Source organism: Micromonospora sp. NPDC049523 (genome assembly GCF_040676775.1).
Taxonomy (GTDB): domain Bacteria; phylum Actinomycetota; class Actinomycetes; order Mycobacteriales; family Micromonosporaceae; genus Micromonospora_G.
On record NZ_JBFAPP010000011.1, the window covers coordinates 115,343 to 284,053 of the forward strand.

Annotated in this window: 145 protein-coding genes, 1 tRNA gene and 1 pseudogene (1 of these 147 running past the window's edge); 96 read left to right on the forward strand and 51 right to left on the reverse strand. The window is 71.6% G+C overall.

From position 1 onward, the window contains the following. The 22 genes from AB0J90_RS19065 to AB0J90_RS19170 form a co-directional block, all read left to right on the forward strand. A protein-coding gene (locus tag AB0J90_RS19065; protein ID WP_363597495.1) for a hypothetical protein crosses the window boundary here: on the forward strand, positions 1-408 show its 3' portion. 321 nt of this gene lie to the left of the window's left edge; the window shows 408 of its 729 coding nt (coding positions 322-729); the start codon falls outside the window, past its left edge; its stop codon occupies positions 406-408. A gap of 1 nt (position 409) precedes the next feature. Further along, the gene (locus AB0J90_RS19070) at positions 410-2,692 is read left to right on the forward strand and encodes a penicillin-binding transpeptidase domain-containing protein (RefSeq protein WP_363597497.1); all 2,283 of its coding nucleotides are present in this window, start codon (positions 410-412) and stop codon (positions 2,690-2,692) included. Positions 2,693-2,783: 91 nt separating this feature from the next. Next, on the forward strand, positions 2,784-4,310 hold the full coding sequence (locus AB0J90_RS19075; RefSeq protein ID WP_363597499.1) for a UDP-N-acetylmuramoyl-L-alanyl-D-glutamate--2,6-diaminopimelate ligase: 1,527 nt from the start codon (positions 2,784-2,786) through the stop codon (positions 4,308-4,310). Then, the gene (gene murF, locus AB0J90_RS19080; RefSeq protein ID WP_363597501.1) at positions 4,307-5,734 is read left to right on the forward strand and encodes a UDP-N-acetylmuramoyl-tripeptide--D-alanyl-D-alanine ligase; all 1,428 of its coding nucleotides are present in this window, start codon (positions 4,307-4,309) and stop codon (positions 5,732-5,734) included. Before AB0J90_RS19075 ends, murF begins: the two co-directional genes overlap by 4 nt. Next, positions 5,731-6,864, forward strand: a complete 1,134-nt coding sequence (gene mraY / locus AB0J90_RS19085; RefSeq protein ID WP_363597503.1) for a phospho-N-acetylmuramoyl-pentapeptide-transferase — start codon at positions 5,731-5,733, stop codon at positions 6,862-6,864. The genes murF and mraY overlap by 4 nt, the downstream gene beginning before the upstream one ends. A 325-nt stretch (positions 6,865-7,189) precedes the next feature. Next, positions 7,190-8,617 (forward strand): putative peptidoglycan glycosyltransferase FtsW, encoded by a 1,428-nt coding sequence (locus tag AB0J90_RS19090; protein WP_363597777.1) that lies wholly within the window; start codon positions 7,190-7,192, stop codon positions 8,615-8,617. Next, the gene (gene murG, locus AB0J90_RS19095) at positions 8,617-9,723 is read left to right on the forward strand and encodes an undecaprenyldiphospho-muramoylpentapeptide beta-N-acetylglucosaminyltransferase (protein ID WP_363597505.1); all 1,107 of its coding nucleotides are present in this window, start codon (positions 8,617-8,619) and stop codon (positions 9,721-9,723) included. Before AB0J90_RS19090 ends, murG begins: the two co-directional genes overlap by 1 nt. A gap of 32 nt (positions 9,724-9,755) precedes the next feature. Beyond that, a complete protein-coding gene (gene murC / locus AB0J90_RS19100) occupies positions 9,756-11,246 on the forward strand; it encodes a UDP-N-acetylmuramate--L-alanine ligase (RefSeq protein WP_363597507.1) in 1,491 nt (496 codons plus the stop codon). Between the two features lie 101 nt (positions 11,247-11,347). After that, entirely contained in the window at positions 11,348-12,085 is a 738-nt protein-coding gene (locus AB0J90_RS19105) for an FtsQ-type POTRA domain-containing protein (RefSeq protein WP_363597779.1), read from the forward strand. A 295-nt stretch (positions 12,086-12,380) separates the two neighbouring features. After that, a complete protein-coding gene (gene ftsZ, locus AB0J90_RS19110; protein WP_326556771.1) occupies positions 12,381-13,511 on the forward strand; it encodes a cell division protein FtsZ in 1,131 nt (376 codons plus the stop codon). Positions 13,512-13,520: 9 nt separating this feature from the next. Beyond that, the gene (locus AB0J90_RS19115) at positions 13,521-14,267 is read left to right on the forward strand and encodes a YggS family pyridoxal phosphate-dependent enzyme (RefSeq protein WP_363597509.1); all 747 of its coding nucleotides are present in this window, start codon (positions 13,521-13,523) and stop codon (positions 14,265-14,267) included. Between the two features lie 190 nt (positions 14,268-14,457). After that, positions 14,458-15,174, forward strand: a complete 717-nt coding sequence (gene sepF / locus AB0J90_RS19120) for a cell division protein SepF (RefSeq protein WP_363597511.1) — start codon at positions 14,458-14,460, stop codon at positions 15,172-15,174. Positions 15,175-15,198: 24 nt separating this feature from the next. Further along, the gene (locus AB0J90_RS19125; protein ID WP_363597513.1) at positions 15,199-15,498 is read left to right on the forward strand and encodes a YggT family protein; all 300 of its coding nucleotides are present in this window, start codon (positions 15,199-15,201) and stop codon (positions 15,496-15,498) included. 52 nt (positions 15,499-15,550) lie between these two features. Continuing rightward, positions 15,551-16,354 carry a DivIVA domain-containing protein gene (locus AB0J90_RS19130; RefSeq protein WP_121155746.1) on the forward strand — a complete coding sequence of 268 codons (804 nt, stop codon included), beginning with the start codon at positions 15,551-15,553 and terminating at the stop codon, positions 16,352-16,354. A 65-nt stretch (positions 16,355-16,419) separates the two neighbouring features. After that, on the forward strand, positions 16,420-17,145 hold the full coding sequence (locus tag AB0J90_RS19135; protein ID WP_363597515.1) for a hypothetical protein: 726 nt from the start codon (positions 16,420-16,422) through the stop codon (positions 17,143-17,145). A gap of 41 nt (positions 17,146-17,186) precedes the next feature. Then, a complete protein-coding gene (locus tag AB0J90_RS19140) occupies positions 17,187-17,483 on the forward strand; it encodes a DUF167 domain-containing protein (RefSeq protein ID WP_363597517.1) in 297 nt (98 codons plus the stop codon). A 22-nt stretch (positions 17,484-17,505) separates the two neighbouring features. Further along, a complete protein-coding gene (locus tag AB0J90_RS19145; protein WP_363597519.1) occupies positions 17,506-19,008 on the forward strand; it encodes a potassium/proton antiporter in 1,503 nt (500 codons plus the stop codon). 480 nt (positions 19,009-19,488) lie between these two features. Then, positions 19,489-19,911: a TraR/DksA C4-type zinc finger protein gene (locus AB0J90_RS19150; protein ID WP_326556779.1), complete on the forward strand. Its 423-nt coding sequence runs from the start codon at positions 19,489-19,491 to the stop codon at positions 19,909-19,911. Positions 19,912-20,014: 103 nt separating this feature from the next. Beyond that, entirely contained in the window at positions 20,015-20,680 is a 666-nt protein-coding gene (lspA, locus tag AB0J90_RS19155) for a signal peptidase II (protein ID WP_363597521.1), read from the forward strand. Further along, positions 20,677-21,639 (forward strand): RluA family pseudouridine synthase, encoded by a 963-nt coding sequence (locus AB0J90_RS19160; RefSeq protein ID WP_363597523.1) that lies wholly within the window; start codon positions 20,677-20,679, stop codon positions 21,637-21,639. The genes lspA and AB0J90_RS19160 overlap by 4 nt, the downstream gene beginning before the upstream one ends. Positions 21,640-21,687: 48 nt before the next feature. Beyond that, the gene (locus tag AB0J90_RS19165; RefSeq protein ID WP_363597525.1) at positions 21,688-22,779 is read left to right on the forward strand and encodes a hypothetical protein; all 1,092 of its coding nucleotides are present in this window, start codon (positions 21,688-21,690) and stop codon (positions 22,777-22,779) included. A 266-nt stretch (positions 22,780-23,045) separates the two neighbouring features. Beyond that, on the forward strand, positions 23,046-24,815 hold the full coding sequence (locus AB0J90_RS19170) for an ATPase (protein WP_363597527.1): 1,770 nt from the start codon (positions 23,046-23,048) through the stop codon (positions 24,813-24,815). A gap of 19 nt (positions 24,816-24,834) precedes the next feature. Here the strand turns inward: AB0J90_RS19170 and AB0J90_RS19175 are convergent, their stop codons facing one another. Continuing rightward, the gene (locus AB0J90_RS19175) at positions 24,835-26,637 is read right to left on the reverse strand and encodes a hypothetical protein (protein ID WP_363597529.1); all 1,803 of its coding nucleotides are present in this window, start codon (positions 26,635-26,637) and stop codon (positions 24,835-24,837) included. Between the two features lie 268 nt (positions 26,638-26,905). Between AB0J90_RS19175 and dnaE the strand changes: the two genes are divergently transcribed. Together dnaE and AB0J90_RS19185 are read left to right on the forward strand one after the other, a co-directional pair. Continuing rightward, complete coding sequence (gene dnaE / locus AB0J90_RS19180) at positions 26,906-30,436, forward strand: DNA polymerase III subunit alpha (RefSeq protein ID WP_363597531.1); 3,531 nt, start codon at positions 26,906-26,908, stop codon at positions 30,434-30,436. Positions 30,437-30,685: 249 nt separating this feature from the next. Continuing rightward, positions 30,686-31,582, forward strand: a complete 897-nt coding sequence (locus AB0J90_RS19185) for a DUF2567 domain-containing protein (RefSeq protein ID WP_363597533.1) — start codon at positions 30,686-30,688, stop codon at positions 31,580-31,582. Here AB0J90_RS19185 and AB0J90_RS19190 read toward each other — a convergent pair. Further along, positions 31,497-32,201 carry an LON peptidase substrate-binding domain-containing protein gene (locus AB0J90_RS19190; RefSeq protein WP_363597535.1) on the reverse strand — a complete coding sequence of 235 codons (705 nt, stop codon included), beginning with the start codon at positions 32,199-32,201 and terminating at the stop codon, positions 31,497-31,499. The two genes, AB0J90_RS19185 and AB0J90_RS19190, sit on opposite strands and share 86 nt — an antisense overlap. Before the next feature lie 145 nt (positions 32,202-32,346). Between AB0J90_RS19190 and hisD the strand changes: the two genes are divergently transcribed. The 11 genes from hisD to hisF all read left to right on the forward strand — a co-directional run bounded on the left by hisD (position 32,347) and on the right by hisF (position 40,086). After that, positions 32,347-33,681, forward strand: coding sequence for a histidinol dehydrogenase (hisD, locus tag AB0J90_RS19195; protein ID WP_363597537.1), 1,335 nt, complete (start codon positions 32,347-32,349; stop codon positions 33,679-33,681). Beyond that, complete coding sequence (locus AB0J90_RS19200) at positions 33,678-34,760, forward strand: histidinol-phosphate transaminase (protein ID WP_363597540.1); 1,083 nt, start codon at positions 33,678-33,680, stop codon at positions 34,758-34,760. Before hisD ends, AB0J90_RS19200 begins: the two co-directional genes overlap by 4 nt. Further along, positions 34,757-35,368 (forward strand): imidazoleglycerol-phosphate dehydratase HisB, encoded by a 612-nt coding sequence (gene hisB, locus AB0J90_RS19205; RefSeq protein ID WP_363597542.1) that lies wholly within the window; start codon positions 34,757-34,759, stop codon positions 35,366-35,368. The genes AB0J90_RS19200 and hisB overlap by 4 nt, the downstream gene beginning before the upstream one ends. Continuing rightward, positions 35,368-35,526 (forward strand): hypothetical protein, encoded by a 159-nt coding sequence (locus tag AB0J90_RS19210; protein WP_363597544.1) that lies wholly within the window; start codon positions 35,368-35,370, stop codon positions 35,524-35,526. The genes hisB and AB0J90_RS19210 overlap by 1 nt, the downstream gene beginning before the upstream one ends. Beyond that, complete coding sequence (gene hisH / locus AB0J90_RS19215) at positions 35,526-36,146, forward strand: imidazole glycerol phosphate synthase subunit HisH (protein WP_363597546.1); 621 nt, start codon at positions 35,526-35,528, stop codon at positions 36,144-36,146. Before AB0J90_RS19210 ends, hisH begins: the two co-directional genes overlap by 1 nt. Positions 36,147-36,159: 13 nt before the next feature. After that, entirely contained in the window at positions 36,160-36,486 is a 327-nt protein-coding gene (locus tag AB0J90_RS19220; RefSeq protein ID WP_363597548.1) for a hypothetical protein, read from the forward strand. A 69-nt stretch (positions 36,487-36,555) separates the two neighbouring features. Next, positions 36,556-37,278, forward strand: coding sequence for a bifunctional 1-(5-phosphoribosyl)-5-((5-phosphoribosylamino)methylideneamino)imidazole-4-carboxamide isomerase/phosphoribosylanthranilate isomerase PriA (gene priA / locus AB0J90_RS19225; protein WP_363597550.1), 723 nt, complete (start codon positions 36,556-36,558; stop codon positions 37,276-37,278). A gap of 81 nt (positions 37,279-37,359) precedes the next feature. Next, positions 37,360-37,809, forward strand: a complete 450-nt coding sequence (locus tag AB0J90_RS19230) for a MarR family transcriptional regulator (RefSeq protein WP_363597552.1) — start codon at positions 37,360-37,362, stop codon at positions 37,807-37,809. 5 nt (positions 37,810-37,814) lie between these two features. Further along, positions 37,815-38,240, forward strand: a complete 426-nt coding sequence (locus AB0J90_RS19235) for an organic hydroperoxide resistance protein (protein WP_326563225.1) — start codon at positions 37,815-37,817, stop codon at positions 38,238-38,240. Then, positions 38,237-39,238, forward strand: coding sequence for an NADP-dependent oxidoreductase (locus AB0J90_RS19240; protein WP_363597554.1), 1,002 nt, complete (start codon positions 38,237-38,239; stop codon positions 39,236-39,238). Before AB0J90_RS19235 ends, AB0J90_RS19240 begins: the two co-directional genes overlap by 4 nt. A gap of 74 nt (positions 39,239-39,312) precedes the next feature. Beyond that, the gene (hisF, locus tag AB0J90_RS19245) at positions 39,313-40,086 is read left to right on the forward strand and encodes an imidazole glycerol phosphate synthase subunit HisF (RefSeq protein ID WP_363597556.1); all 774 of its coding nucleotides are present in this window, start codon (positions 39,313-39,315) and stop codon (positions 40,084-40,086) included. Positions 40,087-40,188: 102 nt separating this feature from the next. Here the strand turns inward: hisF and AB0J90_RS19250 are convergent, their stop codons facing one another. Both AB0J90_RS19250 and AB0J90_RS19255 read right to left on the reverse strand, forming a co-directional pair. Beyond that, a complete protein-coding gene (locus AB0J90_RS19250) occupies positions 40,189-40,647 on the reverse strand; it encodes a hypothetical protein (RefSeq protein ID WP_363597558.1) in 459 nt (152 codons plus the stop codon). 103 nt (positions 40,648-40,750) lie between these two features. Continuing rightward, complete coding sequence (locus AB0J90_RS19255; protein WP_363597560.1) at positions 40,751-41,413, reverse strand: hypothetical protein; 663 nt, start codon at positions 41,411-41,413, stop codon at positions 40,751-40,753. A 60-nt stretch (positions 41,414-41,473) separates the two neighbouring features. On the opposite strand from AB0J90_RS19255, the gene AB0J90_RS19260 reads away from it, so the two are divergent. Next, a complete protein-coding gene (locus AB0J90_RS19260; protein ID WP_363597562.1) occupies positions 41,474-42,934 on the forward strand; it encodes a PLP-dependent aminotransferase family protein in 1,461 nt (486 codons plus the stop codon). A gap of 91 nt (positions 42,935-43,025) precedes the next feature. Here the strand turns inward: AB0J90_RS19260 and AB0J90_RS19265 are convergent, their stop codons facing one another. Beyond that, complete coding sequence (locus tag AB0J90_RS19265) at positions 43,026-44,852, reverse strand: long-chain fatty acid--CoA ligase (RefSeq protein WP_363597564.1); 1,827 nt, start codon at positions 44,850-44,852, stop codon at positions 43,026-43,028. A 250-nt stretch (positions 44,853-45,102) separates the two neighbouring features. Between AB0J90_RS19265 and AB0J90_RS19270 the strand changes: the two genes are divergently transcribed. After that, the gene (locus AB0J90_RS19270) at positions 45,103-46,332 is read left to right on the forward strand and encodes a S8 family peptidase (protein ID WP_363597566.1); all 1,230 of its coding nucleotides are present in this window, start codon (positions 45,103-45,105) and stop codon (positions 46,330-46,332) included. Positions 46,333-46,452: 120 nt separating this feature from the next. Here AB0J90_RS19270 and AB0J90_RS19275 read toward each other — a convergent pair whose 3' ends face one another. The 3 genes and pseudogenes from AB0J90_RS19275 to AB0J90_RS19285 form a co-directional block, all read right to left on the reverse strand. Continuing rightward, a complete protein-coding gene (locus AB0J90_RS19275) occupies positions 46,453-46,977 on the reverse strand; it encodes a PepSY domain-containing protein (protein WP_363597568.1) in 525 nt (174 codons plus the stop codon). A gap of 199 nt (positions 46,978-47,176) precedes the next feature. Next, the gene (locus tag AB0J90_RS19280; protein ID WP_363597570.1) at positions 47,177-48,535 is read right to left on the reverse strand and encodes a HAMP domain-containing sensor histidine kinase; all 1,359 of its coding nucleotides are present in this window, start codon (positions 48,533-48,535) and stop codon (positions 47,177-47,179) included. 113 nt (positions 48,536-48,648) lie between these two features. Further along, positions 48,649-49,326: pseudogene (locus AB0J90_RS19285) on the reverse strand (response regulator transcription factor); the annotation flags it as partial. Between the two features lie 103 nt (positions 49,327-49,429). On the opposite strand from AB0J90_RS19285, the gene AB0J90_RS19290 reads away from it, so the two are divergent. After that, positions 49,430-49,930, forward strand: coding sequence for a septum formation initiator (locus AB0J90_RS19290; protein WP_363597572.1), 501 nt, complete (start codon positions 49,430-49,432; stop codon positions 49,928-49,930). Positions 49,931-49,942: 12 nt separating this feature from the next. Here AB0J90_RS19290 and AB0J90_RS19295 read toward each other — a convergent pair whose 3' ends face one another. Next, positions 49,943-50,896, reverse strand: a complete 954-nt coding sequence (locus AB0J90_RS19295) for a terpene synthase (RefSeq protein ID WP_363597574.1) — start codon at positions 50,894-50,896, stop codon at positions 49,943-49,945. A 405-nt stretch (positions 50,897-51,301) separates the two neighbouring features. After that, entirely contained in the window at positions 51,302-51,931 is a 630-nt protein-coding gene (locus AB0J90_RS19300) for a TIGR03085 family metal-binding protein (protein ID WP_363597576.1), read from the reverse strand. A 162-nt stretch (positions 51,932-52,093) separates the two neighbouring features. Between AB0J90_RS19300 and AB0J90_RS19305 the strand changes: the two genes are divergently transcribed. Both AB0J90_RS19305 and AB0J90_RS19310 read left to right on the forward strand, forming a co-directional pair. After that, entirely contained in the window at positions 52,094-54,151 is a 2,058-nt protein-coding gene (locus AB0J90_RS19305) for an ABC transporter ATP-binding protein (RefSeq protein WP_363597578.1), read from the forward strand. A gap of 32 nt (positions 54,152-54,183) precedes the next feature. Further along, entirely contained in the window at positions 54,184-55,956 is a 1,773-nt protein-coding gene (locus AB0J90_RS19310) for an ABC transporter ATP-binding protein (protein WP_363597781.1), read from the forward strand. 70 nt (positions 55,957-56,026) lie between these two features. On the opposite strand, the gene rpsD is transcribed toward AB0J90_RS19310, so the two are convergent. Next, complete coding sequence (rpsD, locus tag AB0J90_RS19315; RefSeq protein ID WP_363597580.1) at positions 56,027-56,635, reverse strand: 30S ribosomal protein S4; 609 nt, start codon at positions 56,633-56,635, stop codon at positions 56,027-56,029. A 75-nt stretch (positions 56,636-56,710) separates the two neighbouring features. Here rpsD and AB0J90_RS19320 point away from each other — a divergent pair, with 75 nt between their 5' ends. Further along, on the forward strand, positions 56,711-57,520 hold the full coding sequence (locus tag AB0J90_RS19320) for a DUF2470 domain-containing protein (RefSeq protein ID WP_363597582.1): 810 nt from the start codon (positions 56,711-56,713) through the stop codon (positions 57,518-57,520). On the opposite strand, the gene AB0J90_RS19325 is transcribed toward AB0J90_RS19320, so the two are convergent. Genes AB0J90_RS19325 through AB0J90_RS19335 form a run of 3 tightly spaced genes read right to left on the reverse strand, consistent with a single transcriptional unit; the run spans position 57,517 to position 59,727 of the window. Then, positions 57,517-58,176, reverse strand: coding sequence for a TetR family transcriptional regulator (locus AB0J90_RS19325; RefSeq protein WP_363597584.1), 660 nt, complete (start codon positions 58,174-58,176; stop codon positions 57,517-57,519). The two genes, AB0J90_RS19320 and AB0J90_RS19325, sit on opposite strands and share 4 nt — an antisense overlap. Positions 58,177-58,207: 31 nt before the next feature. Further along, positions 58,208-58,963 (reverse strand): ABC transporter permease, encoded by a 756-nt coding sequence (locus AB0J90_RS19330; protein WP_363597586.1) that lies wholly within the window; start codon positions 58,961-58,963, stop codon positions 58,208-58,210. Continuing rightward, positions 58,960-59,727 carry an ABC transporter ATP-binding protein gene (locus tag AB0J90_RS19335; RefSeq protein ID WP_363597588.1) on the reverse strand — a complete coding sequence of 256 codons (768 nt, stop codon included), beginning with the start codon at positions 59,725-59,727 and terminating at the stop codon, positions 58,960-58,962. The genes AB0J90_RS19330 and AB0J90_RS19335 overlap by 4 nt, the downstream gene beginning before the upstream one ends. Positions 59,728-59,877: 150 nt before the next feature. On the opposite strand from AB0J90_RS19335, the gene AB0J90_RS19340 reads away from it, so the two are divergent. The 4 genes from AB0J90_RS19340 to AB0J90_RS19355 all read left to right on the forward strand — a co-directional run bounded on the left by AB0J90_RS19340 (position 59,878) and on the right by AB0J90_RS19355 (position 62,940). Further along, positions 59,878-60,264: a MerR family transcriptional regulator gene (locus AB0J90_RS19340; protein WP_363597590.1), complete on the forward strand. Its 387-nt coding sequence runs from the start codon at positions 59,878-59,880 to the stop codon at positions 60,262-60,264. Between the two features lie 65 nt (positions 60,265-60,329). Then, positions 60,330-60,788, forward strand: coding sequence for a phosphoribosyl-AMP cyclohydrolase (gene hisI, locus AB0J90_RS19345; RefSeq protein ID WP_363597592.1), 459 nt, complete (start codon positions 60,330-60,332; stop codon positions 60,786-60,788). Further along, positions 60,785-62,344 (forward strand): anthranilate synthase component I, encoded by a 1,560-nt coding sequence (locus AB0J90_RS19350; protein ID WP_363597594.1) that lies wholly within the window; start codon positions 60,785-60,787, stop codon positions 62,342-62,344. Before hisI ends, AB0J90_RS19350 begins: the two co-directional genes overlap by 4 nt. Beyond that, on the forward strand, positions 62,341-62,940 hold the full coding sequence (locus tag AB0J90_RS19355; protein WP_363597596.1) for a Trp biosynthesis-associated membrane protein: 600 nt from the start codon (positions 62,341-62,343) through the stop codon (positions 62,938-62,940). Before AB0J90_RS19350 ends, AB0J90_RS19355 begins: the two co-directional genes overlap by 4 nt. Here the strand turns inward: AB0J90_RS19355 and AB0J90_RS19360 are convergent. After that, on the reverse strand, positions 62,933-63,199 hold the full coding sequence (locus AB0J90_RS19360; RefSeq protein WP_363597598.1) for a hypothetical protein: 267 nt from the start codon (positions 63,197-63,199) through the stop codon (positions 62,933-62,935). The genes AB0J90_RS19355 and AB0J90_RS19360 overlap by 8 nt on opposite strands. Positions 63,200-63,608: 409 nt before the next feature. Between AB0J90_RS19360 and trpC the strand changes: the two genes are divergently transcribed. From trpC to AB0J90_RS19380, 4 genes are all read left to right on the forward strand, one after another. Continuing rightward, positions 63,609-64,412 carry an indole-3-glycerol phosphate synthase TrpC gene (gene trpC / locus AB0J90_RS19365; RefSeq protein WP_326563227.1) on the forward strand — a complete coding sequence of 268 codons (804 nt, stop codon included), beginning with the start codon at positions 63,609-63,611 and terminating at the stop codon, positions 64,410-64,412. A 291-nt stretch (positions 64,413-64,703) separates the two neighbouring features. Next, positions 64,704-65,972: a prolipoprotein diacylglyceryl transferase gene (gene lgt / locus AB0J90_RS19370; RefSeq protein ID WP_363597600.1), complete on the forward strand. Its 1,269-nt coding sequence runs from the start codon at positions 64,704-64,706 to the stop codon at positions 65,970-65,972. A gap of 18 nt (positions 65,973-65,990) precedes the next feature. Further along, the gene (locus tag AB0J90_RS19375) at positions 65,991-67,190 is read left to right on the forward strand and encodes an NAD(P)/FAD-dependent oxidoreductase (protein ID WP_363597602.1); all 1,200 of its coding nucleotides are present in this window, start codon (positions 65,991-65,993) and stop codon (positions 67,188-67,190) included. A 270-nt stretch (positions 67,191-67,460) separates the two neighbouring features. After that, complete coding sequence (locus AB0J90_RS19380; RefSeq protein WP_363597604.1) at positions 67,461-70,787, forward strand: BTAD domain-containing putative transcriptional regulator; 3,327 nt, start codon at positions 67,461-67,463, stop codon at positions 70,785-70,787. Between the two features lie 311 nt (positions 70,788-71,098). Here the strand turns inward: AB0J90_RS19380 and AB0J90_RS19385 are convergent, their stop codons facing one another. Beyond that, positions 71,099-71,935, reverse strand: coding sequence for a GNAT family N-acetyltransferase (locus tag AB0J90_RS19385; RefSeq protein ID WP_363597783.1), 837 nt, complete (start codon positions 71,933-71,935; stop codon positions 71,099-71,101). Between the two features lie 203 nt (positions 71,936-72,138). On the opposite strand from AB0J90_RS19385, the gene gltB reads away from it, so the two are divergent. Next, positions 72,139-76,851 (forward strand): glutamate synthase large subunit, encoded by a 4,713-nt coding sequence (gene gltB / locus AB0J90_RS19390; protein ID WP_363597606.1) that lies wholly within the window; start codon positions 72,139-72,141, stop codon positions 76,849-76,851. Then, positions 76,844-78,325, forward strand: coding sequence for a glutamate synthase subunit beta (locus tag AB0J90_RS19395; RefSeq protein WP_363597608.1), 1,482 nt, complete (start codon positions 76,844-76,846; stop codon positions 78,323-78,325). Before gltB ends, AB0J90_RS19395 begins: the two co-directional genes overlap by 8 nt. Positions 78,326-78,409: 84 nt before the next feature. Here the strand turns inward: AB0J90_RS19395 and AB0J90_RS19400 are convergent, their stop codons facing one another. Next, on the reverse strand, positions 78,410-78,874 hold the full coding sequence (locus AB0J90_RS19400; protein WP_363597610.1) for a hypothetical protein: 465 nt from the start codon (positions 78,872-78,874) through the stop codon (positions 78,410-78,412). Positions 78,875-79,104: 230 nt separating this feature from the next. On the opposite strand from AB0J90_RS19400, the gene AB0J90_RS19405 reads away from it, so the two are divergent. Both AB0J90_RS19405 and AB0J90_RS19410 read left to right on the forward strand, forming a co-directional pair. Continuing rightward, positions 79,105-81,645 (forward strand): FtsK/SpoIIIE domain-containing protein, encoded by a 2,541-nt coding sequence (locus AB0J90_RS19405; protein ID WP_363597612.1) that lies wholly within the window; start codon positions 79,105-79,107, stop codon positions 81,643-81,645. Then, positions 81,642-82,502 carry a hypothetical protein gene (locus AB0J90_RS19410; RefSeq protein ID WP_363597614.1) on the forward strand — a complete coding sequence of 287 codons (861 nt, stop codon included), beginning with the start codon at positions 81,642-81,644 and terminating at the stop codon, positions 82,500-82,502. The genes AB0J90_RS19405 and AB0J90_RS19410 overlap by 4 nt, the downstream gene beginning before the upstream one ends. A 461-nt stretch (positions 82,503-82,963) precedes the next feature. On the opposite strand, the gene AB0J90_RS19415 is transcribed toward AB0J90_RS19410, so the two are convergent. After that, positions 82,964-83,953, reverse strand: coding sequence for a hypothetical protein (locus AB0J90_RS19415; RefSeq protein ID WP_363597616.1), 990 nt, complete (start codon positions 83,951-83,953; stop codon positions 82,964-82,966). Beyond that, a complete protein-coding gene (locus tag AB0J90_RS19420; RefSeq protein WP_363597618.1) occupies positions 83,950-84,159 on the reverse strand; it encodes a hypothetical protein in 210 nt (69 codons plus the stop codon). Before AB0J90_RS19420 ends, AB0J90_RS19415 begins: the two co-directional genes overlap by 4 nt. Before the next feature lie 230 nt (positions 84,160-84,389). Between AB0J90_RS19420 and AB0J90_RS19425 the strand changes: the two genes are divergently transcribed. Beyond that, on the forward strand, positions 84,390-84,608 hold the full coding sequence (locus tag AB0J90_RS19425) for a winged helix-turn-helix domain-containing protein (RefSeq protein ID WP_363597620.1): 219 nt from the start codon (positions 84,390-84,392) through the stop codon (positions 84,606-84,608). Between the two features lie 261 nt (positions 84,609-84,869). Here AB0J90_RS19425 and AB0J90_RS19430 read toward each other — a convergent pair whose 3' ends face one another. The 5 genes from AB0J90_RS19430 to AB0J90_RS19450 form a co-directional block, all read right to left on the reverse strand. Further along, the gene (locus AB0J90_RS19430; RefSeq protein WP_363597622.1) at positions 84,870-85,412 is read right to left on the reverse strand and encodes a hypothetical protein; all 543 of its coding nucleotides are present in this window, start codon (positions 85,410-85,412) and stop codon (positions 84,870-84,872) included. A 209-nt stretch (positions 85,413-85,621) separates the two neighbouring features. Continuing rightward, complete coding sequence (locus tag AB0J90_RS19435; RefSeq protein ID WP_363597624.1) at positions 85,622-86,311, reverse strand: hypothetical protein; 690 nt, start codon at positions 86,309-86,311, stop codon at positions 85,622-85,624. Beyond that, complete coding sequence (locus AB0J90_RS19440) at positions 86,308-86,946, reverse strand: hypothetical protein (protein WP_363597626.1); 639 nt, start codon at positions 86,944-86,946, stop codon at positions 86,308-86,310. The genes AB0J90_RS19435 and AB0J90_RS19440 overlap by 4 nt, the downstream gene beginning before the upstream one ends. A gap of 14 nt (positions 86,947-86,960) precedes the next feature. Continuing rightward, positions 86,961-87,221: a hypothetical protein gene (locus AB0J90_RS19445; protein WP_363597628.1), complete on the reverse strand. Its 261-nt coding sequence runs from the start codon at positions 87,219-87,221 to the stop codon at positions 86,961-86,963. A 204-nt stretch (positions 87,222-87,425) separates the two neighbouring features. Then, positions 87,426-89,000 carry a prolyl oligopeptidase family serine peptidase gene (locus AB0J90_RS19450; RefSeq protein WP_363597630.1) on the reverse strand — a complete coding sequence of 525 codons (1,575 nt, stop codon included), beginning with the start codon at positions 88,998-89,000 and terminating at the stop codon, positions 87,426-87,428. 637 nt (positions 89,001-89,637) lie between these two features. Between AB0J90_RS19450 and AB0J90_RS19455 the strand changes: the two genes are divergently transcribed. Then, positions 89,638-90,570: a winged helix-turn-helix domain-containing protein gene (locus tag AB0J90_RS19455; RefSeq protein WP_363597632.1), complete on the forward strand. Its 933-nt coding sequence runs from the start codon at positions 89,638-89,640 to the stop codon at positions 90,568-90,570. A 51-nt stretch (positions 90,571-90,621) separates the two neighbouring features. Here the strand turns inward: AB0J90_RS19455 and AB0J90_RS19460 are convergent, their stop codons facing one another. Both AB0J90_RS19460 and AB0J90_RS19465 read right to left on the reverse strand, forming a co-directional pair. Next, positions 90,622-92,268, reverse strand: a complete 1,647-nt coding sequence (locus AB0J90_RS19460; protein WP_363597634.1) for an amidase — start codon at positions 92,266-92,268, stop codon at positions 90,622-90,624. Further along, positions 92,268-92,567, reverse strand: coding sequence for a hypothetical protein (locus tag AB0J90_RS19465; protein ID WP_363597636.1), 300 nt, complete (start codon positions 92,565-92,567; stop codon positions 92,268-92,270). The genes AB0J90_RS19460 and AB0J90_RS19465 overlap by 1 nt, the downstream gene beginning before the upstream one ends. Positions 92,568-92,767: 200 nt before the next feature. Between AB0J90_RS19465 and AB0J90_RS19470 the strand changes: the two genes are divergently transcribed. Then, positions 92,768-93,280, forward strand: coding sequence for an O-acetyl-ADP-ribose deacetylase (locus AB0J90_RS19470; protein WP_363597638.1), 513 nt, complete (start codon positions 92,768-92,770; stop codon positions 93,278-93,280). Positions 93,281-93,559: 279 nt separating this feature from the next. Beyond that, positions 93,560-94,690 (forward strand): lytic polysaccharide monooxygenase, encoded by a 1,131-nt coding sequence (locus tag AB0J90_RS19475; RefSeq protein ID WP_363597640.1) that lies wholly within the window; start codon positions 93,560-93,562, stop codon positions 94,688-94,690. Positions 94,691-94,788: 98 nt separating this feature from the next. Here the strand turns inward: AB0J90_RS19475 and AB0J90_RS19480 are convergent, their stop codons facing one another. Continuing rightward, positions 94,789-97,050 (reverse strand): discoidin domain-containing protein, encoded by a 2,262-nt coding sequence (locus tag AB0J90_RS19480; RefSeq protein WP_363597642.1) that lies wholly within the window; start codon positions 97,048-97,050, stop codon positions 94,789-94,791. A gap of 498 nt (positions 97,051-97,548) precedes the next feature. Between AB0J90_RS19480 and pyk the strand changes: the two genes are divergently transcribed. The 3 genes from pyk to AB0J90_RS19495 all read left to right on the forward strand — a co-directional run bounded on the left by pyk (position 97,549) and on the right by AB0J90_RS19495 (position 100,512). Then, positions 97,549-99,000, forward strand: coding sequence for a pyruvate kinase (gene pyk, locus AB0J90_RS19485; RefSeq protein WP_363597644.1), 1,452 nt, complete (start codon positions 97,549-97,551; stop codon positions 98,998-99,000). Next, positions 98,997-99,881, forward strand: a complete 885-nt coding sequence (locus AB0J90_RS19490; protein WP_363597646.1) for an acyl-CoA thioesterase II — start codon at positions 98,997-98,999, stop codon at positions 99,879-99,881. The genes pyk and AB0J90_RS19490 overlap by 4 nt, the downstream gene beginning before the upstream one ends. Before the next feature lie 145 nt (positions 99,882-100,026). Then, the gene (locus AB0J90_RS19495; protein ID WP_326556848.1) at positions 100,027-100,512 is read left to right on the forward strand and encodes an Rrf2 family transcriptional regulator; all 486 of its coding nucleotides are present in this window, start codon (positions 100,027-100,029) and stop codon (positions 100,510-100,512) included. 19 nt (positions 100,513-100,531) lie between these two features. Here the strand turns inward: AB0J90_RS19495 and AB0J90_RS19500 are convergent, their stop codons facing one another. The 5 genes from AB0J90_RS19500 to AB0J90_RS19520 form a co-directional block, all read right to left on the reverse strand. Beyond that, on the reverse strand, positions 100,532-100,744 hold the full coding sequence (locus AB0J90_RS19500; protein ID WP_363597648.1) for a hypothetical protein: 213 nt from the start codon (positions 100,742-100,744) through the stop codon (positions 100,532-100,534). A gap of 159 nt (positions 100,745-100,903) precedes the next feature. Next, positions 100,904-102,421 (reverse strand): pyridoxal-dependent decarboxylase, encoded by a 1,518-nt coding sequence (locus AB0J90_RS19505; protein ID WP_363597650.1) that lies wholly within the window; start codon positions 102,419-102,421, stop codon positions 100,904-100,906. Positions 102,422-102,524: 103 nt separating this feature from the next. Then, the gene (locus tag AB0J90_RS19510; protein WP_363597652.1) at positions 102,525-103,583 is read right to left on the reverse strand and encodes a LacI family DNA-binding transcriptional regulator; all 1,059 of its coding nucleotides are present in this window, start codon (positions 103,581-103,583) and stop codon (positions 102,525-102,527) included. Next, entirely contained in the window at positions 103,583-106,687 is a 3,105-nt protein-coding gene (locus tag AB0J90_RS19515) for a glycoside hydrolase family 3 C-terminal domain-containing protein (RefSeq protein WP_363597654.1), read from the reverse strand. The genes AB0J90_RS19510 and AB0J90_RS19515 overlap by 1 nt, the downstream gene beginning before the upstream one ends. Positions 106,688-106,992: 305 nt before the next feature. Continuing rightward, the gene (locus AB0J90_RS19520) at positions 106,993-108,213 is read right to left on the reverse strand and encodes an ROK family transcriptional regulator (RefSeq protein ID WP_363597786.1); all 1,221 of its coding nucleotides are present in this window, start codon (positions 108,211-108,213) and stop codon (positions 106,993-106,995) included. 222 nt (positions 108,214-108,435) lie between these two features. Here AB0J90_RS19520 and AB0J90_RS19525 point away from each other — a divergent pair, with 222 nt between their 5' ends. From AB0J90_RS19525 to AB0J90_RS19545, 5 genes are all read left to right on the forward strand, one after another. After that, the gene (locus AB0J90_RS19525; protein ID WP_363597656.1) at positions 108,436-110,112 is read left to right on the forward strand and encodes an extracellular solute-binding protein; all 1,677 of its coding nucleotides are present in this window, start codon (positions 108,436-108,438) and stop codon (positions 110,110-110,112) included. Next, complete coding sequence (locus AB0J90_RS19530; RefSeq protein WP_363597658.1) at positions 110,109-111,083, forward strand: ABC transporter permease subunit; 975 nt, start codon at positions 110,109-110,111, stop codon at positions 111,081-111,083. The genes AB0J90_RS19525 and AB0J90_RS19530 overlap by 4 nt, the downstream gene beginning before the upstream one ends. Further along, the gene (locus tag AB0J90_RS19535) at positions 111,080-112,090 is read left to right on the forward strand and encodes a carbohydrate ABC transporter permease (RefSeq protein WP_363597660.1); all 1,011 of its coding nucleotides are present in this window, start codon (positions 111,080-111,082) and stop codon (positions 112,088-112,090) included. Before AB0J90_RS19530 ends, AB0J90_RS19535 begins: the two co-directional genes overlap by 4 nt. A 304-nt stretch (positions 112,091-112,394) precedes the next feature. Beyond that, positions 112,395-114,611, forward strand: a complete 2,217-nt coding sequence (locus tag AB0J90_RS19540; RefSeq protein WP_363597662.1) for a beta-galactosidase — start codon at positions 112,395-112,397, stop codon at positions 114,609-114,611. A 225-nt stretch (positions 114,612-114,836) separates the two neighbouring features. Next, positions 114,837-117,182, forward strand: coding sequence for a cellulose binding domain-containing protein (locus tag AB0J90_RS19545; protein ID WP_363597664.1), 2,346 nt, complete (start codon positions 114,837-114,839; stop codon positions 117,180-117,182). Positions 117,183-117,378: 196 nt separating this feature from the next. Here the strand turns inward: AB0J90_RS19545 and AB0J90_RS19550 are convergent, their stop codons facing one another. Continuing rightward, complete coding sequence (locus AB0J90_RS19550; protein ID WP_363597666.1) at positions 117,379-118,374, reverse strand: LLM class flavin-dependent oxidoreductase; 996 nt, start codon at positions 118,372-118,374, stop codon at positions 117,379-117,381. A gap of 121 nt (positions 118,375-118,495) precedes the next feature. Further along, positions 118,496-118,663, reverse strand: coding sequence for a hypothetical protein (locus AB0J90_RS19555; protein ID WP_363597668.1), 168 nt, complete (start codon positions 118,661-118,663; stop codon positions 118,496-118,498). A 348-nt stretch (positions 118,664-119,011) separates the two neighbouring features. On the opposite strand from AB0J90_RS19555, the gene AB0J90_RS19560 reads away from it, so the two are divergent. Genes AB0J90_RS19560 through AB0J90_RS19580 form a run of 5 tightly spaced genes read left to right on the forward strand, consistent with a single transcriptional unit; the run spans position 119,012 to position 124,877 of the window. Continuing rightward, entirely contained in the window at positions 119,012-119,842 is an 831-nt protein-coding gene (locus AB0J90_RS19560) for an IclR family transcriptional regulator (RefSeq protein WP_363597670.1), read from the forward strand. A gap of 21 nt (positions 119,843-119,863) precedes the next feature. Next, complete coding sequence (locus tag AB0J90_RS19565) at positions 119,864-121,315, forward strand: aldehyde dehydrogenase family protein (RefSeq protein WP_363597672.1); 1,452 nt, start codon at positions 119,864-119,866, stop codon at positions 121,313-121,315. Beyond that, the gene (locus tag AB0J90_RS19570) at positions 121,312-122,844 is read left to right on the forward strand and encodes a sugar ABC transporter ATP-binding protein (RefSeq protein ID WP_363597674.1); all 1,533 of its coding nucleotides are present in this window, start codon (positions 121,312-121,314) and stop codon (positions 122,842-122,844) included. The genes AB0J90_RS19565 and AB0J90_RS19570 overlap by 4 nt, the downstream gene beginning before the upstream one ends. After that, positions 122,841-123,842: an ABC transporter permease gene (locus AB0J90_RS19575; RefSeq protein ID WP_363597676.1), complete on the forward strand. Its 1,002-nt coding sequence runs from the start codon at positions 122,841-122,843 to the stop codon at positions 123,840-123,842. The genes AB0J90_RS19570 and AB0J90_RS19575 overlap by 4 nt, the downstream gene beginning before the upstream one ends. Positions 123,843-123,896: 54 nt before the next feature. Continuing rightward, positions 123,897-124,877: a substrate-binding domain-containing protein gene (locus AB0J90_RS19580; protein WP_363597678.1), complete on the forward strand. Its 981-nt coding sequence runs from the start codon at positions 123,897-123,899 to the stop codon at positions 124,875-124,877. Positions 124,878-124,960: 83 nt separating this feature from the next. On the opposite strand, the gene AB0J90_RS19585 is transcribed toward AB0J90_RS19580, so the two are convergent. From AB0J90_RS19585 to AB0J90_RS19610, 6 genes are all read right to left on the reverse strand, one after another. Then, entirely contained in the window at positions 124,961-125,311 is a 351-nt protein-coding gene (locus tag AB0J90_RS19585; RefSeq protein ID WP_363597680.1) for a DoxX family protein, read from the reverse strand. Positions 125,312-125,477: 166 nt separating this feature from the next. Further along, on the reverse strand, positions 125,478-126,974 hold the full coding sequence (locus AB0J90_RS19590; protein ID WP_363597682.1) for a glycoside hydrolase family 130 protein: 1,497 nt from the start codon (positions 126,972-126,974) through the stop codon (positions 125,478-125,480). Continuing rightward, the gene (locus tag AB0J90_RS19595; RefSeq protein ID WP_363597684.1) at positions 126,971-128,098 is read right to left on the reverse strand and encodes a glycosyltransferase; all 1,128 of its coding nucleotides are present in this window, start codon (positions 128,096-128,098) and stop codon (positions 126,971-126,973) included. Before AB0J90_RS19595 ends, AB0J90_RS19590 begins: the two co-directional genes overlap by 4 nt. Further along, entirely contained in the window at positions 128,095-129,240 is a 1,146-nt protein-coding gene (locus AB0J90_RS19600) for a glycosyltransferase (RefSeq protein WP_363597686.1), read from the reverse strand. Before AB0J90_RS19600 ends, AB0J90_RS19595 begins: the two co-directional genes overlap by 4 nt. Positions 129,241-129,435: 195 nt before the next feature. Next, complete coding sequence (locus AB0J90_RS19605; protein WP_363597688.1) at positions 129,436-130,437, reverse strand: glycosyltransferase family 4 protein; 1,002 nt, start codon at positions 130,435-130,437, stop codon at positions 129,436-129,438. Further along, positions 130,434-130,607 (reverse strand): hypothetical protein, encoded by a 174-nt coding sequence (locus tag AB0J90_RS19610; protein ID WP_363597690.1) that lies wholly within the window; start codon positions 130,605-130,607, stop codon positions 130,434-130,436. The genes AB0J90_RS19605 and AB0J90_RS19610 overlap by 4 nt, the downstream gene beginning before the upstream one ends. A 440-nt stretch (positions 130,608-131,047) precedes the next feature. Here AB0J90_RS19610 and AB0J90_RS19615 point away from each other — a divergent pair, with 440 nt between their 5' ends. From AB0J90_RS19615 to AB0J90_RS19630, 4 genes are all read left to right on the forward strand, one after another. After that, on the forward strand, positions 131,048-131,407 hold the full coding sequence (locus tag AB0J90_RS19615; protein WP_363597692.1) for a LapA family protein: 360 nt from the start codon (positions 131,048-131,050) through the stop codon (positions 131,405-131,407). Continuing rightward, positions 131,404-131,928, forward strand: a complete 525-nt coding sequence (locus AB0J90_RS19620; RefSeq protein WP_363597694.1) for a DUF5994 family protein — start codon at positions 131,404-131,406, stop codon at positions 131,926-131,928. The genes AB0J90_RS19615 and AB0J90_RS19620 overlap by 4 nt, the downstream gene beginning before the upstream one ends. Before the next feature lie 69 nt (positions 131,929-131,997). Next, the gene (locus AB0J90_RS19625; protein ID WP_363597696.1) at positions 131,998-132,828 is read left to right on the forward strand and encodes a transglutaminase family protein; all 831 of its coding nucleotides are present in this window, start codon (positions 131,998-132,000) and stop codon (positions 132,826-132,828) included. A gap of 153 nt (positions 132,829-132,981) precedes the next feature. Next, a complete protein-coding gene (locus AB0J90_RS19630; protein WP_363597788.1) occupies positions 132,982-133,788 on the forward strand; it encodes an SAM-dependent methyltransferase in 807 nt (268 codons plus the stop codon). Positions 133,789-133,813: 25 nt separating this feature from the next. Here the strand turns inward: AB0J90_RS19630 and AB0J90_RS19635 are convergent, their stop codons facing one another. Beyond that, on the reverse strand, positions 133,814-134,524 hold the full coding sequence (locus AB0J90_RS19635; protein WP_363597790.1) for a DedA family protein: 711 nt from the start codon (positions 134,522-134,524) through the stop codon (positions 133,814-133,816). Between the two features lie 176 nt (positions 134,525-134,700). Here AB0J90_RS19635 and AB0J90_RS19640 point away from each other — a divergent pair, with 176 nt between their 5' ends. Beyond that, positions 134,701-135,909: a histidine kinase gene (locus AB0J90_RS19640; protein WP_363597698.1), complete on the forward strand. Its 1,209-nt coding sequence runs from the start codon at positions 134,701-134,703 to the stop codon at positions 135,907-135,909. Beyond that, the gene (locus AB0J90_RS19645; protein WP_363597700.1) at positions 135,906-136,550 is read left to right on the forward strand and encodes a response regulator transcription factor; all 645 of its coding nucleotides are present in this window, start codon (positions 135,906-135,908) and stop codon (positions 136,548-136,550) included. Before AB0J90_RS19640 ends, AB0J90_RS19645 begins: the two co-directional genes overlap by 4 nt. Positions 136,551-136,785: 235 nt before the next feature. Here AB0J90_RS19645 and AB0J90_RS19650 read toward each other — a convergent pair whose 3' ends face one another. Beyond that, the gene (locus AB0J90_RS19650; RefSeq protein WP_363597702.1) at positions 136,786-137,388 is read right to left on the reverse strand and encodes a hypothetical protein; all 603 of its coding nucleotides are present in this window, start codon (positions 137,386-137,388) and stop codon (positions 136,786-136,788) included. A 285-nt stretch (positions 137,389-137,673) separates the two neighbouring features. On the opposite strand from AB0J90_RS19650, the gene AB0J90_RS19655 reads away from it, so the two are divergent. Both AB0J90_RS19655 and AB0J90_RS19660 read left to right on the forward strand, forming a co-directional pair. Further along, positions 137,674-138,603 carry a GAF and ANTAR domain-containing protein gene (locus AB0J90_RS19655; protein ID WP_363597704.1) on the forward strand — a complete coding sequence of 310 codons (930 nt, stop codon included), beginning with the start codon at positions 137,674-137,676 and terminating at the stop codon, positions 138,601-138,603. Positions 138,604-138,645: 42 nt separating this feature from the next. Next, entirely contained in the window at positions 138,646-139,383 is a 738-nt protein-coding gene (locus tag AB0J90_RS19660) for a GAF and ANTAR domain-containing protein (RefSeq protein ID WP_363597706.1), read from the forward strand. A gap of 224 nt (positions 139,384-139,607) precedes the next feature. Here AB0J90_RS19660 and AB0J90_RS19665 read toward each other — a convergent pair. Beyond that, positions 139,608-139,681 (reverse strand) — tRNA-Leu (locus AB0J90_RS19665). 108 nt (positions 139,682-139,789) lie between these two features. Between AB0J90_RS19665 and AB0J90_RS19670 the strand changes: the two genes are divergently transcribed. From AB0J90_RS19670 to polA, 8 genes are all read left to right on the forward strand, one after another. Next, on the forward strand, positions 139,790-140,407 hold the full coding sequence (locus AB0J90_RS19670) for a response regulator (protein ID WP_363597708.1): 618 nt from the start codon (positions 139,790-139,792) through the stop codon (positions 140,405-140,407). Between the two features lie 60 nt (positions 140,408-140,467). Then, entirely contained in the window at positions 140,468-141,643 is a 1,176-nt protein-coding gene (locus AB0J90_RS19675) for a hypothetical protein (RefSeq protein WP_363597710.1), read from the forward strand. A 211-nt stretch (positions 141,644-141,854) separates the two neighbouring features. Continuing rightward, complete coding sequence (locus tag AB0J90_RS19680) at positions 141,855-143,021, forward strand: branched-chain amino acid ABC transporter substrate-binding protein (RefSeq protein WP_363597712.1); 1,167 nt, start codon at positions 141,855-141,857, stop codon at positions 143,019-143,021. Positions 143,022-143,136: 115 nt separating this feature from the next. Next, entirely contained in the window at positions 143,137-144,087 is a 951-nt protein-coding gene (locus AB0J90_RS19685) for a branched-chain amino acid ABC transporter permease (protein WP_363597714.1), read from the forward strand. Continuing rightward, positions 144,084-145,274 carry a branched-chain amino acid ABC transporter permease gene (locus AB0J90_RS19690; RefSeq protein WP_363597716.1) on the forward strand — a complete coding sequence of 397 codons (1,191 nt, stop codon included), beginning with the start codon at positions 144,084-144,086 and terminating at the stop codon, positions 145,272-145,274. The genes AB0J90_RS19685 and AB0J90_RS19690 overlap by 4 nt, the downstream gene beginning before the upstream one ends. Continuing rightward, positions 145,267-146,217, forward strand: coding sequence for an ABC transporter ATP-binding protein (locus tag AB0J90_RS19695; RefSeq protein ID WP_363597718.1), 951 nt, complete (start codon positions 145,267-145,269; stop codon positions 146,215-146,217). The genes AB0J90_RS19690 and AB0J90_RS19695 overlap by 8 nt, the downstream gene beginning before the upstream one ends. Further along, positions 146,207-146,917 (forward strand): ABC transporter ATP-binding protein, encoded by a 711-nt coding sequence (locus AB0J90_RS19700; RefSeq protein ID WP_363597720.1) that lies wholly within the window; start codon positions 146,207-146,209, stop codon positions 146,915-146,917. Before AB0J90_RS19695 ends, AB0J90_RS19700 begins: the two co-directional genes overlap by 11 nt. 129 nt (positions 146,918-147,046) lie before the next feature. Then, a complete protein-coding gene (gene polA, locus AB0J90_RS19705; protein WP_363597722.1) occupies positions 147,047-149,731 on the forward strand; it encodes a DNA polymerase I in 2,685 nt (894 codons plus the stop codon). A 30-nt stretch (positions 149,732-149,761) separates the two neighbouring features. Here polA and AB0J90_RS19710 read toward each other — a convergent pair whose 3' ends face one another. The 3 genes from AB0J90_RS19710 to AB0J90_RS19720 are packed head-to-tail and all read right to left on the reverse strand — an operon-like array spanning position 149,762 to position 151,175. Continuing rightward, positions 149,762-150,097, reverse strand: coding sequence for a DUF3140 domain-containing protein (locus AB0J90_RS19710; protein WP_363597724.1), 336 nt, complete (start codon positions 150,095-150,097; stop codon positions 149,762-149,764). Beyond that, positions 150,084-150,302: a DUF2945 domain-containing protein gene (locus AB0J90_RS19715; RefSeq protein ID WP_329102251.1), complete on the reverse strand. Its 219-nt coding sequence runs from the start codon at positions 150,300-150,302 to the stop codon at positions 150,084-150,086. The genes AB0J90_RS19710 and AB0J90_RS19715 overlap by 14 nt, the downstream gene beginning before the upstream one ends. 54 nt (positions 150,303-150,356) lie before the next feature. After that, on the reverse strand, positions 150,357-151,175 hold the full coding sequence (locus AB0J90_RS19720) for a class I SAM-dependent methyltransferase (RefSeq protein ID WP_363597726.1): 819 nt from the start codon (positions 151,173-151,175) through the stop codon (positions 150,357-150,359). A gap of 333 nt (positions 151,176-151,508) precedes the next feature. On the opposite strand from AB0J90_RS19720, the gene rpsA reads away from it, so the two are divergent. Together rpsA and coaE are read left to right on the forward strand one after the other, a co-directional pair. Next, on the forward strand, positions 151,509-153,005 hold the full coding sequence (rpsA, locus tag AB0J90_RS19725) for a 30S ribosomal protein S1 (protein ID WP_329102247.1): 1,497 nt from the start codon (positions 151,509-151,511) through the stop codon (positions 153,003-153,005). Positions 153,006-153,269: 264 nt separating this feature from the next. Beyond that, complete coding sequence (gene coaE / locus AB0J90_RS19730) at positions 153,270-154,451, forward strand: dephospho-CoA kinase (RefSeq protein WP_363597728.1); 1,182 nt, start codon at positions 153,270-153,272, stop codon at positions 154,449-154,451. 34 nt (positions 154,452-154,485) lie between these two features. Here the strand turns inward: coaE and AB0J90_RS19735 are convergent, their stop codons facing one another. Beyond that, positions 154,486-156,135, reverse strand: a complete 1,650-nt coding sequence (locus AB0J90_RS19735; RefSeq protein WP_363597730.1) for a hypothetical protein — start codon at positions 156,133-156,135, stop codon at positions 154,486-154,488. A 358-nt stretch (positions 156,136-156,493) separates the two neighbouring features. Here AB0J90_RS19735 and uvrB point away from each other — a divergent pair, with 358 nt between their 5' ends. Then, positions 156,494-158,602 (forward strand): excinuclease ABC subunit UvrB, encoded by a 2,109-nt coding sequence (gene uvrB / locus AB0J90_RS19740; protein ID WP_363597732.1) that lies wholly within the window; start codon positions 156,494-156,496, stop codon positions 158,600-158,602. A gap of 21 nt (positions 158,603-158,623) precedes the next feature. Here uvrB and AB0J90_RS19745 read toward each other — a convergent pair whose 3' ends face one another. Then, entirely contained in the window at positions 158,624-159,262 is a 639-nt protein-coding gene (locus AB0J90_RS19745) for an MBL fold metallo-hydrolase (RefSeq protein WP_363597734.1), read from the reverse strand. A gap of 177 nt (positions 159,263-159,439) precedes the next feature. Between AB0J90_RS19745 and AB0J90_RS19750 the strand changes: the two genes are divergently transcribed. The 7 genes from AB0J90_RS19750 to AB0J90_RS19780 all read left to right on the forward strand — a co-directional run bounded on the left by AB0J90_RS19750 (position 159,440) and on the right by AB0J90_RS19780 (position 166,552). After that, positions 159,440-160,333: a GNAT family N-acetyltransferase gene (locus tag AB0J90_RS19750; RefSeq protein WP_363597736.1), complete on the forward strand. Its 894-nt coding sequence runs from the start codon at positions 159,440-159,442 to the stop codon at positions 160,331-160,333. A 110-nt stretch (positions 160,334-160,443) separates the two neighbouring features. After that, positions 160,444-161,367, forward strand: a complete 924-nt coding sequence (locus tag AB0J90_RS19755) for an STM4015 family protein (protein ID WP_363597737.1) — start codon at positions 160,444-160,446, stop codon at positions 161,365-161,367. After that, entirely contained in the window at positions 161,364-162,314 is a 951-nt protein-coding gene (locus AB0J90_RS19760; protein ID WP_363597739.1) for an STM4015 family protein, read from the forward strand. Before AB0J90_RS19755 ends, AB0J90_RS19760 begins: the two co-directional genes overlap by 4 nt. Next, on the forward strand, positions 162,311-163,462 hold the full coding sequence (locus tag AB0J90_RS19765) for an STM4014 family protein (RefSeq protein WP_363597741.1): 1,152 nt from the start codon (positions 162,311-162,313) through the stop codon (positions 163,460-163,462). Before AB0J90_RS19760 ends, AB0J90_RS19765 begins: the two co-directional genes overlap by 4 nt. Next, on the forward strand, positions 163,459-164,280 hold the full coding sequence (locus tag AB0J90_RS19770) for an STM4013/SEN3800 family hydrolase (RefSeq protein WP_363597743.1): 822 nt from the start codon (positions 163,459-163,461) through the stop codon (positions 164,278-164,280). Before AB0J90_RS19765 ends, AB0J90_RS19770 begins: the two co-directional genes overlap by 4 nt. Continuing rightward, entirely contained in the window at positions 164,277-165,665 is a 1,389-nt protein-coding gene (locus AB0J90_RS19775; protein ID WP_363597745.1) for an STM4012 family radical SAM protein, read from the forward strand. The genes AB0J90_RS19770 and AB0J90_RS19775 overlap by 4 nt, the downstream gene beginning before the upstream one ends. After that, positions 165,662-166,552, forward strand: a complete 891-nt coding sequence (locus AB0J90_RS19780; RefSeq protein ID WP_363597747.1) for an STM4011 family radical SAM protein — start codon at positions 165,662-165,664, stop codon at positions 166,550-166,552. The genes AB0J90_RS19775 and AB0J90_RS19780 overlap by 4 nt, the downstream gene beginning before the upstream one ends. A gap of 22 nt (positions 166,553-166,574) precedes the next feature. Here AB0J90_RS19780 and AB0J90_RS19785 read toward each other — a convergent pair whose 3' ends face one another. The 3 genes from AB0J90_RS19785 to AB0J90_RS19795 form a co-directional block, all read right to left on the reverse strand. Beyond that, on the reverse strand, positions 166,575-167,804 hold the full coding sequence (locus AB0J90_RS19785; RefSeq protein ID WP_363597749.1) for a DUF6745 domain-containing protein: 1,230 nt from the start codon (positions 167,802-167,804) through the stop codon (positions 166,575-166,577). Then, positions 167,804-168,124: a hypothetical protein gene (locus tag AB0J90_RS19790; RefSeq protein WP_363597751.1), complete on the reverse strand. Its 321-nt coding sequence runs from the start codon at positions 168,122-168,124 to the stop codon at positions 167,804-167,806. Before AB0J90_RS19790 ends, AB0J90_RS19785 begins: the two co-directional genes overlap by 1 nt. A 183-nt stretch (positions 168,125-168,307) precedes the next feature. After that, the gene (locus tag AB0J90_RS19795) at positions 168,308-168,601 is read right to left on the reverse strand and encodes an antibiotic biosynthesis monooxygenase (protein ID WP_363597753.1); all 294 of its coding nucleotides are present in this window, start codon (positions 168,599-168,601) and stop codon (positions 168,308-168,310) included. Positions 168,602-168,711: the final 110 nt, after the last annotated feature.

The window sequence follows — 168,711 nt, forward strand, 5'->3', positions numbered from 1 at the left end:
GAGGCACACCCGGCCGGTAGCGGCCGGGTCGAGGCGCCGCGGCTGCGGGTCGCTCCGCCGATGCCGGTGAGCGTGCCGCGGGCGCCTTTCGTCGGGCTGATCCTGGCGGTCGTCGTCGGTGGGGTGCTCGGGGTGCTGGTGGTCAACACCAAGATCAACGAGAACGCCATCCGGTTGGACAAGCTGGAGAAACAGCAGGCCACGCTCGACCTCCAGGAGCAGCAGCTGGACAAGGAGATCGCCGACGCGCAGGCACCGGGCAACCTGGTCGCCCAGGCCCGCAAGCTGGGCCTGGTGGAGTCCGGTCCGCCGGCCTTCATCCGGCTGCCCGACGGCCGGGTGATCGGCGTACCGCAGCCGGCCGGGGGTCAGCCGGCCATCACCAGTCAGCAGAACGCGGGGGGTTAGCGTGTCGCCACGCTCCGATGAACCGCGCCGGGACGGGTCAGCGTCCCGGCGCGGTTCGTCCCAGGCCGGCTCGGAGCGGGACACCGGAGCACGTGGTGCCAACCGGGACGCCGCCGGACGCGGCACCAACCGGGATGCCTCGGCGAGGGGCACCGGCCGGGGCAGCGCCGCCGACGGCGAGCAGGGCCTCGGCGGGATCTCCGGCGCGCGGGCGTACACCCCTCGGGGTCGTACCCTGCGGGACGCGCCCGAGCTGCGCCGTACGCCCAGGTCCACCCGCTCGGCGGACCCGTTCCGGCCCGCGTTGCAGGTGCTCGACGGCGGCCGGACCGGCGGTGGACGGACCCGGCGCGAGGCTCCCGAGCCCACCACCGTGCGCGGAGCCGGCACCGGGCGTCCGGTGCAACCACGCGCCGCCCGCGCCTCCGACGTCGCCAAGCCGGTCCCCGCGCCCCGGCGCCGCACCGCCACCGCCGGCAGTTCCGCCCGGCCCGGCACCGCACCGCGTCGGCTGCCGCGCAAGCCGAAGCAACCGCCCCGGCTGGCCGACTCGCGCCGCCGGCTCCGGCTGGGCACCCTGCTCGCGCTCGCCCTCTTCGCCACCATCGGCATCCGGCTCATCGTGCTGCAGGTCGTGCAGACCCCGGCGTACGCCGAGGGCGGCGTCACCGACCGGCTCCGGCCGGTGATCCTCGCCGCCCCGCGGGGTGCGATCTACGACCGCTCCGGCGCGGTGCTGGCGCACAGCGTCGAGGCCCGCTACGTCTACGCCGACCCGAGCCTGGTGACGGACCCCGCCGGTACCGCCGACAAGCTGTCGCCGCTGCTGGGCATCCCGCGCTCCACCCTGATGGCGGACCTGGCCAAGAAGAAGACCCCGGACGGCTTCGTCTCCCAGTTCCAGTACCTGGCCCGAGGGGTCGAGATCGACACCGCCAAGAAGATCATGGACCTCAACCTGGAGGGCATCAACACCGGCCAGGACGAGCGGCGGGAGGTGCCCGGCGGCGATCTGGCAGCCAACCTGATCGGCTTCATCGGGGAGGACATGACCGGGCTGGAAGGCATCGAGGCCCGGTACGACGAACTGCTGCGCGGGGTCAACGGCAAGCGGGTCTACGAGGCCGGTCGGGGCGATCTGAACAGCCCCATCCCCGGCGGCTACGACAAGATCACTCCGGCCAAGCCGGGCAGCTCGCTGGGGCTGACCATCGACCGCGACCTCCAGTACGAGTGCCAGCGGATGCTCAGCGCGTCCGCCCGGGAGGAGAAGGCCACCGTCGCCGCCGCCCTGGTGATCGAGGTCAAGACCGGTGCGGTCCTCTGTCAGGCCAGCCACCCCACCTACAGCGCGGCCGACTGGAAGAAGAGCGAGCCGACCGACCGGGAGGACGCGGCGACCAGCTTCGTCGTCGACCCCGGCTCGGTGCACAAGGCGATCACCTTCGCGGCGGCGTTGCAGGAGGGCGTGATCAAGCCCGGTGACACCATCACGGTCAACAACACCATCAACAAGGGCGGCAAACGCTTCGAGGACACCCACCTGCTGCCGCCCGGCGTCAAGCAGGCCCAGATGAGCCTGCCCGGCATCCTGGCCTACTCGTCCAACGTCGGCACGATCAAGATCGCGGACCGGTTGGGCCCGCAGAAGCTCTACGACTACCAGCGCAAGTTCGGGCTGGGCGAGGCGACCGGTGAGGGGGTGCCGGGCGAGGCCACCGGCCGGGTGCTCCCGCCGGACCAGTGGAGCGCCAGCTCGTACGGGTCGATCCCGATCGGGCACAGTGTCGACGCCACGCCGCTGCAGATGGCCGCCGCGTACGCCGCGATCGCCAACAACGGCACCTGGATCCAGCCGCACCTGGTCAAGGAAACCATCGCGCCCGACGGCACCCGCAAGCCTGCCCCCGCACCGCAGACCCGGCAGGTGATCAGCCCGGAGAACGCGGCCGCGTTACGGGAGATGCTGGAGGCGGTGGTGACCGTGCCGGACGCCACCGGAGTCAAGGGCGCGGTCCCCGGTTACCGGGTGGCCGGCAAGACCGGCACCGGCTTGCGAGTGCTCAACGGCTCGTACGCCCCCGGCGAGGTCGCCTCGTTCATCGGCATGGCCCCGGCGGAGCAACCCCGGTACGTCGTCGCGGTGTTCGCGTACACCCCGGGTGGTGGCGGTGGCGACGTCTCCGCCCCGGTGTTCAAGAAGATCATGAACTTCGCCCTGACCCACTACCGCGTGCCCCAAACGGGGACCAAACCGCCGAAGTTTGTTGTCTATCCCCGCTGACCGGCCAATACGGGACATCATCGGTGGGTGCGGGCAAACCACCGGGGCGGCTGTGTGGTGCGGGTCCCTCGACCCGGTAGGGTCTGACGCCGTGCCCGGCAATCCACGTCCACGCACGGTGATTCCGATCCGGCTCCGCGAACTCGCCGACCGGCTCGGGATCCAACCGCCTGACGACTCCGCCCTGGCGGTGACCGGGGTGACCCACGCCAGTGGCGAGGTCCGACCCGGTGACCTCTACGCGGCGCTGCCCGGATCACGCCGACACGGCGCGGAGTTCGTGTCGGCGGCGGTCGCGGCGGGTGCGGTGGCCGTACTGACCGATCCGGAGGGGACCCCGGCCGCGATCGCCGCCGGACTCCCGGTGCTGGTCGTACCGGACCCCCGCGCGGTGCTCGGCACCGTGGCCGCCGCGGTCTACGGCGAGCCCACCGCCGGGCTGATCATGATCGGCATCACCGGTACCGCCGGCAAGACCTCCACCGCGTACCTGGTCGAGTCGGGGCTGCGGGCCGCGGGCCACGTCACCGGCCTGATCGGCACGGTGGAGACCCGGCTCGGTGACCTGCGGGTGGACAGCGTACGGACCACGCCGGAGGCCACCGACCTGCACGCCATGCTCGCCGCCGCGCGGGAGCAGGGGGTGACCGCGGTGGTGATGGAGGTTTCCAGCCACGCGCTGGCCATGGGGCGGGTCGGCGGGGTCCGGTTCACCGCCGGTGGCTACACCAACTTCGGCCAGGACCACCTGGACTTCCACACCGACGCGGACGACTACTTCGCGGCCAAGGCCCGGCTGTTCGACGGCCGGTGCGACGTCGAGGTGCTCAACCTCGACGACAAGGCGCTGCGCCCGCTGTTCAAGCCGGCCACGGTCAGCTACTCGGCCGCCGGTGACCCGGACGCCACCTGGCGGGCCGCCGGGATCAGCGGCTCGGGTTACGCCCAGCGGTTCACCGTCCTCGGCCCGGACGGACTGGCGCTGGACACGACGGTGGCGCTGCCCGGTCGGCACAACGTGGCCAACGCGCTGCTCGCGATCGCCCTGCTGGCCGCCGCCGACGTGGACCCGGCGACCGCGACGGCCGGCGTGGCCGCGTGCGCGGGGGTGCCGGGCCGGCTGGAGCTGGTCGAGGCGCCCGGTCCGGTACGCGGGGTGGTCGACTACGCCCACAAACCGGACGCGGTGGTCGCCGTACTGGCCGCGTTGCGTGAACTGACCGCGGGAGGTGGCCGGGTGATCTGCCTGATCGGCGCCGGTGGTGATCGGGACCGGCAGAAACGGCCGGTGATGGGTGCCGCCGCCGCGCGCGGCGCAGACCTGGTCATCGTCACCGACGACAACCCGCGTACCGAGGATCCGGCCGCGATCCGGGCCGAGGTGGTCCTCGGTGCGCAGGCCGTCGGCGACGGCGCCCGGATCCTGGAACTGGCCGGCCGGCGGGCCGCCATCGACGAGGCGGTACGGCTGGCCGAGCCCGGCGACGTGATCGCGGTGCTGGGCAAGGGACACGAGCGCGGGCAGGAGGTCGCCGGGCAGGTGCACCCGTTCGACGACAAGGTGGAGCTGGCGGCGGCGCTGACCGCCCGGTTCGGGCACCTGGTGGAGCAGCGATGATCGCCCTCACGCTGGCCGAGGTGGCCGCCGCGGTCGACGGGCGGCTGGTCGGTGCCGACCCGACGACCCGGGTCACCGGACCGGTCGAGTTCGACTCCCGCAAGGTCCGGCCCGGATCGTTGTTCGTCGCGTTTCCCGGCGAGCACGTCGACGGCCACGACTACGCCGCCGCCGCCGTGCAGGCAGGTGCGGTCGCCGTACTCGGCACCCGCGAGGTCGACGGGGTGCCGATGGTGCTGGTCGCCGACGCGCTCACCGCGATGGGGCCGCTGGCCCGCGCGGTGGTGGACCGGCTGCCCGAGCTGACCGTGATCGGGCTGACCGGTTCCTCCGGCAAGACCAGCACCAAGGACCTGGTCGCGCAGCTCGTCTCCCGGCTCGGTCCGACGGTGGCCCCGCCCGGCTCGTTCAACAACGAGCTGGGGCATCCGTACACCGCGTTGCAGGCCGACGAGCAGACCCGTTTCCTGGTGCTGGAGAAGGGCGCCCGGGGCCCCGGGCACGTGCGTTACCTGACCCGGGTGGTGCCGCCCCGGATCGCCGTGGTGCTCAACGTCGGGGTGGCCCACGTCGGCGAGTTCGGCTCGGTCGAGGCGATCGCGCAGGCCAAGGGCGAGCTGGTCGAGGCGTTGCCGGCCGCGGCCGACGGCGGGGTCGCGGTGCTCAACGCCGACGACCCACGCGTACGGGCGATGGCGTCGCGGACCACCGCGCGGGTGGTGCTGGTCGGCGAGGCCGCCGACGCCGAGGTACGCGCCACCGGGGTGACCCTGGACGACCGGGGCCGGGCCTCGTTCCTCCTGGTCACGCCGAACGGGAGCGTGCCGGTACGACTCGGGCTGTCCGGTCGCCACCAGGTGGGCAACGCGCTCGCGGCGGCTGCCGTGGCACTGGAGGTCGGGCTGCCGCTGGCCGACCTGGCGACCGCGCTCGGTGAGCTGCGGCTGGTTTCGACCCGCCGGATGGACGTCTTCGACCGCCCCGACGGCGTGACGGTCATCGACGACTCGTACAACGCGAATCCCGCCTCGATGTCGGCGGCGCTGCGTGCGCTGGCCGAGTTCGGGCGGGACCGCCGGACCGTCGCGGTGCTCGGCTACATGGCCGAGCTTGGCGAGTTCGAGCAGCAGGGACATGATGAGGTCGGCCGGCTCGCGGCCGATCTGGGTGTCGACCGGCTCTTCGTGGTTGGTGACTCGGCGGCGCCGATCCACCACGGGGCGTCGGCGGTAGGTACTTGGGGAGGAGTGTCGGTGCTGGTGACCGATCAGGCGGAGGCGGTGGCCGCGGTACGGGCCCAACTGCGCCCGGGCGACGTGGTCCTCGTGAAGGGCTCGCGCTACCGCACCTGGGAGGTGGTCGACGCGCTGCGCGCCGATGCCACGACGGGGACCGGGAACGGGACCGAAGGGGTTGACGCGTGAGGGCGGTCATCGTCGCGATCGGCGTGGCTTTCCTGGTGTCGCTCCTCGGTACGCCGCTGGCGATCAAGGTGTTCACCAGGCTGAAGGCGGGACAGCCGATCCGGTCTGACGGCCCGGTGATGCACCAGGGCAAGAAGGGCACCCCCACCATGGGCGGGGTGGTCTTCATCATCGCCACGGTGATCGCGTACGTCGCCGGTCACCTGGCCCTGACCACGCTGCCGGGTCAGCAGATCGCCCAGGTGCAGCCGACCATCACCGCGCTGGTCCTGCTGGGCCTGATGGTCTTCGCCGGTGCGGTCGGTTTCATCGACGACTTCCTGAAGGTCCGCAAGCGCAACAGCGCCGGGCTGAACAAGCGCGGCAAGCTGCTCGGGCAGATCCTGGTCGGCGCGGTGTTCGGGGTGATCGCCCTGATGTTCCCGAGCACCATGGAGGACAAGAACGGGGTGCCGACCAACCTCGAGACGGTCGGCAGCACCACGCTCTCCTTCATCCGGGACATCAACGCGCTCGAGGTCGGCAAGGTCGCCTCGGTGATCATCTTCATCTTCGTGGTGATGGCCTCGACCAACGGGGTGAACCTGACCGACGGGCTCGACGGTCTGGCCACCGGCGCCTCGGTGATGGTGCTCGCCGCGTACGCGCTGATCGCGTTCTGGCAGTACCGGCACTGGTGCGCCGACCCCGCCTACAACATCAGGCCCTCGACCTACTGCTACGAGGTACGCGATCCGCTGGAGATAGCCCTGATAGCCGGGGCCGCGGCCGGGGCCTGTGTCGGCTTCCTGTGGTGGAACACCTCCCCGGCGCGGATCTTCATGGGTGACACCGGCGCGCTCGGCCTGGGCGGCTTGATCGGCGGCATGGCGATGTCCACCCGTACGGTGCTGCTCCTGCCGATCATCGGCGGCCTCTTCGTGATCATCACGATGTCGGTGGTGATCCAGATCATCTCGTTCCGGACCACGGGCAAACGTGTGTTCCGGATGTCCCCGCTGCAACACCACTTCGAACTCGCCGGGTGGAGCGAGGTCAATATCGTGGTCCGGTTCTGGATCATCGCCGGGATCGGGGTCGCGATCGCCCTGGGCCTGTTCTACAGCGACTTCCTCGCCGCGGTCGGCTGATCGTCGCCGGGTCGACACCCGGCCCGGCAACGTGTGGGACCGCCCGGTCGACCGGGCGGTCCCACACGTACTCCGGCCCGTCGGTGCCGTCGGGTAGCCGACTCGGATCCGACACGCCGACCGTCCGCCTGCGGTGAGCCGGTGCGGGATGCGTCGATGATGGGCCGATGACTGCGCTGGGTGGGACCCGGGGACCGGCGAGATGACGGGCGAGCAGCCGCGGCAGCCGGCCGCCACCGGACGTACGACGGGATCGGCCGCACCGGGTCCGGCGCGGCCGGGGTCGGTCGGTGCCAACCGATCGGACCTCGACCTGGCCGGCGGCCTGGCCGCGCTGCGGGGCCTGCTGGACCGCCCACTGGCCTCCTACTACCTGCTGCTGTCCAGCGCCGGCCTGCTGCTGGTGATCGGGCTGACCATGGTCTTCTCCGCCACCAGCGTCACCGAGTACGCCGAGGGCGGCAACGCCTTCGGCGCGCTGACCAAGCAGGCCGTCTTCGCGGTGATCGGGCTGGTCGCCTTCTGGGCCTGCCAACGCCTGCCGGCCCGGACCTTCCGTGCCCTGGGCCGGCCGGTGCTCGCCCTGGCGGTGGGCCTGCTGCTGGTGCTCAACGGACTGCTGCTGCTGTTCCCGTACGGGAATCCCGAGGACAAGGAGGGCAAGCTCGGCCCGTTGATGGCCAGCCTGAACTGGCTGCACCTGGGCCCGGTCCAGGTGCAGCCCTCGGAACTGGCGAAGTTCGCCCTGGTGCTGTGGGGCGCCGACCTGATCGCCCGCAAGGGCGCCGCACTGGGTTATTGGCGCGAACTCGCGCTGCCGCTGTTCCCGGTGGTCGGCCTGCTCTTCCTGCTGGTCGGCTACAACGACCTCGGCACCATGCTCTGCCTGCTCGCCGTGGTGGTCGGCCTGCTCTGGGCGGCCGGGGTCCGGATGCGGGTCTTCGCCGCCCTGTCGATGCTCGGGCTGGCCGGGGTCGGCCTGCTGGTCGCCGCCGCCTCCGGTGGCGGCGGGTCGGGCACCGCCGGTGCCGACAACTACCGCCTGCTGCGGCTCACCTCGTTCCTGAACCCGCCGGAGAACTGCGCCGAGGATGCCTGTTACCAGGCCCGGGAGGCGCTGCTCGCGATCGACCACGGCGGCTGGTTCGGCGTCGGGCTGGGCCGCGGCACCGGCAAGTGGAACTGGCTGCCGATGGCGCACAACGACTTCATCTTTGCGGTCGTCGCCGAGGAACTGGGCGTGGTCGGGTGCGCGGTGGTGCTCGCCCTGTTCGCCGTGCTGACGTACAGCGGGTTGCGGATCGCCCGGCGGGTCGACGACCCGTTCCGGCGCCTCGCGGCCGCCGCCGCGACCACCTGGCTGGTCACCCAGGCGATCATCAACGTCGGCGGGGTCACCGGGATGCTGCCGATCACCGGTCTTCCGCTGCCGTTCATCTCCGACGGCGGAAGTGCCCTGGTGGTGACCCTCGCCGCGATCGGCATGCTCGCCTCGTTCGCCCGCGCCGAACCGGATGCCGCCCGAGCGCTGAACGCCCGCCCGCCGGCCCGATGGGTACGACTAGTCTGGGCCCCGTTGCCGCCGCTTTCCACGGGCCGGCGCACGGGATCGAGTCCCGGTGCTGCCGCCCGTGATGCCGAGTCCCGATCGGGTAAGCGGCGCGACGGGCAGGCCCGGCCGGACGGTGGTCGGGCGCCGGGTGGTCGGGCGGCACGGGAGCGTGCCGGCTCGGCGAACGAGAGGAGACGCTGATGGGTCCGCTGCGGTCGGTTGTGCTTGCCGGAGGTGGCACCGGGGGGCATATCTACCCGCTGCTGGCCTTTGCCGACTGCCTGCGCCGTCACGACCCCGGTGTACGGATCACCTGCGTCGGTACGCCGCGTGGCCTGGAGAACGAGCTGATCCCCCCGCACGGGTACGACCTGCGCCAGATCCCGGCGTACCAGCTGCCCCGGTCGATGAACCTGAACCTGCTGCGTACCCCCGACCGGATGTTGAAGGCCTCCCGGGCCGCCGGGAAGGTGCTCGACGAGGTCCGCGCGGACGTGGTGGTCGGCTTCGGCGGGTACGTCTCCGTGCCGGCGTACCTGGCCGCCTGGCGGCGGGAACTGCCGATCGTGATCCACGAGGTGAACGTGCCACCGGGCGTGGCCAACCGGCTCGGCATGAAGTTCACCAAGCACGTCGCGGTGGGCTTCCCGCACCAGCCGCAGCAGGCCGAGTCGCTGCGCGACGCGCGGGTGGTCGGCGTACCGCTGCGCCGGGGCATCACCGGGCTGGACCGGGTGGCCCAGCGGGCCGCCGCCCGGGCGCACTTCGGGCTCCGGCCCGACCTGCCCACCCTCTTCGTCTCCGGCGGTTCGCAGGGCGCCCGCTCGATCAACCTGGCGGTGTCCGGCGCGGCCAAGGAACTGGCCCGCGCCGGGGTGCAGGTGCTGCACGTGATCGGTGCCCGCAACGAGGGCATTTCGGTCCCCAGTGACCTGCCGGTCCCGTACGTGACGCTGCCGTACCTGTCCGAGATGGAACTCGGCTACGCAGCCGCCGACCTGATGCTCTGCCGGGGCGGTGCGATGACGGTCGCCGAGGTCGCCGCGATCGGGCTGCCGGCGATCTACGTGCCGTACCCGCACAGCAACCAGGAGCAGAAGCGCAACGCGCTGCCGGTGGTCGAGGCCGGCGGCGGACTGCTCGTCGACGACTCCGAACTCACCCCGGGCTGGGTCGAGCAGAACGTGCTGCCGCTGGCCCGTGACCCGCGCCGGCTGGCCGCGATGAGCGCCGCGGTCGCGAGCTACGGCCGGCGTGACGGCGACGAGGCGTTGCTGGACTTCGTCTACGAGGCGGTGACCCGGTGACCGGGCAGACCGCGAAGGAGAAGGTTGGTCCTATGAACACCGCGCAGTCCAGTCTGGCCGGTACGGTCGCCGCCGAGGACCTGGGGACCGTACACCTGATCGGGATCGGTGGGATCGGGATGAGCGGGGTGGCCCGACTGCTGCTCACCCGGGGCATTCCCGTCTCCGGCAGCGAGTTGCGGGAGTGGCCGGCGCTGGCCTCCCTGCGGGCTCTCGGCGGCACGATCCACATGAGTCACGACGCGGCCAACCTCGACGGGGTGGACACGGTGGTCTACTCCACCGCCATCCCGCAGGACCACCTGGAACTGGTCGAGGCGCATCGGCGCGGGCTGCGGGTGCTGCACCGGTCGGAGGCGCTGGCCGCGGCGATGACCGGGCGGCGGACGATCGCGGTCGCCGGCACCCACGGCAAGACCACCACCACCTCGATGCTGACGCTGATCCTCCAGCAGGCCGGCGAGGACCCGTCGTTCGTGATCGGTGGCGAGATCTCCGAGGCCGGTTCGAACGGCCACCACGGCAGCGGGCAGTACTTCGTCGCCGAGGCCGACGAGAGCGACCGCTCGTTCCTGCGTTACCGGCCCTACGTGTCGATCATCACGAACATCGACGAGGACCACCTCAACACGTACGGCGACTACGCCGGGCTGGAGGCCGGCTTCGGCGAGTTCGCCCGGCTGACCGACCCGGACGGGTTCGTGGTCACCTGCGCCGACGACCCGGGCACCCACCGGCTGGCCGAGGCGCTGCGCGCGGAGGGCCGCACGGTCTACACGTACGGGCTGGCGGCCGACGCCGACCTGCGACTGTCCGAGGTGGCTTCCTCAGCCGCCGGGGCGCGTTACCTGGCCACCCTGGACGGTGTGTCGCTGGGCGAGATCCAGCTGCCGATGCCCGGCCGGCACCTCGCCCTGAACAGCGCCGCGACGGTGCTGACCGCGATGAAGCTGGGCCTGCCGCTGTCGGCGGCGGTGACCGCCCTCGGCACGTTCCCCGGCGTACGCCGACGGTTCGAGCGCAAGGGTGTGGTCGGCGGGGTGCTGGTCTACGACGAGTACGCCTACCACCCGACCTCGATGACCGCCGCGCTGCAGACGCTGCGGGAGGTGGCCGCCGACGGGCGCCTGATCGTCGTCTTCCAGCCGTACCGGGTCTACCGCACCCGCGATCTGCAGGACCAGCTCGCCACCGCGCTCGGCATCGCCGACGAGGTGGTGATGCTGGAGGTCTTCGGCCCCGGTGAGGTACGCCAGCCGGGGGAGGGCGCGGCAGCGCTGATCGCGGCCGTTCCGCTGCCGGCGGAGCGGAAGATCTTCCTCGAGTCCTGGGCGGACGTACCGGCCGAGGTGGTCCGCCGGGCGGGCCGGGGCGACGTGGTGGTGACCATGGGTGCGCCGCCGATCTCGCTGATGGGCGACGAGCTGCTCGCCGCGCTCGCCGGCCAGCCGGCCCCGGCCGACGCCGGTCGGGACGCGGTTGTGGCGCCGGGCCCGGCCGGATCGACTCCAACCGGCGCGTGACGCCGGGTACGCCGCCCCGGGGCCGTCCCGCCGCACCGGGTTCCGGCGCGTCCGCCGGGCCCGCTTCGACCGGCCGGGGCGGCGCCGAGCGGCGGTGGCGGCTGGTCCGGGCGGGCACCGACGCCGTACCCCCGTCGGCCCGGCGCTTCATGCGCCGGGCCCGGCAGCGCCGGCTGCGTGCCGCGTTGCCCTGGGCCAGCGTCGGCGTGGTGCTGGTGCTCGCGGCCCTGGTCACCTGGGTCGTCTACGGCACCTCGCTGCTCGGGGTCGGCGAGCTGCGGGTGACCGGCACCGCGCTGACCACCCCCGATCAGGTACGCGCCGCGGCCGGGGTGCCGGCCGGGCTGCCACTGGCCCGGGTGGACCTGGCCGAGGTCCGCGACCGGGTGGCTGAGCTGCCGCCGGTCGAACGGGCCACGGTGTCCCGGCGGTGGCCGGGCACGCTGCTGGTCGAGGTGGTCGAGCGGACCCCGGTGGCGGTGGTGCCGCAGGGCCGGCAGTTCGCGGTGGTCGACGGTGCGGGCGTGGTGTTCCGGACGCTGCCCCAGCGGCCGGCCGAGCTGCCGTTGGCCCGGGTCGTCTCGCCGGGGCGCGACGACGCCGCGACCCGGGCGGCGCTGCAGGTGCTGGCCGCGCTGACCCCGCAGCTGCGCGAGCAGCTCGTCGAGGTGGCGGTGGAGGGGCCGGCGCGGATCCTGGTCAAGCTCCGTGGCGGCCGCACGGTGGTCTGGGGCGACTCGACCCGCAGCGACGCCAAGGCGACGGTGGCCACCGCACTGCTGGGCCGCGACAGCGACACGATCGACGTCAGCTCGCCGGACGTGGTGACCATCCGCTGAGCCCGATGGGGCACCCCCGGTCCGGGGCGCGTGCCGCCGGTTCCGGTGGGCCGCATCGTTCGTGGGCGCGGTTGACCGATTGTGGACGGGCGTGGCGACACGCCGCGTAGGTCCTTGGTTGACGACGCACGGGCGCTTACGTTGCCCGGAGAAGATCAGTGGTTGACATAACTATAACTCTCTAGTAGAGGGTTAGGGTTTCCTTCGCCCGCTTGTACCGGGGTGGATGTCGACCATGGTCCAGCCGGGCCGCGTGACGGGCCGGCGCCGCCAATCTCGAAGGGAAAGGACCCCGATGACACCTCCGCACAACTACCTGGCGGTCATCAAGGTCGTCGGCATCGGTGGCGGCGGCGTCAACGCCGTCAACCGGATGATCGAGGTTGGGCTCAAGGGCGTCGAGTTCATCGCGATCAACACCGACGCCCAGGCCCTGCTGATGAGTGACGCCGACGTCAAGCTCGACGTCGGCCGGGAGCTGACCCGGGGGCTCGGCGCGGGCGCCAACCCGGACGTCGGCAAGAACGCCGCCGAGGACCACCGCGACGAGATCGAAGAGGTGCTCAAGGGCGCCGACATGGTCTTCGTGACCTGTGGTGAGGGCGGCGGTACGGGCACCGGCGGCGCGCCGGTGGTGGCGAACATCGCCCGCAAGCTCGGCGCCCTGACCATCGGCGTGGTGACCCGTCCGTTCTCGTTCGAGGGCAAGCGCCGGCAGGTGCAGGCCGAGGCGGGAATAGAAGAACTTCGCAACCAGTGCGACACCCTGATCGTGATCCCGAACGACCGGCTGCTCGCCCTGGGTGACCGCGGGATCAGCATGATGGACGCCTTCCGCCAGGCCGACCAGGTGCTGCTCTCCGGTGTGCAGGGAATCACCGACCTGATCACCACACCCGGTCTGATCAACCTGGACTTCGCCGACGTCAAGAGCGTGATGAGCGGCGCCGGCAGCGCGCTGATGGGCATCGGCAGCGCGCGCGGTGACAACCGGGCCGTGGAAGCGGCCGAGGCGGCCATCTCCAGCCCGCTGCTCGAGCAGAGCATGGACGGCGCGCGCGGCGTACTGCTCTCCATCGCCGGCGGGTCGGACCTCGGTCTGTTCGAGATCAACGATGCGGCCCAGTTGGTCACGGACGCGGCCCACCCGGACGCCAACATCATCTTCGGTGCGGTCATCGACGACGCGCTCGGCGACGAGGTCCGGGTCACCGTGATCGCGGCCGGGTTCGACGGCGGTACGCCCTCGTACAAGGCGGCCGAGCCGCCGCGCAAGGTGAGCCAGTCGCAGCCGCAGGCGCAGCCCGCCGTCGCGCACGGTTCGGCGTCGACCACCCAGAGCACGCCGCCCGCGCCGACCCAGTCGACCCGCCGGGTGCTCTTCGACGACGTGGACGTGCCGGACTTCCTCAAGAACGGTTCCTGAGCCGGCCCGATGAACGCACCAGCCAGCGCGGCGCAGCTCGACCGCCGTGCGCAACTCGCGGCAAGCCTGGCCCGGACCAGGACCAGGATCGCGGACGCGGCCGAGGCTGCCGGCCGTACGCGGGACGCGGTCACCATGATCGCCGTGACCAAGACGTACCCGGCCAGTGACGTCCTGTTGCTGGCCGGGCTCGGTGTCCGGGAGATGGGCGAGAACCGGGACCAGGAGGCCGCGCCGAAGGCGGCCGAGGTGGCGGCCGTCGGAGTGGACGTTCGCTGGCACTTCGTGGGGCAGCTACAGCGCAACAAGGCCCGTTCGGTGGTCACGTACGCCGACCTGGTCCACTCGGTGGACAGCGTGCGTCTGGCGGGCGCCCTGGCCGCCGCCGCGGACCGGCACCGGGACACCCCGCTGGGCGCGTTGGTCCAGGTCAGCCTCGATGGCGACGCCGACCGGGGCGGGGCGCTGCCGGACAGCGCCGATGTGGACCGGGGCCTGGCACCGGTGGCCGCCGAGATCGCCCGGCAGGACGGACTGCGGCTGGCCGGGCTGATGGCGGTGGCGCCGCTGGGCTGGGAGCCGGAGCGGGCGTTCGCGCGACTTGCCGAGGTGGCGGCCGGTTTCCGGGTCGACCACCCGACGGCGGGGCTGCTGTCGGCCGGCATGAGCGGTGACCTGGAGGCGGCGATCGCGTACGGCGCGACACATGTGCGCGTCGGTAGCGCGTTGCTCGGAATGCGTTCCACGCTGCGGTAGCCTGGCAACGGACACCAAACTACAACAGTGTTGTTTGAGGCGTACTCACCGCCATCGGGGGGTTGGGGGGACGACCGGGACACCGGTCGTCGGCGAGCGGTCTCGGACCGGTGGGCACTGCAGTGTTCACGCGCGTGACAGTGGCATGGACACGGGGGGCGTGTCGCACGGCGGACGGAGGGGCGCGGCGATGGGTGCACTGCGCAAGGCGGGAGTCTGGCTCGGGCTGGTCGAAGAGGATGACGAGCGGGCCTACGACGACGGCTACGACAACAAGGCCGGTTACCGCGGCGACTCGCGCTACCGGCAGAGCCGGTACGCCGAGGAGTTCTCCGACGAGGACGACGAGCCGGACGAGCCGCCGGCCGTGCCGCGCTCCCGGGCCACGGACCGTGGCGGTCGGATGTCGGAGCGTGCGGGCACCCGGTCCGGTGACCTGGACCGGTCCGACGCTGACCGTCAGGAGCGGGCCGACCGTCCGGAGCGGACCGAGCGAGCCAGTGTCCGCTCCATCACCCGACCCAACTCCGCCGAGCCGTCCTCCGCGCTGACGTACCACACCCGTGACAACCTGGCGCTCGCACCGCAGGTGCAGATGCGCGAGCGGGTGGCGCCGGAGGAGGACCAGCGGTACCAGATCACGACGCTGCACCCCACCACATACCGTGAGGCCCGCACCATCGGCGAACACTTCCGAGATGGTGTCCCTGTGATCATCAACCTCACCGAGATGGATGAGGCCGATGCCCGCCGATTGGTCGATTTCGCCGCCGGGTTGGCCTTCGGGCTGCGCGGTACGATCGAGCGCGTGACCAACCGGGTGTTCCTACTCTCACCGGCTAATGTCCAGGTCACCGCGGAGGACAAGGCCAAGATCGCTGAGGGTGGGTTTTTCAGCCTGAGTTAGCCCGACCGAGGGATCTCGCCTGCCGTGTCTTCGATCCTGTTCCAAGTCCTGTACCTGATCCTCTACATCTTTTTGCTGGTTCTTTTGGCCCGATTTGTCCTGGGAGCCGTGCTGCAGTACGGGCGCCGCTGGCAGCCGGGTCGCGGAGCATCGGCAGGACTCGAAACGGTGTGGAGCGTCACTGATCCGCCCCTCAAGGCGTTGAGGCGTGTGATCCCACCGTTGCGAATTGGTACCGTGAGCATCGACCTGGCCTCCCTTGTGCTCCTGGTTATCCTGTTCGTGCTGATGGAGTTCGTGTTAAGGCCGTTGATCAACGGGTGAACAACCTGGTGACCAGCGCGCTACGCGGCCGCAACTGACCCGAGGAGTTTCGATGCCGCTGACCCCGGCTGACGTACACAACGTCGCCTTCAAGAAGCCGCCGATCGGCAAGCGGGGGTACGACGAGGAGGAGGTCGACGCCTTCTTGGACGAGGTCGAGCGAGAGCTCGCCCGTCTGATCGAGGAGAACAATGAGCTTCGCGCCCAGGTGGAGCGCGGCGGTCGTGGCGGCGCTCCAGCCGGCCCGGGTGCCGATCCCCGACTGGCCGCAGAGCTGAACGATGTCAAGGCCCAGCTCGACCGGGTGCAGCGCGACAAGGCGGCGGCCGAGCAGGCCGCCCGGGCGATGCAGGCCGAGCTGGAGCAGGTGCGTTCGCAGGGTGGCCCGGTCGCGGGCGGCGATGGCGAGCAGCAGGCACTGCGGGTGCTGATGATGGCGCAGCGTACGGCCGACGACCACGTGTCGGACGCCCGTCGCGAGGCCGACAAGCTGCTCTCCGACGCGCGCTCCAAGGCCGAGGAGGTCACCCGCGAGGCGCGGGCCAAGGCCGACGCCCTTGAGCGGGACGCGCGCCAGCGCCACCAGGAGGCCATGGGCGGCCTGGACGCCAAGCGCACCGCGTTGCAGAAGCACATCGAGGAGCTCAAGCAGTTCGAGCGTGAGTACCGCACCCGGCTCAAGGCGTACCTGGAGAGCCAGCTGCGGGACCTCGACGGACGTGGACAGGGTCTCGAAGCGGAGATGACCCGGACCGACGGCAATCGGTCCGGTGGCGGATCCGCGAGCCTGGCCGCGGCCGGACTGGCCAACTCCTACGGCGGCAGCCGCTCCGGCGCGCTCGAAGCCGGGCGCTGACCAACTCGTACGGTTCGGCCCGCACCACACACAACAGTTGGAAACGATGCGGCGAGGGGTGAGCCGTGATAGTCGGAAGTCTCCTGCTCATCCTCGTCGCGGTCACGCTGCTCGTGCTCGGGCTGGCCAATGGCTCGAGCGTGCTGCTGATCGCCTCCATCGCGGCGAGCCTGTTGGCTGCCGTCGCGCTGGTGGTGGGCGCCCGCCAGGCGGCCGCCATCCGCGCCGGGTCCGCTGACTCGGACGAGGAGTCGCTCCCGCTGGCCGGTGGCGAGGGTGTCGGTGAACCGCACCCTCGCCGGGCCGCGGCCGCCGCTCGCGGCACCGAGCGGCGGCGGTCCGACCGGCCCGACCGGTTCGACTTCGACGACACCGCGGGCGGGCTCGACGCGCCGGTCGAGGTGCTGGTCCCCCATCAGGGCGGCCAGCGTCACCACGGTGGGCCCGACCCGATGAGCACCGACGACCCCGGCCGGCGGCAACCGGCCGAGGAAGCCGGGCCACGGGTCACGGGCCGCACCGAAGCCGCCGACGTGTTCGACGAGGATCCGTTCCCGGACGAGCCGGCAGAGCAGTACGTCGCCCCCGCCGACGCGGCCCGGCTCGCCCGGATGGCCGACGACGTGCTGGTGGTCGACGGCCGGCCGCGTTACCACCTCGCCGACTGCCCATTCCTGCGGGATCGGGAGACCGAACCACTACCCGTCGGCGAGGCGGTCGAACTCGGCTTCACGCCGTGTGCCGCCTGTGAGCCGAACACCAGGCTGCTCGCCGACACCCGCCGCGGCTGAGTGCCGGCACAGTGCCCACCGGTGAGGCCGTCCCGGCCAGCATGGACCCCGTGACCGTCGCGGTACGGGTCAAGCCCGGTTCCTCGCGGGTACGGGTGGGCGGCGCCTTCGCAGGCCCGTACGGCTCGGCCCTGGTCATCGCGGTGAACCCACCGGCGGTCGACGGCCGGGCCACCGAGGCCGCCCGGCTGGCGCTGGCGCGAGCCCTCCAGGTCCGTCCGGCCGCGGTGGTGCTGCGGTCCGGCGCGGCCAGCCGGGACAAGCTCTTCCTGGTCGACGGCCCGGCCCCGGTGCTCGACGCCCGGCTGCGCCGGCTGCGGGACGGGATACCGGAGTGAGGACCGTCCACGCGGGGCGCGCATGACGCACGGCCTCGATGTCGCCCTCCTGGTCGGAGCGGCGGTGCTGCTGGTCGCCGTCGGCGCGGTCCGGCTCTCGACCCGGCTCGGCGTCCCCAGCCTCCTGGTCTACCTGGCCATCGGCGTCGCGATCGGCGAGTCCGGACTGGGCATCCGGTTCGACGACGCCGAACTCACCCGTGTCCTCGGCTTCTGCGCGCTGATCGTGATCATCGCCGAGGGTGGGCTGACCGCCCGGTGGAGCATGCTGCGGCCGGTACTCGGCGTGTCCGTACTGCTCTCCACCGTCGGCGTGGTGGTCAGCATCGCCGTGGTCGGGGTGGCGGTGCACCTCCTGCTCGGCCTCGACTGGCGGCTCGCCCTGCTCTACGGCGCGGTGCTCTCCTCCACCGACGCGGCGGCGATCTTCGCCACCCTGCGCCGGCTGCGGTTGCCGCCCCGGATGGTCGCCACCCTCGAGGCCGAGTCGGGCATGAACGACGCCCCGGTGGTGCTGCTGGTCATCCTGCTCGCCACCCCGGCCCTCGGCGCGCACCCGTGGTGGCAGGAGGTGCTCCTGGTCGTCTACGAACTGGTCGTCGGCTCGGCGATCGGCTTCCTGGTCGGCGTCGGCGGGCGGTGGACGCTGCGCCGGGCCGCGCTGCCGTCCTCCGGCCTCTACCCGATCGCCGCGGTCGGCCTGACCGTGCTCGCGTACGGCGCCGGCACCGTGGTGCACGCCTCCGGCTTCATCGCCGTGTACGTCGCGGGCGTGGTGCTGGGCAACGCCCGCCTGCCGCACCGCCAGTCGATCCTCGGGTTCGCCGACGGGCTCGCCTGGCTGGCCCAGATCGGGCTGTTCGTCCTGCTCGGGCTGCTGGTCTCGCCCGGACGCCTGGGCAACGCACTACTGCCGGCCGTGGTCGCCGGGGTGGCCCTGGTCTTCGTGGCCCGGCCGCTGTCGGTCGCGGTCGCCGCGTGGCCGTTCGGTACGAAGCTGCGTGACCAGGTATTCCTGTCCTGGGCCGGGTTGCGCGGGGCGGTGCCGATCGTGCTGGCGACGATTCCGCTCTCGGAACGGATGCCCGGCGCCGACCGCCTCTTCGACGCGGTGTTCGTACTGGTGGTGATCTTCACCGTGGTGCAGACCTCGACACTCGCCCCGGCGGCCCGCTGGCTCGGCGTGGTCGCCCCGGCGGAGGTGGCGGAACTGCGGGTGGAGACGGCCCCGCTGGAGCGGATGGGCGCGGACCTGTTGCAGCTGGAGATACCGTCGGGTTCCCGACTCGCCGGGGTGCACATCGACGAACTCCGGCTCCCGGTCGGCGCCGCGGTGACCCTGGTACTGCGCGACGGCAGCGGCTTCGTACCCGCTCCGGACACCCGGTTGAAGGTCGGCGACAGCCTGCTCGTGGTCGCCACCGAGCAGGTCCGCGACGCCGCCGAGAGCCGGCTGCGGGCGGTCAGCCGACGCGGTCGATTGGCCCGCTGGTTCGGCGAAAGCGGGGACGATCGTGACGGATGATCTGCTAGGTTCTTTTTGCCCGGATTAGGGATTACTCCGGGCTGAAATGCGTGACATCGGTGCGGCGTGTTGTCGGACGTCTGTACGTTCCGTATTCTTGCCAACCTCCGGAGTGCGCGGCGGCCCGCCGCGCGCCCGTTTTGCAACTGGGGGACGCTATGGCCGAGCGGGCGCAAACCGCGGGCGGGGCGGCCCCGGATTCCGGCTCGTCGCCGGTGGATTCCGGCGCCGAACAGTCGGCGAACACACCGGCACCGCAGGCGGCTCCGGCCGCCGACGGACCTCCGCCGGCGGTAACACCGGTCACACCGCCCAGTCCGGCGACGCTGGCGAAATGGGCGCTGGCCAGACGGGCACCGAGGTCGTCGGAGAACGGCACGGTGGCCCCGAACGGCGCGGCCGGATCCAACCTCCGGGTCGCGGAACAGACGAGTCCAGGCACCGCCGATCGCCGCGGGGAACGCGGCCGAGGGAGCGACGATGGCGAAGCCAGCTGACACCAAGACCGCAGCGGGACGCAAGTCGGCGGAGAAGGCCACCCGCAGCCCCGCGGAGACGGAGAAGATCCGGGCCGCCCTGGCAGCCCGGCGTGACGACTTGCGCGCCGAGTACGATCAGACCCTGAGCGAGATTACCGAGCTGCAGCGCGACCGGCTGACCGACTCGGCCGGGGACGACCAGGCCGACACCGGCACCAAGACGTTCGAGCGGGAGCAGGAGATCTCTCTCGCCAACAGCATCCTGGAGCGGATCACGCAGGTGGAACGGGCGCTGGAGCGGCTCGACGAGGGCGGCTACGGCTGGTGCGAGAAGTGCGGCAACCCGATCCCGGTGGAGCGGCTCGCCGCGTTCCCGTCCGCCACCCTGTGTGTCTCGTGCAAGCAGTTGGAAGAGCGACGCTGAGCGACCGGCTCGGCGCGGCGGGCCGGACCCCGCCTGCGCCGGGCCGACGGGACTGCGTCGCCACAGGTGAGAGGCAGTCCCGCTGAACGTCGATGGGGAGCAGATGACCGCAGTACGCCCCGCCGGGCCCGACACCGCCGAGCCGAAGGTGGGTGTGGGCCGACGGCGGGCGATCACGATCCTCGTGGCGACCGCGGTGCTGGTCCTCCTCGCCGACCTCGGCACCAAGCAGTGGGCCCTGTCGGCCCTGACCCCCAGCGAACCGGTACGGCTGTTCGGCGGCGCGGTCTACCTCACCCTGATTCGCAACAGTGGTGCGGCCTTCGGGCTCGGCTCCGAGTACACCTGGGTCTTTCCGCTGGTCACCGTCGCGGTGGTGGGCTGGATCAGCTGGATGGCGACCCGGCTGCGTTCGCTGCCCTGGGCCATCTCGCTGGGCCTGGTGCTTGCCGGCGCGCTCGGCAACTTCACCGATCGGATCTTCCGGGCACCCGGCCCGTTCCTCGGGCACGTGGTCGACATGGTCAGCCTCTTCGACCCGTACGGGCAGACCTGGCCGATCTTCAACCTCGCTGACAGCGCCCTGGTCAGCGGCGTGATCCTGGCGATCCTGCTCGAACTCACCGGTCGGCAGCGGGACGGCACCCGGGTTCGCAACCGCCCGGCCGGCGCCGAGGACGGGACCGACCGGGACGCCTCCACCGAGCCCCGGACGGCGCCGGACAACCCGGACGCCGAACCGGGCAGTCGAGATCGGGATGTGCGATGACCTCCTCCACGTACGGATCGGGACCGGCCCGCGCGGTCGGTGACCAGCGGTCGCTGCCGGTGCCCGACGGACTCGACGGGATGCGCCTGGACCAGGCCGTCGCCCGCCTGTTCGGGCTCTCCCGGACCGCCGCCGCCACCCTGGTCGAGGCCGGCGACGCGCTGGTCGACGGCACCCCCCGCCCCAAGTCCGACAAGGTCAGCGCGGGTTCCTGGCTGGAGGTGACGCTGCCGGCACCGGCGGTCGCCCCGCAGGTCATCCCGCAGTCGGTGGACGGCCTACGGGTGATCTACGCCGACGACGACATCGTCGTGGTGGACAAACCGGTCGGCGTCGCCGCCCACCCCAGCCCCGGCTGGACCGGCCCGACGGTGATCGGTGGTCTGGCCGGCATCGGCCACACCATCGCCACCAGCGGTGCCGCCGAACGCCAGGGCGTGGTGCACCGGCTCGACGTGGGCACCACCGGCGTGATGGTGGTGGCCAAGAGCGAGCAGGCGTACAGCGCGCTCAAGCGGGCCTTCAAGGTGCGCGAGGTGGAGAAGCGTTACCACGCGGTGGTACAGGGACACCTCGACCCGCTGCGCGGCACCGTGGACGCGCCGATCGACCGGCACCCCACCCACGACTGGCGCTGGGCGGTGATGGCCGACGGCAAGCCGAGCATCACCCACTACGACACCCTGGAGGCGTTCCCGGCGGCGAGCCTGCTCGACGTACGGCTGGAGACCGGGCGTACGCACCAGATCCGGGTGCACCTCTCCGCGCTGCGCCACCCCTGCGTGGGTGACCTGACGTACGGGGCGGACCCGACGCTTTCCGCCAGACTCGGACTGGATCGGCAGTGGTTGCATGCCCGAGAGCTCAGTTTCCTCCACCCCCGTACGGCCGAAGAGGTTCGCTTCGTCAGCGACTACCCTGACGATCTGAAGCGGGCGCTCGCCGTGCTGCGCGACTGAGCGTCGAAGCGACCACCATCGACCGTCCGACAAGGGGGAGTGCCGACCGTGCGTGCCGGCGACCTGCTGCGTCAGTTGGATCGACGCCTGCTCCCACCGCTCGCCCGGAGTCTGGCCCGGCTGGGTCAGGGACAGCTGCGGATGCGGGTGCTCACCACCGCCGCGCTGCTCTCCTCGGTCGCCGTACTGGTCACCGCGGTCTGGGCGGCGGACCGGGGGCAGGTCGGCGGTGACCCAACCGTCGGCGAGGTGACCCGGGTCGGGGTGATCGAGGGAGAGTCCATCCCCGGTTACGTCGAGTCCAGCCGGACCGAGTTGAAGGCGCTGGTCGACACGCCGCCGACGGATCCGGGCGGGCAGACGTACGCGCTGGTTACGCTCTCGGCGTACCTGGCGCCGGACCGGCTGACCCCGATCATCGCCGACGTGTCGGTGTCGGAGGTCTTCGCCCGGGTGCCGCTGCCGCAGACCCAGACGGAACTCGTCCGCATCCCGGCCATGCGGATCCCCGACGACGTGCTCGCCGGGATGCGCAAGGTGGCCGAGCGCAAGGACCGGGAGGCCGCCGACTACCGGGAGCGCGCCGCCGGGCTGCCCGCGGACGGTGACCCGGAACTGCGCCGGCTGTACGACACCGGGGCGCAGGTGGCGCTCGACGAGGCGACCGCGTACGGCGAGCTCTGTTCGTGTGTCTACGCGGCCGTCGTCCGGGCCACGCCGTCGGCGCTGGACCGGATCGCGGCCCGACCGGGGGTACGGGCGGTGGACCCGGCACCGGAGGTGACCCGCCTCGACCGGGCGGTGTTCACCCCGCCGCTGCCCGAGCAGCTCGACGTGGCCCACCCACCGGCCGACGCCGGCCTGCCCGTCCCCTCGGCCGGTGCGACCGGTGGACCGAGCACCGAGCCGGCCCCGAACCCCACCACCGGGTCGCCGCTGCCGCCGACGCAGGCCTCGCCGACCGTGGCGCCGAGTGTGAGTCCGACGACGTTCGAACCCACGACCGGTACGCCGTCGATTCCGTCACCGACTCCGGTCGTCTCGTCGCAGCCGCCGTCACCGGTCCCGTCGGCACCCCCGAGTCTGGTCGACGATTACCTGGTGGAGCCCACGGAAGGTGCGCTGGTGGCGGCTCGCTGAGCGGCGGCGGTCGCACCCTCGGGGTCAACGCATGTCTGGCGAACCGGACACTGGTGTCGGCCCTCCGGTGTGGCCTTAATAGGGTTTGCCTCATAGCCTTGTCAGGCGGGGCACCGAGGGCGCTGGGAGGGCAAGCCGTGGACGGCACCGAGACCGGCTGGAGCCGGCCGGCGGAACCAGCACCGCGTTGGCGCGCGTTGCTGGACCGAGCGCGGCTTGGCGGCGGTAGCCGTTCCGCTGAACAGCCCGAGCCGGAAGACCGCTGGGTGGAGGACCTTCGGGCCGCCGGCGCTTCCGCGGAACTCGCCGGACCCCGGTCCGGCGGTGGACAGCAGGACTGGTCGGACGTCGGCCATCCCGCCGATGTCGGTTACCGCCCGGAGCCGGTGAACCCGGCCGGCCCGGGTTACGGACCGGACCCCGGTGAGTCCCGCTACTCCGTCCTCGACAACGGCTACCGACAGGAGCCGGCGCAGCCTGGCGAGTCCCGTTACGCGGCCCTGGAGTCCGAATACCGCCGCAATGCGATGGAGACCGACTACGGCCGGGCGGAGCCGGGCTACGGCCGGGCCGAGCCGGCCGCCTACGGTCGCCCCGAGCCCGACTACGGTCGGCCCGACGCGCCCGGTTACGGCCGGGCCGAGCCGGGCTACGGCCGACCGGACGCGGCCGGTTACGTGCGGCCCGAGCCGGACTACGGCCGCCCGGAGGCAGCCGGCTACGGCCGACCGGACGCCCCCGCCTACGGTCGCCCCGAGCCCGAGTACGGTCGGCCCGACGCGGCCGGTTACGGCCGGGCCGAGCCGGGCTACGGCCGAGCGGACCCGGCCGCCTACGGTCGCCCGGAGCCGGACCACGGCCGGGCCGACGCTCCCGCCTACGGTCGGCCGGAACCGGACCACGGTCGGGCCGACCCGACCGCGTACGGCAGGGTCGATCCCGGTTATGCCCCGCCCCGGTCGGGCTCGGTCGGCGCGGCCTCGGTACCGACCGCGGTTCCGCTGCCGAACGCCGGCCCCACGGCGGGCCCACCCCCGATCATCGCGCCGCCCATCATCACCCCGGTGGTGCCGCCGGTCCCGGACCCGGTGGCGTCCGCCCCGGTCTCGGCGGCGGCCCGGGTCGCGCCGGTACGCGGCGGCGCCGCCCGAGGCGCCGCGGCACCCGCCAACGGCAACTCCTACGGCGCCCCCGGTCGGGTCGAGTGGCGGGAGGGCGCACCGGACGCCGAGGTCGACCGCGCGGTCAGCGTGTTGCGTCGTGACCTCGGCACCCCCCGGGTGCTCGCCTTCGCCAACCCGAAGGGCGGGGTGCACAAGACCACCGCGACCGTGCTCGCCGCCGCCACCGTGGGCAGTGTGCGCGGCCGGGGCGTGCTCGCCTGGGACGACAACGAGCTGCGCGGCACGCTCGGGCTGCGCGCGGGCAGTGCCCGGCACGCCCGTACCATCCGGCACCTCATCACCGACCTGGCCGAGGTCGAACTGCGCACCGGTACGGACCTGACCGGGCGGCTCGACGACTACCTGCGGCACGCCTCGGACGGGTCGTACAACGTGCTGGCGGGCGAGGAGAGCCCCCGGTTCGCGTCCCGACTGGACCAGCAGACCGTACGGCGGGTGCTCGACCTGCTGCGGCGTACCCAGGACGTGATCTGCGTCGACACCGGCAACAACGTGGAGAGCGTCAACTGGCAGACGGTGATCCAGGCCGCCGACCAGCTGGTGGTCACCACCGTGCCGCGCGAGGACGCGGCGTTCGCGGCCGACTGGATGCTCGACCTGCTGCACGAGGTGGGCATGGGTGAACTGGCCGACAACGCGGTCACCCTGGTCTCCTGTCCCACGCCGGGCCGGTCGCCGTTGCAGGCCGACCTGGAACGGCACTTCGCCACGCGTACCCGCGCGGTGGTCGTGGTGCCGTACGACCCGGCGCTGGAGAGCGGTTCGTCGATCGAGTACGGCAACCTCCAGCACGACACCCGGCAGGCCTGGTTGAAGGCGGCCTCGGTGATGATCGAGCCGTTCGCCCGCTGATTACCGGGTCGCCCGGTCGTCACCCGGTTGCCGATGGCACCCCGACCGGCTGGGAGGCGTTCGTGGGTGCCGGCGTGGGGCTCGCCGAGGCAGGTGCCGGGCTGTTGCCGGCGGCCGGCGAGGTGGACCGGTCGGACCGGCCGCAGTCGTGCCGGCGGCCGTACGCCGAGCAGGTTCCGCCGTGCGGATACCACTTGGTGTGGGCGATCCAGGCGAAGTAACCGGTGCTGTTGCGCCGGCTGTCCGGCATGTACTGGTCCGTCATGGCGGACCCGGCCGAGGCGAGCAGCAGCAGCAACGGGATGCAGATGATGCCGAACGGGACGCCGGTGCCGGGTCGAGCCCCCGCGTCGGGGTGGGCGGCCAGCCGTTCGCGCAGCGCGGTGAACGCGAACATCAGCCCGAAGCCGGTGAGGATCAGCAGGCAGTAGAGCAGCACCATGGTCGTACGCGGGTAGAGGCGTACGGTCAGCGTCTCCCACTGCTCGCTGGCCAGCCACATCCGCAGCAGCCAGGCGCTGACCGCGCAGAGCCCGACCGTGACCACCACCGTCCGGCGCCAGCCGAACCAGAGCGCGAGCCCGAGCCCGACCGCGAGCGCGATGGTGAACAGCCCCACCCCGCCGAGTTCACCCAGCGGTGGCCAGGCCGGGCCGGCGTCGGCCGGCCGGTCGTTGCGCCACATCGCGACGTACGCCGGTTCGGTGTCGGTGTCGAAGTAGAAGTAGTTGTCGGCGGTGCCGCCGGTGCCGGCGAGCAGTCCCCGCAGGTGCACCCAGGAGACCAGCAGCAGCGCGGCGAGGGTCGAGGTGGCCAGCAGCAGCACCTTCGCCCAGGCTTGTCGCCACGGTGCCAGCAGCAGGAACGCGGCGGCCGCCCCGGCGGCGCACCAGACGAACCAGCCGGAGTAGAGCAGGAAGAGCAGACCCAGGCCGGTGCCGTAGGCCAGGCCGAGCCCGACCGTACGGCGCAGGTCCAGCCCGGCGGTGCGGCGGACCGTCTGCAGGTAGCGGACCAGCACCGGGATCAGCATGACCAGGGTGATCTGCGGGTACGGCTTGACCGGCTCGATGAACGGCAGCATCGCGACCACGCCGATGCCCAGTGCCCAGACCGGGCGCAGGACCAGCCGCCAGGCGAGGTAGGCGGCCGGGCCGAACAGGGCGGTGCCGACGAGCTGGATCTCCTTGATGGCGAACGCATGGGACTGGTCGCTGACCTTCGCCCAGCCCCGGATCAGCCAGAAGATCGCTGGTGGGTAGTGGTTCGGCACGGTCTCGCCCCGCGACATCCGGCCGATCCAGTCGAGGATCCAGGCGTAGTCGCCGCCGCCGGCCCACAGTCCCCACTCGGTGCCGCGCAGCGCGACGTCGATGCCGCCGGCCACCAGCCCGGTGGTCAGCCCGGCGATGACCGCGCAGCCGAGGGTGACCGCCCGGCGCCGCCGCCCCGGGTCGAGCAGGCGGTGGGCGAGTACCAGGGCGGCGACCAGCACGATGGCCACCACCGCGAACCGGAATTGGAGCGCGGCCAACCCGCTGACCTGCCCCTTGCGGTCGAGCGGGTCGACGTCGACGGTGCGGCTCCAGGCCAGGAACGCCACGGCGGTGCCGACGCTGGCCACCGCCTCGATGGCGTACCAGGGGAGCCGGCGGGATCCGGTGGCGGCGATGCCGGTGCCGCCGGTGTCGCCCGGCCCGGTGGCCGAGGTTGCCGTGGTGAGGGTCTCCGGGTGGTCCGTACGGACCGTGCCGGTCTGCTCCGGCGGTGCCACGACCTCCTGCCTCGGGTTGGGTACGACCGAGCTGTCGTGGGTTGTCATCGCCTGCCCTTTCGACGCAACGCTATGGCTTCCTGACGGACTGCTACGGCTGGTTGGAGACGGTATCGCAGTCGGCGGCGAGTGCGGCGGAGGTCAAGTCGGCGCGGCCGACGGAAGCCCGATGTGTCTCTTCTCAAGGGGCCCGTGTCACCGGTGCCGGGCACCGCGGGAGGCGACTAGGCTTCTCGGTCTGGCGACCCCCGGACCGGCCACCGCTGGTGCCCCGGGTGGTCCCTGCTGTGCTGACGCTGAGGTGAAGGGGGTCCCGGTGTCTGACTCGTTCGTGCACCTGCACACGCACACCGAGTATTCGATGCTCGACGGGGCGGCCCGGCTCAAGGAACTCTTCGCCGAGACCAACCGGCTCGGCATGCCCGCGCTCGCCATGACCGACCACGGCAACCTGTACGGGGCGTACGACTTCCACAAGCAGGCGACCGCGGCCGGGGTGAAGCCGATCGTGGGGCTGGAGGCGTACCTGACGCCGGGCACCGACCGGCGCGACCGGACCAGGGTGCGCTGGGCCGACGGTGGTGAGAACGACGTCTCCGGTGGTGGCGCGTACACCCACATGACCCTGCTGGCCCAGCACGCGGACGGGCTGCGCAACCTGTTCGCGCTCGCCTCCCGGTCGAGCCTGGAGGGCTACTTCTACAAGCCGCGTGCCGACCGGGAACTGCTCAACCAGTACGGCAAGGGCATCATCGCGACCACCGGCTGCCCGTCGGGTGAGATCCAGACCTGGTTGCGGATCGGGAACTTCGAGAAGGCGTGCGAGTCGGCGGCGGAGTTCCGCGACATCTTCGGCGCGGACAACTTCTACCTGGAGTTGATGGACCACGGGTTGGACATCGAGACCCGGATCCGCAAGGACCTGATCCGGCTCGGCAAGACGCTCAACCTGAAGCCGATCGCCACCAACGACCTGCACTACACCCACGCCGCCGACGCCGACGCGCACGAGGTGCTGCTCTGCGTGCAGTCCGGGTCGACGATGGCCGACCCGAAGCGGTTCAAGTTCGACGCCCGTGACTTCTACCTGAAGTCGCCGGCCGAGATGCGCGCGATGTGGGACGCCGAGGTGCCGGGGGCCTGCGACAACACCCTGGAGATCGCCGAGAAGATCGGTGACTACAAGGAGGTGTTCGCCTCCCGGAACCTGATGCCGCAGTTCCCGGTGCCGGACGGCGAGACCGAGGAGACCTTCCTGCGCAAGGAGGTCATGCGCGGGCTCCAGCGGCGGTTCCCGGGCGGGGTGCCGGAGGACCGGCTGCGGCAGGCCGAGTACGAACTCGACGTGATCCTGAAGATGGGCTTCCCCGGCTACTTCCTGGTCACCGCCGACCTGATCGCGTACGCCAAGCGGGAGCGGATCCGGGTCGGTCCGGGCCGTGGTTCGGCCGCAGGTGCGCTGATCGCGTACGCGCTGGGGATCACCGAGTTGGACCCGATGGTGCACGGCCTGCTCTTCGAGCGGTTCCTGAACCCGGACCGCATCTCGATGCCCGACATCGACATGGACTTCGACGAGCGTCGGCGCGGTGACATGATCCGGTACGCCACGGAGAAGTACGGCGAGGCCCGGGTCGCGCAGATCATCACGTACGGCACGATCAAGGCGAAGGCGGCGATCAAGGACGCGGCCCGGGTGCTCGGTTACCCGTTCGCGGTCGGCGACCGGATCACCAAGGCGATGCCCCCGGCGGTGATGGGCAAGGACATCCCGCTCGGCGGCATCTTCGACAAGGCCCACCCGCGTTACCAGGAGGCGGCCGAGTTCCGGGCGCTGTACGACTCCGACGGCGAAGTGGCGAAGATCGTCGACACGGCCAAGGGGCTGGAGGGGCTCAAGCGCCAGTGGGGTGTGCACGCGGCAGGGGTGATCCTGTCCCGTGACCCGCTGGTCGACGTGCTGCCGATCCACAAGCGGGAGCAGGACGGCTCGATCATCACCCAGTGGGACATGGGTGCGTGCGAGACCATCGGCCTGCTGAAGATGGACTTCCTCGGCCTGCGCAACCTGACGATCATGGACGACTGCCTGGAGTCGATCAAAGACAACCGGGGCATCGACCTGGTCCTGGAGGACCTGCCGCTGGACGACAAGGCGACGTACGCCCTGCTCGGGCGCGGTGACACGCTGGGCGTGTTCCAGTTCGACGGCGGCCCGATGCGGGCCCTGCTGCGGTCCATGGCCCCGGACAACTTCGAGGACATCTCCGCCGTCGGCGCGCTCTACCGGCCCGGTCCGATGGGCGCCAACGCCCACAACGAGTACGCCGACCGGAAGAACAAGCGCAAGCCGGTGGTGCCGATCCACCCGGAACTGGCCGAGTCCCTGTCCGAGATCCTGGGCGACACCTACGGGCTGATCGTCTACCAGGAGCAGGTCATGGCGATCGCGCAGAAGGTGGCGGGTTACTCGCTCGGCGCCGCGGACCTGCTCCGCCGGGCGATGGGCAAGAAGAAGAAGGAGATCCTCGACAAGGAGTTCAAGCCGTTCGCCGCCGGCATGAAGGACAACGGCTACTCCGACGAGGCGATCAAGACCCTCTGGGACATCCTGGTCCCGTTCTCCGACTACGCCTTCAACAAGGCGCACAGCGCCGCGTACGGGGTGGTGTCGTACTGGACGGCGTACCTGAAGGCGAACTACCCGGCCGAGTACATGGGCGCGCTGCTCACCTCCGTCGGTGACGACAAGGACAAGTCAGCGGTCTACCTGGCGGAGTGCCGCCGGATGGGGATCAAGGTCCTGCCGCCGGACGTGAACGAGTCCAACGCCCGGTTCGCCGCGGTCGGCGAGGACATCCGGTTCGGTCTCGCCGCGGTCCGCAACGTCGGCACCAACGTGGTCGAGTCGATCCGCCGCTCCCGCAAGGAGAAGGGCCGGTTCACCGACTTCTACGACTACCTGCGCAAGGTCGACGCGGTCGCCTGCAACAAGAAGACCATCGAGTCGCTGATCAAGGCGGGGGCGTTCGACTCGCTCGGGCACACCCGCCGGGGCCTGCTCGCGGTGCACACCGACGCGATCGACTCCTTCCTCGACCTGAAGCGCAACGAGGCGGTCGGCCAGTACGACCTCTTCGGCGACGCCTTCGGAGCCGGTGACAGCGGCCCCGGCATGATCGTCACGCCGCAGATCCCGACCAACGAGTGGGACAAGACCGACCTGCTCACCTTCGAGCGGGAGATGCTCGGTCTGTACGTCTCCGACCATCCGCTCTTCGGTGTCGAGCACGTACTCGCCGCCGCGGCGGACATGTCGATCGCCTCCCTGGCCGAGGAGGGCAACGTCTCCGACGGGCAGATCATCAACCTCGCCGGCATCCTCTCCGGGGTGCAGCGCCGGATCACCAAGCAGGGCCGGGCCTGGGCCTCGGCCACCCTGGAGGACCTCGGCGGCGCGGTCGAGGTGCTGTTTTTCCCGAACACGTACGAGGTGGTCGGGCAGTACATCGCCGAGGACGCGATCGTGGTGGTCAAGGGCCGGGTGGACCGCCGCGACGACCAGCCCCGGCTGATGGCGATGGACATGTCGATGCCGGAGATCACCGCCGCCGACGAGATCAAGCCGGTGGTGCTGGCGTTGCCGCCGTCGCGGTGCACGCCGCCGCTGGTCGAGCGGCTGCGTGAGGTGCTGACCAGCCATCCCGGTTCGGCCGAGGTGCACGTCAGGCTGGTCAACGGTTCCCGGGGCACGCTGCTGCGCCTGGGGCGGATGCGGGTGGCTCCGAGCACCGCGCTGATGGCCGACCTCAAGGCACTGCTCGGCCCGAGCGCGGTCGCGGGCTGACCTCTGCGGCTTGCGGCCGTTCGCGGCCCGGGCGCCCACGTTCGCGGCCCCCGGCCGACCCGCGGGCCGGTCCGGTGGGCCGATCAGTCCGCCCACCGGCACCACGTCGGACACCACCCGGCGCGGCACCGGTGGGCGGGTCGGCGGTTCGGGTGCGGTCGCCGACCGCGGGCCGCCGCTGGGCGCGCGGATCGGGCAGTCCGCGGATCCGCCGCCCGACGTGGGTGCTGAGCCTGAGAGGATCACGGGGTGAGCCCGGCAGAGCCCGACGACCAGCATCCCGCGGACGACCCCAGCGTCGCCCGGGACGAGAACCGGCGGCCCCAGACAGTCGCCCCGGACGGCCCCGACCCGGCCGACGACCGTACCGCCGCCGGGCCGATCGCGGACGAGCCGCCAGCCGCCGGTGCGGAACATGCGCCGCCCGTCGGGTCCGCGCCCGAGCCGCCGGGTCCGCCGGTGAACGGCTACTCGCTGGCGTACGTCCAGCCGGCACCGGCCCGACCGCGCGCACCGCTGCGGACCCTGACCGTGGCGGTGGCGACCGTCCTGGTGTTGACCCTGCTCGGCGCCCCGCTCGGCCTGCTGTGGCGGTCGGTGGCGCCCTCGGTGCCGGTGATCCAGGCCGACGGCGGCGCGGTGCTGGCCCAACCCCAGCCGGAGGAGTTCGTCGCCGCCGACGGTTGGTTCAGCCTCTTCGGTCTGATCTTCGGGCTGCTCGCGGCGCTCGTGGTGTGGCTGCTCCTGCGCCGCTACCGGGGCCCGGTGGGCATGGTGGTGGCCGCCCTGGGTTCGATCGGCGCGGCCGTGGTCGCCTGGCAGGTGGGGCGGCAGATCGGGCTCGGCGAGTACCAGCGCATGCTGGAGACGGCGTCCGCCGGTACGAGCTTCGGCAAGCCCCCGGACCTGCGGGCCGGTCGGTTCGAGTGGCTCTTCGGGTTCATCCCGGTGCTCCGGGGCGACCTGCTGCTGCCGGCGTTCGGCAGCGTGGTGATGTACACCATGCTGGCCGGTTGGTCCCGTTACGCGGGGCTGGGGGCCGAACCGGAACCGGTCGGCCTCAGTTGGGACTCGGCGGCACTGCCAGTTCCGCCAGCGGCACCGGAACCGCCCGCACCTGGCGCAGCAGAGCCGCCTCGCGACTGAGCAGCCGCAACTCCGCGCGGAGGCGTTCGGCGGTGTCCGGGGTGGCGAGCAGCCGCTGCCGATCCGCCACGGTGAGCGCGGCGGTCGCCGCCACCAGGTGCGAGAGCACCGTCGGGTCGTCCGGCAACTGCTCGGTGAGCTCCTCCGGGTCGGCCCGGATCAGTCCCAGGTACTGCCGGAACACCGCGAGCACCCGAGGTGCCAGCAGGTCGGCCGCCTCCTCCTGCCCCGCCGGCTCCGGCAGCCACTCGACCTCGGCGGTCAGGTACGGCGCGGCCCCCTCGTCGACCTCGCTGATCCGGAACCGCCGACGACCCACCGTCACCAGGTCGAACCGGCCGTCGGACAGCTCGGTGACCTGCCGCACCTCCGCCGTACAGCCGATCTCGTGCAGGGTGACGGCCTCGGCGGGCGCGGCCGGCCCGACCTGGCCGGGCGCCGGCTGGGTCTCCCAGCCGCTGCGGATGGCGACCACACCGAATTCGCGCGGGGTCCCGTCGGGCAACCCGATCAGGTGCCGGACCAGTTCCCGGTAGCGTTCCTCGAAGATGTGCAGCGGCAGGACCAGACCCGGGAAGAGCACCGTCCCGAGCGGGAAGACCGGCAGCCGTGCGTGCACCGGTCGAGCCTAGCCGCTTTTGCCGCCGACGGGTCGCCGCCGAGTTCGAAGAAGTCGTCCCGTAGGGGAGTGGTGGCCGGGGTCACCGTCCCGCCCGCTGGGCGTGCCCGGAGAGCCGGCCGTGGCGCCGCCTAGACTCGTGGGCGTGCTGAATCGGATCGACCTGCGCGGCAGCGCGCGTGACCCCCGGGGGCTGCTGCCCCGTGCCCAGCTCGACGTCTCGGTCGCGGCGGAACAGATCCGCCCCATCGTCGAGGCGGTGCATACGGACGGGTTCACCGCGATCCGGGAGGCCACCCATCGATTCGACGGCGTGCAGCTCGACCAGCTCCGGGTGCCGGCCGAGGCGATCGCCGCCGCCGAGCGGGCACTCGACCCGGCGGTACGCGCCGCGCTGAACGAGAGCATCAAGCGGGCCCGCCGGGTGCACGACGAGCAACGGCGTACGGACACCAGCACCGAGGTGGTGCCGGGCGGCACCGTGACCGAGCGTTGGGTGCCGGTCGACCGGGTCGGTCTCTACGTCCCCGGTGGCCTGGCCATGTACCCGTCGACCGTGGTCATGAACGTGGTGCCGGCGCAGGCGGCCGGGGTCCGGTCGCTGGTGGTGGCGAGCCCGCCGCAGCGGGACAACGGCGGGCTGCCCGACGACCGGGTGCTGGCCGCGTGTGCCCTGCTCGGTGTCGACGAGGTCTACGCCGTCGGTGGTGCGCAGGCGGTCGCGATGCTCGCGTACGGGGCGGACACCGACGCGACCGGTGCCAACCGCTGTGCACCGGTCGACATGATCACCGGTCCGGGCAACATCTGGGTCACCGCCGCCAAGCGGCTGCTGCGCGGTGTGGTCGGCATCGACGCCGAGGCCGGCCCGACCGAGATCGCCGTACTGGCCGACGAGACCGCCGATCCGGCGCACGTCGCCGCGGACCTGATCAGCCAGGCCGAGCACGACCCGCTGGCGGCGAGCGTGCTGGTCACCCCCTCGGTGGCACTCGCCGACGCGGTCGAGGAGGAGCTGACCCGTCAGCTCGCCGCGACCAAGCACGTCGAGCGGATCACCGTGGCGCTCTCCGGTGAGCAGAGCGGGGTGGTGCTGGTCGACGACCTCGAGGCCGGGCTGCGGGTGGTCGACGCGTACGCGGCCGAGCACCTGGAGATCCAGACCGTCGACGCCCGGCAGTGGGCGATGCGGGTACGCAACGCCGGGGCGATCTTCGTCGGGCCGTACGCGCCGGTGTCGCTCGGTGACTACTGCGCCGGCTCCAACCACGTGCTGCCCACCGGCGGCTGCGCCCGGCACTCCTCCGGCCTGTCGGTGCAGTCGTTCCTGCGCGGCATCCACATCATCGAGTACGACGAGACCGCCCTGCGTGACGTCGCCCCGTACGTGGTGACGCTGGCCGAGGTGGAGGACCTGCCCGCGCACGGGCAGGCGGTGTCGGCCCGGTTCCCGAACGAACGGCTCGGGAGGCCGTCGTGACCTCCCTGGACGACCTGCCGCTGCGGCCGGACCTGCGCGGCCGGTCCCCGTACGGGGCACCGCAGCTCGAGGTGCCGGTACGCCTCAACACCAACGAGAACTCGTACCCGGTGCCGGAGACCGTGGTGGACGCGATCGGCAAGGCCCTGTACGCGGAGCTTGCCGACCTGAACCGCTACCCGGACCGGGACGCGCTGGCGCTGCGCGCCGACCTCGCCGACTACCTGGGCCACGGGCTCGGCACCGCCAACCTGTGGGCGGCGAACGGCTCCAACGAGATCCAGCAGCAGCTCCTGCAGGCGTTCGGCGGGCCGGGGCGGACCGCGCTGGGCTTCACCCCGGCGTACTCGATGCACCCGCTGCTGGCGCTCGGCACCGGCACCACCTGGGTGGACGGGCGGCGCGACGGGGAGTTCGGGCTGACCGCCGCCGACGCGGTGGCCCAGGTCGAGACGCACCAGCCGGACCTGGTGCTGCTCTGCTCGCCGAACAACCCGACCGGAACCGCGCTCGACCCGGCCGTGGTCACCGCCGTGCTGGCCGTCGCACCCGGCATGGTCGTCGTCGACGAGGCGTACGCGGAGTTCGCCCGCCCCGGTACGCCGACCGCGCTGGCGCTGCTGCCCGGCCACCCTCGGCTGGTGGTGACCCGGACCATGAGCAAGGCGTTCGGTTTCGCCGGTGGGCGCCTCGGTTACCTGGCCGCGGACCCGGCGGTGGTCGACGCGGTGCAACTGGTTCGGCTGCCGTACCACCTCTCGGCGCTCACCCAGGCCGCCGCGCGGGCCGCGCTGGCGCACCGGGACGCGCTGCTGGCAACGGTGGACGCGATCAAGGTGCAGCGGGACCGGATCGTCGGCACCCTGCGCGAGCGGGGTCTGCGGGTGGCCGAGAGTGACGCCAACTTCGTCCTGTTCGAGGTCGGCGGGGACCAGGGCGTGGTGTGGCGGGCCCTGGTCGAGCGGGGGGTGCTGGTTCGCGACGTCGGCCTGCCGGGCTGGCTGCGGGTCACCGCCGGTACCCCGGCCGAGACGGACGCCTTTCTGACCGAGTTGTCGATCGTGCTGGAGTCGCTGTGAGCAGAACCGCCCGGGTCGAGCGGACCACCAACGAGACCAAAGTCCTGGTCGAGATCGATCTCGACGGCACCGGCCAGGCCGAGATCAGCACCGGGGTCGGCTTCTACGACCACATGCTGCACCAGATCGCCCGGCACGGCGGCTTCGACCTGACCGTACAGACCGTCGGTGACCTGGAGATCGACGCGCACCACACGGTCGAGGACACCGCGCTGGCGCTGGGCACCGCGTTCGACCAGGCGCTCGGCGACAAGGCCGGCATCCAGCGGTACGGCTCGGCCACCATCCCGATGGACGAGGTGCTGGTCCGGGCCGCGGTCGACCTGTCCGGCCGGCCGTACGTGGTGCACGACGAGCCGGCGCTGGCGCCGTACATCGGGCCGGTCTACCCGACCAGCCTGACCCGGCACATCTGGGAGTCGTTCGGCCAGTCGGCCAGGATGACGCTGCACGTGTCGGTGCTGCGGGCGGCCCGCGACGGCGGCCACCCGGACGCGCACCACGTGGTCGAAGCCCAGTTCAAGGCGGTCTCCCGGGCGCTGCGCGAGGCGGTCACGGTCGAGGCGCGCAACGCCGGGCTGATCCCCAGCACGAAGGGCGCGTTGTAGTGGCACCGGCGCTGTTCGTCCTGGCCGGTGTGCTGGTCGGCGGGGTCTGGTCGCTGCGTCGGCAGGGTGCCTCGGTCGGCGTGATCGGGTTCGTCGGCCTGCTCGCGCTGCTGGCCACCGCCGGTGGTGTGCTCTGGCTGCTGCCCGGGGACTCCTGATGCCCGCCGTGGTGGTGCTCGACTACGGTTCGGGTAACCTCCGGTCCGCGCAGCGTGCCCTGGTCCGGGCCGGCGCGGACGTCACCGTCACCGCCGACCTCGATGCCGCCGCCGCGGCCGACGGCCTGGTGGTGCCGGGGGTGGGGGCGTACGCGGCGTGCATGGCGGGGATCGAGGCGCTCGGTGCCGGCCCGGTGATCGCCGAGCGGGTCGCCGCCGGTCGCCCGGTGCTCGGCATCTGCGTCGGCATGCAGATCCTCTTCGAGTACGGCGAGGAACACGGCGTGGTCAGCAAGGGGCTGGGCCTGCTGCCCGGCGGGGTGACCCGGCTGGCGGCCCAGCGGGTGCCGCACATGGGCTGGAACACCGTCGAGCCGGCCGCCGGTTCGGTGCTCTTCGCCGGGCTGCCCGACGAGGCCCGGTTCTACTTCGTGCACTCGTACGCCGCCGCCGATTCGGACGTGCTCGCCGGGGCGGGGGCACGGGTGACCACCGCGACGCACGGCGGGCGCTTCGTCGCCGGGGTGGAGCGGGGTGTGCTCTCCGCCGCCCAGTTCCACCCGGAGAAGTCCGCCGACACCGGGGCGCTGCTGCTGCGCAACTGGCTGGGCACGCTGTGAGCGGGACGGGCCGGTGAGCAAGGAGCGGGCCCGACGACGGGCGGTACGCGAGGCCGAGGCCGAGAAGGCACGGGCGGTACGCGCCCGCCGGGTGGCCCGTCGACAGCGGCGGCGTACGCTGCTGCGGCGCCTCACCCCGCGGCTGCCGGACCGGCGTACCGGGCGGATGTTCGCCCGGCGCAGCCGCAGCCAGCGGGCCGGGGTGGCGGTGCTCTCGATCACGGTGCTCGGTGCGATCTGGTTCCTGGTCGACGACCTGGGCTTGCGCCTGGGGTTGATCATGTTGCTGCTGCTCGTGCTACCGGCGGTCGTGGTGCTCGCGTTCGGGCGCCGGATCTAGACCCTTCGTTGTGACCGGAAACCACCGGCGGGTCGCCGGAGTCCGGATCACCTAGACACAGGAGACACTGTGAGCCTCACCCTGTTTCCGGCCGTCGACGTAGCCGACGGCCGGGCGGTACGCCTGGTCCAGGGCGCCGCGGGCAGCGAGACGACGTACGGCGATCCGATGGACGCCGCTCTGGCCTGGCAGCGGGACGGGGCGACCTGGCTGCACCTGGTCGACCTCGACGCCGCCTTCGGCCGTGGTTCGAACGCGCACCTGCTGGCCGACGTGGTCCGGCGGCTGGACGTGAAGGTGGAACTCTCCGGTGGCATCCGGGACGACGAGTCGCTGCGGGCGGCGCTCGGCACGGGTGCGGCCCGGGTCAACATCGGCACCGCCGCCCTGGAGGACCCGGTCTGGTGCGACCGAGTGCTGGCCGAGTACGGCGACCGGGTGGCGATCGGCCTGGACGTGCGCGGCCGTACGCTGTCCGCCCGTGGCTGGACCCGCGACGGCGGTGACCTGTTCGAGGTGCTGGAGCGGCTGGACAAGGCCGGCGCGAGCCGGTACGTGCTGACCGACATCACCAAGGACGGGACCATGCGCGGGCCGAACCTCGACCTGCTGCGTGAGGTCTGCTCCCGTACCGACGCGCCGGTGATCGCCTCCGGTGGTGTGTCCACACTGGACGACCTGCGGGCGCTGGCCGCGTTGGAGTCGATCGGGGTGGAGGGTGTGATCGCCGGCAAGGCGCTCTACTCCGGTGCGTTCACCGTGGCCGAGGCGCTCGCCGTACTGGCCGAGTAGGGCGGGCCGCCACCGCGAGCGGGTGGCGGACCGCAACCTGATCAGTTGTGCACAATTGTATTGAGCGATATCGTTCTGCTCATGGACGTGGACGAACTGGCGCTGGACCAACAGGTCTGCTTCGCGCTCTACGCCACCTCCCGTGCCGTCACCGACCTCTACCGGCCGATCCTGGACGAGTTCGGGCTCACCTACCCGCAGTACCTGGTCCTGCTCGTGCTCTGGGCGCGGCCCGACGACCCTCCCACGGTCAAGCAACTCGGCGCCGAACTGCACCTGGACTCGGGCACCCTCTCCCCGCTGCTCAAGCGGCTGGAGCGGGCCGGCCTGGTGACCCGGCGACGGGCGGTCCGGGACGAACGCCTGGTCGAGATCGAGCTGACCGGCTCCGGACGGGCGCTGCGCCAGCGGGTCGAACAGGTGCCCAGGCGGATCGTCCGGGCCACCGGCCTGAGCGGGCCGGACCTGGTCGCGCTGCGCGGCACCCTGAACCAGATCACCCAACTGATCCACCAGCAGAAGGAGCAGTGATCACCATGCAGGTGCTCTACACGGCAGAGGCACAGTCCACCGGCGAGGGCCGGGGCGGCAAGGTGCGTACCAGCGACGGCACGCTGGAGATCGACCTCGCGGTGCCGAAGGAGATGGGTGGCGAGGGCGGCGGCAGCAACCCCGAACAGCTCTTCGCCGCCGGTTACGCGGCCTGCTTCCACTCCGCGCTCAAACTGCTCGGCCGCAGGGCGAAGGCCGACGTCACCGGCTCCGTGGTCACCGCCGAGGTGGGCATCGGCCGTGGCGAGGGCGCCGGCTTCGGCCTGGCCGTGACGCTCGTCGTCGACCTGCCCGAGATCGACCGCGCCGCCGCCGAACAACTGGTCGAGCAGGCCCACCAGGTCTGCCCCTACTCCAACGCGGTGCGCGGGAACATCGAGGTGGACCTGCGGCTCGGGCAGACCCGATGAGCCGCACCGGGCGGGAGATCCACCTGGCCAGCCGACCGCACGGCTGGCCCACCCTGGAGAACTTCAGCCTGGTCAAGGTCCCGGTGTCGGACCCCGGACCGGGGCAGGTGCTGGTCCGCAACCAGCTCATGTCGGTCGACCCGTACATGCGCGGGCGGATGAACGACGTCAAGTCGTACGCGGAGCCGTACCAGCTCGACGCACCGCTGTACGGCGCGGCGATCGGCGAGGTGATCGCCACCGAGACCGACGCGTTCCAACCCGGTGACCTGGTGCAGCACAACCTCGGCTGGCGGGAGTACGCCGTACTCGACGCAGGATGGGCGCACCGGATCGATCCGCAGGTCGCGCCGGTGTCGGCGTACCTCGGTCCGCTCGGCGGGATCGGGCTGACCGCGTACGCCGGGCTGGTCGACGTGGCCGCGCTCCAGCCGGGCGAGGACGTCTTCGTCTCCGCCGCGGCCGGCGCGGTGGGCAGCCTCGCCGGCCAGATCGCGAAGCTCAAGGGTGCCGGACGGGTGGTCGGCAGCGCCGGCTCGGCGGAGAAGGTGCAGCGGCTGCTCGCGCTCGGCTTCGACGCCGCGTTCAACTACCGTGACCAGCCCGTACGGGAGTCGCTGAAGGAGGCCGCGCCGGACGGGATCGACGTCTACTTCGACAACGTCGGCGGCGACCACCTGGAGGCCGCGATCTCCTCGCTGCGGCTGCACGGCCGGGTGGCGATCTGCGGCATGATCTCCCAGTACAACGCGACCGAACCGGTACCGGGACCGCGCAACCTGTCACTGACCGTTTCGAAGCGGCTCACCCTGCGCGGGTTCCTGATCCACGACCATGTCGGGCTGCGCGAGCAGTTCCTCGGCGAGATGTCCGGTTGGCTCCGCGACGGCCAGATCCAGTACGACGAGACCGTGGTCGAGGGCCTGGACAACGCCCCGTCGGCGTTCCTCGGCCTGCTGCGCGGCGAGAACCTGGGCAAGATGTTGGTACGTCTCTGACGTGGTCCGTACCCCGGGCCGGACCTGACCGCCGCGCGGTCGGCCCGGCCCGGGCGGACGGTTAAGCTCGACCCATGACCGTGGCGGTGCGCGTGATCCCCTGTCTCGACGTGGACGCCGGGCGGGTGGTCAAGGGGGTCAACTTCCTCGACCTGCGCGACGCCGGTGACCCGGTCGAGCTGGCCGCCGCGTACGACCGGGCCGGCGCGGACGAGCTGACCTTCCTCGACGTCACCGCCTCGGTCGACGACCGGGGCACCATGCTGGAGGTGGTACGCCGTACCGCCGAGTCGGTTTTCATCCCGCTCACGGTCGGCGGCGGCGTACGCAAGGTCGCCGACGTGGACACCCTGCTGCGTGCCGGTGCCGACAAGGTCGGGGTCAACACCGCCGCGATCGCCCGACCGGAGCTGATCGCCGAGATCGCCGAACGGTTCGGCAGCCAGGTGCTGGTGCTCTCGCTGGACGTACGCCGGGCACCGGCCGGCACCACCACGCCGAGCGGCTTCGAGGTCACCACCCACGGCGGACGCCGGGGCACCGGCCTGGACGCCGTCGACTGGGCGCGTCGCGCCGCCGAACTGGGCGCCGGGGAGATCCTGCTCAACTCGATGGACGCCGACGGCACCAAGGCCGGCTTCGACCTGGCCCTGATCGGGGCGGTCAGACAGGTGGTCGAGGTCCCGGTGGTCGCCAGCGGCGGCGCGGGCGCGGTGGCCGACTTCCCCCCGGCGGTCGATGCCGGTGCCGACGCGGTCCTCGCCGCCAGCGTCTTCCACTTCGGCGAGCTGACCATCGGCGAGGTCAAGAACGCCCTCCACCACGCCAACCACCCGATCCGCCGCTGACCCCCCGCATCCCCGGCCTCCTCCGGCGATCTTGCGGTTGTGGCGCCCGAATCGGGGTACTCATCCGGATTTGCGCACCACCATAACTGCAAGATCGTCGCGCTATGCGGGGTCGTTCTCGGGGGAGCGGCGCGGGCGGGGGACGCTGGTACGGGCGGAGAACTCCAACACCGCGGCGGCGTGCTCGTCCTCGTGCAGTTCCCAGTCGGCGGCGCCCGGAGCGGCTCGGCGGCTCAGCACCGAGTGCACCGTCTCGACGGCGCTGGCCAGGCCGTTGCGCGGGCGCGTACGCCAGAGGTGTTCGCCGGCCGGGGTGACCCGGAACCAGCCGTCCGCCACGTTGATCAGCTCGGCTCCGGCGAGCCGGCGTACTGCCGCCTCGACCTCGTGCCGACCGGGGATGGTGTGGTTGAGGTGGTCAGCGGTGGAGAGGACGTCGGCGAGGCGTACGCCCTCGGGCCGGCGGGTGGTCGCGGAACGTCGGTGTCGCCCGGCGCCTCCGGCGATCACGAGCGACACGAAGATCCAGGCGTCTGCCCAACGCCACCCCTCATCCCCCATGGGGAAATGATGCCGTGTGATCGCCGCCGAGGGAACCATTGTGGGGACTGTGTTTCCCGCCTCACCCGCTCGCGGGCCCCGGACCTGCGACAACGAAGCCCGTCTATGCCGGTGCGGCACCGGCCGCGGCCGGCTGACCGGGAGCCGGGCCGGCGCCGGTCGGCGGGATGTGGAACATCGGGATGAACAGGTGGGCGAGCGGTCCGATGGCGAGGGCGTACACGACCGTGCCGACGCCGACCGTGCCGCCGAGCAGGACGCCGACCGCGAGCACCCCGACCTCGATCACCGTACGGACCAGCCGGATGGAGCGCCCCGGGCGGCGGGCGACGTAGCCGGTCATCAGCCCGTCGCGGGGACCGGGGCCGAGTCGGGCACCCAGGTAGAGGCCGGTGGCCACCCCGTTGAGCAGGATGCCGGCGACCAGGAAACCGATCCGGGCGGCGAGCGCCGACGGGGTCGGCAGGACGTACTGCCCGGCGTCGACGACCAGCCCGATCACCACCACGTTGCTGACCGTGCCGATGCCGGGGCGCTGGCGCAGTGGGATCCAGAGCAGCAGCACCAGTGCGCCGACCAGGATGACCACGGTGCCGAAGGAGAGCCCGGTGCGTTCGGCCAGACCCTGGTGGAAGACGTCCCACGGGTCCAGGCCGAGCGTCGACTCGAGCATCAGCGCCATGCTGAAGCCGTACAGGGTCAGGCCGGCGAAGAGCTGTACGAGGCGCCGGGTCAGCCGGTCACGAAGGTTGCCAATCTGGGTCACGGATGCCACTCTAAGTACCAATTCGAGGGTCGGAAGAGAGCCAATTGAGGGTGGGTGGCCATGACTGTGCTGGTACGTGGCACGCAATTGGCTCGTCTGCTGGGTCAGTGGCACGCGTTGCCGGGCCGCCGACGCAGTCCCGACTACCTCGCCCTCGCCAGTTCCGTACGCGGGCTGCTCGCCGACGGTCGGCTGCCGCTGGGCGTACGACTGCCGGCCGAACGCGAGCTGGCCGAGGCGCTGCTGGTCAGCCGTACCACGGTCACCGCCGCGTACCGGGAGTTGCGCGAGAGCGGCCACCTCAACAGCCGGCGCGGCGCCGGGAGCTGGACCATGCTCCCCGGTGGACACCGGGTCGCCTCTTCCGGGCTCTGGACCCCGCAGGACGATCTCGACATGATCGACCTCGGCTGCGCCGCGCTCGCCGCGCCGGCCCAACTCGTGCCGGCCGCCCGCGCCGCCGCCGAGGACCTGCCCCGCTACCTCGGCGGCGCCGGCTACCACCCGACCGGCATCGTCGAGCTGCGTGAGGCGATCGCCTGCGGTTACACCGAGCGCGGACTGCCGACCAGCGCCGAGCAGATCATGGTGACCAGTGGCACCCAGCACGCGCTGGACCTGGTGCTGCGGCTGGCCCTGCCGACCGGCGGCAGCGTACTGGTCGAGTCGCCCACCTATCCGAACGCGCTGGCCGCGCTCTCCGCGCGGCGGGCTCGGATCGCCACCCACGGCCTGGCGCCGAGCGGCTCCGGCTGGGACGGCGAACTGCTGCTCAGCGCGCTGCGCCAGAGCCGGCCACGACTGGCCTACCTGATCCCGGAGTTCCAGAACCCGACCGGGCACCTGATGTCGGCCGACCTGCGCGAGCGGGTGGTCGCCGCGGCCCACGCCGGTGGCACCGACCTGGTCGTCGACGAGTCCTTCGTGGACCTGCCGCTGACCGACGCCCCGATGCCACCGCCCGCGGCCGTCTTCGACCGGCACTCCCGGGTGATCTCGATCGGCGGCATGAGCAAGCCCTACTGGGGCGGTCTGCGCATCGGCTGGGTACGCGCCTCGGCGCCCCAGGTGCAGCGGCTGGCCGCGGCGCGGGTGGGTGTCGACATGGCCAGCCCGGTGCTGGACCAACTGGTGGCCGTACGGCTGCTCGCGGACGCCCCGACGATCGTGGCCGCCCGCCGGACCCAGTTGGCCGAGCAGCGCGATGCCCTGCTCGCCGTGTTGCGGGAGTCGCTGCCGGACTGGCAGGTCACCGTGCCGCAGGGCGGGGTGACGCTCTGGGCGGAACTCGACGGGCCGATCTCCAGCGCGCTGTCCCGTGCCGCCGAGGAGGTCGGCGTACGGCTGGCCCCCGGCCCCCGGTTCGGCCTGGACGGCACCCTCGAACGTTTCCTGCGGCTGCCGTTCACCCTGCCGGCCGCGGACCTGGTGGAGGCGGTGCACCGGATCGCCGCGGTCCGCTACGACCTGGACCGGTCCGCCGCTCGTCCACAGTGGAGAGAACCCGCCGTCATCGCGTGAGCGTACGTCGGGAAGGGCCCCCTGCTCGGATTCCGAGGTGAGGGGCCCTTCCTGACCCTCGGCCGGGGGAGCGGCCGAGTGCGTTGGGGGATCAGATCTCGGCCAGGGTGCCCTGGTACATCTTGTCGATCTCGTCGGCGAAGTTCGCCTCCACGCCGCGACGCTTGATCTTCAGCGAGGGGGTCAGCTCGCCGTCCTCGATGGTCAGGTCGCGGGGCAGGATGCTGACCTTCTTGATCGTCTCCCAGCGGTTGAGCTTGCCGTTCAGCTCCTGCACGTAGCCGTCGACCATGGCGCGCACCTCGGCGGAGCCGACGATCTCGGCGTACGGCTTGCCGGCCAGCGGGCCGCCGACCGCCCAGCCGGCGATCGCGTCCGGGTCCAGGGTGACCAGCATGACGCAGTAGTTGCGGGCCTGGCCGATCACCAGCGCCTGCGAGGTGTACGGGCAGAGCGCCTTGAACAGGCCCTCGATGTGCGACGGCGCGATGTACTTGCCGCCGGACGTCTTGACCAGGTCCTTCTTCCGGTCGGTGATCTTCAGGTAGCCCTGCTCGTCGAGGGTGCCGATGTCGCCGGTACGGAAGAAGCCGTCCTCGGTGAACGCGGCGGCGGTCTCCTCCGGCAGGTTGTGGTAACCGCGCATCACCGGGGCACCGCGCAACAGCACCTCACCATCGGAGTCGATCTTGCACTCCAGGTCGCCGAGGCGCTGGCCCACCGTACCGATCCTGAGCTTGCCGGGCCGGTTGACGAAGTTGCCCGCGCTGGTCTCGGTCAGCCCGTAGCCCTCCGAGATCGGCAGGTTCGCGGCGGCGAAGAACGCGCCGATCTCCGGGCTCAGCGGGGCGGCGCCGGAGACCATTACCCGGATCCGTCCGCCGAGCCGGGCCTGCAGCTTGCTGAAGACCAGCTTCTCCGCCAGCCGGTAGCGGAACGCCAGCCCACCCGGCACCGGGGAACCGGCCTGTTCCAGCCGGACCTTCTCCTTGCCCGTCCGGACCGCCCAGGCGAAGATCTTCGCCTTCGCGCCACCGCCGGACTGGGCCGTGGTGACGGTCTTGTTGTAGACCTTCTCGAACACCCGGGGCGCCCCGCACATCAGCGTCGGTCGGACCACGGAGAGCAGGTCGACCAGCTTGTCCACCCGCCCGTCGACGTACGTCGGCAGGCCGACGTGGATCACGCCGCAGATCAGCGTCTTGCCGAACGAGTGCGACAGCGGCAACCAGAGGTACTGCAGGTCGTCCGGCCTGAGCAACTCGAACTCGGCCTGGCGTACGCCCTCCCAGACCCAACCGGCGTGCAGCAGCTCGACACCCTTGGGACGGCCGGTGGTGCCCGAGGTGTAGATCAGGGTGGCCAGGTCGTCCCCGCCGATCTCCGCCACGATCCGTTCGATCAGCTCGGGGTCTCGTTCGAGTGCCTGCGTACCCTGGATCTCCAGGTCGGCGAGGGTGATCTGGGGGATGGCGGCGGCCGGGTCGGCGGTGCCGTCGATGAGGACGACGTGGGTCAGTTCGGGCAGGTTCGCCCCCGCGATCTTGCCGGCCTGGGTGGCGTTCTCCGCGATCAGCACCCGCGAGCCGGAGTCGGCCACGATGAAGCTGGCGTCCTGCGGTTCGGTCGTCGGGTAGACCGTGGTGGTCGCGCCACCCGCGCACATGATGCCGAGGTCGGCGACGACCCAGTCGAGCCGGGTGTTGGCCAGGATCGCCACCCGGTCCTCGCGCCCGACGCCGAGTTCACGCAGGCCGGCGGCGACCGCCTTGGCCCGCTGGCCGACCTGGGACCAGGTCAACCAGACCGGGCCGGAGTCGTCCGGGGCGGGGTAACCGAACGCCTGCCGGTCGGGGGTGGCGGTGACGCGCTGCAGGAACATGTCCGGGACGGACCGGTACGGGAGGTCGAAAGCCATGAGGGGGGTCAGCCTTCCGAATATGGGTGCGTGACGGGCATCACGTTAAATGTTGGTTACTAGACAGTATTGCGCGGGGTCCAGCTCGGCTACCCCCGAAGTGACCGGGGCGATCGCTGTCCGAAAGTCCGGTACCCGGATGGGCCGGTCGGTGCGTGGTATGAGGATTTCGATATAGAGCGCCGATGATGTTATTACATAGGCTGACCTCGATCGATCCATCTCCGGACGGTCAGGGAGGAGTCGGAAGATGACACGTGCGGACTTGCGCTACGCGCGCCGGCTGGCGCTCGGAATCTTCGTCGCGGCGGCGACCGCCGCGGTAGCCACCACCAGCCCGGCGGCCGCCGCACCGGCAACCGGCGAGGTACGGCTCGCGGGCAGCCCGAACGCGGTCGCGGGCAGCTACATCGTGGTCCTCAAGGACGGCGCCGTCGGCGCGGCGGCCGGCACGGCACGGGCCGCCACCGCGGTGCCGACCAAGGCCGGCGAACTGGCCGACAAGTACGGCGGCAGCGTCGCCCAGGTGTACGGCGCGGCCCTGAACGGATTCGAGGCCCGGCTGAGCGCCAAGGCGGCCCAGCGCCTCGCCGCCCACCCCGACGTCGCCTACGTCGAGCAGGACCAGGTGGTGTCGATCAACGCCACCCAGACCAACCCGCCGTCCTGGGGGCTGGACCGCATCGACCAGCGCAACCTTCCGCTGAACCGCTCGTACACGTACCCGAACACCGCCAGCAACGTACGGGCGTACATCATCGACACCGGTATCCGCTTCTCGCACAGCGACTTCGGCGGCCGGGCCACCAGCGGCTACGACGCCGTCGACGGCGGGTCGGCCGACGACTGCAACGGGCACGGTACGCACGTCGCCGGCACCGTCGGCGGCTCCGCGTACGGGGTGGCCAAGGCCGTCCGGCTGGTCGGCGTACGGGTGCTCAACTGCTCCGGCAGCGGCACCAACGCCGGTGTCATCGCCGGTGTCAACTGGGTCACCCAGAACGCGGTGAAGCCCGCGGTGGCCAACATGAGCCTCGGCGGCGGCGCCAGCACCGCGCTGGACAACGCGGTCGCCAGCTCGATCAGCTCCGGCGTGACGTACGCCCTGGCGGCCGGCAACTCCAGCGCCAACGCCTGCAACTCGTCGCCGGCCCGTACCGCCTCGGCGATCACCGTCGGCGCCACCACCAGCACCGACGCCCGCGCGTCGTACTCGAACTACGGCACCTGCCTGGACATCTTCGCGCCGGGTTCGTCGATCACCTCGGCCTGGTACACCAGCAACACCGCGACCAACAGCATCAGCGGTACGTCGATGGCCTCGCCGCACGTGGCCGGCGCGGCGGCCCTGGTGCTCTCGGCCAACCCGTCCTACACCCCCACCCAGGTGCGCAACTACCTCTACGACAACGCGACCCAGAACGTGGTCACCAACCCCGGCAGCGGCTCGCCGAACCGCCTGCTGTTCGTGGTCAACTGACACCGACCATCCGGCTGAGCTGACCGACAGCTCGACGGCAACGAGTACGGGGAGCCGGGCGGGTGCCGGCTCCCCGTACTCGTCCCGGTCGGTCAGTGGTCGTCGTGCTGGTGCCGTGGGTCAGTGGTCGGACTTGCGTTCCGTGCGGGTGATCCGGCCGGTGGCGACGTCGACGTCGACGCGCACCCGGTTGCCGTCCTGGATCAGCCGGACGCTCCACACCTGGCGACCGTGCTCCTGCTCGGACTCGACCTTCTCCAGCTTGCCGCCGCCGACGTGCTCGCGGGCGATCTCGACCGCCCGGTCCCGGCCGACCTTGCCGCTGCTCGGCACGGTCCGGTCCGCCGTCGGTGCCGGTGCCGGACCGGTGGAGCTTCCGTCCGTCGGGGTGCCCGGATCGGTCGGGGTGCTCGATTCCGTCGGCGTACCCGTGTCGGTCGGCACGGCCGGGCCGGTCGAGTCGTCGGAGGTCGCCGACACGGTGGGATCGGCGGGCACTGTCGCATCCGTGCTCGTGACAGCGGCGGGTCGGGCGGTGTCGTCACCGCCCGACGTCCGCTCGGCGGCGTTCGCGCCCAGCGCGGTGCCGACCAGTGCGACGGCGAGTACGCCACCAGCGGCCAGGATCAGTGTCTTGCGGGTCATCGGAACCTCCTCGGGCGGCCTACTGTCGGTTCGGCTGCCTGCGTTGGTCACAGGTTCGCCCGAGCCGGGATAGCGGCGCGCTGCGCGACTGCTAAGGCCGGGTAAAGCCGCGCGAGTCCCAGTAGAAGCCGCGTCGAGCGGGGGTGGACGCGCCTCAGGCCGGCTGAAGCCGGGTCGGGCCGGGCAGAAGACGCTCCCGCTACGCCGGGTCGGACGGCGGTGGTCCCAGCTCCACCCGGATCCGGGCTCCGCCCTCGGCGTTGTCGGCCAGATGCAGCGCACCACCGCTGTCCCGGGCCGCCCGGTCGGCGATGTCCAGCCCCAGTCCGGTCGACCCGGCGAAGCTGCCGCCCCGGCGTACCGGTGTCGCCACCGGACCGGCATCGACGCTGGCATCGGCCGGCGCGCCGGTGTCCGTACGGCCGGGTTCGACCAGCGGGCGGGGCAGTCCGGGGCCGTGGTCCGCCACGGTCAGCACCGCCCCGCCACCCGCCCTCGGCACCAGCGTGACCGAGAACCCGGTGCCGTCGGGGGTGTGCGCGAAGATGTTGCCGAGCAGCGCATCCACCAGCGCGGCGAGTTCGTCGGTCGGTAGCCGGACCGGCAGCGGCCCGGCAACCAGCTCGGACGTGATCGTCCGACCGGTCTCCTCGGCCAGCACCGACCAGAACTCGACCCGGTCCAGGACCACCGGGGCCGCGTCGCACCAACCGTCCGCCCCCGTCGGGCCATACCGCCGGGCCTGTCGGATCAACCCGGTCACCGCCCGCTCCAGGGCGTCCACCGCAGCGGTGATCCTGGCCGCCTCGGCCCGGTCGGTAAGCGCCTCGGACTCCAGCCGCAGCGCGGTCAACGGCGTACGCAACCGGTGCGACAGGTCGGCTACCTGCTCGCGTTCGTCGCGCAGCAGCTCCTGGATCCGGCCGGCGAGGTGGTTGAGCGCTCCGGCGACCTCACGCAGCTCCGGTGGCCCGGTCGGGGTGGCCCGCGCGGAGAGGTCGGCGCGGGCGAGCCGGTGCGACACCGCGGACAGCTCCGCGATGGGGCGTACGAGTGCCCTGGCCAGCCGGTCGGCGACCACCAGGCCGAGCAGCAGCAGGGTGGCGCCGAGCGCGGCGAGCAGCAGCCATGCCCGCCGTACGCCCCGATCCAGTTCCGCCGCGGTGACGAAGGTACGGATCACCGCGGTTTCGCCCGGCCGGCGCTGTACGGCGACCACGACCTCCCGCCCGTCCGGCCGGTCCACGGTCACGCTCCTGCCGCGCGCGGCCAGCGTGACCGCGTCCGTGCGCGGGGCGGGGGTGCCGAGTACCGATCCGTCCGCCAGGAAGACGGTGACCGGCCGGTGCGATTCGGCGGCCACCTGCTCGACGCTGAACCGCAGCGCGTCCGGATCGGCGCTGCCCACCAGCGCGGCCACGCTCTGTACGGCCGCCACCGCGCTGTTGGTCGCCCTGTCCACCGCCACCCGGCGCAACAGCACCGCGAGCGGCACCAGGAACGCGAGCAGGACCAGGCACATGGTCGCGGCGACCAGCAGCGTCAACCGCCGCCTCACGCCGGCCGCCCCGCCCCCGCCGCCGGCCCGTACTCCGTTCCCGGCCCCGCCGCCGTTCCCGGCGAGGGATCCGTGTCCGGCCCCGCGGCCGAGTCCGGCCCGGCGCCCGGCCCGGGGGCGTCGAGCCGTACGCCGACGCCGCGCACGGTGTGCAGGTAGACCGGTTGCTGCGCGGTCTCGCCGAGCTTGCGGCGCAGCCAGGACAGGTGCACGTCGACGGTCTTGTCGGCGCTGCCGTACGGCACCTGCCAGACCTCGGTGAGCAGTTCCCGTTTGCTCACCACCTGTCCGGCCCGTCGGGCAAGGTGGTGCAGCAGGTCGAACTCGCGCGGGGTCAGCTCCAGGTCGCGCCCGGCCCGGCTGGCCGTCCGCGCCCCCGGGTCGATGCGCAGCTCGCCCACGGTCAGCACCGCGGGCTGGGTCGGCTGCTCCGGCCCGCGCCGGAGCACCGCGCGGACCCGCGCGTCGAGCTGGGCGGCGGTGAACGGCTTCACCACGTAGTCGTCGGCGCCCGCGTCGAGTGCGCGCACGATCTCCGTCTCGTCGTCGCGTGCGGTCGCGATGATCACCGGAATGGTGCTCACCGCGCGCACCATCCGGAGCAGTTCCAGTCCGTCGAGGTCGGGCAGGCCGAGGTCGAGGACGATCAGGTCGGGACGGTCGTCGAGGACACCCTGCAGACCGGTGAGCGCGGTCTGCGCGGCGGCGACCGCGTGGCCGCGTTCGCGCAGGGCACGCAGCAGCGGCAGCCGGATCGTCGGGTCGTCCTCGATCAGCAGGAGGCGGGCCACAGCAGGCACGGTATCCCCACCTGGCCGGTGGTGCGGGTGGCGTTAACCCTCCCTTAGCGTTCCGCGGTGCCCGCCTTAGGGTTGCGGCGGGCATAGTCGGGGGATGACGAACCGTGGTCTGCTCGCCGTCGCCGGATGGCTCGCCGCCGCCGTGGCCGCCACGGTCACCGGCCTGGGTGCGGTCGAGCTGATCGGCACCGGCATCACCGGCCCGGCCGGCCCGGTCGTGGACGAGCGGGAGCTGGCGCGGGACCTGGCCGCCGCGCCCGCCGCACCGTCGTCACCGGTCCAACTCCCCACCGGTACGCCGTCAGCCGGCTCGCCCTCGTCCGGTCCACCGTCGAACGTGACCCCGACCGCCTCCGGCGGTTCCGCTGCGCGTACGCCGATCTCGACGCCGGGGGGAACGGTGGTGGCGCGCTGCGACGGCCGTACGGTCTCGCTGGTGTCCTGGACCCCGGCGCAGGGTTACGCGGTGAAGCAGGTCGACCCCGGCCCGGACGACCGGGCCGAGGTGACCTTCGAGGGCCGGGCCGGCCGGGTCGAGGTACGGGTGAGCTGCCCCGACGGCCGGCCCAGCGCCTCGGTGAAGCAGGACGACTGAACCCCGCACGACTCAGGCGTACCGGGTGGCGTTCAGGGACCAGTCGTAGGTGGCCCGGATCCAGTCCCGTCGCCCCGCCACGAACCGGGTGACCGCCGGCTCGGCGCCGTCGAGCACCTGCTCCTCCAACCGGAGGTACGCGTCGAGCCCGTGGTTGAACCGCCCCGCCGCGTCGAGCAGTGCGGTGTGTTCGTCCTGCCCGGTCTCCCGGGCGATCACCAGGGTCAGGTTGTGCCCGTCCTGTTCCAGCAGCCGCTCCTTGCCGTACGAGAAGACGTCGTTGCACCAACAGACCAGGTCGGCGGCCCAGCGGTCCAGTTCGGACAGTTGCGGGTCGGCGAGCGCCGCGGCCCCCGGCCGGGCGTCACGGGCGTGGTCGGTCAGCACGAAACTCGGATGTACGGCGCCGGTGTGTCGCCGCATCTGGATGTACTCGCTGATCGCCGGCACCCGGTGGTGCTCCCGGTTCGCGGCCTCCCAGAGCAGGGCCAGTAGGTAGTCGCGGAACCGCGCGGCGAAGCGCACCAGCAGGTCGGGCCGGTTGTCCTGGCGCAGCCGCCGGCACAGGTCGTGCAGTCCGGCGCCGGTGGGGCCGGCGGCGGCGAGTATGGCCGGTGGCGGCGGTTCACCGAGCAGGTCGAGTACGTCGAGTAGCCGGCTCACTACCGGCGACAGCCGACTCGGGTCGGCACCGAGGCCGTCGTCGTCGCACGCGTCGTCGAAGGCGAACAGCCAGGTCACCAGGTCGGTGAGCAGGTCGAGTCGATCCGGGTCGGCGTCCGGGCAGGCTCGGCCGGCAAGGTCACCGGCGTTCGCCCGGTCGAGTCGCCGGGCGGCGTCGGTCGTCACGATCAGGCCGAGTTCGGCCGCCCACCGGGCGGACCGCGCAGCCGACTCGGCGGCGTGCGGGTTGAGGTGCGCCGGAAACGGCGGCGGGGTGAGTGCCGCCACGGCGAAAGACCGCATGTTGCCCCCTGTCGCACGGGGCCCGCCGCGACAGGCGGCGACCGGGTGGCCAGACGCGCGCGGCACACTGGCCACCGTCCATCGCGGACGGACGGGCCGGCCGGACGTACGCGGCCGGGGCACCAGCGGGGGTGTGCCGGTGAGCGCCTCTAGTCACCCGATCGCTCGTGACCCGCCGCATCGGGTCCGCGCCGTTGAAGGTTGACCGAGAGGTGGACCGGACCACGGGCCGCCGGGCGGCGCGGTGTCCGGGGAAGGTGCGCGATGAAGCCTACGGGCACAGGGGGCCCAACGGGTTACCGGATCCGGTGCAAGTTGCGCGCGGGCGGCGAACCGCCGGATCGCTGCGGCCGACGGTACGTGCCGGACGGCCGGCGTACGGGGGTTCGGAAGCCGGTGCGGGGTTCAGCCGCCGAGCTTGGTGGTACGCAGCCGCTCGGTCAGCGCGTTCGAACCGGTCAGCTGCACCCGGGCCACCCGCTGCCGGCCCATCAGGAACAGCGCCAACTCGCTGGGTGCGCCGACCAGGCGCAGGGGTTCCCCACCGGCACCGGTGGAGCCCTCGCCGTAGCCGGGCGCCTGGACCACCAGCGCGGCCGGGAAGCGTCGCAGTGCCATCCGGGCCATCATCGGCAACTGCTTCCAGATCGCCGCCTGGTGGCCCGGCGACAGGTCACGGGGCTGCCAGTCCGGCTGGGCCCGGCGTACGTCCTCGTGGTGCACGAGGAACTCCAGACCGTTGGCCAGTTCGTTGACGAGCGGGTTGGTGATCAGACCCCAGCGGGGTGGGCGGCGCAGCCGGGCGATCAGGTCGTCGTACGGCTGGGCGGCCATCTTCTGCAACAGCCGCTCGGTGTACCCGGCCAGGGGGCGGATCATGATCCCGGCCGCGGCGTCCGGGCGGCGCTCCCGGAGCACCAGGTGGGCGGCCATGTGCCGGGTCTCCCAGCCCTCGTTGATGGTGGGGGCGTCCGGGCCGAGCGCGAGCAGGAGGTCGGCGAGCGACTGGCGTTCCGAATCGGCGTACCGCGGCATGTGGTCGATCGTAGGCGCGATCGGTCCGGGCGGCTCGGGTGCGGTACGACCGGCTCGGGTAAGGATTGCTGTGACGGCAGACACAATCGGACCCAGATCGTCACCGACCACCCAGATCGGTAAGGATGGGGTGGACAAGCATGGCTTACGGCGGGGGAGCGAGTGGCGAACAGGACGAGTCGGGACGTGCTCGGGCGGGGGCTGCGGGTGCTCGGCTGGGCGATCCGGGAGGAACCCCGGATCTTCGCGGTCGCGGTCAGCGGCAGCGTGCTCTTCGGGTTGGTCACGATCGCCAGCGCGTACGTGGTCGGAGCCATCGTCGGGAACGTGGTGGTGCCGTCGATCACCGACGGGCGGGCCGACGCCGGGCTGGTCGCGCTCGCCGCCGCCGCCCTGGTCGGGGTAAGCCTGTTCAAGGTGCTGGGCGTCTTCGGCCGCCGGATCGCCGCCGGTTACATGCAGTACCGGCTCCAGGCGACGTACCGGCGCCGGGTCACCCGCCGCTACCTGGACCTGCCGCTGTCCTGGCACCACCGGCACGCCACCGGAACCCTGCTCTCCAACGCCAACTCCGACGTCGAGGCCACCTGGTACCCGATCGCGCCACTGCCCTTCGCCGTGGGCACGCTGGTCATGCTGGTCGCCGCGATCGGGTCGCTGTTCGCCACCGACTGGGTGCTGGCCATGGTCGGCATGGCGATCTTCCCGGCGCTGTTCGCGCTCAACGTCGTCTACTCCCGCCGGATGGCGCCCCGTCAGGCCCGGGCCCAGCAACTCCGGGCCGAGGTCAGCGCGATCGCGCACGAGAGCTTCGACGGCGCCCTGGTGGTCAAGACCATGGGCCGGGAAGCGCAGGAAACCGCCCGGTTCGCCGTACAGGCCGGTGAGCTGCGCGACGCGCTGATCTCGGTCGGCCGGCTGCGCGGCGTCTTCGACCCGATGCTCGACACCCTGCCCAGCCTCGGCACCCTGGCCGTGCTGCTGGTCGGGGCGTTCCGCCTGCGCGAGGGCGCGGTCACCGTGACCGAGCTGGTCAGCGTCGCGTTCCTGTTCACCGTGCTGGCCTTCCCGGTACGCGCGATCGGCTGGGTGCTCGCCGAACTGCCGCGCAGCGTCGCCGGCTGGGACCGGGTCCAGCGGGTCCTCACCGCTACCGGCGACATGCCGTACGGGCAGACCGTGCTGGACCGGCACGACAACAAGCCCGCAACCCTCGTCTTCGACCGGGTCGAGTTCGGCTACGAACCCCCGGACTGGGCCGACGCAGGTCTCGGCGGCCCGACCGGTGCCGCCGACCCGGGCGGCCCGACCGACCCGGCCCGCGTCACCGCCCCCGCCGACCCCTCCCCGTCCGGTGAGCTGGTCGCGCCGGAGCGGGTGCGCTCGGCCCGGATCCCGGTGCTGCACGAGGTCTCGTTCACCGTCCCGCCCGGCCGCACCGTCGCCCTGGTCGGGCCGACCGGCTCCGGTAAGTCGACCATCGTCTCGCTGGCCGTACGGCTGGTCGACCCGCAGTCCGGCACGGTGAGCCTGGACGACGTCGACGTACGGTCGCTGACCGCCGGATCGCTCACCGACACCGTGGCCCTGGTGGCGCAGGTGCCGTTCGTCTTCGACGACACCGTCCGGGCCAACATCACCCTCGACCGGCCCGGCATCGAAGACGAGGACGTCTGGGCGGCGCTGCGGCTGGCCGAGGCGGACGGCTTCATCTCCGCGCTGCCCGAGGGGCTGGACACCATGGTCGGCGAGCGGGGCACGTCGCTGTCCGGCGGGCAGCGCCAGCGGCTCACCCTGGCCCGCGCGTTGGCCGGACGGCCGCGCCTACTGGTGCTCGATGACGCGACCAGCGCGGTCGACCCGCGGGTCGAGGCGGCCATCCTCGCCGCGTTGAGCCGGGGTGGCCCGCCCACCGGGGCCGACGGGTCCACCGGCCCGGCCGCCTCGATCCTGGTGGTGGCGTACCGCCGGGCCACCATCGCCCTGGCCGACGAGGTCATCTACGTCGAGCAGGGCCGGGTGATCGCCCGCGGCACGCACCCCGAACTGCTGGCCACCGTGCCGGGCTACGCCGACCTGGTCACCGCCTACGAGAAGGCGGAGGCCGAACGAGAGCGGGAGAAGGCGTACGTGGACGAGCCGGTCGAGCCCGATCCGCCGACCGGTGCCGGTGCACGTGACGTCACGGTCGACGGCGACATCAGCGAGGTGGTCGCGTGAGCACCGACACGGCAACCGCCACCGCCACCGCCATCGGCGGCACCGAGGCGACCGAGGGCACCTGGCGTACGCTGCGGCGCGGCCTGGCGCTCTCCCCCGAACTGCGTACCGGTCTGGCCGGCACGCTCGCCTTCGCGCTGGTGTCGATGATCGGCCGGGCGGCCGTACCGGTGGCGATCCAGCAGGGCATCGACCGCGGCCTGCGCGCGCCCGGCGGCCCGGACCTCGGCGTGGTCGGCGTGGTGGTCGCGGTGACCGCCGCGGTGCTGGTGCTGACCACGATCTGCGGCTACCTGATGATGCGCCGGCTGTTCACCGTCAGCGAGACGGCACTGGCCGGGGTACGCACCCGCGCCTTCCGGCACGTGCACGACCTGTCGATGCTGCACCAGCAGTCGGAGCGGCGCGGCTCGCTGGTCTCCCGGGTCACCAGCGACGTCGACCAGATCACCCAGTTCCTCCAGTGGGGTGGCGTGATCCTGCTGATCAGCGCCGGCCAGGTGGTGGTGACCGCGATCGTGATGGCGGTCTACTCCTGGCAGCTCACGCTGGTGGTGTTCGCCGCTTTCATCCCCGCCCTGCTGGTCATCCGCGCCTTCCAGAAGCGGCTGGCCCAGGTGTACGGCGTGGTCCGGCAGCGGATGGGCGCCCTGCTCGGTGCGATCGCGGAGAGCGTCGTCGGCGCCTCGGTGATCCGCGCGTACGGCGTCTCCGGGCGGACCGCGGCCCGGATCGACGAGGCCATCGACGGGCAGCGCACCGCCCAGCAGAAGGCCATCCGGACCAGTGTGGTCAGCTTCTCCACCGGCGAGATCTCCGCCGGCCTGGCGCTCGCCGCGGTGGTCGTACTCGGGGTCCGGCTTGGCGTCGACGGAACGCTCAGCATCGGCCAGCTCACCGCGTTCCTGTTCCTGGTCACGCTCTTCATCCAGCCGGTGCAGATCGCCACCGAGGTGCTCAACGAGGCGCAGAACGCGGTTGCCGGCTGGCGCCGGGTGCTCGACGTACTCGACCTGGCCCCGGACGTGGCGGACCCCGGTGAGCAGGGCGTGGACCTGCCCGAGGGGCCGATCGAGGTACGGTTCGCCGAGATCGGCTTCGCCTATCCGGGCGGCCCGCCGGTGCTCTCCGACATCACCGTGGACATCCCGGCGAAGAGCCGGGTCGCCGTAGTGGGCGAGACCGGCAGCGGCAAGACCACCTTCGCCAAGCTGCTCACCCGGCTGATGGACCCGACCACCGGCACGGTGCTGCTGTCCGGCGCCCCGCTGGACCGGGTGCGGTTCTCGTCGCTGCGTTCGCGGGTGGTGATGGTCCCGCAGGACGGCTTCCTGTTCGACTCGACCGTGGCGGAGAACGTCCGCTTCGGCCGTCCGGGCTGCTCGGACGAGGAGCTGGCGGCCACCTTCGCCGAACTCGGCCTGTCCGACTGGGTCGACGGGCTGCCGGACGGGCTGCACACCCGGGTGGGCGAGCGCGGCGAGGCGCTGAGCGTGGGGGAGCGGCAGCTTGTCGCCCTGGCGCGGGCGTACGTGGCCGACCCGGACCTGCTGGTGCTGGACGAGGCGACCAGCGCCGTCGACCCGGCGACCGAGGTACGCCTGCAACGCACCCTGGACGCGGTCACCCGGGGGCGGACCACGGTGGCCATCGCGCACCGGCTCTCCACCGCCCAGGCCGCCGACGAGGTGATCGTGGTCGACCGGGGCCGGATCGTCCAACGCGGACCGCACGACGACCTGGTGCTTGACCCCACCTCCACCTACGCCCTGCTCTACGCCTCCTGGCTGGAACAGACCCGCTGACCCGGCTCGGATCCGGAGCACCTGGTGCGGGGTTGACCACCAGGTGCCCCGGATCGACGGTGGGTACGGGTCAGCGGGAGTAGAACTCGACCACCAGCTGCTCGTCGCAGATGACCGGGATCTCGCGCCGCAGCGGCGGGCGGATCACGGTCACGGTGAGGTCGCTGAGGCTGACCGAAAGGTACGGCGCGGTCCGCTCGCCGACGTGCGCACCAGCGGCGGCGAGCTGGAACGGCGGCTTGCGCAGGCTGCGCTCGCGTACGCGGATGGTCTGGCCGGGTCGCAGCCGGTAGGACGGTCGGTCGACCTTCACTCCGTCCACCGAGAAGTGCCCGTGTGCCACGAGTTGCCGGGCCTGGTAGATGGTGCGGGTCAGGCCGGCCCGGAGCACCACCGCGTCGAGGCGCCGTTCCAGCAGCGTGACCAGGTTCTCGCCGGTCTTGCCCTCGAGGCGTACGGCGTCGTCGAAGGCCCGCCGAAGCTGGGTCTCGCTGACGTTGTACTGGTGCCGCAGGCGCTGCTTCTCCAGCAGTCGTACCTGGTAGTCGGAGGTCTTGCGGCGCGAGCGGCCGTGCACGCCCGGCGGGTACGGCCGGCGCTCGAAGTACTTCACGCACTTGGGGGTGAGCGGGATGCCGAGGGCGCGGGAAATTCGGACCTTGGGTCTTGCCTGGTTCACGTGGACGTCTCCCGGGTTTGTAGGTTAGCCTGCCCTAACTTAGCCCACCCTAATTCACCCGCCGGAGGTACGGTCATGCAGCCCAGTCCCGCCGAGGTCGCCCGCACACTGGCGGCCGGTCGACTCGCCGGCACCGCGTACGTCGCCAACCACCCGGGGCCGCACCGCACCCGGCACGTCACCGACGCGCTCGGCCGGGTGCTGTTGCTGGTCTCGGTCGTCGACGACCTGGCACTCGCCCTGCGGCCGGAGCCCGGCACCGACGACACCGCACTGGTGCTCGACGTACGCGACCTGCCACCGGCCGCCGGCTCCCCGGCCCTGGGCCGGGTCTGGATCTCGGGCTGGGCCGCCGTGCTCGAAGGTGCCGAGGCCCGTCAGGCCGCACTGGACTACGCCGACGTCGACCCCACCGGTGACCTGCTCGACGTCGGCGGCCGGTTCGCGCTGTACCGGTTCGAGCCGGCCGAGGTCCGGTTGGAGCGCGACGCCGACACCATCCACATCGACCCGGCCGAGTACGGCGCCGCCGAACCGGACCCGCTGCACCACCTGGAGCGGGAACTGCTGGAGGACCTGGCCGACCACCACCAGGCGGAGATCACCGAGTTCGTGCTCCGGCAGCTCGGCGAGCCCGCCGCCCGGCACCGGTCCGGGCCGTCGCCGCGGGTGGTCCGGCTCGACCGGTACGGCTTCGTGGTGATGCTCGGCGAACCGGGTTCCCGCTACCGTGCCCGGCTCGCCTTCCCCCGCCCGGTACGCGACCACGCCGACCTGGTGCACCTGCTGCACCCGGTCCTCTGGCCGGGCCGACACAGCCAGCCGGCCAGCCTGAGCCCGGCCGAGCCGAACTCCGCCGACGTGAGCCCGGCCGGACCGAACTAGACCACGTCGGCGGCGGGCTCCACGTCGGTCGTCGGTTCGACGCCGGTCACCGGTTCGAAGACGCCGGTCAGCTCGCCGGTCAGGTAACGCTGCACGGTCGGGGCGATGGCGGCCACGACGACCTCGGCCGGCGTGTTCGCCAGCGGCTCGATCCTGAGCAGGTAGCGGGCCATGGCCAGGCCGACCAGTTGGGAGGCGACCAGGGAGATCCGCAACGGCATCTCGGCCGGGGACAGGTCCAGTCCGGCCACGACCCGCCGCAGGATCTGGGTGACCACGAAGTCGCGCATCAGCCGGGCGGCCCACTCGTTGCTGATCACCGACCGGAGCAGGGCGACGCCGGCCGCACCGGCGGGCGAGTCCCAGATCCGCAGGAAGGTGCGTACCAGCCGTTCACCGATGCCGTCCGAGCCGCCGGCCACGACCTGCGGCAGCAGTTCGGACGGGTCGAAGGGCACGTTCATCACGGCCAGGAAGAGCTTGTCCTTGGTGCCGAAGTAGTGGTGGACCAGCGCCGGGTCCACCCCGGCGCCGGCCGCTATCGTCCGGATCGACGCACCGTCGATGCCGCGTTCGGCGAACGCGTCGCGGGCCGAGGTGAGGATCGCCTCGCGGGTGTCGGGATTACCCGGCCGCCGTCCGGTCCGTCGTGCCATCGCCGTCCTTCGTCGTTCCTGTTCCGCGTGGTCAGCCGGTCCGCCGCCGCAGCGTGGCGGCGGCGAGGACCAGGGCCACCAGTACGGCACCGAGCACGACCACCAGGTCACGCCACATCGTGCCGGTCGGTTCGGTGTGTGCGCCGACCTGTTGCAGCGCCTCCACCGCGTACGACAGCGGCAGGACGTCGCTGACCGCCTGCAGCCAGCCGGACATCTGCCCACGGCCGACGAACAGACCACAGAGCAGGATCTGTGGTAGCACCACGACCGGCATGAACTGTACGGCCTGGAACTCGGTCTGCGCGAAGGCGCTGCAGAGCAGCCCGAGGGCGACACCCAGCACCGCGTTCACCACGGCGATCAGGATGACCAGACCGGCGGCACCGGCGGTGTCCAGATCGAACAGCCAGTACGCCGCCCCGGCGGCCACCCCGGCCTGGATCGCCGCCGCCAGGCCGAATGCGATGCCGTAGCCGAACAGCAGGTCGAGTTTGCCCAGCGGGGTGGTGAGCAGCCGTTCCAGCGTGCCGGAGGTGCGCTCGCGCAGCATCGCGATGCTGGTCACCAGGAACATGATCACGAACGGGAAGACGCCGAGCATGATCAGCGCGATCCGGTCGAAGGTGCTCGGCTGGCCGGGCACCGTGGGCTGGTCGGCGAACATGAAGTAGAGCAGGGCGAGCAGCACGGTCGGCACGACGACCAGCAGCGCGACCGTACGCCGGTCGTGCCGCAGTTGGCGCAGGATCCGGCCGGTGGTCGCGGCCAGCAGTCTCGGGTTCATCGGGTCACCGTTCCCTCGGTGGTCACCGGGGTCGCCAGCGTCTCGCCGCGTTCCGCTTCGGTGCGTCGGATCAGCCGGAGGAACGCCTCCTCCAGGTCGTCGGTGCCGGCGCTGGCGCGTACGGCCTCGGGGGTGTCGTCGGCGATCAGCCGGCCCTGGCGGATCAGCAGCAGCCGGTCGCAGCGCGCGGCCTCGTCCATCACGTGGCTGGAGACGACCAGGGTGGTGCCGGCGGCGGCCATGGCGTGGAACCGGTCCCACAGCTCGGCCCGCAGCACCGGGTCCTGACCGACCGTGGGTTCGTCGAGGATGACCAGGTCGGGTCGGCCGACGATGGCGCAGGCCAGCGATGCCCGGCTGCGCTGACCGCCGGAGAGTGTGCCGACGAGCTGGGTTGCCGCCGAGGTGAGGCCCACGTCGGTGACCGCCTGGTCGGCGTCGGTGGCGGAGCGCCCCTGCAGGGCGGCGAAGTAGCGGGCGTTCTCGCGGACCGTCAGGTCGGTGTAGACGCTCGGCGCCTGGGTCAGGTAGCCCACCCGGCGGCGCAGCGAGGCGGTGCCGGCGGGCTCGCCGAGCACGGTGACCGTGCCGGAGGTGACGAGCTGCACGCCGACCACGGCCCGCAGCAGGGTGGTCTTGCCGCTGCCGCTCGGGCCGAGCAGGCCGGTGACGCTGCCCTTGGGCAGGGCGCAGGTCAGGCCGTGCAGCACCCGTCGCCTGCCGCGTTCGACGACGAGGTCGGTGACCTCGATCGCGGGGTTCATGGCGCCTCCTCAGATAAATTCAACGCTTGATGAACTCAACGCTAGTTGAAATCTTGCCGCCCGGCAATCGACCCCGAGTCCGGTTCCCGACCGGGCCGCCAAACGCACACCCCTTGACTTCGAGCGCACTCGAACTGGGAACCTGTATCGATGGACGCCCGACTGGACGAGACGACACTGACCGTCAGCGAGGCCGCCGACCGGGTCGGTCTCACCGCGTACACGTTGCGCTGGTACGAGCAGGAGGGGCTGGTCGCGCCGGTCGGGCGGGACTCCGCCGGACGGCGGCGCTACACCGGGAACGACGTCGACTGGCTGATGCTGCTCACCCGGCTGCGCCGCACCGGCATGCCCGTACGCGACATGCGCCGCTACTCCGAGCTGGCCCGGCAGGGCGACCAGACGCTGGGCGCGCGACGCGAACTGTTCGAGGCCCACCGGGACCGGGTGCTGGCCCGGATGGCCGAGCTGGAACAGGACCTCGCCGTACTCAACTTCAAGATCGAGGTGTACGGGCAGCTCGAACGGGCTGGTTAGCGGCGCGGCGCACTCCGGACGGTACGGGTGGACGACCCCCGCCCCCGGTGCGGAACAATCGGTTCGTGCCCGTACCTGAGCTGCCGGTAGCCGCCCCACCGGCCACCCCACCCGTCACCCCGACCGCCCCGCGCCCCGGCCCGGACGGCCCCGCCACCGGTCTCGACCCGGCGATCGCCGCCCGCCTGCGCCGTGGCGCCGACGGGCTGGTCGCGGCCGTGGTCCGCCAGCACGACTCGGGCGAGGTGCTGATGGTCGCCTGGATGGACGACGAGGCACTGCACCGTACGCTCACCACCGGCCGGGCCACCTACTGGTCGCGCAGCCGCCGCGAGTACTGGGTCAAGGGCGCTACCTCCGGCCACCACCAGTACGTACGCTCGGTCGCGCTGGACTGCGACGGCGACGCCCTGCTGGTCAGCGTCGACCAGGTCGGCCCCGCCTGCCACACCGGCAACCGCACCTGCTTCGCCGACGACCTCCCGGTCACCGGCCTGATCGAGACGCCGGGGGAGCGGGCATGAGCCAGACCACCGGTGCGGTCAGCCCGGACGAGGCGACCTTCGTCGCACTGGCCGGCAGCCGGCGGGTGGTGCCGGTGACCCGGCGGCTGCTCGCCGACGGGGAAACCCCGGTCGGGGTCTACCGCAAGCTGGCCGGCGGCCCGGGGACCTTCCTGCTGGAGTCCGCCGAACAGGGCGCCGGACCGGGCGGCGCCGCCTGGTCGCGGTACTCGTTCATCGGCGTACGCAGCAGCGCGACCCTGGTCGAGCGGGACGGTGAGGCGCACTGGCTCGGTACGCCCCCGGCCGGGGTGCCGACCTCCGGCGACCCGGTGGCGGCGCTGCGGGAGACCGTCGCCGCGCTCACCGGACCGGGCACCGATCCGGTGGCCGGGCTGCCGCCGCTGACCGGTGGCATGGTCGGTTACCTCGGCTACGACTTCGTCCGCCGGCTGGAACGGCTGCCGTCGCTGGCGCTCGACGACCTCGGCCTGCCCGAGCTGGGCATGATGCTCGCCACCGACCTGGTGGTGCTGGACCACTTCGACGGCTCGGCGATCCTGGTCGCCAACGCGGTGCTGCCGGCGCCCGACGAGCCCGACCGCGCCGGGCGGGTGCTGGCCGCGTACCACCAGGCGGTCGGGCGGTTGGACGCGATGACCACCGCGCTGTCCCGGCCGATCCCGCCGATGATCTCCACCGTGGCGAGCCCGCCCCCCGGCGACGTGCTCTGCAACACCCCGGACGGGGACTATCCCAAGGCGGTGGAGGTCGCCAAGGAGGCGATCCGGGCCGGTGAGTGCTTCCAGATAGTGGTCAGCCAGCGCTTCGAACGCGACACCGTCGCCGACCCGCTCGACGTCTACCGGGTGCTGCGCAGCACCAACCCGAGCCCGTACATGTACCTGCTGCGTTTCGACGGCTTCGACATCGTCGGCTCGTCGCCGGAGGCGCACCTGAAGGTGACCGCCGCCGAGGGTGGCGCCCGCCGGGCGATGCTGCACCCGATCGCCGGCACCCGCCCGCGCGGCGGTACGCCGGAGGAGGACAACCGGCTCGGCGCCGAGCTGCTCGCCGACCCGAAGGAGCGCTCCGAGCACGTGATGCTGGTCGACCTCGGCCGCAACGACCTCGGTCGGGTCTGCCGGCCCGGCACCGTCGAGGTGCCGGAGTTCGCCACCATCGAGCGCTACAGCCACGTCATGCACATCGTCTCGACCGTGGTCGGCACGCTGCGTGCGGACCAGACCGCGTTCGACGCGCTGGCCGCGACGTTCCCGGCCGGCACCCTCTCGGGCGCGCCGAAGGTACGCGCGATGGAGATCATCGAGGACCTGGAGCCGACCCGGCGCGGGCTCTACGGCGGCACCGTCGGCTACTTCGGCTTCGGCGGTGACATGGACATGGCCATCGCCATCCGTACCGCCCTGATCCGGGACGGGCGGGCCTACGTGCAGGCCGGTGCGGGGATCGTCGCCGACTCCGACCCGTTGGCCGAGGACCTGGAGACCCGGAACAAGGCGGCTGCCGTACTGGCTGCCATCGCCGCCGCCGAGACCCTGCGGCCGGCCCGATGAGCGAGCAGCCCGTCGCGGCCCGGCCGGCGGATCCCGGCCGCCGGCAGTTGACGTACGCGGTCCTGCTCTGTCTGGCCGGGGCGGGTCTGGCGCTCTACGCCGCCACCCGGACCTGGTCGGTCGAGATCACCCCCAGGCCGGCGCCGCTGTCGGCGCTGCGGGACGCGCACACCGGCGGCGGGCTGCTGCCCTGGCTGCCCGCGCTCGCCCTGGTCGGGCTGGCCTCGGCCGGCGCGCTGCTGGCCACCCGCGGCCTCGGCCGCCGCCTGGTCGGCGCGCTGCTGGTGCTCGTCGGGCTCGGCGTGGCGGCCGGCGGCGGGTACGGACTGACCGGCACCGACCGGGGCGAGACGAGCCTGCACTGGCCGGTGCTCTGCGCGCTGGGCGGTCTGCTGGTCGCCGCGGCGGGGGTGCTCACCGCCGGGCGGGGGCACACCTGGCCGGCGATGGGGGCACGCTACGAGCGGGTACGCCCCGCCGCCCCGGCCACCGGCCACGGCGCCGTCGCCACCGGGACCGGCGGCCGGGTCGAAGCCGGCCGGACCGTCGCCGCCTGGGACGCGCTGGACCGGGGCGAGGACCCGACGGTCAACTGACCGGCGATCCGGTCCGTTCATCGTCCGGGGCGCTGCGGGGAGCGGTCAGCGCGGCCACCATGGCGCGGATCTCGGCCCGCTGGTGGGCCCGGTCCCGGTCGGCGCAGATCGCCGCCCAGGCGTTGCCCCGGGCGGTCCGCACCCGTGCGTCGCCGACCACGGCCCGCTCCACCGAGTGCACCACGCCGATGGCCACGGACGCGACCGCCCGCGGGATGCTGATCAGATCGATGGTCGAGCCCGGCCCGGTGCTGCTCATGATCCACCCCGCACGATGATCGATCGGACGTGTTCGCGGCCATCCCGCGACCAGTCTGCCCGACCCCGATCGTGCCCAGACGGTGTTTCGAACCGGTGACCCGCGGGTCAACTGTGGCCGACGGGAGCGCTGCCGGGGGCGGATCGGCGGGCTGCGCCGCGCGCCCGGGCATGGTGTGATTACCCGATGACCGTCGATGGTGCCGGTGGCAGTGGGTGATAGCCCGCTTACCAGAGGTCGGCCATTATGCCCGAGCCCACCTGGTGAGGTGCGCCATACCCCCCGGCTCCGGCCCTACCCCGGCGCCCCCTAGCATCGGCCCATGACGCCCGGAGAGGGGAGTCCGTTGGTGACTGCTGAGCATCCGCACGCGGAGGGGGACGGCGCTGGTTCGACCGCGCCCGTCAGCGTGCTCGACGAGATCCTGGCCGGAGTCCGAGAGGACGTCGCCCGCCGACAGGCGGAGATCCCGCTGGAGCGGATCCGGGAGCTGGCTGCCGCCATGCCCCCACCCCGCGACGCGTACGCCGCCCTGCGCCGCCCCGGTGTCGGGGTGATCGCAGAGGTCAAGCGCTCGTCGCCGTCCAAGGGGCAGCTCGCCGAGATCGCCGACCCCGCCGAGTTGGCCGGCGAGTACGCCGGCGGCGGAGCCCGCTGCATCAGCGTGCTCACCGAGGGGCGCTGGTTCGGCGGATCGCTGGCCGACCTCGCCGCGGTCCGGGCGGCGGTGGACATCCCGGTGCTGCGCAAGGACTTCGTCGTCTCCAGCTACCAGGTGCACGAGGCCCGCGCCCACGGCGCCGACCTGGTGCTGCTGATCGTCGCCGCACTGGAGCAGAACGCGCTGGTCGGGTTGCTGGAGCGGATCGAGTCGCTCGGCATGACCGCGCTGGTCGAGGTGCACGACGAGGACGAGGCGGACCGGGCGCTGGACGCCGGTGCCCAGGTGATCGGCGTCAACGCCCGCAACCTGCGCACACTCGAGGTCGACCGTTCGGTGTTCGAACGGATCGCCCCCGGCCTGCCGAACAGCGTCGTCAAGATCGCCGAGTCCGGCGTACGCGGACCACACGACCTGATCCGGTACGCCTCGGCCGGCGCCGACGCAGTGCTGGTCGGCGAGGGTCTGGTCACCCAGAAGAGCCCGCGTGAGGCGGTGGCCGAACTGGTCAACGCCGGCAACCACCCGGCCACGCCCCGACCGGTCCGCTGACCCGAGCGCACCCGACCGGCGCCTGTCGGTGCACCGAACCGGCGACCGCCGCCGGTCACGTACCACCGCTGCGGCGGGTCCGTACACCTCGTACGGGCCCGCCGTTCGGCGTAACCCGTCTCGACATCCGCCGTGAACCGGCCGGTGGTTCACCCGATCACTGCCCGGGGCGTCGAGGTGAGCGGTTTCACAGACAAACGCGCACGACTGTGCATTGCCGGGGACACCCGCGCAGAAGCCGACCGGCCCGGGGTGCCGCGACGACCCCGTACGGCGGTACCGTGTGCAATCGTGACCCTAGCCTCAGTGTCCCCGCTGGCAGCCCTGCCCAGTCCGAGCACCGCCGTCTGGCAGCTCGGACCGATCCCGATCAGGGCGTACGCGCTCTGCATCGTGCTGGGCATCGTCGTCGCCGCGGTGGTGACCGAATACCGGCTCCGCCAGCGTGGCGTCGCGCCCTGGGCGATCTTGGACGTCGCGGTCTGGGCGGTGCCGTTCGGCATCGTCGGCGCCCGGATCTACCACGTGATCACCTCGCCGCAGGCGTACTTCGGCTCCGACGGTGACCCGATCCGGGCCCTCTACATCTGGGAGGGCGGGCTCGGCATCTGGGGCGCGGTCGCCGGTGGCGCGGTCGGGGCCTGGCTCGCCGCCCGGCAGCTCGGCATCCCGCTGACCGTGGTCGCCGACGCGCTCGCCCCCGGCCTGCCACTGGCGCAGGCGGTCGGCCGGTTCGGCAACTGGTTCAACAACGAGCTCTTCGGCGGCCGGACCACGCTGCCGTGGGGCCTGGAGATCCACCGGATGGACTCCGGTAACCCGGGCCACGCGCTGCTCGACGAAAACGGCAACCCGATCCTCGAACCCGGCCTCTACCAGCCGACCTTCGCCTACGAGGCGCTCTGGAACGTCGGCGTCGCCCTCTTCGTCTACCTGGTCGACCGCAAGCTGAAGCTCGGCCGGGGACGCGCCTTCGCCCTCTACGTGATGGGCTACACCGTCGGCCGGTTCTGGATCGAGATGCTCCGTACCGACCAGGCCAACGAGATCCTCGGCGTACGGCTCAACGTCTGGACCGCCGTGGTCGTCTTCCTCGGCGCGCTGATCTACTTCCTCCGGGTCCGCGGGCCGCAGGAGTTCCTGGTGCCGGTCTACGCCGGCTCCACCACCACCGCGCCGAGCGACACCGATGCCGACGACACCGACGGCGAGACCGGCTCGATCAGCGACATCTCCCAGGTCGACCTCTCCCGGCGTACGGTGTCGAAGGATCCGAACGCGCTGCCCGAGGCGTACCGGGTGGTCACCGAGGAGCAGTACCGGACCTACCAGCGCACCGGTGAGCTGCCCGAGCAGGAACACGGCGCGACCGGTGCACCCGACCGGCTCCTCGACGACCTGGACGACCTCGGCGACGACGAGCCGGACGACGTGCACACCAGCGTGCGCGACGAGGACGACCCGCACGACGACGGGGACGACGACCAGGCCGGTGGTACCGGGCAGGCGCGGGCAGGCGCCGCGCCGCCGGGATCCGCCACGGACCGCGACAACAGCTGAGCGGGAGGAACCGCAGCCATGCGTACGGCCGTGGTGGTGGGCGCCGGAATCGGCGGTCTGGCCGTCGCCGGTGCCCTGGCCCGTTCCGGCTGGCAGGTCACCCTCCTGGAACGGGGCGACCGGCTGCGGGCCGAGCGCACCGCACTGGTGCTCTGGCCCAACGGCGTACGGGCGCTGCGCGCACTCGGGCTCGGTGACGGGCTGGACGCGATCGCCACCGCCCTGCCCGACGTCGGCGTACGCCGACCCGACGGCCACTGGCTGGTCCAGCCCCGCCCGATGATCGACGAGCGGGCGCCGGTGGTGGTGCACCGCGAGGACCTGCACGACGCGCTGATCGCCGGCCTCGGTGACCAGGTCGACATCCGTACCGGGGTGCAGGTGCGCACCGTACGGGCGGCGCCGGCCGAGCGGCCGGCGGTCGGCGACGGGCGCAACGAGTTCGAGGCCGACCTGGTGGTGGCCGCCGACGGGGTGGACAGCGCGGTCCGGCACCGGCTCGCACCGGAGGCGACCGTGGTCAGCTCGGGCTCGGCCGCCTGGCGGGCGGTGATCCCCTGGTACCGGGCGCCGAAGCTGCCCGCCGACCGCCCGGTCAACGGCGAGACGCTCGGCGCCGGTTACCGGTTCGTCGCCATCTCGCTCGGTGACCGGGGCTCGTCCGGCGGCTCGACCCGCGGCGGCATCTACTGGGTGGCGACCGCTGCCGGCGCGTCCCGCCCCGAGTCGCCCGAAACCCAGCTCGCCCTGCTGCGCCGCTGGTACGCCCACTGGCCGGCACCGATCGGGGACCTGCTCGCCGCGACCGAGCCGGACGACCTGGTCCAGCAGGAGGTACGCGAGCTGCGTCCACTGCCGAAGGAGTTCGCGTACCCGGTCGGCCCCGGCGGGATCGTGCTGCTCGGCGATGCCGCGCACGCGATGCCGCACCACCTCGGCCAGGGCGCCTGCCTGGCGTTCGAGGACGCGGCGACGCTCCGCTCGGCGGTACGTGACGCGGTACCCGGCGAGGCGTTGCGCACCGCGGTCGAGTCGTACAGCCGGGTACGCCGCCCCCGCGCGGTCACCGTCGTACGGCAGACCCGGCGGATGTCGGCGGTGTTGCAGAGCCGGGGCCGGCTGGCCCTGCGCGCCCGTGACGCCGCCCTGGGCACGATCACTCCCCGGCTGATGGGCAGCGCCGCCACCGCGGCGGCGGCCTGGCGTCCACCTGCGTAACCGCCGTGACGGCATCGACGGAACGGTTGTCCCCGCATCCCGGCCTCCGGGACGGGGCAACCTTCGGGCCCGTCCGGTATGGCACCCTCGGACCGGCGCCCACCCCGGACCGTGGGGGTTGGCGCGGTGGCTGGTGTCGCGCCGTCCGAGCGGTGTGCGAATTCGCCCGGTTCGTTGTCCGATCGGGCCGGACGGGGGGATTACCTCCGGGGCGGCCGACGGCGCAGACTACCCGGGACTGAAAGCGAGGGCTTCCAGGTGCGGGGTAGTGTGCCCGTTCAGCAGACCGCCGTGGGGCCGGGACACCGGGCCCGACGCGCGGTGCGGTTGCTCGGGCCGGTGGAGCTGATCGGCCCCGACGGTCCGGTCCCGCTCACCGACGAGGTACGCCGGTTGCTGGGCCTGCTCGCCCTCCGGGTCGGCCAGCCGGTCGCCGCCGCCGACCTGCGTGGCGTACTCCCGTCCGGGGTGACCCCGGCGACGCAGTCGCTCGACGGTGCCGCCGCCGAACTCGCCGCCGCGTTGGATCTCGCCGGTCTGCCGAACTCCGTCGTGGCGCACCCGATCGGCTACCTGCTGCGCCTTTCGGCACGTCGGGTCGACGTACAGCGTTTCACCCGGCTGCTCACCCGGGCCCGGCGGCGGATGGCGGCGGAGCAGTGGGCGGTGGCGTTGCCGCTGTTCGACGCCGCGCTGCGGCTGTGGCGGGTGCCGTTGCACGGCGAGCCACTGGGCGGCGACTCGCCCCGCCCGTCCGGTTGGGTGGCCGGCGAGGTGGGTCGGCTGGTGCAGAGCCGGATAGCCGCGATCGAGGAACGGTGGGAGTGTGCCCTGCGGCTCGCGCTCGCCGCCCAGGCAGCGGCCGGGCAGCCCGCGGTGGACCGCGCCTCGGTGATCGACGGACTGGCCGCGGCCCGCACCGCCGTCGCCGCGGTCGGTGAGCTGGAGGCGGCGCTGGCCCGGCACCCGCTGCGCGTACGGCTGTGGGAGTTGCTGCTGGTCGCGGCGGCAGTCGGCAGCGGCCGGCGGTCCGCGGCCCGGGTCGAGCAGCGGGCCCGGGAGACGTTCCGGGAGCAGCTGGGTGTCGAACCGGGCGAGCGGCTGCGCGCACTGGCCGCCGCCGCCCAACGCGGTGACCTGGCCCAACGCTGGCCCTCGACGCACGGCTCCGACCCGGTGTCCCGGTTGGTCGACCGGGCCAAGTCCCAGGCCCCGCTGCCGGTGCCGATGACACCGCTGCTCGGCCGGGACGCGCTGCTCGCCGTGGTCAACCAGCGGCTCGCGACGCAGCGCCTGGTCACGTTGACCGGTCCCGGCGGTGCCGGCAAGACCCGGCTCGCGGTGGCCGCGGCCAGCCGGTTCGGCGCCGCCTGGTTCGTCGACCTCACCGCCGTGGAGAGCCCGGTACGCGTACCGGAGGCGGTCGCCGCAGCCCTCGGCGTACGGGCGGAGCCGGGGCGGGACGTGGCCGACACCCTGGCCGAGGAGATCGGTTGGACCCCGGCCCTGCTGGTGCTGGACAACTGCGAACACCTGGTCGCCGGGGTGGCCGAACTCGTCGACCGGTTGCTGCACCGCTGTCCGGGGCTGCTGGTGCTGGCCACCAGTCGGGTCCCGCTGCGGTTGCACACGGAGGCGGTGGTGGCGGTGCCGCCGCTGGCCCTGCCGCCGGACGCGACCGGCAACACGATCGCCTCGCTGGCCAACCATCCGGCCACCCGGCTCTTCCTGGACCGGGCCCGGTCCAGGTCCGGCCGGCCGGTGCCGGAGGCGAGCGCCGACGCGGTCGTCCAGCTCTGCGCCGAACTCGACGGGTTGCCGCTGGCCATCGAACTGGCCGCGGCGCACACGTCGGTGCTCGGCGTCGGTGAGATCGTCGCCCGGCTCCGTACGGACCTGCGCCTGCTCGCCAGCCCGGACCCGACCGCGCCGGAGCGGCACCGGACGCTCACGGCAGCGGTCGAGACCAGCGTCGAGCGGCTGGATTCCGCCGCAAGGGCCCTGTTCGAGCGGCTCGCGATCTGCCCCGGCGGCTTCGACGCCGAAACCGCGCGGGCCATCGCCGGCCCGGACGCGCCGGACGCGCTCGCCGCGCTGGTCGAATCGTCACTGGTGGTCGCCGCACCACTGGCCGCGCCGCCACTACCGGCCACCCTGCCACCGGCCGTCGCGCCGCCCGCGGCGCCACCGACGGTGCACCTGCCGCCACCACCGTGGTCACCGACCCCCCTGCCCGACCCGTCGGCGCAGCCGGCTGCGCCGGTCGCCGCGCCATTGCTGTTCCCGGCGGCGCTGGCGGCACCCGAGGCACTGGTCGACGACCCCCCGCTGCCGGTGCGCTACCGGATGCTCGCGCCGATCCGCCGGCACGCGCTGGCCCGGCTCGCCGCCGGGTCGGGGGAGACGGCCGCCCGTACCGCGCTGGCCGCGCACTGCCTGGCCCTGGCCGAGCACGCCGACGCCCGCCTGCGCGGCCCCGAGCAGGAGTGGTGGCTGCGCCGGCTGCGCGCCGAGGAGGCGAGCATGCGGGCGGCGATGGGCTGGCTGTCCGAGGCCGGCGCGGGCGCACCGCCGTACGCCGAACTGCGCCTCGCCGCCGCGTTGGCCCGCTACTGCCGGCTCGACGGGCACTACCGCGACGGTCACCGCTGGCTGGCCGAGGCGTTGCTCCGGCATCCGGACGCACCCGCACCGATGCGGGCCGGAGCAGGTGCGGCGGCGGCGATGCTGGCCATGCTGAGTTGCGACTACCCGGCCGCGACCGGGCACGCCGAGGCGGCGCTGAGTGCGTACCAGCAGGTGGGCAACCGGGCCGGGGTGGCGCGTGTCCTGCTCACGCTCGGCTCGATCGCCCGCGAGCAGGCCCGCTACGTCGAATCCACCGTGTACCTGGCCACCGCCGCCGCCACCTTCGCCGAGTACGGCGACGAGTGGGGCGAGGCACAGACCGCGCAACTGCGCGGCTTCACCGCCTGGCTCTCCGGTGACCTGGACCGGGCCGACTCGCGCCTGTGGGTCAGCCGCCGCTGGTACGAGCAACTCGGCGAGCCACGGGCCGAGGCCGAGACGCTGATGAACCTCGGCGCGGTGGCTCTCTACCGGGGCGACACCGACCGGGCGGCGTCGCTGCTGGACGTGGCGTTGCGGCGCTACTCCGTACTCGGGTTCCCGGAGGGGGTGGGCTGGGCGCACAACCTGCGCGGGCTGGTGGAACTGCGCGGCCGGCGTACGGATCGGGCGGCGGCACACCTGCTGACCAGCCTCGCCGCGCACCGCCAGGTCGGCGACCGGTGGCGTACGGCCAGCGTGCTGGAGGCGTTGGCCGAGGTGGCCCGGCTCGACGGCGCCCCCGGTCGGGGCGCCCGCCTGCTTGGCGCCGCGGCCCGGATCCGGGACGAGATCGGCGCCCCGGTGCCCGCCTGTGAACGCCCCGACACCGAGGCCACCGCGCGTGCCCTTCGCTCCCAACTGGGCGAGGCTGCTTTCCGCGCGGCACACGAGTACGGCCGCGACGCCCCGTTGGACACCCTCCTCACCACCACCCCGGCCCGCCCCGACCGCTCCCCGGGCCGCCACGCCCTCCCCCGAACCGGCTGACCCTAGGCTGGCTGGGTTTGGGCCCGCCGTGCCTGCTGGGGGTGGGTTGAGCCTGCCGTGCCTGCTGGGGCTGGGTTGGGCCCGCCGTGCTTGCTGGGGCTGGGGCTGGGTTGAGCCTGCCGTGCTTGCTGGGGTGGGTTGGGCCCGCCGTGCCCGGCGAGCGCCGTCACGCTTGATCCGCTCGCCGGTCACGGCGGGCCCAACCCCGCTCTGCTTCCTGCCCGGGTATTGGGGCGTTGATCATGAAGTTAGCGACACTGCCGAGCTGATTTTTCGTCGTTAACTTCATGATCGACGGGTGGGGGTGGGGGTTAGGGGGTTACGGGGGTGGGTTGGGCTATGCAGGCGGTGCCTAGGCGGCGGAAGCCGGCGCGGAGGTAGACGCGGGCGATGTCGTCGCTGCCGGCGGAGAGGAAGACGACCTCTGTTCCTGCTGCCAGTAGGTGCCGGGCCAGGGCGGCGGTGACGGCGGCGGCCAGGCCGCGGCGGCGGGCGGTGGGCAGGGTGGCGATGCCGGCGATCTCGGCCACGTCGCCGACCCGCATCGCCATGCCGGCCGAGACCGCGCCCTCCTCGGCCGTCTCAGCCAGGGCGAAGACCCTGGTGCCGGCCTCGACCTGGGCCCGTTCCTCGTCCACCCGGCGGGGTGCCAGGGAGACCAGGGCGGCGTCGCGGGCGATCGGGCCGGCGTCCCCGGGGGCGGTGCCGGGCACGGCGAAGCCGATGGCGGCGACCGCTCGCTGGGTGGCGACGTCGCGGCCGAAGTCGGGCGAGGTCGGGTCGGCCATCCGCACCGGTACGTCGCCGAGGCTGTCGGCCGGCGGCAGCGCTGTCGGATCCAGCACCATCAGCGGCGCCTCCAGTACGGCCAGCCCGGCCGACCGGGCCACCGGCAGTAGACTGGGATGGTTCTCGTGCACCCACTCGAAGGCTTCCGGTACGCCGAGGGCGCGCTGCCGTTCACGGACCGCGGTCACGTCGGCGGCGTTCGGCGGTTCGGAGGCGCCGGGGCGGGGACGGGCGTAGAACGGCCAACCAGCACCGTTTCGGACGAAGAGCACCAAGCCGCCGTACTCTTCCACGTGAGCTACATCACGCGGCACCCCGTCATAAAAGTGTTCTAAGCGCTCGAATACCTCACGATGCACCAGGCTCACCGCGCGAGACTACACGTCTCACTCCGTGGAAGTGTGATCAATCCGTACTGGTGGTGCTAGGTGGGACCTAACGTAGACTCAAGAAACCTCGCAGGGCCGACGTCGTCCCGACCCATGATTGAACGTGAGTGACGACAGGAGACCCGGTGGTTTTTCCGTACCCTCAGGGACCTCGCCTCTCCTCGCCGCCCGCCTTGCCGGCATCGCCGGCCCCGGGTATCGCGAACCTGGCCCGGACCCCCGAAGCGCAAGGGCTGTACGACCCCGCGTACGAGCGTGACGCCTGCGGGGTGGCCTTCATCGCCGACCTCAACGGGCGCCGCTCGCACGACGTGGTGGCCAAAGGGCTCGGCGCGTTGTGCCGGCTCGACCACCGGGGTGCCCGTGGCGCGGAGCAGAACACCGGCGACGGCGCCGGCATCATGCTCCAGGTACCGGACGGATTCCTGCGCGAGGTGGTCGACTTCCCGCTGCCACCGGCCGGGCAGTACGCCACCGGCCTGGTCTTCCTGCCCCGCGAACCGGACGCCGAACAGCGCGCCCGCGCGGTGCTGGAGAAGTACGCCCTGGTCGAGGGCGCGGAGATCCTCGGCTGGCGGGACCTGCCGGTGGACGCGACCGACCTGGGCGAGACCGCGCTGGCCGCCCGTCCGCTGATCCGGCAGGTGTTCCTCGCCGCGCGTCGGCTCACCGGATCGCCGGCCGGTCCGGCCGGTACCGCGCTGACCGGCCTCGACCTGGACCGGGTCGCGTTCTGCGTACGCAAGCAGACCGAGCGGGAGACCGCCGAGCGCGGGGTGCCGGCCTACTTTCCGTCGCTGTCCGCCCGCACCATGGTCTACAAGGGCATGCTCACCCCGGACCAGTTGCCGGCGTTCTTCCCCGACCTGACCGACGAGCGGGTCACCAGCGCGATCGCCCTGGTCCACTCCCGGTTCTCCACCAACACCTTCCCGTCGTGGCCGCTGGCGCACCCGTACCGGTTCATCGCCCACAATGGAGAGATCAACACCATCCGGGGCAACAAGAACTGGATGAACGCCCGCGAGGCGCTGCTGGCCAGCCCGAAGGTGCCCGGCAACCTCAAGCGGTTGTTCCCGGTCTGCACCCCCGGCGCCTCCGACTCGGCGAACTTCGACGAGGTGCTCGAACTGCTGCACCTGGCCGGGCGGAGCCTGCCGCACGCGGTGCTGATGATGATCCCCGAGGCGTGGGAGAACGACCCGGAGATGGCGCCCGCCGAGCGGGCGTTCTACCGCTTCCACGCCAGCCTGATGGAACCGTGGGACGGGCCGGCGTCGGTCGCGTTCACCGACGGCACCATGGTCGGCGCGGTGCTCGACCGCAACGGGCTGCGCCCCGGCCGCTGGTGGCAGACCAGCGACGGCCTGGTGGTGCTCGGCAGCGAGGCGGGTGTGCTCGACCTCGACCCGGCGACCGTGGTGGCCAAGGGCCGCCTCCAGCCGGGCCGGATGTTCCTGGTCGACACCGCCGCCGGCCGGATCGTGCACGACGACGAGATCAAGGCCGAACTCGCCGCCGAGCAGCCGTACGCCGAATGGCTGCACGCCGGGCTGATCGACCTGGCCGACCTGCCGGCCCGCGAACACACCGTCTACACCCACGACTCGGTCCAGCGTCGCCAGCAGACCTTCGGTTACACCGAGGAAGAGCTGAAGATCCTGCTCGGGCCGATGGCGCGTACCGGCGCCGAACCGCTCGGCTCGATGGGCACCGACACCCCGATCTCGCCGCTGAGCACCCGTCCCCGGCTGCTCTACGACTACTTCCACCAGCTTTTCGCGCAGGTCACGAACCCGCCGCTGGACGCGATCCGCGAGGAACTGGTCACCAGCCTCCAGTCGACCATCGGCCCGGAGGGCAACCTGCTCGACCCGGGACCGGCGAGCTGCCGGCAGATCGTGCTGCCGTACCCGGTGCTGGACAACGACGAGCTGGCCAAGCTGCTGGACGTGGACGAGGACGGTGACCTGCCCGGTTTCAAGGCGGTACGGGTCTCCGGGCTGTACCGGCTGCGCGACGGCGCGGCGGGCATCCGGGCCCGGCTGACCGAGATCTGCCGGCACGTCTCGGAGGCGATCGAGGACGGCGTACGCATCCTGGTCCTCTCCGACCGCGACTCCACCGCCGACCTGGCCCCGATCCCGTCGCTGCTGCTCACCGCCGCCGTGCACCAGCACCTGGTACGCGAGCAGACCCGCACCCGGGCGGCGCTGATCGTCGAGTCCGGCGACTGCCGCGAGGTGCACCACGCCGCCGTGCTGATCGGTTACGGCGCCGCCGCGGTGAACCCCTATCTCGCGTTCGAGTCGGTCGAGGACCTGATCGCCCAGGGCACGCTGACCGGGATCGAGCCGGCCAAGGCGGTCCGCAACTACGTCAAGGCGCTCGGCAAGGGCGTCCTGAAGATCATGTCGAAGATGGGCATCTCCACCGTCTCGTCGTACTGCGGTGCGCAGGTGTTCGAGGCGGTCGGCCTCGACTCCCGGCTGGTCCAGCGGTACTTCGCCGGCACCCCCGGCAAGATCGGTGGGATCGGCCTGACCGGCATCCACGAGGAGATCGCCGCCCGGCACGCGGTCGCGTACCCGCCGAGCGCGGCACAGGGCGCGCACCGGCGGCTGGAGGTCGGCGGCGAGTACCAGTGGCGCCGCGAGGGTGAACTGCACCTGTTCAACCCGGAGACGGTGTTCCTGCTCCAGCACGCCACCCGCTCCCGCCAGTACGAGGTCTTCCGCGACTACACCGCCAAGGTCGACGAGCTGGCCGCGAAGGCGGGTTCGCTGCGCGGGCTGTTCACCCTGCGTACGGGGGTCCGGCCGGCGGTGCCGCTGGACGAGGTCGAGCCGGCCAGTGCGATCGTCAAGCGGTTCGCCACCGGCGCCATGTCGTACGGCTCCATCTCGGCGGAGGCGCACGAAACCCTCGCGGTCGCGATGAACAACCTCGGCGGCAAGTCCAACACCGGTGAGGGCGGCGAGGACGTCGAGCGCCTCTACGACCCGCGCCGCCGCTCCTCGGTCAAGCAGATCGCCAGCGGCCGGTTCGGCGTGACCAGCGAATACCTGGTCAACGCCGACGACCTCCAGATCAAGATGGCGCAGGGGGCGAAGCCCGGCGAGGGCGGCCAGTTGCCCGGCAACAAGGTCTGGCCGTGGATCGCCCGTACCCGGCACGCCACCCCCGGCGTCGGCCTGATCTCCCCGCCGCCGCACCACGACATCTACTCGATCGAGGACCTGGCCCAGCTCGTCCACGACCTGAAGAACGTCAACCCGGCCGCCCGGGTGCACGTCAAGCTGGTCAGCGAGATCGGCGTCGGTACGGTCGCCGCCGGGGTGGCGAAGCTCAAGGCCGACGTCATCCTGATCTCCGGCCACGACGGCGGCACCGGCGCCTCCCCGCTGAACTCGCTCAAGCACGCCGGCACCCCGTGGGAGCTGGGACTGGCCGAGGCGCAGCAGACGCTGCTGCTCAACCGGCTCCGTGACCGGGTGACCGTGCAGGTCGACGGCCAGCTCAAGACCGGTCGGGACGTACTCGTCGCGGCGCTGCTCGGTGCCGAGGAGTTCGGCTTCGCCACCGCCCCGCTGATCGTCGCCGGCTGCGTGATGATGCGCGTCTGCCACCTCGACACCTGCCCGGTCGGCATCGCCACCCAGAACCCGGTGCTGCGGGAGCGTTACACCGGCAAGCCGGAGTTCGTGGAGAACTTCTTCCTCTTCCTCGCCGAGGAGGTCCGCGGGTACCTGGCCGAGCTGGGCTTCCGCACCCTGGAGGAGGCGATCGGCCAGACCGAGCTGCTCGACCTCGCCCCGGCGCTGGACCACTGGAAGGCCCGCGGGTTCGACCTGCGGCCCGTACTGCATGTTCCGGACCTGCCCGAGGGTGCCGCGCGGCGCGGCATCCGCGCCCAGGACCACGGCCTGGCCGCCGCCCTGGACAACGAGCTGCTGGCACTGGCCGCCCCGGCGCTGGCCGACCGGACCCCGGTCCGGGCCTCGATCCGGGTACGCAACGAGCACCGCAGCGTCGGCGCGATGCTCGGCGGCGAGGTGACCCGCCGCTTCGGTGGCGCCGGCCTGCCCGCCGACACCATCGAGTTCGCCCTGACCGGCACCGCCGGCCAGTCCTTCGGCGCGTTCCTGCCGGCCGGGGTGACGCTGCGGCTGCACGGCGACGCCAACGACTACGTCGGCAAGGGACTCTCCGGCGGCCGGCTGGTCGTCCGCCCGGACGCCGCCGCGCCGTTCGCCGCCCGCCTCGCGGACCGCGTCGACGGTACGCCCGGCGCCGAGGACCAGATCATCGCCGGCAACACCATCCTGTACGGGGCCACCGCCGGTGAACTCTTCCTCCGGGGCCGGGTCGGTGAGCGGTTCGCGGTCCGCAACTCCGGCGCGGTGACGGTGGTCGAGGGGGTCGGCGACCACGGCTGCGAGTACATGACCGGTGGCACCGTGGTGGTGCTCGGCCCGACCGGGCGCAACTTCGCCGCCGGCATGTCGGGTGGCGCCGCTTTCGTGTGGCAGCTCGACCGGCGCCGGGTCAACCCCGAACTGGTCGACCTCGCCCCGCTCACCGACGCCGAGCGGGTGACCCTGCACGACCTGGTCCAGCGGCACTTCGCCGAGACCGACTCGGCGGTCGCCGAGCGGCTGCTCAAGCGCTGGCCGGAGGCGGTCGAGGAGTTCACCGCCGTGGTGCCCCGCGACTACAAGCGGGTAATGCAGATCATGCGGGCCGCCGAAGCCGCCGGCCACAACGTCGACGAGGCGGTCATGACCGCGCTGGCCGCCCCGGTGCCGCCGGCCGCGCCCGTGCCGTCGCCCGCCGCGCCCGCGCAGGTCACGCCGCGCGCGTCCCAGGAGGTGGCTCGTGCCTGACCCGAACGGTTTCCTGCGCTACGACCGGCGGGTGCCGGCCCGCCGCCCGGTGCCGGTACGGATCAGCGACTGGCGGGAGGTCTACCCGGCCGCCACCGACGACCTCGTACGCGAGCAGGCCACCCGCTGCATGGACTGCGGCATCCCGTTCTGCCACGACGGCTGCCCGCTCGGCAACCGCATCCCGGACTGGAACGACCTCGTCCGTACCGGCAACTGGTCGCACGCGATCGAGTCGCTGCACGCCACGAACAACTTCCCGGAGTTCACCGGGCGGCTCTGTCCGGCGCCGTGCGAGGCGGCCTGCGTACTCGGGATCTCGGGTGGGCAGCCGGTCACCATCAAGCAGGTCGAGGTCGAGATCGTCAACCGGGCGGTGGACCTGGACCTGATCCGGCCGCAGGTGGTGGCGAAGCCGTCCGGCAAGCGCATTGCCGTCGTGGGTTCCGGGCCGGCAGGACTCGCTGCCGCGCAGCAGCTGGCCAGGGCCGGGCACGCCGTCACCGTCTACGAACGCGACGACAAGATCGGTGGACTGCTCCGCTACGGCATCCCCGACTTCAAGCTGGAGAAGGAACACATCGACCGGCGGCTGGAACAGCTCACCGCCGAGGGCGTCGGCTTCGTCACCGGAGTCAACGTCGGTGTCGACATCACCGCCGAGCAACTCCGCGCCGAGTACGACGCCGTACTGCTCGCCTGCGGTGCGCTCCAGGGCCGGGACACCCCGGCCACCCCCGGCCGGGCCCTGCGCGGCGTGCACCAGGCGATGGAACACCTGGTCGCGGCGAACCGGGTGGTGAACGGCCTGGAGGAGAGCACCCCGATCGACGCCGCCGGCAAGCACGTGGTGATCATCGGTGGCGGTGACACCGGCGCGGACTGCCTCGGTGTGGCGCACCGGCAGGGCGCGGTCGGCGTACACCAGCTCGACCTGTACCCGGTGCCGCCGGGCAGCCGGGACGAGAACCGCGACCCGTGGCCGACCTGGCCGTGGATCCTGCGCGACTACCCGGCACACGAGGAGGGCGGCGAGCGGGTCTTCGCCGTCGCGGTGCAGGAGTTCGTCGACGACGGCACCGGCCAGGTACGCGCGGTCCGGGTCGCCGAGGTCAGCGTGACCAAACAGGACGGGCAGCGGATCATGACTGTCAAGCCCGGCTCGGAACGGGAACTCCCGGCCGACCTGGTGCTGCTGGCGATCGGCTTCGAGGGGACCGAGGAGCAGCCGCTGCTCGACCAGCTCGGGGTGGCCCGCAACCGGCGTGGCGCGATCGACGCTACCGCTGACTGGCAGACCTCCACCGACGGGGTTTTCGTCGCCGGCGACATGCACCGGGGCGCCTCGCTGATCGTCTGGGCGATCGCCGAGGGCCGCGCCGCCGCCGCCGCGATCCACACCTATCTCGACGGCCCCGGCACCCTGCCGGCCCCGGTCACCGCCTCGGCCCAACCCCTGACCGCCGCCCGCTGACCGCCCACGAGGCGCATTTTCGCAGAAGGAGTGGCTGTCCCAGGCGGGACAGCCACTCCTTCTCCACCGAAGTTGGGCGGTGGATCAGGCTCTGTCGAGGAAGTAGCGCTTGCCTTCCTGGGGAAGGCCGATCCAGAGGTAGAGGCGGATGGAATCCTGCGACCGGTCCAGGTACAGCGGCAGCGCGTAGGAATCGACGATGACGGAGATGGACTGGACGTCGTACCGGTCCGGCTCGGCGAGATGCCAGGTGCCCGAGCCCGTCCAGGGCCGGGTGAACCGCTCCGGTGCCGTCAACTGGGCCGGCAGCCTCCGCGTGTCGAAGGTGTGATCGGGACGCAGCGTCAGTACCGCACCATCCGGCCCCTGCCACTCGCCCCTGACATTCGCGTCGGTTGCCACCGGCGGCTCCGCCAGCAGCGCCCGGTGGGTCACCGTAGCCAGGACCCCCACGACGAGCAGGACAACCAGCACACCGACCGCGCTGAGGGCGATCACCGTACGGCTGCCTCGCCCGGAACGGGTTCGTGCGGTCAGTGCCTCTGCCATCCGCCCACCTTCCTTTTCACCTTACGAGTGAACATGATCTGAGATCTTGGAAGGGGATCGTCGTTGACGCGACGGTGTTCTTCCAAGTCCATGTTCTTCCAAGTCCACCAGGGACCGGGCATGTGAGGTGTACGGCGGATGGTGCCGCTGGCACGTCCAGGTGCCCGTACGGGGGTGCTTCGGTTAGTGTTCCGGTGACTACGCACGCCGGACAGGGGTGGGGGAGCAGGGTGGGCAGGCTCGCGGTCACGTACGGGCGGGCGGTCGCGGCACACCGGCAGGCGCGCGCGCATCTGGACGCCGCCCGTCGGGCGCTCGCCGGAGTCACCGCCCCGCCGCCACCGCCCGAGACCGCCGACATGGTGCAGCGGCTGCGTCGAGTCGGCGAATCCCTGAGCGCGGTGTCGGCGGGACCGGAGTTCCCGGGCCGCCCGGTGCCGATCCGGGTCGGTGAGGCGGCCACTTCGGACGGCGGTTTCCCGGTGGTCGTACCGCTGGTCGGTGGGGCGCACCTGGCGATCGACACCGACGCCCGCGATCCGCGTACGGGGGCGGCGCTGCGTTCGCTGGTGATCCGGCTGCTGATGGCCGCCCCGGCCGGCTCGGTACGGGTGGTGGCGATCGACAACGCCGCGCTCGGCGCCACCTTCCTGCCGTTGCGACCACTGGTCGACGCTGGCGTGCTGAGCGCACCCGCGACCAGCGACGAGGAGATCCAGGCCCTGCTGACCGGTGCCGAGCAACACGCCCGCGCGAACCACTCCGACCCGAGCAACCGTAACCGGCTGCTGTTGGTGGTGGCGGCGTCGATGCCGGAGGGTCGGGCCGAGCTGACCCGGCTGGCCGCGTTGACGCACGCCGGCCCGGCCGCCGGGGTGTGCGTGCTGGCGGCCGGCTATCCGCCCCGGTCGACCGGGCTGGAACCGCCGCCGTTCGGCAACACCACCCGGGTGACCCGCGACAGCGACTACGCCTGGGTCGGTGACCCGCCGTGGTGGCCGTACAGCGAGGACGGGACTGGGCTGGTGGTGCCGGTGCTGCTCGACGGGGACCCACCCGCCGGCACGATCGCCGCCGTCGCGGAACGGCACGGGGACGCCACCCGACGCGACGCCAGCCTGGAGTTCACCGACCTGCTGCCGGCCCGCAACTGGACCGAGTCGGCCGGCACCGGGCTGCGTACGGTCATCGGCCGCAACGGCCGCGACCCGGTGACCCTGGCCTTCGACGACGCCACCCCGCACTGGCTGGTCGGTGGCCGGACCGGCTCCGGCAAGACGGTGTTCCTGCTCGACGTCCTCTATGGACTCGCCGCCCGCTACTCACCCGACGAGCTGGCCCTCTTCCTGCTCGACTTCAAGGAGGGTGTCAGTTTCACCGAGTTCGTGCCGACCGGGCACGACGGTTCCTGGATCCCGCATGCCCGCGCGGTCGGCATCGAGTCCGACCGGGAGTACGGCGTGGCGGTCCTGCGGGAGCTGCGGCGGGAACTGAACCGGCGGGCGAACGCGCTCAAACGCCACGGCGTCACCAAGCTCGCCGACCTGCCCCGCGACGGCAAGCCGGTGCCCCGGGTGGTGGCCGTCATCGACGAGTTCCACGTGCTGTTCGCCGGCAACGACGCGCTCGCCCGGGAGGCGGTGGCGCTGCTGGAGGAACTGGCCCGCAAGGGCCGCTCGTACGGCATCCACCTGGTGCTGGCCAGCCAGAGCATGTCCGGCATCGAGGCGCTCTACGGCAAGGTCGACTCGATTTTCGGCCAGTTCCCGCTCCGGGTGGCGTTGCCGGGCGGCTCCGGCGTACTCGATGCCCTCAACGACGCCGCCGGGGCGCTGCCGCTCGGTTCCGCGATCATCAACCCCGCCGCCGGCCTGGCCTCGGCGAACACGGTGGTCCGCTTCCCGGACGCGCACGGCAGCGCCGCGCGGGTCGCGGCGCTGCGGCACGAGCTGTGGCAGGGGCGGGCGCAGGGCTCTTTCCCACCCGCGGTCTTCAAGGGGTACGACTCAGCGCACGTCGAGGACGACCCGACCTTCCGTGGCCTGATGCCCGGTGGACGCAGGCCGATGGCCCTGGTCGGGCGGGTCGTCGACGTGAACCTGACGTCGGCGATGTTCATGCTCGACGCCACCCCCGGCCGGCACCTGGCGGTGGTCGGCACCACCCCGGTCGGCGCCGACGTGTTGCAGGCGGCGACCCTGAGCCTGGCCCGCCAGGCCCAGCCGGGTACCGCCCGGTTCCTGCTCGCGCCGCTGGTCGCCGCCGCCGACGAGGTGGCCGACGCGACCGCCGACGCACTCGCCGCATCCGGTCACGAGGTGACCCGGTTGGACGCGATGGCGTTGCGGGAGGAGATCCGCAAACTGGCCGAACCGGTGGCCCAGCCGAGCGACCGGACCTACCTGGTGGTCTTCGGCATGGACGGGGCCAGCGGGGTGCTGTCCGCCAAGGACCAGAACTACCGCTCCGGCCTGGACGACCTCCAGCAGGTCCTGCGCCACGGCCCGGCGTACGGGGTGCACCTGCTCGGCTGGTGGCGGGGGCTGCGCCGGCTCGCCGACGACATCGGCGGGGCGCACAACAAGGACGACATCGCCTGCCTGGTGGCGTTGAACGTGCCCGGTGGCGAACTGGGCATGTACCTCGGCATGCACGACCTGGCGTACACGCCCCGGGCGAACCGGGCGCTGCTGGTGGACCGGCACGATCAGCGCAGCCGGCTGATCGTGCCGTTCGTTCGACCCGGGTACGAGCTGGACGAGGGGCAGTGACGACGATGCAGGGCTTCGACGAGTACGCCACCCTGGCCCGGCACCTGCACCAGCTCCACCGCACCGGTGAGCGTACGACCGCTCAGGTGGCCGCCCGCCGGGATGCCACCGGTGGCACCATCGACCAGCTCGGGCAGCGGCTCGGTATGCAGGAGCAGCGGCTGGTCGAACTCGCCAAACTGATCGGGGAGCCGGTCCCGCAGCTCAGCGCGCCACAGCCGCCGCTGACCGTCGCCGGGCACCTCGGGTCGCCCGTACCGCCCGCCTATCAGGGTGCCGAGCAGGAGTTGGCGGGCGGTTCGGCGTACCCGGAGTTGCCGGCCGGTCCGGACCGGGTGGCGCTGACCTCGACGCCCGCACCGGCCCCGACGGTCCCCGGGCCCCGGCTGCCGACGGCGGGCGGGGACGAGCCGCCGACGCAGCACCTGTCGGCGCCGGCCGCCCCGGTGAACCCGGACGTCGAGCTGGACCTGGCGCACCGGGCGGCGGCGGCAGCCGACGAGACCGCCGCGCAGGTCGAGGAACTGGCCCAGCAGCCGGCGCTGCTACCTGGCTCGTCACCGTTCAGCCGGGCGATCGTGGTCTACGTCGGTTTCATCGCCGCCGGCAACCTGGCCCAGGCCTTGCTGGCGCTCGTCGCCAAGGCCGGCGCAGTCGACGGTTTCACCCTGTACGCGTGGATGCTCGCCGGACTGCCGGCGCTGACCTTCTTCGCCGCCTACTTCGCGCTCGGCTCATGGGGCCGCGCCCGGATCGGGGTCAGCCGACCGGCCCGGTACGCCCGGCTCGGCTTCGCCATGTGTTTCGTCATCATGTCGATCACCTCCTGCTTCTGGACGATCCTGCTGGACGTCTGAGCCGGGTCCGGCGGTCTTGAGTTCGGCGGCGGTGTTGAGTTCGGCGGCGGTCTGTTCGGCGGTGTTGAGTTTGGCGGTTTGCAGGAGGTCGGTCAGCTCGGCGGGGGACAAACCCTCGTCGTCGAGCAGGCCGACGACGAGCATGGTCTGGGCGGCGATCGTGGTCGCGTCCATCGGCATCGGCTCGCGCTGACCGAGCGCGGCCTGGACCAGCGCCTCGGCGGTCACCGGATCGATCTCGACGCCACTGTGGTCGTACCGCTCCCGGACACTGGCGACGAACCGGATGACCGGGGCGTGGTCCTGACCGGGCCGGAACCGCCGGTCGACGCAGAGCAGGAAGACGGAGTCGAGCAGTTCTCCGTACCGCCGCCAACCGGTCTCGTCCAGGCGGCCCAGTCGATGCCGGTGTTCGCGTACGCGCCCGAGGGCCAGGTCACGTACGGCCCTGCTGTACGGGTTCAGGCTGTCCACGGGCGGGTGAGCTCCTTCCAGGCCTCGTGACGCCAGCGGGCCATGAATCCGCGCCAGCCGCCCCACGGATGGCGCCGGATGACGAGCCCGGCCGCCGCCCGCACGCCCTCTCGGGTCTGCGCGACCGTCGGGCGGGCGCGGGTCAGGAGACGATCCAGTCGGGCGGTGACGCTGCTGGCGGCGGGTTCGGGGATGCCGGCGAGGTTGGCGGCGTAGCGGTCGAGGGCACGGGAGCCGATCGCGAGGCGGGCGGCGACCAGGTCGAGTCGGCTGCCCGCCCGCGCCCAGCGCTCGGCTGCGGCGAGGGCGAGGGCGAGGGCGAGGGCGAGTGGATCATCCTGGTCGCGGCGGAGCCAGTCTTCGGCGGTGGCAAGCTGTCGGCGTACCCGATCGACCTCGTGGGCGGCGCGGCCGGCACCGAGGCGGGCAACCTTGAGGCCGGCGAGCACGTCGCCGATGTTGACGGGTTCGGAGTGGGGGAGCCGGCGGGCTTCGGCCAGGCCGGAGTAGACCATGGTCAACGACTCCCAGGCAAGGTCGAGCGCGCTGTCCCAGTTGGCGACGGCGGTCCGGGGGAGCGGATGCTCGACGGCGTCGACCTGCTGGTTGGCGCGTTCGAGCGCTTCGGTCGCGGCCAGGCAGGCGGCGCGCAACGCGTCGACCGTGCCGTCCGCGGTGCGGATCGCGGTGTTGAGCAAGCCGTCCCCTCCCCGACGCTCGGGTGAGATCGTGTGGCGGCGGGCGGTGGACCAGTTCGACGGGTGGCTCCGGTTGTCCGGCGACGGGTCGCCGGGCCGCCGGGAGAATCGGGCCAGCGCCCGTTCCGCCTGGTGTCGCTCGGCGCAGGGGCCGGGCCGCCCGCACCCCAGACACACCCCGCTGTACGCGGAAACGACGTGCCGCTCGATCGCCTGTCGCGCCTCGGCGGCTCTGGCCCGGGCGTACCGGCTGTAGTAGGTCTCGGAGAGGGCGTTCACCCGCCCGCCTCCGCCACCTGCTTGATCAGTCGCGCCCACTGCACCTCAAGACACGGGTACGCCGCACCGCAGGTGCACTTGACGATGGCGACCCGCATCGGTGCGTGGGCCACCAGGATGTCGCTGGCGTCTTCGAGGTTCTCTTCGGAGAGGAAGTCGGGTGGTGGCGGTTTGTCGGGTTGCGGGGTGGGTGGGGTGGTGCTCACCGTTTGGTGCCTCCCGTCGCTGGTGCGGGCAGGTTCACGCACCCGGCCGACCAGGGGGAACCGATCGGCCGGGCTCTGTGCGGTGGGGACCAACTCCGTGGTTTGCAGACCTGGGAGCCGGACAGAGGTGACCGTATATGACAGGTGATGTACGTGCAACCCTGACTTGCTATTGGTTGCCATACAAGGTGGGACGTGATCAAATGGCGGGGCAGACCTGGGAGTGACCTATGCCCGCCAAGCCCAAATGGGCGCAGATCGTCGACAGCATCCGCGCTCAGATCGAGTCCGGAGAACTTGCTCCGGGCGACAAATTGCCGTCCACGTCGCAACTCTGCGCACAGCACAGCGTGTCCGCGATCGTCGTCCGACAGGCCATCAACGCCCTCAAGATCGAGGGCCTAGTGGAGGGCGTCGGAGGTGTTGGAGTGTTTGTCGCCGAGCGATGACCGGTGCTGTGGCGGATCACTACCCCTCCAGGGGTAGAAATCCGCCACAGTGCTTGTCTCGCTGGCGGTTTCCCCGCACCCGGGCGCGTGATCGGGAGACGGTTGGCGTTATTTGCTCCATTCAGCACCGACGCAGCGGACGTGTTACCCGCCCCGACTTCGCCAGTGTGGAGCGGCCCGGCTGTCGCAGGTGTCCCCGCGACGGCCAGGCCCGCGATAGGTCAGTCTTCAGCTACCATGAACGGTAACTGTGGGTGGTATTCAGTCACGAGTGAGCGGGCAACTGAAGTTGATGGTGAACTCGACTTCCGCGCCTGTGGTTGCCCGCTTGGCGGTGCCCTTCAGCGTGCCCGTGGTGGCGTTGCCCGCCTCGTTGCGCTCGCCGGTGAGTGCCAAAGTCTGGTACGTCTCATCGTCACCACCCAGCGTCAGTGGCACTATCACACCATCGCTGTCCTGGTCGAACTTGCCCGGGTCGTACGGTAGCGACATCTCGATGCTGGCATCCTCGGTGCTGAGCGAGAAGATCTTCGCCGGGACCTGAATAATGCTGCAGTCGTCGGTGATGAACTCGTACCTCTTGCCGTCGGCCACGACCGTGATGGTGCCGCTGCCGCCAGCCGGGGCATCCGGTCCCGTGGCGGCACCCGTCGGCCCGTCTACGCTCCCGGCCGATGGAGTCTGGGCCGTCGAGGACGGCTCGTCGCCGCAGGCCGTCATTCCCGACAGCAGGGTGAGACCGAGCGCCCCACCCAGTAGGAACCGCGCCCACTGTTCCTGACGTGTACGTGCCGATCGCCGCATTCTTCTCTCCCACCTTCGTAACAGCTCCGCTTTGACCACCCGCTCAGGCTGGGCATCGAACGCCTGTCCCTGACGACATCCCGGCTGATCACGAAGACGACGGTAGGTTGTGCGGACCGCTCGGAGATCACGGATTTGTGCCAACGTGCCAGTGGCGACCGGGTACGGACAACGTCAAGCAGGACTCGGGCAGGTGCACCGCCGCGAGTTCAGATGGTCGCCCGGTACGCGCGCAGATCGTCGTTCGCGCTGCGTAGCAACACGGCGCTGTCGTACACGTTGTCCCGAGCGCCCGACATCGCGTCGTGAGTACGCCGTACGACGTCGGCGCGGCCACCGTAGATCAGGACCATCATCGAGTCCTGGCTGTTGCGCATGCTCGCCGCAACAGCGTTGAGCTTGGCCGCCGTCTGCTCGATCTGCTCCATGACCTGCTCGATCCCCGAGATCACCTGCCCGGCGATACTCATCGACCCCGCGTACTTCTGCGCGGCCTTGGCGCTGCTGCGATGCCTGGCGCTCCTGTCGCGACCAGGTGTGACACGGTGCCCACCGCCCCGGCTCTCAGGCCCGGTGCCTTCGGCGGCAACGCTAGACCGCCCGCCAGCAGTGGCAGATCGCATGTCGCGCCGTTCTCTGAGGTGATCAAGAGTAGCCACCACCACCGCCTTGCCCTGGGCACCGATCATCCCGCCGGCTATGGCGCCGCCGGTCACGGCGATGGACGGGGAGATCGGCAAGCCGAGTCGGGCGGCAGCCAACCCCACCAGCATGCCGACCCCCGCGGCACCCCATTCGGTCAGCTTGCCGAGGCCCTCCTTGGCGCTCTCGTACTTGAGCCGCCGCAGGAACGGCCGCTCCTTCTTTTGCTCGCCGCGTTGGATCCGTCCGTACCTCATGGTGCGACGACGGGGTCCAGGAAAGCGCAACTCGTTGAGATCATCATTGGCAGGTTGAGGGCCGTGTCGCGTGCTACTGATTGCGGTGTCAGGTTGAGTAACTCCTCGCCCGCCGCCGCTTCCTCTGACTCATCGGCGTAGAAGGCACAGGCATGCCAAAGATTTGCGTGCAGGAAAGCATAGGACCACTGGCTGAACACCTGTATGGGAAGCGCCACCTTCGCTTGGCCCTGGTGGCCGATGCGGTGGAGGTGGGGCTCATCCGGGGTTGAGCCGAGTCCTTCGCCCAGGGGGAGGAGTTTGTGGCGGCGGAAGACGGGTTCGAGGTTGCCTTCCGGGTCGAACTCGACCAGCAGGCCGCGGGCGATCAGGCCCTCGACGATCTCGGCGGCGCGCGGCTCGGGCTTGGGCGCGCTCTGGACGAGCTGGATCAGGGACTTCCGGTTCACCGCCAGCTTGGCGTGCCGCTCGGCGTCGACAAAGGCCGCCGCCCACACGGCAGCCTCGGTTTCGGTCAGCTCCACTAGGTCGTCGCCAAGGTGGATCTCGTAGCACTCCGGAGTCGGGTCCGGCGGGCGTACGTAACGGTAGCGCGGTCCCATGGAGAGCCCGACGGGCACGATGACGGTTGGCATGACGTACCCCTTGCTCAGAAGCTGGCGGCGTAGCTGTTGGTGGCCTCGACCGCGCCCTGCGCGAGCGTTGTCGCCTCGTGCAGTTTCTGCTTGGCCTGCTCCATTCTGGCCAGTGCCTCGCCGACCCGCGAGTGGCTGGTCCCCTGGGTGAGGCTGCGCAGCAGCGCGGTCGTCTGCTCCAGCGAGTCGGCGATGCCCCGGATGGTGGCCGCCTGCTGGCTGGTCTCACTGCTGAATCGGGCCACGCCGGCCTTGATCTCTTCGATGGACGCCATTCCGATTTCCTCCCCGGTCTCGGTCGTTCTTCCCCGAGCCGACCGTACCCGACCGAGCACAGTAGGTCAGTCCTACTCGGGGCGCCTGCACAAGATCCGGGATCTTGGAATTTCATCGCCGTAATCACGACGGTACGGTTCCAAGATCTCGGATCTTGAGGGTGTGCGCGGTGAGGCGAGCGAGTGGGGCAGGGGGTCGGGGCGTCAGCTGAGGCGGTCGGCCAGGAAGCGTTCGATTTCCTCGAAGAGGACCAGCCGGTCGGCGGTGGCGAGCTGCTGATGCCCGAACCGGTCGCTGAGCGCGACCGCGCAGCGTACGAGGTCCGACCGGGTGTACGCGGCCAGCAGGGCGGCGTGTCCGCCGTACGAGGTGCCGAAGAAGGCCACCCGATCGCGGTCGACCAGACCGGACTGCACCCCGTGTGCGACGGCGTCGTAGAGGTCCTGTTGCATTCTGCCGCCGTACTCGTGATTGCCGGCGCGGCGGAATTCGACCCCGAATCCGCGTGAGCCACGGTGGTTGATGTGCAGGGAAAGGTATCCGAGTGAGGCGAGGTACTGCGCCTCGGCGTGGAACCGCCACGACTCCCGGTCGGTCGGGCCGTCGTGCACGACCACGACGGTGGGCAGCGGCAGCCGGTGGTAGACCGGGCGCATGGCGTACCCGGTCAGTTCGCGGCCGTCACCGGCGACGAAGATGAAGTCTTCGAGTTTCGGGAGTTGGTAGTCGGCCAGGTCGGGGCGGTCGAGGAAGAGCGGTTCGGACCGGCCGGTCGTCGGTTCGAAGACGTGGTACGCGACCGGTCCGTCGTCGCGGACCTGCCCGATCAACCAGGTACGGTCGTCGGCGCTGCGGTCCACGATGACCGCCGAACCGGTGCCGGTGGCCGCGAGCCGCCCGACCGCCTGCTGCTTCGCCGGGTTGAGTGCGTGGTAGCGCAGCCGCTGGTCGGTGACGGCGCAGATGTCCGGCAGGCCGGTCGCGGGCTCGAACCACACTCCGTCGCCCGCGATCGGGTAACCGTCGACGTCCAGCGTGGGATGCGCGAACACCGTCATGGTGGCGCCGCTGGTCGAGCCGATCGAGATCAGTCTGCGGGTCTTCGAGTCGTAGCTGGTGAGCAGGAACAGGCGCCGCCCGTCGGCGCTGAAGGCCTGTACGGACAGGTCGTCGGCCTCCCTGGCGCCGATCCGGAGTACGCCGCGCGCCGTTTCGAGCCGGTCGCCCAGCACGATCTCGACCGAGCCGTCGCCACCTGTGCGGATTCCGCCGCGAGGCTGCAGCGTAGGGTCCACGAACCACTGCCGGAAGCCCTGCTCGCGCGCGACTAACACCGGCTCCCCGCCGTCGAGTGACGCGTTCAGGCTGAGTCGGAACAGTTCGGGGCCGGAGGCGCCGGGGCGGCGGCAACTGTAGACGGCGGTTGTCGGGTCGTGGCGGGAGAGCCAGTATTCGGTGACCGGACCAGGTGTTCCGTACCTCGCCGGACCGGTGTCGCCGCCATCCCCGCTGGTGTCGGTCGGGCGCGCGGCGGCGAGGCTCCACTCGTTACGCCCCGACGGGCTGTGCCGGTAGACCAGCATCGTGCCGTCGGCGGTCCAGCGCAGGTCGTCGATCGTCTCGCCCGGATGGGCGGCCAGGCGGCGTTCGTCCGCGGCGGCCGTACGCAGCCACAGCTCCGGGCCCTCGTCGGTGTTCCGGACGAACGCGACCGCGCTGCCGTCCGGGGCGAGCCTGGGTGAGCTGTTGTACGCCGGTGCGAGCAACGCCCGCCTCAACCGCGACCTGCTGCTTCGCGTCCGTACGCCGGTCATCGGCTGGCCTCGTGGTGCGAAGTGGCCGGGCCGCATGGCCGATTCCGCGGTTCCCGAGCCCGATGCTGTCCTACCGTGGTCCGGCCACGTTCCACTGTGGTCCGGCTCGCGGCGCGGAGGTTGTCCACCACCGTGTCGCCCTCTCCCCGTGGCGATCGCCCCCGCGGACCGCCGTGGGGCCATCTTCACCACGTCGGTTTTGTGACGTCAAGACCCCTATTTATCGCCTGCAACTACCCAATGTCATCGAACCTCCGGTACGGGATGGTTCGGGCGTACGCGGCATATCCGGGCTGACGACCTCGACCGTACGGCTACGCGGGCATCGTCGGGCGTCGGCTCGTGTCACCCTCCGTATAGGTGGCCACCCCCGGATCGAACGTCCAGAAGCGAGCCTTTCGGTGCAGGCCGAAAGGCTCGGTGATGGTTCGCCTCTTGTCCGTCCCCGCTACCGCCGGTAATACTTGTCGAACTTTATCGGCACGCCAGCCAACGGGGGGCAATCGTGCTGCATATCCATTTTTCTGCCCAGGATCTGGCCAGGACACGTGTCGCGGCCACCTGGGGACCACTCGGTGAGACGTTCCTGAGTCTCTTGACATTGCACAAACCTGCATCGCCGGGACTGTTCGGCGGCTGGCGGGAGCGTGTCCGTCGTACGTCGACCGTGGCGACCCATCCGGCCGCCGCCCTGTTCGACGATTTGAACGGCGACCTGCTTGCCGCCACCGGGCCGGCCGACTCGCTCGAAGAAGGGCTCGAAGCCCTGTTGAGAGCCGGTCCCGAGCGGTTCCGGCGGGAGTTGGTCGGTGCCGCTCGATCCGGGGCTGGCGCCGGCGGTTGGGCGCCGCGCCGACCAAGGCCACCGATGGGCGCGCCGCTGTCTGATCGGGTGGACCGGCGGGATCTGGTGCGCTTTCTGCACGAATATCATCAGGTAGCGGTCGCGCCCTACTGGCCGCAGATCCAATCGCGATTGCAGGCCGAGCACGCCACCTATGCCGGCGCCCTGGCGGCGTACGGAGTGGAGGCGATGTTCGCCGCCTTACCGCCCGGATTCCATTGGCGCTCACCGATATTAGAGGTGGGTCGTGGTGCACCGGTCGACAACCTGGTACTCGCCGGGCGGGGCCTGGTGCTGGTGCCGTCGGCCTTCTGCCAGAGCATGCCCAGCGTCGTCACCAGCACCATCGACGACCGGGCGCCGGTGATCCTGTTCGTTCCCGTCATGCGTACGGTCGCTGACGCCGCGGCCATGCTGACCGCGCCGGGTGCCGGGGCGGTGTCGAAGGCGCTCGCCGCACTGCTCGGCCGGACCAGGGCCAACGCCCTCGAAGCGGTCGCCCGTGGTGCGTGCACCACCGGTCAGCTCGCCGAGCGGCTCACCTGCTCACTGGCCAGCGCGAGCGAGCACGCGACGGTGCTGCGCCGGGCCGGCCTCATCACCACGATCCGTCAGGGCAAGGCCGTCCTGCATGCCCTCACCCCACTCGGAGCCGACCTGCTCAACGGCATCCCACGTCCGCAGCGCTGAGTTTCCACAGCCGGGAGGGGCCCCTTCGGACAAGGGGCCCCTCCTGACATCTCACTGGGTGAGGGTGGCGACCTCTTCGGCGGTCAGGCGGTGGGTTACCGCGGCGGTCCGCGCCGCGGTGGCACCGGCCGGCGGGTTCGGCGGCCGGCGCCAGTGCCAGTCGGTGACCGCCTGGTACGCGGCGACCAGCGACAGCAACCGGTCCTCGCCGTACGGGAGTCCGCCGAGGATCGCGCCGATCGGCACCCCCGCGGCGGTGAAGCCGATCGGGAAGGCGATCTCCGGCAGGCCGAGGATGTCGAACGGCACCGGACCGGTCTGCACCACCACGTCGCAGGTCTCGAAGAGCTGGTCCAGCACCCGTTCCATCAGCAGCAGCTTGGCCCGCTGACCGGTGATGAACTCGTTGCCACCCATCAGCGCGCCCTGCAACCAGCTCGTCACCGAGACACCGAAGCCGCGCAGGTCCGTACGCAGGTACGGCATGAACGGCTCGCTGCGCTCCGGCAGCCGTACGTTGTTGAAGTTGTTGCCGGTGAGCAGGTCCCACTCGTCCGGCAGGGTGACGTCCACCAGGGTGGCGCCGGGGATCGCGGCAAGCTTGGCCAGGTACGCCTGCTGGGCCAGCGCGGTCGCGGAGCTGCCGCTGCCGTAGCCGGGCAGCACCCCGATCCGGGTCGGCCAGCGCAGCTTCAGGGTGCTGCCGTCGTAGAGCGGAGTTGCCGCGTTGAGCAGGTTCGGCAGTGCGGGCAGTCCCTGCGTACGCGGGTCGGCCGGGTCCTCGCCGGCCATCGCGGTCAGCATGATCGCGGCGTCCTTGGCGTCGCGGGCCAACGGTCCGGGATGGTCGCGGGTGTAGCTGAGCGGGATGATGCCGCTCAACGAGACCCGACCCATGGTCGGCTTGAGCCCGGTCAGGTTCTGCGCGTTCGACGGGGCGGTGATCGAACCACCGGTCTGGGTGCCGATGCCGGACGAGACGAGCCGGCCGGCGACCGAGGTGGCGGTGCCGGTGGACGAGCCGCCGGGGTCGGTGCCGGGGTTGGTCGGCGTCCAGGCGTTGACCGTGGTGACCACACCGGACGGGGTGGTGGCGCGGGTGGTGGCCAGCGGACCCATCTGGGTCTTGCCCATCACGATGCCGCCGTTGACCTTCAGCTTGGCGACCGCGGTGGCGTCGTACGGCGGGACGAAGTCCTGGAACAGGTAGGAGTTCGCGGTCGTCGGCACCCCCTCGGTCCAGTAGTTGTCCTTGATCGCGAGCGGGATGCCGTGCAGCGCGCCGCGGTGCGGCTTGCGGGCCGCGGCCCGCGCCGCCTTGATCGCCGCGTCGGCCAGCACCAGGTTGAAGGCCTTGTACGTGCCGTCGTACGCCTCGATCCGGGCCAGGTACGCCTCGACGAGCTGCTCCGGGGTGAGCTTGCCGGCGCGGATCAGCCACGCGGCCTCGGAGATGGTCAGCTCGGTCGGATCGGCCACCGCCTCCGGCCGGGGCTTGGTGTAGGCGCTCGGCTTGTCCAGTGCCGGGTTCCACTTGACCGGGTTGCCGCCGGAGGCGGTGCCGCCGTCCGGGGCGGCGAGCGCGATCGACGGAAGCGCGATGGTGCTGCCGACCGTGGCGGCGGCGGCCAGGGCGGCGGTACGGGCGAGGAAGGCGCGGCGGTCGACCGTACGGTCCTGGGGTTGGATCGTCGTCATCACTTCCGCCATTCGGTGCTGATCGAGGGGTAGAGCATCGGCGCCGCCTGCTGCGAGATCGCCTTGGCGACGGCAGGGGTGGATCCGGCGGGTGCCGGCAGCTGGTACGCGGCCAGCGCCGTCACCGTGCTCCGGACGAACGAGCGCAGCGAGGCCAGTACGGAGTCCTGACCGGGGGAGCCGGTCACCGGGTCGGCGGTGGTGCCCGGCGGAAGCTGGCTCAGGTCTATGCCGAGCGAGGCGAGTCGGGCCCGGATCAGGATGTCGAGTTCGGAGTCGGTCGGCGGTGTGGGTGCCATGGTGCTCCTCCGCTTGGGAAAAACGTTGCCCCACTGTCGGTTCGACCTGTGTCAGGATCATGACCTCAAGATCACATAGACGTGAACCGCCCCCGTCCCCACCAGCCCCAATGCCCGTCGATCTAGGGCAAATACGTGCTTGTGGATCTCCGTTTGCCCGTTGGCGCCGCAGCATGGATCGGGGATGGGAGCATGGGCGGATGGTCGTACGGGTCGAGGTGGTGCGCGGGGACATCACGCGCGAGGACGTGGACGCGGTGGTGACCGCGGCCAACGAGTCGTTGCTCGGCGGAGGCGGGGTGGACGGGGCGATCCACCGGGCGGCCGGGGCGCGGTTGGCCGACGCGGGTGCGGCGATCGCGCCCTGCGATCCGGGCGACGCGAAGGCCACACCGGCATTCGACCTCGACCCGCCGGTCCGACACGTGATCCACACCGTCGGTCCGGTTTGGGAGGGCGGTGAGCACGGCGAGGCTGAGGTGCTCGCCTCCTGCTACCGGCGCAGCCTGGAGGTCGCCGACGAACTCGGCGTACGCCGGATCGCCTTCCCGGCCATCGCCACCGGCGTCTACGGGTTCCCGCCGCAGGAGGCGGCCCGGATAGCGGTCGACACGATCCGGTCCACCCCGTCGCGGGTCGAGCTGATCCGTCTGGTCGCCTTCGACGAGTCGACCCGGGCCCTGCTCCAGGCCGCGCTCGACACCCCCCGGTAACTCACCCCACCTCCACTGGATCCCCCGACGACGGGGGTTCAGCGGGGTGTGGAGCTGTTTGTTTGATGGCCAAACTATTGACAGGTGTCATAGAGGCATGTGAATCTGCTGAGGTAGGGCCGGTGCGGGAGCCACGTAGCCGGTGCGGGGGTGACGGGCAGCCTCCCGCGTACTCGTTCCACGCCTTCCGCCTTCGCGCGTGCTCGCGTACGGCCCCATGGTTCCGTTCTCCCACCCGCGGCTCGTGCGGGGCACCCTACTTCTCCACCGGGAGCCCCGATGCCCCTGTCCACCCGACCACTGATCACCCGCGTGCTGGCGGTCGCCGCGCTCGCGATGCTGATGCTCACCACCGTGTGGGTCGAGACCGCCTCCGCGCACGGCTCGACGATCAGCCCACCGTCGCGCAACTACGGCTGCTGGCAGCGCTGGGGCGGCAACTTCCAGGCGCCCGAGATGGCCACCGAGGATCCGATGTGCTGGCAGGCCTGGCAGAACGACCCGAACGGCATGTGGAACTGGAACGGCCTCTACCGCGAGGGTGTGGCCGGCAACCACCAGGCCGCCATCCCGGACGGGCAGCTGTGCAGCGGTGGCCGTACCGGCGGACCCCGCTACGCGGCGATGGACACCCCCGGCGCGTGGCGGGCCGCGTCGGTGAACAACAACTTCACCCTGACCGTGCACGACCAGGCCCTGCACGGCGCCGACTACTACCGGGTGTACGTCTCCCGGCAGGGCTACAACCCGCTCACCCAACCGCTGCGCTGGGCCGACCTCGAACAGGTCGCCTCGACCGGGGTGATCCCGCCCGGACAGGGGACCCGGACCAACGACCCGGTCCTCAACGGCGTCTCCAACTCGATCAACGTGTCCGCGCCGGGGCGTACCGGCCGGCACGTGGTGTTCACCATCTGGCAGGCCAGCCACATGGACCAGTCGTACTACTGGTGCAGTGACGTGACCTTCCCCGGCGGTGCCGGTCCGACACCGACGCCGACGGTCACCCCCACCCGTACGCCGACACCCACGCCGACGCCGACCCGGACCGCGACCCCGACGCCCACCCCGACCCGCACCACGCCGCCGGCCACCACCCCGGGTACGCCGCGCGGCTGCACCGCCACCTACACGGTCACCGGCCAGTGGTCGGGCGGCTTCCAGGGTGACGTACGGGTGACCGCCGGCAGCGCCGCGATCAGCGGCTGGACGGTGACCTGGACCTGGCCCAACGGGCAGACGGTCGCGTCGAGTTGGGGCGCCACCGTCACCTCCTCCGGCACCGGCGTCACCGCGACCAACGTCGCCTACAACGGCAGGCTCGGCGCCGGTGCGAGCACCACCTTCGGTTTCCTCGGCTCGTGGACCGGCAGCAACGGTGCACCGACCCCGACCTGCGTCGCCACCTGACCTGTTCGGGTAGCGGAACGGGCCGCGCCCGGCCCGGTCGACGAACGACCGGACCGGGCGCGGTGGGAACCCCGTAGGCGTGCCGTGCCAGCGGCTCGTTACGGGTAGTTGACCACGTAGATGGTCTGCGCGGCCTGGTTCGCCGGGCCGCCGGTGTTGTTGATGACGCGGTTGATCGTGCCCACGCCGCCGAGCGACACCGAGACCATGTTGTGGAACCTGACCCCGGTCTTGTTCGGCACCTCGAAGGAGCGTTCGCCGACCACCGCCGGGTTCACGTTGAAGTAGCAGTAGCTGCCCAGCCCCCACGCCTCGTGCGTGTTGACCGAGTCGGCCACCTTGTACGCCGCATAACCTCGGGTCGACCCGTTCATCCAGGCCGCCTGGTTCGGCGGGTCGTACGGCATCTCGTTCTGGTAGAAGTACGTCCGGCCGCGTTCGCCGTTCCAGATGGTCTGGTACTTCTGGTAGTGCTCGACGAAGAGCCCGTACATCGTGACGTCGTCACCGTTGACGATCAGGCCGGTGTCGGCCGTGTTGATCGTCCACCCGTAGGTGCCGCCGTTGCCGTGGTCGGCCCGCCACAACCACATGTGGTCGCCGATCACGTCGTCGCTGTTGACCACCAGGCTGTTGGTGGCCTTGCCGGCGACCGCTCCGCCGATGCGGAAGAAGACGTCGTGCAGCGAGGTCGGGTTGGCCGCGTGGTCCGCGCTGGAGCCGGCCGGGCCGACCTCCATCAGGGCGGCGGAGTTGGTGGTGCCGGCCTCGAACATGATGCCGGCGACCTTCACCCCGTCCACGTCGGCGACGGTCATCGCGGTGACGCCGTTCTGCGGCTCGATCGTCGCCAGGCCGAGGCCGAGCACGACGGTGTTCGGCCGGGTGATCCGGATCGTGTCGTTGATCCGGTGCACGCCCGGGGCGAAGAGCAGGTCCTTACCCTGGGCGAGGGCAGCGTTGATGGTCGCCGCGGTGGTGCCCTGCCGGACGATGAAGTACTGGCTCAGCGAGGTCGAGCTACCGGCCGGGGTCTTGTTGTACCAGGTGGTGCCGGTGCTGTTCTGCCGCAGCGCCGGTACGAAGACCCGGTACTCGCCGGAGCCGTCGACGTACAGGAAGGGCTTCTCCCGGACGGTCGGGGTCGTGTTGATCACGGTGTGCGAGGGGTTCGGGAAGTTCGGCGGCGGTGCGCCGACCACGCCCTGGAACACCATGTTCCACACCGATCCGGTCCAGCCGTTGCCGAACTCGCTGTTGCGCGAGTACCACTGCTGCTGCGAGCCGGACACGACCAGGCCGTCGATCCGGGTGTCGGCCAGCAGGCCGCCACTGGACCAGCCGTCGCCGCCGTTCCAGAGCTGGATCTGGTTCTGCGCGCCGCGCAGGTGCATCCGCCGGTACGGGGCGGCCTGCGACACCGCCCAGCGTTCCACGGTCACCCCGGCCGGCAGGGTCACCGACAGGTTCTCCGCCGCCCGCCAGAAGTTCTGGGTGGCGTTGCCGCCGAACCAGGTCGCCTCGGCCCGTACGTGACCGTTGAGGTTCACGTCGTCGGGGGAGAAGCCGAGGCCGGCGACCTGGGTGAAGAAGCCCAGGTTCACGTCGGCGGTGTAGGTGCCGGGCTTGAACAGCACCGCGTACCGCTCCGGACCGAACTGGTTCTGCTCCTGCTGGGTGAAGATCGTGTTCAGCCGGCTCTGGATGGTGCCGGTCGGCGTCGACGGGTCGAAGACGAAGGTGTTCGGCCCGAAGTTCGGGTTGCGCGGGTCGGTCGGCTCGACCGGGGTGCCGGTCACCGGCGGCGTGGTGGGAGGCGTGGTCGGCGGGGTGGTGCCGAATTCGCCGTACACCTGGAACTCCCAGAGCGAGTAGCCGTAGCCGGTGGTCCTGGCCGTGCCGTACATCCGTACGTAGCGGCCGCTGCCGGTCACCGGGAGCGTCTGCACGCCGCCGGTGCCGGTGGTGGTCGAGTAGATCGTGGTCCAGGGTGCGGACCCATTCGGCGAGGTCTGGATCTGGAAGGCCCGCCCGGCGGCGGTTTCCCAGTTCAGCACCACCTGGCTGAGGGTGGCGGTGGCGCCGAGGTCGACCTGTAGCCACTGGGGGTCGCTGAACGCGCTGGACCAGCGCGTGCCGGTGTTGCCGTCGACCGCCGCGGGGGCGAGCGTGCCGCCGTTCTCGGTGGACGAGGCGGTGGCCGTCTTGCCCTGGGAGATCAGGCTGGGCGCGGCCTGCGCGGCGGTCGGTGCGGTGGCGATGAACGGTACGGGCGCCAGCAGTGCGGCGGCCAGGGCGGCGAGCACACCCCATCGGGATCGGGTCGAGGGTGTGCGCGTGGTGCGACGATGAACTTCCATTGGGCCCACCTGTCGGGGATAGGGCGCGGTGGGGCGGCCCAGTCGAGGCGTGGCAACGCCCAGGCTGGGTGGGTACGGCCGGCCGCCGGGGGGATCCGGCGGTCGGCCCGCGCCTGCGGGGGACTGACAGTGAGAGCGCTCTCCCGACGAGTGTTACGCCGCTGTTTCGGGCCGTCAAGACGAACATCGATTCCTGTCTGATATGCCCGCTAATTGAGCAGTCCTCACCGCTAGGGCGGTTAGCGAGATTTGTCGGCGGCGAGATCTCGTGGCTTGCCGACTTCCGGCCCGCTGGCGGGGGCGGAACCGACCGGGCGTGTCGTAGACAACACGACGGCGGTACGCTTCCGGACGCGCGGTCGCTGATGCCCGCCACCCCAACGCGTCGCCCGGCGAGACGACACCCGCCGGACACCTGCGCACCGCACGGCGTTGGACGAGAATTCCAGAATCCGACAGGGTCGGCCCGTGGACCGATCTGGGAGAGAGACTAGCCTGATGGGCGTGACACGCCGCGCGAAAATCGTCTGTACGCTTGGCCCCGCGACTTCGAGCCCGGAGCGCATCCGCGGCCTCGTCGAGGCCGGCATGGACGTGGCCCGGCTGAACTTCAGCCACGGCAGCCACGCCGACCACGAGCAGGTCTTTCACCTGGTCCGGCAGACCGCCCAGGCCACCGGGAAAGCGGTAGCGATCCTGGCCGACCTGCAGGGCCCCAAGATCCGCCTCGGCCGCTTCGCCGACGGCCCGCACGAGTGGCGTACCGGTGACTCCGTCGTGATCACCGGCGACGACATCCTCGGCACCCGTGAGCGGGTCTCCTGCACCTACAGCAAGCTCCCCCAGGAGGTCCGCCCCGGCGACCGCCTGCTGATCGACGACGGCCGGGTCGCGGTCGAGGTCAGCTCGGTCGAGGGCAACGACATCCGGGTGCTGGTCACCGAGGGTGGCGCGGTCTCCAACAACAAGGGCGTCTCGCTGCCCAACGTCGCGGTGAGCGTGCCGGCGATGTCGGACAAGGACGCCGAGGACCTCCGGTTCGCCCTCGGTCTCGGCGTCGACATGATCGCGATGTCCTTCGTCCGGTCGGCCGACGACATCAAGCTGGCGCACCAGATCATGCAGGAGGTCGGCGTACACCGGCCGGTCATGGCCAAGGTCGAGAAGCCGGAGGCGGTGGACCACCTGGAGGCCATCGTCGCCGCGTTCGACGGCGGTGTCATGGTCGCCCGCGGTGACCTCGGCGTCGAGCTTCCACTGGACCAGGTGCCGCTGGTGCAGAAGCGGGCCGTGCAGCTCTGCCGGGAGAACGCCCGGCCGGTCATCGTGGCCACCCAGATGCTCGACTCCATGATCGAGAACTCCCGCCCGACCCGCGCGGAAGCCTCCGACGTGGCGAACGCGGTGCTCGACGGCGCCGACGCGGTGATGCTCTCCGGTGAGACCAGCGTCGGCAAGTATCCGGTGCTCACCGTGAGCACCATGGCGAAGATCATCACCACCACCGAGTCCGGGTCGATCGGCGTGCCGCGCCTGCAGCACGACCCACGTACGCACGGCGGCGCGCTCACCGTGGCCGCCTCGCAGATCGCCCGCGCCATCGGCGCCAAGGCCCTGGTCGCCTTCTCGCAGACCGGCGACACCGTACGCCGGCTCTCCCGGCTGCACTGCGACCTGCCGCTGCTCGCCTTCACCCCGGTGCCGGAGGTGCGCGACCAGCTCGCCCTCGCCTGGGGTGTGGAGACCTTTCTGATGCCGTTCGTGCAGCACACCGACGACATGTTCCGCCAGGTCGACCAGGCGCTGCTCGGCCTGGGCCGGGGCAACCCGGGCGACTACGTGGTGATCGTCGCCGGCAGCCCGCCCGGCACCCCCGGTTTCACCAACACGCTCCGGGTGCACCAGCTCGGCTCCCTCGTCGACGCCGCGGCGGCCCGGGCCCTGCAGTGACGTCCGGCGGACCGGTCGGTGGACAGGTCGCGGTCGATCAGCTCCTCGAGGTGCTCGACCTGACCCAGATCGACGAGATGACCTTCCGTGGCATGAGTCCCCCGGTCGGTCCGCAACGGGTGTACGGCGGTCAGGTCGCCGGCCAGGCACTGGTGGCCGCCGGCCGGACCGTCGACCCGACCCGGTTCGTGCACTCGCTGCACGGCTACTTCGTCCGGCCCGGCGACCCCGTCGAGCCGATCGAATACCAGGTCGAACGGATCCGCGACGGCCGTTCGTTCTCGGTCCGGCGTTCGGTGGCCAAGCAGCACGGCAAGACGATCTTCTTCATGTCCGCCTCGTTCCAGCGGCTGGAGGAGGGGCTGGACCACCAGGCCCCGGTCCCGCCGGACGTACCCGGTCCGGACGAGGTGCCGACCATGGCCGACCGGCTCGCCCGCTACCCGGAGCGGCTCGGCATCTGGTCGCTCATCCCGCGGCCGATCGACGTCCGCTACGTCGGCGAGCCCGGCTGGGTACGCCCCGGCGACCGCCCGGCCGACCCGTACCAGCGGGTGTGGATGCGGATCGACGGCAAGCTGCCCGACGACCCGCTGCTGCACGCCTGCGCGCTGACGTACGCCTCCGACCTGACCCTGCTCGACTCGGTGCTCTCGGTGCACGGCGAGGTCTGGGGCCCCGGCGGTGTGGTCGGCGCGAGCCTCGACCACGCCCTCTGGTTCCACCGGCCGTTCCGGGCCGACGAGTGGTTCCTCTACGACTGCTGGAGCCCGTCCGCCTCCGGCGCGCGAGGGCTCGCCACCGGCCGGATGTTCACCGTCGACGGCCGCCAGATCGCCAGCTCGGTCCAGGAGGGCCTGCTCCGCCGGGTCGGCGCCTGACCGGGTCACCGGGTTACCGCCGAACCACGCGGCACAAGCGTGTGACCCGCGCGGATAAGCGTGCTTTCCGCCGGAAGTAGCGCCTTGGGTGGCTTGCCACCCCCGGCACCGTTCGCCGGGCGGTGCAAGGGCTAACCTTGCCGGCATGCGTCTCTCCGCACGGGTCGACTACGCGTTGCGCGCCACGGCCGAACTCGCCGCCACCGCGGACGACACCGCCGCGGCGGCCGGCCCCGCCCGGCGCCCGAATCCGGTCACCGCCGAGCAGATCGCCCGGGCGCAGGAGATCCCGCCGAAGTTCCTGGAGAGCATCCTGTTGCAACTGCGCCGGGGCGGGATCGTGCACGCCCAGCGTGGCCCGGAAGGCGGCTACTGGTTGGCCCGCAAGGCGGCGGAGATCTCCCTCGCCGACGTGATCCGGGTGATCGACGGGCCGCTCGCGCACATCCGCGGCCAGCGTCCCGAGGACCTCGGCTACCAGGGCGCGGCCCGTTCCCTGCAGGAGGTCTGGATCGCGCTGCGGGCCAGCGAGCGGGAGATCCTCGAACTGGTCACCGTCGCCGACGTGGCCAGCGGCAAACTGCCCGACCGGGTCACCGAGCTGGTCAGCGACCCGAACGCCTGGACCTGAGCCGGCACGGCGGCGGTCGTCACGCCGCCCGCAGGTACCTCCACCGGCCGTGGTCGGCGACCGCGAGCGGCTCGGTGTCGGTGAGGATCCGTTCCGGCCGCAGGAAGACCACCGCACTCTGACCCTTGGCGGCCGGCGCGTCCGGGTCCGGGAGGTCGCCGGACGGGGTGGCGCGGTCGGTGCCGGGCAGCACCGGGTTGTTGCCGGGTTTCCAGGACGCTGTCAGTCCCATCGGATGCTCCGTCCGCTGTTCGCCGGGCCCGGGGCGGGCCGTCCGCGAGTCCCTCCATCACAGCACCGGCCGCTGAGAACCGGCTGCGCGCGAGCTACCGGAACGGTGGGAACCGCTTGTGACCCGCTCGCCCGGCGCCGACCGTCTACGTGTTCGACGCTACCCACCCGTGGTGCGTACCGCAGCGGCATCCGGCGTACCGCGTCGCAGCGCCGTCGCGGTCCGCTCGATCAGGTACCAGGCCAGCGCCACCTCGCGCTCGCTGGTCTGCGGCGCGCCGACGGCCAGCCGCAGCGTGTGCCGACCGCCGACCCGGGTATGGGTCAGGTGGACCCGTCCGGTCGCGTTCACCCGGTGCAGCAGTTCGGCGTTCAGCGCGTCCGCTGCCGCACCGGCTGCCTCCGGCTGTCCGTCCGGCGGTTCGACGGCCGCGGCCCGCAGCCGGAAACAGACCAGCGAGAACGGGTGCGACCCGACCACCTCGAACCGGTCGTCCGCCCGGACCAGGTCCGCGAACCGTGCGGCCAGGGCGATTCCGGTACGGATGTGCGCCCGCAACCCTTCGGCGCCGTACCAGCGCAGCACGAACCAGAGCTTCAACGCCCGGAACCGCCGACCCAGCGGCACCTGCCAGTCGCGGTAGTCGACCACCGCACCGGACTCCGACGCCGCGTTGCGCAGGAACTCCGGCAGCACGCTCAGCGCCTCGATCAGGCCGGCCCGGTCGGCGACCCAGAACGCGTCGCAGTCGAAGCCGGTGAGCAGCCACTTGTGCGGGTCGAAGCAGTACGAGTCGGCGTACTCCAGACCCGCGTGCGACCAGCGCAGTTCGGGGCAGATCGCCGCCGCCCCGGCGTACGCGGCGTCGACGTGCAACCAGGTGCCGTACGTCTGGCACAGCTCGCCGATCGCGGGCAGCGGGTCGACCGCGGTGCTGGAGGTGGTGCCGATCGTCGCCACCACCAGCGCCGGTACGTCGCCCGCGGCCAGGTCCGCCTCGATCGCCGCGCGCAGCAACTCCGGTCGCAGGGCCAGGGTGTGCGGGTCGGCGCCGATCGCGCGCACCCCGTCGTCGCCCAGCCCGGCGATCCTGGCCGCCTTCTGCACCGACGAGTGCGCCTCGGTCGAGGTGTAGACCCGGTAGCGGCGGTCGAGCCCCTGGTCGCGCCAACGCCCCCCGCTGGCCCGGTGCAGGGCGGCGAGGGTGGCGACCAGGGTCGCCGACGACGCGGAGTCCTGGATCACCCCGCCACCGGTGCCGGTGGACCGGAACCGGGCCGGCAGGTCGAGCAGTTCGGCCAACCAGTCCAGCATCACCGTCTCCACCTCGGTGCAGGCCGGAGCGCTCGCCCAGAGCATGCCCTGCACCCCGAGGCCCGCGCTGACCAGGTCACCGAGCACGCTCGGCCCGGAGGTGTTGGCGGGGAAGTAGCCGAAGAAGGCCGGGTGCTGCCAGTGCGTGAGGCCCGGCGTGACGATCGTGTCGAGGTCGGCCAGGATCCGGTCGAACGGCTCGCCCCGTTCCGGTGGCGAGGCGGGCAGCCGGGCGGCGACCGTACCGGGCGGGTCGGCGGGGGTCACCGGTCGGTCGGCGAGCGTGGCCCAGTAGTCGGCGATCCAGTCGATCACGGCGTAGCCGTTGCGGCGGAACTCCTCCGGGTCCATGTGCGTGGCCATGTGCCAAAGTCGATCAGGGATCGACGTCCGGGACAAGAGCGGATCGGCTGGCGGTCGATCCCGGTCGCCGTCCGGTGCCGCGTCGTCGGATGCGGCGTGGGCCTCAGTGGACGGTGGGGGAGAGGGCGGGCGCGCTGGTGCTGGCCCGGACGGTGAGCCGGGGGTCGAGCAGGGTCCCCTCCGGCACCTCCTTGCCGGACAGCTTCTCCATCAGCAGCGTCACCGCCCGCTGCCCGACCTCCTCGGCCGGGATGAGCACCGACGTCAGCGCCGGGGCGGCCCGCTCGGCCACTTCGTCCGGGCAGATCGCCACCACCGAGATGTCGCGCGGCACCGTACGACCCAGCGCCGGCAGCGCGGCCAGCACCTGACCCACCGCCGCCTCGTTGTGCACCACCAGCCCGGACAGGTCCGGCTGCCGGTCGAACAGCCCGGCCAGCTCCCGGCGTACGGAGTCGAAGTTCTCCTCGCACGGCTGGGCGATCGAGGCCAGGCCGAGCCGCTGCGCGGTCTCGGTGAAGCCGGCCCGGGTCCGGTGGGCGTACCCGGTGTCGCGGTCGTAGACCACCGCCGGGGCACCGAGCAGCGCGACCCGTTGGTGCCCGAGCCGGGCCAGGTGTTCCACGCACACCTGACCGGCCTGGTAGAAGTCGAGGTCGACGCAGGTCAGGCCGGTGGCGTCGGCGGGGAAGCCGATCAGCACGCTGGGTCGCTCCAACTCGCGCAGCAGCGGCACCCGCGGGTCGTGCATCTCCACGTCCATCAGGATCAGCCCGTCGACCATCGCGCTGGCCGCGATCCGGCGCAGCTCGGCCGGTCCCTCATCGGCGGTCATCAGCAGCACGTCGTGGTCGAACCGGCGGGCCGTGGTCACCACAGCGGTGGCGAACTGCATCAGCACCGGCAGGTGCATGCCCGAGCGCAGCGGCAGCACCAGCGCGATCACGTTCGCCCGCCGGCTGGCCAGTGCCCGCGCGCCCGCGTTCGGGTGGTAACCGAGCTTCCGTACGCTGGTCAGCACCCGTTCCCGGGTGGTCGCCGAGATGGCCCGCTTGCCGCTCAGGACGTACGACACGGTGCTCACCGCCACCCCGGCGTGCCGGGCCACGTCGGCGATGGTCACCATGTCCGGGCGTTTCGGTACGAGGTTCGGATCGGACACTAAACGCCTCCAGCATCAGCCACGGACCGTTGACCGATCGTCGCGCTGACGAAGTTCAACCAGCTCACGGTAACGCCTGGTACGTCGAATAGCAGGTACAGGTCCCGTACTCCGGTCGCCTCGGTCCGCTGCCAGCCACCGGTGACCTCGGCCCAGTCCCGTGGTTGGAGCGCGGCCGGGTCGTACAGGCCCATCGCCGGGACCGGGATCGCGCCCACCACCGGCCCGTCGACCGGGTCGTCGAGCCGCAGCGTGAGCCCGGCCGGGTGCGGGCCCGATTCGGGCACGTGCGGGGGCGGGCTGGCGATCCGGGCGGTCACGCCGGCCACACCCGTGCCGAAGTCGACCCCGGCGAACCGCAGCCAGGCGCCCGCCTCGATCGCCTCCACCGCGTCGCCGAGCCCGCCGTCGGGCACCGCCACGATCCCGGCGTACTCGTCGTGGGCGGCGGCGCGCAGCGGGCCGTGCCGCAGGTCCCGGGGACCGATCCGCTCGCCGCGTACGGTCAGCGTGGTGCTGGCCAGGATGTCCCGGCTCGACCGTCCGGTCCAGACGGTGTGCCGGGCCCGCTCGACCACGTACCGGTCCCCGGTGACGTCCCAGTGCGCCAGGTCGGCGGCGCGCAGCGGGAGACGTACGGTGGTGGTCTCACCGGGGGCGAGGGTGACCCGGGCGAAGCCGCGCAACTGGCGCAGCGGCTGCTTCACCCGCGACTGCCGCTGCCGGGTGTAGAGCTGCACCACCTCCACGCCGGGCCGCCGGCCGGTGTTGGTCACCTCGACGCTGACCTCGACGGTGCCGTCCGGGTCCACCTCGTCGGTGTCGCACCGCAGATCGGTGTGGGCGAACGTGGTGTAACTCAGCCCGTGTCCGAACGGGTAGAGCGGATCGCCCCGGTAGTAGAGGTAGGTCGCGTCGCTGTTGATCACGTCGTAGTCGAACAGGTCGGGCAGTTCGGTCACGGCGCGGTACCAGGTCTGGGTCAGCCGCCCGCCGGGGTCGGTGTCGCCGCAGAGTACGGCGGCCAGCGCGTGCCCGTACTCCTGGCCGCCGTGGGCCGACCAGAGTACGGCCGGCAGGTGCTCGTCGGCCCAGTTGACCGCGTACGGGTACCCGCTGGTCAGCACGAGCACCGTACCCGGATTCGCCGCGTGTACGGCGCGCAGCAGCGCCTCCTGCGCGCGGGGCAGGGCCAGGTCCACCCGGTCCTCGGTTTCCCGCCCGTTGACCATCGGGTGGTTGCCGAGCACCACCACCGCCACCTGCGCCTGCGCCGCGATCGCCGCCGCGGTGGCCGCGCCGTCCTCGATCGTCTCGACGGTGAAGGCGGTCGCCCCGGCGGCGTCGGGCGCGTCGGCGCGCAGCACCCCGTCCGGGCCGACGGTGACGAACCGTTCACCGGCCACGTGCCAGAGCAGGGTCGTCCCGTCGTCCCGCTCGACCAGCCGGAACGTCTCGCGTACCAGCCAGCCGCCGGGGCCCGGCCGGTCGTTGACCAGCGCACCGGTACGGTCGCCACCGACGTGTCGACCGTTGGCCACCGCGCGCAGTGCGACCAGGTCCCGGCCCCAGTCGTACACCTCGAACCAGCTCGCGGGGGCGGCGTCGGGGCGTACCCGCAGCGGGGCGCCGTCGGCTTCGGTGCCGGCGTGCACGTAACCGGCGTCCGGGCCGGTCATCCGCAGCGCGATCCGGTCCACGCCCGGGTGGTACGTCACCCCGGCGCCGAGCCGTTCGGTGAGCCCGTCGCGCGCGGTCACCGCGTACGGCAGGGTGCCGCTGTACCAGTCGACGTGCAGGGTGCCGGCGAGTGGGCCGAGCACCGCGACCCGGCCGGTCCGGTTCGGGTCGAGCGGGAGCAGCCCGTTGTTGCGCAGCAGCACGAACGACTGCTCGGCGGCCTGCCGGGCCAGCCGCCGGTGCGCCGCGCAGTCGACCACCTCGGCACCGATCCGGGTGTACGGGTTGCGAGCGGGCGGGTCGAACTCGCCCAGCCGGAACCGGATGGTGAGCAGCCGCCGGACCGCGTCGTCCAGGTCGGACTCGACCAGCAGCCCCCGGCGCAGCGCCTCGGTGAAGCGCCAGCGCGACGGTGCCCCGTCGGTGTCGTCCTCGGTGACGTTGTCGACCCCGGCCCGCAGCGCGGCGGCGTAACCGCTCGGGTGGTCGGGCAGGTAGCCCTGGGCACCGGCCAGGTTGGTCACCGCGCCCGCGTCGCCGACCACGATGATCTCGCCGGGCGCGCTGGCGCGCAGTTCCCGGTGCAGCAGTGGGCTCAGATGCGCCGGCCGCCCGTTGACCAGGTTGTACGACGCCATCACGGCCACCGCCGCGTCGGCCGCGAGCGGCGCCCGGAACGCCGGCAGTTCGTACTCGTGCAGCACCCTCGGGGGCAGGTTGCTGGAGCGCAGGCAGCGGTCGGTTTCGTTGTTGTAGCCGAGGAAGTGTTTCAGGGTCGGTGCGGTCTTGAGGTAGTCCGGGTGGTCCCCGCGCAGTCCGCTGGCGTACGCCGTGCCGAGCAGACCGGTCAGCCAGGGATCTTCGGCGTAGCCCTCCTCGTTGCGCCCCCAGCGGGGGTCGCGCAGCGGGTTCACCACCGGTGCCCAGACGTTGAGCCCGATCCGGGCCGGGTCCTGGCGGTGCCGGGCGCGTACCTCGTCGCCGACCGCGTCCCCGACGGCCCGCAGCAACTCCGGGTGCCAGCTACTGGCCAGCCCGAGGGCCTGGGGGAAGACGGTGGCCGGGCCGAGCCAGGCCAGCCCGTGCAGGGCTTCGGTGCCGGTGCGGAAGGTGTCGATGCCGAGCCGGGGGATCGGCGCCTGGTACTGGTGCAGCAGCCCGATCTTCTCGTCCTGGGTGAGCTGCCCGAGCAGGTCGGCGACCCGGTCCGCGAGCGGTCGGTCGGGGTCGCGGAAGCCCCGGCCGGCGTCGCGCCGGGTGGCGACACCGGCCAGGTCAGCGGGGATCCGCAGCCCGGCCGGGCTTTCCGGGACCGACGGGCTGGGCAGGTCGGCGGGATCGGGCAGGATCGCCGGTCCGGTCGGTTCGTCTGCGGCGGGGGGTGCGCACACGGGTAGGGCCTCGCGCATGGTCGGCTGGCGCATGTCGATCACCTTTCGTGATCTGCGGGCGGATCCACCGGCGCGGGCGGGCGGAACGCCTCGAAGACCTCGGTTCGCGCATGGTGGGGTGGCGGTGGGTGGTTCGGCCGCCAGCCCGGGAAGCTCGAAGCGCTTCGACGACCGTGAAAAGGTAGGCCTCACCGGTACGCCGGACGCCGGGGCGTGGTGGCAAGGCACCTTCGAGGCTTCCACCCGTCGCCGGGCCGGTCAAGGGATGACGTCGGTCGATTTGATACCGGCCGGTCCATTCCCGTTCGGCCCGCCGTCGCCGCAGGTGCCGAGGCGGGTCAGAGCGGCGGGGCGGTGGGTAGCCGGCCGGCGTCGACCATGGCCAGGGCGCGGGCCGCGCCGCCGACCGCGGCCGCACCCGGTCCGAGGGCGGAGGCGGCCAGCCGGGTACCTCCGGCGTCCGGTGCCACCGTACGGGCGGCAAGCTCGGTCTCGGCGGCCGGCAGCAGCCACGGGGCGAGCGTGACGAAGTAGCCGCCGAGCAGCACCACCTCGGGGTTGACCAGGTTGCCGAGCACCGCTATCCCGTGGCCGAGGTGCCGACCGGCCTCGGTGAGCGTGTCCAGCGCCAGCCGGTCGCCCTGCCGGGCGCGGCTGCGGATCCGTTCCACCTCGGGCGCGTAGTCGGTGAGCGGACCGTCCGGTGTGGTGTCCGGCAGCACCCGGCGGATCAGGGCCGGGATGCCGGCCAGCGCCTCCAGACAGCCGCGCCGGCCGCAGGAGCAGACCGGACCGGTCGGGTCGAGGCAGAGGTGGCCGATCTCGCCCGCGAAACCGCGGCCGCCGCGCAGCAGCCGGCCGTCGGCCACCACCCCGGCGCCGATGCCGGCACTGGCGGTGAGGTGGACCAGGTTGGCGGTGCCGGCGTACGGGCCGTGCCGGTGCTCGGCCAGCGCGGCCAGGTTCGCGTCGTTGTCGACCACCACCTCGAACGCCGGCTCTCGCAGCGCCCGGCGCAGGTCGGCGCCGAGGGTCAGGTCCCGCCAGCCCAGGCTCGGCGCGATCCGGACCGTACCCGCCGCGTCGATCAGTCCCGGTACGCCGACCGTGAGCCCGAGGATGGCGCGTCCCTGGCCGGTGAGCCGGTTGACCGCCCGTCCGGCCAGGGTGGCGATCGAGCTGACCGCCCGGGTACCGATGCCGCCGGAGCCGGCGAAGGCACGGCGCCAGCTCAGCAGTTCGGTTCCGCCGAGGTCGACCGCGACCACGGTGAGCTGGTCGGCGCCGACCTCGATGCCGATCGCCGCGTACGGCTCGCCGTCGAGGACCAGCATGGTCGCGGGACGGCCGATCCGGTTCTCGGTGAGGCCGGTCTCGCGCAGCAGTCGCCGGTCGATGAGGTCGGCGACCAGACTGGACACGGTTGCCTTGTTGAGCCCGGTCGAGGCGGCTATGTCCGCGCGCGAGCAGGGCGCGTGCGCGCGTACGTAACGCAGCACGACGGCGAGGTTGGTGGCCCGTACGTCGGCGAGGTCGGCCGGCTCGGCACCGGTCTGCATCGTGATCAAAGTCTTTCCGCTCCCCGCGTACTGGTGGTGTAGGGAAGGGCCCCTTGTTATCGCTATTTGTAGCGGAAGGGGCCCCTGCGAACACCTGGCGTGCCGCCGGTGACTCCCTTGTGGCAGCGGTCACCGTCGATTAACTTAGTTTAGTCACCCGACGAAATAACTCTACCTGTGCGTCGCTGCGCCGCACACCCCACCGATTGAAGGGAGCGTGGCGTGGATCCAACGCATCCGAGCGGGGCCACCGACCGTCGCCGATTCCTCGCCCTGTTCGGCCTCGGCACCGCCGCACTGGCCAGTGGTGGCCTGCTCACCGGTTGCAGCAAGGAGGCCGGCAGCCGGGGCAGCGCCACCAAGGCCGACGCGGTCAAGGGCGTACTGCCGAACTATCGAGCGGTCGACCTGATCAAGCCGGACATCCCCGGCCAGGGGCCGATCCCGCAGGGCTTCCTGACCTACCCCCGCGAACTGGTGGTCTCGGTGCCGGACAAACCCGGTGCCGGCGGACCGGAGATCAAGACGATGTCGCCGTGGTGGGGCCCGACACCGCCCGCGCTGGGCCGCAACTCCTATCTGGACGCGGTCAACGCCCAGCTCGGCGTCACCGTCAACCCGAGTTTGCAGGACGGCAACACCTACTCCGACAAGCTCAGCGCGGTGCTCGGCGCGCGGGACGTACCGGACCTGCTGGTCGGGCCGAACTGGGAAATCGACAAGATCTCCCGGTTCTCGGACGCGGTGAAGGCACTGTTCGAGGACCTGACCGACTACCTCAAGGGCGACGCGGTGCACGCGTACCCGAATCTGGCCGCGCTCTCCACCGGCGCCTGGGAGTACGCGGCCTGGGGTGGGCGGCTCTACTCCGTACCGTTCCCGACCGACGGCCCGTTCGCGTTTGCCATGTTCCACCGCAAGGACCTCACCGACGCTGCCGGTGTCGGCGCGCCGACCAGCACCGACGAGCTGTACGAGTTCGGCAAGAAGATGACCCGAGCGGACCGGGGCGTCTGGGCGTTCGGCAGCGTCTTCTCCATGGTGCAGCAGTATTTCGGCTGCCCCGGCCTGCAGAACGGCTGGCGGCGCAAGCCCGACGGCGGCCTGGTCTACAAGTACGAGCTGCCCGAGTACCGGGCCGCGCTGGAGTTCACCGCCCGGCTGTTCGGCGAGGGACTGGTGCACCCGGACACGGTGGCCACCAAGGGCGCCGACGAGAAGCAGCTCTTCAACGGCGGCAAGATCCTGATGTACCAGGACGGGCTGGGCGCCTGGCAGGGCATGCAGGGCGAGCAGGTCAAGGTGACCCCGACCTTCGACATGCAGCCGATACCGGTGTTCGGCGCGGGCGCCACCAAACCGGTGATCTGGGGCAGCGAGAAGCCGATCTTCTTCACCTTCGTCAAGAAGGGGCTGGGCAAGGCGCGTACGGAGGAGATCCTGCGGGTGCTCAACTGGGGCGCCGCCCCGTTCGGCAGCCGCGAGTACGAGCTGCGCGAGTACGGCGTGGAGGGCAGGCACTTCACCCGCGCGGCCGACGGCAGCCCGATCCCCACCGAACTGGGCCGCAAGGAGAAGGCCTCCCAGTACGACTATCTCGGCGGCAGGGTGCCGGTCAAGGTACGCAGCGGCGACACCCCGAACTACGTGCAGGACTACCTCGGCTACCACCGGGCGACGATCACCCACCTGGAACCGGACCTGTTCGCCGGGATCAAGCTCGAACTGCCGGCGAACTACTCGAAGGTGCTGGTGCCCAGCGAAGACAAGATCAACGACATCCTCCGTGGCCGCCGGCCGATCGGCGACCTCGACCAGGTGGCCAGGGAGTTCCGGTCCGGTGGCGGGGACGAGGGGCGGGCCTTCCTGGAACAGGCCCTGGCCGACAACGGCAGATGAGCACCGACGAGAAGGTGACCGACCAGCGGAAGCGGCCGGGTCGGCGCGGCCTCGCCGACCGGCTGCGCCGGGACTGGCCGCTGCTGGTGATGGCCGCGCCGGCCGCGCTGCTGCTGCTGGTCTTCCACTACCTGCCGACGCTGGGCAACGTGATCGCCTTCCAGGACTACAACCCGTTCCTGGGCGACGACCCGCTGGACGCGTTCGTCCACAGCGAGTGGATCGGCTTCGGCAACTTCGAGACGCTCTTCCGCGACCCCGCGTTCTGGGACGCGGTCCGCAACACCCTGACCATCACCGCGTTTCAACTCGTCTTCTTCTTCCCACTGCCGATCCTGCTGGCGATCCTGCTCAACAGCGTGGTCTCCGGCCGGGTACGCGGCTTCGTACAGAGCGTGGTGTACCTGCCGCACTTCTTCAGCTGGGTGCTGGTGGTCACCTTCTTCGTGCAGATGCTCGGCGGTGCCGGCCTGCTCGCACAGGAGTTGCGCCAGGCCGGGCTCCAGCCGTGGGACGTGATGACCGACCCGGACACGTTCATGGTGCTGGTCACCGCCGAGGCCGTGTGGAAGGACGCCGGCTGGGGCGCGATCGTCTTCCTGGCCGCGCTGTCGGCGATCGACCAGAACCTGTACGAGGCTGCCGCCGCCGACGGCGCGGGCCGGTGGCGGCGGCTCTGGCACATCACCCTGCCCGGACTGCGACCGGTGATCATCCTGCTGCTGATCATGCGGCTCGGTGACGCGCTGTCGGTCGGCTTCGAGCAGTTCATCCTGCAGCGGGAGGCGGTCGGCCGGCAGGCCGCCGAGGTGCTCGACACCTTCGTCTACTACCAGGCGATCGTGCCCCAGCAGTGGGGCCTGGGAGCGGCGGCCGGCCTGTTCAAGGCCGCCGTCGGGCTGATCCTGATCCTGGCCGCGAACTCCGCCGCGCACCGGCTCGGCGAGCAGGGGGTGTACGCGAAATCATGAGCATCACGTCGACACGGCACAGTGGACCGGCGCGGGTCGAGCCGCCGCGCGGGGAGCGGTCCCGCCGCAGACGGGACCAGTGGCAGCGGGAGCGGTGGCGGCGGGAGCGGGAGCGCCGGCCGGCCTGGGCGGAGCCGCCGACCCCGATCGGCCGGTTCGGCAAGGGCGTGCTGCTCACGCTGCTGGTGCTGGCCGTACTCGGGCCGATCTGGGCGGTGGTGGTGACCAGCCTCGCCTCCCGGGGCACGATCAACGAGGCGGGCGGGATCGTGCTCGTGCCCCGCGAGATCGACATTTCGGCGTACGTGACGATCTTCTCCGGTGGCACGGTCACCCAGGCGGTCTGGATCAGCACCCTGGTCACCGTCGCCGGCACCACGGTCAGCCTGGTGCTGACCGTGCTCGCCGCGTACGGGCTGTCCCGGCCGGACTCGCTGGCGCACCGGCCGCTGCTCTTCTTCTTCCTGCTGACCTTCCTGATCTTCCCCGGCCTGGTGCCGAGTTACCTGGTGGTCACCGGGCTGGGCCTGAAGAACAGCCTCTGGTCGCTGATCCTGCCCAGTGCGATCAGCGTGTTCAACCTGGTGGTGATCCGCGCCTTCTTCATGAACGTGCCGGGAGAGTTGGTGGACAGCGCCCGGATCGACGGGGCTGGGGAGTTCCGCATCCTGACCCGGATCATGCTGCCGCTGTCCCGGGCGGTGGTGGCCGTGGTCGGGCTGTTCTACGCCGTCGGCTACTGGAACTCGTACTTCAACGCGGTGCTCTACCTGGACGACAACGACAAGTTCCCGATCCAGCGGGTGTTGCAGAGCTACCTGCTCGCCGGCCAGTCCCCGCACGTCACCGGCAGCGTGCCGAACCTGCCGGGGATCAGCGCGTACCCGCCGACGTTGGCGATCAAGATGGCGGTGGTGGTGGTCACCGTGATCCCGGCGGTGGTGGTCTACCCGTTCGTGCAGCGCCACTTCACCAAGGGCGTGCTCACCGGTGCGGTCAAGGGCTGACCGGGAGGTTCCGGGTCGGGGCGGCGGGTGGGGCGGGGCGCCCCCCACCTGGGCACCCCGCCGGACCCGTGCCCGCGGGGTCCCAGCCGCCGAAACTCACCCCGTGGGCAGTGGGCCGACCGGCGAGCCGGTCTGTTCGGTCCACTCGCACCGCCGAGCGGCCTGCCCCCTAGTTTCTTTGGTTTCCAAACAAACTGTCAATGGTTTGACGACCATCAAAGCCTGGAACTGGCAATCCCGGAGTTGTCGCGGCCTTTGTTCGGTGTCCAATTTGGTGGGAAGCTAAACAAAAGAACGGGTGGAGGTGAGCGGATTGCGGTGGCCGAAGGGGATCGACGGGCTCTGTTACGGCGGCGACTACAACCCGGAGCAGTGGCCGCCGGAGGTCTGGGCGCAGGACGTGGCACTGATGCGGCAGGCCCGGGTCAACCTGGTCACCGTCGGCGTGTTCGCCTGGTCCCGGCTCGAACCGCAGCCCGGCCGGTACGGCTTCGACTGGTTGGACCGGGTGCTGGACCTGCTGCACGACGGTGGGGTCCGAGTCGCGCTGGCCACCCCGACCGCGTCGCCGCCGCCGTGGTTCTCGCTGGCCCATCCCGACGCGCTGCCGGTCACCTCGACCGGCGTACGGCTGCACCACGGCAGTCGGGACACGTACTGCGCGAGTGCACCGGCCTACCGCACGGCCGCCCTGGCGATCACCGCCGCACTCGCCGAGCGCTACCGGGACCACCCCGCACTCGCGCTGTGGCACGTGCACAACGAGTACGGCACCACCTGCCACTGTCCGTACGCGACGGAGGCGTTCCGGCGCTGGTTGCGGGACCGCCACCACGACCTGGACCGGCTCAACGACGCCTGGAGCACGAGCTTCTGGAGCCAGCACTACACCGACTGGGCGCAGATCTCGACACCCCGCGCCACCCAGTACCTGGCCAACCCGGCCCAGTTGCTGGACTTCCGCCGGTTCTGCTCCGACGAACTGCTCACCGCGTACGCCGAGCAGCGTGACCTGCTCCGGGCCGCGACGCCGGACGTGCCGGTGACCACCAACTACGTCTTCGGGAACTGGGTGCCGGTCGACCACGCCCGCTGGTCGAGCGAGGTGGACCTGGTCGCGATCGACCACTACCCGTCCGCCGCCGACCGTGGCGCGGAGGAGCAGATCGCCTTCGCCGCCGACCTGGCCCGATCGTGGGCTCGGCGAGTCCCGCCCACGCACCCCGCCGAACCCGACTTCGGCGGACCGGGCTGGTTGCTGATGGAGAGTGCGCCGAACCTGATCTACACGCCGGGGCGGATGCACAGCCGGGAGCCGGGGCGGCTGGCCCGCAACAGCCTCGCGTACGTGGCCCGAGGGTCGCGCGGTGCGATGTTCTTCCAGTGGCGGGCGCCGGCCGGTGGCGCGGAGCGTTTCCACTCGGCGCTGGTGCCGCACGCCGGGCCGGACAGCCGGGTGTTCCGGGAGACCGTCGAGCTGGGCCGCGTGCTGGGCGAGTTGTCCGTGGTGCGGGCCGGGGTGGTCGAGGCGCCGGTGGCGATCGGCTGGGACGCCGAGTGCTGGTGGGCGCTGGACGGCCCCGGACTGCCCGCCGACCGGCTCGACTATCTCGACGAGGTGCGTACGGCACACCGGCTGCTGTGGCAGGCCGGCTTCGGCACCGACTTCGTCGGCCCGGACCAGCTCGATTCGGGCGGTGGTCCGGACCTGCTCGTCCCGGCCGGTGGCCCGGACCAGCCCGCCCCAACTGGTGGCGGTGTTCCGCTGGCCGGCTACCACGTGCTCGTGCTGCCCGCTCTCTATCTCGTCTCGGACGCCGCCGCGGCCCGGATACGGGACTGGGTGGCGGCCGGTGGCCACCTGGTGGTGAGTTATCTCAGCGGGATCGCCGACGAGCACGGCCGGGTCCGGCTGGGCGGTTACCCGGGCGCGTTCCGGGACGTGCTCGGCGTCCGGGTGGAGGAGTTCCATCCGCTCGCCGACAACGAGCGGTATCCCCTCGTCGGCGTCGAGCCCGTCGACACGACCGGCGAGGAAAACACGGATCCGACCGGTCGACTGTGGACCGAAACCGTACGCCTGGCCGGGGCGCGGAGCGTGTTCGCGTACGGCGACGGTCGGCTGGCCGGTCAGCCGGCGGTGACCCGACACCGGTTCGGAGCCGGCGTGGCCTGGTACGTCTCCACCCGGCTCGACGACGCCGCGTACCGGCGGCTGTTGACCACCGCGGTGCTGGCCGCCGGGGCGACGCCGACCTGCCCGGGGGCGCCGGACGGGGTCGAGGCGGTCCGCCGCCGCTCGCCCGACGGCGCGAGCTGGCTCTTCCTGCTCAACCACGACCCCGACCCGCGATCCGTGCCCCTGCCTGGCACGCCGGACCGGTCGAGCGTGACGGGGAGCGGGACGGGGACAGGACACGGGACGGGGACAGGACACGGGACGGGGACGGGGAGCGTGGCGGGAACGGCGAAGGCGGTGGTCGTGCCGGGCGGCGGTTACCTGGTCCTGCGGGAGAACTGAAACCTTTAAATTCGGTTCGGTCTATCTTGTGGGTCGACGAAGCCTTGTCCTAGGCTCCAGGTGCGTTCGGAGCCTCCATCCTTCGTCGAATCGGCCGTTGAACTGATCCATTTCCCGGCCGTTTCCGCGTGGCGAGTCGAGCCGCCGGCCCTGGGCAGGCCGGCAGCACCCGTCCGGCCAGCCGGCCGGCGGCACCGCCGCGCACCCGTCCCTCACGGAGTAGAGATGCCCAGCTCACGACAACGCGTCCCCTACCGATCGGCGGGCCTGCGATCCCGCCGCACCGCACTGCTCGCCGCGGTCACCGCGGGCACACTCGCGGTCACCGGCTCCCTGACGGCGGTGGTCGCCTCGGCCGCCGCCGCCGGTTGCCGGGTCGACTACCAGGTCGCCAACCAGTGGCAGGGCGGGTTCGGCGCCAGCGTCACGATCACCAACCTCGGCGACCCGATCACCGCCTGGTCCCTCACCTGGTCGTACGCCGCCGGCCAGCAGGTGACCCAGGCCTGGAACGCCACGGTGACCCAGTCCGGCGCCCAGGTGACCGCCGTCAACGTCGGTTACAACGGGGCGGTGGCCACCAACGGCACCGTCTCGTTCGGCTTCAACGGCTCCTGGAACAACAGCAGCAACCCGGTGCCGGCGAGTTTCGCGGTGAACGGCACCACCTGCACCGGAGGCGTCACGCCGACCACCGGCCCGCCGCCGACCACACCGCCGACCGGGACACCGACCCCGACACCGACCGGCACCACGCCGGCACCGACCACCGACCCGCCGCCGACCACGCCGACCACCCCGCCGACGACGCCCCCGCCCGCGGCCGGGGCGAAGCAGGCCGAGGACCTGGACCGGGGGCTGGTCAGCGTCCGGTCCGGCAGCGCCAACCTGGTCTCCTGGCGACTGCTCGGCACCGAGGGCGCAGGCGTGTCGTTCAACCTCTACCGCGGTTCGACCAGGGTGAACGCCTCGCCGATCACCGGCGCGACGAACTACCTGGACAGCGGTGCCGCGGCCGGGTCGACCTACACCGTACGGGCGGTGGTGGGCGGGACCGAGCAGGCCGCGTCCGCCCCGGCACTCCAGTTCGCCAACGGCTACCTCGACGTACGGCTACAGGTGCCGCCGGGCGGGACCACACCGTCCGGGGAGGCGTACACGTACTCGGCCAACGACGCCTCGGTCGGTGACCTGGACGGCGACGGCCGGTACGAGATCGTGCTGAAGTGGGATCCGTCCAACGCCAAGGACAACTCACAGGCCGGGTACACCGGGAACGTCTTCGTCGACGCGTACACCCTGACCGGGACCCGGTTGTGGCGCATCGACCTGGGTCGCAACATCCGGGCCGGGGCGCACTACACCCAGTTCCAGGTGTACGACTACGACGGCGACGGTGATGCCGAGGTGGCGATGAAGACCGCCGACGGCACCCGCTCCGGCACCGGCCAGCTCATCGGCTCGTCCTCGGCCGACCACCGCAACGCAAGCGGGTACGTGCTCGCCGGCCCGGAGTACCTGACCATGTTCGACGGCCGGACCGGTGCGATCGCGTCCACGGTGGACTACCTGCCGGCTCGCGGCACGGTCTCGTCGTGGGGTGACAACTACGGCAACCGGGTGGACCGGTTCCTCGCCGGCACCGCGTACCTGGACGGGCAGCGGCCGTCGCTGATCATGTCGCGCGGCTACTACACCCGTACGGTGATCGTGGCCTGGGACTTCCGCAACGGCAGCCTGACCCGGCGCTGGACGTTCGACTCCAACTCCGCCGGCAGCCAGTACGCCGGCCAGGGCAACCACAGCCTCGCGATCGCCGACGTGGACGCCGACGGCCGGGACGAGATCCTGTTCGGCGCGATGTGCGTCGACGACAACGGGAGCGTGCTCTGGAACACCGGGCACGGTCACGGCGACGCCGCGCACGTCGGTGACCTGGACCCGAGCCGGGCGGGGCTGGAGTATTTCAAGGTCAGCGAGGATGCCAGCAAGCCGTCGTCGTGGTTCGCGAACGCGCGTACCGGTCAGGTCCTCTGGTCCACGGGCGCGTCCGGGGACAACGGCCGGGGAGTGGCCGGGGACATCTACGCCGGCAGTGCGGGCGCGGAGTCGTGGTCGGCCGCGGTCGACGGGCTGCGCAGCCCGAGCGGGGCGAACATCGGCCGCAAGCCCTCGTCGACAAACTTCCTGGTCTGGTGGGACGGAGATCCGGTACGCGAACTGCTGGACGCCACCCGGATCGACAAGTACGGCACCTCGGGCGACACCCGGTTACTCACCGGCAGCGGGGTGGCCTCGAACAACGGCACCAAGTCCACGCCCGCGCTGTCGGCCGACATCCTCGGCGACTGGCGGGAGGAGGTGATCTGGCGGACGAGTGACAGTTCGGCGCTACGGATCTACAGCACGCCGACGACGACCAGCACCAGGATTCCGACGCTGATGCACGACCCGCAGTATCGGGTGGCGGTCGCCTGGCAGAACACCGCCTACAACCAGCCGCCGCATCCGAGCTTCTTCATCGGTTACGGGATGGCCACCCCGCCTCAGCCGAACATCTATCTGCGCTGAGGCCCAGTCGTACCGGACCGGGTAGGGGCCCACCCCACCCGGCCCGGTACGACACACACCGCGACATAACGCGACCCGTCCCGACCGCGCATGTCGAACCACCACCGGTAGTAACACTAGGCGGGGTTACGGGGCGTGCCGGTGACAGCCACGTGAAGATGCTGTTTCGTGGCCCCGGATCGCGGGGTGTTCCCGGTCACTTGTCGCGCCGCAGCCCGCCCGCGACGTGTTCGGCGATCAGCTCGAAGGAGCGGATCCGTTCGTCGACGTCGTAGACCATCGCGGTCAGCATCAGCTCGTCGGCCTGGGTCCGCTCCAGCAGTTCGGTGAGCTGCCTGCGTACGGTCTCCGGGCTGCCCATGGCCTGCCCCTGCATGCGTTCCCGGCTGAACTGCCGCTCCGCCTCCGTGAACGGGTACGCGGCGGCCTCCTCGGGGGTGGCCAGTGGTTCCGGACGTCCCGAGCGCAGACGCAGGAAGGAGAGCGCGGCGGGCCCGGACAGCCACTGGGCGTGCTCGTCGGTCTCCGCGCAGATCGCGTTCACCGCGACCATCGCGTACGGCTTGTCCAGCCATTGCGACGGGCGGAAGTTCTGCCGGTAGAGCGCGAGCGCCGGCAGGGTGTTGGTCGAGCTGAAATGGTGGGCGAAGGAGAACGGCAGGCCGAGCAGCCCGGCGAGCTGTGCGCTGAAGCCGCTGGAGCCGAGCAGCCAGACGGCGGGCATGTTCCCCCGGCCGGGGCTGGCGGTGATCGGACCGGGGCGGTCCCCGGTGAAGTAGTTGATCAGGTCGGCGAGCTCCTGCGGGAAGTTCTCCGCCGAGAGTCCCTCCATGGTGCGACGCAGTGCCAGCGCGGTCACCTGGTCGGTTCCCGGCGCCCGGCCGATGCCCAGGTCGATCCGGCCGGGGTGCAGCGCCTCCAGGGTGCCGAACTGTTCGGCGACCACCAGCGGTGCGTGGTTGGGCAGCATCACCCCGCCCGAACCGACCCGGATCGTCGAGGTGGCCGCGGCCAGGTGGGCGATCACCACGGGTGGGGCGCTGCTGGCGATGGCCGGCATGTTGTGGTGTTCGGCCACCCAGAAGCGCTGGTAGCCCAACTCCTCGGTCCGCCGCGCGAGGGCGGTGGTGTGCCGCAGGGCCTCACCGGCGGTGGTGCCGGCGGCGACCGGGGCAAGGTCAAGAACAGACATGGGTACGTCGATCACACAGTCGATCAACAGCCGGCCCGCCCAAATTGTTCCACTCGGGCGGATCGGGTGAGCTTGCCCACCGGAGTCTGCGCTGGCACGGTCGCCGCCCGCCCGCTGCCCGTCAGCCGATCAGGGTCCAGAGGTGTTGGGCGGAGGCCGACTCGAACTCACCCCGGGCGGCCTGCTGGGCCAACTCGTCGCGGCTGAGCCCCAGTTCGGCGAGCTGCCCGTCGACGAAACGGTTCCAGTCCTCGTCGGCCTGGCGCCGCTCCTGCTCGTCACCTGTCATGACTCGGACCCTACCGCCCCGGTACGACGGCCGGGCCGGGTGGTCGCGGGCGTGGGCGGCGACCCGACGGCCCGATGACATTGATCAAGGTATGTGCGGAATGGGCGAAGACATTGGATGTCTTCCTCTGCGGGACGAGATCGCCTCGCGTCTCGTCGTGGAGCGAGTGCTCGCCGTGTCCGTGGGAGCGTCGACGACCAGCGCTTTGTGGGTTTTGGTGGGGCTTGGCTGATCTTGAAGGGGTGGGATACCTCCGATGTCTAGGGCTGCAAAAGGTTGACAGAGTTGTTTCACGGTGTAAACATCGCCGTTATCTGAACTCGATGGAAATGGATTCGAGTAACTCGAATGAGGAGCGGAAGAAAATCGTCCAGCGTCGATAAGGCATTCGAGCTGATCGGCGCGGTTTCCGAGGCTGGCGGGGCCGGACTGACCCTGGGTGAGCTTGCCGCGGAAGCCGGTATCGCGCTGAGCACCACCCACCGGTACACCACCTCGCTGCTGGAACTCGGCGTGTTCGAACGGGATCCGGCCGGCGCCTTCCACCTCGGCGTCACCCTCATCGCGCTCGCCGGGCAGTACCTCGAAGAGGACGGTCTGCGCGCCGCGGCCCGCCCGTACCTGGTCGAACTGGTCGAGTTGAGCGGGGAGACGGTGCACCTGGGCATCCCGGTCGGCAACCACATCGTCTACGTGGACAAGGTGGAGAGCGCCAAGTCCGTACGGCTGGTCTCCCGGATCGGCAGCCGGGTGGCGATGCACAGCACCTCGATGGGCAAGGCCGTACTCGCCGCACTCGACGAGCGGCGGCGCGCGGAGATCCTCACCGGTCCGCTGCCGCTGCGTACCGGCAGGACGCTGACCGGTGCGGCGCTGAGCACCGAACTCGATCTCGTCCGAGCCCGCGGCTTCGCGATCGACGACGAGGAGAACGAGGAGGGTGTGCGCTGTTTCGGCCTGCCGATCCTGAGCGCCTCCGGCCAGCCGGTCGGCGCATTCAGCGTCTCGGCTCCCGCGCACCGGTTCAGCATCGACGACTGCCATCGCCTCGCCCCGACCGCACTGGCCATGGCGGTCAATATCGGTCGACGGATCGGCTATCCGGCGCATCGCCGTCGTCCCCCGCCGGAAAACCACACCCGACCGGAGCGCCCGAGCATCAGCGGACAGGTCCGCTGACCCAACCAAGGAGTGGAACGGATGTCCGCCGTCACATCGTCAACTGGTTCCGCCCCGTCCACCGAAGCCGTCCCGCCGGCCGAGTCGGTCATCACCGTGCACAACCCGGGCACCGGTGCGCTGCTCGGCGAGGTCGAGGCTGCCGGTGAGGAACGCGTACTGGCGGTGGTCGACGCCGCCCAGGCCGGTCAGCGGGCGATGGCCGCGCTGCCCGCGCACGAGCGGGCCGGACTGCTGCGCCGGATCGCCGAGCTGGTCGAGGCCGAGCAGGAGAGCCTGGCCCGGCTGCTCGCGGCCGAGAACGGCAAACCGCTGCCGCAGACCCGGGGCGAGATCGAGGCGGCGATCCGGATCTTCCGTGGCCACGCGGGCGAGGCGACCCGACTCTTCGGCCGGCAGATCCCGCTGGACGCCGTACCCGGAATGGAGCGGCACCTGGCGGTGACCGTGCGCGAACCGATCGGCGTGGTGGCCGCGCTGGTCCCGTTCAACTACCCGGTCGAGCTGTACGCGCACAAGGCGGCGGCCGCGCTCGCCGCCGGCAACGCCGTCGTGGTGCAGCCCCCCGCGCGCTGCCCGCTCAGCCTGGTCCGGATCGCCGAACTGGTCGAACTGGCCGGCGCGCCCCGGTACGCGCACCAGCTCGTCACCGGCGGGGTCCGGGTCTCCCAGCTCCTGGCCGAACTGCCCGGCATCGCGGCGGTGAGCCTCACCGGCAGCACCTCGGCCGGACGCGAGATCGCCCGGCGGGCCGCCGCCACCCTGAAGAAGGTCTTCCTCGAACTCGGCGGCAACGACGCGCTGATCGTCTGTGACGACGCGGACGTGGAGCAGGCCGCCCAGGCGGTGGTGCTCGGGCGACTGGCCCGCGGCAACGGCCAGATCTGCTGCGCGGTCAAGCGGGTCTACGTGCAGGACGGCGCGTACGACGCGTTCGTGGCGTCGCTGCTCGCGCAGACCGCCGAGCTGACCGTCGGCGACCAGTTGGTCGAGACGACCGACGTCGGTCCGCTGATCGCCGAGTCGGCCGCGGTGCAGGTCGAGGACGCGGTCGGCCGGCTCGTGCACGACGGCGCCCGGCTGGTTGCCGGCGGGGCCCGGCGCGGCGCCTTCGTCGACCCGACCGTGCTGGTCGACGTGCCGCCGGACAGTCCCGCCCTGGCCGCGGAGATCTTCGGCCCGGTGGCACCGGTGGCCCGGTTCGCCGACCCGTTCGACGCGGTGGCGATGGCGAACGAGTCGCCGTACGGGCTGCACGCCGCGGTGTTCACCCGGGACATCTCCCGCGCCTTCACCCTGGCCCGGCGGCTCGACGTCGGCGGGGTGCTGATCAACGGCTCGACCGCGGTACGGGCCGAGAACCTGCCGTTCGGCGGGACCAAGGACACCGGCGGCTACCGCGAGGGCGTGCACGACACTGCGCTGGACTTCACCCGGCAGAAGACCATCGTGGTGATGGAGGCCTTCGGATGAGCCTCGAACTGCGCGGGGTGCACAAGGACTACGGCGGCGTCGAGGTGCTGCACGGGGTCGACCTGGTGGGACAGCCGGGCGAGGTGCTGGCCGTGGTCGGCGCGAACGGCGCCGGCAAGTCCACCCTGATCAAGATCCTGGCCGGGGCGCAGCCGATGAGCGCGGGCGAGATGCGGCTCGACGGCGAGCGGGTCGAGCTGCGTTCGCCGCACGACGCGCACGACCACGGCATCCGTACGGTCTACCAGGAACTCAGCCTGGTGCCCGAACTGTCGGTCACGGAGAACCTGCTGATGGGGAACTTCCCCCGGCGGGCCGGCCTGATCGACTGGGCCGCCGCGCACCGCCGGGCCGGTGCGTTGCTCGACTCGATCGGCTTCGGCGCGATCAACCCCCGTACCGTCGCGGGCCGGCTCTCGGTGGCCCGGCAGCAGATGGTCGAGATCGCCAAGGCGCTGGTCGCCGAGCCGCGGGTGCTGGTGCTCGACGAGCCCTCCGCGGTGCTCGCCGGCAGCGACCTCGACTCGCTGTTCGCGCTGGTACGACGGCTGACCCGACGCGGTGTCCTGGTGGTGTACGTCTCGCACCGGCTGGCCGAGGTGATGGAACTCGCCAGCACCATCGTGGTGATCAAGGATGGTCGGGTGGTCGCCACGACCACCCCGGCGGACACCAGCGAGGACGAGCTGATCCGGCTGATGGCCGGGCGGCGACTGGCCCAGATCTACCCCGACCGGCGCGAGAGCAGGGGTGCGCCCCGGCTGACCGTCACCGGGCTCGGCCGGCCGGGCGAGTTCGCCGACGTCTCGTTCACCCTGCACGAGGGCGAGATCGTCGGCCTGTTCGGCCTGGTCGGCTCGGGTCGCAGCGAACTGGCCCGGTGCGTCTTCGGCGCCGAGCGGGCCGCGACCGGCGGGGTCCGGGTGGCGGGCGGGGGAGGGGACTTCCGTACCCCGGCGGAGGCGATCGCGGCCGGGGTCGCACTGGTCACCGAGGACCGCAAGCGCACCGGGTTGGTGCTCGACCTGACCGTACGGGACAACATCGCCCTGACCACGCTGCACCGGCACAGCCGGGTCGGCCTGGTCGACCGGGCCCGCCAGCGGCGGGACGTGACCACGATGGTCGACCGGCTCGGCATCCAGCCGGCGCACTGCGCGTCGATGGCGGTGGTCAATCTCAGCGGCGGCAACCAGCAGAAGGCGGTGCTGGCCAAGTGGCTGCTGGTCGGCCCGAGCGTACTCATCCTCGACGAACCGACCCGGGGCGTGGACATGGCCACCCGGGTGGAGATCTACCGCATCATCGACGACCTGGCCCGGTCCGGACTGAGCGTGCTGCTGATCTCCTCGGACCTGACCGAGGTGCTCGGCGCCAGCGACCGGGTGCTGGTGATGCGGCAGGGCCGGCTCACCGGCGAACTGGCCGCCGACCGGACCACCGAGGACGAGGTGCTCGCCTACGCGATCGGACCGGCCGCCGGCCGGATGGAGCAGACGCCCGTGACCGGGCACGAGGAGAGGGTATGACGGGGCAGCTCACCGACACCGCGCCGGGCACCGCCACCAGCGGGGGACCACGACGGCCGTTGCGACTGGTGGTCAACGGCCGGGACCGTACGGTCGAGGCGGTGCTCGGCACGCTCGTCGTCGCGCTGATCGTGGTCGCCGCCCTGACCTCCGACACCTTCTTCACCCAGACCAACCTGACCAACCTGCTCAAGCAGATGGTGACCACCGGGCTGCTCGCCTTCGGCATGCTGGTGGTCATCCTCACCGGCGGCATCGACCTCTCGGTCGGCTCGGTGGTCGCGTTTGCCGGCATCGTCACCGCCGGGCTGGTCTCGGGCCTGCCGATCCCGCTGGCGATGCTGGTCGGCATCCTGGCCGGGATCGGATTCGGGCTGGTCAACGGCACCCTGATCGCCCGGTTCGGGCTGGCGCCGTTCGTGGTGACGCTGGCCGCGCTAACCACCATCCGGGGGTTGGCCTTCGTCTACTCCGAGGTGCCGATCGCCCCGGACGACCCGGCGTTCTTCACCCTCGGTACGGCGATGGTCGGTCCGATCCCGCTGACCACGGTGATCATGCTGGTGGTCTTCGGCCTGGGCGGGGTCTTCCTGTCCCGTACCCCGGCCGGGCGGTCGATCATCGCGATCGGCGGCAACCCGGAGACCGTACGGCTCGCCGGCATCAACGTACGCCGGCACGTGATCCTTGCGTACACGATCAGCGGTGCCTGTGCCGGATTGGCCGGGGTGATCCTGGCCAGCCGGGTCGGCATCGCCCAGCCGAGCGTCGGTGTCGCCTTCGAACTGGACGCGATCGCCGCGTGCGTGATCGGCGGGGCGAGCCTGGCCGGCGGACGCGGTACGGCGAAGGCGACCCTCGGCGGTGTCCTCGTCCTCGCCTTGATCAACAACCTGCTGAACCTGTACGGCGTGCAGAGCTTCTGGCAGCAGGTCCTCAAGGGACTGATCATCATCGCGGTGATCCTGGTCCAGCGGGTCAACCGGGTACGCCCCTGACGCGGGGCGTGCCCACACCACCACCCCACCCACCACACCACGGGAGATGTTGGCATGAACCCGAAAAAGCTCAGCCGACTGCTGGTCACCGGCACCCTCGCCCTCGCCCTCGGCCTGACCGCGTGCTCCGATTCCGGCGGCTCCGGTGAGTCCGGCGGGGACGGCTCGTACACGATCGGCGTGGCGAACTTCATGCTGAGCGGGCCCTACTTCAGCGGCATGGACAAGGCCATCGCGGCCCAGGCGAAGAAGAAGGGGAACGTCGAGATCATCAGCACCGACGCGAACGGTGACGCGGCCAAGCTCGCCGCGAACGTCGAGGACCTGCTCAGCAAGAACGTCGACGCGGTGATCATCTCCGGCGGGCCGCTGGAGTCGGCCCCGGCGGCGCTCAACGCGATCAAGGCGGCGGGCAAGCCGGTGGTGCTGGTCGACCGGAAGTTCCAGACCGGCGAGTACACCAGTTGGATCGGCCCGGACAACAAGGCGATCGGCGTACAGAACGGGGAGTTCCTGGCCGAGAAGCTGCCCAGCGGCGGCAAGGTCGCCATCATCAAGGGCGGACCGGCCGACAACAGCATCGGGCTGGCCCGTACCGACGGGGTGAAGTCGGTGCTCGCCGGTAAGCCGGGGATCACCCTGGTCGAGGCGCCGGACTTCGGCAACTGGGGCTCTGACGGCGGGTTGACCGTGATGGAGAGCCTGCTCGCCACCAACGCCGACCTGGCCGCGGTGTTCTGCGAGAACGACGCGATGTGCCTGGGCGCGCAGCGGGCCATCGCCGACGCGGGCAAGGACAAGCAGATCATCATCGCCGGGGTGGACGGTCAGGCCGAGGCGTTGAAGGCCATTCTCGACGGCACGAACTACCTGGTCACCGGCCTGAACGACGCGGACATCATCGGCAGCCTGGGGCTGGACCGGGCGGTCGAGATCCTGGGCGGCACCAAGACCGAGAAGGACACCGTGGTCCCCTCGCCGAGGGTGACGAAGGAGAACGCGGCCCAGTTCCTCGACCCCAAGGGCGGTTTCTGAGCGGGGAGATCTCGGGGCTGGATGATCGCCGCTTCGGTTGACCGGTCCGCGCCTGGTGCGGGACCGGTCAACCGGGCGGGCGACTACAGCGAGAGGATCCGGGTGACCAGGGTCGCGACCGCGACGAGCAGGATCGTCGCCGGTGCACCGGCGCCCTTGGCGTCGCCGTTGCGTACGTGCGCGATGATCGCGCCGACGAAGTAGAGGACCACCCCGATGGCCGCCGCGACGCCGAGCGGCGCGAAGAAGATCCCGACGATCAGCCCGGCCGCGCCGATGATCTCGATGATCGCCAGCGGCGGGTACCAGGTGAGCGGGACCCCGGCGGCGGTCAGGCCCTTGACCACCGTCTCGTCCTTGGTCAGCTTGCCTCGGGCGGACATCAGGAGTGCAGCGGAGAGCAGGATCGCGAGGACGACGTAGGCGATGGACATGGTGCTCCCTGGGAGATGTGGGGGCTGTCGAGGCTGGGGGAGTTCGGGCGCCGAGGCGCGTTCGTCACCCTAGAGAGATCGTTGATCGATGTCAACGATCTGTTGTCCCTGACTATCTATTTTCCCGCACGATCGTCCCCGGGGTCGCTGCCGTCGATCGCCCGGCCTACCGGCCGGGAGCGGCCACCATCGCCCCGAGCAGGGCGGTCAGCGCAATGCTGGCGAACCCGACCCGCGTGTCACCGGCGCCGTACGGCAACCACAGGGTCCCGCCGTGCAGCAGGCCGCCGCAGGAGTAGACGACGTTCGGGACGTACCCGTCGCGTTCGCTGTCGTCGGGGCGCAGCAGCGCGCCCGGCAACTCGGCGACGACCCGTTCGGGGTGGGCCAGGTCGAGCAGCATCGCGCCGATGGCGTACTGGCGCATCGGGCCGACCCCGTGGGTGAGGACCAGCCAACCGGCCTCGGTCTCGATCGGTGAACCGCAGTTGCCGACCTGGATCAGCTCCCAGCCCCGGCGCGGGCCGTGCAACGGCACCGGGGACTGCCACCGGTTCTCGGCGTCCAGGGTGGACAAACCGATGGTCTCGCCGTCGGACCGGCACAACGCGAGCCGGCGACCGCCGACCGGACGAGGGAACAGCGCGATGCCCTTGTTCCGAGCGGCCGGCCCACGCATCGGGGTCACCTCGAAGTGCCGCAGGTCGTCGCTGTCCAGCATCCGCGCGGCGATGTCGCGGCCGTCGTACGCGGTGTAGGTGGCCCGGTACGCCGACTCGCCGTTGTCGTCGACCCACCGTACGAAACGGGCGTCTTCCATCCCGTTGCACTCGGCCGGGGTCGCCGGCCACAGCACTCGCTGGTGCAGCGGCACCTCGGCGGGAAACGTGATGGCGTAACCGGCGGAGATCGTACGGCGAAGCTGTTCGAGGGTGCGGTGTGCGGTGGCACGGGTGAGCAGGTCGATCGGCAACTGCCCCAGCGCCCGTTCGAAGGCGTCGTCGTCGAACCGCTCGGTCAGGCAACCCAGTACGGTGGCCGACACCTCGTTGTCCCAGCCCTCCTCGGCCAGCCCCGCGGCGAGCAGGTCCCGCCGATGCAGAGCGCCGGTACGCCGCCCGGTGAGCAGGGGTCCGTCCCGGTCCGCGACACCGAGGCGGGAACCCGGCCCGAGTACGGCACTGGCGAACCCGATCGAGGACAGGTGCCCCTCGCCGATCTGCCGCAGGCTGACGGCCGTACGCAGCTCACCGGGGGCGAGGCCGGTCTGGTCCGGGTGCACGACCATCGACGGGTTGCACAGGGCGGCGGCCTCCACCGCGTACTCGTGGGAGAAGTAGGCGCCGACCAGCAGGCGGGCCTCGGGTGACAGCTCGCTGGTCCGCGGCACCCGGTGGTGGACCAGGTCGTAGTGGTGCCGGAAGGTGGCCTCGAGGTCGTGGTGCCGGCCGGCGAAGCCGCGCAGGGTCTGCCGGAGCAGGGCGCCGGTCTCCTCGTCGCCGAGGTCGGCGATCCGTTCGATCAGGGCGTGCGCGCGGGTCCGGGCGAGGACCGCGTCCTCGCCCGGCACGAAGAGCTTCACGATCACCCGGCGCGGATCCGGGTCCAGCGTCGGGCCGACCCGGACAGCCAGGTCCGGCGGGGGACGGGTGGCGTCGGTCATGGCCGCCCTCGCGCGTGTTGCAGGGTGGAGACGAGGGCCAGGGTCGACTCGGCGCCCTGGTTGCGGTTGGGCCCGTGCGGGGTCAGGCCGTCGTATCCGCCGCCGGTGGCCGGGTCCCACATCGCGGTGCCCACGTCGTTCTCGCCGAGGAACCAGGCGACCGACTGCCGTACGCCGAGCTGCCAGCCGGGGTCGCCGGTGGCCACGGCGGCGGTGGCGCAGGCGTCGGCGAGCGCGGCCACCTCGATCGGCTGCTGGTCGTGGCGCAGCCGGGGACGGTGGCGTTGCCAGCCGTCGACCGGGATGACCGACAGCCGACCGTGGCGTAGCTGCACCTCGCGCAACCAGGTCAGCATCGCCAGCCCGGTGGTGAGCAGGTCACCGTCGCCGCGAAGCTGACCGGCGGCGACGACCACCTCGGCGAGGGCGGCGTTGGCATAGGTCAACCGGGGGCGCGGCCACGGCCAGTCCGGGCTGTCCCCCGGCCCGCCGACCGAGGTGGCGGCGTCGTCGAGCAGCGCGGCCGCGAGGCGGTGGTCCGGATGGCCGCGCAACACCTCGGCGGCGCCGAGACCGGCGAACGCCATGGCATGCGGGGCGGGGGAGCGCAGGGCGGCGCCGAGGGTGAAGGCGACCAGTGCCTCCTCACGGATCCACGGCGCCGCACTGCGGGTCGCGGCGGTGCCCAGACCCCACAGCGCCCGGCCCCACCAGTCGCCGACCCCTGGCTCGTCGGTCCACCGCCGGTCGTGGCCGAGCCGGTTGTGGAAGGCGCCGTCGCCGGCCTGGGCGTGGGTCAGGAACGCCAGGTAGACCTCCGCGAGCCGGATAACGGCGGCGGGCGGTTCGGGTTCGCGGCTGGTGACCACCAGCCCGCGCGCGACGTCGTCGGTGCAGTAACCGTGCTGGCGGCGGGGGATCGCGTGCCGGGCATGCTCGAACAGGCCGGTGTCGTCGGTCAACCGGGCCAGGTGCGCGAAGCTGGGCGCCGGCACGCCGCCGGTCCGGGCGAGCGCGGTGACGTTCCGGTCGGCCGCCCCGCCGTTTCCGTCGTCGCCGCCGGGTCCGTCGGCACCCTCACCGGTGACGCGGGCGCCGCCGCCGATGACGCGTACGCCGGTCACGCCGGCACCGGCGGTGTCGCCAGGACCGGCGGGTTGGCCGTACGCAGCCCCGCCGCGAGCGCGGCGTAGCGGGCCGCCACCGCCGGCCACAGCAGGGTCGGAGCCACCGGGCCGGTCCGGCCGACGAGACTGTCGGACAGGCCGGGTTCGGTCAGGATCCGACGGATGGCGGTGGCCATCGCCGACGGGTCCTGATGGGGTACGAGCAGCCCGGGCCCGTCGGTGAGCAACTCCACCGCGTGCGGGAAGGGCGTCGCGACCACGGGTACGCCAGCGGCCACCGCCTCGATCAGGACCCCGGAGGTGACCTGCTCACGCGAGTCGTACGGCAGTACGACGACGTCGGCGGAACGGATCAGCCGGCTCAGCGCAGCCTCGTCGCGGTAGACGGGTTGGTAGCGGACGGCGTCGGCGATGCCCAGCAGCGCGCCGAGTCGTTGCAGGCTGGTCCGGTACTCCTCGCCGTGCTGTTCGAGCACCTTGGGATGGGTCTTGCCGGCGACCGTGTAGGACGGGGACGGGCTCAGGTCGCGCAACCGGGCGAGCGCCCGCAACGCCCACTCGATGCCCTTGCCCGGACCGATCAGCCCCCAGGTGAGCAGGTGTGGACGGGCCCGCGAGGTGGTGGACGCGCCGGTGTGGTCGCCGGCACCGTGCGGGATGACGGTGACCTTCGCGGGGTCGACCGCGTAACCGATGAGCAGCCGGTCCCGGGCGGTCTCGGTCATCGTGACCACCGCGCCGGCCGCCGCCACCACCTCCTCCAGCGTCGCCCGTTGCCCGGCGGTGGGCTGGGCCAGCACGGTGTGCAGGACCACGATGGGGGGCCGGTCGAGTGCACGCAGCAACGGCAGTACGGCCGAGCCGTCGGGTCCGGGGTAGATGCCGTACTCGTGTTGCACGATGGCGACGTCGAACGTGTTGAGCGCCTCGGTGGCGTCCTGCCAACCGGTGCCGCTGGACGGCGACCAGGTGTGTACGACGCCGGGGCCGGCGCGCTCGTCCTCGCCGCTGCTGATCACCCGTACGATCCCGCCGGGTCGCCCACCGGCGGTGAGCTGGGCGGACAGGGCGGAGTTGAAGGTGGCCAGTCCGCACTGGGTCGGCGGGTGGGTGCTGAGGAAACCGTAACTGGCGGCCATGGGGCGCCTTCCGGTCATCGGCTGCCGCCGCGTGGGCGGCGTCAGCCTCACGCGATAAGGGCGCTCACCCGACCAGCGTGTGTGGCGGGCGCAACGGGTGCACGACGACCGCCGCCTTCGCGGCTACGGGTCTGCCGGGCACCTGGCCGGACTCTTGGCGAGTTCCCGGCGGTCCGACGCTACCAGCGCCGGCTGTCAGTCGATCAGGACTCGGTAGACATCCAGGTAGTCCCGGACCATCCGGTCCACCCCGAAACGCTGCCGGGCGCGGTCCCGGCAGCCGGCCCGGTCGATCGCGGCGATCCGGTCGACGGCGGCGACGGCCTGGTCCACGGTCTGCACCAGGTAACCCGTCACCCCCTCGTCAACCACCTCCGGCATCGACCCGAGCCGGTACGCCACCACCGGGGTGCCGCACGCCATCGCCTCCACCACCGACAGCCCGAAGGGCTCGGCGAAGGCGATCGGGTGCAGCAGGGCGGCGGCGCCGCCGAGAATCTCGCCGCGCCGGTCGGGGCCGACCGCGCCGAGGAAGGTGACCTGCTCGCCGTCGACGTGCGGGGCGACCTGTTCGGCGTAGTACCGCTCGTCCTGGACGATGCCGCAGATGGTCAACGGTCGACCGGCCAACCGGGCGATCTCGATCGCGGTGTGGATGCCCTTGTCCGGATGTATCCGGCCGAAGGCGACCAGTCCGGGGCCGCCGTCCGGGGCGAACGGGAAGCCGTCGAGGTCGATGCCGTGCGGCACGGTCGCGACGTAGTCGAGACCGGGGAAGCGGTCGGCGTCGGAGATCGAGACGTACGCCGACTTCGCCCGCTCGTACGCCGGCAGGATGCCGGGGCCGGAGAAACCGTGGACCGTGGTGAGCATCGGGGCGCGACAGTGCCCGGCGAACGCCAGCGGCAGCCAGTCCAGGTGGTTGTGGACCAAGTCGAACTCACCCGAGCGGGTCAGCGCGTGGGCGACGTGCATCGCCTCCCACACCCGCCCGTCCAGGTCCGGGTCGTCGGCGTACCCGCGGGGGCACACCCCGTCGAGGGTGGCGGACGTGATCGAGTCGAGCGTGGCGAAGAGTGTCACGTCGACTCCCCGGGCATGAAGCCCCTCGGCGAGCAGGCCGGTCACCGTCTCCCACGGCCCGTAGTGGTGTGGTGGCGTACGCCATGCCACCGGCCCCAGCAGGGCCACCCTCACCTGGTCGGCTGGTCGGCGAACTCGGCCGGGTCGAGGTCGAGCGTGGAGAGCAGACCGGAGTTGCGGTCGATGTCGATCCGGTCGGGCATCTCCTTGTCGAGCCAGTCGGCCCGGTGGTGCTGGCCGCGGCGACGCAACGCCTCAAGGATCTTATCTTTGTCGATTTCCATGTCCCGCTCTCTGCACGCGCCTAGTCGGTCGAGAAACTGCCGATCGTGCTCCGGCTCGCGGGGCGCCGGATGGCCGCCGTCGACGCCCACCCGCCGGCTACGTTTTCCGGTCCTCGGGCGCGACGTCCCCGCCGCCCACTCCGGGCCGTCGAACGCGGCGACCGGGGTTGAATGAAAGAGAGCTCGCCGCCCGGTAGCAGTCCTGTCTGCGGCACGGCGATCACCACTCTACTCCGAACAGGCCGGCCCCACCCCGTACGCGGGTCCCCCGGGCCGTCCGTGGACCCGGCCCACGGGCGGCGTCTGCGGCGGGGAGGCAAGTCCGACATCCGGACGCACGGGAGCGCTACCGGGCAGGAGTAGGCTTCGGGTGTTGCCCTGGACTTCGGCGCCTCGGGTTTCGCGGACTCCGCACACCGCCGCCGAACGAAGGTCCCGCCATGACTCGGATTGTCAGTCCGGCGCGTTCGGCCGACGGCCGACCCACCAAACCGATCAACGGCCGGCGCCGCCCGCTGGCCCGTACCGGCACGCTGGCGCCCTGGATCGCCTCCGCGATCGCCGCGTTCGTGCTGCTCATGCTGATCTTCGTGCTGCAGAACGGCCAGGCGTCGCAGGTGCACTTCCTGGGCCTGAACGGGCAGTTGCCAATGGGTGTGGCGATGCTGTTGGCGGCCGTGGCCGGCGTACTGCTGGTTTCGATACCGGCCGTCGCCCGCCTCGTCCGGGCGCGGATGCTGGCCGGTCGAGTGGCCCCGGAGACCACCATCCCCGCCGAGCCGACCGGCCCGGTCGCGTGACCACCGTCGCGGACCGCAAGATCTGGACCTGCACCGAGGAAGCACCGCCAGCCCGAATCCGCCTCAGCACCTCCCGGTCCCGCCGGGAGATGCTCGACGGGAGTTGGTGGCCCGGCTCCCGCGACCCGGTACGGGAACTCACCAGCCTGGTCGCCGCGTTGACCGCCGAGCAGGTCGGCACCGTGGAGCGGGTCATGTTGCAGCCGACCGCATGGGACCGACATCCCCAACGGATCGGGATCGGCGACCGAGTGCTGCGGGTGGGCTGGTTCAGCACGCTCGACGCCGGTCTGGTCATCCTCACCGGACGGGGCGACCTCCGGATCGACCTGGCGGTCGTGCCACCACAGACCGCGTTCGCGGTCGCCACGGCGGCCATGCAGGCCGCTTCCCTGCCCGGCGCCGACATCCGGCCGCCGCAACAGCGGCACCCCGGTCCGCCGCTGTCGTCCCGAGCGGGCGAGGGCGGCAACGGCCATAATCAATCCCGGCGGGACTCCGCGACGCCGGCCCGCGCCTGAACCAGGCGAAGCAACACCGCGCCGGGTACGGGTCCACGCCGCAGCAGACGAGGACGGGACGTACCAACGGTGAACCTCGAACGGACCGGTCCGCAGACCGTGCAGGTCGGTTGCACGCTGACCCTCGACGTCACCGCGCCGGCCGGTGTGGTGCTCCAGATCGCGCCCGCCCGACCACCCGGCGGGGACCTCAGCGAACGCCTCGACATCGTCAACAACACCGTGCCGGTGACCGCCAGCGAGATCGCCGGACCGGTCGGCGGGCGCGCGCACCTGATCCGGGTACAGCCGGGCAAGCTGACCGTCGACTACCGGGCGACGGTGACCACCGCTGCCGCGACCACCGACCGGGTCGACGACGCGGCCCGGGTGGAGGCGTTGCGGCCGAGTCGCTACTGCCCCTCCGACCGGCTCGCCGGTTTCGCCCAGAGCCACTTCGGCGACCTACCGAGCGCCGGGCAGCGGGTACGGGCGATCACCGACTATGTCTGGCGGCACATCGCGTACGTCTCCGGGGCCAGCGGTCCGACCACCGACGCGCTGGACACGCTGCTGGGCGGACAGGGCGTCTGCCGCGACTTCGCGCACCTGGTGGCCGCGCTGTGCCGGGCGGTCGACGTACCGGCGCGGATCGCCGCCGTCTACGCCCCCGGGCTGTCCCCGATGGACTTCCACGCCGTGGTGGAGACCGACATCGACGGCCGCTGGCAGGTCTGGGACGCCACCCGGCTGGCACCTCGGCAGAGCCTGGTACGCATCACCACCGGCCGGGACGCGGCCGACATCGCGTTCTGCACGGTGATCTCCGGTCGGCTCGACCTGGAGAGTCTGGAGATCAACGCGGTCTCCGGCGGCGACCTGTCGCTGGACGACCACGAAGGCTTGATCACCCTGGCCTGACCGGACCACCGCCACCGAACCACCGAACGGGAACGCTGCGACGGCTCGGCTGCCCGGTAAACGACGACGGGTGTCGCTAGGGTGTGGGTCGCCGAGAAGTTTTCACGATCTGTGGGGGGTAGCGCGGTGTCTCAGCCGTCGGATGTCGGGAACCTGGACGTGGAGTGGGCGCCTCCCGGGATCGACACCAGCCTGCCGCACTCCGCGCGGATGTACGACTACTGGATCGGCGGCAAGGACAACTTCGCCGCCGACCGGGCCATGGGTGACGCCTTCGCCGCCGCCATCCCGAGCATCCGCACCATGGCCCAGGAGAACCGGGCCTTCATGCACCGGGTGGTCCGTTACCTGACCGGCGAGGCGGGCATCCGCCAGTTCCTGGACATCGGCACCGGCATCCCCACCCGGCCGAACGTCCACGAGATCGCCCAGGCCATCGCCCCGCAGACCCGGGTGGCGTACGTGGACCACGATCCGATCGTGCTGGTGCACGCCCGCGCGCTGATGGTCAGCGGGACCGAGGGCGAGACCGTCTACCTCGACGCCGACCTGCGCGAGCCGGGGAAGATCCTCGCCGACCCGGACCTCACCGCCACGCTGGACCTGGAGCGCCCGGTGGGCCTGCTCCTGATCGCGATCCTGATGCTGATGGCCGACGAGGACGACCCGTGGGAGAAGGTCGCCACCCTGCTGGACGCGCTGCCCTCCGGCAGCTACGTCGCGATCACGCACCCCGGACTGGATTTCGACCCCGAGGCGATGGGCGGCATCGCGACCGCGGCGAACCAGGGCGGCATGACCCTGGTGCCACGGGTACGCGACGACGTGGCCCGGTTCTTCGCTGACTGGGAACTGGTCGAGCCGGGTGTCGTACCGGTGATGGCCTGGCATCCGGAGGGCACCCCGCCGGCCGACCCGAACGGTGCGTACTACTGGTCCGGCGTGGCCCGCAAGCGGTAGCCGTTGTCCCTGCCGCAGCCCGACCCTAGTCGCGGACGTCGATACCTGCCGTCCCCCGCGACTCCACCACGGACGGCCCCCCGGACGGCCCCGCGGACGGGTGCGCGGAACGCTCCGCGGACGGCTTCACAGCCGGCAGTGGTGGCTGCGGGCGGCGCAGGTAGCGGACCAGCTCGACGGTGATCGTGATGGTCAGGGCGATGCCGAGCCCGAGCAGCAGGCCCTTCACCGGATCGTGTTCGAACGCCATCCCGCCGAGGTAGCCGACCAACGCGGAGTAGACCGCCCAGGAGCCCGCGGCCAGGGCGTCGAAGAGGACGAAGGCGCGTCGCGGGTAGCCGACCGCGCCCATGGTCAGGGTGATCGCGGTACGGCCGCCGGGCACGTACCGGGCGACCACCAGCGCCAGGCCGCCTCGGCTGAGCAGCGCGGCACGCGCCCAGGCGAACGCGGCGTGCCGGCGGGTCCCGGCCGGCAGGCGGCTGTCCAGCCGCGCGCCGGAGGCACGGCCGATGGCGTACGAGACATGGTCGCCGACGAACGCACCGAGGGCGGCGACCACGATCACCGGCAGCAGGTCGGGCTCGCCGGTCGCGGCGAACACCCCGGCGGTGATCACCGCGGTCTCGCTCGGCACGACCGGGAAGAAGCCGTCGACCACCGCCACGGCGAAGATCGCCAGGTACACCCACGGCGAGGTCATGGTCTGCTGGAGCAGGTCGAGTACGGCGTCCATCATCGGTGCCCCGCCGGTCGGGTGTCGGCGCAGTTGTCGGTCATGTGACGACCCTCGCCGGAGTTCGGCGTCCACCGCATCCGACGGCGGTCAGCCGACGCCCCCCACGAAAGTAGGGGGTCACCGGCGACGATCGCAGCGAGCAGGGGTGGCCGAGCGGCGCCTACGCTGAGCCGGTGACGTACCACCGTCGGGCGCTCGCCCAGCTCCGCCACTGGTACACGTCGATCCGGGCACCCGGCGGTCACCACCGGCTGGTCCCGTACGCGTTGGCGGTCACGGTCTTCGTCTGCTCGCGGATGTCGGCCAGCGGCGACATCGGCGTCCGCTCCTCCTGGCCCGGCCCCGCCCTCGTCGGCCTGGCCGGCGCCTCGGCGGTGGCCGCCGGGATCGCCCGGGTACGACGTGGACCGATCTTCGTCATGGCCGCGGTGGCCTGGATCGCGCTCGCCATGTGGCCGGCGCTGGTGGTGGCGTCCTACTACGCCGGGACGAGCCTGCCCCGCGACCGGATCAAGGTCTACCTGCTCGGGGCGGCGGTGGTGATGGGGCTGTCGATCCCGGTCGGCATCGCGGCCGGCGGTCAGCGTTACATCACCACGGTCGCGACCGGGAACTTCCTGATCATGTGCGCGCTGCTGGTCGCGCTGCCATTGCTCGGCGGGCTCTGGGTCAACGCCCGCCGCGAGGTGCTCACCGCCCTGCGCGACCGGGCCGACCAGCTCGAACGCGAGCAGCACGCGCGGATCGACCGGGTCCGGGCGCAGGAACGTAACCGGATCGCGCGGGAGATGCACGACGTGGTCGCCCACCGGGTCTCGCTGATGGTGCTGCACGCGGGAGCCCTGGAGGTGAACGCCCCGGATCCGCGCACCGCCGAGGGGGCCGCGCTGATCCGTACCATCGGGCGGGAGGCACTGACCAACCTGCGGGACGTGCTCGGCGTACTGCGGTCGGCGCGGGTGGCCGAGGCGGTCCTCGCGCCACAGCCGGGACTCGGCGACCTCGACCGGCTGCTCGACGCGTCCCGCGACGTCGGGGTCACGGTCAACCGGCACGACGAGGGCATTCCCCGGCCGATGCCGGTGACGGTGCAACGTGCGGTCTACCGGGTGACCCAGGAGGCGCTGACCAACGTGCACAAGTACGCCCCGGACGGCGCGACCGACGTGCACCTGCGGTACCTGGCGGACGGGTTCGAGGTCGCCGTACGCAACGCACCGTCGAGCACGGTGGCCGCACCGCTGCCCGGTGCCGGGCTCGGCCTGGTCGGGCTGCGCGAGCGGGTGGAACTGCTCGACGGGCGGCTGGAGGCCGGCGCCGAGCCGGACGGCGGGTTCACCGTCCGCGCCCTGATCCCGTACCCGGACCGGGAGCCGGCGTGATCCGGGTACTGGTGGTCGACGACGAGCACCTGGTCCGGTCGGGACTGCGACTGATCCTGGAGGCGGCCGGTGACATCGCGGTGGTGGGCGAGGCACGAGACGGCGCGGAGGCGGTCGAGGCCGTCGTCCGGCTCGGGCCGGAAGTGGTGCTGATGGACGTACGCATGCCCGGCGTGGACGGGCTCACCGCAGCGGCAAGGATCGGCACCGTACCGCATCCACCAAAGGTGATCATGTTGACCACCTTCGACCTCGACGAGTACGTCCACCAGGCGCTTCGTGCCGGTGCCGTGGGATTCCTGCTTAAGGACACCCCGCCGACGGAACTCGCCGCCGCCGTCCGTACGGTTCACGCCGGCAACGCGATGCTGGCCCCGACGGTGACGATGCGCCTGCTCAGTTCCTTCGTGGAGCGGGCACCGGCCCGCGCGCGGCAGGCCCGGGACCGGCTCGCCACGCTCACCGGCCGGGAACGCGACGTGCTGGACGCGCTCGCCCGTGGCCTGTCCAACGCGGGGATCGGCAGTGCACTGGGGCTGAGCGAGGCCACGGTCAAGGCGCACGTCAGCCGCGCGCTGGCGAAGCTCGGGCTCGGCAACCGGGTGCAGGCGGCGATCCTGGTGCGGGACGCCGACGGGTGAGCGGGTTCTTGCCGGTCGGCATCACCGTGTCGGCCAAGGGTGAGGTGGCCGAGCTGCCGTGGTCCCGCCGGGCGGACGCGGCGCAGAGGTGACGGACCGGTCCCCTCCGCGCGCCCCACGCGGAGGGAACCGTCGGGGCGGGCCGCCGTCGGTACCCACCCCTATCCCGCGCCGGAGACGGCCGCACTGACGTTCCGGGCGTAGCCGGTCGACCGGCCAGGCCGACCGAGGCGGGTCACGGGGATGCCGCCGGCCGGGGTGGCTTCGCTGTCCTCGCCAGCCCCAGCAGGTCCTTCGTGATCTGTCCGGATCTCCACCAGGCGGCGACCGGTACCGCGGCGACGAACGCCGCCACCGGCATCGCGGCGATGCCGGAGGCGGTGAACATGGCCACGGCGTACATGCTGGTGGCGGTGCCGAGCAGGATCAGCGCGCCGAGTCGTATCGCCAGGCCGGTGGCGAGTTCGCCGCGCCAGCTGATGCCGACCAGACCGAGAATGCCGACCGGGACGAGACTCGCCCGCCAGATCGTGTGGGTCAGGACGGGCATCGTGTCGGCGAGTGACGACATCCGGGTGGCGGAGGTGAGCATGGCGATTCCGCACGCGGTGGCGGCGACCATGAACGTCACCTCGAATGGGCGCCAACTCGTCGCGACCATCGAGATGGTCCGGCAGTCCCAGTCGTAGTCCGATCGGGGATCGGTGATGGTGACCTGGGAATCGGCGGCCTCGACCGTGCCCGATGGTTCCGTACGTGCGTCGTGCTGCGTTTTCGACAGCTGCGCGGGCAGTATTATCCGGTCGAAAGTGTTCCTGATGACTGGCTCGTTGTTCATGTGTCATCCCTCTGCCCGGCACAGCCCGGTGCCGGGTGAACGCGCTCGATGGTTCGGAGCAGGGGTGATCGCAGCCGCGACGGACCTATGTGAGTGACAAAACGCTCAGGTCGGTCCGCGTGCGGACCACAATCGACACGGGTGCGGCACCGTTGTGTCCGCTAACGCGACTGGAAAAGGTCATGGGCCCCACCTTCGGACGTGAAACTTCATTGCCGAGGTCTGGGGCAACGTCCACTAAATGGACCTAACCACGCTATCCCGGTGCTGAATTTGCTGTCAAGAGTGGACCCCGCTGCCCGGCGACCGGTAGGTCGGGGCGCGGCCGCAGCAGGTATCGTTCTCCTCGTCGATCCGCTGATGTCGCTCCCCACCCCGGCGGCACCTTTGAATGATCCCCGGAAGGTGCGCAATGCCGGTGTCTTCCCGGGCACGCTCCTGTTCGCCGCGCCGAGCCGGGCGCGGTGTGCCGGCGGCCCGAAAGTGACCGGGTCCACAGACCGTTGGGTCCGGGCGTTGGGTCTGATCGCCGAACAGCCCTGGCCGGACGACGGATCTCCTGGCGTCAGGCAGTCGCTGTCGCGGATCTGCCGTGCCGCCGTGCACGCCCTCTCCGCGTCCGGGGTAGGGGTCAACGTGCTGACGCGGGACGGAACACAGGGCTACGTCGTCGCCTCCGACGATGCCGCGTACCTGCTCGCGGAGTTGCAGTTCACGCTCGGGGAGGGGCCCGGAGTCGATGCCTTCCACACCCGTCGCCCGGTCCTGGTGACGGACCTCGGCGCCGAGGACGCGATGGCTCGCTGGCCGCTCTGGGTGGCCGCCATGGCGGAGCGCCGCATCTGCGCCGCGTACGCGTTCCCGCTCCAGGTCGGGGCGGCCCGGCTCGGTGTCATGGTCCTCTTCTGCGAGCAGGCCGGTCCCATGCCCGGTGACACACTGGACCAGGCGCTCACCTTCGCCGAGATCGTCATGATGACGGTGCTCGACGGTGAGGGGAACCCCGACCAGGGGGCCCAGGCGCTCGGATTCGACGATGCGTCGGGCTATCGGGCGGAGGTTGCGCAGGCACAGGGCATGATCATGGTGCAGCTCGGGGTCAGCATCGGCGACGCGTTGATCCGCCTGCGGGCCCATGCCTATGCCGAGTCCCGCCCGCTGCACCAGGTCGCACGCGACGTCGTCGACCGCAAACTGCGATTCGACGGATCCTGACCGGAATCACGGCACCTCACTATGGACAGGCATGGAGTTGTCATGACCACAGTCTCACCACTTCGGCTCGCGAAGGTTTTCGTCGAGGTGTCCGACACCCTCGTGGACGAGTTCGACCTCATCGAATTCCTGCACCTGCTGACGATGCGGGCTGCCGAACTCGCCGACGCCAACGTCGTGGGCCTGGTCCTCGCCAACCAGCACGGGCAGCTCCAGTTCATGGCGGGTTCCCGCGAGGAGGCCCGACTGCTGGAACTGTTCCAGATACAGAACGACGAAGGTCCCTGTCTCGACGCATTCCGTACCGGCGTCACCGTCGTCGATACGGACCTGCGGTCGGCGGCGACGCGTTGGCCACAATTCGCCCCGCACGCCACGGCCGCGGGATTCCGCTACGTGTACGCCTTCCCGCTCCGACTGCGCGCCCAGGTCATCGGGGCGCTGAACGTGTTCGGGGTGGACGACGGCAGGCTGCTCGCGGACGACGACATCCCGATCGTGCAGGCGCTGGCCGACCTGGCCTCCATCGCGATCCTGCAGGAACGTTTCATGAGTCGCGCCGACGAACTCACCGTCCAACTCCAGAGCGCGCTCAACAGCCGGGTCGTCATCGAACAGGCGAAGGGCGCGATCGCGCAGAGCAGCGGTGTCACCGTCGACGAGGCGTTCAGTCTCATCCGAGGGTATGCCCGGTCCAAGAACCTGCGGTTGGTCGACGTGGCCCGCACCATCGTGACGGACCTCGCCGCCATCCCCGAATTCGCCCGACCGGGCAGGTAGTGTCGGCGCCGGCTGGCTGCCGCAGCTGCCGTGGTGCCCTCGGTGACTCCGTTCGTGCGGCGATCGGTGTCGGTGATCGGACACCGGTACGCCATCGAACCGGAAAAGGCGCGACCCGGTGCTCGGGTCGCGCCTTGTCGAAGATCACATGTCGACGCCGATTCGGCGGCGACGTGCACTAAGAGTCAGTGGGCAATTACGCTGCGCGTATGTGCTGCCCGACGTGCCCCCGGTGGGATTCGAACCCACACTGTCGGAGGTTTGAGCTCCGTTTCTCTACCGGTTGGAATACGGGGACGTTGCCACGGGCCTGACGAGTAGGCCCGGTCTAGGGTACCCACTACGCTGATGACGGCGACACCCGGCCGGGCGGGTGCCGGACAAACAGCGCTGGGGGTAGAGGTTCGTGGCCGACACGCAGGCGGGTATCGAGCGTAGGCGGGTGCTGATCGCCGAGGATGAGGCGCTCATCCGGCTGGATCTCGCCGAGATGCTGGTCGAAGAGGGCTACGACGTGGTGGGGGAGGCGGGCGACGGGGAGACCGCGGTACGCCTGGCCGAGGAGCTCAAACCCGATCTCGTCATCCTCGACATCAAGATGCCGATCATGGACGGGCTGGCCGCGGCGGAGCGGATCGCCGCCGGCCGGATCGCCCCGGTGGTCATCCTGACCGCGTTCAGCCAACGCGACCTGGTCGAACGGGCGCGGGCGGCCGGCGCGATGGCGTACCTGGTCAAGCCCTTCCAGAAGAGCGACCTGGTGCCGGCGATCGAGATCGCGCTGTCGCGCTACTCGGAGATCGCCGCGCTGGAGTCCGAGGTCGCCGGTCTGACCGATCGCCTGGAGATCCGCAAGACGGTGGAGCGGGCCAAGGGCGCGCTGATGACGACGTACGGCATGACCGAGCCGCAGGCGTTCAAGTGGATCCAGCGCACCGCGATGGACCACCGGATGACCATGCGCGAGGTCGCCGAGCGGATCCTGGCCGAGGGCACGGGCGGCGAGCCCGCCGAGGCTAGCTGAACGTACGCGGCAGCCGAATCGCTGGACCTCCGCGGTCGGGAATCGCTCTAGTATCGGGCCATGTCCATCCATCGGCGGCTCGTCGCGGGTCTCGTCGGGCTCACCCTGCTGTTCGGGTGCGAGCGTGCGACCGAGAACCCTGTCGACGCCGAGATCCGGCCGCACTGGCAGCCGGTGGCGCTGCCGATGCCGGAAGGGCCGGCCGGACGGCTGATGCTGCGCGACGCCGTCGCGTGTGCCGACCGCTGGTACCTCGTCGGCGCCGTCGGTGGACCTGACGGTGCGACCCGGCCGGCGGTCTGGACCAGCACCGACGCGCTGACCTGGAGCACGGTGCGGCTCGCGCCGAGCAGCTACTACGGCGAGCGGGCGATCCTCTACGCGGCGGGCTGCCGCGACGGCCGGATCGCGGTGATCGGCGCCAAGGCGGGCGGCGCGCACGGCAACCCTCGGGTGCGGACCTGGCGGCAGCTACCGGACGGGTCGCTGGTCGAGGTATCGGCGGAGTTCGAGCTGTACGGCGGACCAAGGGCGGTCAATGTCAGCCGGGTCGCGGGTGGACCGGGTGGTTGGCTGATCGCCGGCGGGCGGGAGAGCGGGGCCGCGGTATGGCGGTCGCCGGACGCGGCCGACTTCCGGATCGTCGAGAACGCACCCGGGTTGGCCAGCGACGCCGGGGTGCGGACCTCCGCGACGGACGCGCTCGCGGTGCCCGACGGCTGGCTGGTCGGTGGCAGCGGCCGGGCGGAGGGCCGACCGGACCACGATCCACTTCTCTGGACGTCGCCCGACGGCCTGGCGTGGACCCGGACCGCGCTGCCGGCTACCGGTGAGGACGAGGCCGTGCAGCGGCTGGCCCGGGTCGGTGACTCGGTGCTGGCGCTGGGACTGCGCGGCGGGACGTTCGGCGCGTGGCGGCTCGACGGCACGGACCCGGGCGGCTGGCAGGCCGCCGGGCGGTTCGGGGTCGCGGGCGCGGGCGCGATCGCCGGGGTCGAGGCGGTCACGACGTACGGCGGGCACGTGCTCGCGGTGTCCGTGGCGGCCGATGGTCACCGATTGTGGCGTTCGGACGGGGCCGCTCGGCAGTGGTCCGGGGTGGCGCTGCCGGTCGACGTGCCACCCGGCGGGGACACCGCTGCCTCGGTGGCCGCGATGGCTGGCCAGGCAGTGATGATTACCGATGACGGCCACGGTGCCCGTGCCTGGCAGGCAGCCTTTCCCGGTACGCCCTGAACCGGGTCGACAAACCTCGCGGGTATGACATCCGAGCGCAAAACTTGCCACGCTACGTAACGGTTGAGTCAACGCAGGCATCCAGACCTACCGGCGAGTCGGGCCAGTGGGATAACGTCCCCGGCCAGACCGGGTGAACGGTCTCGTTCGGCGCTGTCGTGGCTCACCCGCCCGTGGCACCGGACTCGTGGATGGAGGAGGGGTTTCAGCCTTGAGGCAAAACTTCGTACGCGTCCTCGGCGGTGTCGCCATGGCGGCGGTGCTCGTCGGCGGCGCTACCGCGTGCAAGCAGGACGAGGGTTCGAGCAACGGCTCCGGTAGCCAGGCGTGCGACCTCAAGATCGGCTTCTTCGGCGCGCTGTCCGGTGCGGACGCCGGGCTCGTGACGCCGATGAAGCAGGGCGCCGACCTGGCCGTCGAGCAGTACAACAAGGAGAACGCGGACTGCCAGGTGACGGTGGCCCCGTTCGACTCGCAGGGTAAGGCCGACCTGGCCGGCGGTCTGGCGACCAGCGCCGCCGCCGACGAGAAGATCATCGGGCTGATCGGCCCGGCGTTCTCCGGCGAGAGCGAGGTCGGTCTGCCGATCTTCGAGCAGGCCGGGCTGGCGACCATCACGCCTTCCGCGACCCGTCCGAGCCTGAGTGAGAAGGGCTGGAAGGTCTTCCACCGCGGCGTCGGTAACGACTTCTCCCAGGGTCCGGCGATCGCCAACTACATCAAGAGCGTCCTCAAGGCGGAGAAGGTCTTCGTCATCGACGACCAGTCGGCGTACGGTGCCGGCCTCGCCGACGAGGCGAAGAAGGTGCTCGGCCCGCTCGTGGTCAAGACTGACAAGGTCGTCGACAACGCGCAGGAGTTCGGTGCGCAGGTCTCCAGCGTGAAGACCAGTGGCGCCACCGTGCTGATGTACGCGGGTTACACCGAGGAGGCGGCGCCGTTCCTCAAGCAGCTGCGGGCCAACGGCTGGACCGGCACCTTCATCGGCGGTGACGGCATCAACGACGCGAACATGCTGTCCGTGACCGGCCAGAAGGACGTCGAGGGCACCGTCTCCACCTGCCCGTGTGGCCCGGCCACCGCGGCCAAGGGCAACTTCGTCACCGACTTCAAGACGAAGTACTCGGTCGACCCGGGCGTCTACGCCGACGTGTCGTACGACCTCGCCAAGATCTACCTCGAGGCGATCAAGGCCGGCAAGACCACCCGCGCGGACGTTCAGTCCTTCCTGACCAGCTACAACAAGGCGGGTTCGGCCTCCGGTGTGACGTACAAGTGGGAAGCGAACGGCGAGCTTGACCCGGCTCAGGTCAAGGTGTGGGCGTTCAAGGCCACCGCCGGCGCGTGGGCGCCGGACGTGGAGATCCCGAAGGGCTAACCCGATCGGGGCGCCAAGCGCGGACCGGATCGGTGCGTAACGAACCACAAATGGTGCTGGTGTGGCCGGCGATCGTGCCGGCCACACCCGTATCACGCAACCCCTCGGAGCTTTGGTGGACTTTGCAGAACTCATCCGGGGTTTCCCGGAACTGACCACGACCGGGCTGGTCCAGGGCGCGATCTACGCGCTCGTCGCGCTCGGCTACACCCTCGTTTACGGCGTCCTTCGCCTCATCAACTTCGCACACTCCGAAGTCTTCATGATCGGCACCTTCGCCGCCGTGTGGACCTGGGGTTTCTTTGGCCTGGACAGCGACAGCAACGCGCCCTCGGTGCCGATGGGGTTGCTGCTGATCGTGGTCGCGATAGTCGCGGCCGCGGCTTTGTCCGGTGGTACCGCCCTCCTGATCGAGGTGTCGGCCTACCGTCCACTGCGGCGGCGCAACGCTCCTCCACTCGCCTTCCTCATCACCGCCATCGGTGCGTCGTACGCGCTGATGGAGCTGATGGGTGCGCTCACCCAGCGGCGCCAGATCGGTGCTCCGCGACTGCTGCCGACCGACCCGATCATCAACATCGGCGGGTTCCACGTCACCCCGGTGCAGCTGCTGACCCTGAGCGTGGCCATCATCATGATGGTCGGCCTGGACTGGTTCGTGAACAAGACCCGGTTCGGCCGGGGCATCCGGGCGGTGGCGCAGGACTCCAACACGGCCGCACTGATGGGCGTCAACAAGAGCCGCGTGATCGGTCTGGTCTTCGTCCTCGGCGGACTGATGGCCGGCGTGGCGGCGGTCTTCAGCGACATGAAGAGCGGCAACACCCGGTACAACATCGGCTTCCTGCTCGGGCTCAAGGCGTTCGCCGCCGCGGTGCTGGGCGGCATCGGGAACCTGCGCGGCGCCGCGATCGGTGGCATCCTGCTCGGCCTGGTGGAGAACTACGGCTCGGCGGTCTTCGGTTCGCAGTGGCGTGACCTGATCTCGTTCGTCGTGCTGATCACCCTGCTGATGTTCCGGCCGACCGGCCTGCTCGGCGAGTCGTTGGGAAGGGCGCGGGCATGACCGACATCCGAACCCGGTGGCACGCGACCACCAGCCGAGTCGGCCACGCCTTCGACACCATGCCCAGGTCGGCTCGCATCACCGGCCTGCTGGCCTTCGTGGCGTTCCTCTACGTCCTGCCGAACAAGTGGTTCTACGAGTACCTCAACATTCCCGGCGTCTGGATTCCGCTCTACACCACCAGCAACGACATGGCCGCGGTGCTGTTCTACTGCGCCTGGATCGTGCTGCTCTCGCTCGGCCTGAACGTCGTGGTCGGTTACGCCGGCCTGCTCGACCTCGGTTTCTTCGGCTTCTTCGCGGTCGGTGCGTACACGGTCGCGTTGTTGACCTCGCCCGAGAGCAAGTTGATCACCGAGTACAACTGGCTGGAGAGCCCGTGGCCGTGGTTGGTCACGGTGCCGATCGCGGTCGCCCTGGCCCTGCTGTCCGGGGTGCTGCTCGGTGCGCCGACGCTGCGCCTGCGCGGTGACTACCTGGCGATCGTGACCCTCGGTTTCGCCGAGATGATCCGGATCGTGGCGAAGAACCAGGACTGGATCCTCAACGGCGACCGGGGCATCCCCTCCGTGGCACACCCGCCCGGCAAGTGGTCGGACGGCACCCCGATCTTCGGGATCGCGTTCAAGCCGTACTACTGGCTGCTGCTCACGGTGATCATCATCGCCGTGTTCCTGATCCGTAACCTGTCCCGCAGCCGGGTCGGCCGGGCCTGGGTCGCGATCCGCGAGGACGAGGACGCGGCCGAGCTGATGGGCGTACCGACGTTCCGGTTCAAGCTGTGGGCGTTCGCCATCGGCGCGGCGGTAGGTGGACTCTCCGGCTCGCTGTGGGCGGGGCAGGCGACGTTCGTCAACTCCTCCACCTTCTCGCTGGAGAACTCGATCCTGGTACTGGCGGCCGTGTTGCTCGGTGGTGCCGGCAGCATCCCGGGAGCGATCCTCGGTGGCTTCCTGGTGATTTACGTTCCGGAGTGGCTGCGCTCGGTCGGTGACGTCTTCGGCCTGCCCGAGTCGGTGACGGTCGCGGGCCGGGCGTACGACGTCAGCCCCACGTCGCTGCGCTACTTCATCTTCGGCGTACTGCTTATCGTGGTGATGGTGTTCCGGCCGCAGGGCCTGTGGCCGAACCGGCGGCGGGCCGCCGAGCTCAAGGACCGGCAGAAGGAGGTGGCGGTCGTTGAGTGAGCCGCAGATGGGCAGTGAGCGGGACGTGACCAGTGAGCGCGACCAGGCTCCCGACGCCCGGGTAGAGGTGGGCTCCCCACCCGAGTCCGGGTCCGGGTCCGAGGCGGCGCACGGTCCGGCCGCGCAGATCCCCGCCCCGCGCGGGGAGTCGCAGGTGTCGCCGGTCGGCCGCGAGCCACTGCTCGAGGTGGACAACGTCACCCTCCGCTTCGGCGGCGTGGTGGCGCTGAACAAGGTGGACTTCACCCTCTACAAGGGTGAGATCCTCGGCCTGATCGGACCGAACGGTGCCGGGAAGACCACCTGCTTCAACGCGATGACCGGTGTCTACACCCCGACCGAGGGCGAGATCCGGTTCCAGGGCCGCAAGCTCAGTGGGCAGAAGCGTTTCAAGATCACCCAGTTGGGTGTCGCCCGTACGTTCCAGAACATCCGTCTCTTCCCCGAGATGACCGTGCTGGAGAACGTGCAGGTGGGCGCGGACGCACACCACAAGACCAGCGTGCCCAGCGCGCTGCTGCGGTTGCCCCGGCACTGGCGCGAGGAGAAGCAGGGCCGGGAGAAGGCGCGCGAGCTGCTCGACTTCGTCGGGGTGAACAGTCACACCGACAACCTGGCGCGCAACCTCTCCTACGGTGACCAGCGGCGGTTGGAGATCGCCCGGGCGTTGGCCACGGATCCGACCCTGCTCTGCCTGGACGAGCCGGCCGCCGGCTTCAACCCGGCGGAGAAGGAGGCGCTGCTCCAGCTGATTCGCAAGATCCGGGACCGTGGTGTCACCGTGCTGCTCATCGAGCACGACATGCGGCTCGTCATGGGCGTCACCGACCGGATCGTGGTGCTGGAGTTCGGCCAGAAGATCGCCGAGGGATCGCCGGCCGAGGTCCGGGACGACCCGAAGGTGATCGCGGCTTACCTGGGGGTGTCGGAAGATGCTGCTTGAGATCGACAACCTGACCCTGCTGTACGGGCGGATCCAGGCGCTGCACGGCATCAGCCTGAATGTCGCCGAGGGCGAGATCGTGGCCCTGATCGGTGCCAACGGCGCCGGCAAGACGACCACCATGCGGGCCATCTCCGGCCTGCGTCCGGTCGCCTCCGGCTCGGTCCGGTTCGACGGCACCGACATCACCAAGCTCCGCGCCGACCTGCGGGTGATCCGCGGTATCGGCCAGTCACCCGAGGGCCGGGGCGTCTTCCCCGGTATGACGGTGCTGGAGAACCTGGAGATGGGCGCCTACACCCGGCGGGACAAGGCGGGGATCGCCGAGGACCTGGAGATGGTGCTCGGGCTCTTCCCTCGGTTGCAGGAGCGGATCAAGCAGGCCGGCGGCACCCTGTCCGGTGGCGAGCAGCAGATGCTGGCGGTGGGACGGGCCCTGATGACCCGGCCCCGGCTGCTGCTGCTGGACGAGCCGTCGATGGGCCTGGCGCCCAAGCTGATCCAGCAGATTTTCGAGATCATCACGAGGATCAACGAGCAGGGCACCACCATCCTGCTGGTCGAGCAGAACGCGCAGCAGGCGCTGTCCCGGGCACACCGGGGCTACGTGCTGGAGACCGGCCGGATCGTCAAGGAGGGCACCGGACAGGACCTCCTGCACGACCCGGCGGTCAAGGAGGCGTACCTGGGCGTGGCGTGACCCGCCCGCACGACAACGGCCCGACGCTGGTGCGTCGGGCCGTTGTCGTATCCTTCGTCCCTTCGGTCCGGTTTCGTGGCCGCGTGGGCTGTGACCGACATGTCGGTGGGCCCGACTAGAGTCGGTCAGGTGACCGACGCACCCCGCCTCCTGTTGTTGGACGGCCATTCGCTGGCCTACCGGGCCTTCTTCGCGCTGCCGGTGGAGAACTTCTCCACCACCACCGGGCAGCCGACGAACGCGGTGTACGGCTTCACCTCGATGCTGATCAACGTGCTCCGCGACGAGCGGCCGACCCACCTGATCGTCTCCTTCGACATCTCCCGACGGTCGTTCCGCACCGAGCGCTACGCCGAATACAAGGCCGGCCGGGCGGAGACACCAACCGACTTCCACGGCCAGGTGAGCCTGGTCAAGGAGGTGCTCGCCGCGCTGCGGGTGCCGGTGGTGGAGAAGGAGGGCTACGAGGCCGACGACGTCATCGCCACCCTCGCCCGGCAGGGGCGGGAGAGCGGGATGGACGTGCTGATCTGCACCGGTGACCGGGACGCCTTCCAGTTGATCGGCAACCAGGTCACCGTGCTCTACCCCCGCAAGGGCGTCTCCGACCTGGCCCGGATGGACCCGGCGGCGGTGACCGAGCGCTACGGGGTCGGCCCGGAGCAGTACCGCGACCTGGCCGCCCTGGTCGGGGAGAGCAGCGACAACCTGCCCGGGGTGCCCGGGGTCGGCCCGAAGACCGCGGCCAAGTGGATCAACCAGTACGGCGGGGTGGAGGGCGTGATCGCCCGCGCCGACGAGATCAAGGGCAAGGCCGGCGACAGCCTGCGGGAACGGCTCGCCGACGTGATCCGCAACTACGAGCTGAACCAGCTCGTCGACGATCTGGAGCTGCCGCTGGGCGCGGACGACGCCCGCTGGGCCGGCTGGGACCGCGAGGCGGTGCACCAGGTTTTCGACACGCTCCAGTTCCGGGTCCTGCGCGACCGGCTCTACCAGTACCTGGAGGCGGTGCAGCCGGAGGCCGAGTCCGGCTTCGAGCTGGCCACCGAGGTGCTCGGCACCGGCACGGTGGCGGCCTGGCTGGCCGAGCACGCCCCGGTCGGTGTCCCCACCGGGATGGCGGTGGCCGGCACCTTCGGCCGCGGCACCGGCACGCTGACCGGGGTGGCGGTGGCCACCGCCGAAGGTGCCGGCGGCTGGTTCGACCCGGCCACGCTCGATCCGTCCGACGAGGCGGCGGTGGCGCAGTGGCTGGCCGACGAGACCCGACCGAAGGTCCTGCACGACAGCAAGCCGGCGTCGCTGGCATTCGCCGCGCACGGCTGGCACCTGCGGGGGATCACCCGCGACACCGCGCTGGCGGCGTACCTGGCCCGGCCGGACCAGCGCTCCTACGACCTGGGTGACCTGGCCCTGCGCTACCTGCACCGGGAACTGCGGGTCGACCAGCCGGAGTCCGGCCAGCTCACCTTCGAGGGGCTCGGCAACGACGGCGAGGTCGAGCAGAACCTGATGCTGCGGGCCGCGGCCACGCTCGATCTCGCCGACGCGATCGACGCCGAACTCGCCCGCGACGGAGAGCTCTCCGCCCGGCTGCTGGCCGACGTGGAACTGCCGCTGGTGCGGGTCCTCGGCGAGATGGAGCGGGTCGGCATCGCCGCCGACACCGACTACCTCTCCGAGCTGGAGGCGCACTTCGCCGGAGAGGTGAAGGCGGCCGCGCAGGCGGCGTACGGGGTGGTCGGGCGGGAGTTCAACCTCGGCTCGCCCAAGCAGCTCCAGGAGATCCTCTTCACCGAGCTGGGGCTGCCCAAGACCAAGAAGATCAAGACCGGCTACACCACCGACGCGGACGCGCTGCAGTGGCTCTACGCGCAGAACCCGCACCCGGTGCTCGGTCACCTGCTGCGCCACCGGGACGTGGCCCGGTTGAAGTCGACCGTCGACGGGCTGCTCAAGTCGATCTCAGACGACGGCCGGATCCACACCACCTACAACCAGACTGTGGCGGCCACCGGGCGACTCTCGTCGACCGACCCCAACCTGCAGAACATCCCGATCCGGACCGAGGAGGGCCGGCGGATCCGGCGTGCCTTCGTGGTCGGCGCCGGCTACGACACCCTGCTCACCGCCGACTACAGCCAGATCGAAATGCGGATCATGGCGCACCTCTCGGTCGACGAGGCGCTGATCGAGGCGTTCAACTCCGGCGAGGACTTCCACGCCGCGACCGCGTCGTTCGTCTTCCACGTACCGGTCGCCGAGGTCACCCCGGACCAGCGCCGCAAGATCAAGGCGATGAACTACGGCCTGGCGTACGGGCTGAGCGCCTTCGGCCTGGCCCAGCAGCTCAACATCGCCCCCGACGAGGCACGCGGGCTGATGGAGGAATACTTCAGCCGGTTCGGTGGCGTCCGCGACTACCTCCAGGAGGTGGTCCGGCGCGCCGTGCGCGACGGCTACACCGAGACCATGCTCGGCCGACGGCGCTACCTGCCGGACCTGGTCAGCGACAACCGGCAGCGGCGGGAGATGGCCGAGCGGATGGCGCTCAACGCCCCGATCCAGGGCTCGGCGGCCGACATGATCAAGGTCGCCATGCTGCACGTCGACACCGCGCTGCGCGGCTCCGGCCTACGTTCCCGGATGCTGCTGCAGGTGCACGACGAGCTGGTCTTCGAGGTCTACCCCGGTGAACGGGAGCAGCTCGAGGAACTGGTCCGGCGCGAGATGGGCAACGCCCACCCGCTGTCGGTGCCGCTGGAGGTCTCGGTCGGCGCGGGCCAGGACTGGAACAGCGCCGACCACTGACCCCGGTGGTCGCCCGCTTGACCGGGTCGCTCACCTCAGCGGGTCGTGGCCCCAGTTCATCAGGGAGAAGCGCCACCGGGTGCGGCTGACGTCGCCCCGGGGGCGCTGCGCCATGTGCCGGTGTACGTAACCGACGACCTTGCGCATGTGCGCGTAGTCCCGGTCGGTCAGCTCCGCCCGCTTGCGGCGCAGCAGGCCGATGATCCGCCGTCCGGATTCGTGCCCGACCGACTCGCCGCCCCCGGAGTGCTGACCGACGGCCTTGGAGTCGTCGGTCTGCAGCCACGTCTCCAACTCGCCGGGTTTCATGTTCACCGCGTCGGTGAAGTTCCGGTAGACGTCGGCCTGGTCGTCACCGCGGGGCACGACGCAGCGCCCCGGGCTTGTGCACCGCCTCGCCGCCGGAGTCCGACCGGACCCGGTACTGCGGGTCCTCCTTACTGGCGTCGACCGTACGTCTGGCGGCTGTTGTCCGTTTGGTGATTTCCTCCTGGACGGTGCCGTACGCCGTTCCGCCGTGGCTGCGCCAGCTCACCCGATCGCCCTTGTGTAGCTTCTCGTCCTTGTCCATGACACGGTCTACCCTGCCCCTCGGGCCGAAAACCGGGCCGGAGGCGGCGGGACTTCATCCCCCCGTGGGCGGTTTGTCGGAAACGAAGATCGCCGTGCCGGGGAAGAGCCGGCCGCGCAGCGGGCTCCACTGCCCCCACAGTTGCTCGTGCTCCTCCGGCCACTCCGGCTCCACCACGTCGCGCACCCGGAACCCGGCGCCGACCAGCTCCCTGATCCGGTCGCCGAGGGTGCGGTGCTGCTCGACGTAGCTGGGCACCCCGTCGGTGTCCTGCTCCACGTACGGGCGCCGGTCGAAGTAGGAGTGCACCGCCTTCAGGCCACCCTCGCCCGGGTCGTCGAGGAAGATCCAGCGCATCGGGTGGGTGACCGAGAAGACCCACTGGCCGCCGGGTCGCAGCACCCGGTACACCTCCCGCATCACCGCCGCCGAGTCGGCCACGAACGGCACGGCGCCGAAGGCCGTGCAGACGATGTCGAAGGCGCCGTCGGCGAACGGCAGGGCCAGGGCGTCGGCCTGGACCAGCGGCACCCGTACGCCGGAGGTCTCGGCCGCGTGCGCGGCGTGCCGCAACATGCCCGCGGAGAGGTCGAGGGCGACCGGGCGGGCCTGCTGGGTGGCCAGCCAGCGGGAGGCCGAGGCGGCGCCGCAGCCGAGCTCCAGCACCCGGCGGCCGGGAAGGTCGCCGAGCAGCCGGGCGTCGGCCTCGCGCAGCCGCTCCGGGCACCAGACGAAGTCGACGTCGCCCAGGAACTCGCCGTGCTCGGCCTGGTAGTCGTCGGCGTCGCGGTCCCACCACTGGCGGCTGGCCCGCCGGGTCTCCGTGTCGCTGACCGTGCGCCGGGTCACACCCGCGGCCTCGTCGTCACTCATCCGGGCCACGCTAGAGGCCGGGTACGCGCACGTCGCGCGCGGCCTCGACGCCGCGCCGGGCGGGCTCGCGTACGGGCGAGTTCCCGCGCTGTGGACGGCGTGTCGCATCAGGTGGCAGGAGGGCTTGCATGCTGTGGTAATGCGCACGGTAAGCTGTTCGATGCGCTCGCGGATCGTGTGCCTCGGCAGGGAGCAGGTCCGCGGTCGACGGGCATATCCCACGGTCTCACGCATGATCGTTAGGTGTGTACGGCGACGGATCCGCTGGCGCAAACAGGTCACTGCGACACAAACGCCTGCTGTGACACCCATCCGACCGGAGCAACCGCCCACATGACGAGCAGCATCGAGGCCCCCTCGAGCGCCAACCGGGTCACCCACGACGATCTCGGCTCTGAGGAAGCTTTCCTCGCCGCGATCGACGAGACCATCAAGTACTTCAACGACGGCGATATTGTCGAAGGCACCGTCGTCAAGGTCGATCGGGACGAGGTCCTGCTCGACATCGGCTACAAGACCGAGGGTGTCATCCCCTCGCGCGAGTTGTCGATCAAGCACGACGTGGACCCCGCGGATGTGGTCTCCGTTGGTGACCACATCGAAGCCCTGGTTCTCCAGAAGGAGGACAAAGAGGGCCGGCTGATCCTCTCGAAGAAGCGGGCGCAGTACGAGCGCGCCTGGGGCACGATCGAGAAGATCAAGGACGAGGACGGCGTCGTGCGCGGTTCCGTCATCGAGGTGGTCAAGGGTGGCCTCATCCTCGACATCGGCCTGCGGGGCTTCCTGCCCGCGTCGCTGGTGGAGATGCGTCGGGTGCGGGACCTGCAGCCGTACGTGGGCCGGGAGCTCGAAGCCAAGATCATCGAGCTGGACAAGAACCGCAACAACGTGGTCCTGTCCCGCCGGGCCTGGCTCGAGCAGACCCAGTCCGAGGTGCGCACCGAGTTCCTCAACAAGTTGCAGAAGGGGCAGGTCCGCAAGGGCGTCGTCTCCTCGATCGTCAACTTCGGTGCGTTCGTCGACCTCGGCGGCGTCGACGGTCTGGTGCACGTTTCCGAGCTGTCCTGGAAGCACATCGACCACCCCTCCGAGGTGGTCGAGGTCGGCCAGGAGGTGGAGGTCGAGGTCCTGGACGTCGATCTCGACCGCGAGCGTGTCTCGCTGTCGCTGAAGGCGACCCAGGAGGACCCGTGGCGGCAGTTCGCCCGGACCCACGCGATCCAGCAGATCGTGCCGGGTAAGGTCACCAAGCTGGTCCCGTTCGGTGCGTTCGTCCGGGTGGACGACGGCATCGAGGGCCTGGTCCACATCTCCGAGCTGGCCGAGCGCCACGTGGAGATCCCGGAGCAGGTCGTCCAGGTCGGCTCGGACGTCATGGTCAAGGTCATCGACATCGACCTCGAGCGTCGGCGGATCTCGCTCTCGCTCAAGCAGGCGAACGAGGGCTTCGTCGAGGGCGAGGAGCACTTCGACCCGACCCTCTACGGCATGGCCGCGACGTACGACAACGAGGGCAACTACATCTACCCCGAGGGCTTCGACCCGGAGACCGGGGAGTGGCTCGAAGGTTTCGACAAGCAGCGCGAGACCTGGGAGACGCAGTACGCCGAGGCTCGTACCCGCTGGGAGGCCCACACCAAGCAGGTGCAGACCTCCCGCGCCGCCGACGCCGAGGCCGCTGCCAACCCGACTCCGGTCAGCACCGGTGGCGGCGGGGCGACCTCCTCGTCCACCCCGGCGCCGGCCCGTCAGGCCGAGGAGCCGGCTGGCACCCTGGCCACCGACGAGGCGCTCGCCGCACTGCGGGAGAAGCTCGCCGGCGGTAAGTGAGCCAGCTAGCGCGTGAGGCGACTCACGCGTAAGTCGACTCGCGGGTAAGACACACGCGGCGGCCCCGTCCTTCCCATCCGGAAGGGCGGGGCCGCCGTCGTCGTCCCCGCCACCCCGCTGGGGCGCCAAGCCAACCGGGGGCAAGCCAACCGGGGGGCAACAAGCCAACCCTGGGACAAGCCCAACCAGCGGGACAACAAGCCCAACCGAAGATCGGGTCGTGGCAACTTGCCCGCCGTCGGCCCGACGGGGTTGACTGGTCCGGTGCTGATGGTCGGACTCACCGGTGGGATCGGATCGGGCAAGAGCGTCGTCGCGACCCGGCTGGCCGGGCTCGGCGCGGTGCTGATCGACGCCGACCGGATCGCCCGCGAGGTGGTCGCGCCCGGAACCGAGGGGCTGGCCGAGATCGTGGCGACCTTCGGCGACCGGGTGCTCGCCGCCGACGGCAGCCTCGACCGGGCCGCACTCGGTGCCCTCGTCTTCGACGACGAACCCGCCCGACGGCAACTGGAGCGGATCACCCACCCGAGGGTCCGGGCGCGTACCGCCGAACTCGCCGCCGCGGCGCCCGCCGACGCGATCGTGGTCAACGACGTACCGCTGCTGGTCGAGGCGGGGCTCGCGCCGACGTACCACCTGGTCGTCGTGGTGACCGCGGACCGGGACACCCGGGTGGCCCGGCTGGTCCGCGACCGGGGGATGAGCGTCGAGCAGGCGGAGCAGCGGATCCGCGCCCAGACCGGTGACCCGCAGCGGCGGGCCGCCGCCGACGTGGTGCTGACCAACGACAGCGACCTGGCCGATCTGCACGCGCGGGTGGACGCACTCTGGCGGGACCGGCTGGTGCCCTACGAGCGTCACCTGCGCGACCGGGTCGCGGTCCGGGGTGGGACGGTGGTGCTCACCGAGGCCGACCCCGACTGGCCGGTGCAGTACGAGCGGCTGGCCGCCCGGATCCGGCACGCGGTACGCCCGGCCGACCTCCGGGTCGACCACATCGGCTCCACCTCGGTGCCCGGACTGGCCGCCAAGAACGTGATCGACATCCAGCTCACCGTCGAGTCCCTGGACCAGGCCGACGCGCTCGCCGGCCCACTCGCCGACGCCGGCTTCCCGCGCTGTGCCGGCGACTGGTGGGACCAACCCCGGCACGCGGACGGCGGCGCGCGGTGGGAGAAGCGGCTGCACGGCAGCGCCGACCCGGCCCGGCCGGTCAACCTGCACCTGCGGGTGGGCGGCTCGCCGGGATGGCGCTACGCCCTGCTGATGCGCGACCACCTCCGTGCCGACGAGGAGCAACGCGCCGGTTACCTGGCCCTCAAGCGGGGTCTCGCGGCCGGCGGCCCGGACACCGCCAGCTACACCGCGGCCAAGGAACCCTGGTTCGACGGCGAGCACCTGCTGGCCGAGCGGTGGGCGGCCACCACCGACTGGCGCCCCTGAAACAGCTTCGTGCGCCGCAGCGGAGCCGGTCGGGTCAGCCCAGGGGCACGGTGGGTAGGTCCGGCACCGGGCCCGGGGTGAGGTCGAGCTGGGCGAACGCGCCGGTCCGGGTACGCAGTTCCAGCCGGCGCAGCAGGCCCGAGCGGTCCACCCAGTAGCGCATCCGGGCCTGTCCCCGGCCGACCTGCGCCTCGGCCTCCTTCGGGACCTCGAACACCGTCACCGGCCGGCCGTCCAGCTCGTCCTGGCGCAGCCAGCTCGCCGAGTCGCGCAGCCGGTCCGCCGGTCCCAGCCCGGCGCCGCCGACCGCCAGCGCCTCGTTGACCAGCAGGTCCAGGTCCGGTGCGCCGAGCGCGTCGGTCCGCCGCTGCCAGCTCAGGTGATCCCAGTCCCGGTCCCGGGGCGGGGGGAGCGGAGGCGGTTCGGCGCCGCCGCTGGCCGGGACGTCGCGCTCGGACGGCACGTCGCGTACGGCCACGCCGGTGCGGTTGGCCCGCAGCAGGGTCCGCTCGCCCGGCCGGTCCAGCTCGTCCAGGGCGAGGTAGGCGACACCGTCGGACCAGTCGACCCAACCGGCGCCCCGGAGGTTGACCGCGGGCAACTCGGCGAGCGGCTGGGTGGTGGGCACCGCGAGCGTGATCCCGGCACCGCCCAGCGCCCGGTTCTCCGCGCGTACCCGCGTGAGCAGGTCGGTCTCGGCGCGGGTGGCCGCCCGTGGGCGTACCGGTGCGCCGCCGAGCGCCGCGACGGCGGTCAGCTCGGGCCGTTCGGCCCGGTCGAAGTCGACCTGGACCGGCACGTCACCGGCGAGCAGCGCCTCGAACCGGTGCAGGCGTCCGTCGCGGTCGAGCCAGTACCGTACGGCTCCGCCGCCCAGCCCGCCGGTGGGCGGCGCCGGGATCGTCCCGTCGGTGCCGGACGTCGGGTTCCCGGTGAGCGCCGGCACCGCGGGGCCGAGCAGCACGTCGACGGTTGTCCCGCCGGCCCGGTCCCGGCCCAGCCAGCGGGCGGTGTCCCGGCCCAGCAGCGGCCCGGTCGGGTCCGACCGGTCCGCGGCGACGGCGAAGAGCAGGGTGAGGAACGAGTCGACCGCGGCCGGCACCGGCCCGCTGGTGACCATCCGGCGGACCCGCCAGCCGTCACCCGGAGGTTGCGCTGGTGGCGGCGGCGCCGGTGACGGCGGCACCAGGGTCTGGAGCGGACCCGGTCCGCCGCCGGTCGGTCCGGTTCCGGCCGGCGGGTCCGGCCGGCTCAGCACCAGTCCGGGTACGGCCTGCAGCAGTCCCCGCTGACTGCCCGCACCGGGACCGGCCACGCTCAGGTAGGCCAGCCCGCGCGGCCAGTCGACCGCTCCGGCGAGCTCGATCTGGGTGCCGGGGATGCCGAGCGTGGCGTACACGCCGACCCGGCCGGCGCGGTAGTTGGTGATCCGCATCGCCGCCAGCCGGTCCGCTTCGGCCGCGGTGAGCGCGCGCGCCGGATCGGTGTGGCCGGGCGGGGCACAGGAGACCAGTCCGGCGGCGAGGCCGGCGCCGGAGACGAGCGCGAGGCAGCCGAGTACACCCAGTGTCACCAGCCGGGCCCGTCCGCTCAGGGGCCGGCTGGGTTGCCGGGGCTCGGCGGGCGGTGGGGGCAGCCCGGTGGCGGGTCGTCGGCGCCCGGCGGGAGGCAACGAGGTGCTCACGGGTGGTTGAACGGCGAATCCGGGGCAAAGTGACGTATCGGTGCCGGCCGGTATCCGCTGGTGCCGGGGCTGGGGCTGGGCGAGGGGCGCGGCGCGAGGGGCGCTCGCGGCGGCCGGTCTGCGCGTTGGCGCGACCGCGTCGGGTGCGCACGCCGACGAGGGCCGGGGCTGCAACCACTGCGCCGGGGCGCGACCGGCCGTTGTGGAGGCCCGGTCGCGAACCCGGTCGGCCGCCGCGAGCGGCCTACTACTGAACGGTAGCGCGGTGATCTCCACCACACAATGCGTATATCGAAGCCGATCGTGTACCCACCGTTGCCCACCAGGGGTGTCACACCCTCGGCGTACCTTTGACGACATGGCGCTCGACATCCCACGACTCGACGGCCGGTTTGAGGTCATCAGCGAATTCCGACCCTCCGGCGACCAGCCGACCGCGATCAACGATCTTGAGCAGCGGGTGCGCCGGGGAGATCGCCATTCGGTGCTGCTCGGCGCGACCGGCACCGGCAAGAGCGCGACCACCGCCTGGCTGGTCGAGCGGCTGCAGCGGCCCACCCTGGTGGTGGCACCCAACAAGACGCTCTGTGCGCAGCTCGCCAAGGAGTTCAGCGAGCTGCTGCCGAACAACGCGGTCGAATACTTCGTCTCCTACTACGACTACTACCAGCCCGAGGCGTACATCCCGCAGACCGACACGTACATCGAGAAGGACTCCTCGATCAACGAGGAGGTCGAGCGGCTGCGGCACTCGGCCACCATGTCCCTGCTCACCCGCCGCGACGTGATCGTGGTGGCGACGGTGTCGGCGATCTACGGGCTGGGCACGCCGGACGAATACCTCGACCGGGCGGTACGGATCAAGGTCGGGCAGGAGTTCGAGCGGGACAAGCTGCTCCGCCGGCTGGTCGACATCCAGTACACCCGCAACGACATGGCCTTCAACCGGGGCACCTTCCGGGTCCGGGGCGACACGCTGGAGATCATCCCGGCGTACGAGGAGCTGGCGCTGCGGGTCGAGTTCTTCGGTGACGAGGTGGAGAAGCTCTACTACCTGCACCCGCTCACCGGCGAGGTGGTCCGCGAGGTCGACCACCTGCTGATCTTCCCCGCCACGCACTACGCGGCCGGCCCGGAGCGGATGGAGCGGGCGATCCGCGGCATCGAGACCGAGCTGACCGAGCGGCTGGCCGACCTGGAGCGGCAGGGCAAGCTGCTGGAAGCCCAGCGGCTACGGATGCGGACCACCTACGACATCGAGATGATGCGCCAGGTCGGTTTCTGCTCCGGCATCGAGAACTACTCCATGCACATCGACGGCCGCGAGCCCGGCAGCCCGCCGCACTGCCTGCTCGACTACTTCCCGGACGACTTCCTCACCGTGGTCGACGAGTCGCACGTGACCATCCCGCAGATCGGCGGGATGTTCGAGGGCGACGCGTCGCGCAAGCGGATGCTGATCGACCACGGTTTCCGGCTGCCCAGCGCCGCCGACAACCGCCCGCTGCGGTTCGACGAGTTCCTCGAGCGTGTCGGCCAGATGGTCTTCCTCTCCGCCACCCCCGGCAACTGGGAGATGGAACAGGCCCAGGGCGAGTTCGTGGAGCAGGTCATCCGGCCGACCGGGCTGGTCGACCCCGAGGTGATCGTCAAGCCCACCAAGGGGCAGATCGACGACCTGATGCACGAGATCAAGCTGCGTACGGACCGGGACGAGCGGGTGCTGGTCACCACGCTGACCAAGAAGATGGCCGAGGACCTCTCCGACTATCTGCTGGAGCACGGCATCCGGGTCCGCTACCTGCACTCGGAGGTCGACACGCTGCGCCGGGTGGAGCTGCTGCGCGAGCTGCGCAAGGGCGACTACGACGTGCTGGTCGGCATCAACCTGCTCCGGGAGGGGCTGGACCTGCCCGAGGTCTCCCTGGTCGCGATCCTTGACGCGGACAAGGAGGGCTTCCTGCGCAGCGGCCGGTCCCTCATCCAGACCATCGGCCGGGCCGCCCGCAACGTCTCCGGCCAGGTACACATGTACGCCGACAAGATGACCCCGTCGATGGCGAACGCGATCGACGAGACCAACCGGCGACGGGCCAAGCAGGTCGCGCACAACGAGGCCAACGGGATCACGCCGGAGCCGCTTCGGAAGAAGATCCACGACATCCTGGACGACATCTACCGCGAGGCCGAGGACACCGAGAACTCCAGGGTCGGCGGCGCCGCGCGGCAGCTCTCCCGGGGCAAGGCACCCGTGCCGGAGACCCGCAGCAAGGGTGGCAAGAGTGCCTCCGGTCCGGTCCGCGCCGGCATGGCCCGCGCCGAGATGGCCCAGCTCATCCAGGAACTCAACGACCAGATGCTGGCCGCCGCCCGGGAGTTGCAGTTCGAGCTGGCCGCCCGGATCCGCGACGAGGTGCAGGAGATGAAGAAGGAGCTGCGCGGGATGGACGCGACCGGGGTGCAGTAGGTCGGGCGCGGGGAGGCCGGTTCAGAAATCCACGGTCTCCCCGTCGGCCACCGGCTCGTACGACACGTCGGTCTTCGGGCCACCGCCGCCGACCAGCATCTTGACCATGCCGCGGCCGATGTCGCTCAACCCGGCGTCGTGCACCGGGACGACCCGCTGCGGTTGTACCTCGCGTACGTAGTCGATCAGCTCGGCGGTCTTCGACCAGGGGGCATGCGCCGGCAGCATCAGGGTGCTGATCGACCGGTCCGGTACGGTCAGCGCGTCGCCGGGATGGAACAGTGTGCCGTCGACGAGGTAACCCACGTTGGTGAGCCGGGGGATGTCCGGGTGGATCACCGCGTGCAGTTCGCCGTACACGGCGACGTCGACGCCGTTGATCGAGAAGGTGTCGCCCGCGCCGACCACCCGGAGCCGGTCGCCCAGCCCGTCGAGCTTCTCGGCCACCGAACGGTTGGCGAACACCCGCAGTTGCGGTTCGCTCTGCACCGCTGCCCGGATCTTCTCCTCGACGAAGTGGTCCTGGTGCTCGTGTGTGATCAGCACGGCGTCCGCACCGGCAAGCGCGCCCGGATCGCTGAAGCCGCCCGGATCGAGCACCAGGGTGGTCCCGTCCTGCTCCAACCGGATGCAGGCGTGCCCCAGTTTTGTCAGTCGCATGCTTCTCCTCCGCCGACGTCATCCGCACCGGCGTTTCCGCCGGGGCGGGTAGCTGGTGCGCGGGATCGGGACCGGCCCGGCGAGGCGTCGGACCCTTCGGACACCGTACCGAGGGGGTGTGCGGCGGCGGCGGAAATCGGTGGGCGTCGGGGCGCCGCAGGCCTAGGCTGCCCGACCGTGGACACCGAACCGAACTGGCGGGTGCTGACCGCCGACGACCTGCCGGAGGTCGCCGCACTGGCCCGGCGCTGCCTGGCCGGTGACGGCGGACTGCCGCTGGTGGCCGACCCGTCGTTCCTGGCCCGCCGCTTCGCCGCCGACGGCGGCGTGGCCCGTGGCACGTTCGATCCGGCGGGCAGACTCGTCGCCGCCGGTGCGATCCGACCACAGGACAACAACGGGGTACGTAGAGCCGTCGCCACCGGCCTGGTCGACCCGGCGCACCGGGGGCAGGGGCTGGGCGGTGCCCTGCTCGACTGGATGCTCGACCCGGCGCTGGTCGGCGCGGACAGGGTCACCCTGGAAACCGAGGCGCTCACCGACCGGTCCTCGGCCCTGTTCGCCGCCCGTGGGCTGCGGCAGACGTTCGCCGAAGACGTGCTCCGGTTCGACCTGGCCGGCGCCGAACCACCCCGGATCGACCTACCGGCCGGGCTGCGCGTACGGCCCTGGTCGGCGGAACTGGCCGAGCGGTTCTTCGCCGTCTACCACGCCGCGTTCGCCGGACGACCCGGTTTCCCCGGCTGGTCGGTCGGGCAGTGGGTGGAGTGGACCACCGACGACGAGGACTTCCGGCCGCAGTGGAGCCTGCTCGGCACCGACGAGACCGGTACCGACCTCGGTTTCGTCACCGCCGCCGTGGGCTGGATCGTGCAGGTCGGCGTACGCCCGCAGGCGCGGGGCCGGGGGCTGGGTGCCGCGCTGGTGGTCGAGGCGCTGCGCCGGATGCGGGCCGACGGCTCGGCCGAGGCGCTGCTCGACGTCAACGTGGACAACCCGGCCGTGCACCTGTACCGGCGCCTGGGCTTCACCGACCTGGGCCGCCGCGCCCGCTTCGAACCGGCCGGATAACCGCGCCGGCCTCCGGCGTGCGAACCCGCCGTGTGGATGGGGGGCCGATGTCGTTCCGGCTTGCTATGGTGTCGCCCGCCCGCACCCCCAGCGCCCGGGAGAACACGTCCATGACCATCAACACGCACCTCACCGAATTCGCCGGCCGACCGGTGGTCGTCTTCGATCCCGAGGAGGAGCTGCCGGCCGACCCCGGCGCGGTGGCCTGGCGGCTGACCGCCGAATACGACACGTCCGGCGAGGACTTCGCCGGCCTGGTGGAGCAGTTCCTCGGCAAGGTCGAGCCGGCCTCGGTCCAGGCGTTGATCGTCGGCCAGTGGGGCTCCGCGTACGAGGAGAAGGCGCCGGTCGAGCTGCTGGTGGGACTCGCCGCCCGGTTGACCGGGCTGCGGGCGCTCTTCCTCGGTGAGATGACCTTCGAGGAATGCGAGATCTCCTGGATCCAGCAGACGGACGTGACGCCGCTGCTGGTCGCGTACCCGGAGTTGGAGACGCTGCGGGTGCGCGGCGCGGACGGCCTGGTGGTCACACCGACCCGGCACGAGGCCCTGCGGGAGCTGGCGTTCGAGTCCGGTGGCCTGCCCGCCGCGGTGGTCCGGGCGGTCGGTGAGTGTGACCTGCCGGGGTTGACCCACCTGGAGTTGTGGCTCGGCACCGACAACTACGGCGGCGACGCCACCGTGGAGGACCTGGCCCCGATCCTGGCCGGGACCCGGCTGCCCGCGCTGACCTACCTCGGCCTGCGGGACGCGGAGATCGCCGACCCGGTGGCCGCGGCGCTCGCCGGTGCACCGGTGGTGGCCCGGCTGCAGACGCTGGACCTGTCGCTGGGCATCCTCTCCGACACCGGTGCGGCGGCGCTGCTGGCCGGGCAGCCGCTGACCCACCTGCGCCGGCTCGACCTGCACCACCACTTCGTCAGCGAGGACATGGCCGCCCGGCTGGTCGCCGAACTGCCGGGCGTCGAGGTCGACCTCTCCGACGTCCAGGAGGCCGACAGCGACGGCGACCGGTACGTGGACGTGGCCGAATGATCGGGGAACACCTGACCGAGTTCGGCGGTCTGCCGGTGCACGAGTTCGACCCGGACGCGCCGCCACCCTCGGACCCCGGCGCGGTCGCCTGGCGGATCGAGGCATTCGAGGACGACGAGAACTGGGAGGAGGTCCCCTCGCCGGCCTTCCAGCGACGGTTCGAGCAGTTCCTCGACACGGTCGACCCGAAGGCGGTCACCGCGCTGGTCCTCGGTGCCTGGGGCTACGCCGCGTTCAACGACCCGCCCTACGCCCAGCTCTGCGCGGCGGCGGACCGGCTGACCGGGCTGCGGGCGCTGTTCCTCGGCGACATGGTCAGCGAGGAGTGCGAGATCTCCTGGATCCGGCAGGGCGACCTGACGCCGGTCCTGGAGGCGTACCCGGCGCTGGAGGTGTTGCGGGTCCGCGGCGCCGGAACCCACGACTGCCTGCTCCGGCTGCGCCCCGTACGCCACGAGGCGCTGCGGGAGTTGGCGTTCGAGTCCGGCGGGCTGCCTGCCGAACTGGTCCGCGCGGTTGGTGAGTGTGACCTGCCGGCGCTGACCCACCTGGAACTCTGGCTCGGCACCGACAACTACGGCGGTGACGCGACCGTCGAGGACCTGGCCCCGATCCTGGCCGGGACCAGGCTGCCGGCGCTGACCTACCTCGGGCTGCGGGACGCGGAGATCGCCGACCAGGTCGCGGCGGCGCTCGCCGGTGCGCCGGTGGTCGCCCGGCTGCACACCCTGGACCTGTCGCTGGGCATGCTCGGTGACCGGGGCGCGGCGGCGCTGCTGGCCGGGCAGCCGCTGACCCACCTGCGCAGGCTCGACCTCAACCACCACTTCGTCACCGACGACCTGGCCGCCCGGCTGGTCGCCGAACTGCCCGGAGTGGACGTCGACCTGACCGAGGGCATGGACGCCGACGACGAGGACGAGTTCTTCGTGGCCGTGGCGGAATGACCACCGGTGTACCGCTGGTCGTCGTCGGCAATCCGGACAACCGGCGGGTGGCGATGTTCCGCGCCGCCGCCGTACCCGCCTGGCCCGGGCCGGTGCGGACGTTGCCCTGGCGGGAGGTGGCGCGGGGACCGCTGCGGCTGCCCGACGGCGCGGTGGTGCGGGTCGACTCACCCGGCGAGGACGCCGAGGTCGACCGGCTGCTGCGGGGCGCCGACACACCCGCCGCGCACGGCGAGATCGTCGGCGCCGCCGCCTGGTACGCGGGGCTGCTCGCCGGGCTGGACCGGCTCGCCACCGCCGTACGGGACGCCGGGGCGACCCTGCTCAACGATCCCGGCGACATCGCCGTCATGTTCGACAAACGCGCCTGCCACGCCCGGCTCAGCGGGGCCGGCGTACCGGTGCCGGCCGCACTGCCGGTGTCACCGGCCGACTACGGCGAACTGCGCGCGATGATGCGTACCGCCGGTTGGGCGCGGGTGTTCGTCAAGCCCGTACACGGGTCGTCCGCGTCCGGCGTACTGGCGCTGGAGATCGCGTCGGGCCGGGTGCAGGCGACCACGTCGGTGGAACTGGCCGCCGACGGGCGGCTGTTCAACTCGCTGCGGGTGCGGCGCTACCGGTCCGAACGGGAGGTGGCCGCGATCGTCGACCGGCTCGCACCGGACGGGCTGCACGTCGAGCGGTGGTTTCCCAAGGCCGGGCTGGGCGGGCGGACCCTCGACCTGCGGGTGCTGGTGGTCGCCGGGGAGCCGGGACACATGGTGGTCCGGTCCAGCCGCGGACCACTGACCAATCTGCACCTGGGCAACAACCGCGGCGACCTGGCCGCCGTCCGCGCGGCGCTGGGAGAACCGGCGTACGCGGCCGCGCTGGACACCTGCGTACGCGCCGCCGCCTGCTTTCCCGGCAGCCTGCACGCCGGGGTCGACCTGATGATCGGCACCGACTGGCGGCGGCATATGGTGGCCGAGGTGAACGCGTTCGGCGACCTCCTGCCCAACCTGCTCGACCACGCGGGTCGGGACAGTTACGGCGCCCAACTGCACGCGCTGGACAGTGGCCGGTTCGACCGGTGGGCCGCGCGCGATCGAACGCCGCAGCGGGCGGTGGCGGTGGCCGCCGGCCGGAGAGGGTGGGCCGGATGAGGGACCTGATCGGCAGTCACGACTTGCTGTTCGTCACCCTGGACACGCTGCGCTACGACGTGGCCACCGAACTCGCCGAGGCCGGTCGGACCCCGAACCTGGCCCGCGCGCTGCCCGACGGGTGGGAACGCCGGCACAGCCCGGCCAGCTTCACCTACGCCGCCCACCAGGCATTCTTCGCCGGTTTCCTACCCACCCCGACCACCCCGGGACCTCACCCCCGGCTGTTCGCGGCGGCCTTCCCGGGCAGCGAGAGCACCGGTGACGAGACCTGGGTATTCGACGCCCCGGACGTGGTCACCGGGCTGGCCGCCGCCGGTTACCACACGGTCTGCGTCGGCGGGGTCGGCTTCTTCAACCGCAAGCCACCGCTCGGCGCGGTGCTGCCGGGACTCTTCGCCGAGTCGCACTGGGAACCCGAGTTCGGGGTAGCCGCACCGGGTTGCTTCGAGGCGCAGCTCGACCGGATCGCGACCGTCGTACCGGCCGTCCCGCCTGAACAGCCGCTGTTCCTGTTCGTCAACGTGGCCGCGATGCACCAGCCCAACCGGCACTACCTGCCCGGCGCCGAACGGGACAACCGAGACAGCCACGCCGCCGCCCTGGAGTACGTCGACCGGCACATCGGCCGGCTCTTCGCCCTGGCCAGCTCCCGCGACCGCAACTGCCTGGTGGTGCTCTGCGCCGACCACGGAACCGCGTACGGCGAGGACGGCCACAGTGGACACCGGCTCGGTCACGAGGTGGTGTGGACGGTGCCGTACGGGCAGTTCGTGCTGGAGCCGGGCGCGTGGGGCAAGCCGGGAGACTGGGAGTGAACGAGGTGGACGGGCTCGACGGGTCGCCGTACCAGGGCTACCTGTACGCGTACCCGCACAAGACCGCGTACCGCCCGCTGCGGCCCCGACCGGCGCTGCGCGACGTCTGGGCCGGTGAGCCGTCCGACGCCCTCTTCCTCTACCTGCACCTGCCGTTCTGCGAGATGCGGTGCGGTTTCTGCAACCTGTTCACCCGCGCCAATCCGCCGGCCGAGCAGGTGCGCGGTTACCTCGACCAGCTGGCCCGGCAGGCCGAACGCGTACGCGACGCGCTCGGCGCCGACACCGACTTCGCCCGGGTGGCGATCGGCGGTGGCACCCCGACGTACCTGACCGCGGCCGAGCTGACCGAGATGTTCGACGTACTGGCCGGGTTCGGTGCCCGGCTCGGTGCGGTGCCGATGGCGGTCGAGACATCTCCGGCGACCGCCACCCCGGACCGGATCGCCGTACTCGCCGAGCGGGGCACCACCCGGATCAGCATCGGCGTACAGAGCTTCCTGGATGCCGAGGCGCACGCGGCCGGCCGCCCGCAGCGGCGCGAAGAGGTGGAACGGGCGCTGTCCACCATCCGGGCGCATCCCACGGTGGAGCTGAACCTCGACCTGATCTACGGGATACCGGGGCAGACGGCACGTACCTGGGCGCAGTCGCTGACCGCGGCGCTGGACTGGCGACCGGAGGAGATCTTCCTCTACCCGCTCTACGTGCGTCCCCTGACCGGGCTGGGCCGGCGCGGCACCGCGACCGAGGCCGCCCCGCTCGACGGCGCACCCGGCAGCCGCGACGAGAGCTGGGACAGGCAGCGGCTCGACCTGTTCCGGCAGGGGCGCGACACGCTCCGGGCGGCCGGCTACCGGCAGCTCTCGCTGCGCCACTTCCGCCGTGCCGACCTGCCCGCCGACGACGCCACCGGTGCTGAGCGCCCCGACTACTGCTGTCAGGACGACGGCATGGTGGGGCTCGGTTGCGGCGCCCGCTCGTACACCACCGGCCTGCACTACTCCTTCGACTATGCGGTCGGCATCGGCCAGGTCCGGGCCATCATCGACGACTACCTGCGCCGACCGGCGAGTGACTTCGAGGTGGCCGAGGTGGGTTTCCGGCTCGACGGGGTGGAGCAGCGGCGGCGCTGGCTGGTGAAGTCACTGCTGCGGGCCGAGGGCTTCGCGGCGGCGGCGTACCGGGAGCGGTTCGGCACCGCGGTCGGTGACGACTTTCCGCAGCTCGCCCGGCTCGGCGACCGGGGTTGGCTCAGCGGCGACCCGGGCGGTGCCGGGCGGCTGGCGCTGACCGACGCCGGGCTGGAACGCGCCGACGCGATCGGCCCGTGGCTGGTCTCCGGCCCGGTACGCACCGCGATGGCAGAATACGCGCTGCGGTGAACCTCTCCATCCTCTACCGTGGCCCGCTCGCGAGCTGCAACTACGACTGCGCGTACTGCCCGTTCGCCAAGCGCCGGGACAGTCCGGCGCAGTTGCGCGCGGACCGGGAGGCGTTGCGCCGGTTCGTCGACTGGGTGGCTCGCAACCCGGACGGCGACCGGATCTCGGTGCTCTTCACGCCCTGGGGTGAGGGGCTGACCCGGTCCTGGTACCGCGACGCCATGGTGGAACTGTCCAGGATGGAGCACGTGGACCGGGTCGCGATCCAGACCAACCTCGCCGGCCGGGTGGAGTGGCTGGCCGACGCGGACCGGCGGACGGTCGCGCTCTGGGCCACCTACCACCCCGACCAGGTACGCCGGGAGACCTTCCTGGGCCGCTGCGAGCGGCTACGGGAGCTGGGGGTGCGTTACTCGGTGGGCGTGGTGGGGCTGCCGGAGCACCTGGACGAGGCACGGGCGCTGCGCGCCGCCCTGCCCGACGAGGTGTACCTCTGGGTCAACGCCGCAGACGGCTGGCGGTACGCCGAAGCCGAGGAGGCCGACTGGACGGCGATCGACCCGCTGTTCGGCTACAGCGTCCGGCCGCACCCCTCGGCGGGTGCGCCATGCCGGGCCGGTGAGAGCGTCATCTCCGTACGCGGCGACGGCGAGGTGCGGCGTTGCCACTTCGTGGACACCCCGCTGGGCAACCTCTACGACGGCTCGTACCGCCCCGCGCTGGGCCCGAGCCCGTGCCCGAACGCGGCCTGCGACTGCCACATCGGTTACGTCCACCTGAAGACCCTGCCGCTGTACGAGGTGTTCGCGGGCGGGGTGCTGGAGCGTATTCCGGCGGCCGGGCCGGCCGGTGCCCGGTGGGGCGTACCGGCCGGCGCCCTGCGCTGAGCCGCCGTACGGCGGGTGTGACTCAGGTCTGGACCAGCGGGGCGTATTCCTCCTCGGTCAGACCGAAGGTCCACGCCACCCCACCCCGCGCGGTACGCGTCTGCGGCGGCACCCGCAGCCAGTAGGTGCGCCGGGTGCCGTCCGGCTCCGGGGTCGCGTTGATCACCTCGACCATTACCAACGGCTCGTCCTGCGGCAGCTCGATCCGCCACAGCACACCGCACTCGTCCTCGTGGATCGCCCTCGCCTTGCTGTCGCGCAGGTAGCGGTCGTAGCCGAAGTGCTCCAGCATCACCCGGCGGACCTCGGCGTTGGACTCGGCGCGGATCCGTTCGACGCTGAGGCGGGGCAGTTCCGCGGCGACCTCGGCCGGGATCGGCATGCCACGCCAGGCGTGCAGGCCGAAACCGTCCGGGTAGAGCAAGGCCGGCCCGTCCCCATGGTGCAGCCGGCCGAGATTGTCCCGCTCGACCCGTTCCGGACGCTCGGTCAGGATCACCACCCGCTCGTACGGCCACCACCAGCCGGCGGCACCGGCGACCCCGGCCAGCCCGACCAGGCCCGGTGCGTCGTCGAACGCGCTCAGCCAGGCCGCGTCGTGCTGGCCGAACACCACGTCGAGCAGCGCCGCCCGCGTCCGGCGGGCGAACCCGTCCGGCACGCCCTCGGTCAGCTCGTCGGTGAGCCGGGTACGCAGCGGGGTGACCACCCGGTCGTTGAGCAGGTGCCAGGTACGTTGCCCACCGGCCGCCCAGTGCGTCGCCCAGCCGGTGGCACCGAGCCGGGTCACCGCGGCGGCACGGGCCGCCGCCCACGGTGCCGTGCGCACCCGGGCCCGGACCGAGCGGCCCGTGGCACCGGCACGCGGCTCGAATCCCTGTGCCCGCAGGTCCGCCATCACCTGCGCCAGTGCCTGGCCGACCGGGGTGTCACCGGCGAGGGCCGAGGTGTCCTCGGCGTGCTCGGCGGTCGCGGGGGAGGGCCCGCCGGGCCCGGCGGCCCCGAACCCGCCGGGTCCGGCGGTGCCGGAGGAAGAATCGGACAGGAGTGCCGCCGCGAGCGCCCCGGCGTACGGCGAGCCGAGCCAGAGCACCGTTTCGGGCGCGGCGAGGCCGGCGGCGGCGTACGCCTCCCGGACGGCGGCCTCCGCGGCCGGTCGGTCCGCGGGCCGGGTGTCCAGCCCCCGGGCCAGCCAGTCGTCGGCCGCACGGGCCAGCAGCGCGGCGGTTTCGTCGAGCAGTGTGGTGGTCATCAGTCGGCCACCGGTCGCCAGGTGCCGGGCAGGTATTCCCGCTGGCGGACCACCCGGTAGGCACCGGCGGGCAGAGGGATCGGACCGTGCTCCTCGTGGCCGAGCCGGCCGTAGCCCTCGATCAGCAGGATCGTCGGTTCGGTCTGGTCCGGCAGCGTCCAGAGGCTGACGCCCGCACCGCTGACCACGTGGGCGTGCCCGGTGGCCTCACCGCGGGCCAGCACCAGGCGGCCCCGCGCGTCCCGGCCGGCGGGAACCAGCCCGGCCGGCACCGAGGCGGGGTCGATCGGATGGACGAGGACGTCGCCCTGTCGGTACATGCGTCGGCTCCCTCTGGTCGCTTGTGGACGACGAGAGGCTAGCGGTCCGGTACGACAGAACGTCCCGGCTTCGGGGCCGGTGCCATCCGCAGACCGGCGAGGTAGCCCAGCACCGGGAGACCGGGGGACGACCCCGCTCAGGCCGGCGAGGGGCCTCGGTTCAGGCCGGCGAGGGGCCTCGGTTCAGGCCGGTACGTCGGTGAAGTGCTCGACCACCGGCGGCGCGGCGAAGAACGGGCCGATGAGCCCGCGCCAGGTGGTGAATCGTTCGGTGGCGCGGAAGTTCTCCTCGTGCGCCGCCACCGAGTCCCACTCGACCAGCAGCACGAACCGGGAGGGCGACTCGATGCCCCGGGTCATCCGTACCGACCGCAGGCCGGGCGTGCTGGCGAGGACCTTGTGGCCCTCGGCGTACGCCGAGGCGAACTCGTCCTCGCGCCCCGGAACAACCTCGATCAGCGCAACCTCAAGCACCATCCCCCCACCCTCCCACGCCCCCACCCCCCACCCCCCCCCCCCCCCACCCCCCCCCCCCCCCACCCCCCCCCCCCCCCCCCCGGGGGGGAGGGGGGGTGGGGGGGGGGGTT

What these genes read in the sequence shown, in the direction of transcription:
- murF (WP_363597501.1), top strand. Translation starts at nt 4,307, where the DNA reads ATGATCGCCCTCACGCTGGCCGAGGTGGCCGCCGCGGTCGACGGGCGG.
- murG (WP_363597505.1), top strand. Translation starts at nt 8,617, where the DNA reads ATGGGTCCGCTGCGGTCGGTTGTGCTTGCCGGAGGTGGCACCGGGGGG.
- murC (WP_363597507.1), top strand. Translation starts at nt 9,756, where the DNA reads ATGAACACCGCGCAGTCCAGTCTGGCCGGTACGGTCGCCGCCGAGGAC.
- ftsZ (WP_326556771.1), top strand. Translation starts at nt 12,381, where the DNA reads ATGACACCTCCGCACAACTACCTGGCGGTCATCAAGGTCGTCGGCATC.
- AB0J90_RS19115 (WP_363597509.1), top strand. Translation starts at nt 13,521, where the DNA reads ATGAACGCACCAGCCAGCGCGGCGCAGCTCGACCGCCGTGCGCAACTC.
- sepF (WP_363597511.1), top strand. Translation starts at nt 14,458, where the DNA reads ATGGGTGCACTGCGCAAGGCGGGAGTCTGGCTCGGGCTGGTCGAAGAG.
- AB0J90_RS19130 (WP_121155746.1), top strand. Translation starts at nt 15,551, where the DNA reads ATGCCGCTGACCCCGGCTGACGTACACAACGTCGCCTTCAAGAAGCCG.
- AB0J90_RS19140 (WP_363597517.1), top strand. Translation starts at nt 17,187, where the DNA reads ATGGACCCCGTGACCGTCGCGGTACGGGTCAAGCCCGGTTCCTCGCGG.
- AB0J90_RS19145 (WP_363597519.1), top strand. Translation starts at nt 17,506, where the DNA reads ATGACGCACGGCCTCGATGTCGCCCTCCTGGTCGGAGCGGCGGTGCTG.
- AB0J90_RS19150 (WP_326556779.1), top strand. Translation starts at nt 19,489, where the DNA reads ATGGCGAAGCCAGCTGACACCAAGACCGCAGCGGGACGCAAGTCGGCG.
- lspA (WP_363597521.1), top strand. Translation starts at nt 20,015, where the DNA reads ATGACCGCAGTACGCCCCGCCGGGCCCGACACCGCCGAGCCGAAGGTG.
- AB0J90_RS19160 (WP_363597523.1), top strand. Translation starts at nt 20,677, where the DNA reads ATGACCTCCTCCACGTACGGATCGGGACCGGCCCGCGCGGTCGGTGAC.
- AB0J90_RS19175 (WP_363597529.1), bottom strand. Translation starts at nt 26,637, where the DNA reads ATGACAACCCACGACAGCTCGGTCGTACCCAACCCGAGGCAGGAGGTC.
- hisH (WP_363597546.1), top strand. Translation starts at nt 35,526, where the DNA reads ATGCCCGCCGTGGTGGTGCTCGACTACGGTTCGGGTAACCTCCGGTCC.
- AB0J90_RS19230 (WP_363597552.1), top strand. Translation starts at nt 37,360, where the DNA reads ATGGACGTGGACGAACTGGCGCTGGACCAACAGGTCTGCTTCGCGCTC.
- AB0J90_RS19235 (WP_326563225.1), top strand. Translation starts at nt 37,815, where the DNA reads ATGCAGGTGCTCTACACGGCAGAGGCACAGTCCACCGGCGAGGGCCGG.
- AB0J90_RS19240 (WP_363597554.1), top strand. Translation starts at nt 38,237, where the DNA reads ATGAGCCGCACCGGGCGGGAGATCCACCTGGCCAGCCGACCGCACGGC.
- hisF (WP_363597556.1), top strand. Translation starts at nt 39,313, where the DNA reads ATGACCGTGGCGGTGCGCGTGATCCCCTGTCTCGACGTGGACGCCGGG.
- AB0J90_RS19250 (WP_363597558.1), bottom strand. Translation starts at nt 40,647, where the DNA reads ATGGGGGATGAGGGGTGGCGTTGGGCAGACGCCTGGATCTTCGTGTCG.
- AB0J90_RS19260 (WP_363597562.1), top strand. Translation starts at nt 41,474, where the DNA reads ATGACTGTGCTGGTACGTGGCACGCAATTGGCTCGTCTGCTGGGTCAG.
- AB0J90_RS19265 (WP_363597564.1), bottom strand. Translation starts at nt 44,852, where the DNA reads ATGGCTTTCGACCTCCCGTACCGGTCCGTCCCGGACATGTTCCTGCAG.
- AB0J90_RS19270 (WP_363597566.1), top strand. Translation starts at nt 45,103, where the DNA reads ATGACACGTGCGGACTTGCGCTACGCGCGCCGGCTGGCGCTCGGAATC.
- AB0J90_RS19275 (WP_363597568.1), bottom strand. Translation starts at nt 46,977, where the DNA reads ATGACCCGCAAGACACTGATCCTGGCCGCTGGTGGCGTACTCGCCGTC.
- AB0J90_RS19290 (WP_363597572.1), top strand. Translation starts at nt 49,430, where the DNA reads ATGACGAACCGTGGTCTGCTCGCCGTCGCCGGATGGCTCGCCGCCGCC.
- AB0J90_RS19295 (WP_363597574.1), bottom strand. Translation starts at nt 50,896, where the DNA reads ATGCGGTCTTTCGCCGTGGCGGCACTCACCCCGCCGCCGTTTCCGGCG.
- AB0J90_RS19300 (WP_363597576.1), bottom strand. Translation starts at nt 51,931, where the DNA reads ATGCCGCGGTACGCCGATTCGGAACGCCAGTCGCTCGCCGACCTCCTG.
- AB0J90_RS19320 (WP_363597582.1), top strand. Translation starts at nt 56,711, where the DNA reads ATGCAGCCCAGTCCCGCCGAGGTCGCCCGCACACTGGCGGCCGGTCGA.
- AB0J90_RS19325 (WP_363597584.1), bottom strand. Translation starts at nt 58,176, where the DNA reads ATGGCACGACGGACCGGACGGCGGCCGGGTAATCCCGACACCCGCGAG.
- AB0J90_RS19330 (WP_363597586.1), bottom strand. Translation starts at nt 58,963, where the DNA reads ATGAACCCGAGACTGCTGGCCGCGACCACCGGCCGGATCCTGCGCCAA.
- AB0J90_RS19335 (WP_363597588.1), bottom strand. Translation starts at nt 59,727, where the DNA reads ATGAACCCCGCGATCGAGGTCACCGACCTCGTCGTCGAACGCGGCAGG.
- AB0J90_RS19340 (WP_363597590.1), top strand. Translation starts at nt 59,878, where the DNA reads ATGGACGCCCGACTGGACGAGACGACACTGACCGTCAGCGAGGCCGCC.
- AB0J90_RS19350 (WP_363597594.1), top strand. Translation starts at nt 60,785, where the DNA reads ATGAGCCAGACCACCGGTGCGGTCAGCCCGGACGAGGCGACCTTCGTC.
- AB0J90_RS19355 (WP_363597596.1), top strand. Translation starts at nt 62,341, where the DNA reads ATGAGCGAGCAGCCCGTCGCGGCCCGGCCGGCGGATCCCGGCCGCCGG.
- AB0J90_RS19360 (WP_363597598.1), bottom strand. Translation starts at nt 63,199, where the DNA reads ATGAGCAGCACCGGGCCGGGCTCGACCATCGATCTGATCAGCATCCCG.
- AB0J90_RS19375 (WP_363597602.1), top strand. Translation starts at nt 65,991, where the DNA reads ATGCGTACGGCCGTGGTGGTGGGCGCCGGAATCGGCGGTCTGGCCGTC.
- AB0J90_RS19400 (WP_363597610.1), bottom strand. Translation starts at nt 78,874, where the DNA reads ATGGCAGAGGCACTGACCGCACGAACCCGTTCCGGGCGAGGCAGCCGT.
- AB0J90_RS19425 (WP_363597620.1), top strand. Translation starts at nt 84,390, where the DNA reads ATGCCCGCCAAGCCCAAATGGGCGCAGATCGTCGACAGCATCCGCGCT.
- AB0J90_RS19430 (WP_363597622.1), bottom strand. Translation starts at nt 85,412, where the DNA reads ATGCGGCGATCGGCACGTACACGTCAGGAACAGTGGGCGCGGTTCCTA.
- AB0J90_RS19435 (WP_363597624.1), bottom strand. Translation starts at nt 86,311, where the DNA reads ATGAGGTACGGACGGATCCAACGCGGCGAGCAAAAGAAGGAGCGGCCG.
- AB0J90_RS19440 (WP_363597626.1), bottom strand. Translation starts at nt 86,946, where the DNA reads ATGCCAACCGTCATCGTGCCCGTCGGGCTCTCCATGGGACCGCGCTAC.
- AB0J90_RS19445 (WP_363597628.1), bottom strand. Translation starts at nt 87,221, where the DNA reads ATGGCGTCCATCGAAGAGATCAAGGCCGGCGTGGCCCGATTCAGCAGT.
- AB0J90_RS19460 (WP_363597634.1), bottom strand. Translation starts at nt 92,268, where the DNA reads ATGACGACGATCCAACCCCAGGACCGTACGGTCGACCGCCGCGCCTTC.
- AB0J90_RS19465 (WP_363597636.1), bottom strand. Translation starts at nt 92,567, where the DNA reads ATGGCACCCACACCGCCGACCGACTCCGAACTCGACATCCTGATCCGG.
- AB0J90_RS19470 (WP_363597638.1), top strand. Translation starts at nt 92,768, where the DNA reads ATGGTCGTACGGGTCGAGGTGGTGCGCGGGGACATCACGCGCGAGGAC.
- AB0J90_RS19475 (WP_363597640.1), top strand. Translation starts at nt 93,560, where the DNA reads ATGCCCCTGTCCACCCGACCACTGATCACCCGCGTGCTGGCGGTCGCC.
- AB0J90_RS19480 (WP_363597642.1), bottom strand. Translation starts at nt 97,050, where the DNA reads ATGGAAGTTCATCGTCGCACCACGCGCACACCCTCGACCCGATCCCGA.
- pyk (WP_363597644.1), top strand. Translation starts at nt 97,549, where the DNA reads ATGGGCGTGACACGCCGCGCGAAAATCGTCTGTACGCTTGGCCCCGCG.
- AB0J90_RS19495 (WP_326556848.1), top strand. Translation starts at nt 100,027, where the DNA reads ATGCGTCTCTCCGCACGGGTCGACTACGCGTTGCGCGCCACGGCCGAA.
- AB0J90_RS19500 (WP_363597648.1), bottom strand. Translation starts at nt 100,744, where the DNA reads ATGGGACTGACAGCGTCCTGGAAACCCGGCAACAACCCGGTGCTGCCC.
- AB0J90_RS19505 (WP_363597650.1), bottom strand. Translation starts at nt 102,421, where the DNA reads ATGGCCACGCACATGGACCCGGAGGAGTTCCGCCGCAACGGCTACGCC.
- AB0J90_RS19515 (WP_363597654.1), bottom strand. Translation starts at nt 106,687, where the DNA reads ATGCGCCAGCCGACCATGCGCGAGGCCCTACCCGTGTGCGCACCCCCC.
- AB0J90_RS19520 (WP_363597786.1), bottom strand. Translation starts at nt 108,213, where the DNA reads ATGCAGACCGGTGCCGAGCCGGCCGACCTCGCCGACGTACGGGCCACC.
- AB0J90_RS19530 (WP_363597658.1), top strand. Translation starts at nt 110,109, where the DNA reads ATGAGCACCGACGAGAAGGTGACCGACCAGCGGAAGCGGCCGGGTCGG.
- AB0J90_RS19535 (WP_363597660.1), top strand. Translation starts at nt 111,080, where the DNA reads ATGAGCATCACGTCGACACGGCACAGTGGACCGGCGCGGGTCGAGCCG.
- AB0J90_RS19545 (WP_363597664.1), top strand. Translation starts at nt 114,837, where the DNA reads ATGCCCAGCTCACGACAACGCGTCCCCTACCGATCGGCGGGCCTGCGA.
- AB0J90_RS19550 (WP_363597666.1), bottom strand. Translation starts at nt 118,374, where the DNA reads ATGTCTGTTCTTGACCTTGCCCCGGTCGCCGCCGGCACCACCGCCGGT.
- AB0J90_RS19555 (WP_363597668.1), bottom strand. Translation starts at nt 118,663, where the DNA reads ATGACAGGTGACGAGCAGGAGCGGCGCCAGGCCGACGAGGACTGGAAC.
- AB0J90_RS19560 (WP_363597670.1), top strand. Translation starts at nt 119,012, where the DNA reads ATGAGGAGCGGAAGAAAATCGTCCAGCGTCGATAAGGCATTCGAGCTG.
- AB0J90_RS19565 (WP_363597672.1), top strand. Translation starts at nt 119,864, where the DNA reads ATGTCCGCCGTCACATCGTCAACTGGTTCCGCCCCGTCCACCGAAGCC.
- AB0J90_RS19570 (WP_363597674.1), top strand. Translation starts at nt 121,312, where the DNA reads ATGAGCCTCGAACTGCGCGGGGTGCACAAGGACTACGGCGGCGTCGAG.
- AB0J90_RS19575 (WP_363597676.1), top strand. Translation starts at nt 122,841, where the DNA reads ATGACGGGGCAGCTCACCGACACCGCGCCGGGCACCGCCACCAGCGGG.
- AB0J90_RS19580 (WP_363597678.1), top strand. Translation starts at nt 123,897, where the DNA reads ATGAACCCGAAAAAGCTCAGCCGACTGCTGGTCACCGGCACCCTCGCC.
- AB0J90_RS19585 (WP_363597680.1), bottom strand. Translation starts at nt 125,311, where the DNA reads ATGTCCATCGCCTACGTCGTCCTCGCGATCCTGCTCTCCGCTGCACTC.
- AB0J90_RS19590 (WP_363597682.1), bottom strand. Translation starts at nt 126,974, where the DNA reads ATGACCGACGCCACCCGTCCCCCGCCGGACCTGGCTGTCCGGGTCGGC.
- AB0J90_RS19600 (WP_363597686.1), bottom strand. Translation starts at nt 129,240, where the DNA reads ATGGCCGCCAGTTACGGTTTCCTCAGCACCCACCCGCCGACCCAGTGC.
- AB0J90_RS19610 (WP_363597690.1), bottom strand. Translation starts at nt 130,607, where the DNA reads ATGGAAATCGACAAAGATAAGATCCTTGAGGCGTTGCGTCGCCGCGGC.
- AB0J90_RS19615 (WP_363597692.1), top strand. Translation starts at nt 131,048, where the DNA reads ATGACTCGGATTGTCAGTCCGGCGCGTTCGGCCGACGGCCGACCCACC.
- AB0J90_RS19635 (WP_363597790.1), bottom strand. Translation starts at nt 134,524, where the DNA reads ATGGACGCCGTACTCGACCTGCTCCAGCAGACCATGACCTCGCCGTGG.
- AB0J90_RS19650 (WP_363597702.1), bottom strand. Translation starts at nt 137,388, where the DNA reads ATGAACAACGAGCCAGTCATCAGGAACACTTTCGACCGGATAATACTG.
- AB0J90_RS19660 (WP_363597706.1), top strand. Translation starts at nt 138,646, where the DNA reads ATGACCACAGTCTCACCACTTCGGCTCGCGAAGGTTTTCGTCGAGGTG.
- AB0J90_RS19675 (WP_363597710.1), top strand. Translation starts at nt 140,468, where the DNA reads ATGTCCATCCATCGGCGGCTCGTCGCGGGTCTCGTCGGGCTCACCCTG.
- AB0J90_RS19690 (WP_363597716.1), top strand. Translation starts at nt 144,084, where the DNA reads ATGACCGACATCCGAACCCGGTGGCACGCGACCACCAGCCGAGTCGGC.
- AB0J90_RS19700 (WP_363597720.1), top strand. Translation starts at nt 146,207, where the DNA reads ATGCTGCTTGAGATCGACAACCTGACCCTGCTGTACGGGCGGATCCAG.
- AB0J90_RS19715 (WP_329102251.1), bottom strand. Translation starts at nt 150,302, where the DNA reads ATGGACAAGGACGAGAAGCTACACAAGGGCGATCGGGTGAGCTGGCGC.
- AB0J90_RS19720 (WP_363597726.1), bottom strand. Translation starts at nt 151,175, where the DNA reads ATGAGTGACGACGAGGCCGCGGGTGTGACCCGGCGCACGGTCAGCGAC.
- rpsA (WP_329102247.1), top strand. Translation starts at nt 151,509, where the DNA reads ATGACGAGCAGCATCGAGGCCCCCTCGAGCGCCAACCGGGTCACCCAC.
- uvrB (WP_363597732.1), top strand. Translation starts at nt 156,494, where the DNA reads ATGGCGCTCGACATCCCACGACTCGACGGCCGGTTTGAGGTCATCAGC.
- AB0J90_RS19745 (WP_363597734.1), bottom strand. Translation starts at nt 159,262, where the DNA reads ATGCGACTGACAAAACTGGGGCACGCCTGCATCCGGTTGGAGCAGGAC.
- AB0J90_RS19755 (WP_363597737.1), top strand. Translation starts at nt 160,444, where the DNA reads ATGACCATCAACACGCACCTCACCGAATTCGCCGGCCGACCGGTGGTC.
- AB0J90_RS19760 (WP_363597739.1), top strand. Translation starts at nt 161,364, where the DNA reads ATGATCGGGGAACACCTGACCGAGTTCGGCGGTCTGCCGGTGCACGAG.
- AB0J90_RS19765 (WP_363597741.1), top strand. Translation starts at nt 162,311, where the DNA reads ATGACCACCGGTGTACCGCTGGTCGTCGTCGGCAATCCGGACAACCGG.
- AB0J90_RS19770 (WP_363597743.1), top strand. Translation starts at nt 163,459, where the DNA reads ATGAGGGACCTGATCGGCAGTCACGACTTGCTGTTCGTCACCCTGGAC.
- AB0J90_RS19785 (WP_363597749.1), bottom strand. Translation starts at nt 167,804, where the DNA reads ATGACCACCACACTGCTCGACGAAACCGCCGCGCTGCTGGCCCGTGCG.
- AB0J90_RS19790 (WP_363597751.1), bottom strand. Translation starts at nt 168,124, where the DNA reads ATGTACCGACAGGGCGACGTCCTCGTCCATCCGATCGACCCCGCCTCG.
- AB0J90_RS19795 (WP_363597753.1), bottom strand. Translation starts at nt 168,601, where the DNA reads ATGGTGCTTGAGGTTGCGCTGATCGAGGTTGTTCCGGGGCGCGAGGAC.